This is a genomic window from Jatrophihabitans sp. sgz311053, assembly GCF_056135305.1.
Map to the genome: position 1 here is coordinate 563,839 of NZ_JBWAXP010000002.1, position 225,479 is coordinate 789,317.

211 protein-coding genes and 2 pseudogenes (2 of these 213 only partly in view) are annotated in these 225,479 nt (G+C 71.8%); 120 read left to right on the top strand and 93 right to left on the bottom strand.

Translation table 11 applies throughout. The annotated features are described in order from the left end of the window. On the top strand, window positions 1-503 hold the 3' portion of the coding sequence (locus AC0NZQ_RS11585) for a chymotrypsin family serine protease (RefSeq protein WP_474529983.1). The gene continues 208 nt to the left of window position 1, outside the view; 503 of the gene's 711 nt are visible here — the last part of the coding sequence; its start codon lies beyond the left edge, outside the window; its stop codon occupies window positions 501-503. 56 nt (window positions 504-559) lie between these two features. Here the strand turns inward: AC0NZQ_RS11585 and AC0NZQ_RS11590 are convergent, their stop codons facing one another. Continuing rightward, a complete protein-coding gene (locus AC0NZQ_RS11590) occupies window positions 560-1,549 on the bottom strand; it encodes a PE-PPE domain-containing protein (protein WP_474529984.1) in 990 nt (329 codons plus the stop codon). A gap of 140 nt (window positions 1,550-1,689) precedes the next feature. Between AC0NZQ_RS11590 and AC0NZQ_RS11595 the strand changes: the two genes are divergently transcribed. After that, the gene (locus AC0NZQ_RS11595; RefSeq protein WP_474529985.1) at window positions 1,690-2,463 is read left to right on the top strand and encodes a helix-turn-helix transcriptional regulator; all 774 of its coding nucleotides are present in this window, start codon (window positions 1,690-1,692) and stop codon (window positions 2,461-2,463) included. 186 nt (window positions 2,464-2,649) lie between these two features. Here AC0NZQ_RS11595 and AC0NZQ_RS11600 read toward each other — a convergent pair whose 3' ends face one another. After that, a complete protein-coding gene (locus tag AC0NZQ_RS11600; RefSeq protein WP_474529986.1) occupies window positions 2,650-4,206 on the bottom strand; it encodes a DUF4185 domain-containing protein in 1,557 nt (518 codons plus the stop codon). Between the two features lie 318 nt (window positions 4,207-4,524). Here AC0NZQ_RS11600 and AC0NZQ_RS11605 point away from each other — a divergent pair, with 318 nt between their 5' ends. Together AC0NZQ_RS11605 and AC0NZQ_RS11610 are read left to right on the top strand one after the other, a co-directional pair. After that, the gene (locus AC0NZQ_RS11605; protein WP_474529987.1) at window positions 4,525-6,078 is read left to right on the top strand and encodes a PLL family lectin; all 1,554 of its coding nucleotides are present in this window, start codon (window positions 4,525-4,527) and stop codon (window positions 6,076-6,078) included. Next, a pseudogene (locus tag AC0NZQ_RS11610) lies at window positions 6,075-7,634 on the top strand (phage tail tip lysozyme). The gene AC0NZQ_RS11605 and the pseudogene AC0NZQ_RS11610 overlap by 4 nt, the downstream one beginning before the upstream one ends. Before the next feature lie 226 nt (window positions 7,635-7,860). Here the strand turns inward: AC0NZQ_RS11610 and AC0NZQ_RS11615 are convergent. Together AC0NZQ_RS11615 and AC0NZQ_RS11620 are read right to left on the bottom strand one after the other, a co-directional pair. After that, the gene (locus tag AC0NZQ_RS11615; protein ID WP_474529989.1) at window positions 7,861-9,072 is read right to left on the bottom strand and encodes an acyl-CoA dehydrogenase family protein; all 1,212 of its coding nucleotides are present in this window, start codon (window positions 9,070-9,072) and stop codon (window positions 7,861-7,863) included. Beyond that, complete coding sequence (locus AC0NZQ_RS11620) at window positions 9,072-10,400, bottom strand: acyl-CoA dehydrogenase family protein (RefSeq protein WP_474529991.1); 1,329 nt, start codon at window positions 10,398-10,400, stop codon at window positions 9,072-9,074. The genes AC0NZQ_RS11615 and AC0NZQ_RS11620 overlap by 1 nt, the downstream gene beginning before the upstream one ends. 265 nt (window positions 10,401-10,665) lie before the next feature. Between AC0NZQ_RS11620 and AC0NZQ_RS11625 the strand changes: the two genes are divergently transcribed. Then, a complete protein-coding gene (locus tag AC0NZQ_RS11625; protein WP_474531380.1) occupies window positions 10,666-11,421 on the top strand; it encodes a Bax inhibitor-1/YccA family protein in 756 nt (251 codons plus the stop codon). A gap of 503 nt (window positions 11,422-11,924) precedes the next feature. Here AC0NZQ_RS11625 and AC0NZQ_RS11630 read toward each other — a convergent pair. Both AC0NZQ_RS11630 and AC0NZQ_RS11635 read right to left on the bottom strand, forming a co-directional pair. Next, window positions 11,925-13,142: an acetyl-CoA C-acetyltransferase gene (locus AC0NZQ_RS11630; protein ID WP_474529992.1), complete on the bottom strand. Its 1,218-nt coding sequence runs from the start codon at window positions 13,140-13,142 to the stop codon at window positions 11,925-11,927. A 61-nt stretch (window positions 13,143-13,203) separates the two neighbouring features. Further along, window positions 13,204-14,235, bottom strand: a complete 1,032-nt coding sequence (locus AC0NZQ_RS11635; protein WP_474529993.1) for an SGNH/GDSL hydrolase family protein — start codon at window positions 14,233-14,235, stop codon at window positions 13,204-13,206. 77 nt (window positions 14,236-14,312) lie between these two features. Here AC0NZQ_RS11635 and AC0NZQ_RS11640 point away from each other — a divergent pair, with 77 nt between their 5' ends. Next, complete coding sequence (locus AC0NZQ_RS11640) at window positions 14,313-15,698, top strand: cystathionine beta-synthase (protein ID WP_474529994.1); 1,386 nt, start codon at window positions 14,313-14,315, stop codon at window positions 15,696-15,698. 6 nt (window positions 15,699-15,704) lie between these two features. Here AC0NZQ_RS11640 and AC0NZQ_RS11645 read toward each other — a convergent pair whose 3' ends face one another. Further along, window positions 15,705-16,541 carry a PhzF family phenazine biosynthesis protein gene (locus AC0NZQ_RS11645; protein WP_474529995.1) on the bottom strand — a complete coding sequence of 279 codons (837 nt, stop codon included), beginning with the start codon at window positions 16,539-16,541 and terminating at the stop codon, window positions 15,705-15,707. 52 nt (window positions 16,542-16,593) lie between these two features. Here AC0NZQ_RS11645 and AC0NZQ_RS11650 point away from each other — a divergent pair, with 52 nt between their 5' ends. The 5 genes from AC0NZQ_RS11650 to AC0NZQ_RS11670 all read left to right on the top strand — a co-directional run bounded on the left by AC0NZQ_RS11650 (window position 16,594) and on the right by AC0NZQ_RS11670 (window position 23,279). Next, window positions 16,594-17,730: a cystathionine gamma-synthase gene (locus AC0NZQ_RS11650; RefSeq protein ID WP_474529996.1), complete on the top strand. Its 1,137-nt coding sequence runs from the start codon at window positions 16,594-16,596 to the stop codon at window positions 17,728-17,730. After that, window positions 17,727-18,746, top strand: coding sequence for an LLM class flavin-dependent oxidoreductase (locus AC0NZQ_RS11655; protein ID WP_474529997.1), 1,020 nt, complete (start codon window positions 17,727-17,729; stop codon window positions 18,744-18,746). Before AC0NZQ_RS11650 ends, AC0NZQ_RS11655 begins: the two co-directional genes overlap by 4 nt. Before the next feature lie 9 nt (window positions 18,747-18,755). Further along, on the top strand, window positions 18,756-19,589 hold the full coding sequence (locus tag AC0NZQ_RS11660; RefSeq protein WP_474529998.1) for an SDR family oxidoreductase: 834 nt from the start codon (window positions 18,756-18,758) through the stop codon (window positions 19,587-19,589). Between the two features lie 62 nt (window positions 19,590-19,651). Beyond that, window positions 19,652-20,824: an acetoin utilization protein AcuC gene (locus AC0NZQ_RS11665; protein WP_474529999.1), complete on the top strand. Its 1,173-nt coding sequence runs from the start codon at window positions 19,652-19,654 to the stop codon at window positions 20,822-20,824. Further along, window positions 20,808-23,279: a bifunctional acetate--CoA ligase family protein/GNAT family N-acetyltransferase gene (locus AC0NZQ_RS11670; RefSeq protein WP_474530000.1), complete on the top strand. Its 2,472-nt coding sequence runs from the start codon at window positions 20,808-20,810 to the stop codon at window positions 23,277-23,279. The genes AC0NZQ_RS11665 and AC0NZQ_RS11670 overlap by 17 nt, the downstream gene beginning before the upstream one ends. Before the next feature lie 125 nt (window positions 23,280-23,404). On the opposite strand, the gene AC0NZQ_RS11675 is transcribed toward AC0NZQ_RS11670, so the two are convergent. After that, the gene (locus AC0NZQ_RS11675) at window positions 23,405-25,123 is read right to left on the bottom strand and encodes a bifunctional metallophosphatase/5'-nucleotidase (protein WP_474530001.1); all 1,719 of its coding nucleotides are present in this window, start codon (window positions 25,121-25,123) and stop codon (window positions 23,405-23,407) included. 164 nt (window positions 25,124-25,287) lie between these two features. Here AC0NZQ_RS11675 and AC0NZQ_RS11680 point away from each other — a divergent pair, with 164 nt between their 5' ends. Beyond that, window positions 25,288-26,475: a zinc-dependent alcohol dehydrogenase gene (locus tag AC0NZQ_RS11680; RefSeq protein ID WP_474530002.1), complete on the top strand. Its 1,188-nt coding sequence runs from the start codon at window positions 25,288-25,290 to the stop codon at window positions 26,473-26,475. 40 nt (window positions 26,476-26,515) lie between these two features. Continuing rightward, window positions 26,516-28,015, top strand: a complete 1,500-nt coding sequence (locus tag AC0NZQ_RS11685) for an aromatic amino acid lyase (protein ID WP_474530003.1) — start codon at window positions 26,516-26,518, stop codon at window positions 28,013-28,015. On the opposite strand, the gene AC0NZQ_RS11690 is transcribed toward AC0NZQ_RS11685, so the two are convergent. From AC0NZQ_RS11690 to AC0NZQ_RS11710, 5 genes are read right to left on the bottom strand one after another with little or no spacing between them, the layout of a single operon-like run. Continuing rightward, on the bottom strand, window positions 28,001-28,825 hold the full coding sequence (locus tag AC0NZQ_RS11690; RefSeq protein ID WP_474530004.1) for a hypothetical protein: 825 nt from the start codon (window positions 28,823-28,825) through the stop codon (window positions 28,001-28,003). The two genes, AC0NZQ_RS11685 and AC0NZQ_RS11690, sit on opposite strands and share 15 nt — an antisense overlap. Beyond that, window positions 28,822-29,310, bottom strand: a complete 489-nt coding sequence (locus AC0NZQ_RS11695) for a SigE family RNA polymerase sigma factor (RefSeq protein WP_474530005.1) — start codon at window positions 29,308-29,310, stop codon at window positions 28,822-28,824. The genes AC0NZQ_RS11690 and AC0NZQ_RS11695 overlap by 4 nt, the downstream gene beginning before the upstream one ends. Before the next feature lie 16 nt (window positions 29,311-29,326). Further along, the gene (locus AC0NZQ_RS11700) at window positions 29,327-29,785 is read right to left on the bottom strand and encodes a GNAT family N-acetyltransferase (protein WP_474530006.1); all 459 of its coding nucleotides are present in this window, start codon (window positions 29,783-29,785) and stop codon (window positions 29,327-29,329) included. Next, the gene (locus tag AC0NZQ_RS11705) at window positions 29,782-30,240 is read right to left on the bottom strand and encodes a hypothetical protein (protein ID WP_474530007.1); all 459 of its coding nucleotides are present in this window, start codon (window positions 30,238-30,240) and stop codon (window positions 29,782-29,784) included. The genes AC0NZQ_RS11700 and AC0NZQ_RS11705 overlap by 4 nt, the downstream gene beginning before the upstream one ends. Window positions 30,241-30,271: 31 nt before the next feature. Further along, window positions 30,272-32,227: a vWA domain-containing protein gene (locus tag AC0NZQ_RS11710; RefSeq protein WP_474530008.1), complete on the bottom strand. Its 1,956-nt coding sequence runs from the start codon at window positions 32,225-32,227 to the stop codon at window positions 30,272-30,274. 112 nt (window positions 32,228-32,339) lie between these two features. On the opposite strand from AC0NZQ_RS11710, the gene AC0NZQ_RS11715 reads away from it, so the two are divergent. Beyond that, complete coding sequence (locus AC0NZQ_RS11715) at window positions 32,340-32,741, top strand: DUF4234 domain-containing protein (protein ID WP_474530009.1); 402 nt, start codon at window positions 32,340-32,342, stop codon at window positions 32,739-32,741. On the opposite strand, the gene AC0NZQ_RS11720 is transcribed toward AC0NZQ_RS11715, so the two are convergent. Then, a complete protein-coding gene (locus AC0NZQ_RS11720; RefSeq protein ID WP_474530010.1) occupies window positions 32,714-32,869 on the bottom strand; it encodes a hypothetical protein in 156 nt (51 codons plus the stop codon). The genes AC0NZQ_RS11715 and AC0NZQ_RS11720 overlap by 28 nt on opposite strands. A gap of 32 nt (window positions 32,870-32,901) precedes the next feature. Continuing rightward, window positions 32,902-33,354: a MarR family winged helix-turn-helix transcriptional regulator gene (locus AC0NZQ_RS11725; protein WP_474530011.1), complete on the bottom strand. Its 453-nt coding sequence runs from the start codon at window positions 33,352-33,354 to the stop codon at window positions 32,902-32,904. A 102-nt stretch (window positions 33,355-33,456) separates the two neighbouring features. Between AC0NZQ_RS11725 and AC0NZQ_RS11730 the strand changes: the two genes are divergently transcribed. Beyond that, entirely contained in the window at window positions 33,457-34,722 is a 1,266-nt protein-coding gene (locus tag AC0NZQ_RS11730) for an FAD-dependent monooxygenase (protein ID WP_474530012.1), read from the top strand. On the opposite strand, the gene AC0NZQ_RS11735 is transcribed toward AC0NZQ_RS11730, so the two are convergent. The 4 genes from AC0NZQ_RS11735 to AC0NZQ_RS11750 are packed head-to-tail and all read right to left on the bottom strand — an operon-like array spanning window position 34,719 to window position 39,236. Further along, entirely contained in the window at window positions 34,719-35,504 is a 786-nt protein-coding gene (locus AC0NZQ_RS11735; RefSeq protein WP_474530013.1) for an LLM class F420-dependent oxidoreductase, read from the bottom strand. The genes AC0NZQ_RS11730 and AC0NZQ_RS11735 overlap by 4 nt on opposite strands. 10 nt (window positions 35,505-35,514) lie before the next feature. Next, window positions 35,515-36,255: an ethanolamine ammonia-lyase subunit EutC gene (eutC, locus tag AC0NZQ_RS11740; RefSeq protein WP_474530014.1), complete on the bottom strand. Its 741-nt coding sequence runs from the start codon at window positions 36,253-36,255 to the stop codon at window positions 35,515-35,517. Between the two features lie 3 nt (window positions 36,256-36,258). Next, entirely contained in the window at window positions 36,259-37,656 is a 1,398-nt protein-coding gene (locus AC0NZQ_RS11745; protein ID WP_474530015.1) for an ethanolamine ammonia-lyase subunit EutB, read from the bottom strand. Beyond that, on the bottom strand, window positions 37,653-39,236 hold the full coding sequence (locus AC0NZQ_RS11750; protein ID WP_474530016.1) for an amino acid permease: 1,584 nt from the start codon (window positions 39,234-39,236) through the stop codon (window positions 37,653-37,655). Before AC0NZQ_RS11750 ends, AC0NZQ_RS11745 begins: the two co-directional genes overlap by 4 nt. 233 nt (window positions 39,237-39,469) lie before the next feature. Between AC0NZQ_RS11750 and AC0NZQ_RS11755 the strand changes: the two genes are divergently transcribed. Continuing rightward, the gene (locus tag AC0NZQ_RS11755; protein ID WP_474530017.1) at window positions 39,470-40,321 is read left to right on the top strand and encodes a hypothetical protein; all 852 of its coding nucleotides are present in this window, start codon (window positions 39,470-39,472) and stop codon (window positions 40,319-40,321) included. Window positions 40,322-40,516: 195 nt separating this feature from the next. On the opposite strand, the gene AC0NZQ_RS11760 is transcribed toward AC0NZQ_RS11755, so the two are convergent. Then, entirely contained in the window at window positions 40,517-41,941 is a 1,425-nt protein-coding gene (locus AC0NZQ_RS11760) for a sigma 54-interacting transcriptional regulator (RefSeq protein ID WP_474530018.1), read from the bottom strand. 47 nt (window positions 41,942-41,988) lie between these two features. Here AC0NZQ_RS11760 and AC0NZQ_RS11765 point away from each other — a divergent pair, with 47 nt between their 5' ends. Continuing rightward, complete coding sequence (locus AC0NZQ_RS11765; RefSeq protein WP_474530019.1) at window positions 41,989-42,453, top strand: Lrp/AsnC family transcriptional regulator; 465 nt, start codon at window positions 41,989-41,991, stop codon at window positions 42,451-42,453. Between the two features lie 163 nt (window positions 42,454-42,616). Here AC0NZQ_RS11765 and greA read toward each other — a convergent pair whose 3' ends face one another. Further along, a complete protein-coding gene (gene greA, locus AC0NZQ_RS11770) occupies window positions 42,617-43,114 on the bottom strand; it encodes a transcription elongation factor GreA (RefSeq protein ID WP_474530020.1) in 498 nt (165 codons plus the stop codon). Window positions 43,115-43,259: 145 nt separating this feature from the next. Between greA and mca the strand changes: the two genes are divergently transcribed. Continuing rightward, on the top strand, window positions 43,260-44,126 hold the full coding sequence (gene mca, locus AC0NZQ_RS11775) for a mycothiol conjugate amidase Mca (RefSeq protein ID WP_474531381.1): 867 nt from the start codon (window positions 43,260-43,262) through the stop codon (window positions 44,124-44,126). Continuing rightward, window positions 44,123-44,332: a hypothetical protein gene (locus AC0NZQ_RS11780; RefSeq protein ID WP_474530021.1), complete on the top strand. Its 210-nt coding sequence runs from the start codon at window positions 44,123-44,125 to the stop codon at window positions 44,330-44,332. The genes mca and AC0NZQ_RS11780 overlap by 4 nt, the downstream gene beginning before the upstream one ends. A 12-nt stretch (window positions 44,333-44,344) precedes the next feature. On the opposite strand, the gene AC0NZQ_RS11785 is transcribed toward AC0NZQ_RS11780, so the two are convergent. Further along, a complete protein-coding gene (locus tag AC0NZQ_RS11785) occupies window positions 44,345-45,328 on the bottom strand; it encodes a helix-turn-helix transcriptional regulator (protein ID WP_474530022.1) in 984 nt (327 codons plus the stop codon). A gap of 90 nt (window positions 45,329-45,418) precedes the next feature. Between AC0NZQ_RS11785 and AC0NZQ_RS11790 the strand changes: the two genes are divergently transcribed. The 6 genes from AC0NZQ_RS11790 (at window position 45,419) to AC0NZQ_RS11815 (ending at window position 52,094) form a co-directional block, all read left to right on the top strand. Beyond that, on the top strand, window positions 45,419-45,790 hold the full coding sequence (locus AC0NZQ_RS11790) for a VOC family protein (protein WP_474530023.1): 372 nt from the start codon (window positions 45,419-45,421) through the stop codon (window positions 45,788-45,790). Beyond that, a complete protein-coding gene (locus AC0NZQ_RS11795; protein ID WP_474530024.1) occupies window positions 45,790-46,926 on the top strand; it encodes a DNA glycosylase AlkZ-like family protein in 1,137 nt (378 codons plus the stop codon). The genes AC0NZQ_RS11790 and AC0NZQ_RS11795 overlap by 1 nt, the downstream gene beginning before the upstream one ends. Window positions 46,927-47,045: 119 nt before the next feature. Further along, on the top strand, window positions 47,046-48,527 hold the full coding sequence (locus AC0NZQ_RS11800) for a pyridoxal phosphate-dependent decarboxylase family protein (protein ID WP_474530025.1): 1,482 nt from the start codon (window positions 47,046-47,048) through the stop codon (window positions 48,525-48,527). Beyond that, window positions 48,524-49,837 carry a lysine N(6)-hydroxylase/L-ornithine N(5)-oxygenase family protein gene (locus AC0NZQ_RS11805; RefSeq protein ID WP_474530026.1) on the top strand — a complete coding sequence of 438 codons (1,314 nt, stop codon included), beginning with the start codon at window positions 48,524-48,526 and terminating at the stop codon, window positions 49,835-49,837. Before AC0NZQ_RS11800 ends, AC0NZQ_RS11805 begins: the two co-directional genes overlap by 4 nt. Then, complete coding sequence (locus AC0NZQ_RS11810; RefSeq protein WP_474530027.1) at window positions 49,837-50,358, top strand: GNAT family N-acetyltransferase; 522 nt, start codon at window positions 49,837-49,839, stop codon at window positions 50,356-50,358. Before AC0NZQ_RS11805 ends, AC0NZQ_RS11810 begins: the two co-directional genes overlap by 1 nt. Then, the gene (locus tag AC0NZQ_RS11815; RefSeq protein ID WP_474530028.1) at window positions 50,355-52,094 is read left to right on the top strand and encodes an IucA/IucC family protein; all 1,740 of its coding nucleotides are present in this window, start codon (window positions 50,355-50,357) and stop codon (window positions 52,092-52,094) included. Before AC0NZQ_RS11810 ends, AC0NZQ_RS11815 begins: the two co-directional genes overlap by 4 nt. 100 nt (window positions 52,095-52,194) lie before the next feature. Here the strand turns inward: AC0NZQ_RS11815 and AC0NZQ_RS11820 are convergent, their stop codons facing one another. From AC0NZQ_RS11820 to AC0NZQ_RS11830, 3 genes are all read right to left on the bottom strand, one after another. Next, window positions 52,195-54,030: a TIGR03767 family metallophosphoesterase gene (locus tag AC0NZQ_RS11820; protein WP_474530029.1), complete on the bottom strand. Its 1,836-nt coding sequence runs from the start codon at window positions 54,028-54,030 to the stop codon at window positions 52,195-52,197. Between the two features lie 149 nt (window positions 54,031-54,179). Beyond that, window positions 54,180-54,611 carry an alternative ribosome rescue aminoacyl-tRNA hydrolase ArfB gene (gene arfB, locus AC0NZQ_RS11825; RefSeq protein WP_474530030.1) on the bottom strand — a complete coding sequence of 144 codons (432 nt, stop codon included), beginning with the start codon at window positions 54,609-54,611 and terminating at the stop codon, window positions 54,180-54,182. Window positions 54,612-54,619: 8 nt separating this feature from the next. Continuing rightward, window positions 54,620-56,122: an aminopeptidase P family protein gene (locus AC0NZQ_RS11830; protein WP_474530032.1), complete on the bottom strand. Its 1,503-nt coding sequence runs from the start codon at window positions 56,120-56,122 to the stop codon at window positions 54,620-54,622. 71 nt (window positions 56,123-56,193) lie between these two features. On the opposite strand from AC0NZQ_RS11830, the gene AC0NZQ_RS11835 reads away from it, so the two are divergent. Further along, window positions 56,194-57,897 (top strand): hypothetical protein, encoded by a 1,704-nt coding sequence (locus AC0NZQ_RS11835; RefSeq protein ID WP_474530033.1) that lies wholly within the window; start codon window positions 56,194-56,196, stop codon window positions 57,895-57,897. 3 nt (window positions 57,898-57,900) lie between these two features. Here the strand turns inward: AC0NZQ_RS11835 and AC0NZQ_RS11840 are convergent, their stop codons facing one another. After that, the gene (locus tag AC0NZQ_RS11840) at window positions 57,901-59,088 is read right to left on the bottom strand and encodes a saccharopine dehydrogenase family protein (RefSeq protein ID WP_474530034.1); all 1,188 of its coding nucleotides are present in this window, start codon (window positions 59,086-59,088) and stop codon (window positions 57,901-57,903) included. Between the two features lie 44 nt (window positions 59,089-59,132). Continuing rightward, on the bottom strand, window positions 59,133-62,072 hold the full coding sequence (locus tag AC0NZQ_RS11845; protein ID WP_474530035.1) for a S8 family serine peptidase: 2,940 nt from the start codon (window positions 62,070-62,072) through the stop codon (window positions 59,133-59,135). 248 nt (window positions 62,073-62,320) lie between these two features. Here AC0NZQ_RS11845 and AC0NZQ_RS11850 point away from each other — a divergent pair, with 248 nt between their 5' ends. Then, entirely contained in the window at window positions 62,321-63,484 is a 1,164-nt protein-coding gene (locus AC0NZQ_RS11850) for an Ig-like domain-containing protein (protein WP_474530036.1), read from the top strand. Window positions 63,485-63,490: 6 nt separating this feature from the next. Here the strand turns inward: AC0NZQ_RS11850 and AC0NZQ_RS11855 are convergent, their stop codons facing one another. Both AC0NZQ_RS11855 and trhA read right to left on the bottom strand, forming a co-directional pair. Then, the gene (locus AC0NZQ_RS11855; RefSeq protein WP_474530037.1) at window positions 63,491-64,132 is read right to left on the bottom strand and encodes a hypothetical protein; all 642 of its coding nucleotides are present in this window, start codon (window positions 64,130-64,132) and stop codon (window positions 63,491-63,493) included. A gap of 112 nt (window positions 64,133-64,244) precedes the next feature. Then, window positions 64,245-64,943, bottom strand: coding sequence for a PAQR family membrane homeostasis protein TrhA (gene trhA, locus AC0NZQ_RS11860; protein ID WP_474530038.1), 699 nt, complete (start codon window positions 64,941-64,943; stop codon window positions 64,245-64,247). 74 nt (window positions 64,944-65,017) lie between these two features. Between trhA and AC0NZQ_RS11865 the strand changes: the two genes are divergently transcribed. Together AC0NZQ_RS11865 and AC0NZQ_RS11870 are read left to right on the top strand one after the other, a co-directional pair. Next, on the top strand, window positions 65,018-65,785 hold the full coding sequence (locus AC0NZQ_RS11865; protein ID WP_474530039.1) for an isoprenyl transferase: 768 nt from the start codon (window positions 65,018-65,020) through the stop codon (window positions 65,783-65,785). Continuing rightward, window positions 65,782-66,582: a sulfurtransferase gene (locus AC0NZQ_RS11870; RefSeq protein ID WP_474530040.1), complete on the top strand. Its 801-nt coding sequence runs from the start codon at window positions 65,782-65,784 to the stop codon at window positions 66,580-66,582. Before AC0NZQ_RS11865 ends, AC0NZQ_RS11870 begins: the two co-directional genes overlap by 4 nt. Before the next feature lie 9 nt (window positions 66,583-66,591). Here AC0NZQ_RS11870 and AC0NZQ_RS11875 read toward each other — a convergent pair whose 3' ends face one another. Further along, window positions 66,592-67,044 (bottom strand): SRPBCC family protein, encoded by a 453-nt coding sequence (locus tag AC0NZQ_RS11875; protein ID WP_474530041.1) that lies wholly within the window; start codon window positions 67,042-67,044, stop codon window positions 66,592-66,594. A gap of 255 nt (window positions 67,045-67,299) precedes the next feature. Between AC0NZQ_RS11875 and AC0NZQ_RS11880 the strand changes: the two genes are divergently transcribed. Further along, window positions 67,300-68,625: a PhoH family protein gene (locus AC0NZQ_RS11880; RefSeq protein ID WP_474530042.1), complete on the top strand. Its 1,326-nt coding sequence runs from the start codon at window positions 67,300-67,302 to the stop codon at window positions 68,623-68,625. Between the two features lie 55 nt (window positions 68,626-68,680). Here the strand turns inward: AC0NZQ_RS11880 and AC0NZQ_RS11885 are convergent, their stop codons facing one another. The 3 genes from AC0NZQ_RS11885 to AC0NZQ_RS11895 are packed head-to-tail and all read right to left on the bottom strand — an operon-like array spanning window position 68,681 to window position 69,878. Next, a complete protein-coding gene (locus tag AC0NZQ_RS11885; protein ID WP_474530043.1) occupies window positions 68,681-69,181 on the bottom strand; it encodes a 2'-5' RNA ligase family protein in 501 nt (166 codons plus the stop codon). Continuing rightward, complete coding sequence (locus tag AC0NZQ_RS11890; protein WP_474530045.1) at window positions 69,178-69,399, bottom strand: proteinase inhibitor I78; 222 nt, start codon at window positions 69,397-69,399, stop codon at window positions 69,178-69,180. The genes AC0NZQ_RS11885 and AC0NZQ_RS11890 overlap by 4 nt, the downstream gene beginning before the upstream one ends. A 2-nt stretch (window positions 69,400-69,401) precedes the next feature. Further along, on the bottom strand, window positions 69,402-69,878 hold the full coding sequence (locus AC0NZQ_RS11895) for a MarR family winged helix-turn-helix transcriptional regulator (protein WP_474530046.1): 477 nt from the start codon (window positions 69,876-69,878) through the stop codon (window positions 69,402-69,404). A gap of 55 nt (window positions 69,879-69,933) precedes the next feature. On the opposite strand from AC0NZQ_RS11895, the gene AC0NZQ_RS11900 reads away from it, so the two are divergent. Continuing rightward, window positions 69,934-70,695, top strand: coding sequence for an SDR family NAD(P)-dependent oxidoreductase (locus AC0NZQ_RS11900; RefSeq protein ID WP_474530048.1), 762 nt, complete (start codon window positions 69,934-69,936; stop codon window positions 70,693-70,695). Here the strand turns inward: AC0NZQ_RS11900 and map are convergent. Next, a complete protein-coding gene (gene map, locus AC0NZQ_RS11905; protein WP_474530049.1) occupies window positions 70,677-71,465 on the bottom strand; it encodes a type I methionyl aminopeptidase in 789 nt (262 codons plus the stop codon). The genes AC0NZQ_RS11900 and map overlap by 19 nt on opposite strands. 53 nt (window positions 71,466-71,518) lie before the next feature. Between map and AC0NZQ_RS11910 the strand changes: the two genes are divergently transcribed. The 3 genes from AC0NZQ_RS11910 to AC0NZQ_RS11920 all read left to right on the top strand — a co-directional run bounded on the left by AC0NZQ_RS11910 (window position 71,519) and on the right by AC0NZQ_RS11920 (window position 74,515). After that, window positions 71,519-71,776 carry a helix-turn-helix domain-containing protein gene (locus AC0NZQ_RS11910; RefSeq protein WP_474530050.1) on the top strand — a complete coding sequence of 86 codons (258 nt, stop codon included), beginning with the start codon at window positions 71,519-71,521 and terminating at the stop codon, window positions 71,774-71,776. A gap of 46 nt (window positions 71,777-71,822) precedes the next feature. After that, on the top strand, window positions 71,823-73,004 hold the full coding sequence (gene dinB, locus AC0NZQ_RS11915) for a DNA polymerase IV (protein ID WP_474530051.1): 1,182 nt from the start codon (window positions 71,823-71,825) through the stop codon (window positions 73,002-73,004). A gap of 104 nt (window positions 73,005-73,108) precedes the next feature. Further along, on the top strand, window positions 73,109-74,515 hold the full coding sequence (locus tag AC0NZQ_RS11920; protein WP_474530052.1) for a nitrate/nitrite transporter: 1,407 nt from the start codon (window positions 73,109-73,111) through the stop codon (window positions 74,513-74,515). A gap of 81 nt (window positions 74,516-74,596) precedes the next feature. On the opposite strand, the gene AC0NZQ_RS11925 is transcribed toward AC0NZQ_RS11920, so the two are convergent. Then, window positions 74,597-76,042: an FAD-dependent oxidoreductase gene (locus tag AC0NZQ_RS11925; RefSeq protein ID WP_474530054.1), complete on the bottom strand. Its 1,446-nt coding sequence runs from the start codon at window positions 76,040-76,042 to the stop codon at window positions 74,597-74,599. Between the two features lie 79 nt (window positions 76,043-76,121). Further along, window positions 76,122-78,305 (bottom strand): molybdopterin oxidoreductase family protein, encoded by a 2,184-nt coding sequence (locus AC0NZQ_RS11930; protein ID WP_474530055.1) that lies wholly within the window; start codon window positions 78,303-78,305, stop codon window positions 76,122-76,124. A 55-nt stretch (window positions 78,306-78,360) separates the two neighbouring features. Between AC0NZQ_RS11930 and nirB the strand changes: the two genes are divergently transcribed. The 5 genes from nirB (at window position 78,361) to AC0NZQ_RS11955 (ending at window position 83,697) form a co-directional block, all read left to right on the top strand. Then, complete coding sequence (nirB, locus tag AC0NZQ_RS11935) at window positions 78,361-80,868, top strand: nitrite reductase large subunit NirB (RefSeq protein ID WP_474530056.1); 2,508 nt, start codon at window positions 78,361-78,363, stop codon at window positions 80,866-80,868. After that, window positions 80,865-81,194 (top strand): nitrite reductase small subunit NirD, encoded by a 330-nt coding sequence (gene nirD, locus AC0NZQ_RS11940; RefSeq protein WP_474530057.1) that lies wholly within the window; start codon window positions 80,865-80,867, stop codon window positions 81,192-81,194. The genes nirB and nirD overlap by 4 nt, the downstream gene beginning before the upstream one ends. Next, entirely contained in the window at window positions 81,191-82,288 is a 1,098-nt protein-coding gene (locus AC0NZQ_RS11945) for a uroporphyrinogen-III synthase (protein WP_474530058.1), read from the top strand. Before nirD ends, AC0NZQ_RS11945 begins: the two co-directional genes overlap by 4 nt. A 331-nt stretch (window positions 82,289-82,619) precedes the next feature. Then, on the top strand, window positions 82,620-83,006 hold the full coding sequence (locus AC0NZQ_RS11950) for a hypothetical protein (protein ID WP_474530059.1): 387 nt from the start codon (window positions 82,620-82,622) through the stop codon (window positions 83,004-83,006). A gap of 25 nt (window positions 83,007-83,031) precedes the next feature. Next, window positions 83,032-83,697, top strand: a complete 666-nt coding sequence (locus tag AC0NZQ_RS11955; protein WP_474530061.1) for a hypothetical protein — start codon at window positions 83,032-83,034, stop codon at window positions 83,695-83,697. Window positions 83,698-83,767: 70 nt separating this feature from the next. Here AC0NZQ_RS11955 and AC0NZQ_RS11960 read toward each other — a convergent pair whose 3' ends face one another. Continuing rightward, a complete protein-coding gene (locus AC0NZQ_RS11960) occupies window positions 83,768-84,994 on the bottom strand; it encodes an HNH endonuclease signature motif containing protein (RefSeq protein WP_474530062.1) in 1,227 nt (408 codons plus the stop codon). A gap of 153 nt (window positions 84,995-85,147) precedes the next feature. Between AC0NZQ_RS11960 and AC0NZQ_RS11965 the strand changes: the two genes are divergently transcribed. After that, window positions 85,148-85,951: a phosphotransferase enzyme family protein gene (locus AC0NZQ_RS11965; protein ID WP_474530063.1), complete on the top strand. Its 804-nt coding sequence runs from the start codon at window positions 85,148-85,150 to the stop codon at window positions 85,949-85,951. 26 nt (window positions 85,952-85,977) lie between these two features. Here the strand turns inward: AC0NZQ_RS11965 and pip are convergent, their stop codons facing one another. Further along, window positions 85,978-86,937, bottom strand: coding sequence for a prolyl aminopeptidase (gene pip, locus AC0NZQ_RS11970; RefSeq protein WP_474530064.1), 960 nt, complete (start codon window positions 86,935-86,937; stop codon window positions 85,978-85,980). Between the two features lie 120 nt (window positions 86,938-87,057). After that, window positions 87,058-87,210, bottom strand: a complete 153-nt coding sequence (locus AC0NZQ_RS11975) for a hypothetical protein (RefSeq protein ID WP_474530065.1) — start codon at window positions 87,208-87,210, stop codon at window positions 87,058-87,060. A gap of 255 nt (window positions 87,211-87,465) precedes the next feature. Between AC0NZQ_RS11975 and helR the strand changes: the two genes are divergently transcribed. The 4 genes from helR (at window position 87,466) to bioD (ending at window position 92,822) form a co-directional block, all read left to right on the top strand. Beyond that, window positions 87,466-89,574, top strand: a complete 2,109-nt coding sequence (gene helR, locus AC0NZQ_RS11980) for an RNA polymerase recycling motor ATPase HelR (protein ID WP_474530066.1) — start codon at window positions 87,466-87,468, stop codon at window positions 89,572-89,574. A 70-nt stretch (window positions 89,575-89,644) separates the two neighbouring features. Next, entirely contained in the window at window positions 89,645-90,946 is a 1,302-nt protein-coding gene (gene bioA, locus AC0NZQ_RS11985; RefSeq protein WP_474530067.1) for an adenosylmethionine--8-amino-7-oxononanoate transaminase, read from the top strand. A gap of 11 nt (window positions 90,947-90,957) precedes the next feature. After that, a complete protein-coding gene (locus tag AC0NZQ_RS11990) occupies window positions 90,958-92,109 on the top strand; it encodes an 8-amino-7-oxononanoate synthase (RefSeq protein WP_474530068.1) in 1,152 nt (383 codons plus the stop codon). Further along, window positions 92,106-92,822: a dethiobiotin synthase gene (gene bioD / locus AC0NZQ_RS11995; protein ID WP_474530069.1), complete on the top strand. Its 717-nt coding sequence runs from the start codon at window positions 92,106-92,108 to the stop codon at window positions 92,820-92,822. The genes AC0NZQ_RS11990 and bioD overlap by 4 nt, the downstream gene beginning before the upstream one ends. A gap of 6 nt (window positions 92,823-92,828) precedes the next feature. On the opposite strand, the gene AC0NZQ_RS12000 is transcribed toward bioD, so the two are convergent. From AC0NZQ_RS12000 to AC0NZQ_RS12015, 4 genes are all read right to left on the bottom strand, one after another. Continuing rightward, window positions 92,829-94,226: an FtsX-like permease family protein gene (locus tag AC0NZQ_RS12000; protein WP_474530070.1), complete on the bottom strand. Its 1,398-nt coding sequence runs from the start codon at window positions 94,224-94,226 to the stop codon at window positions 92,829-92,831. Next, window positions 94,223-94,975: an ABC transporter ATP-binding protein gene (locus AC0NZQ_RS12005; RefSeq protein WP_474530071.1), complete on the bottom strand. Its 753-nt coding sequence runs from the start codon at window positions 94,973-94,975 to the stop codon at window positions 94,223-94,225. Before AC0NZQ_RS12005 ends, AC0NZQ_RS12000 begins: the two co-directional genes overlap by 4 nt. Before the next feature lie 102 nt (window positions 94,976-95,077). Continuing rightward, window positions 95,078-95,743, bottom strand: coding sequence for a response regulator (locus AC0NZQ_RS12010; RefSeq protein ID WP_474530072.1), 666 nt, complete (start codon window positions 95,741-95,743; stop codon window positions 95,078-95,080). Further along, on the bottom strand, window positions 95,736-96,977 hold the full coding sequence (locus AC0NZQ_RS12015; protein ID WP_474530073.1) for a sensor histidine kinase: 1,242 nt from the start codon (window positions 96,975-96,977) through the stop codon (window positions 95,736-95,738). Before AC0NZQ_RS12015 ends, AC0NZQ_RS12010 begins: the two co-directional genes overlap by 8 nt. Before the next feature lie 179 nt (window positions 96,978-97,156). Here AC0NZQ_RS12015 and AC0NZQ_RS12020 point away from each other — a divergent pair, with 179 nt between their 5' ends. Further along, entirely contained in the window at window positions 97,157-98,179 is a 1,023-nt protein-coding gene (locus AC0NZQ_RS12020) for a L,D-transpeptidase (protein WP_474530074.1), read from the top strand. Between the two features lies 1 nt (window position 98,180). Here AC0NZQ_RS12020 and AC0NZQ_RS12025 read toward each other — a convergent pair whose 3' ends face one another. From AC0NZQ_RS12025 to AC0NZQ_RS12055, 7 genes are all read right to left on the bottom strand, one after another. After that, window positions 98,181-98,861, bottom strand: coding sequence for an HAD family hydrolase (locus AC0NZQ_RS12025; protein ID WP_474530076.1), 681 nt, complete (start codon window positions 98,859-98,861; stop codon window positions 98,181-98,183). Between the two features lie 7 nt (window positions 98,862-98,868). Continuing rightward, window positions 98,869-100,299 (bottom strand): class II fumarate hydratase, encoded by a 1,431-nt coding sequence (locus AC0NZQ_RS12030; protein WP_474530077.1) that lies wholly within the window; start codon window positions 100,297-100,299, stop codon window positions 98,869-98,871. Between the two features lie 17 nt (window positions 100,300-100,316). Beyond that, window positions 100,317-101,777 carry an APC family permease gene (locus tag AC0NZQ_RS12035; RefSeq protein ID WP_474530078.1) on the bottom strand — a complete coding sequence of 487 codons (1,461 nt, stop codon included), beginning with the start codon at window positions 101,775-101,777 and terminating at the stop codon, window positions 100,317-100,319. Between the two features lie 60 nt (window positions 101,778-101,837). Then, on the bottom strand, window positions 101,838-102,878 hold the full coding sequence (gene glpX / locus AC0NZQ_RS12040; RefSeq protein ID WP_474530079.1) for a class II fructose-bisphosphatase: 1,041 nt from the start codon (window positions 102,876-102,878) through the stop codon (window positions 101,838-101,840). Window positions 102,879-103,007: 129 nt separating this feature from the next. Next, window positions 103,008-103,253, bottom strand: coding sequence for an exodeoxyribonuclease VII small subunit (locus AC0NZQ_RS12045; RefSeq protein ID WP_474530080.1), 246 nt, complete (start codon window positions 103,251-103,253; stop codon window positions 103,008-103,010). Further along, a complete protein-coding gene (gene xseA, locus AC0NZQ_RS12050; protein WP_474530081.1) occupies window positions 103,250-104,464 on the bottom strand; it encodes an exodeoxyribonuclease VII large subunit in 1,215 nt (404 codons plus the stop codon). Before xseA ends, AC0NZQ_RS12045 begins: the two co-directional genes overlap by 4 nt. Before the next feature lie 16 nt (window positions 104,465-104,480). After that, window positions 104,481-105,395, bottom strand: a complete 915-nt coding sequence (locus AC0NZQ_RS12055) for a hypothetical protein (RefSeq protein WP_474530082.1) — start codon at window positions 105,393-105,395, stop codon at window positions 104,481-104,483. A 43-nt stretch (window positions 105,396-105,438) separates the two neighbouring features. Here AC0NZQ_RS12055 and AC0NZQ_RS12060 point away from each other — a divergent pair, with 43 nt between their 5' ends. Next, window positions 105,439-106,467: a 4-hydroxy-3-methylbut-2-enyl diphosphate reductase gene (locus AC0NZQ_RS12060; RefSeq protein WP_474530083.1), complete on the top strand. Its 1,029-nt coding sequence runs from the start codon at window positions 105,439-105,441 to the stop codon at window positions 106,465-106,467. A 134-nt stretch (window positions 106,468-106,601) separates the two neighbouring features. On the opposite strand, the gene AC0NZQ_RS12065 is transcribed toward AC0NZQ_RS12060, so the two are convergent. Both AC0NZQ_RS12065 and AC0NZQ_RS12070 read right to left on the bottom strand, forming a co-directional pair. Beyond that, entirely contained in the window at window positions 106,602-107,303 is a 702-nt protein-coding gene (locus tag AC0NZQ_RS12065) for a DUF6542 domain-containing protein (RefSeq protein ID WP_474530084.1), read from the bottom strand. Window positions 107,304-107,596: 293 nt separating this feature from the next. Beyond that, window positions 107,597-109,093, bottom strand: coding sequence for a DNA recombination protein RmuC (locus tag AC0NZQ_RS12070; RefSeq protein ID WP_474530085.1), 1,497 nt, complete (start codon window positions 109,091-109,093; stop codon window positions 107,597-107,599). Window positions 109,094-109,245: 152 nt separating this feature from the next. Between AC0NZQ_RS12070 and ychF the strand changes: the two genes are divergently transcribed. The 4 genes from ychF to AC0NZQ_RS12090 all read left to right on the top strand — a co-directional run bounded on the left by ychF (window position 109,246) and on the right by AC0NZQ_RS12090 (window position 111,515). Then, entirely contained in the window at window positions 109,246-110,319 is a 1,074-nt protein-coding gene (ychF, locus tag AC0NZQ_RS12075) for a redox-regulated ATPase YchF (protein WP_474530086.1), read from the top strand. Between the two features lie 29 nt (window positions 110,320-110,348). Further along, window positions 110,349-110,630 carry a type II toxin-antitoxin system Phd/YefM family antitoxin gene (locus AC0NZQ_RS12080; protein ID WP_474530087.1) on the top strand — a complete coding sequence of 94 codons (282 nt, stop codon included), beginning with the start codon at window positions 110,349-110,351 and terminating at the stop codon, window positions 110,628-110,630. Continuing rightward, the gene (locus AC0NZQ_RS12085) at window positions 110,627-110,890 is read left to right on the top strand and encodes a type II toxin-antitoxin system RelE family toxin (protein ID WP_474530088.1); all 264 of its coding nucleotides are present in this window, start codon (window positions 110,627-110,629) and stop codon (window positions 110,888-110,890) included. The genes AC0NZQ_RS12080 and AC0NZQ_RS12085 overlap by 4 nt, the downstream gene beginning before the upstream one ends. 178 nt (window positions 110,891-111,068) lie before the next feature. Further along, entirely contained in the window at window positions 111,069-111,515 is a 447-nt protein-coding gene (locus AC0NZQ_RS12090; RefSeq protein ID WP_474530089.1) for a DUF6869 domain-containing protein, read from the top strand. 427 nt (window positions 111,516-111,942) lie between these two features. Here the strand turns inward: AC0NZQ_RS12090 and AC0NZQ_RS12095 are convergent, their stop codons facing one another. From AC0NZQ_RS12095 to AC0NZQ_RS12105, 3 genes are all read right to left on the bottom strand, one after another. Beyond that, window positions 111,943-112,470, bottom strand: coding sequence for a VOC family protein (locus AC0NZQ_RS12095; RefSeq protein WP_474530090.1), 528 nt, complete (start codon window positions 112,468-112,470; stop codon window positions 111,943-111,945). A gap of 91 nt (window positions 112,471-112,561) precedes the next feature. Further along, a complete protein-coding gene (locus AC0NZQ_RS12100) occupies window positions 112,562-115,609 on the bottom strand; it encodes a putative Ig domain-containing protein (protein WP_474530091.1) in 3,048 nt (1,015 codons plus the stop codon). Between the two features lie 105 nt (window positions 115,610-115,714). Further along, window positions 115,715-116,551, bottom strand: coding sequence for an Fpg/Nei family DNA glycosylase (locus AC0NZQ_RS12105; RefSeq protein WP_474530092.1), 837 nt, complete (start codon window positions 116,549-116,551; stop codon window positions 115,715-115,717). 38 nt (window positions 116,552-116,589) lie between these two features. Between AC0NZQ_RS12105 and AC0NZQ_RS12110 the strand changes: the two genes are divergently transcribed. Further along, window positions 116,590-116,883, top strand: coding sequence for an STAS domain-containing protein (locus AC0NZQ_RS12110; protein WP_474530093.1), 294 nt, complete (start codon window positions 116,590-116,592; stop codon window positions 116,881-116,883). A gap of 17 nt (window positions 116,884-116,900) precedes the next feature. Here the strand turns inward: AC0NZQ_RS12110 and AC0NZQ_RS12115 are convergent, their stop codons facing one another. Both AC0NZQ_RS12115 and AC0NZQ_RS12120 read right to left on the bottom strand, forming a co-directional pair. Continuing rightward, window positions 116,901-117,347, bottom strand: coding sequence for an SRPBCC family protein (locus AC0NZQ_RS12115; RefSeq protein ID WP_474530094.1), 447 nt, complete (start codon window positions 117,345-117,347; stop codon window positions 116,901-116,903). 33 nt (window positions 117,348-117,380) lie between these two features. Next, entirely contained in the window at window positions 117,381-119,021 is a 1,641-nt protein-coding gene (locus AC0NZQ_RS12120; RefSeq protein ID WP_474530095.1) for a phytoene desaturase family protein, read from the bottom strand. Between the two features lie 48 nt (window positions 119,022-119,069). Between AC0NZQ_RS12120 and AC0NZQ_RS12125 the strand changes: the two genes are divergently transcribed. Both AC0NZQ_RS12125 and AC0NZQ_RS12130 read left to right on the top strand, forming a co-directional pair. Beyond that, window positions 119,070-120,035 carry an SDR family NAD(P)-dependent oxidoreductase gene (locus AC0NZQ_RS12125; RefSeq protein ID WP_474530096.1) on the top strand — a complete coding sequence of 322 codons (966 nt, stop codon included), beginning with the start codon at window positions 119,070-119,072 and terminating at the stop codon, window positions 120,033-120,035. Window positions 120,036-120,081: 46 nt separating this feature from the next. Continuing rightward, complete coding sequence (locus AC0NZQ_RS12130) at window positions 120,082-121,527, top strand: flavin-containing monooxygenase (RefSeq protein ID WP_474530097.1); 1,446 nt, start codon at window positions 120,082-120,084, stop codon at window positions 121,525-121,527. Between the two features lie 26 nt (window positions 121,528-121,553). On the opposite strand, the gene AC0NZQ_RS12135 is transcribed toward AC0NZQ_RS12130, so the two are convergent. Further along, on the bottom strand, window positions 121,554-122,351 hold the full coding sequence (locus AC0NZQ_RS12135) for an alpha/beta fold hydrolase (protein WP_474530098.1): 798 nt from the start codon (window positions 122,349-122,351) through the stop codon (window positions 121,554-121,556). Then, on the bottom strand, window positions 122,321-123,883 hold the full coding sequence (locus AC0NZQ_RS12140; RefSeq protein ID WP_474530099.1) for an MFS transporter: 1,563 nt from the start codon (window positions 123,881-123,883) through the stop codon (window positions 122,321-122,323). Before AC0NZQ_RS12140 ends, AC0NZQ_RS12135 begins: the two co-directional genes overlap by 31 nt. A gap of 60 nt (window positions 123,884-123,943) precedes the next feature. On the opposite strand from AC0NZQ_RS12140, the gene AC0NZQ_RS12145 reads away from it, so the two are divergent. After that, entirely contained in the window at window positions 123,944-124,540 is a 597-nt protein-coding gene (locus tag AC0NZQ_RS12145) for a TetR/AcrR family transcriptional regulator (RefSeq protein ID WP_474530100.1), read from the top strand. A 3-nt stretch (window positions 124,541-124,543) separates the two neighbouring features. On the opposite strand, the gene AC0NZQ_RS12150 is transcribed toward AC0NZQ_RS12145, so the two are convergent. The 4 genes from AC0NZQ_RS12150 to AC0NZQ_RS12165 are packed head-to-tail and all read right to left on the bottom strand — an operon-like array spanning window position 124,544 to window position 130,239. Further along, a complete protein-coding gene (locus tag AC0NZQ_RS12150; RefSeq protein ID WP_474530101.1) occupies window positions 124,544-125,572 on the bottom strand; it encodes a hemolysin family protein in 1,029 nt (342 codons plus the stop codon). Then, complete coding sequence (locus AC0NZQ_RS12155) at window positions 125,569-126,960, bottom strand: hemolysin family protein (RefSeq protein WP_474530102.1); 1,392 nt, start codon at window positions 126,958-126,960, stop codon at window positions 125,569-125,571. The genes AC0NZQ_RS12150 and AC0NZQ_RS12155 overlap by 4 nt, the downstream gene beginning before the upstream one ends. A gap of 10 nt (window positions 126,961-126,970) precedes the next feature. Further along, on the bottom strand, window positions 126,971-129,007 hold the full coding sequence (malQ, locus tag AC0NZQ_RS12160; protein WP_474530103.1) for a 4-alpha-glucanotransferase: 2,037 nt from the start codon (window positions 129,005-129,007) through the stop codon (window positions 126,971-126,973). Between the two features lie 26 nt (window positions 129,008-129,033). Then, a complete protein-coding gene (locus AC0NZQ_RS12165) occupies window positions 129,034-130,239 on the bottom strand; it encodes an MFS transporter (RefSeq protein WP_474530104.1) in 1,206 nt (401 codons plus the stop codon). A gap of 58 nt (window positions 130,240-130,297) precedes the next feature. Here AC0NZQ_RS12165 and AC0NZQ_RS12170 point away from each other — a divergent pair, with 58 nt between their 5' ends. From AC0NZQ_RS12170 to typA, 13 genes are all read left to right on the top strand, one after another. Then, window positions 130,298-131,419, top strand: coding sequence for an ROK family protein (locus AC0NZQ_RS12170; protein ID WP_474530105.1), 1,122 nt, complete (start codon window positions 130,298-130,300; stop codon window positions 131,417-131,419). 43 nt (window positions 131,420-131,462) lie between these two features. Further along, window positions 131,463-131,894 (top strand): DUF2867 domain-containing protein, encoded by a 432-nt coding sequence (locus AC0NZQ_RS12175; protein ID WP_474530106.1) that lies wholly within the window; start codon window positions 131,463-131,465, stop codon window positions 131,892-131,894. 138 nt (window positions 131,895-132,032) lie between these two features. After that, entirely contained in the window at window positions 132,033-133,013 is a 981-nt protein-coding gene (locus AC0NZQ_RS12180; protein ID WP_474530107.1) for a helix-turn-helix transcriptional regulator, read from the top strand. Window positions 133,014-133,100: 87 nt separating this feature from the next. Continuing rightward, entirely contained in the window at window positions 133,101-134,282 is a 1,182-nt protein-coding gene (locus AC0NZQ_RS12185; protein WP_474530108.1) for a PucR family transcriptional regulator, read from the top strand. 141 nt (window positions 134,283-134,423) lie between these two features. Beyond that, a complete protein-coding gene (locus AC0NZQ_RS12190) occupies window positions 134,424-135,431 on the top strand; it encodes a TerC family protein (RefSeq protein ID WP_474530110.1) in 1,008 nt (335 codons plus the stop codon). A 46-nt stretch (window positions 135,432-135,477) separates the two neighbouring features. Continuing rightward, a complete protein-coding gene (locus AC0NZQ_RS12195) occupies window positions 135,478-135,933 on the top strand; it encodes a tellurite resistance TerB family protein (RefSeq protein WP_474530111.1) in 456 nt (151 codons plus the stop codon). A gap of 36 nt (window positions 135,934-135,969) precedes the next feature. Then, window positions 135,970-136,545 (top strand): TerD family protein, encoded by a 576-nt coding sequence (locus tag AC0NZQ_RS12200; RefSeq protein WP_474530112.1) that lies wholly within the window; start codon window positions 135,970-135,972, stop codon window positions 136,543-136,545. A gap of 235 nt (window positions 136,546-136,780) precedes the next feature. After that, window positions 136,781-137,926 carry a Nickel transporter NicT gene (nicT, locus tag AC0NZQ_RS12205; RefSeq protein WP_474531382.1) on the top strand — a complete coding sequence of 382 codons (1,146 nt, stop codon included), beginning with the start codon at window positions 136,781-136,783 and terminating at the stop codon, window positions 137,924-137,926. Further along, a complete protein-coding gene (locus AC0NZQ_RS12210; protein ID WP_474530113.1) occupies window positions 137,923-138,600 on the top strand; it encodes a VOC family protein in 678 nt (225 codons plus the stop codon). Before nicT ends, AC0NZQ_RS12210 begins: the two co-directional genes overlap by 4 nt. A 181-nt stretch (window positions 138,601-138,781) precedes the next feature. Continuing rightward, window positions 138,782-139,702 (top strand): alpha/beta fold hydrolase, encoded by a 921-nt coding sequence (locus AC0NZQ_RS12215; protein WP_474530114.1) that lies wholly within the window; start codon window positions 138,782-138,784, stop codon window positions 139,700-139,702. 240 nt (window positions 139,703-139,942) lie between these two features. Further along, entirely contained in the window at window positions 139,943-141,100 is a 1,158-nt protein-coding gene (locus AC0NZQ_RS12220; RefSeq protein ID WP_474530115.1) for a hypothetical protein, read from the top strand. A 384-nt stretch (window positions 141,101-141,484) separates the two neighbouring features. Next, window positions 141,485-142,831 carry a DEAD/DEAH box helicase gene (locus tag AC0NZQ_RS12225; protein ID WP_474531383.1) on the top strand — a complete coding sequence of 449 codons (1,347 nt, stop codon included), beginning with the start codon at window positions 141,485-141,487 and terminating at the stop codon, window positions 142,829-142,831. Between the two features lie 56 nt (window positions 142,832-142,887). After that, on the top strand, window positions 142,888-144,759 hold the full coding sequence (gene typA, locus AC0NZQ_RS12230; RefSeq protein WP_474530116.1) for a translational GTPase TypA: 1,872 nt from the start codon (window positions 142,888-142,890) through the stop codon (window positions 144,757-144,759). 66 nt (window positions 144,760-144,825) lie between these two features. On the opposite strand, the gene AC0NZQ_RS12235 is transcribed toward typA, so the two are convergent. Further along, window positions 144,826-145,743: a hypothetical protein gene (locus AC0NZQ_RS12235; protein WP_474530117.1), complete on the bottom strand. Its 918-nt coding sequence runs from the start codon at window positions 145,741-145,743 to the stop codon at window positions 144,826-144,828. A gap of 361 nt (window positions 145,744-146,104) precedes the next feature. On the opposite strand from AC0NZQ_RS12235, the gene AC0NZQ_RS12240 reads away from it, so the two are divergent. The 9 genes from AC0NZQ_RS12240 to AC0NZQ_RS12280 all read left to right on the top strand — a co-directional run bounded on the left by AC0NZQ_RS12240 (window position 146,105) and on the right by AC0NZQ_RS12280 (window position 155,879). Beyond that, complete coding sequence (locus AC0NZQ_RS12240; protein WP_474530118.1) at window positions 146,105-147,268, top strand: pyridoxal phosphate-dependent aminotransferase; 1,164 nt, start codon at window positions 146,105-146,107, stop codon at window positions 147,266-147,268. Then, the gene (locus tag AC0NZQ_RS12245; RefSeq protein ID WP_474530120.1) at window positions 147,265-148,065 is read left to right on the top strand and encodes a nitrilase-related carbon-nitrogen hydrolase; all 801 of its coding nucleotides are present in this window, start codon (window positions 147,265-147,267) and stop codon (window positions 148,063-148,065) included. Before AC0NZQ_RS12240 ends, AC0NZQ_RS12245 begins: the two co-directional genes overlap by 4 nt. 147 nt (window positions 148,066-148,212) lie before the next feature. After that, entirely contained in the window at window positions 148,213-149,988 is a 1,776-nt protein-coding gene (locus AC0NZQ_RS12250; protein ID WP_474530121.1) for an ABC transporter family substrate-binding protein, read from the top strand. A 130-nt stretch (window positions 149,989-150,118) separates the two neighbouring features. Then, entirely contained in the window at window positions 150,119-151,102 is a 984-nt protein-coding gene (locus tag AC0NZQ_RS12255) for an ABC transporter permease (protein WP_474530122.1), read from the top strand. Continuing rightward, window positions 151,095-152,051 carry an ABC transporter permease gene (locus AC0NZQ_RS12260; RefSeq protein ID WP_474530123.1) on the top strand — a complete coding sequence of 319 codons (957 nt, stop codon included), beginning with the start codon at window positions 151,095-151,097 and terminating at the stop codon, window positions 152,049-152,051. The genes AC0NZQ_RS12255 and AC0NZQ_RS12260 overlap by 8 nt, the downstream gene beginning before the upstream one ends. Beyond that, window positions 152,048-153,166: an ABC transporter ATP-binding protein gene (locus AC0NZQ_RS12265; protein WP_474530124.1), complete on the top strand. Its 1,119-nt coding sequence runs from the start codon at window positions 152,048-152,050 to the stop codon at window positions 153,164-153,166. The genes AC0NZQ_RS12260 and AC0NZQ_RS12265 overlap by 4 nt, the downstream gene beginning before the upstream one ends. Beyond that, window positions 153,163-154,464 carry an ABC transporter ATP-binding protein gene (locus AC0NZQ_RS12270; protein WP_474530125.1) on the top strand — a complete coding sequence of 434 codons (1,302 nt, stop codon included), beginning with the start codon at window positions 153,163-153,165 and terminating at the stop codon, window positions 154,462-154,464. The genes AC0NZQ_RS12265 and AC0NZQ_RS12270 overlap by 4 nt, the downstream gene beginning before the upstream one ends. 42 nt (window positions 154,465-154,506) lie before the next feature. Continuing rightward, window positions 154,507-155,445 carry an N-acetyl-1-D-myo-inositol-2-amino-2-deoxy-alpha-D-glucopyranoside deacetylase gene (gene mshB / locus AC0NZQ_RS12275; protein WP_474530126.1) on the top strand — a complete coding sequence of 313 codons (939 nt, stop codon included), beginning with the start codon at window positions 154,507-154,509 and terminating at the stop codon, window positions 155,443-155,445. After that, window positions 155,442-155,879, top strand: a complete 438-nt coding sequence (locus tag AC0NZQ_RS12280) for a hypothetical protein (RefSeq protein WP_474530127.1) — start codon at window positions 155,442-155,444, stop codon at window positions 155,877-155,879. Before mshB ends, AC0NZQ_RS12280 begins: the two co-directional genes overlap by 4 nt. Here AC0NZQ_RS12280 and AC0NZQ_RS12285 read toward each other — a convergent pair. Then, entirely contained in the window at window positions 155,846-156,787 is a 942-nt protein-coding gene (locus tag AC0NZQ_RS12285) for a GNAT family N-acetyltransferase (protein WP_474530128.1), read from the bottom strand. The genes AC0NZQ_RS12280 and AC0NZQ_RS12285 overlap by 34 nt on opposite strands. 54 nt (window positions 156,788-156,841) lie before the next feature. Between AC0NZQ_RS12285 and fdxA the strand changes: the two genes are divergently transcribed. Further along, complete coding sequence (gene fdxA / locus AC0NZQ_RS12290) at window positions 156,842-157,168, top strand: ferredoxin (protein ID WP_474530129.1); 327 nt, start codon at window positions 156,842-156,844, stop codon at window positions 157,166-157,168. A gap of 11 nt (window positions 157,169-157,179) precedes the next feature. On the opposite strand, the gene AC0NZQ_RS12295 is transcribed toward fdxA, so the two are convergent. Then, window positions 157,180-158,004, bottom strand: a complete 825-nt coding sequence (locus AC0NZQ_RS12295) for a hypothetical protein (protein WP_474530130.1) — start codon at window positions 158,002-158,004, stop codon at window positions 157,180-157,182. Next, on the bottom strand, window positions 158,004-158,954 hold the full coding sequence (dapD, locus tag AC0NZQ_RS12300; RefSeq protein ID WP_474530131.1) for a 2,3,4,5-tetrahydropyridine-2,6-dicarboxylate N-succinyltransferase: 951 nt from the start codon (window positions 158,952-158,954) through the stop codon (window positions 158,004-158,006). Before dapD ends, AC0NZQ_RS12295 begins: the two co-directional genes overlap by 1 nt. A 52-nt stretch (window positions 158,955-159,006) precedes the next feature. Between dapD and dapE the strand changes: the two genes are divergently transcribed. The 3 genes from dapE (at window position 159,007) to AC0NZQ_RS12315 (ending at window position 161,464) form a co-directional block, all read left to right on the top strand. Beyond that, window positions 159,007-160,074, top strand: coding sequence for a succinyl-diaminopimelate desuccinylase (dapE, locus tag AC0NZQ_RS12305; protein WP_474530132.1), 1,068 nt, complete (start codon window positions 159,007-159,009; stop codon window positions 160,072-160,074). Window positions 160,075-160,136: 62 nt separating this feature from the next. Next, window positions 160,137-160,901, top strand: a complete 765-nt coding sequence (locus AC0NZQ_RS12310) for an LOG family protein (RefSeq protein WP_474530133.1) — start codon at window positions 160,137-160,139, stop codon at window positions 160,899-160,901. Window positions 160,902-160,903: 2 nt separating this feature from the next. Beyond that, complete coding sequence (locus AC0NZQ_RS12315; RefSeq protein ID WP_474530134.1) at window positions 160,904-161,464, top strand: LOG family protein; 561 nt, start codon at window positions 160,904-160,906, stop codon at window positions 161,462-161,464. On the opposite strand, the gene AC0NZQ_RS12320 is transcribed toward AC0NZQ_RS12315, so the two are convergent. After that, the gene (locus AC0NZQ_RS12320; RefSeq protein ID WP_474530135.1) at window positions 161,439-162,173 is read right to left on the bottom strand and encodes an enoyl-CoA hydratase/isomerase family protein; all 735 of its coding nucleotides are present in this window, start codon (window positions 162,171-162,173) and stop codon (window positions 161,439-161,441) included. The genes AC0NZQ_RS12315 and AC0NZQ_RS12320 overlap by 26 nt on opposite strands. Before the next feature lie 43 nt (window positions 162,174-162,216). Between AC0NZQ_RS12320 and AC0NZQ_RS12325 the strand changes: the two genes are divergently transcribed. The 5 genes from AC0NZQ_RS12325 (at window position 162,217) to AC0NZQ_RS12345 (ending at window position 166,867) form a co-directional block, all read left to right on the top strand. Then, entirely contained in the window at window positions 162,217-163,332 is a 1,116-nt protein-coding gene (locus AC0NZQ_RS12325) for a PQQ-dependent sugar dehydrogenase (RefSeq protein WP_474530136.1), read from the top strand. Window positions 163,333-163,351: 19 nt separating this feature from the next. Next, window positions 163,352-163,789, top strand: a complete 438-nt coding sequence (locus AC0NZQ_RS12330; RefSeq protein WP_474530137.1) for a PPOX class F420-dependent oxidoreductase — start codon at window positions 163,352-163,354, stop codon at window positions 163,787-163,789. A gap of 57 nt (window positions 163,790-163,846) precedes the next feature. Continuing rightward, on the top strand, window positions 163,847-164,245 hold the full coding sequence (locus AC0NZQ_RS12335) for a DivIVA domain-containing protein (protein WP_474530138.1): 399 nt from the start codon (window positions 163,847-163,849) through the stop codon (window positions 164,243-164,245). Beyond that, window positions 164,232-164,789, top strand: a complete 558-nt coding sequence (locus AC0NZQ_RS12340) for a DNA-3-methyladenine glycosylase I (RefSeq protein ID WP_474530139.1) — start codon at window positions 164,232-164,234, stop codon at window positions 164,787-164,789. The genes AC0NZQ_RS12335 and AC0NZQ_RS12340 overlap by 14 nt, the downstream gene beginning before the upstream one ends. A 68-nt stretch (window positions 164,790-164,857) precedes the next feature. After that, a complete protein-coding gene (locus AC0NZQ_RS12345) occupies window positions 164,858-166,867 on the top strand; it encodes a phosphocholine-specific phospholipase C (protein WP_474530140.1) in 2,010 nt (669 codons plus the stop codon). Window positions 166,868-166,948: 81 nt separating this feature from the next. Here AC0NZQ_RS12345 and AC0NZQ_RS12350 read toward each other — a convergent pair whose 3' ends face one another. Then, window positions 166,949-167,773, bottom strand: coding sequence for an enoyl-CoA hydratase-related protein (locus AC0NZQ_RS12350; protein WP_474530141.1), 825 nt, complete (start codon window positions 167,771-167,773; stop codon window positions 166,949-166,951). Window positions 167,774-168,006: 233 nt separating this feature from the next. On the opposite strand from AC0NZQ_RS12350, the gene AC0NZQ_RS12355 reads away from it, so the two are divergent. From AC0NZQ_RS12355 to AC0NZQ_RS12375, 5 genes are all read left to right on the top strand, one after another. After that, window positions 168,007-168,174 (top strand): DUF3117 domain-containing protein, encoded by a 168-nt coding sequence (locus AC0NZQ_RS12355; protein WP_375483846.1) that lies wholly within the window; start codon window positions 168,007-168,009, stop codon window positions 168,172-168,174. A gap of 166 nt (window positions 168,175-168,340) precedes the next feature. Continuing rightward, a complete protein-coding gene (locus tag AC0NZQ_RS12360) occupies window positions 168,341-169,603 on the top strand; it encodes a leucyl aminopeptidase family protein (protein WP_474530142.1) in 1,263 nt (420 codons plus the stop codon). Between the two features lie 18 nt (window positions 169,604-169,621). Beyond that, complete coding sequence (locus AC0NZQ_RS12365; protein WP_474530143.1) at window positions 169,622-170,275, top strand: peptidyl-tRNA hydrolase; 654 nt, start codon at window positions 169,622-169,624, stop codon at window positions 170,273-170,275. After that, complete coding sequence (locus AC0NZQ_RS12370) at window positions 170,272-172,779, top strand: ATP-binding protein (RefSeq protein ID WP_474530144.1); 2,508 nt, start codon at window positions 170,272-170,274, stop codon at window positions 172,777-172,779. The genes AC0NZQ_RS12365 and AC0NZQ_RS12370 overlap by 4 nt, the downstream gene beginning before the upstream one ends. Next, window positions 172,776-173,450 (top strand): response regulator, encoded by a 675-nt coding sequence (locus AC0NZQ_RS12375; RefSeq protein ID WP_474530145.1) that lies wholly within the window; start codon window positions 172,776-172,778, stop codon window positions 173,448-173,450. The genes AC0NZQ_RS12370 and AC0NZQ_RS12375 overlap by 4 nt, the downstream gene beginning before the upstream one ends. Before the next feature lie 14 nt (window positions 173,451-173,464). Here the strand turns inward: AC0NZQ_RS12375 and AC0NZQ_RS12380 are convergent, their stop codons facing one another. Beyond that, a complete protein-coding gene (locus AC0NZQ_RS12380; protein ID WP_474530146.1) occupies window positions 173,465-173,845 on the bottom strand; it encodes a type II toxin-antitoxin system VapC family toxin in 381 nt (126 codons plus the stop codon). Between the two features lie 5 nt (window positions 173,846-173,850). Further along, window positions 173,851-174,096, bottom strand: a complete 246-nt coding sequence (locus AC0NZQ_RS12385; RefSeq protein WP_474530147.1) for a type II toxin-antitoxin system Phd/YefM family antitoxin — start codon at window positions 174,094-174,096, stop codon at window positions 173,851-173,853. Window positions 174,097-174,183: 87 nt separating this feature from the next. Here AC0NZQ_RS12385 and AC0NZQ_RS12390 point away from each other — a divergent pair, with 87 nt between their 5' ends. Further along, on the top strand, window positions 174,184-174,708 hold the full coding sequence (locus AC0NZQ_RS12390) for an ester cyclase (protein WP_474530148.1): 525 nt from the start codon (window positions 174,184-174,186) through the stop codon (window positions 174,706-174,708). Window positions 174,709-174,714: 6 nt separating this feature from the next. Here AC0NZQ_RS12390 and glgA read toward each other — a convergent pair whose 3' ends face one another. Next, window positions 174,715-175,869 carry a glycogen synthase gene (glgA, locus tag AC0NZQ_RS12395; RefSeq protein WP_474530149.1) on the bottom strand — a complete coding sequence of 385 codons (1,155 nt, stop codon included), beginning with the start codon at window positions 175,867-175,869 and terminating at the stop codon, window positions 174,715-174,717. A 78-nt stretch (window positions 175,870-175,947) separates the two neighbouring features. On the opposite strand from glgA, the gene AC0NZQ_RS12400 reads away from it, so the two are divergent. The 6 genes from AC0NZQ_RS12400 (at window position 175,948) to AC0NZQ_RS12425 (ending at window position 181,999) form a co-directional block, all read left to right on the top strand. Next, entirely contained in the window at window positions 175,948-176,808 is an 861-nt protein-coding gene (locus AC0NZQ_RS12400; RefSeq protein ID WP_474530150.1) for a hypothetical protein, read from the top strand. A gap of 47 nt (window positions 176,809-176,855) precedes the next feature. Next, window positions 176,856-178,076, top strand: coding sequence for a glucose-1-phosphate adenylyltransferase (glgC, locus tag AC0NZQ_RS12405; RefSeq protein WP_474530151.1), 1,221 nt, complete (start codon window positions 176,856-176,858; stop codon window positions 178,074-178,076). Window positions 178,077-178,215: 139 nt separating this feature from the next. Next, the gene (locus AC0NZQ_RS12410) at window positions 178,216-179,136 is read left to right on the top strand and encodes an ABC transporter substrate-binding protein (RefSeq protein ID WP_474530152.1); all 921 of its coding nucleotides are present in this window, start codon (window positions 178,216-178,218) and stop codon (window positions 179,134-179,136) included. Window positions 179,137-179,140: 4 nt separating this feature from the next. Beyond that, entirely contained in the window at window positions 179,141-180,100 is a 960-nt protein-coding gene (locus AC0NZQ_RS12415; RefSeq protein WP_474530153.1) for an amino acid ABC transporter permease, read from the top strand. Continuing rightward, window positions 180,093-180,881 (top strand): amino acid ABC transporter ATP-binding protein, encoded by a 789-nt coding sequence (locus AC0NZQ_RS12420; RefSeq protein WP_474530154.1) that lies wholly within the window; start codon window positions 180,093-180,095, stop codon window positions 180,879-180,881. Before AC0NZQ_RS12415 ends, AC0NZQ_RS12420 begins: the two co-directional genes overlap by 8 nt. Next, window positions 180,878-181,999: an NAD(P)/FAD-dependent oxidoreductase gene (locus tag AC0NZQ_RS12425; protein ID WP_474530155.1), complete on the top strand. Its 1,122-nt coding sequence runs from the start codon at window positions 180,878-180,880 to the stop codon at window positions 181,997-181,999. Before AC0NZQ_RS12420 ends, AC0NZQ_RS12425 begins: the two co-directional genes overlap by 4 nt. Here the strand turns inward: AC0NZQ_RS12425 and AC0NZQ_RS12430 are convergent. Next, complete coding sequence (locus AC0NZQ_RS12430; protein ID WP_474530156.1) at window positions 181,993-182,307, bottom strand: hypothetical protein; 315 nt, start codon at window positions 182,305-182,307, stop codon at window positions 181,993-181,995. The genes AC0NZQ_RS12425 and AC0NZQ_RS12430 overlap by 7 nt on opposite strands. Before the next feature lie 137 nt (window positions 182,308-182,444). Between AC0NZQ_RS12430 and AC0NZQ_RS12435 the strand changes: the two genes are divergently transcribed. The 7 genes from AC0NZQ_RS12435 to AC0NZQ_RS12465 all read left to right on the top strand — a co-directional run bounded on the left by AC0NZQ_RS12435 (window position 182,445) and on the right by AC0NZQ_RS12465 (window position 190,934). Next, window positions 182,445-185,252 carry an FAD-binding and (Fe-S)-binding domain-containing protein gene (locus AC0NZQ_RS12435; protein ID WP_474530157.1) on the top strand — a complete coding sequence of 936 codons (2,808 nt, stop codon included), beginning with the start codon at window positions 182,445-182,447 and terminating at the stop codon, window positions 185,250-185,252. A 263-nt stretch (window positions 185,253-185,515) separates the two neighbouring features. Continuing rightward, window positions 185,516-186,631, top strand: a complete 1,116-nt coding sequence (locus AC0NZQ_RS12440) for an aminotransferase class I/II-fold pyridoxal phosphate-dependent enzyme (RefSeq protein WP_474530158.1) — start codon at window positions 185,516-185,518, stop codon at window positions 186,629-186,631. A gap of 43 nt (window positions 186,632-186,674) precedes the next feature. Further along, window positions 186,675-188,249, top strand: coding sequence for a circularly permuted type 2 ATP-grasp protein (locus tag AC0NZQ_RS12445; RefSeq protein ID WP_474530159.1), 1,575 nt, complete (start codon window positions 186,675-186,677; stop codon window positions 188,247-188,249). Then, window positions 188,249-189,172: an alpha-E domain-containing protein gene (locus AC0NZQ_RS12450; protein WP_474530160.1), complete on the top strand. Its 924-nt coding sequence runs from the start codon at window positions 188,249-188,251 to the stop codon at window positions 189,170-189,172. The genes AC0NZQ_RS12445 and AC0NZQ_RS12450 overlap by 1 nt, the downstream gene beginning before the upstream one ends. Window positions 189,173-189,254: 82 nt before the next feature. Beyond that, window positions 189,255-190,103, top strand: coding sequence for a transglutaminase family protein (locus AC0NZQ_RS12455; RefSeq protein ID WP_474530161.1), 849 nt, complete (start codon window positions 189,255-189,257; stop codon window positions 190,101-190,103). Window positions 190,104-190,223: 120 nt separating this feature from the next. Continuing rightward, window positions 190,224-190,397 (top strand): CsbD family protein, encoded by a 174-nt coding sequence (locus AC0NZQ_RS12460; RefSeq protein ID WP_474530162.1) that lies wholly within the window; start codon window positions 190,224-190,226, stop codon window positions 190,395-190,397. 69 nt (window positions 190,398-190,466) lie between these two features. Further along, window positions 190,467-190,934, top strand: coding sequence for a pyridoxamine 5'-phosphate oxidase family protein (locus AC0NZQ_RS12465; protein WP_474530163.1), 468 nt, complete (start codon window positions 190,467-190,469; stop codon window positions 190,932-190,934). A 59-nt stretch (window positions 190,935-190,993) separates the two neighbouring features. Here the strand turns inward: AC0NZQ_RS12465 and AC0NZQ_RS12470 are convergent, their stop codons facing one another. Together AC0NZQ_RS12470 and amaB are read right to left on the bottom strand one after the other, a co-directional pair. Beyond that, complete coding sequence (locus tag AC0NZQ_RS12470) at window positions 190,994-192,556, bottom strand: hypothetical protein (protein WP_474530164.1); 1,563 nt, start codon at window positions 192,554-192,556, stop codon at window positions 190,994-190,996. Between the two features lie 126 nt (window positions 192,557-192,682). After that, on the bottom strand, window positions 192,683-194,215 hold the full coding sequence (gene amaB / locus AC0NZQ_RS12475) for an L-piperidine-6-carboxylate dehydrogenase (protein ID WP_474530165.1): 1,533 nt from the start codon (window positions 194,213-194,215) through the stop codon (window positions 192,683-192,685). A 54-nt stretch (window positions 194,216-194,269) separates the two neighbouring features. Between amaB and AC0NZQ_RS12480 the strand changes: the two genes are divergently transcribed. Both AC0NZQ_RS12480 and AC0NZQ_RS12485 read left to right on the top strand, forming a co-directional pair. Then, window positions 194,270-195,268 carry a LysR family transcriptional regulator gene (locus AC0NZQ_RS12480; protein WP_474530166.1) on the top strand — a complete coding sequence of 333 codons (999 nt, stop codon included), beginning with the start codon at window positions 194,270-194,272 and terminating at the stop codon, window positions 195,266-195,268. 127 nt (window positions 195,269-195,395) lie between these two features. Next, entirely contained in the window at window positions 195,396-195,644 is a 249-nt protein-coding gene (locus AC0NZQ_RS12485) for a WhiB family transcriptional regulator (RefSeq protein WP_474531384.1), read from the top strand. Between the two features lie 158 nt (window positions 195,645-195,802). Here the strand turns inward: AC0NZQ_RS12485 and AC0NZQ_RS12490 are convergent, their stop codons facing one another. Further along, window positions 195,803-196,267: a metallopeptidase family protein gene (locus AC0NZQ_RS12490; RefSeq protein WP_474530167.1), complete on the bottom strand. Its 465-nt coding sequence runs from the start codon at window positions 196,265-196,267 to the stop codon at window positions 195,803-195,805. A 220-nt stretch (window positions 196,268-196,487) separates the two neighbouring features. Between AC0NZQ_RS12490 and AC0NZQ_RS12495 the strand changes: the two genes are divergently transcribed. The 8 genes and pseudogenes from AC0NZQ_RS12495 to ahcY all read left to right on the top strand — a co-directional run bounded on the left by AC0NZQ_RS12495 (window position 196,488) and on the right by ahcY (window position 203,644). Next, window positions 196,488-196,838: a DUF3499 domain-containing protein gene (locus AC0NZQ_RS12495; RefSeq protein WP_474530168.1), complete on the top strand. Its 351-nt coding sequence runs from the start codon at window positions 196,488-196,490 to the stop codon at window positions 196,836-196,838. Window positions 196,839-196,858: 20 nt separating this feature from the next. After that, window positions 196,859-198,238, top strand: coding sequence for a phosphomannomutase/phosphoglucomutase (locus AC0NZQ_RS12500; protein ID WP_474530169.1), 1,380 nt, complete (start codon window positions 196,859-196,861; stop codon window positions 198,236-198,238). Next, a complete protein-coding gene (locus AC0NZQ_RS12505; RefSeq protein WP_474530170.1) occupies window positions 198,235-198,453 on the top strand; it encodes a Trm112 family protein in 219 nt (72 codons plus the stop codon). Before AC0NZQ_RS12500 ends, AC0NZQ_RS12505 begins: the two co-directional genes overlap by 4 nt. Further along, window positions 198,450-199,601, top strand: a complete 1,152-nt coding sequence (locus tag AC0NZQ_RS12510) for an SIS domain-containing protein (protein ID WP_474530171.1) — start codon at window positions 198,450-198,452, stop codon at window positions 199,599-199,601. The genes AC0NZQ_RS12505 and AC0NZQ_RS12510 overlap by 4 nt, the downstream gene beginning before the upstream one ends. A 39-nt stretch (window positions 199,602-199,640) precedes the next feature. Further along, window positions 199,641-200,576, top strand: coding sequence for a cation diffusion facilitator family transporter (locus tag AC0NZQ_RS12515; RefSeq protein ID WP_474530172.1), 936 nt, complete (start codon window positions 199,641-199,643; stop codon window positions 200,574-200,576). Continuing rightward, window positions 200,573-201,697: a mannose-6-phosphate isomerase, class I gene (gene manA / locus AC0NZQ_RS12520; RefSeq protein ID WP_474530173.1), complete on the top strand. Its 1,125-nt coding sequence runs from the start codon at window positions 200,573-200,575 to the stop codon at window positions 201,695-201,697. Before AC0NZQ_RS12515 ends, manA begins: the two co-directional genes overlap by 4 nt. A gap of 75 nt (window positions 201,698-201,772) precedes the next feature. Next, window positions 201,773-201,940 (top strand): annotated as a pseudogene (locus AC0NZQ_RS12525) (MerR family transcriptional regulator); the annotation flags it as partial. Window positions 201,941-202,174: 234 nt separating this feature from the next. After that, a complete protein-coding gene (gene ahcY, locus AC0NZQ_RS12530) occupies window positions 202,175-203,644 on the top strand; it encodes an adenosylhomocysteinase (RefSeq protein ID WP_474531385.1) in 1,470 nt (489 codons plus the stop codon). Between the two features lie 171 nt (window positions 203,645-203,815). On the opposite strand, the gene AC0NZQ_RS12535 is transcribed toward ahcY, so the two are convergent. From AC0NZQ_RS12535 to AC0NZQ_RS12545, 3 genes are read right to left on the bottom strand one after another with little or no spacing between them, the layout of a single operon-like run. After that, window positions 203,816-204,643, bottom strand: a complete 828-nt coding sequence (locus AC0NZQ_RS12535; protein ID WP_474530174.1) for an alpha/beta fold hydrolase — start codon at window positions 204,641-204,643, stop codon at window positions 203,816-203,818. 26 nt (window positions 204,644-204,669) lie between these two features. Beyond that, window positions 204,670-205,050, bottom strand: a complete 381-nt coding sequence (locus tag AC0NZQ_RS12540; RefSeq protein ID WP_474530175.1) for a YchJ family protein — start codon at window positions 205,048-205,050, stop codon at window positions 204,670-204,672. Further along, window positions 205,047-205,919 (bottom strand): RDD family protein, encoded by an 873-nt coding sequence (locus AC0NZQ_RS12545; RefSeq protein ID WP_474530176.1) that lies wholly within the window; start codon window positions 205,917-205,919, stop codon window positions 205,047-205,049. The genes AC0NZQ_RS12540 and AC0NZQ_RS12545 overlap by 4 nt, the downstream gene beginning before the upstream one ends. A 27-nt stretch (window positions 205,920-205,946) precedes the next feature. On the opposite strand from AC0NZQ_RS12545, the gene AC0NZQ_RS12550 reads away from it, so the two are divergent. The 4 genes from AC0NZQ_RS12550 (at window position 205,947) to AC0NZQ_RS12565 (ending at window position 209,278) form a co-directional block, all read left to right on the top strand. Continuing rightward, window positions 205,947-206,936: a stage II sporulation protein M gene (locus AC0NZQ_RS12550; protein ID WP_474530177.1), complete on the top strand. Its 990-nt coding sequence runs from the start codon at window positions 205,947-205,949 to the stop codon at window positions 206,934-206,936. A 48-nt stretch (window positions 206,937-206,984) separates the two neighbouring features. Further along, window positions 206,985-207,671 carry a GAF domain-containing protein gene (locus tag AC0NZQ_RS12555; RefSeq protein ID WP_474530178.1) on the top strand — a complete coding sequence of 229 codons (687 nt, stop codon included), beginning with the start codon at window positions 206,985-206,987 and terminating at the stop codon, window positions 207,669-207,671. A 136-nt stretch (window positions 207,672-207,807) separates the two neighbouring features. Beyond that, the gene (locus tag AC0NZQ_RS12560; RefSeq protein WP_474530179.1) at window positions 207,808-208,326 is read left to right on the top strand and encodes a GNAT family N-acetyltransferase; all 519 of its coding nucleotides are present in this window, start codon (window positions 207,808-207,810) and stop codon (window positions 208,324-208,326) included. Window positions 208,327-208,369: 43 nt separating this feature from the next. Continuing rightward, window positions 208,370-209,278, top strand: a complete 909-nt coding sequence (locus AC0NZQ_RS12565) for a Dyp-type peroxidase (RefSeq protein WP_474530180.1) — start codon at window positions 208,370-208,372, stop codon at window positions 209,276-209,278. On the opposite strand, the gene AC0NZQ_RS12570 is transcribed toward AC0NZQ_RS12565, so the two are convergent. From AC0NZQ_RS12570 to AC0NZQ_RS12580, 3 genes are read right to left on the bottom strand one after another with little or no spacing between them, the layout of a single operon-like run. After that, entirely contained in the window at window positions 209,262-211,160 is a 1,899-nt protein-coding gene (locus tag AC0NZQ_RS12570) for a penicillin-binding transpeptidase domain-containing protein (RefSeq protein WP_474530181.1), read from the bottom strand. The genes AC0NZQ_RS12565 and AC0NZQ_RS12570 overlap by 17 nt on opposite strands. Before the next feature lie 43 nt (window positions 211,161-211,203). Beyond that, window positions 211,204-212,211 carry a LacI family DNA-binding transcriptional regulator gene (locus tag AC0NZQ_RS12575; RefSeq protein ID WP_474530182.1) on the bottom strand — a complete coding sequence of 336 codons (1,008 nt, stop codon included), beginning with the start codon at window positions 212,209-212,211 and terminating at the stop codon, window positions 211,204-211,206. Window positions 212,212-212,236: 25 nt separating this feature from the next. Then, window positions 212,237-213,538, bottom strand: a complete 1,302-nt coding sequence (locus AC0NZQ_RS12580) for an MFS transporter (protein WP_474530184.1) — start codon at window positions 213,536-213,538, stop codon at window positions 212,237-212,239. A 195-nt stretch (window positions 213,539-213,733) separates the two neighbouring features. On the opposite strand from AC0NZQ_RS12580, the gene AC0NZQ_RS12585 reads away from it, so the two are divergent. Next, entirely contained in the window at window positions 213,734-214,312 is a 579-nt protein-coding gene (locus AC0NZQ_RS12585) for a cupin domain-containing protein (protein WP_474530185.1), read from the top strand. Between the two features lie 5 nt (window positions 214,313-214,317). Here the strand turns inward: AC0NZQ_RS12585 and AC0NZQ_RS12590 are convergent, their stop codons facing one another. From AC0NZQ_RS12590 to AC0NZQ_RS12605, 4 genes are all read right to left on the bottom strand, one after another. Continuing rightward, complete coding sequence (locus AC0NZQ_RS12590) at window positions 214,318-214,779, bottom strand: nuclear transport factor 2 family protein (protein ID WP_474530186.1); 462 nt, start codon at window positions 214,777-214,779, stop codon at window positions 214,318-214,320. 91 nt (window positions 214,780-214,870) lie between these two features. After that, a complete protein-coding gene (locus AC0NZQ_RS12595; protein WP_474530187.1) occupies window positions 214,871-215,692 on the bottom strand; it encodes an AIM24 family protein in 822 nt (273 codons plus the stop codon). A gap of 23 nt (window positions 215,693-215,715) precedes the next feature. Further along, window positions 215,716-215,901 carry a hypothetical protein gene (locus AC0NZQ_RS12600; protein WP_474530188.1) on the bottom strand — a complete coding sequence of 62 codons (186 nt, stop codon included), beginning with the start codon at window positions 215,899-215,901 and terminating at the stop codon, window positions 215,716-215,718. A 7-nt stretch (window positions 215,902-215,908) separates the two neighbouring features. Continuing rightward, the gene (locus AC0NZQ_RS12605) at window positions 215,909-217,126 is read right to left on the bottom strand and encodes an MFS transporter (protein WP_474530189.1); all 1,218 of its coding nucleotides are present in this window, start codon (window positions 217,124-217,126) and stop codon (window positions 215,909-215,911) included. A 50-nt stretch (window positions 217,127-217,176) separates the two neighbouring features. Between AC0NZQ_RS12605 and AC0NZQ_RS12610 the strand changes: the two genes are divergently transcribed. Next, window positions 217,177-217,746: a TetR/AcrR family transcriptional regulator gene (locus AC0NZQ_RS12610; protein ID WP_474530190.1), complete on the top strand. Its 570-nt coding sequence runs from the start codon at window positions 217,177-217,179 to the stop codon at window positions 217,744-217,746. A 132-nt stretch (window positions 217,747-217,878) separates the two neighbouring features. On the opposite strand, the gene AC0NZQ_RS12615 is transcribed toward AC0NZQ_RS12610, so the two are convergent. From AC0NZQ_RS12615 to AC0NZQ_RS12645, 7 genes are all read right to left on the bottom strand, one after another. Continuing rightward, window positions 217,879-219,099, bottom strand: coding sequence for an alpha-amylase family glycosyl hydrolase (locus AC0NZQ_RS12615; RefSeq protein WP_474530191.1), 1,221 nt, complete (start codon window positions 219,097-219,099; stop codon window positions 217,879-217,881). Window positions 219,100-219,136: 37 nt separating this feature from the next. Next, window positions 219,137-220,267 (bottom strand): winged helix DNA-binding domain-containing protein, encoded by a 1,131-nt coding sequence (locus AC0NZQ_RS12620; protein WP_474530192.1) that lies wholly within the window; start codon window positions 220,265-220,267, stop codon window positions 219,137-219,139. A gap of 101 nt (window positions 220,268-220,368) precedes the next feature. After that, window positions 220,369-221,265, bottom strand: coding sequence for a fructose bisphosphate aldolase (locus AC0NZQ_RS12625; RefSeq protein WP_474530193.1), 897 nt, complete (start codon window positions 221,263-221,265; stop codon window positions 220,369-220,371). Window positions 221,266-221,268: 3 nt separating this feature from the next. Beyond that, on the bottom strand, window positions 221,269-221,700 hold the full coding sequence (locus tag AC0NZQ_RS12630; protein WP_474530194.1) for a PRC-barrel domain-containing protein: 432 nt from the start codon (window positions 221,698-221,700) through the stop codon (window positions 221,269-221,271). Further along, window positions 221,700-222,308: a PRC-barrel domain-containing protein gene (locus tag AC0NZQ_RS12635; protein WP_474530195.1), complete on the bottom strand. Its 609-nt coding sequence runs from the start codon at window positions 222,306-222,308 to the stop codon at window positions 221,700-221,702. Before AC0NZQ_RS12635 ends, AC0NZQ_RS12630 begins: the two co-directional genes overlap by 1 nt. Then, the gene (locus tag AC0NZQ_RS12640) at window positions 222,309-222,452 is read right to left on the bottom strand and encodes a hypothetical protein (RefSeq protein ID WP_474530196.1); all 144 of its coding nucleotides are present in this window, start codon (window positions 222,450-222,452) and stop codon (window positions 222,309-222,311) included. Window positions 222,453-222,577: 125 nt separating this feature from the next. Continuing rightward, a protein-coding gene (locus AC0NZQ_RS12645) for an Ig-like domain repeat protein (protein WP_474530197.1) crosses the window boundary here: on the bottom strand, window positions 222,578-225,479 show its 3' portion. 167 nt of this gene lie beyond the right edge of the window; the window shows 2,902 of its 3,069 coding nt (coding positions 168-3,069); its start codon lies beyond the right edge, outside the window; it ends in the stop codon at window positions 222,578-222,580.

The following is a 225,479-nucleotide window of genomic DNA, read 5'->3' on the forward strand; positions in this document are numbered from 1 at the left end:
GCGCCGCGCACTGCATCTCGCACATGGCCGACGGCGACACGCTCTACCGCTGGTTGCCGAACGGCGGTAAGGGCAGCGCGATCGGCACCATCGCCAGCCGCGGCTGGTACGGCCAGCTCGACGGCGCGCGTGACTGGGTCGTCATCAAGCTCAACCCCGACGCCGTGCTGTCCAGCAACGGCCCCGGTGCCCGCATCACCAGTATCGACACCGAGGGCGTGCGCACCGTGAGCGACGTGGTGTGCAAGGACGGCCGCAAGTCCGGTGTCACCTGCGGCGCCGTCCTGGCGCAGGACAGCAACTACATCTTCAATGCGGCCTACATCGGCTCCGGCGACTCGGGCGGCCCGGCCTTCACCCGCAACACCGCGTGGGTGGGCATCAACTTTGGCGTCCAGTTCCCGCCCGGCACCCGGTACCTGCGCGCGGGCAAGATCCTTGCCGACATCGATGCCGGGTCGAGCCCCGTCGGCAAGGGCTTTCAGATCACCAACACGCCATGACCGGCCCGCGCTGCGCTCCCGCGCGGGGACGGGCGCGCAGCGCGGTTCGCCGGCGGTCAGCTGGTGATCAGCGCGAACCACGGATCAGTTGCCAAGGCGTCGACCACCGGCTGCGGCAACAGCGAACGGGCGGCCCCCACGGCGTTGTGGAAGGTGCTCGCCCCGGCGGTCCGCCCGAGCAGGTTCTGGATCTGCCACGGCGTCCCGAGTCCCGGGATGGGCAGCGGAGCGCCGTAGGCGATGATCGGGTTCTGCGGGTAGAGGTCCAGCCCGTTGCCCCGGGCGACGGCCGCGACCGGGTCGATGTAGTAGCCGTGCGCGCGCCCCACCGCGTACCCGGCGATGCCGTTGGCGAAGGCCGCCGCGTTGGTAATGACATTCGTCGAGTTGCAGATGCCGTCGTTCTCGTTGCACACCTCCCGGACGGCGATGTCGCCGAAGTCGTTCGGTCCCTGCATGGTGACGCCCGCAAGCAGCGTCGGCAGGTTCGTCTCGATGCCGCCCGCCACGCCGCCGCGGCCACCGTTACCGAACGGCCGCCGGGGGTCGCCGTACAAGGCCCCCTTGATCAGGTCGTGCCGGATGTAGCCGGAGTGCGCGAGCGCATTGAGTTCGTTGCCGGCCACGACGGCACCTTCAGAGAAACCGGTGACGATGATGCGACTACCCGGGCAGCGGTCGTGATACGTGTGGATGGCGGCGCTGAGCGCGCGCTGCCCGGCCGCAGTGGCCTCGTCCAACCCGGGCATCACGCCGGGGATCGGGACCACGCCGTCCTGATAGGGGACGGGCACCGCGGCGTAGCCGGCAGGGACGCGCCGGTTGAACGGGTCCGGTCCGCCGTTGAAGGTGGCCAGGCTCTGGCCGACGAGGAACCCGTCGGTCTCGAAGATCGGGACAACGGTGCATGGCACCGCGTCGGCAGTGGCAGCCCCTGCCGACGGTGCGGTTGCGACGAGCACGCCGCAGCTGAGGGCGGCCACGCCGGCTGCGGCACATGCGGCGGCGGTCGCGCGCCGACGCCAGCGGGTCAGGACAGTGGACATGGAGGGACCTTTCGTGTCGGGGCAAGAAACGCCGAACACGACCAGGCGACGGCGTTGTCATGATTCGAGCAGAGAGCGCGATAAGTCCGATACATCCGGACGCGGCGCAGTTGCGCCGTGACGCAGACGCGCAGGTGCCCGTGACGGCCGACCCCGCCGATCAGCTACAGGCCCTCACGTACCTCGAGGCGGCCGCCCGCTCGCTGCGGCGGGCGTATCGGGACTCCGGGCCGTCCGCGGTGTCCGCTCCCGCGGCACAGGCCGGCCGCGTCCTCACCGACCCGGCCGAGATCGACCGGGAGTGGCTGGCGCTGCATCGCGACGCCCGTCACGAGCTGTCGGCGCTCGGCGGGCCACCTCGCCCGGACGTCGCCCCCGTCCCGCGATCCGTGCACGAGGCACGGGCCACGGTGGTCGCCGAGCGGGCCGCGGCGGGTGTGCGGTTCCGTACCGTCCGTGCGGTCGTCGACATGACCGGCGACGCCGACGTCCCGCCACCGGGTGACGGCGACGACCTGCGCACGCTGGCCGTACTGCCCCTGGCGCTGACGGTGGCCGACCGCCGGTCGGCGATGGTGTCGGTGCGCACCGCCGGCGACGCCGCCGGGGTGCTCGTCCTCGACTCCGCGGCACCCGATTCCGCGGGGATGTGCGACGCGCTCGCGCATCTCGCGGAGCTGGTGTGGTCGCTGGCCGTACCGGTCCGACCGGGGGACGGGGCCGACCCGTTGGACCGGGTCGAACGGGGCATCGTCTCGCTGATGGCCGTCGGCGCCACCGAGGACGTGGTTGCGCGGCGACTGGGCATCTCCCGGCGCACCGTGGTGCGCCGTGTCGCCGAGCTCAACGCGCGCCTCGGCACGAACAGTCGCTTCCAGGCGGGAGTGCAGGCCGCTCGCCGCGGCTGGTTGTGACTTCACGGGCTCGAGCGGGCCGGCCTAGGGCGTGTCTGACAATCCCGTGCTCTGCTGCGCGACGCCCGGGCACGCACGCTGCCGCGTTGTCGTCGTCGGCCGTAGCAGGCTACGACCGTCCTCCTCCGCCTTGCATCGCGCGCACCCGACCGCCGCTCGCGACGAGCGAGAATTGTCAGACACGCCCTAGCTCGGGAACAGGGACACGTCGTCGAGTTGCAGCCAGATGTCGCCGTGGTCGGTCCACACGCCGCCGTAGACGACGACGGTGCCGGCCGTGCCGACGGGGATGTCCACGTCGAGACGGTGGTACCCGTCGAGACGGGTGAAGTGAGTCTCGCCGAGGACCCGTCCGTCGGTCGTCCGAACCCCGAAGTACCCGTTGTCGCTGGTGGACGAGGTGCGCAGCCAGCCGCGGAGGTGATAGCTCCGCCCCGGGGTGACCTGGACGGTGCGATGAATATCGTTCCAGCCGGCACTGTTGCGCACCCAGCCGTTGGACGTCCCGCTGTGCTGGTTGCCCCGGTCGGCGTCGACGCCGCACGTGCCGCTGCAGCTCCAGCCGCCGGCCGCCGACTCGAAGCCGCCGTTGTGCACCGCATTCTGGGTGTCTGTGCTGCTGCCGGTCCCGGTGCCACCGGTCAGTGATGCGTGCAGGATGAACGAGTTGTACGAACGCCACTGCGACATGCCGAAGTACAGGTCGGCGCCGTCGGCCCAGGGGTGCAGGAATCCGCCGTACATCGAGCTGTACTCCGGCGAGCGCTGCACGACGGTCTCCGCGCTCCAGGGGCCTTCCGGAGACACCGCCTGACGCAGCACCAGCGCATCGATGTCGGGGTCGATGTAGGACATCAGGTACCGCCCCAGGTAGCGGTTCCACTGCAGGGACAGCTCCGCGACGGTGCCCGGCACCACGACCGCCGCGGCGGCTGGGTCGGGCTGCCAGGTGCTGCCGTCCCAGTAGCGGTACGCGGACTTGTCCAGCAGCTGGGTCTCCGGCACCCGGGCGGCGCGGGCCGGGCCGAAGCGGCCGTTGCCGGTGGCGAGCAGGTAGACGAACCCGTTGCGCCGGACGAGACCGGCCTGCTGGAACCCGGCGTCCCCGCCGGTGTTCGGCCACTGGACGCCGGACTTCACCCACGTCGTGCCGTCGTCGTCGCTGTAGGCGAGACCGCCGTGGTTCGTCGTCCACTGGCCACCGTTCGGGCCCCACTGCCGCACCGACATGTAGGTCAGGTACTGGCGGGAGCCGACGCTGACACCCGAGGTGGGGATGACCGTCATCTCGGTGCCGGAGATCTTCCTGCTGGCCAACAGCTCCTTCGCGTGGCCGTCCCGGTCGGTGACGACCCGGTCGAAGCTCATCCCGTCGGCCAGGCTGTGGTCGGAGCTGACGGCGAGCACGTTGCTGCGCCAGTCGCCGCCCTCCGGGCCACCGCCCGCCGACCGGTCCGGAGGGGTGAACGGTGCTCCGAAGGTGTCCCCGTACGCGACGAGGACGTGGCCGGCGCCGTCGTCCCAGGCGATGCCGAGATCCGTGCCGGCGATGTCGCCCGTGCGGTCCGTGTCGTTGATCGAGCCGCGCCCGGTCTCGTACGCGACGAAGTCGGACGGTCCGGCGAGTGCGGGGCCGGCGTCGAGGGCCGCGGCCGCCGCCGGGACTAGCGGAGCGGGGGCGAGCAACGCCGCCGCGCAGAGCAGGACGGCTGCAACGCGGCAGGACGGAGCAGGACGCAACAACGATGCCTCCACGGCGACGACGGGCGGACGTGCCCCGGAGTGGTTTACGTGCAGATTGCATCACTTGTCCGGGCCGGCCGGAACGATGCGCGGTGGCGCACTCGCGCCAATCCGCCGCTGGCGCACACGCGCCCCTACCGTTTCTCATTCCGCTCTTACGGAGGACCTGTTTCTGCGCTTGTATGGCGCTGCGCACGGTTGGTGCTGTTTGCCCGATGTGACGGGTCCGCCCCGCATCGGTGCGCATTCTCTGTCGATCGGTGGGTGCCCGCTGGTGCCGCCGCGGTCCGGCTCCGGCCGGCGGAAGGAACACCTGTCATGACCGCTCGCCCGCGCCGGACGGCAGGCCGACTGATCGTCGGCCTGCTCACCTCCCTGCTCACGCTCACCACCGTCGTGGCGCTGGTCGCCGGACGCCCGTCGCCGGCCTCCGCCGCGTCCGCGCACAACGGACCCATCAGCCGGTCGGAGGTCATGGCGCGAGCGCAGTACTGGGTCGACCATCAGCCCGGGATCTACGACCAGGGCAGCTACTCGCCCGGTCCGCCACCGGACACCTACGCCTACCGCCGGGACTGCTCCGGTTTCGTGTCGATGGCGTGGCACACCGACAACAACTGGACGGGGAGCATCCCGTCCATCGCGCATCCGATCGGGCGCAGCGATCTCAAGGCCGGCGACGTACTCAACGACCACGTGAACCATGTGCTGTTGTTCGACCACTGGCTCGACGGCGCGGGCAACTTCGTCTATTACAGCTTCGGCGGGACGCCGGTGGGCCATTACCGCGCCAACATCAACGACGCCGAGCTGGACGGTCACCCCAACGCGAACTACGAAGCCCTGCGCTACAACAAGATCGTCGAGGACGCGGGCGAGCAGCCGAGCTGGCCGTCTTTTGCGGAGCCGGGTCGGGTGGTGTCGGCGCGGTCGGGTGATGGTCGGTTGGAGGTGTTCGCGGCTGCGTCGGACGGGGTGTGGCATGCGTGGCAGACGGCGGTGAATGGTGCGTGGTCGGCGTGGCGTCGCGAGGGTGGTCCGGGTGGTGCGCAGTTGTCGATCGCGCGGAACATCGATGGTCGGTTGGAGTTGTGGGCGGTGAACGGGTCGGTGATGCAGCACCGGTTCCAGACGTCGGTGTCGGGGGAGTGGGGTTCGTGGGAGGACTTCGGCACGGGTGGTGATTATGTGGTGGCCGGTAATGATGCCGATGGCCGGTTGGAGGTGTTCGCGTCCAATCCGAATGGTGTGTTCCATAAGTGGATGACGTCGGCGACGGGGTGGAGTGCGTGGGCCGGTCTGGGTGGTCCGGCGTCGGCGAAGTTGCAGTTGGAGCGGTCGCCGGACAATCGGTTGGAGTTGTTCGCGTTGAATTCGTCGACGTTCGGTCATGTGTTCCAGACGAAGCCGAACGGTGATTTCGGGGCGTGGGAGCATTTCGGTGACGGTGGTGAGCAGTTGACCGTCGATCACAATTCTGATGGCCGGTTGGAGGTGTTCGCGTCCAGTCCGACGGGGGTTTATCACAAGTATCAGACGAGTGCGACGACGTGGTCGGGCTGGGTGGGGACCAGTGGTCTGGTGGATGCGCAGTTGTCCTCGACGCGCACGGCTGATGGTCGGGTCGAGGTGTTCGCGATGAACGGTGCGACGGCGCAGCACATGTATCAGAAGGCGCCGAACCAGCCGTATTCGTCGTGGGAGGGATTTGGTGGTCCGGGCACGTCGGTGCAGGTGGTGAACAACGCCGATGGTCGGATGGAGGTGTTCGGGACCAGTGCGGCCGGGGTGTTCCACAAGTGGCAGACCAGTCCGAACACCTGGCACGACTGGGAAGGCGTCAACGCCACCACCGGACCGGCGATGCCATGAGCACCGCGACGATCATCCGTCCGCCGTTCGCGCGCCGGTTGCTGCTCGGCCTGCTCTGTGCCGTGCTGGCCGTCACCGGCTGGGTCATCCTGCCGAGCGCCGCGCACGCCGTCGGCAATGCCGAGTACGCGTTCCGGTACTTCGTGGGCAAGGGCCTGACCGATGTCCAGGCCGCCGGCATCATCGGCAACTTCGAGGTCGAGGCGCCGGGGGTGAACCCTGGTCAATACCAGAACGGTGGGGGCCCGGGGCGCGGTATCGCGCAGTGGGAGTCCGGTCCGCCGTCGGGTCGGTGGGACTACACGCCCGGTGACAATCTCATCGAGTTCGCTCGTGGTCGTGGTGCCGACCCGTGGGCGCTGCAGACGCAGCTCGACTTCACCTGGTACGAGCTGACGGGCATCCCGTACCGCGGGCTGGACGCGCTGCGCGCGACCGGAACCGTCCGCGACGCGACGCTCGTGTTCATGAGCAAGTTCGAGGGATGCGGCAACTGCTACGCCGAGACCCGGGTCGCCAAGGCACAGCAGGCCTACGACCTGTACCGCGGCACAGGTGCGCCCCCGCTGTGGTGGCCGTCTTTTGCTGAGCCGGGTCGGGTGGTGTCGGCGCGGTCGGGTGATGGTCGGTTGGAGGTGTTCGCGGCTGCGTCGGACGGGGTGTGGCATGCGTGGCAGACGGCGGTGAATGGTGCGTGGTCGGCGTGGCGTCGCGAGGGTGGTCCGGGTGGTGCGCAGTTGTCGATCGCGCGGAACATCGATGGTCGGTTGGAGTTGTGGGCGGTGAACGGGTCGGTGATGCAGCACCGGTTCCAGACGTCGGTGTCGGGGGAGTGGGGTTCGTGGGAGGACTTCGGCACGGGTGGTGATTATGTGGTGGCCGGTAATGATGCCGATGGCCGGTTGGAGGTGTTCGCGTCCAATCCGAATGGTGTGTTCCATAAGTGGATGACGTCGGCGACGGGGTGGAGTGCGTGGGCCGGTCTGGGTGGTCCGGCGTCGGCGAAGTTGCAGTTGGAGCGGTCGCCGGACAATCGGTTGGAGTTGTTCGCGTTGAATTAGTCGACGTTCGGTCATGTGTTCCAGACGAAGCCGAACGGTGATTTCGGGGCGTGGGAGCATTTCGGTGACGGTGGTGAGCAGTTGACCGTCGATCACAATTCTGATGGCCGGTTGGAGGTGTTCGCGTCCAGTCCGACGGGGGTTTATCACAAGTATCAGACGAGTGCGACGACGTGGTCGGGCTGGGTGGGGACCAGTGGTCTGGTGGATGCGCAGTTGTCCTCGACGCGCACGGCTGATGGTCGGGTCGAGGTGTTCGCGATGAACGGTGCGACGGCGCAGCACATGTATCAGAAGGCGCCGAACCAGCCGTATTCGTCGTGGGAGGGATTTGGTGGTCCGGGCACGTCGGTGCAGGTGGTGAACAACGCCGATGGTCGGATGGAGGTGTTCGGGACCAGTGCGGCCGGGGTGTTCCACAAGTGGCAGACCAGTCCGAACACCTGGCACGACTGGGAAGGCGTCAACGCCACCACCGGACCGGCGATGCCGTAGCCGGCGAGGTCCGGGTACGGCGCGCCACCGGGCCGGTCGCCCCTCACCTGCGGGTGAGCGGGGACCGGCCCGGTGCTCGTCGAGGCGAGCCGGTCAGTAGGCCGTCAGCTCCCGCACCGACCGTCCGGGTCGGCTGACCTCGGCGGCATCGGGCCACGGCGCGCGACGGGCCGGCCACCGGCACACGGAGTGTGCGCCGGCTGCCGGCCCGGGTGGTGCGGACCTGCTACTTGAGCTCGGACGAGCTCTTGTTCAGCAACCGTCGCGCGATGATGAGCTGCTGGATCTGCTGGGTGCCCTCGAAGATGTCGAGGATCTTCGAGTCCCGGGCCCACTTCTCCAGCAGCGAGTTCTCGCTGTAGCCGAGGGCGCCGGCGAGCTCGACGCACTTGGTGGTGATCTCGACGCCGACGCGGCCGGCCTTGGCCTTGGCCATCGAAGCCTGCAGCGAGTTGGCCTTGCGGTTGTCGGCCATCCAGGTGGACTGGAGCGTCAGCAGGTAGGCGGCCTCCCAGTCAGCCTCCAGCTGCAGCAGCGTCGCCGCAGCGGCGGGCTGGGCGTAGGCGGGCTTGTCGTAGTCCACCTCGACGCCGGCCTGCTTGAGCAGGTCCTCGATCTCGTCCAGCGCCGCGCGGGCGCAACCGACGGCCATGCCGGCCACCAGCGGACGAGTGTTGTCGAAGGTCTGCATCGCCCCCTGGAAGCCCTTCTCGTCCTCGATGTCAGGCGAGCCGAGCAGGTTCTCCTTGGGGATGCGGCAGTCCTCGAAGATGATCGTGGCGGTGTCCGAGGCGCGGATGCCGAGCTTGTGCTCGAGCCGGTCGACGCGGCAGCCGGGCGTGTCCTTCGGGACGACGAAGGCCTTGATGGCCTGCTTGCCCTTCGTCTTATCCAGCGTCGCCCAGACCACGACGGCGTTGGAGCGGCCGCCGGAGGTGACGTAGATCTTCTCGCCGTTGATCACGTACTCGTCGCCGTCGAGGACGGCGGTGGTCGAGACGGCGGACGAGTCCGAGCCGAAGCCGGGCTCGGTGATGGCCATGGACGCCCAGAGGCCGCCGAAGCGCTCCAGCTGCTCCTCGTTGGCAACGGAGGCGATGGCCGCGTCGCCGAGGCCCTGCCGCGGCATCGACAGCACGAGCGCGACGTCGCCCCAGCAGGCCTCCATGATCGACAGCACGGAGGACATGTTGGTGCCGTTCTTGTTGCCGGCCTTGTCCTTGCTCTCGTCGCGACGCACGCCGCGGGCACCGGTCCCGCCCTCGCCGCCCTCGTTCATGCCGTCGATCAGCGCGGCGAGGGTGTCGAGCTCCTTGGGGTACTCGTGCTCGGCCTGGTCGTACTTGCGCGAGATCGGGCGGAAGATCTCGGTCGAGACCTGGTGCGCCTGATTGATGATCATCTCGAACTTCTTGGGGGTCTCCAGACTGATGGCCATCAGACCAGCACCACACCTTCCATGACGGCAGCGGAGCGAAGATCGCGGTACCAGCGCTCCACCGGGTGATCCTTGACGTAACCGTGACCGCCCAGCAGCTGAACGCCGTTGGAGCCGATCTGCATGCCGTAGTCGGCGGTGAGGCGACGGGCGAGCGCCGTCTCACGGGCGAAGGACTTGCCCTGCTCGGCGCGGGCGGCGGCCCGCAGCGTCGTCAGGCGGGCACCCTCGAGCTCGATACCGATGTTGGCGACCATGAAGGCGACCGCCTGCCGGTTGCTGATGGGCTCGCCGAAGGCCTTGCGGTCGTTGACATAGGGGATGACGTAGTCGAGGACGGCCTTGCCGGTGCCGCAGGCCAGGGCAGCCCAGCCGATGCGCGAGAGCCGGATGAGGTCGGCGTAGTTCTCCCGCGACCCCCCGCCGAGCAGCGCGCCCGAGGGCACGGTGACGCCGTCCAGCAACAGGCGGGCCGTCGAGGCGGCGCGCAACCCCATCGCCGGCTCGGACTCGACGACGATGCCCTTGGTCCCGGACTCGACCAGGAACAGCGCCGGCGTTCCGTCCAGTGAAGCGGCGACGACGAAGAGCTCGGCCTCGGTGGCGCGGGGGACAAGGGACTTGACGCCGTCGAGCACGTAGCCGTCGGCCGTCTTGCGCGCGGTCGTCTTGAGCGCGAAGGGGTCGAAGAGCGGGTGTGGCTCGAGCACCGACAGCGCCGCCGCCGGGACGTCCTCGCCGGTGAAGGAGGGCAGGTAGGTCTGCTGCTGGGAGTCGTCGCCGAAGAGGACGAGGGCGTTGGCGACGGCCGCGGGGGCGAGGATGGCGACGGCCTGCCCCATGTCGCCGTGGGCCAGGGCCTCGGCCACGAGGACGCCGGTGGTGACCGACCGCTCGCTGGCCATGCCGCCCAGGGACTCGGGGACGGCGAGCTGGGAGATGCCGAGCTCGGTCACCGACCGCTTGAGGACGGTCTCCGGGGTGGCGAGGGCGTCGTCGGCCTCGGTGCCGACCGGCCGCAGCTGCTCGGCGGCGAACTCCGCGGTGGCCTCGACGATCATCTTCTGCTCGTCGGTGGGCTCGAGATCGAACAGGCCGCTGCCACCGGAGGTGCTGGGGCGCTTGCCCGCGCCCTTGCCCTGCACCTTGGCGAACTGCCGGTTCACCTGCGTGACGGTGCGGAAGCCCGCCTTGCTCGCCTCGTAGACGGCCTTCTCGGTCTGCTTGCGCAGGCCCAGCCGGTCGATGACCGGCAGGCCCGCCAACCGGTTGAGTGCGGCGAGCCCGACGCCCATGGCGTCGCGACCGCTCCTGTTACGCCCTGACATGCGGCTGCTCCCGTGTGGTCGGAGAGAGTGAGTGGTACACCTAGTTCCAGGTAAATCTACCTGCTGGCCGGGACCTCGCAATGGCGGAGTGAAACGTGGCACAGCCACAGGTCCCGGCTGTATGCCCCCTGTGGGTTGCCGGTCTCGGCTCGGGAGGGGAACGACGGCTGTCTACGCTTCGTTACAGGAGCAACGGCCACATCGGTCGTTCGTCACGAGGAGGTCGACCGCGGTGTCCAACCCGGTGATCAACAACTTCGGCCGCATGGGCAACAACGGCGGCTACCCGCCGCCTACCGCCGGCGAGCTGCAGGGCATGTACGACCAGCCCGCGTACGCGGGCCCGCGTCCCGGCGCCGCCGGATACATGACGCTGGACTCGGTGGTCCAGCGCACCGCCGCCATGCTCGCCACCGTCATCGCAGTCGGTGCGGTCACCTGGGTGGCCGTCCCCGACGATCTCTTCCTGCCGGCGCTGCTCGTCGGTGCGATGGGTGCTTTCGCCCTCGGCCTGTTCATGTCCTTCACCGGACGGGTCAACCCCGTCACGGCACTGATCTACGCCGCCCTGGAGGGTGTCTTCCTCGGCGCGATCAGCAAGGCGTTCGAGAACTGGTATCCCGGCATCGTCGTCCAGGCCGTGGTCGGCACGGCCATGGTCGCCGGCGGCATGCTCTTCGTCTACAAGATCGGCGCGATCCGGGTCACGCCCCGGCTGACCCGCATCGTCGTCGGCGCCACCATCGGCGTCGTCGGACTGATGCTGGTCAATATGATCGCCTACCTCTTCGTCGACGGCGGGCTCGGGCTGCGCGACGGCGGACCGCTGGCGATCGTCTTCAGCCTGGTCTGCATCTGCCTCGCCGCCTTCAACCTGGTGCTCGACTTCGACATGATCGAGCGCGGTATCCGGCAGGGCGCGCCGCAGAAGATGGCGTGGTACGCCGCCTTCGGCCTCACCGTGACCCTGGTGTGGCTGTACCTGGAGATCCTGCGACTGATCAGCTACAGCCGCGACTGACCGCGGCCGCATCGCACGGACGACACCGCGAAGGGGCGGGCCCACCGGGCCCGCCCCTTCGTCGTCGGCACCCGCCCGGCCGTCTTGCCCGTCCGCACCCGCCCGGCCGTCTCGCCCGTCCGCACCCGCCCGGCCGTCTCGCCCGTCCGCACCCGCCCCGTCCGCCCAGCCGTTGAGTGGGCCGAAAACAGGTGAGTGGGCCGATATTTCGGCCCACTCGACAGATATCGGCCCACCGACCGGACGGGGAGGACGGGCGGCAAGGACGGGGAGGACGGGTGGCCAAGGCGGGGAAGACGGGCGGGACTGGGTGCGCGGATCCGAACCACCCCGTTAACGGCGTCGATCCGCCGCGGCGGCACCTGTCCCGAGGTGCCGCGGCGGCGGATCGTCACGCTCGCGGTCGGAATTTCCCCACTCAGGTCCCCACCTATAGCTCCGACCGCGTTCAGATGGTTCAACGAGCAGGCCGGACTGGGGTTACGCGAGCGTGAAGAAATTTCCTACGAGAGCCGCTCGATGATCATGGCCATGCCCTGACCGCCGCCCACGCACATCGTCTCCAGTCCGAACTGCTTGTCGTGCTCGACCAGCGAGTTGATGAGCGTCGACGTGATCCGGGCGCCGGTCATGCCGAAGGGGTGGCCGACGGCGATGGCGCCACCGTTGACGTTGAGGCGGTCCATGTCGATGCCGAGCTCGCGCTGCGAGGCGAGCACCTGGGCGGCGAAGGCCTCGTTGATCTCGACGAGGTCGATGTCGCCGATGCCCATGCCGGCGTGAGCCAGCGCGCGACGGCTCGCCTCGACCGGGCCCAGCCCCATGATCTCCGGTGACAGGCCGGAGACGCCGGTGGCGACGATGCGCGCCAGCGGCGTCAGCCCCAGCGCCTTGGCCTTCTCGTCGCTCATCACCACGACCGCCGCCGCGCCGTCGTTGAGCGGACAGCAGTTGCCGGCGGTGACGCGGCCGTCCGGACGGAAGACCGGCTTGAGCTGCGAGACGGCCTCGTAGGTGACGCCGGCGCGGGGGCCGTCGTCGGTGCTCACAACCGAGCCGTCGGCGAGCGTCACCGGGGTGATGTCCTTGGCCCAGAAGCCGGAGGCGATCGCGGCCTCGGCGAGGTTCTGCGAGCGGACGCCGAAGTGGTCCATGTCCTCGCGGCTGACGCCGCTGTGCAGCGCGACGTTCTCGGCGGTCTGCCCCATCGCGATGTAGAGGTCGGGCAGCTCGCCGTCCTGGCGGGGGTCGTGCCACTCGTCGGCACCGGACTCGGTCACCTTCGCCGTGCGCGCGAGGGCGTCGCCGAAGAGGGGGTTGCGGGCGTCGGGGAGGTCGGAGCGGCCGTGCTCGTAGCGCGACACCGTCTCGACGCCGGCCGAGACGAAGGCGTGCCCCTCACCGGCCTTGATGGCGTGGAAGGCCATCCGGGTGGTCTGCAGCGACGACGAGCAGTAGCGGTTGACCGTCGTGCCGGGCAGGAAGTCGTAACCGAGCTCGACGGCGACGGCCCGCCCGAGGTTGAAGCCGGACTCGCCGGCCGGCTGGCCGACGCCCAGCATGAGGTCGTCGATGTCGTGCGGGTCGAGGGCCGGCACCTTGTCCAGCGCGGCGCGCACCATCTGGACGGCGAGGTCGTCCGGACGGGCACTGACCAGCGAGCCCTTGACCGCGCGCCCGATGGGGGAGCGGGCGGTCGAGACGATGACGGCTTCGGGCATGGGGGCTCCTGACGGGTGACGGAGGGACGCCCTTCGATAGTGCCACTCGCCCGTGCCGGCCTCAGCGGACGGCTGCGCTGCCCTCTCGGGAGGCGGGCGGCTCGCCGCCGCGACGGAAGCCCCGTCGTCGCAGCCGGGCCAGTGGACCGTGCCGGTTCTCGGCCTTGCCGAAGCGTTCGGCCGCCACGACTTCGGTCCCCGGCCGCGCCACGGCCTGCGCGGCGGCGCGGGCCACCGGCTTCACCCGGCGGGTGGTGAAGGCCGACGCCGACCGTGCCCGGGTGCGCAGCCCGAGCGCGTCCAGCGCCGACGGCAGCATCGCCGTCGTGGCCTCGGCGTACCCGGCCGCCGACGGGTGGAAGCGGTCCTCGCTGAAGAGGTCGAGGCGGGTCATGAAGAGCGGGCCGAGCAGATCGCCGAGCGACACCGTCCGGCCGCCGGCGCGGACCACGGCGACCGTCTGCTCGCGCGCCATCTGCCGGGACAGCCGCCGCGCGTAGGCCCGCAGCGGCTGCGACAGTGGCCGGATGGCGCCGAAGTCCGGGCAGGTGCCGACCACCGTCTCGACCCCCGCCGAGACCAGCGTCCGGACCACCTCCTCCAGGTGCGGGACGGCGTCGGCCGGCGAGGTGCGCGCGGTGACGTCGTTGGCGCCGATCATGATCACGGCGAGGTCGGGTCGGTCCTTGCCGAGCGCCCGCAGCCGGGTCAGCTGCTCGGGCAATGCCGCGGAGACCGCGCCGACCACGGCGACGTTGGTGACGTGGACCGGCCGGCGGGCCGCCTCGGAGATGCCGAGGGCGAGCTGGGCGGCCGGGGTGTCGCGGTCCTGGCGCACGCCGTACCCGGCGGCAGTCGAGTCACCGAGCCACGCCATCCGGATCGGCGTCCGGGCACGGCTGACCCCGGCGGCGGCCCAGGTGGTGTCGTGGGTGACCGGGGGCAGGCCGGAGGCCTGGGGGATGCGGCGTCGGGCAAGCTTGGTCTCGGCGTACATGATGCCGGCGAAGAGCCCCGATCCGCCGCCGACGACGACGCCGGCGGCCCCGCCACCCCAGAGCGCGATCCGTCGCACCCGCCGTACCCTGCTCACCCTGCGCAGGTTATCGGTGGTCCCGGCGGCCGGTGATAGGGGCGGCGCGGCCCGTGGCGGGCGATACGGTGTGCGCCATGCGCTACAGCGACTCCCTCGTGGAGCTGATCGGCAACACCCCGCTGGTCAGGCTCCGCTCCGTGCTCTCCGACGCCGTCCCCGCGACCGGTGGTCCGCTCGTGCTCGCCAAGGTCGAGTACTTCAATCCCGGCGGGTCGGTGAAGGACCGCATCGCCGTCCGGATGATCGACGCCGCCGAGGCCTCCGGCGAGCTCAAGCCCGGCGGCACCATCGTGGAGCCGACCTCGGGCAACACCGGGATCGGTCTGGCCATCGTCGCGCAGCAGCGCGGCTACAAGTGCATCTTCATCTGCCCGGACAAGGTCAGCACCGACAAGATCGACACGCTGCGGGCCTTCGGCGCCGAGGTGGTGGTCTGCCCCACCGCTGTGGACCCCGCCGACCCGCGCTCGTACTACTCGGTCTCCGACCGGCTGGCGCGTGAGACGCCCGGCGGCTGGAAGCCCAACCAGTACGCCAACGCCAACAACCCGCGCTCGCACTACGAGACCACCGGACCCGAGCTCTGGGAGCAGACGGAGGGACGGATCACGCACTTCGTGGCCGGCGTCGGCACCGGCGGCACCATCAGTGGCACCGGCCGCTACCTCAAGGAGGTCTCGAACGGTCGCGTGCAGGTCATCGGCGCCGACCCGGAGGGCTCCGTCTACAGCGGGGGCACCGGGCGTCCCTACCTCGTCGAGGGCGTGGGCGAGGACTTCTGGCCTGATACCTACGACCGCAGTATCTGCGACCGCATCGTGGCCGTCAGCGACGCGGACTCCTTCGCGATGACGCGCCGCCTCGCCCGCGAGGAGGGGCTGCTCGTCGGCGGCTCCTGCGGCATGGCGACCGTCGCGGCCCGCGAAGTCGCCAAGGATGCCGGCCCCGACGACGTCATCGTTGTGCTGCTGCCCGACGGCGGCCGCGGCTACATGTCCAAGATCTTCAACGAGCGCTGGCTGGCCGACTACGGCTTCAGTGACACCGCCGGCGAGGAGACCGTCGGCGACGTGTTGCGGGCCAAGTCCGGCGACACGCCCTCGCTGGTGCACGGGCACCCCAACGAGACCGTCCGCGACGCCATCGACATCCTGCGCGAGTACGGCGTCTCGCAGATGCCGATCGTCAAGGCCGAGCCGCCGGTGACGGCGGGCGAGGTCGTGGGCTCGGTCTCTGAGCGGGCGCTGCTGGAGGCGCTCTTCGCCGGCTCGGCGGCGCTCGCCGATGCCGTCGAGCCGCACATGTCGCCGTCGCTGCCGATCATCGGCTCCGGCGAGTCGGTGAGCCAGGCGGTGCACGCGCTCGGGTCCGCGGACGCGCTGCTCGTTCACATCGACGGCAAACCGGCGGGCGTCATCACCCGGCAGGACCTGCTGGGTCACCTGGCCGGGGAGAGCTGACCCGGCTCAGCCCAGCGCGACGTCGCCGGTGATGCCGATGACGGTGTCACCGCCGACGAGGATCGTCTCGCCCCGCTGCTCGACATGGACCCGGCCGCGCCGCCCCAGTGCGGTGCCCTGGCTCGCGACGTAGGACGCCGGGGCGAGCCCGGCCGGGATGAGCCACTGTCCGAGGGCGGCGTTGAGGCTGCCGGTCACCGGGTCCTCCAGCGCGGCATCGGTGGCCATGAAGGCGCGCACCTCGAAGGCCGCCTCGGCCCCCGTCGGGTAGGGGCCGGCCACGCCGATGTCGGTGAAGCGGCCGAAGCGGGTGCGGTCCGGTCGCAGCGACAGCACGCGCTCGGCATCGCGCAACAGCAGCCCGACCCAGCCCGGTCCGTTGTCGCACCACTGCGCGGCGACGATCTCGCCGGGCTCGAGCTGCAGCGCCACGGCGAGCTCGGTCACGTCCGCGTCTGCCACCGGACCGCTGCGCAGCAGCGGCGGCGCCTCGAAGGCCAGCCGGTCACCGTCGAGGTGGACGGCGACGAGGCCGGCGCCGCACTGCTGGATCAGGTGATCCCCGTGGCGCGGGACGCCGCCGGCGGCGAGCCAGGCGCGGGCCGACCCGAGGGTGGGATGTCCGGCGAAGGGCAGCTCGCGGGCGGTGGTGAGGATCCGCACCCGGTAGTCGGCGTTGGGGTCGGTCGGCTGCAGCAGGAAGGTCGTCTCGCTGAGGTTCGTCCAGCGGGCGAAGTCCGCGAGCCGGCGGTCGTCGAGCCCGTCGGCGTCGTGGACCACCGCGACCGGGTTGCCGCACGTGAGCTCGTCGGTGAAGACATCGACCTGGGTGAAGCGAAGCACCGGCCCACTCTGGCAGAACCATCCGGAGCTGCCGCTCGGTAGCGTGGCAGGCATGACGGGTTTCAACACGCGTGCCATCCACGACGGGCAGGAGCCGGACCCGCGCACCGGTGCGGTGGCGGTGCCGATCTACGCGACCTCGACCTACAAGCAGGACGGGGTCGGCGGCCTGCGCGAGGGTTACGAGTACAGCCGCAGCGCGAACCCGACCCGCACCGCGCTGGAGCAGGCGCTGGCCTCGCTGGAGAACGGCGCCCGCGGGCTGGCCTTCGCCAGCGGGCTGGCGGCCGAGGACACGCTGCTCCGGGCGCTGTGCCGTCCGGGCGATCACGTGCTGCTGCCGAACGACGCCTACGGTGGCACCTACCGCCTCATTGCGCGGGTCTGCGCAAACTGGGGTCTGGAGTTCACGCCGGTGCCGCTGGGCGATCCGGCGGCGGTCCGGGAGGCGCTGCGCCCGAACACGAAGATCATCTGGTGCGAGACGCCGACCAACCCGCTGCTCGGCATCGCCGACATCGCCGCGCTGGCCGAGATCGCGCACGGGGCGGGTGCCAAGCTCGTCGTGGACAACACCTTCGCCTCGTCCTACCTGCAGCAGCCGCTCGCCCTCGGCGCCGACGTCGTCGTCCACTCCACCACGAAGTACATGGGCGGCCACTCCGACGTCGTCGGCGGGGCGCTGGTCGCCGCCGAGGCCGGCGTCGGTGACGAGCTGGCCTTCCACCAGAACGCGATGGGGGCCGTCGCCGGTCCCTTCGACGCCTGGCTGGTGCTGCGCGGCATCAAGACCCTGGGCGTCCGGATGGACCGCCACTGCGCCAACGCCGAGCGGGTCGTCGACTTCCTCACCGGCCATGCCGGGGTGTCGCAGGTCCTCTACCCCGGCCTGCCGGAGCACCCGAACCACGACGTCGCGGCACGGCAGATGAGTGGCTTCGGCGGCATGGTCTCATTCCGCCTCCGCGGCGGCGAGGAGGCCGCGCTGAAGATCTGCGGGCTGGTCGACGTCTTCACCCTCGGCGAGTCGCTCGGCGGTGTCGAGTCGCTCATCGAGCACCCCGGCCGGATGACCCACGCCAGTGTCGCGGGCTCGGCCCTGGAGGTGCCCGCCGACCTGGTCCGGCTCTCGGTCGGGATCGAGGACATCGACGACCTGATCGGCGACCTCACCGCCGCGCTGGCATGAGCGAGGCCGACCGCCCGCTGCGACGGCTGGGATTCCTCACCATCGGCCTCTTCGACCGGGACGACCCGCGCGGCGGTCACGAGACGACGCTGCGCATGATCGAGCTCGGCGAGGAGCTGGGCCTGGACTCCGCCTGGCTGCGGCACCGCCACCTGCAGTACGGCATCTCCTCGCCGGTGGCCGTCCTCGCGGCGGCGACGCAGTGCACCAGCCGCATCGAGCTGGGGACAGCGGTGACGCCGCTGGGCTGGGAGAACCCGCTGCGCCTCGCCGAGGATCTCGCCACCGTCGACGTCCTCTCCGGCGGGCGTCTCAACCCCGGTGTCAGCGTCGGTCCGCCGATGCACTGGGACGACGTCCGGGCCGCGCTCTACCCCGACACCGCCGAGGTGGAGGACTTCAGCTATGCCCGGGTGGAGCGACTGGTCGGCTTCCTGCGGGGCGGCCCGGCCGGCAGCTTCCGCGGTACCGAGGGCATCGAGGAGTGGTCCGAGCGCGTCGAGCCGCACAGCCCCGGATTGGCCGAGCGGGTCTGGTACGGCGGTGCGAGCCTGCGCTCGGCCCAGTGGGCCGCGGCGCAGCGTCTGAACTTCCTCACCAGCAGCGTCCTCAAGCTCGACGACGGCGATCCCGTCGACTTCGCCGGAGTCCAGGCTCGCCAGATCGCCGCCTATCGCGAGCTGCATCCGACGGGACGGGTCTCGCAGGGCCTGGTCGTCATCCCCACCGACTCGGCGACGCCGGAGCAGCGGGAGCGGTACGAGGCCTACGCGGCGTCCCGGCTGCCCCGGACCACGAGCCCGCAGGGCCCCGCCCGGATGCTGTTCGCGCCCGATCTCGTGGGCACGTCCGAGCAGCTGGCGCAGCGGTTGCGGGAGCACGCGGCGTTCCGGCTGGTGGACGAGGTCGCCTTCGCGCTGCCGTTCAGCTTCCGGCCGGAGGATTACGACCAGATCCTGAGAGACATGGCGACGCACCTCGGCCCGGCCCTGGGATGGAGCCCTGCCGCCGGGTAAGCCGGGAGCATGACCTCTGCACAGACCAGGACCTGGTTCATCACCGGCGCCTCCCGCGGTTTCGGTCGCGAGTGGAGCATCGCCGCCCTCGAGCGCGGCGACAACGTCGCCGCCACCGCCCGCGACACCTCGACCCTCGACGACCTCGCCGAGCGCTACGGCGACCGGCTGCTGCCGCTGCAGCTGGACGTCACCGATCGCGGAGCGGACTTCGCCGCGGTGAAGCAGGCGCACGAGCGCTTCGGCCGGCTGGACATCGTGATCAACAATGCCGGGTACGGCCACTTCGGCATGGTCGAGGAGCTCAGCGAGGCCGACGTCCGAGACCAGCTCGAGACCAACTTCTTCGGTGCGCTGTGGGTGACGCAGGCGGCGCTGCCGATCCTGCGTGAGCAGGGCAGCGGGCACATCCTGCAGGTGTCGTCCATCGGCGGCATCTCGGCCTTCCCGCTCGTCGGCGCGTACCACGCCTCCAAATGGGCGCTCGAGGGCTTGAGCCAGGCGCTGGCGCAGGAGGTCGCCGACTTCGGCGTGAAGGTGACGCTCATCGAGCCGGGCGGTTTCTCCACCGACTGGGCCGGGCCCTCGGCGAAGCACTCCGAGGAGCTGCCGGACTACGACGACTTCCGCGCCAGGGCGCAGGAGCAGCGCAAGCAGCGGACCTCCAAGTCCGGCGACCCGAAGGCGAGCGCGGCAGCGCTGCTCAAGGTCGTCGACGCCGACGAGCCGCCGCTGCGGGTCTTCTTCGGCGAGGCGCCGCTGGCCATTGCGGAGAAGGACTACGAGTCGCGGTTGGCGAGCTGGCGGCAGTGGCAGGACGTTGCCGTCGAGGCCAACGGCTGAGTGGTCGGCGCCGGTACCCGGCCTGAGTACCGGCGCTCAGGCTTCCTGGCTACGGTCGGAGGATGGAGTGTCGCGCCGGTGCCGTGTGGGACGAGACGTACCTGGCCTACGACTTCGGCGACCACCCGCTGAATCCGGTGCGTCTCGATCTCACCGTCCGCATGGCGCGGGAGCTGGGCGTACTGGAGCGCCTCACCGTCACCGCCCCGGTGGCCGCCGACGAGGCGCAGCTGCTGACCATCCACGACGCCGGCTATCTGGCCGCAGTGCGCGAGGCGAGCGGGGACCCGTCCTTCACGGGCTTCGGACTGGGGACCACCGACGACCCCGTCTTCACCGGGATGTACGACGCCGCGGCGCTGATCGCGGGCGGGTCCGCGCAGGCGGCGCGCTCGCTGTGGTCCGGGGAGGTGGAGCACGCCGTCAACATCGCCGGCGGCCTGCACCACGCCATGCGCGACCACGCCGCTGGCTTCTGCATCTTCAACGACGTCGTCCTGGGCATCACCGAGCTGCTGGCAGCCGGGGCCGAACGGGTGGCCTACGTCGACATCGACGTCCACCACGGCGACGGCGTCCAGGCCGCCTTCTACGACGACCCGCGGGTACTGACGATCAGCCTGCACCAGGACCCGCGGACGCTCTTCCCCGGCACGGGCATGCCGAGCGAGACCGGCAGCGGTGACGCCGAGGGGACGGCCGTCAACGTCGCGCTGCCGCCGGGCACCACCGACGCCGGCTGGCTACGGGCCTTCGACGCCGTGGTCCCCGGCGCGGTCCGGGCGTTCGCACCCGACGTCCTGGTCTCGCAGTGCGGCTGCGACACCCACCACGAGGACCCGCTGGCCAACCTGCAGCTGACCGTCGACGGTCAGCGCGCCGCCATCGCGCGCATGCACCGCCTCGCGCACGAGGTCGCGGGCGGCCGGTGGCTGGCCTTCGGCGGCGGCGGCTACGGGCTCGTCCGCTGCGTCCCCCGTACCTGGACGCACCTGCTGGCCGAGGCGACCGGCAGCGCTGTGGATCCCGACGCCGCGGTCCCGGCGGGATGGACCCGGCACCTGCGCGGCCGCGGCTACACCGGCGCGTTGCCCGACCGGATGGGGGAGAAACCGCTCGCCGAGGTGACGCCGTGGATCCCCGGCGGCGACGGGTGGCTCGACGGCGCGATCGGCGCCACCCGCCGGGCCGTCTTCCCGCTGCTCGGACTGGACCCCGATGACCCCCGGGACTGATCGCGCCGTCGCCCCCGCCCACTGGGAAGCCGACGTGGTGGCGGCCGACGGCGGCACCGTCCACCTCCGCCCGATCCGACCCGAGGACGCCGAGGCGCTGGTGCGCTTCCACGGCGGGCTGTCGCAGCGGACCCGCTACCTGCGCTACTTCTCCGCCTATCCCCGCATCCCCGAACGCGATCTGGCCCGCTTTGTCACCGTCGACCATCGCGACCGCGTCGCCTTCGTGGCCGAGCTGGCGGGCGAGATCATCGCGGTGGGGCGCTACGAGCGGTACGAACAGACCACCGACGCGGAGGTGGCCTTCGTCGTCGCCGACGCCCACCAGGGTCGCGGCATCGGCTCGGTTCTGCTGGAGCACCTGGCGGCCGCCGCCCGCGAGGTCGGGCTGCGCCGCTTCATCGCCGTGGTGCTGGCCGAGAACAGCGCCATGATCCGCGTCTTCCGCGAGGCCGGCTACGAGACGACCCGTCACATCGAGCACGGCGAGGTGACCCTCGAGTTCGCCGTGGACGAGACCGCCGTGACCGAGCGGGTGACGCGCGAGCGCGAGCAACGCGCGGAGGCCCGCTCCATCGGCCGGCTGCTCGCTCCCGGCTCCGTGGCCGTGGTCGGCGCCAGCAACGACGAGGGCAAGCTCGGCAACGCGGTGTTCCGCAACCTGCTGCGCACCAATCCCGAGGCCGCGCTCTACCCCGTCAACGCCGAGGCGCGTCACGTCCACGGGGTGCCGGCCTATCCCTCGGTGCTCGACATCCCCGGCGAGGTCGACCTGGTGGTGATCGCGGTGCCGGCGGCCTCGGTGCCGGGGGTCGTCGAGCAGTGCGCCCGGCGCGGGGTGCGGGGGCTGGTCGTCATCTCCGGTGGCTTCGGCGAGAGCGGCAGCGACGACGCCCGCGACGCCGGCCGTGACGAGCAGCGGCGCCTGGTCGCCTCGGCGCGATCGCACGGCATGCGGGTGGTCGGGCCCAACTGCCTCGGCATCGTCAACACCGATCCGGCCGTCCGGCTCAACGCCTCGCTGGCTCCACTCTCGCCACGGCCGGGACGGGTGGGTTTCTTCAGCCAGTCCGGCGCCCTCGGCGTGACCATCCTCGGTGAGGCCGCCCGCCGGGGCCTCGGGGTGTCGTCGTTCGTCAGCGCCGGCAACCGCGCCGACGTCTCCGGCAACGACCTGCTGCAGTACTGGGAGACCGACGACCGGACCTCGGTCGTCCTGATGTACCTGGAGAGCTTCGGCAACCCGCGCAAGTTCGCCCGGCTGACCCGGCGCCTGGGACGGACGAAACCGATCGTCGCGGTGAAGAGCGGCACCGCCATCGCCCCGGTCGCCGGTCTGGCCCAGACCTCGGTCGACGTCCCCGAGATCAGCGTCCGCACGCTCTTCGAGGCCTCCGGTGTCATCCGGGTGGAGACGGTGAGCGGCATGTTCGACATCGCGCTGCTGCTCTCCACCCAGCCCCTGCCGAAGGGCGACCGGGTCGCGGTGGTGGGCAACTCGACGGCCATCGGCGTCCTGGTCGCCAACGCCTGCGCGGCCGAGGGGCTCCGGCTGACCAGGTTGGACGACACCGGTGTCGAGGCGGGCCCGGAGGCCTTCGCCGCCGCGCTGCGCACCGCGCTGGACGATCCCGAGGTGGACGCGGTGACGGTGGTCTTCGTCCCGCCGCTGCAGCCCGAGACCGGGGACGAGGTGGCGCGCGCCGTCCGGGACCTCGCCGCGACGAGCGAGAAGCCGGTGCTCTCGACCTTCCTCGGCTTCGAGGGCGTCCCCGAGGCGCTTGCGGCGCCCGGTTCGGACGCGCCGCCGGTGGGGTCGGTGCCGTCCTACCCGTCGCCCGAGCGGGCGGTCCGTGCGCTGGCCCGCGCCGTGCGCTACGCGCGCTGGCGGACAGCCGAGCCGGGGACACTGCCGGTCTTCGACGACGTCGATCTCGACGCCGGCCGGGCGGTCGTGCAGGCCGCCCTCGCCGAGACCCCGGCAGGACGTCAGCTCGGTGCCGACGAGGTGGCCCGGCTGCTGGCCGCGGCCGGGATCACGCTCTCGCAGGAGCGGCCGTCGGAGACGGTGGAGGTCGAGCTCGCCGTCTTCGACGAGCGGTCCTTCGGCGCGCTGGTCTCCTTCGGCATCGGGGGAGTGGCGACCGAGCTGCTCGGTGACACCGCCTACGCCGCCGTGCCACTCACCGGCCTGGACGCACAGAAGCTCATCGCCGCGCCGCGGGCGGCGCCCCTGCTCACCGGGTACCGGGGCGCGCAGCCCTGCGACACCGATGCGCTGGCGCAGCTGGCGCTACGGCTCTCCGTCCTGGGTGATGCGCTCCCCGAGATCGCCGAGTGCCGCCTGTCCGTGCTCGCCACGCCGTTTGGTGCCCACGTCACCGCTGCTGCGGTCCACATCGCGCCCGCCACCGCCCGGGCCGACACCGGTCCCCGGCGGCTGCGCGGGCTCTGAGCCCCTCGATGATCAACAGGCGGTTTCGGTCGCGATGACGACCGAAACCGCCTGTTGATCACTTGCGGGAACGAGCGGGTGGTGCCGCTGCAGGTGCAGTGCCGCGGCGGAGGTGCCGAGCCGGGTTACGGGGTGACGGTCACCCGGTCCGCCGGCGGCGGTGCGATGTTCGGGTGCGCCGCCAGGTAGGCCAGGAAGGCGTCGAGGTCGACGGGGCCGCCGGCCAGGTCCGTGCCCTTGGTGAATTCGGTGAAGCCGTCCCCGCCGGAGGCGAGGAAGTTGTTCACCGAGACCCGGTAGGTCGCAGAGTCGGTGACCGGCACCCCGGCAACGGTGATGTTGCTGATCTTGGAGCCCAGCGGCGCCGAGGTCGAGTAGCTGTAGTGCAGCGTGCTGGAGATCTGCAGGATCTTCTGGCCGGTGGTGTTGTCGAACTGCTGCTCGAGCACCCGCTTCAGATTGGCACCGGTGAGCGTGATGGTCTGCATGATGTTGCTGAACGGCTGCACCGTGAACGCCTCGCCGTAGGTGACGACGCCGTCGCCCTCACCGTTGGCTGAGGAGGCGTAGGTGAGGTCGGCGCGGATGCCGCCCGGGTTGGTGATGGCGATCTGGGCGCCGTTGCTCCTCGTCGCCTCGAGCTGGGCGTCGGCGATGACGTCACCCAGCGGCGACTCGCCCGACGCGGCACCGGCGCGGTTGAGGTCGGCGGTGATGGTGCCGACCTTGCGGTTGGCGATCGGGGCCGCCTTGGTCTTGGCCTCGTCGACGAGGGCCGTCGTGGCGGCATCCGGCGTGACGTCGCGGGTGACGATCTCGTTGTGGGCCGTGGTGGCCGAGCGGACGACGTCGCGCGTCTTGCGGTCGATGACCAAGTCGACGACCGACAGCAGCCGGCCGAACGACGCTCCCTGGATCACCGGTCGCGGGTTGCCGGCCGGGTCGGGGAACGAGCAGTTGTACTGCTGGTGGCTGTGGCCGGTGAAGAAGGCGTCCACCTTGGGCGTGGCTGCCGCCGCAATCTTCGCGGCGGGGCCGGCGGCGACCAGCTTGCAGTCGTCGGGGCCGCCACCCTCGGTGTTGTCGCCCTGGTGCAGCAGGACGACCTGCGACTTGACGCCGAGCCGGTCGAGCAGGTTCGCGGTCTTGTCGATGGCGCGGACCTCGTCACCGAACTTCAGCCCCTTGATCGCCTCGGGGGTGACGACGGTGGGCAGGTCCTTCAGCGTCGCGCCGATGATGCCGATGGGCACGCCGCCGGAGAACTTCACGGTGAAGGGCAGCAGGGCCGGGAAGCCGTTCGTGAAGGTGACGTTGGCCCCGAGGAACGGGAACTTCGCGCCACCGAAGCTCGGACGGAACTGGCACCCGTCGGTCGGGTGGCAGCCACCGAACTGCATGCGCTGCAGCTCCTTATAGCCCTCGTCGAACTCGTGGTTCCCGACGACGGAGGCCTGCACGCCGAGCTGGTTGAGGAAGTCGATGGTGGGCTCGTCGTGGAAGAGCGCAGAGATGACCGGCGAGGCGCCGATGTTGTCACCCGTCGAGAGCAGCAGCGAGTTCTTCACCTCGCTGCGCAGCTGCTTGACGTGGGTGGCGAGATAGGCGGCGCCGCCGGCGTTGACGGTGGTGCCGTTGGCCAGCGTGACCCGGCCGGACGAGCCCGACGGCGGCTCGAGATTGCCGTGCAGGTCGTTGAAGCTGATCAGGCGGACGTCCACGGTGCGGGCCGGGGGCTTCGGCGTGGCCTGCGCCGTGCCAGGGATGGCGACGGCGGCGAGACCGACGCCGGTCAGCAGGGCGGCGGCGGTCGCGACGCGACGTTGCCAGCGGGGTGACGACATGGGTTCCTCTTCGCTCGGTGATTTCTCAGGTGCGCAGGAAGTAGACCAAACGCGGGTGAACGTGACCAGAACCCGAAGCCGGGGCACGCCAGGGGAGACAAGACTTTTCGACGTCGGTTGAGCCACCAGCCGGTATTGCGACCGGACCACGGCTGGAGGCCGACGTGAAGGCAGTGACATGGCAGGGCAAGCGGGACGTCCGGGTCGAGGACGTCCCGGACCCCGAGATCCGGGACCCCGAGGACGCCATCGTTAAGGTGACCTCGACCAACATCTGCGGCTCCGACCTGCACCTCTACGAGGTGCTGGGCGCGTTCATGGAACCGGGCGACATCCTCGGACACGAGGCAATGGGCGTCGTCGAGGAGGTCGGACCGGAGGTTCGCGGACTGTCCGTCGGCGACCGTGTCGTCATCCCGTTCCAGATCTCCTGCGGCCACTGCTACATGTGCGACCAGCAGCTCTACACCCAGTGCGAGACGACGCAGGTCCGCGAGTACGGCAGCGGCGCGGCCCTCTTCGGCTACAGCAAGCTCTACGGCGAGGTCGCGGGCGGGCAGGCCGAGTACCTGCGGGTGCCGCAGGCGTCGTTCACGCACATCACGGTCCCGGACGGGCCGGCCGACGAGCGCTTCGTCTATCTCTCCGACGTGCTGCCCACCGCCTGGCAGGCGGTGGCGTACGCCGACGTCCCGAAGGACGGCACGCTCGTCGTGCTGGGGCTGGGACCGATCGGCGACATGGCGTCGCGCATCGCCACCCACCAGGGCGCACGTGTCATCGGCGTCGACCTGGTGCCCGAGCGCCTGGAACGGCTGCGGGCCCGCGGCATCGAGACCGTCGACCTGAACTCGCTGGACAAGCAGGACGAGATCGGCGATGCCATCCGGGAGCTCACCGGTGGCCGCGGCCCGGACTCGGTGGTGGACGCCGTCGGCATGGAGGCCCACGGCTCGCCCGGCGCCAAGGCCGCCCACAAGCTCGCCGCGCTGCTCCCGGACGCTGTCGCCGAGCCGATGATGCTCAAGGCGGGGACGGATCGGCTGGCGGCCCTGAACTCGGCCATCGACATCGTCCGCCGGGGCGGGACGGTCTCGCTGAGTGGCGTCTACGGCGGCGCGGCCGACCCGCTGCCGATGCTGCAGATGTTCGACAAGCAGATCCAGCTGCGGATGGGGCAGGCCAACGTCAAGCGCTGGGTCGACGACATCATGCCGCTGCTCGACGACACCGACGTCCTCGGCGTGGAGTCCTTCGCGACCCATCGGGTGCCGCTGGCCGAGGCGCCGGAGGCCTACGAGACGTTCCAGAAGAAGCAGGACGGTGCCGTGAAGTACGTGCTGACCCCCTGACGACGCCCGGCGGCAACATGCGGGCGGCAGACTGTCCGTCATGCCCGTGCTCCATCTGGACGGTCAACACCTCTCCGCCGACGCGCTCGCTCCGCTGACCGCCGCGCCCGTGCGGGTCTCGCTCGATGTCGAGGCCCTGCACCGGGTGCGGCGGTCGCACGAGTGGGCGGTGCGGCTGCGGGGGGAGCGTCCCATCTACGGCCGCAGCACCGGCGTCGGGGCCAACCGGGAGGTTGCGGTCGAGCCGACGGTCGAGGCGGCGCAGGCGTTGCTGCGCAGTCACGCCACCGCAGCTGGCCCGCTGCGCAGTCCGGAGCGGGTCCGCGCGCTGCTGCTGGTACGGCTCAACCAGCTGTTGGCCGGCGGCTCCGGCGTGGCCCCCGAGGTCGTCATGGGCCTGACCGCCCTCATCGAGGACGATGCGCTGCCCGCGGTGCACGAGCACACCGGGGTCGGGACCGCGGACCTCGCCGCGCTCGCGGCCACCGCGCTGGCCGTGCAGGATCACGCCGCCGCCCGTGGTCTGCCGCTGCTGCTGGGCCCGGACGACGCCCTGCCGTTCCTGTCCAGCAATGCCGCGGCGCTGGCCGACGCCGGGCTGGGGCTGTCGCGGTTCTCCCGGGCCACCCGGGCCGGGCTCGCCGTGGCCGCGCTGAGCTTCTTCGCCCTCGACGGCAACCTCGAGGCCTTCTCCCGGGCGGTGGAGCGGGCCACGCCGATGCTCGGGGCGCGGGCGACCTGCAGCGCGATGCGCAGCCTCATCGGCTCCGAGGCGAGCCGGGCCCTGCGCATCCAGGACCCCTACGGCCTGCGCGCCCTGCCGCAGAGCCACGGCGTGCTGCTGGACGCGCTGGCGGCGCTGCGCGACACGGTCGACGCCTACGTCAACGCGCCGTCGGAGAATCCGGTGATCCTGCCGGACGGTGCCGTCGCCCATCACGGCGGTTTTCACGCCTCGTACCTCGCCGTCGCGGCCGACACGGTGCGCAATGCGGCGGTCCAGTCGGCGCAGCTCGTCCAGCACCGCCTCACCTATTTGAGCGAACCCGCGCATACGTCACTGCCCGCCTTCCTCGGCGACGGGACGCCGGGGGCCTCGGGAGTGATGCTGGTCGAGTACGTCGCCGCGGCTGCGCTGGGCGACATCCGTGCCGCGGCGACACCGGCGGCGGTCCAGACCACCTCGGTCTCGCGCGGCGCCGAGGACACCGCCAGCTTCGCCTCGCTGGCAGCCCGGCAGCTGCTCGCCAGCGCCGAGAGCTACGAGCTGCTGGTGGCCACCGAGCTGCTGACCGCGGTCCGGGCCAACCGGATGCGCGCGCCGCAGCCCACCGGGGTCCTCGGCGACGTGCTGGCGGCCTGCGCGGACCTCTCCGGCGACGTCGCGGACCGCGATCTCACCGCCGACATCGAGCTGGCCCGGATCCTGCTCAACCGGCTCGTCGACTTCGCTGACATGACGCTGCCCGACACCAGCTGGGAGAACGACCTGCCCGAAGCGCTCAGCGAACAGCTGACCCAGCGCTCAGCGGACAGGTGACCCGATGACCCGTCCGCTCGGGCTGCGTGGCGGCAGCGTCGCCGCCGGGTTGCCGGGAGAGAGCGCGTAGAGCCGCTGCCGCTGGTCCAGCGGCGGGACCCAGCCGTACCGGACGCTGGCACCGTTGGTGGTGCGGGTGTCGCAGAGCGGCAGGGTGAGGGTCGTGGTGACCGGGCGGAGCACGGTGCCGTCGGCCGCGGTGGCGAGGAAGAGCAGCCGCCGCTGCTCGCTGGGACGGACGGCCGTGCAGGAGCTGCCGAGGGGGGAGGAGGCGGCGTTCTCCAACGACCGCTGCAACGCCTGCGCCTCGTCCCCGCTGAAGACCAGGGAGGCCGGGCCGGGGGCATCGGCGCCCCGCACCGCCGAGCCGTAGGCGCAGACCGTGATCGACGTGGCGGTGCGGGCGAAGAGCCGTCCCGGACTGTCGGTGCCGGGCTGCAGCCGTGCCGGGAACAGGTCCGGGCACGACGCCTTGCGGATGGGGAGGTGGTCGGTGGCCGACGGCTCGGGGCGGTCCGTCCCGCCGGGGGTCGGCTCGCCCGAGGCGATGCCGCGCCCGCCCGGTGCGACGGCCGCGCTCTCCCCCGGGCCGTTCCGGGGCGAGGAGCCCCCGTCGTCCCGATTGCCCGCCACGACACCGACGACGGCGGCGGTGGCCCCGACGAGCACGACGGCGGCGGCACCCTGGACCCAGCGGGTCCGTCGCTGTGCCCGCGCTGCTGCTCCCGCGGCGACGACGCGATCGGTGTCGGGCCGATCGCCCTCGCCGGCGCGCAGGGCTCGGCGCAGTTCGTCCTCGGACGGGCTCATGACGTCACACCTCCGCTGGTGACTTCGACGCGCAACCGGGCCAATGCCCGGGCGCAGCTGCTCTTGACGGTGCCGACCGGGATGCCGAGGGTTGCCGCGGTCTGCTGCTCGGAGAGGTCGCAGTAGTAGCGCATCACCACCACGGCGCGGTCGCGTGCCGGCAACCCGGCCAGCAGCCGGCGCAGCTCGTCGCGCTGCTCGGAGGCTGCGAGCTCTGCAGTCTCGGCCGCGGGTTCGGGGAGCTCGTCGGTGGGGCGCTCGCCCCACCACCGTCGCCGCTGCGAGTCGATGTGCGCGTTCACCATCGCCTTGCGGGCATAGGCCACCGGCGCGTCGACCCGTCCCCACCTCAGGGCGAGCTTGATGAGCGCTGTCTGCACGAGGTCCTCGCCGCGGTGATGGTCTCCGGTCAGCAGCCGGGCGGCATGCAGCAGCGAGGCGCCGTTCGTCTCCACGAAGGCGCGGAACCCTGCCTCGTCTCGCATGCTCCTCCCGTCCCGGTCACTGACTGAGACGAGGTGGACCGCCGTCCGGGTTCCACCACATCAGGAAATGGGGCACGCCGGTGTCGCCGGTGCGGAACTCCTCGCCCTCGGCGCGGAAGCCGTGCCGTTCGTAGAAGGGGCATGCCGTGGTCCGGGCGTTGCACCAGAGGATCTCGTCGGTCCCCACCCGGCGGCAGGCGGCGGCGAGGACGAGCGAGCCGACGCCGCTGCCCTGCCGCTGCGGCGCGACCGCCATCCCCCGCAGTCGCAGACCCGGGCGTGCCGGCCACAGCGGGCACGGTTCGCGCAGGAGCACGACGGCACCGACCACCTCCTCCCCGTCGCGGGCGGCGAGGTGGACGGCACCGGGAGCGTCGCCGGGGGCCGTGGTGTAGCCGGGGTCGGCACCGCGCAGGACCGCGAGCCGCAGCGCGCGGGTGACCTCCGCCCCGACCTCGTCGACCCGGATGCTCACCGGCCCGGCTGGTAGACCATGAGCACGACGATCACCACGAAGATCAACGCCACGATCCCGCCGCCGGCGGCGACCCGGCCGGTGAGCGTCACCACCGACTTCTCCTCGCCGATCAGCGTGGTCGCCTTCTCCAGCGTCGGGACGATCAGGCCGAGGGTGAGGCCGGCAGCGACGAGCCACAGCAGCAGCGACAGCCAGATCCAGGTCTGGCCGAACTCGCCGACCTTCTCGCCCTTCGCGTACGGCGAGTCCAGGCTCATCAGCGCGAAGCCGGCCAGCACGACGAGCACCGAGACGTAGGCGTAGATCCGCAGCATGCGTGCCGACGCGCCGGTGGCCGCGCCGTCACCGGTGCGGATACCTCGGCCGGCGGTGGTGGCGCCGTGGACCAGCGGTCCGATCGCGAAGACGGCCAGGACGAGGTGCACCGCGAGCAGCAGATGGTAGGCGGACATACCGGCAGGCTAATCCAGGCCGGACGGCCGACTATCCGGCCCGCCGCTTGCCCCGGCGCTGGGTGAGGTAGTCGGCGACGACGTACTCGCCGAGCGCCCCACGCTTGGGAGAGAAGACGCGACCGCCGTTGCGCCGTCCGATGTCCTGCATGAACGAGACCAGCCGCGGGTCGTCGTCGAGCATGAAGACGTTGATCGTCGCGCCGCGACGGGTGCAGCGCTCGACCTCGGCCAGTGTGGCTGCCACGGTCTCCGGGCTCGGCGGCCAGGTGAAGTCGGCGAAGCCGTCGACGGCCAGATGCGCGGTGGGCTCGCCGTCGGTGATCACCAGGATGAGCGGCTCGGCGCCGCGGTGCTTGTCCAGGTGGCGGCGGGCGAGCATCAGTCCGTGCTGCAGGTTCGTGCCCTGCACCCGATCCCAGTCGTGCTCGACCAGGGCGTTCGGGGTCATCACCCGGGCGTAGTCACTGAAGCCGATGATCTCGATGGCGTCCTGCGGGTACTTGGTGGTGACCAGCGAGTGCAGTGCCAGCGCGGTCGTCTTCGCCTCGCCCCAGGTGCCGCGCAGCTCCATCGAGTACGACATGTCGACCAGCAGTGCGATGGCGGCCGAGGCGCGCCGCTCGGTCTCGACCACCTCGAAGTCCTCGGCCTGCATCCGGACCTCGCGCTCACCGCTGCCGGCGCTGCGCAGGACGGCGTTGCGCACCGACCGGACGACGTCCAGGGGCTGCTCGTCGCCGAAGCGCCACTCCCGGCTGGCCCCGGTGATCTCGCCGGCGGCGCCGGCGTCTCGGACGTCATGACCGCCGCGCCCCTTCGCCTCCACCATGCTGAAGACCCGGCGCAGGGCGGTGCTGCCGAGCCGTCGCAGGGCGCGCGGGCTCAGCCGTAGCCCGTCGCCGCCGCGCTGGACGTAGCCCTGCTCGCGCAGCTCGCGTTCGATGCGACGCAGCTGGGCCATGTCCTCGACGGCGGCCCGACCCAGCGCCCGTTCGATCAGCTCCTCGTCGACGTCCTCCAGGCTGGCGCCGGGGTAGTCCTGGCCGAGCAGCTCCTCGAGCTGGTCCAAGTCCGCCAGTTCTGCCAACGCCCCGGTGGCGTCGGAGAGCCCCATGCCCTCGTCGCCGTCCATCCGCTGCCGGCCGCCCCACTGCAGGTCCGGCCGGGCGCTGCGCAACCCCTGCTGCAACCGCGACATCTCGTCGGCCAGGCCGGACTGCGACATCGCCTGCGCCATCAGCCCGGCCAGCTCCTCGCGCTGCTCGGCGGTGAGGGAGTTGAGCAGCTGCTGCGCCGCGGCCGCGCGGCGGGCGAGCTGGTCGACGAGCTCGTCGAGATTCTGCGGCTGTTCGGGGAAGAAGTCGCCGTACTGCTGCATGAACTGCGCGAAGTCCTCGGGGGTGTGCTCCCCGCGGGCGTCGGCGTCGAGCATGTCGTTGAGCGCGCCCATCATCTGCCGCAGCCGCTCGAAGTCCTCGGCCGACGCGTTCTGCATCGCGTCCTTCATGCCGGCGAACTGGGCGTCGAGCACCTCGTCGCGGAGCAGCTGCTGGATCTGCTCGTAGGTCTGCCGTGCCTCGGCCGAGCGCCACTGGTACTCGGCGAGCTCGCGGACCGCGCGACTGGTGTCCCGCGGCAGCGCGTCCAGCTCGGCCTCGGCCATGCGGGCGGAGTCGTCCGGGACGGGGAAGAGGGCGCGCTTCTCCTCCTCCAGTGCGGTGTCGAGCAGCTCCCGGACCTGATCGAGGGTGCCGTCGAGACGTCCTTGCTGGCGCAGCTGCCGTGCCCGCTCGCGCGCCTGCCGGCGCAGCGCGTCCAGCCCGTCTCGCCCGGTCGCGCCTCGCCGCAGCAGCCGGTTCAGCGCATTGCGCGGGGACATGCCCGCGAGGACGTCGTCACCGATCTCGTCCAGCGCCTGCCGGATGTCGTACGGCGGCTCCATCGGGTCCGGTCCGCCCGCGTATGCGCCGTATCGGAAGCTCATGTGTCCCCAGCGTAATCACCAATCCGCGCCAAGGGTTGCGACAAAAACTCACACGGATGCAACACTCCCTCGATCGGGCGGAGACGCTGCCCGCGCGCAGAGAGCCACCACCATGACCTACACGCCCGCTCAGCCCGCCACGCATGCCATCGGCAACGCCTACGGACCGCTGGGCAAGCCGCGTTCGATCGTCGCCTGCATCCTGTTGACGATCGTGACCCTGGGCATCTACGGCCTCGTGTGGACGTTCAAGACCCACGGCGAGCTGAAGGCGCACTCCGGCACCGGCCTGGGCGGTGGGCTCGGCCTGATCCTCTTCCTGCTCTTCTCGCCGGCGACCTACTTCGTGCTGCCGGCCGAGGTTCGCAATGTGGTGGAGCGGAGCGGACAGGAGAGCCGGGTCAGTGGCAAGACCGGCTTCTGGCTCTTCCTGCCGCTGCTGGGTCAGCTGATCTGGTTCGTCAAGGTCCAGGGCCAGCTCAACTCCTACTGGCGGTCGCTCGGCGCGTCCTGATCATCGGTAGGGGCGGGGCGGCCGTCGTCCCCGGTCAGCACCTCGGGCGGGACGACGTTGTCGGGGAACTCCTCCGGCGCGTCCTTACTGGTGTCGCGGTCCGGGGCGGTCGGGTCGAATCCGGTCATGTCGGTGAGGGTGTCCGCTTTCCCGCCCCGGCTCACGGCTGCGTGCCGCCTCGTTCGACGGCGGCGGTGACCCGGCTGAGGAAGTCGCAGACGACGGCCCGCTCGTCGGCCGACAGTGAGCGGGCCACGTCGTCGATGGTCTCGATCACCGGCTCCCATGCGGCATAGCTGTCCCGTCGGGCCGCCGCCGTCTCGGTCAGCCGGACGCGACGCCGGTCGCTGTCGTCGCGCACGCGCCGAATGTGGCCCGAGCGTTCGAGCCGGTCGACGAGGACGGTGGCGGAGGCCGAGCGGATGCCGAGCCGGTCGGCGAGCTCGGCCGTCCCGAGGGGGCCGTGCTGGGTGAGCTCGCCTATCGCCGACATGTCCGTGGCGTTCATCTGCATCACCTTCGCCATACGGGCCACGAGGCCCCGTGATGCGCCGATGAGATCGCGCACGGCCAGCGTCGCGTCGTCGAGGTCGGTCAGCGGCTCGGACGTCATGCCGCGATTGCACCACGGGACGCTCAGTAGAGAAACTGATAGTTAGATTCTCTAGCTATCTCGGGGAGGCTCTCGTCGTCCGACCCCGACGAGAGGCTCCCCATGACCGTGAAAGCCAACCCCACCGTGCTCGTGACCGGCGGCAGTGTCGCCGGCCCGGCCTTGTCCTGGTCCCTGCTGCGCGCCGGCTACCGGGTCACGATGCTGGAGCGCGCTGCGGCGATCCGCGACGCCGGGCAGAACATCGACATCCGGGTGGCCGGCCGCGACGTGCTGCGGACGATGGGCCTGCACGACGCCGTCGTCGCCGAGGGCACGGGCGAGCTGGGCATGCGGATGTACGACGACCGCGGCCGGCCCTACGCCGAGTTCCCCGTCGAGGCCGGCCGCGACGGCCCGACCGCCGAACTGGAGATCCTGCGCGGGAAACTGTCCCGACTGCTGCTCGGGCTGACCGAGGCAACGGCCGAGCACCGGTACGGCACGTCCGTGACCGGGCTCGACGAGGACGGCAGCGGTGTCGATGTCACCTTCGCCGACGGCAGCAGCGAGCGGTACGACCTCGTGGTCATCGCCGAGGGTCGTCGCTCCCGCACGCGCGACCTCGTCTTCGGCGACGCGATCAGCTACGTCGGACGTGAGCAGTACCTGGCCTACGGCCGCATCCCGCGGGTCGCCTCGGACGACGACTGGTGGCGTTGGCTGACCGCCACGGACAATCGGATGGTCTCGCTGCGGCCGGACAACACCGGCACGATCCGCGCCAATCTCACCTTCCTCGCGCCTGCGCTGGGTCTGGACCGCCTCGACCACGCGGCGCAGATGACCGTGCTGCGCGAGCGCTTCGCCGATGTCGGGTGGGAGACCGCGCGCATCCTCGACGGGTTCGCCGCCTCGCCGGACGAGTTCTACCTCGAGTCAGCCGACGCCGTGCGGATGTCGTCTTGGTCGCGGGGTCGGGTCGCCGTCGTCGGCGACGCTGCCTGGGGGGCGGGGCCGACCGGAATGGGCACGACGCTGGCCCTCGTCGGCGCGTACGTCCTGGCCGGGGAACTGGCCGCCGCCGACGGCGATCACGGCCGCGCCTTCGCCGCGTACGAGCGCGTCATGCGCGGATACGTGTCCGACGTCCAGAACGTGCCGCGGGCGCTGCTGCGGGCCGTCCTGCCGCGGACGCGGGTGGGGCTCGTCGCCACCCGGACGGCGTACCGGGTGGCCGCGTCCCCGATCGTGCGCCGGCTCAGCGCGAATCCGCTGCTGTCCGGCGGCGGCGAGAAGTTCTCCTTGCCCCGCTACGAGCTGTACGACGGACCGGCTGCGGACTCTGCGGACTCGACCCCACGATCCGCAGCCGGTCAGGGGGTCTAGAGCGAGTCGCGCCAGCGCAGCCAGGACTTCAACTGGGTGAGGTCGTAGTCCTTGTCACCGTCGACCCCGACGGTGAAGAGGGTGGCGCCGGCCTCGAGCAGGGCCGCGCCGACCTCGGCCGGGTCGCCCTCCGGCGCGCCGACCGAGCGCTCGATCTCGCTCGGGTCGCGGCCGACGTCGCTGCAGTGCCCGGCCAGCACCTCCTGCTTGCGCTTGAAGGTCTCGATGTCGCTGAACGAGTGCCAGATGTCGCCGTGCTGCGCGACGAGGCGCAGCGTCTTCTTCTCGCCACCGCCGCCGATGAGGACCGGGATCTTGCGGGTGGGTGCCGGGTTCAGCTTGGACCACCGCTCCTCGATGCGGGGCAGGTCGTCGCGCAGCTGGTTGAGCCGGCCGCCGGCGGTGCCGAACTCGTAGCCGTACTCGTCGTAGTCGCGCTGGAACCAGCCCGAGCCGATGCCGAGGATGAGCCGGCCGTCGCTGATGTGGTCCACGGTGCGGGCCATGTCGGCGATCAGCTCGGGATTGCGGTAGCTGTTGCAGGTGACGAGGGCGCCGATCTCGACGCGGGAGGTCTGCTCGGCCCAGGCGCCGAGCATGGTCCAGCACTCGTAGTGCTTGCCGTCGGCGTCGCCGTACAGCGGGAAGAAGTGGTCCCAGTTGAAGGCGATGTCGACACCGAGGTCTTCGGCCTCGGCGACGGCGCGGCGGAGGGCGGCGTAGTCGGCGTGCTGCGGTTGCAGCTGGACGCCGATGCGGACGGGGCGGGTGGCAGTGGTCACGTCCTCGACGTTAGCCCTCGATGATCGCTGCGGGCACCCCACTGTCGAGGGCCAGGCGTGAGCGGTCCTTCAGCCGGACCCCGGACTCGCCGAGCTCGGCCGCGGCGCGCAGCAGCCCCGCGATGGCGCGGGCGGCCGTGGCGTAGTCGAGCCCGTCCGGCGGGTGGATGTTGGAGACGCAGTTGCGTTCGGCGTCGGTCCGCCCCGGCCGGGGCGCCCAGGTGAGGTAGGCACCGAGGCTGTCGGAGGTCGAGAGGCCGGGTCGCTCGCCGATAAGGACGAGCACCGCCCGGGACCCTCGCGCGGCGCCGACGTGGTCGCCGAGCGCCACCCGCGCCTCGGTGGCGACGACGACCTCGGCGGCGACGACCCCGAGATCGCGCAGTGCGGTGAGGACGCCCACGGCATGGGCGGTGACCGCACGGGCCGAGAGGCCGTCGGCGAGGACGATCGACACGTCCGGTGCCGCCCCCGGCACCTCGTCGGCGGGTTCGCGACCGAGGTCCGGCCGGCGCAGGTACTCCGACCGGGAGCCGGCGCGGCTGCGCACCCGCAGCGGCTTGCCGAAGCCCGCGGTCACCAGCGCTTCGGCGAGCGTGTCGACGTCCAGGGGCTCGTGCACCGCGTCGCGGGCTGCGGCGTGGGCCGCCGCCAGCTCGAGCACCGCCGAGGTCGGCAGCGCGTCACCGGTGCGGCCCAGGCCGATGCGGGCCTGCGTGCTGCGGCGCAGCTCGTCCCAGAGGTCTGGCACGGCTCAGCCTCCGATCGCCAGCAGCGGCGAGCCGGCGGGGGCACGGATGCCACCGGTGTCGTCGATCATGTCGAGCTCGGCCAGCCAGCGCTCGAACTCCGGCGCGGGTCGCAGGCCGAGGGCGCGGCGCGCGGCGAGGGCGTCGTGATAGCTCAGGCTCTGGTAGCCGAGCATGACGTCGTCGGCGCCGGGGACGGTGATCACGTAGCTGCAGCCGGCGACGCCGAGCAGCATGAGCAGGTTGTCCATGTCGTCGGAATCGGCCTCGGCGTGGTTGGTATAGCAGACGTCCACGCCCATCGGCAGGCCCAGCAGCTTGCCGCAGAAGTGGTCCTCCAGACCGGCGCGGACGATCTGCTTGCCGTCGTAGAGGTACTCCGGGCCGATGAAGCCGACGACGGTGTTGACGAGCAGCGGGTCGAGGTGCCGGGCCAGGCCGTAGGCGCGGCACTCCAGGGTCTGCTGGTCCACGGCGCGGCCATCCGTGCCGAGGTGGGCGCCCGCGGAGAGCGACGATCCCTGCCCGGTCTCGAAGTACATGACGTTGCCGCCGACGGTGCCGCGCCCGAGACCGATCGCGGCCTGGCGTGCCTCCTCGAGGAGGGCGACGTCCACGCCGAAGGCGGTGTTGGTGCCCTCCGTGCCGCCGATGGACTGGAAGACCAGGTCCACCGGCGCACCGGCCTCGATGAGCTCCAGCGTCGTCGTCACGTGGGCAAGCACGCAGGTCTGCGTGGGGATCTCGTAGCGGCGGCGGATGTCGTCCAGCAGCCGCAGCAGGTCGGTCGCAGCCTCGGGGGAGTCCGAGGCCGGGTTGATGCCGATCACCGCGTCCCCGCAGCCCAGCAGCAACCCGTCGAGGACGGCCGCCGCCACGCCCCGCGGGTCGTCGGTCGGGTGGTTGGGCTGCAACCGGGTGGCGAGCCGGCCCGGCAGCCCGATCGTGTCGCGGAAGGCGGTCGTCACCTCGACGCGGCGCGCCACGGTGATGAGGTCCTGGTTGCGCATCAGCTTGCTGACCGCCGACACCATCTCCGGTGTCAGGCCGCGGGCGTGCGACCGCAGCACCGCCGCGGCGTCCGGCCGGGTCGCCACGGCGAGCAGGTGATCCCGCAGCCCCCCGACCGTCAGCGAGGCGAGCGGTGCGAAGGCCACCCGATCGTGGTCGGCGAGGATGAGGCGGGTCACCTCGTCCGTCTCGTAGGGGACGACCAGCTCCTCCAGGAAGGCCCCCAGCGGCACGTCGGCGAGCGCCCACCGGGCCGCCACCCGCTCGGCCGCCGACGTCGCGGCGCAGCCGGCCAGCTGGTCCCCGGAACGCTCGGGCCCGGCCTTGGCGAGCAGGTCGACGAGGCCGTCGAACTCGTAGCCGTGACCGCGCAGCTGGTGCCGGTAGATCATGCTTTGGCGGTGGCGACGACCGCGGGTGTGTCGAGCGTGGACTTCGGCCCCGTGAACCACTTCTTCACCGAGACGTGCCAGGCGATCTCGAGGACGATGAGCAGGCCGAAGACGACCAGCGGGGTGTAGTTGACGAACTTCCAGGCGAAGTTGTCGTACCACGGCGCCCCGCCGGTGGAGGTCGGGAACATCGCCACCACCGAGGTCACCAGGATCTCCGCGACCGCCAGCGGCGCCATCCAGCGGTACTTGCGGCCCAGGCTCCACCGTCCGACGGTGAAGCTGTCACCGGCCTTCCAGCGGTAGTAGATCGGGATGGCGAAGGCCAGGTAGAGCCCGACGACGCCGATCGAGACGACGGCGTAGAAGGCGACCGGGACGGGCGCGCCGCCGATGTCGACCTTCACCAGCGCCGGCAGCGTGAGGATCACCGCGACGATGGCCGAGGTGATCACCGCGGCGACCGGGACCTTGTGGGCGTTGAGCTTCGACAGCGCCGTCGCGCCGGGGATGGCCCGGTCGCGGCTGAAGGCGAACATCATCCGGGAGGTCGAGGTCATGCAGGCCACGGTGCAGAAGAACTGGCCGGCTGTCGAGATGATCAGGACGAAGGCGGCCCAGTGCGGGCTCAAGGCCTGATCGAAGATCGCGATGGACGACCCACCGGCCGCCGTCACGCCGCCGACGTCCTTCACCGCGAAGAGGAACGACAGCAGCAGGATCCAGCCGCCGATGCCGGAGTAGAAGATCGACTGCCAGATCCCCTTGGCCGCCGCGTTCGCCGCGGACTTCGTCTCCTCCGAGAGGTGGGCCGAGGCGTCGTAGCCGGTGATCGTGTACTGCGTCAGGATCGCCGAGAGCGGCAGCACCAGGAAGATGAAGGCGGCGCCGCTGCTCTGCCCGCCGAAGAAGCCGGTGTTGTTCACCGTCTCGCCGAAGACGGTGCCGACGCTCGCGTGGTCCGACGGCACGAGGACCAGCACCGCGATGACGGCGAGGGCGCCCACGACGTGCCACCAGACCGAGATGTTGTTCAGGATCGCGAGCAGGTGCGAGGAGAAGATGTTCACCGCGGCGGCGATGACGAGGATGACCACGAACTCGATGAAGACCCGCGTCAGCGAGTAGTCGGCGGCCCAGGAGGCGCTGTAGTGCCCGACGACCGAGTCGAAGAAGCTGGCGCAGCCGTAGGCGACGGAGGCGTCGATCGCCAGCAGTCCGATGAGGTTCAGCCAGCCGGTGTAGTAGCCGGCCTTGCGGCCGCCGAGCTTGGCCGCCCACCAGTAGATGCCGCCGGAGGTGGGCATGGCCGAGACCAGCTCGGACATGCAGAACCCGATCACGAGGATCAGCACGGCGACGATCGGCCATCCCCAGGCGATGGCCGCCGGTCCGCCGGCGTTCCAGCCGAGGCCGAAGCTGGTGAAGCAACCCGCGAGGATCGAGATGATCGAGAACGAGATGGCGAAGTTGGAGAAGCCGGACCACGACCGGCTCAGCTCCTGCTTGTAGCCGAGCGCGGCGAGGGCCGCCTCGTCGTCGTCGAGGGGCGGGGTGGGGCCGGCTTGGGTAACGGACACGGATCTGCCTCGACTGTGAGCGGGATGGGGACCGGCTCACTATCGAAGGGCGCGCTTTCGGACGCGTCACCGTCGCGTTTCGGTCCGGGCACGTGGCCGGGCCAATCGGACACCGCGCCCGTCCCCGTCGGGTACTAGCACCAACGGACCATGGCGGCTGGTACCGAGGCCGCCGTTGACTCAGGGCTGCCCGGCGGCGCCGACGCCGGAACCCCTTCCCCTTGGAGACTCCCGTGTCCGTACTCCGTTCCGCCCGCCGCACCGCCGCCGCGGTCGCCCTCACCGCGGCGGCCGCCACCCTGGCCGTCCCCACCGCCGCCGACGCCAAGGCCGCTCCGACCGGCGACTTCGCCGTCGTCGCCGGCGGGGTCACCTACAACCCTGCCGCCGGCAAGGACGTCAAGCTCAAGGATCTGCCGCTGGGCAGCGGTGTCTCGGTGCGTGGCGTCAACGTCCGCTTCGAGATCGACGCCGCCACCTTCGGCGTCCGCGACTACACGCTCACCGGCGCGCCGTCGCCGGACCGCATGGTGACGACGCCGACGGTGATCTTCGCGAGCAAGACGCCCACGCTCACCGACGCGCAGCGCGCCGGTGCCCGGCTCGCCCAGCTGGAGGTCCGCGACGACACGCTCACCGCCATCATCAGCAGCGCCGCAGGCAAGCTCAAGATCCAGGCCAAGGACGCCCCGGCCGGCGGCATCTTCCAGATGGAGCCCGAGTTCCCCGCTCCGGTGGCACTCACCCACGTGCTCGGCCCGACGCTGTTCTACTTCGTCAACCCCTTCACCGGCAAGATCAACTTCGGTGACGGGCAGGACCCGGTCGCGAGCGGACCCGGAGCCCACCAGATGCTGCTGGGCAAGGACAGCCCGCAGGTGGCGAGCAAGACCTTCCAGGACGCGACGACGACCCGCTGGTCGGTGCAGCCCGGCGGCCGGCTCGGCGGCGTGCTCGGCGAGGACGCCATCGAGCTCTCCGCCGGGGCCACGAACTGCACCAGCCAGTGTCAGGCGCAGAACCAGGTCCGCGGCTCGCTGCCGGTCCCGCCGCTGCCGAGCGACCCGACGCCCATCGGCGGCTGAGTCAGGGCCCTGCGTCCCCGCCGCGCAGGAGCGCGGCGGGGACAGGTCGTCTCATGCTCGCTCAGCTGTCGCGGCGGCGGCCGCCGGGTCGCGGGAGGAGAATGGTCTACGCCTGCCCGACGTCGCTTTACCAGGTTCAGGCGACTTTATGGAGAAAACATAAAACCCGGTAAGCCTGGTAAGGCGGGTACGGGGTCAGGCCCCGTAGATGGTCTTGGCGCCGTCGGAGTCCTTCGCCAGCCTGCGGTTGAGGTAGAGCCCCTCGAGGGCGAACTCGACCGCCGATGCGGCGATCCCGACCGCGGCGGGACCCTCGCCGACACCATCGGGCTCGAGGCGGTCCAGCAGCTGCGACAGCATCGGCACGGCGCCGACCTGGTCCAGCAGCTCCTGCGCGGGGATGGTGTCGCCGGTGGTGACGGTCTTGCCGCCCTCGAAGCCGTCCTGCAGGGCCCGGAGGTCCAGGCCGGCGAGGCGGGACCGGAAGGTCTCGATGACGGCCCGCCGCAGCAGATGGTCCAGGACCTCGAACTCGCGCCCCTCGTCGGCGTCGTCGAACTCGACCTTGCCGCGCGAGGCGGGGACCACCGCGGGCAGGTCGCAGACCCGCGCCACGGCGGCGCCCTCGTGAGCCACGGCGGCCCGGCGCACCGCGGCCGCCGCGACGGTCTCGACCGCGCCGATGGCGAAGCGGGCCGAGACGCCGGAGCGCTGATCCACCTGCGGGGCGTCGCGGACGTTGCGGGCGAAGCGGCCGACGACCTCGAGCAGGTGGGACGGCACCAGCGGGGCGGCGTGGTCGGTGTCGGACCAGAGCACCGCCGCCTCCTGCGCGATGAGGTGCAGCTCGTCGGAGAGCTCCAGCGGGTAGTGGGTGCGGACCTCGGCGCCGAAACGATCCTTCAGCGGCGTGATGATCCGGCCGCGGTTGGTGTAGTCCTCGGGGTTGGCGCTGGCCACGACGAGCAGGTCCAGCGGCAGCCGCAGCTGGTAGCCCCGGACCTGGATGTCGCGCTCCTCCAGGACGTTGAGCAGCGCGACCTGGATGCGCTCGGCGAGGTCGGGCAGCTCGTTGATGGCGAAGATGCCGCGGTTGGTGCGGGGGACCAGGCCGTAGTGGACGGTCTCCGGGTCGCCGAGGGTGCGCCCCTCGGCGACCTTGATCGGGTCGATGTCACCGATGAGGTCGCCGACGCTGGTGTCGGGGGTGGCGAGCTTCTCGCCGAAGCGCTCGCTGCGGTGGCGCCACTCGATCGGGGTCTCTTCGCCGAGCTCGGCGACGAGCCGGACGGCGGTGGCCGAGATCGGGGCGTAGGGGTGGTCGTTGATCTCGGATCCGGCGACGACCGGGGTCCACTCGTCCAGCAGGCCGATGAGGGTGCGGATGAGGCGGGTCTTGCCCTGGCCGCGCTCGCCCAGCAGCACCAGGTCGTGGCCGGCGAGCAGGGCGCGCTCGACCTCGGGCACGACGGTGTCGTCGAAGCCGACGATGCCGGGCAGGCTGGGCTCGCCGGCGGCGAGGCGGTCGATCAAGTTCTGACGGATCTCGGTCTTGACCGAGCGATGGACGTGGCCGGAGGCGCGGAGTTCGGCGAGCGTGGCGATCGACGGGGCTGTCACCACATCGAAAGTACGGCGCGACGGGCCGCCGTGCCACGCTGTGCGTCATGGCATCCACAGCCGAGCGCATCGACGACCTGGACGCCCGGCTGCTGCGGCTGCTCGCCGCTGCCCCGCGGGTGGGCGTCCTGGAGATGTCGCGCCGCCTCGGCGTGGCCCGCGGCACCGTCCAGGCGCGGCTGGACCGCCTCGTCGAGCGGGGTGTGATCGCGACCTTCGCGCCCGTGATCGACCCGGTCGCCCTGGGCTACGAGGTCACCGCCTACGCCACGCTGGAGATCAGCCAGGGGCGGGGGCAGGACGTCCTGGCCCACCTCCGCGCGATCCCCAACGTCCTGGAGGTGCACACCATCACCGGCCAGGGCGACATGCTCTGCCGGGTGGTGGCCAGGTCCAACGACGACCTGCAGGCCGTCCTGGACCGCGTCACCGAGAACGCCGACATCGTGCGGACGTCCTCGGTCATCGCCCTGTCGAACCCCGTGCCTTATCGCGTTCTGCCGCTCATCTGACGCGCTGGACCGAGGGTCGAGGTCGGCGAGCCCCCGGGGCGAGGCGAGCTGCGGCCCGAGCAGCCGGCCCGCGCGAGCGAAGCGAGCCTGCGGGTGAGCGACGGCAGGAGCGAACGGCGGTCGAAGGCGGACCCGAGCGGAGCGAGCGGTCCGACGCAGACCGCTAGCCGGTAAAAGGCTTCGCGGCGACGAGGGTGACCTTCATGGTCTTGCCGTTGGGGGTCTCGTACTCCACGGTGGCGCCTTCCTCGGCGCCGGTGAGGGCGAGGCCGAGCGGGGACTGGGCGGAGTAGACGTCCACACCCGCAGTCTGCGCCTCCTCACGCGAGCCGATGAGGAACGACTCGGTCTCGTCGTCGCCCTCGAAACGGACGGTGACGAACATGCCCGGGCCGGCGACGCCCTCGCTGACCGGCGCCTCGCCGACCTTGGCGGTGCGCAGCAGCTGCTGCAGCTGGGCGATGCGCCCCTCCTGCTTGCCCTGCTCCTCGCGGGCGGCGTGGTACCCGCCGTTCTCCTTGAGGTCGCCCTCCTCGCGGCGGTCGTTGATCTCCTGTGCCATCGCCGGACGGTTCGCGATCAGCTCCTCGAGCTCCTGGTTCAGGCGGTCGTAGGCCTCCTGAGTGAGGAACGTGACGTTCGCGTCGTCGGTGGTGGACAAGGCACTTCTCCCAAGATGAATTCGCTCCGTCCCGGACGAGACGAAGCAACGAACGTAACACCGAGCCCCGTCCACTGGCACGTTTTCCCGCCTCGGGGACAATGAGGTGGTGCCGAACGACCAGACTGCCGGGCGCCTGCGCTTGATGTGCGTCCACGCCCACCCCGACGACGAGTCCAGCAAGGGCGCCGCCACCATGGCGCGCTACGTCGACGAGGGCGCCGACGTCCTCGTCGTGACCTGCACCGGTGGTGAGCGCGGCAGCATCCTCAACCCGCGCCTCAAGGGCCGGGCCGACATCGAAGCCAACATCTCCGAGATCCGCCGCGCCGAGATGGACAAGGCCCGCGAGATCCTGGGGGTGCGGCAGCACTGGCTGGGCTTCGTCGACTCCGGGCTGCCCGAGGGGGACCCGCTGCCGCCGTTACCCGAGGGCTGCTTCGCGCTCGCCCCGCTGGAGGAGGCCGTCGAGCGGCTGGTGCGTGAGGTGCGGTCGTTCCGGCCGCACGTGATGACGACCTACGACGAGAACGGCGGGTACCCGCACCCGGACCACATCCGCACCCACGAGATCTCGGTCGCGGCCTTCGAGGCCGCCGGGGACCCCGAGAAGTTCCCGGACGCCGGCGAGCCGTGGCAGCCGCTGAAGCTGTACTACGACGTCGGCTTCTCCAAGGAGCGCAGCAGCGCGCTGCACGACGCGCTCATCGCCAAGGGCCTGGAGTCGCCGTTCGAGGAGTGGTTCAAGCGTCGCGAACAGTGGGGCGACAAGATGCGCGTCCCCAAGATCACGACACAGGTGCCGGTGGCCGACTGGTTCGAGCGGCGCGACGCCGCCCTGCTGGCCCACGAGACACAGGTCGACCCGGACGGCTGGTTCTTCAAGATCTCGCGGGACCTGCAGCGCGAGATCTGGCCGACCGAGGACTTCGAGCTGGCCCGCTCGCTGGTGGACTCGGCCATCCCCGAGGACGATCTCTTCGCCGGCATCAGAGGGACGGAGTCGCCATGACACTCGCCGAGCAACTGGCCAAGAGCGGCGAGGCGGTGAAGGCCGGCCCGATCGGGCTGGTCGTCATCCTGCTGCTCTGCATCGCCGCGTACTTCCTCTTCAAGTCGATGAGCAAGCACCTGCGCAAGGTCCGCGAGGAGTTCCCGGCCGACCCGTCGGGGACGGACGCCGTCGCGCCGCCGACGGACCACTCGCCGCAGCGCTGAGCGAGAACCGCCTCAGCCGTAGCGGGCCGCGGTAGCCCGCGCGGCCCGGGCGATCGCATCGCGGAGCTCCGGCGGGCCGAGCACCTCGACGTGCTCACCCAGCTGCAGCAGGGCGTGCACGGCGTGCCGAACCGACTCGATAGGCAGCGTCGTCTCGCACCAGTCGGCGGCGTCCGGCGGGCCGAGGTGGGCATGACCCTCCCGGGACGGGATCTCGCCGAGCAGGAACAGCAGCGCCCGCCCGGTGGCATCGAGGCGGACCGTGGCGGTCTCGCGGTACACCCGCCGGGCGTAGTCGGCCTGATGCTCGGTCCAGAACGTCTCGAGGTCGAAGCCGTCCGGCCGAGCGAACGTCTCCTGCCGGACGGCGGCGGTACGCATCCGCGAGACCCGATAGGTCCGCGGCGGCTCGATCACGGTGCCGCCGTCGGCCCGGCAGGCGACGGCGTACCAGGTGCCGCCCTTCAGCACGAGTCCCAGCGGAGCGAGCACCCGGTCCCGGACGGAGCGATCGGAACGTTCGTAGCGCGCCTCCAGCAGGCAGCCGCGCCAGGCGGCGTCGGCGACGGTCGCCAGCTGCGGCGGCGTCTCGGCGCCGCGCAGCCAGCCGGGGGAGTCCAGCAGGAAGCGGTCCCGGATGCGCGCGGCGCGCTCGCGCAGCTCGTCGGGGAGGGCGGCGAGCAGCTTCACCTGGCCGGCGGCCAGCACGCCGCCCCAGCCGAGGTCGGCCGCGGCCGACGGCACCCCGGAGAGGAACAGCGCATCGGCCTCGTCGCCGGTGAGGCCGGTGAGCCGGGTGCGGTAGCCGGGGAGCAGGTGCACCCCGCCGTGCCGGCCCCGACTGCAGTAGACCGGCACCCCGGCCGCGCTCAGCGCCTCGACATCGCGATAGATGGTGCGGACCGAGACCTCGAGCTCGTCGGCGAGCTCACCCGCGCTCGCGCGACCCTGGGAGGAGAGCAGGAGCAGCAGCGCCAACAGCCGGCTCGCTCTCATGCCGCACGATTCTGCATGCCGATACCTGACGTGGGATGTCAGGTATCCGGTCCAGAGTGTGGGCGTAGGCGACAGCGAGAGGTGAATGGGATGGCAGTGGGGAAGCTCTGGGCGGTATCGCTGGACTGTGTCGACGCGCCGGCGTTGGCGCGCTTCTGGGAGGCGATGACCGGAGGTGTCCTCGCCTACGAGAGCGAGGCATTCGCCGGGGTGGAGCTCGCGAACGGGGTGTGGATCGGCGCCTACGCGGTGCCGGACTACGTCCCGCCGGTCTGGCCCGATGGCGCCGGGCGGGGCAAGCAGTTCCACCTCGACATCACGGTCGACGACCTGGAGACCGCCGAGCGGGCCGCGACCGAGCTCGGGGCGACCCACGCGGAGCATCAGGCCAACCCGGAGCGCTTCCGGGTGCTGCTGGACCCCGCCGGGCATCCTTTCTGCCTGACGATCGCGTCGGCGTGATGGTCACCCGCGAGCAGGTCATCGCCTACCGCGTCGCGGTGCAGGGACTGCACCGGACGGCCGGCGAGGTGGACGAGCTGGCCGTCCTCGACCTCGGCGTGCAGGAGGCGATGGGGCACGCCGCCTCGGTGATCTTCGCCGCCCGGCTGACCGCGGCCGAGACGGCCCGCGACACCGAGGTGGGACCGGAGAGCGCGCTGGCGCTGGCGTGGACCTACCGGGGCGCCCCGCATATCCATCGCCGCGCCGACCTGGACCGGGTCGGCCGGGCGCTGTGGCCGCTGTCGGAGGCCGACGCGATGACCAAGCTCAACGAGAACGGGCCGTCGGTGAGCCGGGTGGGCATCGCTGCGCTGGAGCAGTTCGAGACGGCGGTTCGGGAGCTCCGCGCCGTCGTCACCCGGCCCACGGCCAAGGGGACGGTGAGCACCGAGGTGACCCGACGGCTGCCGCCAGCGATGCGACGCGAGTGCCGGCCGTGCGGGACGTCACACATCAGCGACTCGGCGCTCCGGGCGGCCGCACCCGTCGCCGGGCTGGAGCTGGACCCCGGCACCTCACCGCCGGTGCTCCGCCGCCGCGGCCGGGCCCGGCTGCCGACGGCACCGGATCCGGCCGCGGTGGCGCAGTCCGCGCTGACCTACCTCCGGCTGCTCGGCCCCGCGACCGACGCCGAGGTCGCCGGCTTCCTCGGCGTGCGCCGGGCGGACCTACGCGACGCGCTGCGCAAGGTCGCGGACGAACTCGTCGCGGTCGACGTCGACGGTGTGGCGGTCTCGCTCCCCGCGGAGCGGCTCGCGGAACTCGAGAAGGCGCCACCGCCGGACCTCGTGCGCCTGCTCGGCCCGTTCGACCCGTACCTGCAGGCGCGCGACCGGGACCTCATCGTCCCCGACGCCGGGTTGCACAAGATCCTCTGGCCGGCGCTCGGCCGGCCCGGCGCGATCTTCGCGCATGGCGAGATCGCCGGCACCTGGCGGACCAGGGCTGCCGGCGCCAAGCTCACGGTGACGGTGACGACGGCCGTCTCGCCGGACGACACGCTGCGCCGCGCCGTGACCGAGGAGGCCGAGCGGATCGCCGTCCTCCGTCGAGCCTCCCGACTCGATCTCAGGTGGAGCGACGGCGCGGGATAGTTCCGGTCCGGCGACGCCTGCCTCGGCGTCGACTGTGAGGGATTTCGCAAAGCGGGACAAAAGTCCTGCCATGCTGTTAGGTAAGGCATGCCTAACTTACCGCTGCGCGAAAGAGAGCGATGAGCCCCCACCTGCCGCACGTTCCGGCCCTGACCCTCCCCGTCTCGGACGGCCGACCCCTCACCGGCCTGCTCGACGCCGCCTCGGCCACGGCCTACGCCGACGCCGTCACGGCGGCGCGCGACGAGGTCGTCACCCGACTGCTCACCGTCGACCGGCCCTTCACCGGTGTCCCTGCCCGGGTGCTGCGGGAACGGATCGCCGCCGTTGACCTCGACCGCCCGCTGGACTCGCCGGAGGCCGTCCTCGGCGAGGTCGGCGAGCTGTATCTGGACGACGCGATCTGGTTCCACCATCCCCGCTACCTGGCGCACCTCAACTGCCCGGTGGCCGTCCCGGCCGTGGCGGCCGACGTCCTCGCCTCGGCGGTCAACTCCTCGCTCGACACCTGGGACCAGAGCGCGGGCGCCACCTGGCTGGAGCGGCGGCTCGTCGACTGGACGGCGCAGCGACTCGGCCTCGGCGCCGCGGCCGACGGCATCTTCACCAGCGGGGGCTCGGCCTCCAACCTGCAGGCGCTGCTCATTGCGCGGGAACGCGCAAACACCGCTGATCTCTCCCGGCTGCGGGTGCTGGCCTCGGCCGACGCCCACTTCAGCGTGGCGAAGTCCGCCCGGCTGCTGGGGCTGGGGTCCGACGCTGTCGTGGAGGTCGCCGTCGACGACCGGCACCGGATGTGCCCGGTCGACCTCGCCCGCCGGCTGGACGACCTGCGGCGCTACCGGTTGGTGCCCATGGCCGTCGTCGCGACCGCCGGCACCACGGACTTCGGTGCGGTCGACCCGCTCGCCGAGGCGGCGCAGCTGGCGCACCGCCACGGCGCCTGGCTGCACGTCGACGCGGCCTACGGCGGCGGCCTCATCACCTCGACCAGACACCGGCACCGCCTTGCCGGCATCGAGGCGGCCGACTCGGTGACGGTCGACTTCCACAAGACCTTCTTCCAGCCCGTCGCCTCCAGCGTGGTGCTCGTCCGGGACGCAGCGACGCTGCGGCACGTCTCCTGGCATGCCGACTACCTCAACCCCGCCGGGACCGACCCCGACGAGCGGCCGAACCAGGTCGACAAGAGCCTGCAGACCACCCGCCGCTTCGACGCGCTCAAGCTCTGGTGCACGCTGCGCGAGCTCGGCCCCGATCGCATCGGCGAGATGCTCGACGCCGTCATCGACCTCGCCGCAGCGACGGGCGAGTTGTTGGCCGAGGACCCCGACTTCGAGCTGGCCGCGCGGCCGGAGCTCTCCACCGTGGTCTTCCGGTACCGCGGCGCACTGCCGGCCGAGGTGCTGGACGCCGCCAACCGTGCAGCGCGGGCGGCGCTCTTTGCCTCCGGCGAGGCGGTGATCGCCGGGACGACCGTCGGCGGCCGCACCTACTTGAAGTTCACCCTGCTCAACCCCGCCACGACGCTCACCGACATCCGTGAGGTGCTCGACCGGATCCGGGACCTCGCCCGCGAGCACGGGGAGGTGGCGGCATGACCGCACCCGCCGACGGCGGCCGCGTGCACGACCTCGTGGGAATCGGCATCGGCCCCTTCAACCTCGGGCTGGCTTGCCTCGCTGCGCCCTTGGCCGGGCTCGACTGCGTCTTCCTGGATCAGAAGCGAGAGTTCGACTGGCACCCCGGCATGCTGCTGCCCGATGCCACGCTGCAGGTGCCCTTCCTGGCCGACCTCGTCACCATGGCCGACCCGACCTCGCCGTTCTCGTTCCTCGCCTACCTGAAAGACACCGGTCGGCTCTACCCGTTCTACGTGCGCGAGAGCTTCTACCCGCTGCGCACCGAGTACACCGACTACTGCTGCTGGGCCACGCGGCGGCTGCGCAGCCTGGAGTTCGACCGCCGCGTCGAGACGGTGACGCGCGAGGACGGCGTGTACGTCGTGCGCAGCCGGTCGGCGGCGGGGGAGCCAGTCGTGCACCGGGGGCGGCGGCTCGTCCTCGGTGTCGGGACGCGGCCCTTCGTCCCGGACGTCGTCACCGGCGGCGGGCCGGCGCTGCACAGCGCGGACTACCTCGCGCGGCGTGACGAGCTGCGACGCTGCCGGACGATCACGGTCGTCGGCAGCGGGCAGAGCGCCGCGGAGATCGTCCGCGACCTGCTCGCCGGCATCGGCGACGGGGGTTATGCGCTGCGCTGGCTCACCCGGTCGCCGCGCTTCTTCCCGATGGAGTACACCAAGCTCACCCTCGAGCTCACCTCGCCGGAGTACACCGATTACTTCCACGCGCTGCCGCCGCAGCGGCGCGACGAGCTGCTCGCCTCGCAGCGCTCGCTCTACAAGGGCATCAGCGGCGATCTGGTCGACGAGATCCACGAGCAGCTCTACATCGCCTCGCGCGATCCGCGGGCGCAGGTGCAGCTGCTCACCAACACCGCCGTCGAGTCCGCCGAGTGGGACGGTGCCCGCTATCGCCTGGGGCTGCGGCAGCACGAGCTGGACCGCCGCTTCGACCTCGACACCGACGGCCTGGTCTTCGCCACCGGCTACCGTCCCGCGGCGCCGCCGTTCCTGGAGCCGCTGCGCGAGCGCATCCGCCGCGACGGCAACGGGCGCTACGACGTGAGCCGTGACTACGCCATCGACACCACCGGCGAGGAGATCTTCGTGCAGAACGCCGAGGAGCACACCCACGGCCTCGTCGCGCCGGACCTCGGCATGGGGGCGTACCGCAACTCGGTCATCCTGCGCCGGGTGCTCGGCGACGCGCCCTACCCGGTGGAGGAACGCGTGGCCTTCCAAGAGTTCGGCGTCCCCGCCGGCGCGACGACGGGAGTGCGGTCGTGATGACGCTGCGTCCGCTGGATCCCGAGACCGACGCGGCGCTGGTCCATGACTGGCTCACCCGGCCGTACGCCCGCTACTGGGGCATGACGTCCGCGACGCTCGCGGAGGTCCGGGACGGTTACCGCGCCGTCGCCGCCGACCCGCACCAGCAGGCGTGGATCGGCGAGCGCGACGGCGTCCCGGTGCTGCTGGCCGAGACCTACGACCCGGCGCAGAGTCCGCTCGCGCCGTGGTGCGAGCCCGGCGACCTGGGCATGCACTTCCTCACCGCGCCGCCGGACGGACCACCGGAGCATGGCTTCACCCGGGCCGTGATCCGGGCCGTGATGGAGCACTGCTTCGCCGATCCGGCCGTGCTCCGCGTGGTGGTGGAGCCGGACGTCGGCAACACCGCGGTGCACGTGCTCAACGAGGTGGTGGGCTTCCGTCCGGTGGCGGAGATCGACATCCCCGGCAAGCGGGCGCTCTTCAGCGTCTGTCCCCGCTCGGCGTGGGCGGCGAAGCTGGAGGTGACGGCGTGAGCACGCATCTCACCCCCGAACGGCTGGAGGTGGCGCAGCGTCACCTCGCCGCGAAGGCGCTGGCCGAGTTTGCGCACGAGCGCGTGATCTCGCCGGAGCCCGACGGCGACGGCTGGGTCGTCACCTCCCACGACGTGCGCTGGTTCTTCTCGGCGCGGCTCCTCCCGTTGGAGCACTGGCTCGTCGACCCGGCCACCGTCCGGCGCGTGGTGGCCGGCGAGTCGATGCCGGTCGACGTGCAACAGCTCGTCCTGGACCTGCGGCCCCTGCTGGGCCTCTCCGACGGCGACCTGCCGGTGTACCTGGAGGAGATCGCGGCGACGCTCGCCGGGCGGATGTGGAAACAGCGCTGCGACGCGCCGACCTCGGCCGAGCTGCTCGACGCCTCGTTCCAGCGCATCGAGGCCGCCATGACCGAGGGCCACCCCGGTTTCGTCGCCAACAACGGCCGGCTGGGCTTCGGCGTGGCCGATCATGCCGCCTACGCCCCGGAGACCGGGGCCCGGACGCACCTGGTCTGGCTCGCCGTCCGCCGCTCGCAGTCGGTCTTCGCCGCAGTGGCCGGGCTGAGCTACGAGCAGCTGCTGGCGACCGAGTTCGACCCCGACCAGCTGGCCTGCTTCGACGAGACGCTGCGCGACTTGGATCTGGATCCGGCCGACTACCGGCTGCTGCCGTGCCATCCCTGGCAATGGGACAACAAGATCGCGGTCTCGCTGGCGCCGGAGGTGGCCCGCCGGGACATCGTCCGGCTGGGCGACAGCCGCGACGAATACCAGCCGCAGCAGTCGGTGCGGACGTTCCACAACGCTTCCCGTCCCGAGCGCTGCTACGTCAAGACGGCACTGTCGGTGCTGAACATGGGCTTCCTGCGGGGACTCTCGCCCGGCTACATGGCGGTGACCCCGGCCGTGAACGACTGGGTGGCGCAGCTGGTGGCCGGGGACGCGACGCTGCAGGCCCACGGCTTCGACGTGCTGCGTGAGATCGCCGCGGTGGGTTTCCGTCCCGGCGTCTACGAGGGCACCGGCGGGCACGGCAAGATGCTCTCCGGGCTGTGGCGGGAGAGCCCGGCCGGCCGCGTCGGTCCGGGCGAGCGGCTCGCCACCATGGCGTCCCTGCTCCACGTCGACGCGAAGGGGACGTCGTACGCCGCCGAGCTGATCGCGGCCTCGGGGCTGCCGGCGCCGCGTTGGCTGCAGACCTATCTCGACGCCTACCTGGTCCCGGTGCTGCACAGCTTCTACGCCCACGAGCTGGTCTACATGCCACACGGCGAGAACGTGATCATGGTGCTACGTGACCACGTCCCGGTGCGGGTGCTGATGAAGGACATCGGCGAGGAGGTCGCCGTCCTCTCGTCCACGGCGCCGTTGCCGGTGGAGATAGCGCGGATCCGCGCGAACGTCCCCGCCGAGCTGCAGCTGCTGTCGGTCTTCGTCGACGTCCTGGACTGCTTCCTGCGCTTCCTCTCCGCGCAGCTCGACGACGCGGGGGTGATGCCGGCGGCCGAGTTCTGGGCGACGACGGCCGGCGTCTGCCGGGACTACCAGAATGCCCACCCCGAGCTCGCCGACCGCTTCGCCGAGCACGACCTCTTTGCGCCCACCTTCGAGCTCTCCTGCCTGAACCGGCTCCAGCTGCGCAACAACCGGCAGATGGTCGACCTCGCCGACCCGGCCTCGGCCCTGGCACTCGCCGGCCCGATCGCCAACCCGCTGCACACCTTCGGCTGAGCCGTTCTCCTTCGTCACCCCGCCCCCACCCTGTTGAGTGGGCCGATTCCTCGGCCCACTCGACGGATAACGGCCCACTCAACGGGGGAGGCGGACAAGCTCAGAAGGGCTTGCGGACGAGCAGCTCCACATTGCGATCGGAGAGCGTGCCGCGGCGGCCGTCTCGGGTGGCGGTCTCGGCCTCGCGCTGCGGGTCGTTGATGGCGAGCTCGCGCGAGGCGGCGGCCAGCTCGAGAGGCGTGCTCGGGGCGGACGGGTAGGAGGTCGGCGCGGCGTGATCGACGATGGTGCCGAAGATCGACATCGTCTGGTCACCGTTGTCCACCAGCTCGATCACGCGCGACTGCTGCGGCCAGTCGACGTGGGCCGCCGTGTTGATCTCCCAGAAGCCGCCAGCCACGGCAGCGCCAGCCGGCCGGGCATGCGCGGCGATCTGGTTGACGTGGGTGTGCCCGTTCACCCACGCGACGACGTTGGGGTAGCGCAGCAGCAGGTCACGGACCGCGGGGCCGAGGACGCGCCCGGCGGCGGCGCCCAGCGGGTTGTCCATGGTCTCGATGGTGTGATGGCTGAAGATCACGATGTACCTGTCGTTGCCGGTACCGCGGACCCACGTCCCGGTGGTGTCCAGGTAGCGCGAGCTCGCGGACTGCAGCTGCTGCTCGAGCCACGCCAGCTGCGCCGTGTCCAGGGATCCGGAGTCGTAGCCCTCGGGCGTGACGGTGTCGAGCGAGATGCCGCGCACCGGGCCCCTGTCGAAGGCGTAGTACGCGGTGCCCTCGTCGAGGTTGCGTTGCGTGTAGCCGTGGCCCACCGGCGAGCCGGTGGTGTTGAAGTGCTCGGCCACGGTCTGCTTGTGCGTCAGCAGGCGCCGCTTGGCGTCCGGCGTGACCAGCTTGGCGGGGGCGAGGGAGAGCAGGGTCTGCAGCGCGGCGGTGTCACCGGCGCGCAGCTTGGCGAGCAGATCGGCGACGTCCACACCGGCGGGCAGCCCCGTCGGCTTGAGGGCGCCGGTGGCGATGAGGCCGAGCACGCCGAGGGATGGGACCGTGCCCTGCACCAGGCCGTCGTGGTTGCCGAAGACGGAGTACCAGTCAGTCCGCAAACCCGTCGAGGTGAACGGCCGGCGGCAGGCGTCGTGCAGCGTCGGGATAGCGGGGTAGCCGTACGTGGCGCGGTAGTTGTCCTTGCCGCTGCCCGCCGGCTGGTAGTAGGCGAGGTCGGCGTCCTTGGCGCCGCCGACGCCCTCCCACTTCGCGGTCGAGCCGGAGTCGGGCCGTACCGACGTCCTGCCGTCCAGCAGGTCGATGTGCCAGCGGAGCTCGTTGAACTGGGTGTTGTCGGCGTTGTCGCCGGTGCAGATCGTGAAGTCGATCGGACGTCCCGTGACCGGGCCGCCGGCCAGGGCGTTGACCGCCTGCACCATGGCCTCGGCGACGTGCGCGGTGAGCATCTCCCATGGGCGGTACGCCGACGAGAACGGCGCCGACGAGGCGAGCGGACTGCCGGGGTCGTTGTAGCGGTCCAGGAACTCGACGCGAGCCGGCGACTGCGCGTCGATGATGTGCATGTCGGTGAACTGGGCGAAGCTCACCAGCGGGGTCCGGGTGCCACTGCCGCGTGTCGCGCCGCCGAGCAGGTCGCCCCGGACGACGCTCGGCTCACCCGCGCCGGTGACGATCTTGCGATACCCCTTCACTCCAGGCGCGCCGTGCTGCAGCGTCCGGGCGAGCGTCGTTCCCTGTGGCGCCACCGGGAAGGTGGGGTCGGCAGCGACGGCGGGGCCGGCGGTGACGACGGAGCCCAGCGCGCTCGCCGCGGCTGCCGCACCGGCCGCAGCCGCCGCCGTCCCGAGCAGCCGCCGCCGGGTGATGCCGGACGTCGTACCGGTCTCGTCCGGGCTCGAACCCCGGCTCGTGTCGTCCTCGTGCTGCATCGCGTGATCGCCTGCCCTCTCCTCGTCGAGTGGTCGAATCTCGCGTCGAGTGGTCGGACGGTGCGCGACCACTGGGGGTACAAATCGACCACTCGGCGGATGGGGCGAGCGTGACACAGGTCGGGCGGGTAGGCGAATTGACCCGCCGGTCAGTCCGCGTCCGGACGTCGCCGCGTCGCTTTCAGCTCACCGCGCTGCTTCTTGGCGTCCACCCGTCGGGCGCGGGCGCGGCGGGAAGGCTTGGACGGGCGGCGCGACGGGGGCGGGGGAGCGAGCGCCTCGGCGAGCAGGTTCAGCAATCGGCCCCGCGCGGCGTCCCGGTTCTGCAGTTGCGAGCGCTGCTCGGAGGCCACGATCGACAGCACCCCGTCGTGCAGGCGAGGCCCGAGCCGGTCCAGCAGCCGCGCGCGCAGGTCGTCGTCCAGGACGGCGGAGGCGGCGACGTCCCAGCGCAGTTCGACCCTGCTGTCGGTGGTGTTGACCGACTGCCCGCCCGGTCCGGAGGAGCGGCTGAAGCGTTCGACGAGCTCGGCGTCGGGGATGGTGAACCCGCGCCGGCCGGGGACGATCAGGTCGGCCATCGGAGCAGCTACGGGGTGGCGGGCGAGCCCTGGACCTCGCGCAGCCACGCCGTGATCTCGGCCGGGTCGCGCGGCAGCATCGCCGACAGGTTGCGTGCCTCGCCGTCGGTGGCGACGACGTCGTCCTCGATGCGGACGCCGATGCCCCGCAGCTCCGCCGGGACGGAGTCGTCGTTGACCTGGAAGTAGAGACCCGGCTCGACGGTGAGCACGTGGCCGGCACGCAGCGTGCCGGAGCGGTACCCCTCGTCGCGGGCCAGCGCGCAGTCGTGGACGTCGAGGCCGAGCATGTGGGACGTCCCGTGCAGCGTGTAGCGGCGGTGCAGCCCGGCGCCGGGCGTCTCCGGATCCTCGGCGCAGGAGACCTCGGCGGTGACCGGCAGGATGCCCCACGAGTGCAGGTGGTCGGCGATGACGTACATGGCCGCCCGGTGCGCGGCGAGGAAGTCCGCGCCCGCCTTCACCTCGGCGATGCCGGCCTGCTGCGCCTCCAGGACGGCGCCGTAGACCTTGAGCTGCGCCGGGGTCCAGCGCCCGTCCACCGGCATGGTCCGGGTGACGTCGGCGGTGTAGAGCTCGTCGGTCTCGACGCCCATGTCGGCCAGCAGCAGCCCGCCGCTCGGGACCACGCCGTGGTTGCGCCACCAGTGCAGCGTCGTGGCGTTGTGGCCGGAGGCGAGGATCGAGGTGTAGCCGACGTCGTTGCCCTCGAGCCGGGCCCGGCGCCAGAAGGTCCCCTCCAGCCAGCGCTCGCCCCGCAGGTCGGTGCGGTCGGCCACCCGCGGCAGCTCGCGGGCGACGTCGGCGAAGCCGCGCGCCGTGATCTCGCAGGCATGGGCCAGCCGGCCCAGCTCCCACTCGTCCTTGACCAGCCGCAGCTCGTCCAGCTCGCGGGCCAGCAGCGCGTCGTCGGCCGAGGGCGGCAGCAGCTCGTCGACGCCGGCGTCGTGGCCGCGCAGCACGGCGACCCGGTCACCGACGGCGCGCAGGTCGTCGCGCAGCCGCGCCAGCGGGGCGGCCGCGATCCCCAACACGTCGGCGGTGTCGCTGATGTTCGGGACGTTGCCGACCCACACCGCGCCGTGGACGCGGTCGGTGAAGTAGGCGACCTCGCCGGGCTGGGCGTACTCGCGGACGTACAGCCTGGCCGTGTGACCAGCCTGACCGTCGCCGGCCGGCGTCATCACCAGCACGGCGTCGGCCGCGGTCTCGCCGGTGAGCCAGGTGAACGAACTCGCGGCGCGGAAGGCGTACTCGGTGTCATTGGCGCGGACGACGAGGTTCCCTGCCGGGACGACGATGGTCCGGCCGGTGAAGCGGGCCGAGACGGCAGCGCGCCGGGCGGCGGTCCAACCGGCGATGTCGCGGGGTGCCGGATGCGGCATCGGCGGAGCCGGCGACCAGTCCTTGGCGATGGCCTCGCGCAGATGACCGGGCATGGGGATGCCGTGGGACGTCTCCGGCGACGCGGCGGCGTCCGGGAGTGCTTCGGGAGTGACCGGTTCGCCCATTGCACCGAGTCTAGGTGGTGGCCGGGCGCGGCACCGCCGGTTTGCGCCCGGTGGTCGTTAGCGTCGTCGGCATGGCCAGGAAGTCCCGCGACCGCGACCCCAGCCCTGTCGACACCCAGCCCGAGTTCGGCGTGCCCGTCGCCGGAACTCGCCGGCTGAGCGATGACGACGGCGAGTGGAGCAAGACCGAGTCGGTGGCACAGGTGCCGGCACCCGTCCCGCCGGTGAAGCAGCCCGGCCGTGCCCGCCCCGGCGTGATCGTCCTGGTCGGTTTCCTGCTCGAGCTCGCCATGGTGCTCGGCGTCGGTAACACCGTCGTCGTCCGCAAGCTGGGTGCGATCGACTCCGATGTCGACGTCGTTCGCGGCTTGCTCGTACTTCCTCGCGTCTACGCGTGGCGGTTCACGCCCGGCTCCGGTGACCGGAACAACGTCTGGCTGGGCAGCGTGGTGGGGCTGCTGGTCTTCCTCGCCGTCGCGGCGCTGCTGACACTGGCGCTGGTCCGGGGGCCGGTGACGTTCTGGCGTGCCTTCGTCGGGGTCTGGCTCGCGGTCATCGTCGCGACGTTGGCCGACGGCATGGCGTTCCGGTCGATCTACACGCTCGCCGGGACCAACCCGATCGGCGACAGTCCGGCCGCCCGTGCGCTCTTCGGTGGCACCGGGTTGGAGATCGCGGCGGGCGTGGTGGCGGGGCTGCCGCTCGCGCTGATCCTGGCCATTGTCGCGGTCGCCTCGCGCCGCCGGGCGGACGTCGTCCTTCCCGAGGCCGGCCCGGAGCTGCCCCCCTACGTCGAACCGGCGGCCCCGCCGCCGTGGCACGGTGACGACGCGCCCGCGCAGTACGGCGCCGCGCCTCGACGGGACGAGACCCCGGACTACGCCGGCGAGACGATGTCCTTCCGCAAGGAGGCGAGCCAGGAGCCGGCGGGTGCCCCCGACCGGGGTGACGACAGCCAGCAGACCACCCGCTTCCCCGCCGCCGGAGTCGCTGCCGGCGCGGCGGCTGCCGGCGTGGCCGGTGCCGCCGCCGCCCACGGCTCTGGTGATGGCGAGCGCCACGGTGGCGACGAGGGCTGGTCGGAGGTCCGGCGCTCCCGTTCCGACTTCCCGGTCACCGGCTCCGGGGACGACCCGACCGCCGGTCCCCGACACGACGACCCGGCCAGCGGCCCGGACGGCGCCCCGGATGACGCGACCCGCGCCTTCGCTCCGGTGACTGACGCCGAGCCGGCACCGTCCGAGTCGGCACCGTCCGAGTCGGCATCGTCTGAGCCGGCATCGTCTGAGCCGGCATCGTCTGAGCCTGCGCCGTCCGAGCCTGCGGGCTCCGAGTCCGCGCTATCTGAGCCGGCACCGTCTGAGGCGGCACCGTCTGAGCCGGCACCGTCTGAGCCGGCACCGTCTGAGCCGGCACCGTCTGAGCCGGCACCGTCTGAGCCGGCATCGTCTGAGCCGGCATCGTCTGAGCCGGCACCGTCCGAGGCGGCACCGTCCGAGGCGGCACCGTCCGAGCTGGGTGGCGAGACGCAGATGCTCCCCGCTGTCCCCGACGCCGACCGCACCCCTCCCGCCGAGTCAGCGGGCGACTCGACGCAGGCGATGTCCGCAGCGCCCGCGGCGCCTGCCGAGCAGCCCCACGGCGAGCAGCCCCACGGCGAGCAGCTCCACACCCAACCCCACGGCGACCAGCCGACGCAGGCGCTGCCGGCGCAGCGGGAGTTCCCGCGGCCCCCGGACGACGAGGACTTCGGTCACCAGCCCGACGAGGACTGACCGTCACCGCGCGTCGGGGAGCACCTCGAAACCGATCCCGGCCTTGCGGAGCCGCTCGACCAGCGCGCCGCCCATCGCGTTGGCGGTGGTGACCTGCCCGGAGGTTGCGGGGAGGTCGTCCAGGGCCAGGCAGATGGCGGACTCGGCGAGCATCACGGCGGTCTCGTCGTAGCCCGGGTCGCCGCCGCTCACCCGCGTGACGACCCGCTCACCGCCGCCCTCGCCGACGAAGGTGACGGTGAACCAGCTCTTCGCGCGCCTCTCGGCCGAGGGCCCCTCACCCGCCCGGAAGCGGTCCAGCAGCAGCCGGCGCGCCGGTGGGAGCTGCGCCAGTCCGAAGAGGGCGCCGACCCCCAGGACGCCGCCGGCGGCAGTGAGCAGCCGCGAGATCGAGGCGTAGTGGGCGTAGCTGAACTGCGGACCGTAGCGCTCGTCGTGACGCGCCGAGCGGACCACGATCTGCGGGTCCACCGTCGGCAGCGGGACGGCCCAACCCCCGTCGACCGGGTCCCGGTGCGGTCGGCCGGGCTCGCCCCGGACGACCCGTCCGGACGTCGGGCGATCAGCGGCCTTGCGATCCCGGGCGGCGGCCAGGTTCTGCCGCGGCCGCGAGAAGGCGGTGACCGCGGAGTGGAACGTGCCGCCGGAGAACATCCCCGACGCGCGGACGTACCCGCTGACCCGCAGCGGGGCATCCTTTGGGAGCTGCCTGACCGTGAACCACACGCCGAGGTCGTGGGGAATGGAGTCGAAGCCGGCGGCGTGGACCAGCCGCGCACCGGTACGGACGGCCTCACGGTGATGCCGCAGGTACATCGAGTTGACGAACTCGGGCTCGCCGGTGAGGTCGAGGTAGTCGGTGCCGGCGGCGGCGCAGGCGGCCACGACCGGCTCGCCGTGCAGGACGTACGGACCGACGGTCGTCGCGACCACCCGGGTCGTCTCGGCTAGCGCCCGCAGCGAGGCCGCGTCGGTGACGTCGGCGTCCAGGATGGGCAGTGAGGCCAGCGACGAGTCGATGGCGGCGAGGCCGGCCCGCACGTTCTCCAGCTTCTCGCGGTTGCGTCCCGCGATGGCCCAGCGCAGCCGCGGCGGCGCATGGCGGGCGAGGTACTCGGCGGTGAGACGACCGGCGAAGCCGGTGGCCCCGATGAGGACGACGTCGTGGCGGCGGCGGGTGCGGGACGGCATGTGGGTGAACCTATCCGCCGGACGCGGCCCGCTCACCCCGACGCTCACCGCAGCCGGACGAGCACCACCTGTAGCCGGACCGACCGGGCGTCGAAGTCGTTGACGCCGGCGTACCGGCTCGACAGCACCAGCGCCACCCGTGCCTTGCGCCCGTGTCCGAGATGCCCGGCCGCCGGCACCGAGGCCACGGTGTACCACCGTCCCGAGCGGGGCCGTACCTTCACCGATCGCGGCACCTCCAGCCCGCCGTCGACGCGCTGCAGCGAAGCGCTGAGACCGGACGTCCGCGCCGAGCGGCCGAAGGCGGCGAAGCGCAGCCGCTTCACCTGATAGGCCCGCGGGACGGTGAAGGTGTACGAGGCGTACCCGACGTCGTCGGAGCTGCGCCGGCAGCGGTTCACGAGGTGGATGCCGTGCCGGTACCTCGAGCGTTCGGCGCGGGCGCAGCGCCCGGTGCTGCGGGCGGCGGTCCTGGCGTTGCGGACGAGGGTCACGGTCTCGGTACGCAGCCGCTGGGACGACACCGAGACGCGGTACTGCGGGCTGCGCGTCACGTTGCCCGCGCCGTCGGCCACGGTGAAGCTCCAGCGGTAGCTGCCGGCCGGCACCTGGCGACCGGCGGCGGTCCGACCGTTCCAGACGAGGGCGGCCCGTCCGCCGGTCGTCCGGGTGACCGACAGGCTCCGTACCGGACGTCCGCTGGCGGTGGTGACGGCGAGGGTCAGCCGGCCGCCGTCGGGGAGCAGCGCGGTGGGCGTGAAGGCGTCCCGGTAGCCGTCGCGGGCCGGGTAGAAGGTGACACCGTTGCCGGTGACCCGGCTCAGGCGCGGCGCGACGGTGTCGACGATCGCGCTGCGCTCGGCCAGGCCACTACGGGAGCCACTCCCGTCGGCGGCGCTGGTGGCCAGCGCGAGCCGGTAGCTGCCGTCGGGCAGGGGCCGGCCGTCGGAGCCGAGGCCTCGCCACACCGTCGTGTGGGCACCGGTGGCGAGCGGGCCGAGCGCGTCGCTGCGCAGTACCGCGCCCGCTCGCGAACGCGTCTGCAACGTGACGTCCTGGGGGCGGTCCAGCCGGAAGCTCACCGTGGCGGTGTCGCCTGAGCGATCGTCGTTCGGGCTGATCGCGCTGCGGCTCAGCCCGGTGATCACCGGGTGCAGCGAGGCGAACCGCAGCGACACGGCGGCCGAGCGCGGCCCGTCGCAACGCCTGCCGTCGGCGGTGCAGGTCTGCACCGCGAGGGTGTGCGTGCCGTCGGCGACGAGGCTGCCGTTGAGCGGGATCGCGTACGACCCGTCGGCAGCCCGGCTGGTGTCGGTGCCGGCGGCCTTGCCGTCGACGAGCAGGCGCAGTGCCCCGCCGGGACCACTGCCGCGGACGACGACCGGGCCGCTGACCGTTCCGGAGGTCGGCGACTCCAGGCTGGGGGCGGGGTTGGCCACCGGGAACCGCAGCGAGGTCTGTCGACTGCCGCATTCGCCGAACTCTGAGCAGTTGACCGCGCGGACGGTGTGCGTGGCGTCGGCGAGTCCGTAGCTGTCGAAGGCGAGCTGAGCGACGCCACCGAGGACCGGGACCGACCGCGACAGCGGGCCGCCGTCCACACCGAAGGCCACCCGCGGCGCACTGCTCGCGGCGCGCAGCGTGACGGTGGCGGAGAGCCCGGAGACGGGCAGGACGACCGGTGCCGTCGTCGGCGGCACGTGCCGCAGCGCCAGGTCGAAGTCGATCTGGCCGCGGCCCAGCTGCTCGCCGGAGTAACCGTGTGCCGAGGCGACCAGGGCCGCTCGGAGCTGGTCAGCGGTCAGGGCGGGGTTGGCCGCCTTCAGCAGGGCCGCCGCGCCGGAGACGATCGGCGCGGAGAAGGACGTGCCGTCGCCGTTTCCGTAGCCCGCGCGGCCGGGGAAGTCGCCCGAGCCGACCCGCGGCGTGGTGGAGCGGAGGTTGACCCCCGGCGCCGCCACCGTGACCCACGGGCCGTAGCTGGAGAAGGCGGCGCGGCGCCCCGTCGCGACGTCGGTGGCGCCGACGGCCACCACCCCCGGGTAGCCGGCGGGGTACTGCTTGACCGAGTCGCCGTCGTTGCCTGCCGCCGCGACGACGAGGGCTCCCTTGCGCTGGGCGTACCGCACGGCGTTGCGTTCGGCGGTGCTCGGGTCCGGTCCGCTCAGGCTGAGGTTGATGATGTCGGCGCCGTGGTCGGCGGCCCACCGGATGCCGGCGATCTCGTCGTCCACCGCGATGTCGCCGTAGTCGTCGGTCACCTTCACCGCGAGCAGGCTGCTGTCGTATCCGGCGCCGGCGACGCCGAGGTGATTGTCGGTCTGCGCCGCCGCGACGCCGGCGACGAAGGTGCCGTGGCCGAGCCCGTCGCTGACCGAGGACGACCCGGTGAGGGCGTTGAAGCGACCGACCACCTTGCCCTGGAGGTCGGGGTGTCCGACGTCGACGCCGCTGTCCACGACCGCGATCCGGACGCTCGCCGAGCCGCGCTGCCGCTGCCAGGCGGTCGAGGCCCGCACCGCATTGAGGTACCCGCGCTGGGCGCCGTACTGCGGATCGTTGGGCACCCCGGCGAGGCGGCGCGTGACCGTGGGTTCGACGCGCGCCACGCCGGGTACGCGGGCCAGCGCGACCGTGGCGGCTGCGGTGTCGGGGAGCTCGACGGAGACCGCCCGCTGGCCGGCGAAGGTGTGCCGGACGGTGGCGCCGAGGCGGGTCACGGCGTCACGCAGGGCTGCTGACCCCGCAGCCGCGGCGCTGTCGGTGTGCAGGATGACGACGTCGTCGCCGGCGGGGCTGTCAGGCACGGAGCCGCTGCCGGTGTCGGTCGGCGGGTCGGTCGGGGTGCCGGGGACGGCCGGCGCAGCGCTGGTCATGGCGGGCGGGGCCGGCTCGGCGACCGCCGGGGCCGCGACGGCGAGCGAGGCGGTGGTGGCGCAGGCCGTGGCCAGGGCGAGGCCGGCGACGAACGCAGGCAGTCGCATCACGGCCACCCCCGTCACCGGTCACCTCCCCGCGCCCCCGCACGGCGAATTGCGCTCCATTCAATAGCAAAGTGATCACCGACGACAGTCCCGGAGGTCCCGTGGCGCGACGGCGATCCCCGCGCGGCCACCCGCCGCGGGGACCTAGGTCCCTGTCGCCGGATCGGATGGCAGCCGATGGACGACGGTGAGGGCGGATCGTCCGTCACGGCCGGCCAGGCACGGCGCCGCTCGAGGAGACAGTCCACATGGTGCGAAATCTGCGCGTCGCAGTGATGGCAGCAGCGGCGTTGGTCGCTGCCTCCGGCCTGGTGGTCGCCGCCGGTCCGGCCGCTGCCGAACCGGTCACCGTCGGCTGCGAGGCCCTCACCGTGGACGTGCCCCGTGACGGCGTCTACTCCGGCTCGGTGTCGTGCACGACCTCGGACGGCTCGCCCATCGAGTCCTACGCGCTGACCTCCGAGCCCGCGCTCGGCGGCATCTTCCTGGACCCGGCCACCGGCGCCTTCACCTACACGCCGGACGCCGGTGTCACCGAGAGCGACGCCTTCTTCTTCACCGCCACCAGCGGCGGTGTCACCAGCGACGAGGCGGTGGCGATGCTCAACATCACCAACTTCGCCCCGTCCTGCTCCACGCCGGTGACGGCGGCTGTCCCGCATGACCGCGCGCTGCGGATCGTGCCCAGCTGCAGCGACGCCAACAACGACACCGTCACGCTGCGGACCGGTGCCACGGCTCCCGCCCACGGCACCCTGGCGGTCTCCGGCTCCGCGCTGGTCTACACCCCGGCTCGCGGCTTCGTCGGCACGGACACCGTCACCTTCGACGCCAGCGACGGCGAGGCCAGCGCGCCGGCTGTCACCGTCACGGTGTCGGTCACCAACGCCGCACCGACCTGCTCGGTCCCGGGCCTGACCGTCGCGCACGATCGCGCCGGAACGGTGACGCTCACCTGCCGGGACGCCGACGGCGACCCGGTCTCGGTGGTGGCCGCCGCAGCCACGCGCGGCACCGTCTCCCGGGTCGGCCTCTCGTCCTTCCGCTTCCTGCCCGCCCGGCGCTTCGTCGGCACCGCGTCCTTCACCGCCACGGTGAGCGACGGCCTCGCCGCCACGTCCCGGCAGGTGGCGGTGCGGGTGACCAATGCCGCGCCGCGGCTCGCCGCGCCGTCGGCGATGTCGGTGCGCGTGCGGAAGGTCGTCCGGGTCGTCGCGACCGATCGGGACCGCGACCTCGTCGCGGTCGTCCTTGCCTCCCGGCCGCGGCACGGGAAGGTGACGATCGTCGGACGGAACGTCACCTACGTCCCGGCCAAGCGCTTCCGGGGACGTGACACCTTCAGCCTGCGGGCCACCGACGGCATCGCCTCCTCGGCGCTGAGCCGGGTCCGCGTCACCGTGCGCCGCTGACCCCGCTCAGAGCTCCGGTCCCTGCGTCCGCAGCGCCTCCACCTCGGACATCGCCTTGCGTAGCTCGTCGAGCCACTCGTCGGCGTGCTGCGCGACGAGCCGGACGCACCAGACGACCGCGTCGGAGCGTGATCGGGCGACGCCGGCCTCGACCAGGGTGTCGAGGACACGCCGCTCGTCATGGCGCAGCCGTGTCATCACCGGGACCGACAGGTTGCCGAAGATGACCCGCTCGTCGCCGATGCGGGCACCCCAGGCGACCTTGCGGCCGTAACGGGCCTTGGCCTCGTCGGCGATCTGCATGCGCAGCTCGCGGGTCTCCTCGCGCCACCGCTGGATACGGCCCTGCGCGGCGGCGGCGCCGCCCTCGGCCGGGGAGGTCAGCTCGCCGACGACGACGATCTCCTCCCGATCGACGCTCACCTCGGGGCGCCCGGTGAACCAGCTGTCGGGCAGGCGCCCGGCAAACCAGTCGGCGGCGTCGGCCGCGTCGGGCAGATCGGACTGCTGCCAGTGCCCGCCCCGGCCGCCACCTCGATGGCCACGGGGCCCACCGTGCGGGCCGCCCCGGCCACCGTGCCGGAAGCGCCGCTCGGCGAATTCCGCGAAGGCAGTGAAGCTGTCGAAGGGGTTCTCGTCACCTGTCATGTCGGACTCCTCAGTGCGTGTGATTACACGATTACACGCTGACAACGGGCAGGAGTCCAGTGCCGTTCCCCAAGGGCGAACGGCACGAGGTTGGCAGGTCTCGAAGCGCGGCTCAGGCGAAGACGGCGAACCAGATGGCCACGTAGTGACACAGCGCCGCGACGAGGGTGCAGAGGTGGAAGACCTCGTGGAAGCCGAAGACGCCCGGCCACGGGTTGGGGCGTTTCATCGCGTAGACGACGCCACCGATCGTGTAGACCACGCCGCCGGCCGCGATGAGGACGAAGGCGGCGACGCCGGCGTTGTGGAGCAGGTCGGGGAAGACGAAGGCCGCCACCCAGCCGAGCGCGATGTAGCAGGGCGCCGAGAGCCACCGCGGCGCCGAGGGCCAGAACGTCTGCAGCCCGACGCCGACCAGCGCGCCGGACCAGACCGCGATCAGCACCGCGATCATGGCGTTCTCGGGCAGGGTCAACGCGGCGATGGGGGTGTAGGTCCCGGCGATGAAGACGAAGATCATCGAGTGATCCAGGCGCTTCATCAGGCGCTGGGCCCGGGGGCTCCAGGAGAGCCGGTGGTACAGCGCCGACGTGCCGAAGAGCAGCGTCACGGTGGCGCAGTAGACGGCGGTGACCAGGGCTGCGACCCCGCCGCGCAGTGAAGCTGCGGTGGCGACCAGGGCGGCGCCACTGGCCAGGGAGATGACGGCTGCGTAGGCATGCAGCCAGCCGCGTAGTCGGGGCTTGATCTCTGCGACCGCCGACCTGATGGCGGCGGCGGGCCCGGTGTGTCCGGTCTCGGTCGTCGTCATGTCCGTAGGTTACTCAACCGTAGGTAAGAGCGCAGCCCCTCTCGCTGACACGCCAGGGGCGCTAGGTTGGTGCTGTGGGTCTCCGGGACGCGGTCTACGCGGTCTACGAGAAGCGGCTGCGTTCCCATCTGGGCGGTCTGCCGGTACCGCGGCACGTCGCGATCATGGTCGACGGCAACCGGCGCTGGGCCCGGGCGGCCGGCTTCGACGACGTCAGCCACGGCCACCTCGCCGGTGCGCAGCACATCGCCAACCTGCTCCAGTGGTGCGGCGAGGCCGGCGTCGGGGTCGTGACGATCTGGCTGCTCTCCACCGACAACCTCCGCCGTCCGGCCAGTGAGCTCGAACCACTGCTGCGCATCATCGGCGGTGTCGCCGAGGAGCTCTCGGCCGAGGGCAAGCCGTGGCGGGTCAAGGCCGTCGGGGCGCTGGACCTGCTGCCGGCCGAGATGGCCGAGACGCTCAAGCGCGCCGAGGAGGCCACCGCCGAGCGTGACGGCCTGACCGTCAACATCGCCGTCGGCTACGGCGGCCGCCGTGAGATCGCCGACGCCGTCCGGTCGCTGCTGCAGGAGCAGGCGGCCCGGGGCGGCACGCTGGAGGAGCTCGCCGAGCGCATCGACGTCGACCACATCGCCGAGCACCTGTACACCAAGGGTCAGCCCGATCCGGATCTGGTCATCCGTACCTCGGGGGAGCAGCGGCTGGGCGGTTTCCTGCTCTGGCAGTCGGTGCACTCGGAGTTCTACTTCTGCGACGCGCTCTGGCCGGACTTCCGCCGCATCGACTTCTATCGAGCGCTGCGCGACTACGGCACCCGGCAGCGGCGGTTCGGCAAGTGAGCTTCGGACCCCTCGTCGACGGGCAGTGGCTGGCCGCGCATCTCGACGAGGTCCGCGTGGTGGACGTCCGGTGGTACCTCGGCCGTCCCGCCGGCAGTGGCCGGGCCGCGTACGAGGCCGGGCACATCCCGGCCGCGGTCCACCTGGACATCGACACCGATCTCTCCGCACCGGCGTCCTCCGCCGCCGGCCGGCATCCGCTGCCCACGCCCGAGGCGTTCGCCGCCGCGCTGGGGCGTGTCGGCATCGACGTCGAGACGACGGTGGTCGCCTACGACGACTCCGGCGGCGGCCAGGCCGCACGGCTGTGGTGGCTGCTGCACGTCCTCGGTCAGGCCGTTGCGGTCCTGGACGGTGGGCTGGCGGCGTGGCCGGAAGAGCTGACGACGGCGCTCCCGGAGGTCGAGCCGGTCGTCCGGCAGCCGCAGCCGTGGCCCGCCGAACGCTTCGTCACCGCCGACGACCTGCTCGGCACCGAGGCGACGATCTACGACGCCCGCACCGGCGAGCGGTACGCCCATGGCGACCCCGCCATCGACCCGCGGCCCGGCCATGTCCCCGGCGCCCGCAGCGCGCCGTGGCAGGACAACCTCGACGCCGACGGGCGGTTCCGGTCGCCCGCGGAGCTGCGGGAGCGCTTCGTCGCCGGGCCGGCCGTCGCCTACTGCGGCTCCGGCGTCACCGCCTGCCACGACCTGCTCGCCATGACGCTGGCCGGCAACGAGGAGCTCGCGCTGTACCCCGGCTCGTGGTCGCAGTGGGGCAACGACGAGTCACGTCCGATCGAAGCGGGCTGAAGCTGCGGTTCAGGCTTCGACGATTGCCTTGATCCGCTCCAGGCTGCGTCGGATGTCGTTGACGTTCCGCTTTCCCCGGAGTCGTCCGGCCACCGCCCAGTAGAGCCGCATCGGCAGCGAGGGCTGCAGCCGGAAGGACTCGGTGACGTCCGTACCGCCCTCGGTCTCGGCGAGCTCGTAGCGCCAGGTGTTGATGATCTTGCCGGCGCCCAGCACCTGGAACTCGAAGACCCGGCCGGGCTCGCAGTCGCTTACCCGGCACACCGTCCAGTAGACGGGACCCTTCTCGTTCCGCTTGACGTGCCCCTTGAAGCGAGCGCCCTTCGCCGGGCCCGTGGCGCCGTCGAGCCACTGCGCCTCGAAGGTCTCCGGCGAGTACTCGCCGACGCGGGTCACGTCCGAGACGAGGTCCCAGACCTGCTGCGGTGTCGCGTTCATCCGGACTGTCGCCGATCCCTGCATGTCGTCGAACCTAGCGTTTACATGCTTGTCACCAACACGCTGGCGCGCCTTCGTGTCGCCCCGCGACGCCGCACGTAGTTTTCGGGTCAGCGGCCGGGATCACCCCGGCTGCGGCGGAGGTCCCACCTTGGCGAGATCCGGCTGGATCGAGACGGGGTTCGGTTCCCCGTTCGCCTCGGCGTCCGGGACGGACCGTCACCCCCAGCACCGCGGGCGCGCGTGCGTCCGGGTGCCGATCCCTGTCAGGAGCGTCCGATGACTGCCCACACCGGCCTGCGCACCTTCGTCCTCGACACCTCGGTCCTGCTCTCCGACCCCGGTGCCCTCGGTCGTTTCGCCGAGCACGAGGTCGTCCTGCCCCTCGTCGTCATCAGCGAGTTGGAGGGCAAGCGGCACCACCCGGAGCTCGGCTGGTTCGCCCGGCAGACGCTGCGCGTCCTGGACGAGCTGCGGATCACCCACGGTCGGCTCGATGCCCCCGTCGCCATCGGCGATCAGGGCGGGACGCTGCACGTCGAGCTGAACCACTCGGACCTCTCCTCGCTGCCGGCCGGCTTCCGAGTCGACAGCAACGACTCGCGCATCCTGGCCGTCGCGCTGAACATCGCCGCCGAGGGTAAGGACGTCACCCTCGTCTCCAAGGACATGCCGCTGCGGGTCAAGGCCGCCTCGGTCGGCCTCGACGCCGACGAGTACCGGCTGCACCCCGTCGCCGACTCGACCGGCTACACCGGCATCACCGAGATGGAGGTCTCCGCCGCCACGGTGGACGCCCTCTACGACGACGGTCCGGTGGAGATCGCCGACGCCCCCGACTTCGCCGCCATCGCCGACGAGCCCTGCCACAGCGGGCTGGTGCTGCACTCGGTGAAGGGCTCGGCGCTCGGGCGGATCACCCCCGACAAGCGGGTGAAGCTGGTGCGCGGCGACCGGGAGGCCTTCGGGCTGCGGGGGCGTTCAGCCGAGCAGCGCATCGCCCTGGACCTGCTCCTCGACCCCGAGGTGGGGATCGTCTCCATGGGTGGCCGCGCCGGCACCGGCAAGTCGGCACTCGCCCTCTGCGCCGGCCTGGAGTCGGTGCTGGAGCGGCGGGCGCACAAGCGGGTCGTCGTCTTCCGCCCGCTCTACGCCGTCGGCGGCCAGGACCTCGGCTACCTGCCGGGCTCGGAGAACGAGAAGATGGCGCCCTGGGCGCAGGCCGTCTTCGACACCCTCGGCGCGCTCGTCTCCTCCGACGTCATGGACGAGGTCATGGACCGCGGCATGCTCGAGGTGCTGCCGCTGACCCACATCCGCGGCCGCTCGCTGCACGACTCGTTCGTCATCGTGGACGAGGCGCAGTCGTTGGAGCGCAACGTGCTGCTCACCGTGCTCTCGCGGATCGGTGCCGGGTCGCGGGTGGTCCTCACCCACGACGTCGCCCAGCGCGACAACCTGCGCGTCGGCCGGCACGACGGCATCGCCGCCGTCATCGAGGCGCTGCGCGGCCACCCGCTCTTCGCGCACATCACCCTCACCCGCTCCGAGCGCTCGCCCATCGCCGCGCTCGTCACCGAGATGCTCGAGGACCTCCCCCTCTAGTCGTACCGGTTGTGGCGGCAGCCGCTCGTATCCGAGCGGCTGCCGCCACAACCGTTCAGGGGGAGGGGAAGGGGACCTCCAGCAGGCGCGTCCACGGACCGCCGTCGTAGCGCCAGAGGACGAACCCCCGCGCCTCGGTGTCGAAGGGGTCGAACCGGCGCTGCAGTTCGGCGAGGGTGTGCCGGGCGGTCTCCGGAGTGACCTTGTTCTGGACGGTGGCGTGAGGTCGCAGGCGCTGCTGGTCCTGCCGCGTGAGGTGTGGCCACCACTGCTGTTGCAGTGCGCGGTGTCGCCTGACGAGTTCGGGGGAGTCGAGGAAGTAGGCGACGCCCCGGCCCAGCGAGCGCACCTCGGCGACGCGGAGGTCGAAAGCCGCGCCCGCCTGCTCTCGCAATCCCTGCTCGACCTCGTCGCGCAGCTCACCCGGCACGGCGTGGAAGAGCGTGACGTGCGCGCCGACCTGCGTGCGTCCGGCCGGGAAGTACCGCGCGCGTTCCTGCTCGAACCGCTGCTGCGCCGCCTCGCCGAGGGCGAGCGTGAGGACGAGCGGGTTCATCCGGCGCTGGCCCGGACCACCCTGTCGCCGGCGAGGGTCGCGGTGATCCGGCCGAAGCGGTACTCCATCGTCACCGCGGTGCCCTCGGCCGCGAACCGCACCGTCAGTCCCGGATCGGTCGCGGCGACGCGGTCGGCCGCCTCGTCGCGGGTCAGCCCGACGAGGGTCGGTGCCAGCCGGGTCGCCAGCTCGGCCAGGGCGTCGGGGTCGTCGCTCACGCTCACTCCTCGGTGTCGTCCGGTGCGCTCACCCCATAGTGGTCGTCGCGCGACCCGATCGCCGCGACCGCCTCCCAGAACGACTGCTCCGCCGGTCCCGGTAACCGCTCCAGCAGCGCCCGTCGCACCGCCCGTGCGTGGGCAGGCCGGGCCCGGCCGAGGGCCTCGCGTCCGTCCGCGGTGGCGGCCAGCAGCCGCGCCTGACCGGCGACGGTGCGGACCACGAGCTCCCGCTCCTGCATGCGGCTGAGCTGGCGGGAGAGCCGGCTGCGCTGCCAGCCGAGCAGGTCGGCCAGCTCCTGCTGTCGCAGCGACCCGTCGCCCACCTCCACCAACCGGCTCAGGACGGCGAAGTCGGCCCATGACAACCCGGCCGCCGCGCCGATCTCGGCCGTGACGGCGGCGACGACCGCGTCGTTGGCGTGCTTCCAGCTGTTCCACCGCGCGAGCTCCTCGCCGGTGAGGGGTGCGGTGGTCACCGCGCCATCCTGACCGCTGTTGACACGGAAACACAACCGGAGGTCCAATGTTTACATGACAACACAGCGGCAAGTCCTCATCACAGGCGGAAGCAGCGGCATCGGAGCGGGGCTGGCTGCGCGGTACCTCGCCACGGGAGCGAGCGTCGTGGTCACGGGACGGGACGCCGGACGGCTCCGCGCGACGGCGGCTCGGCTGCCGGGGTTGCGGACCGTGGTGAGTGACATCGGGTCGGCGTCGGACCGGGAACGGCTCGCTGCGCGACTCGCCGACCTGCTGCCCCGCCTCGACGTCGTCGTCAACAACGCCGGCGTGCAGCGCCGCGTGGGACTGGCCGAGGACGGCGCCGACTTCGCCGAGGTGCAGCGGGAGCTCGACGTGCTGCTCGCCGGGCCGCTCCACCTCACCCGGCTACTGGTGCCCCGGCTGCTGGCGCGCCCGTCGGTCATGGTCAACGTGACCTCGGGCGGCGCGGTGATCCCGCAGCCGTTCGCGCCGGTCTACGCGGCGGCCAAGGCGGCGCTGCACAGCTACACGACGAATCTCCGCTTCGCCCTGCGTGACACTGCCTGCCGGGTGGTGGAGCTGATGCCGCCCGCGGTCGCCACCGGCCTCGCCGGTGCCGGCCAGGTGCACGGGGCGGATCTCCACGAGTTCTGTGACGCCGTCTTCCCGTTGCTGGACGGCACCCGGCCGCACGTCGGTTTCGGGCCGACCGCGGGCGGGCCCGTGCTCGAACTGCTGCGAGCCGAGGCTGAGCTCTTCGCCGCCTCGGCGCAACGCTTCCCGGTCGCGGGCTACGCGGCGGCCGGCTGAGGCTCTACGGTGAGGATGCGCGGCCCGTCCTCGGTGACGGCGATGGTGTGCTCGATGTGCGCGCCGTTCGAGCCGTCGGTGCTGCGTAGCGTCCAGCCGTCGGCGTCGACCCGGTAAGCGTCCCGCCCGCCGGCGAGGAACCACGGCTCGATGGCGATGGTGAGGCCCGGCCGCAGCCGCAGACCGCGGCCGGCCCGGCCGTCGTTGGGCACGTGCGGCGCGTCCTCGTGCATGGTGCGGCCGATGCCGTGGCCACCGAAGTCGGTGTGCAGCCCCAGGCCCGCGGCGCGCGCCACCTGCCCGATGGCCGCCGAGACGTCGCCGAGTCGGCCGCCCGGCTGCGCGGCCGCGATGCCGGCGTCCAGGGCGGCGCGGGTGCGCTCGATGAGATGCAGATCGGTCTCGGCGGCGGTGCCGACGCAAAAAGAGGTGGCGGCGTCGCCGGTCCAGCCGTCCAGCGTCGCGCCGCAGTCCACGCTGAGCAGGTCGCCGTCGCGCAGCCGATAGCGGCTGGGCAGGCCGTGCAGCACGGCGTCGTTCACGGAGAGGCAGACGACGCCGGGGAAGGGCATCGAGCCGAAGGACGGGTGATAGCCGAGAAAGGGCGAGCTGGCCCCCGCCTCGGCCAGGACCTGCCGGGCGACCTGGTCCAGCTCGTCGAGCCGGACGCCCACCGCCGCCGCGGCCTCGACCTCCCGCAGGGCGCGCGCGACGACCGCGCCCGCCGCCGCCATGGCGTCGATCTCGCCGGGGGTCTTCAGTTCGATCATGCTCTCGCCTCGTCGTCGCACGGGATAGTTATACCGGGATTAGTATCACGGTCATGGTGCGCCCCATGCTCTCGCCGGCCGAACGCGAACGAGGTCGTCGGCTGGGGTCGGCACTGCGCGAGGCTCGCGGGGCGCGCAGCATGGCCGAGGTGTCGCTCGCGGCCGGGGTCCCGGTCGAGACGCTGCGCAAGATCGAGACCGGGCGCATCGCCACCCCGGCGTTCTTCACGGTCGCCGCGCTCGCCCGGGTGCTGGACCTGGACCTCGCCACCCTCGCTGCCCACCTCGAGGCGGACGCCCTCTCGGCGTGAGTCCCGCCGTGTTGCGGGATTCGAACGAAAGTTCGATACTGGCCGAGTGATCCTGCACGCCGACCTGGATTCGTTCTACGCCTCGGTCGAGCAGCGGGACGACCCGCGACTGCGCGGACGGCCCGTCCTGGTCGGCGGGGGAGTCGTGCTGGCCGCGAGCTACGAGGCCAAGCGCTTCGGGGTCCGCTCGGCCATGAACGGTCGGCAGGCGCGCGAGCTCTGCCCGCAGGCCATCGTGGTCGAGCCGCACTTCGAGCGCTACGCCGAGGCAAGCCGGCAGGTCTTCGCGATCTTCGACGAGACCACGCCGCATGTCGAGGGTATCTCCATCGACGAGGCATTCCTGGACGTCGGCGGCCTGGCGCAGGTCTCCGGGTCGCCGGTCGAGATCGCGGTGAGGCTGCGGGGACGCGTCCGCGACGAGGTGGGGCTGGCCATCACCGTCGGCATCTCCCGCACGAAGTTCCTGGCCAAGGTCGCCAGCGCCGTCGCCAAACCCGACGGGCTGCGCTACGTCCCACCGGGCGACGAGCTGGGCTTCCTGCATCCGCTCCCGATCCAGCGGCTGTGGGGCGTCGGCAAGGTGACGACGGCCAAGCTGCACGACCGCGGCATCTTCACCGTCGGCGACCTCGCGGCCGTCGGGCCGGATGCGCTCGCCGCGATGGTCGGGACGGCCTCCGGACACCACCTGGCCGCCCTGGCCCACAACCGTGACCCGCGTCCGGTCGTCGTGGGCCGGCGACGTCGCTCGATCGGCGCACAGCGTGCTCTCGGCTCGCGGCGGCAGCTCTCCCTCGCCGAGCTGGACCTGGCCCTCACGGCGCTGGTCGAGAAGACCAGTCGACGGCTGCGCAAGGCCGGACGGGTCTGCCGCACGGTGGTGCTGCGGCTGCGCTTCGGCGACTTCACCCGTGCCACCCGATCCCACACGGTGCTGCGTGCGACGTGGCAGACCGAGCCGCTGCTGGGCACGGCGCGCGAGCTGCTCACGGCCGCCGCGCCCCTGGTCGAGGCGAAGGGTTGCACGCTGATCGGTGTCTCGCTGGCGAACCTCGACGACGCCGACGACCGGCAGCTCGAGCTGCCCTTCGCCGCCCGCGACGTCGGAGCCCTGGACCCCGTCCTCGACCGGATCGGCGAGCGCTTCGGCCGCGACACCGTTCGCCGCGCGACCCTGCTGGGACGGGGCCACGGCCTCGAGGTCCCGATGCTCGACCTGGACTGACGCCCGCGCCTCACAGTGGCCCGTCCGCCGGTGAGAGCGGGACGTTCCGAAGCGGTAACGCCGCCGTCGCACGTGCACAACGCCCCGGCTCGACGCTTCCAGCCATGACAACCACCGCACCCGTGCCCACCCGTCCCGCCGCACCGGCGACGTCGGCGAGGTGGATCGAGGACTGGCGCCCCGAGGACCCCGACTTCTGGGAGTCAGGCGGCAAGCGGGTCGCCCGTCGCAACCTGATCTTCTCCATCTTCAGCGAGCACGTCGGTTTCTCGATCTGGAGCCTCTGGTCGGTGCTCGTCCTCTTCCTCACCCCGGAGTACGGCTTCAGCGCCGATCCGAAGGAGGCCGCGGCGCAGAAGTTCCTGCTGACGACGCTGCCGACCGCGCTCGGCGCCGGGGTGCGGCTGCCCTACACCTTCGCGGTGGCCCGCTTCGGCGGCCGCAACTGGACGGTGTTCTCGGCGCTGCTGCTGCTGGTCCCCACGGTGGCGGCCTCGTTCGTGCTCGTCCCCGGCGTCTCCTACGCGACGCTGCTGGTCGTGGCCTGCCTCGCCGGCATCGGCGGCGGCAACTTCGCCTCCTCGATGGCCAACATCAACTCCTTCTATCCGCAGCGCCTCAAGGGCATGGCGCTGGGCCTGAACGCCGGCGGCGGCAACATCGGTGTGGCGGCCATCCAGCTCGTGGGTCTGCTCGTCCTCGCGACCGCGGGCAAGGAGCACCCGCGGATCATGCTCGCCGTCTACATCCCGCTGATCGTGCTGGCCGCAGTCGGCGCGGCGCTGTTCATGAACAACCTCAGCGACGTCCGCAACGAGAAGCGCGCGATGCGTGCGGCCACCAAGCAGCCGCACACCTGGATCATCTCGGTGCTCTACATCGGCACCTTCGGCTCGTTCATCGGCTTCGGCTTCGCCTTCGGACAGGTGCTGAGCAACCAGTTCGGCGCCAGCTTCCTGACCGACGGCAAGGTCGACGCGGTGAAGATCGCCGGCCTCACCTTTCTCGGTCCGCTGGTGGGGTCGCTCATCCGGCCTGTCGGCGGCTGGCTCGCCGACCGGCTCGGTGGCGCGCGGACGACCTTCTGGAACTTCGTGGCGATGACGCTCGCCGGCCTGCTCGTCTTCCTCGCCTCGCAGCAGGACTCGCTGGCGCTCTTCTTCGTCGGCTTCGTGCTGCTCTTCGTCCTCAGCGGGATCGGCAACGGCTCGACCTACAAGATGATCCCGGCGATCTTCCGCAGCAAGGCGCAGCTGGACGTGGCCGAGGGTGCGGACGCCGCGGGGGCCGACCGCGAGGCGCGGCGGCTGTCCAATGCGGTGATCGGCATCGCCGGGGCGATCGGTGCCTTCGGTGGCGTGCTGGTCAACATCGCCTTCCGGCAGTCGTTCCTCAGCTCCGGGACGGGCGACGGCGCCTACCTCGCCTTCGTGGCCTACTACGTCCTCTGCGCCGCGGTCACCTGGGCGGTCTACCTGCGGGCGTCACGGCACCGGCTGATCGGCGTCTGACCGCCCCCCTCGCCTCGATTGTGGCGGCCTGACTTGGTATCCCAAGTCAGGCCGCCACAATCGTCATGGGGCAGTGGTCGATCAGGCCGGGTCGGCCGCGGCGAGCCAGTCGACCAGGCCGCAGACGGCGTCGCGGCAGGTGCCGCAGCCGGTGGTGGCGCGGGTGCGGGCGGCCACGTCGGCGACGCTGCGGGCGCCGTCCTGCCACGCGGTGGTGATGGTGGCCTTGGAGACCCCGTTGCACTGGCAGATCGTCGCAGTGGCGGGCAGCGCGGTGGGGCTGTCGACGACGGGAGCGGCTGCCGCGCGTCGTGGCATGAGCAGTGCGGCGCGATCGGGCGGCAGCAGCGCGCCGCGGTCGAAGAGCTGGGTGACGGTGCCGACGGTGCGGGTGTCACCCAGCAGGGTCGCCGAGCGCAGCCGGCCGTCCCGGATCACCAGCTTCTGGTAGATGCCGCGGCCGGTGTCGGCGAAGCGGACGATCTCGTCGTCGTCCCGCTCCTCGCTGCCGCCGGCGGCGACGTCGAGCGTGGCGAGCTCCATCCCGACCGCCTTCAGTCGCGTGATGACCGCCGACCCGGTGTAGCGCTCCCGTGCGGCCGGATCGGCGACGACGGCGGCGGCGGTCCGGGCCTGCTCCCAGCAGGGGGCGACGAGGCCGTAGGTGGTGCTGTCGTGCTCCGCGCACTCGCCGATCGCGAAGATCCGCGGATCGGTCACCGAGCGCAGCTCGTCGTCGACCAGCACGCCCTGCCGGACGGCGAGACCGGCGACGGCGGCCAGCTCGATACGGGGCCGGACGCCGCAGCAGATCACCAGCAGCTCGCAGGGCAGATCGGTGCCGTCGGCCAGGACCACGCCGGTGAGGCGATCGTCACCGGTGACCGCCGCGATGCCGGCGCCTGTCGACACCGCGATGCCGAGCTGTCGCAGCGAGCGGCCGAGCATGGTGCCGGCCTCGGCGTCGAGCTGCCGCTCCATCAGACGACGACCACGCTGGACGAGGGTGACCTGCAGCCCGCGGCCGGCCAGCCCGCGCGCCGCCTCCAGCCCGAGGACCCCCGCCCCCAGGACCACGGCGCGCGTCGCCTCCTCGGCCATCGCGTCGATGCGGACGCAGTCGTCCAGAGTGCGGAACAGCGCTGCACCGGGGATCAGCCCGGCATCGGTGAGCAGCCCGTCCGCGGGCGGGACCACCGCCGTGCTGCCGGTGGCCAGGACGAGCTGCTCATAGGGGACGGCGTCCCCGCAGGCCAGGCGCACGCAGCCGGCGTCCCGGTCGATCGCGGTCACCGTCCGTCCGGAGAGGAGGCTCACCTGCTGCGAGGCGTACCAGTCGGCCGAGGCGAGCTCCAGCCCGGAGCTCCGCGCCGTCCCGGCCAGCACGTTGGACAGCTGCATCCGGTTGTACGCACCGCCCGGCTCGTCGCCGATCACGGTGATGTCGTGCTGGTCGGTCCGCGCGACGAGCTCCTGGACGAACCGCGCCCCCGCCATCCCGTTGCCTACGACCACAACCTTGCTCACGGCGTCTCCTCGCTGCGCTGCGGGGACGCCGTGAGGCACGGTCCGCGCTGTGTCATCGGGTTCGCTCCGCAGGCTTCGCTCACGGGACCCGCTCCAATCGCACTGCACAGACCTTGAACTCGGGCATCCGCGAGACGGGATCCAGCGCCGCATTCGTGACGGCGTTCGCCGAGTTCGTCCCGCCCCAGTGGAACGGCATGAAGACGGTGTCGACGCGGATCGAGTCGGTGATGCGTACCGGCCCCTCGGCCATGCCACGCCGGCTCACGACCCGGACCCGGTCTCCGTCGTCCAGGTCGTGCTGCTCGGCGAGGTCCGGATGGATCTCGACCGCCGCCTCGCGCTGCGCGTCGCGGAGCGCCTCGATACGACGGGTCTGGGCGCCTGACTGGTAGTGCTGCAGCAGCCGTCCCGTGGTCAGGTACACCGGATAGTCGGCGCAGACGTCCTCGGCCGGGGCGCGGTGCTCCACGCCGACGAAGCGGGCGCGGCCGTCCGGGGTGGCGAAGCGCTCCAGGAACATCCGGGGCGTGCCGGGGTGGTCCTCGGCGGGGCACGGCCAGAACACCCCGTCATCGGCGAGGATGCGCTCGTAGCTGATCCCGGCGTAGTCGGCCGGACCGCCGGCCGAGGCGCGTCGCAGCTCGTCGAAGACGGCTCGGGGCTCGGTGGGCCACTCGCCGGGAGCCTGCAGCCTGCCGGCGAGTCCGGCGATCACGTCCAGGTCGGTGCGGACGCCCGCGGGTGCCGCGAGCGCCCGCTGCCGCAGCAGCACCCGGCCCTCGAGGTTGGTCATGGTCCCGCCCTCCTCGGCCCACTGCGCCACGGGCAGGACGACGTCGGCCAGCGCCGCGGTCTCGGAGAGCACGACGTCACTGACAGCGAGGAAGTCGAGCCGGCGCAGCCGGTCCTTGATCCGGCCCGACGAGGGCACCGACACCACCACGTTGGAGCCCGCCACGAGCAGGCAGCGGGCGCCGTCGTCGTCGCCGAGGGTGGCCAGCAGCTCGTAGGCCGAGCGGCCGGGCGGGGGCAGGTCGTCGGGATCGATACCCCACACCCCGGCGACGTGGGCGCGGGCGGCCGGGTCGTCCAGCTTGCGGTAGCCGGGCAGTTGGTCGGCCTTCTGGCCGTGCTCGCGGCCGCCCTGGCCGTTGCCCTGCCCGGTGAGACAGCCGTACCCGCTGCCGGGCGTCCCGGGCAGCCCGAGTGCCAGCGCGAGATTGATCAGCGACGTCACCGTGTCGACGCCCTTGCTGTGCTGCTCGGCACCCCGCGCGGTGAGGATCATGGCCCGCTCCGCGCTGACGAGCAGCTCGACGGCCTGCCGCTGTTCGGCGACGGTGACGCCGGTGATCCGCTCGACCCGTTCGGGCCAGTACGACGCCGCGACCCGCGCAACCTCGTCGAAGCCCAAGGTCCGCTTCCGGACGTAGTCGGTGTCGACGTGTCCGCCGGCGATGACGAGGTGCAGCAGGCCGTTGGCGAGCGCGAGATCGGTGCCGGGCGTGGGCTGCAGGTGCAGCGTCGCCCGCCGGGCCGTCGGGGTGAGGCGGGGGTCGACGACGATCGAGGTCCCGCCGGCCTCCTGCTGCTCGGCGAGCCAGCGGGTGAACGGCGGCATGGTCTCGGCCGGGTTGCTGCCGACCAGCAGGATGCAGTCGGCCGCAGCGAGATCGGGCAGCGGGAAGGGCAGGCCGCGGTCCAGGCCGAAGGCGCGCATGCCGGCGGCGGCGGCCGACGACATGCAGAAACGACCGTTGTAGTCGATGGCCGAGGTGCGCAGGGCGACGCGGGCGAACTTGCCCAGCAGGTAGGCCTTCTCGTTGGTGAGGCCGCCGCCGCCGAAGATCCCGACCGCGTCGGGACCGTACTCCCGTCCCGCCCGTCGCATCGCGGCGGCGATCCGGTCGAGGGCGTCGTCCCAGCTGACGGGCCGCAGCGGCTCGTCGCGCGCGTCGCGGGCCAGCGGGGTGGTGAGCCGCGCGCCGTTGGTCAACAGCTCGGCCGAGGTCCAGCCCTTCTGGCACATGCCGCCGCGGTTGGTGGGGAAGTCCCGCGCACCGATCACCGGAGCGCCGTCGGTGGTGGCCACCGTCATGCCGCACTGCAGCGCGCAGTACGGGCAGTGCGTCGCGGTCGCCGGACTCGTCACGGATCGCAGCGTGTCGCGGCCGCGTGAGGGTCGTGGGTCGGCCGCGTTACGGCTGGGCGTCCCCGTCCTCACCGGGGTGGACGTCCGGGCGTGAGGGCGGTGACACATGCCCGTCACCGCCGCGTGACGCCGTCCGCATCTGACCTTCCTAGCGTTCCGGGTCATGGTGCAACGACTCGTCGTGGTGGGCAACGGCATGGTCGGGCAGCGTCTCGTCGAGGCGCTGCGCGAGCGGGACGTCGACGGCGCGTGGCAGGTCACCGTGGTGGGGGAGGAGCCTCGCCGCGCCTACGACCGGGTCGCGCTCTCGGCCTACTTCGACGGCGTCACCGCCGCCGAGCTCGATGTGGTCGCGGACGGCTGCTACGACCACCCGGCGCACACGCTGCACCTGGCCGAGACGGTGGTGAGCATCGATCGGCAGGCTCGCAGCGTCACCACCGACGCCGGCCGGCGGCTCGACTACGACGCGCTCGTCCTCGCCACCGGCTCGTACCCGTTCGTGCCGCCGGTGCCGGGCCGGGAGCTGCCGAACTGTTTCGTCTACCGCACGCTGGACGACCTCGACGGCATCCGCGCCGCCACCGAGGCGGCGGCCTCCCGGCTCGGCGGACGCCCGGCCGCGATGGTCGTCGGCGGTGGCCTGCTCGGTCTGGAGGCGGCCCGGGCGTTGCGTTTGCTGGGCATGTCGCCGCACGTCGTGGAGCTGGCGCCCCGCCTCATGCCGATCCAGGTCGACGAGGGTGGCGGCGCGCTGCTGAAGCAGATGATCGAGGCGCTGGACGTCACCGTCCACGTCGGGACGTCGGTCACGTCGATCGTCGCCGACCGTGGCCGGATGCTCGCCACCCTCACCAACGGGCACGAGCTGGACCTGGACCTCGTCGTCTTCTCCGCCGGGGTCCGACCGCGCGACCAGCTCGGCCGCGACGCCGGTCTCAAGATCGGCCCGCGCGGCGGGGTGGCGGTGGACGCCGGGTGCCGGACCTCCGACCCGGACATCTACGCCGTCGGCGAGTGCGCCGCCGTCGAGGGGGTCGCCTACGGCCTGGTGGCGCCCGGCTACGCGACGGCCGAGGTCGTCGTCGACCGGCTGCTCGGTGGCGCGGCGACCTTCCCCGGCGCCGACACCTCGACCAAGCTCAAGCTGATGGGGGTCGACGTCGCCAGCTTCGGCGACGCCCATGCCGCCACCGAGGGCGCGCTCGCCATCACGGTGAACAACCCCGTCGAGCGCACCTACGCCAAGCTCGTCGTCTCCGACGACGCGACGATGCTGCTCGGTGGCATCCTCGTCGGTGACGCCTCGAAGTACACGCTGCTGCGGCCGCTGGTGGGGCAGCGGCTGCCCGGCGACCCGCTCGCCCTCATCTCGCCCGAGGGTGCCGACATCGGCGCCGGGGCGCTGCCGGACTCGGCACAGGTCTGCTCGTGCCATGCCGTGACCAAGGGTGACGTCTGCGGCGCGATCCGGACCGAGGGGCTCACCGACGTCCCCGCGATTAAGGCCTGCACGAAGGCCGGCACCGGCTGCGGCTCGTGCGTGCCGATGTTGAAGACCCTGCTGGCCGAGAGTGGTGTCGAGGTGAGCACCGCGCTCTGCGAGCACTTTGCGCAGACTCGCGCAGATCTCTTCGAGATCATCGCCGCCACCGGGATCACCAGCTTCACCGAGCTCATCGGGCGCTACGGGACGGGTCGCGGCTGCGACATCTGCAAGCCGGTCGTCGCCTCCATCCTGGCCAGTCAGGCCAAGGTCGGTCACATCCTGGACGGCGAGTCCGCGGCGCTGCAGGACACCAACGACCACTTCCTGGCCAACATGCAGAAGAACGGGACCTACTCGGTGGTGCCGCGGATCGCCGGCGGGGAGATCACGCCCGAGAAGCTCATCGTCATCGGTGAGGTGGCCCGCGACTTCGACCTGTACACCAAGATCACCGGTGGCCAGCGCATCGACCTCTTCGGTGCCCGGGTCGAGCAGCTGCCGCAGATCTGGAAGCGCCTCGTGGACGCCGGCTTCGAGTCCGGCCACGCCTACGGCAAGTCACTGCGGACGGTGAAGTCCTGCGTGGGGTCGACCTGGTGCCGCTTCGGCGTGCAGGACTCGGTGGCCCTCGCCATCGAGCTGGAGCTCCGCTACCGGGGTCTGCGGGCGCCGCACAAGATCAAGTCCGGGGTCTCGGGCTGTGCGCGCGAATGCGCCGAGGCGCAGAGCAAGGACTTCGGCGTCATCGCCACCGAGAACGGCTGGAATCTCTACGTCGGCGGCAACGGCGGATTCTCGCCGCGGCACGCGCAGCTGCTCATCCAGGACGTCGACACCGAGACGCTGATCCGCACCATCGACCGCTTCCTCATGTTCTACATCCGTACTGCCGACCGGCTGCAGCGCACCGCTCCGTGGCTCGAGTCGCTCGACGGCGGCCTGGATCACCTCCGCGCCGTCATCGTGGACGACTCGCTCGGCATCTGCGCCGACCTCGACACCGCCATGGCCAGACACGTCGAGAACTACCGGGACGAGTGGGCCGACGTCCTCAACGACCCGAAGCGGCTGGAGCGCTTCGTCTCCTTCGTCAACGCGCCGGGCGTGCCCGATCCGTCCATCAAGTTCACCCCGGAGCGCGAGATGAAGCGGCCGTTGCTGAGTGTCGGAGGGCCGTCGTGAGCGACTGGGCTCCGGTCTGCTCCTACGAGTGGCTGGAACCGGAACGGGGTGTCGCGGCTCTCGTCGGCGCGGAGCAGGTGGCGGTCTTCCGTACCGTGGACGGCATGCTCTTCGCCGTCGCCAACCAGGATCCGTTCAGCGGGCAGTACGTGCTGTCGCGCGGCCTGACCGGGTCGGCCGGGGACGCGCCCACCGTCGCCTCCCCCCTGCACAAGCAGGTCTTCGACCTGCGCACCGGGCAGTGCCTCAGCGACCCGTCGGTGCGCATCAAGGTCCATGACGTGCGGGTCAGCGGCGACCAGGTCGAGGTGCGCATCCGGTCGTGAGCGACATCCCCGAGCTGGCCGGTTGGACGGTCGGCGTCACCGCAGCGCGCCGCCGGGAGGAACTCGGCGGCGCGCTCGAGCGTCGTGGCGCGAAGATCGTCTACGGCCCGGCCATCCGGATCGTCCCCCTCGCCGACGACACGCTGCTGCGCGCCGCGACCGAGCAGTGCCTGGCAGGTCCGCTCGATCTCACCGTCGCCACCACCGGCATCGGCTTCCGGGGGTGGCTGGACGCCGCCGAGGGGTGGGGGCTGGGTGAGCGGCTGATCGAGGCGCTCTCGTCGTCGACGATCCTCGCTCGCGGTCCCAAGGTGCGGGGCGCCGTCCGGGCCGGCGGGCTCCGCGAGGCATGGTCGCCGGAGTCCGAATCGAGCAGCGAGGTGCTCGAACACCTCCTCGCGCAGCACGAGCTGAACGGCCGACGGGTGGCCGTGCAGCTGCACGGCGAGCCGCTGCGCGAGCTGGTCGACGCGCTGCGGGACAAGGGTGCCGACGTCATCGAAGTGCCGGTCTACCGCTGGGAGCCGCCGGAGGACGAGGCGCCGCTGCACCGGCTCATCGACGCCGTCGCTGCCGGCGCGGTCGACGCGCTCACCTTCACCAGCGCCCCCGCCGCGGTCAACTTCCTGCGAACGGCGGACGAGCGGGGCCGGGACGTGCGGTCGGCGCTGCGCGGACCGGTGCTCTGTGTCGCCGTCGGACCGGTCACCGCCGCGCCACTGCTGGCGGCCGAGTTGCCGGTGGTCCAGCCCGAGCGGTTCCGGCTCGGCGCCCTCGTCCGCGAGGTGGTGTCGCACCTGCCGCCCCGTGCCACCGTCGTCCCCGCCGCCGGGCGCCGGGTGGAGCTCCGCGGCCAGGCCGCGGTCGTGGACGACCTGCTCGTCCCCCTCTCGTCGGCTGCGACGGCGCTGCTGCGGGCGCTGGCCCGCGAGCCGGGTCGGGTGCTGTCCCGCGAGGAACTCGGAGCGGCCCTGCCGGGTACCTGCGACGGGCACGCCGTCGAGGTCGCGATCGCCCGGCTGCGGACCGCGCTCGGGGACCCCGCCATCGTCCAGACCGTCGTCAAGCGGGGCTACCGCCTCGCCGTCGGCTGAGCTCGCCGTCGACTGGCTAGGCCGTCGACTGGTCAGTCCGTCTACTGGTCAGGCCGTCGACGGCGGGTCACCCGAAAGACTGCTCCCTCCGAAGGCGGGCCGACCGGCCCGACGGAAGCCCGGCGGTGTCCGTCGAAGCTGCGGTATCCGGGGTTGAAGGTCACGATGCAGCCCCTGCGCTCGCGTACGGGACGGTGACCGGGACGAGACGCCACAGATCGGCGCGGAGCCGACCGGGTGCCCCGAACTGCAAGGCTGCGGCTATCGCGTGTCACCGCGAGCGGGGACGGGGATCGGCGTGCCAGGATGACCCGCGAGCCGGGGAGGGCACATGACGATCACCGCGAGCAGCGAGCGCGGCCTGCATGTTCGGCCGGCGACGGTGGTGGTCGGCGTGGTCGCGCTCGTGGCGGGTGGCTTGATCGGCGCTTTCGGGTGGCGCCACGACGACGCGGCCGCGGTGCAGCAGCGGGTCGGCGACGGGTACGTCGGCGTCGGGATGGCGTCGCTGTCCGCGGGTGGTCACAGGTTCATCTCGGTCGACAGTCACACCCCCTGGTACGGCGCCGACGGGACGCTGCACGAAGGCACGTTCCCGTCCTGCCTGCCGCCCACAACCTCGGTCCGGGGCGTCCACTGGGCGGATGCCACGGTGGCAACGCCGAGCGGCGGTATCGAGCGCGTCGTGCTGTACGTGGACTGTCGGCGCTCCGGGTGACGGCGGCGCGGGCGGGTGTGCGCTGGTGAGTTTCGGCGACGTGATGTGCGCGGTCTGCGAGCACGAACCGGCCCGGTGGGTTCGCGACCTGGATCCCGATCGTTCCCGGTTTCGGGTGTACGGCAAGGGCCACGTGTGGGGCAGTCCCGTCGACCTCTGCGACGTCTGCGACACAGCGGTCGCCGACGGCGACGTCGAGACGTTGGTCGACAGGGACCCGGAGTCGGCCGCGTTGACGGGTGTCGACCTCGACGAGCAGGTCCGCCATGGTCAGCAGGCGCTGGTCGCGGCGGCCCGGGAGCGGCGGAGTCTCGCCGACTCGCGACCGACCGGCTGGCAGGAGCTGGTTGACGCGGGGTTCGTCCCCCTGTGGAACATCACGGGTGCACTGCACCTGGCGGCAGGTTGGCCCGAGGAACACCGCCGCTCCCTCCGCGAACCGGATGTCGAGATCGCGGAGCACCTGCCCGACGGCAGGCAGTGGTTCATCCGGTCGCCATGGCCGTCGATCCAGCTCGAGTTGCTGTGGCACCTCGTCCTCTCTTCGCTGGAGCGCGCTGAGCGGCGGCGTCCGGACCGCAGCGTGAGCGTCGACCCGGCCGATGACGCCCGGCGGGTGGCGGAGGTGCTCGCATGCGACGAGGACGAGTTGCAGCGCCGGATCGCGCTCCTTCCGGGGCTCGCCGACTGACGTCGGCCTATGTCCGGATCCGGTGGTTGTAGCGGGGTCTGCGTTCGGGGTCGATCCAGGGTGGGGGGAGTTAGCCGGGCCGGTTGTTGATCATGACGGCTTGCCAGCCTTGGCTTTCGAAGGTGCGGTGGTGGTGGCCGCACAGGAGGGCGCCGTTGTCGATGCTGGTCCGGCCGCCTCGTGCCCAGGGGGTGACGTGGTTGACCTGGCACCAGGCCGGTGGGGTGTCGCAGCCGGGAAAACTGCAGCCCTGGTCTCTAGCGATGATGGCGAGGCGCTGGTTCTCGGTGAAGAGGCGGCGGGTGTCGGTCCGGCCGGCCGGGGCGCCGTGCTCGTCGAGGGTGATGGTCATGACCCGGGCGTCGCCGCCGGCGATCCGCTGGGCTTGCGGCGCGGGGATGATCGCGCCGTGCCCGGTGACGGCGGCACCGTCACCGCTGGCCCACGCCCGGGCGGGCATGGTCAACAGCACGGTGGTGGTGATCCCGGCGACGTCAGGGAGCAGCTCGGCCCGCGCCACCAGCCCGAGCACGTCCAGCAGCGCGTCGTGGTGGCGTTGCCCGGCATGACGGGGGTCTTTCACCCCGTCGGCTGCAGGCCTCGGACGCGCCAGCGAATCCAGGACCGTGAGCAGCCGCTCGGCCAGCTCCGCAGTCGCTTCCCCGCTGATCGAGGCCGACCCGTCCGGACGCTGCCGGATCGTGAAGTCCCGCTGCCGCTCCCGACACGCCACGTCGGCCAGCGCCCCGTCCTGATCCAGCAATCCCCTCGTCCGGGCCGCCAACCGACCCAGCTCGTGCGGATCGAAGTCTCGGGCGAATCCGACCAGATCAGCCTCGACCTGCGCCCCGTGCACGGCCTGCACCTCGGCCGGCAACCCGTCCACACACCGGGTGATCACCGCGGCATGGCGTGGCGACATGCTCCCCTCAGCCTGTGCTGCCGCCACCAGCGGGAACGGCGCGGCCGCCCGGTCGCCCGTCAACGAGACCCGACCCGCCGCAGCCTCCGCCGCCCGCACCCGACCCGCCGCCTCCCGCGGATCCACCCGCAACAGACCACGCACAAACCCCGCCATGTCCCGAGCCGAGAACTCCCACGGCAACCCCCGCGACTCCGCCTCGACCACGAACCGGTGCTCCACCGCCGCAAGACGATTCCGCAACCGCTCCAGCTCACGCCACGACCCCAACAACTCGTCAGTGCAGACCAGCGACAACTCCGCGTCCAACAACACATCGACCTCGCCCTGCGCAGCCGACAGCGACAACCCGTCACAGACCGCCGCTGTCGTCATACCCACGATTATCGAACAGGGGTACGACAATTCCGGGCCGGGCGGTGCTCATTCCGGGATCGGCACGGTGGGCGTCGTGGGACAGGGCGGGTTCGGGAACAACGCACGCCGACCATTCACGTCCAGCCCGCGCCGGCTTGATTGACTGGGACCATGGCCGGCGAGATCGACGTCAGCATGCTCTGGGAGGCGGGTGACCCCCACGCCGCGCTGTCCGCACGCTTCGGCTTCGCCGACGGGGACCAGGCCGTGGCCTGGCTCGATCAGGCACTGCAGGAGGTCTGGGCCGGTCACCTGGATGGTTGCCGCCGCCTCGTCATGAGCGGTAGCAACCTGCTCGCCTGGCTCACCGTCGACGGTCGGGACGTCATCGCGAAGTGCTGTGTCGACCCGTCCCGCTTCCGCCGCCTGGCCGCAGTGGACGCCCTGGTGTCATGGCTGGCGGAGCGTGGTGCCCCTGTGGCAGCACCTCTCGCCGCAGCCGACGGACGACCGCGGGTCGAGCACGGCCGGTTCTCCCTCGGTCTCTCTCCCGTCATCGCCGGCGACCTGCTCGACGCCGCCGACCCCGGACAGGTGGAGGCAGCCGGCCGGATGTTGGCGACGCTGCACCAGGCGCTGGCTGCCTACCCCCATCCCTTTGGCGATGAGGAGACGCCTCGGCCGGCGACGCAGCTCGTGCACGGCGATTTCCGCGCCGCCAACATCCTCGTCGACGGCGCGCAGGTCACGGCCGTCCTGGACTTCGACGAGGCGGCGGTCCGCAGCAGGGTCGCCGACCTCGGGAGGTCGGCCGTCCTGCTGGCGACCCGGTATCAAGGCTGGACACCCACGGACCCCGAGACCCGACGCCGTTTCCTCACCGCCTACAACGAGTCGGCCCCACTCAGCGACGCCGAGCAGCGTGGGCTGGACCGCACGATCGAGGCGGTCTGCCGTCGCTTCGGCTGGACCTGACCCACCACGGCAGCTCCGGCGGACGGCTACGCCATGGGGCTGAGCGCGTCGGTCGCCCGGGTCATCTCCGCCATCGATTCGGTACCGCCGTGCCCGTCGGCCTCCACGACCACCAGGCGGCTCGCCGGCCACTGCCGGCTGAGGCGCCACGGGGTGATGACCGGCCCGCTGACGTCGTGACGGCCGTGGATGAGGGTGGCGGGGATGTGCTTGATGCGCGGCATGCGATTCGCGATGGCGTCGGGGCCGACGAGGAAGCCGTCGTGCGACCAGTAGTGCGTCACCAGGGTGGCGAAGACGCGGCGGACGATCGGATCCCCGTGTCGCTCGGCCGGCGTCCAGAGCGGATCCAACCGGATGTGCTGCGACTCCCACTCGTCCCAGGCGAGGGCGGCCTCCTCCCGATCGGCCGGATCGCCGTCGGGGTCGGCGAGGCGTCGGGCGTAGGCATCGACGACGCGCTCGCCGTCTCGTCGCCCCGAGGCCTCGGCGAACCGCTGCCACGCTTCGGGGAAGAGCCGTCCGACGCCGCCGGTGATCCAGTCGACCTCGTCGCGGCTGGTGGTGGTCACGGCGACGAGCACGATGGCATGGACCCGATGCGGGTGGGCTTGCGCGTAGGCGAGCGCCAGCGTCGACCCCCACGAGACGCCGTGGAGCACCCACCGCTGGATGCCGAGGTGCTCGCGCACCGCCTCCAGGTCATCGATGAGGTGGCCGGTCGTGTGGTGTCGCAGGCTGTCGAGATCGTCGATGACCAGCGGGCGACTGCGACCGCACCCACGCTGGTCGATGCCCACGATCAGGAACCGGGACGGATCGGCCCGGCGTCGATAGCCACCCGCGCCGAGCCCGCCGCCCGGCCCGCCGTGCAGGTAGACGAGGGGCTCGCCGTCCGGGTTGCCGGAGGTCTCCCAGTAGATCTCGCTGCCGTCGGCGACCGGCAGCATGCCCCGAGCGAAGGGCTCCAGCGGCGGATGGACCACGCCGCGATGCTAGCGAGGTCGCCGGTCCGACGGGTCAGGTGAGCAGGGGCAGGGCCGCCGCAGCCGCGCATCCGGCCAGCGTTACCAGCCCACCCAGCGCGGCCGGTGAACCGGCGCCGCTCAGGACTTCTTCTTCTTGTTCTTCTTCGCGCCCTTCTTGCCCAGCTCGGCCTGCGCGGCGGAGGACTTCCGCGGGTTCTTCTTCCCCTCCTTGGCCGCCTTGGCATTCGCCTTCTTGGCAGTGTCGCTGCCCTTGCCCTTCTTCTCGGCCATGGTGCGCGCCCTTCGCTCGGGGGTGTCGGTCCTGACTGCCTACCCGAAACCGACGGCCGTCGGGCAGGGCGCGCGTCACCGCGTCGGACGAGCCAGCGGCAGCGTGTGCGGGCCCGCGTGCGGGGCGGGGGAGACGTCCCTCTGGGGCCTGCAACCCCCTCTCGCCACTTCCAGTTTTAGCAGGTTTCGCGAGCCCTCATGAGCTGCGGCGATTCGGCCTAGGGTCACGGGCCCGCCACCGGAAGGAGCTGGTTCGTGACCCTCGACCCCTTCGCCCTCCCCGACACCCTCGCCGCGAAACGCCGCCCCGAGCTGATCGGCGCCGACGCGCAATTCCTGGCCCGCCTGGCCGCCGGGTTGGACAGCGAGCTCGCCGACCTCGGGACCCGCCTGGACCTCGCGCGCCGCGCGCCGGGCGGGGAGGGCGAGCATGCGCTCAACCGCGATCTGGAGATCCACCGGCTCGCCGCGCGTCAGCGCACGCTGCGCCGCTTCGGCATGGACCTCTGCCTGGGACGCATGGTGCCCGCCGACGGCTCGCCACCGGTGTACGTGGGGCGGCTCGGGCTGGCCGACGGCACCGGAGAGCCGCTGCTCGTCGACTGGCGCACCCCCGCGGCGGAGCCGTTCTTCGGCGCGACCCACGCCGACCCACGAGGGCTCGCCAGCCGGCGCCGGTATCGCTGGACCGACGGCCGGATCACCGACTACTGGGACGAGGTCTTCACCGCCGACGCGCTGCCCGGCGCCGCGCCCGACGACCACTCCGCCTTCGTCGCGAGCCTGGGCAGCAGCCGCACGCCGCGGATGCGCGACGTCCTGGGCACCATCGCCACCGACCAGGACGCGATCATCCGCGCGGAGGCACGCGGGGCCCTGGTCGTGGACGGCGGCCCCGGCACCGGCAAGACCGTCGTCGCGCTGCACCGCGCGGCCTACCTGCTGCACGCCGACCCGCGTCTGGCCCGGCGCGGCGGCGTGCTCGTCGTCGGGCCGCACCAGCCCTACCTCGACTACGTCGCCGACGTCCTGCCGGGGCTCGGCGAGGACGGGGTGCGGACCTGCACGCTGCGCGACCTCGTCGCCGAGGGCGCTGTCGCCGGCGCCGAGACCGATCCCGGCGTCGCCGAGCTCAAGGCGTCCGCGCGCATGGTCAGTGCCGTCGAGGCTGCCGTGGCGCTCTACGAGCAGCCGCCGTCGGTGTCGTTGTCGCTGGAGACCGACTGGGGCGAGGTCATCGTGAGCCCCGGTGACTGGGCCGAGGCCTTCGGCGCGGTAGAGCCGGACGTGCCCCACAACGAGGCGCGGCAGCGGGTCTGGGCCGCGCTCCTCGACACGCTCGCCGACGGCGGGGAGCAGCTGCGGGCCGCGCTGGCCAGACATCGCGACCTGCTGGTGACCTTCCACCGGGCCTGGCCGACGCTCGACCCGGCCACGATCGTCGAGGACCTCTGGTCGGTGCCGGCGTACCTCGCCCGCTGCGCGCCGTGGCTCAGCCCGGCCGAGGTGGCACGGCTGCAGCGCGACGAGCCGCGCGCCTGGACGGAGGCCGACCTGCCGCTGCTCGACGCCGCTCACCGCAGGGTGGGCGACCCGCGGGCGGCGCGGCGCGAGCGCGAGACACAGGCGGCGGTTGCCGCGGACCGCCGCCGCATGGACGACGTCGTCGCCGAGCTCGTCGCGGCCGACATCCACGGCGAGGGGCTGGGCCGGTCGCTGCAGCAGTTCGGGTTGCGGCAGGCGTTGGAGGACGTCGACGCCCACACCACCGCGACGCCGGACCTGCTCGCCGGCCCCTTCGCCCACGTGGTGGTCGACGAGGCCCAGGAGCTCACCGACGCGCAGTGGCAGATGATCATCGCGCGGTGCCCCACCGGCAGCCTCACCGTCGTCGGGGACCGGGCCCAGGCGCGCGCCGGTTTCGCCGAGTCGTGGCGGGAACGACTCGGCCGGGTGGGGATCGGGCAGGTCCGTCACCGGCAACTGCACGTCAACTACCGGACGCCGGCGGAGGTGATGCGCGAGGCCGAGCCGGCGATCCGCGCGGTGCTGCCCGACGCCAACGTCCCGACCTCGGTGCGCAGCAGCGGCCGGCCGGTCCGGCACGGCAGCGTCGCCGACCTCGACGCCGTCGTCGCGCAGTGGCAGGCCGCGCACGCCGACGGCGTCGGCTGCGTCATCGGAGCCCCGGACTTCGAGCCGACGCGCCGGGTCAGGTCGCTCACCCCGCAGCTGGCCAAGGGCTTGGAGTTCGATCTGGTCGTGCTCGTCCGGCCGGTGGCCCTGGGCAGTGGCACCGCCGGCGGCGTCGACCGCTACGTCGCCATGACCCGCGCGACAGCTGAGCTCGTCGTGCTGAGCTGACCGCATCACGGTCGGCGCCGGCGCTGACACCGCACCGGGCCCGTCGGAACCGGATGACAGACTCTCGGTCGTGGATCTGGTGGCGCGTGACCTGCAGTCGGTGTGGCATCCCTTCACCCAGCACCAGCTCTGGGCCGCCGACGACCCGCTGGTCATCGACCGAGCGGCCGGGATGCGCCTCTACGACACCGACGGCCGCGGCTACCTCGACGGCTGCTCCTCGCTGTGGGTCACCGTCCACGGGCACGCGGTGCCCGAGATCAACGCGGCGATCCGCGAGCAGGCCGAGCGGCTGGACCACTCCACCTTCCTGGGCCTCACCCACGAGCCCGGCATCCGGACCGCCGAGGAGCTGCTGCGCATCGCCCCGGCGGGGCTGTCCAAGGTGTTCTTCGCCGGCGACGGCTCCTCGGCGGCGGAGGCGGCCATCAAGATCGCCTACCAGGCGGCGTCCCAGCGCGGTGAGGACCGCCCCCTCTACGTCCACTGCGCCGAGGGCTACCACGGCGACACGCTGGGCGCCGTCTCGCTGGGCGGGGTCGAGCTCTTCCACGCCACCTACCGGCCGCTGCTCATCGAGACCCGGCTGCTCTCCTCGCCGGGCGTGCTGCAGCCCGGCCAGACCCGTCCGGAGCGGGCCCGCGAGGTGCTGGCCGAGATGCGGGCCCTCATCGAGCGCGAGGGCGACCGGGTCTGCGCGATCGTCGTCGAGCCGCTGGTCCAGGCCGCCGGGGGGATCCTCACCCACGACCCCGAGTTCCTGCGGGGCGTCCGCGAGCTCTGCGACGCCTCCGGCGCGGCCATGCTCGTCGACGAGGTCGCCACCGGCATCGGCGCGACCGGTCGCTGGTTCGCCGTGGAGCACGCGGGGGTGTCGCCGGATCTGCTCGTGCTGGGCAAGCGCGTCACCGGCGGCGTGCTGCCGCTGTCGGCGGTGCTCGCCACCGAGGAGATGTACGCCCCCTTCCTCGGCGACGCCGCCAGCGCCCGCACCTTCTTCCACGGCCACACCTACACCGCGAACCCGCTCTGCTGCGCCGCCGCGCTGGCGAATCTCGAGCTCATGCACGAGCGGGACTCGGTCGCCCGGGCCGACGCGGTGGGCGCGCGCATCGGCAGCCGTTTGAGCGGTCTTGCGCAATACAGCGGTGTCGCCGAGATCCGGCGCATCGGCACCATGACCGGCATCGAGGTGAAGTCCGTCGGCGAGCGCACCGGGTTCGAGGTCTGCCGGGCGGCGCGCCGCAGGGGCGCGATCATCCGTCCGCTCGGCGATGTCGTCGTGCTCATGCCACCGCTGGCGATCACCGACGCCGATCTCGACGAGCTGCTGGACATCGTCGACGACTCCGTGCGCGAGGTCGTGCAGTGAGCGGTGCGTCGATGAGCCGCGCCTTCGACGCGCGGATCGCCGAGGAGTTGCAGCGGCGCGACCAGCTCGGACAGCGCCGGGTGCTGCGACCGCGGTCGGCCGACGAGGACGTGCTCGACCTCGCCTCCAACGACTACCTCGGCCTGGCGCGTGACCCGCGGGTCACCGCCGCGGCGGCTCGGGCCGCGATCGAGTGGGGCGCGGGGTCGACCGGTTCCCGGCTCGTCACCGGCACCACCGCGCTGCACGCGGCCTTCGAGGAGCAGCTTGCGGACTTCATGCGGGCACCCGCTGCGCTCGCCTTCTCCTCCGGCTACCTCGCCAACCTGGCCGTCCTCACCGCGCTGGCCGACGACGGCGTGACGGTGATCAGCGACCGGCTCAACCACGCCTCGCTCATCGACGGCTGCCGGCTCTCCGGCGCCATCGTGGAGGTCGTCGCGCACCGCGATGTCGCGGCCGTCGAGCGGGCCCTGGACCACCGGGCCGGTGACGAGGCGATCATCCTCACCGACGCGGTCTTCTCCGTCGACGGCGACCTCGCTCCGTTGACCGAGCTGCACGAGCTGGCCTACGCCCACGACGCGCTGCTCGTGGTGGACGAAGCCCACGCGCTCGGTGTCGTCGGGCCGGAGGGCCGCGGCGGGGTGGAGGCGGCCGGGCTGGCCGACGAGCCCCGCGTCGTCCGTACCGCGGTGCTCTCCAAGTCCCTTGGCTCGCAGGGCGGTGCGGTCCTGGGCTCGCCCGAGCTCGTCGACCTGCTGATCAACACCGCGCGGCCGTTCATCTTTGACACCGGTCTGGCGCCGGCGTCGGTGGGGGCGGCGCTGGCCGCGCTGGAGGTGCTGCACGACGAGCCGGAGCGGGTCTCGGCCGTCCGTGGCAACGCCCGGCTGCTCGCCGAGGTGCTGCGCGAGCTCGGTGTCGACACCGTGGAGCCGGACGCGGCCGTCGTCCCCGGCTTCCTCGGCCAGGCACGGCGCGCGGTGGCGGTGGCCGAGGCGACCCGCGACGCCGGGGTCCGGGTCGGGTGCTTCCGGCCCCCGTCGGTGCCGCGGGGCCGCTCCTGCATCCGGCTCACCGCCCGGGCCGATCTCACCGGCGACGACATCGCCCGGACCGCCGACGTCCTCTCCCGGAGCATCGGGGCGCTGCCGCAGTGAGCCTCCTCGTCGTCACCGGAACCGGCACCGACGTCGGCAAGACCGTCGCCACGGCCGCGCTGGCCAGCCGGTTCGCCGCCAAGCGGGGCCACCGCGTCGCCGTCGTCAAGCCGGCCCAGACCGGGGTCGCACCCGGTGAGGCCGGCGATCTGGCCGAGGTCACCCGGCTCAGCGGCGTCACCGACGTCCACGAGTACGCGCGGTACCCCGATCCGCTCTCGCCCCACCACGCCGCCGCCGTGAGCGGGCTGCCCGAGCTCGAGCTCGCCGACGTCGTCCGCCGCATCCTGGATCTGGAGGCCACCCACGACACCGTCCTGATCGAGGGCGCCGGCGGGTTGCTCGTGCCCTTCACCGGCGACGACCGTTGGACGCTCGCGGACCTCGCCGCGACACTGCGCGCACCGGCCGTCGTCGTCACCGCGGCCGGGCTGGGGACGCTGAACCACACCGCGCTCACCGTCGACCGGCTCGCCGAGGACGGCATCCCCCTTGCCGGGGTGATCATCGGGAGCTGGCCGGACGAGCCGGATCTGGCCACGCGCTGCAACGCCGCGGACCTCGCCGCGTTGGGTCCGGACGGCCGGCTGGCCGGCGTCCTCCCCGCCGGGGCCGGCCGCGCGCCGAACTTCCGGCAGCTGGCTCGTGCCGGGCTCGCGTCCCGCTTCGGGGGCACCTTCGACTCCGCGGGCTTCGTGGCGCGACAACGCTGACGGGTCTCAGGCCGCCAGGTAGGCGCGGATCGGTGCCGTCCGCAGCGTGGCCCGGGCCGGCAGCAGCGCCGCGACCAGCGTCAGCACCCCCGCGGCGAGGACGGTGACGAGCAGGACGGGCCAGGGCAGCACCGGGGTCACGACGCCACCGGGTGCCTCGACGCCGAAGACGCTCTGCGCACCGATCCAGCCGTAACCGACCCCGAGGACGACGCCCACGACGACCGCCGCCAGCACCAGCAGCAGGCTCTGCATCGCCAGCGTCGCGCGGACGCCGCGGGACGGCTGCCCCAGCACCCGCAGCAGGGCGGTGTCGCGTCGGCGCAGCCATGCCTCGAAGGCCACCGCGTGGCAGAGGGCGACCCCGGCGGTGACAGCAAGGAAGACGGTGAGGACGGCGACGACAGCCACCACCGCGTCCAGGACGTCCGCGGCGAGCCCGGCCAGCGCGCTGCCGTCGTAGTGCTCGTCGACGGCCTGCTCGAAGCTGGTGATGCCGACGGCGAAGGTGGTGACGAGCGTGACGGCCGCTGCCACCCCCATCACGGACCGGCTCGTCCGGGCGGGGTGCGAGGCCAGCGAGCGCCGGGCCAATCGGACGGGTAACCGCTGCGGCAGCAGCCGGCCGAGCCCGTCCACCAGCCGGGGCACGAAGCGCGGGGCGCAGGAGGTGAGGCCGACGAACGAGATGACTCCGCCCGCGACGGCCGGGAGCATCGCCAGCGGCGACCGGGTCGAGGCCGCGACCGCCGACCCGAGCAGCAGGAGACCGACCACCAGGGTCGCCGCCGAGGCCCGCGTCGCGACGGTGAGCGTGGCCGGGACTGCCCGGTCGGCGTCGGCGGCGGTCCGCAGCGCGTCCAGCGGCCGCACCCGCAGCACCCCGGCCGTGCCGCGGGCGACGGCGCCGCGGGTCACGAGGTACTGCGCCCCCAGCGCGAGCAGCAGCAGCGGCGAGGGAAGCAGCATGCCGGCGCGGAACTCGAGCTGTCGCGACCCCGCGAGGCCGGCAGCCAGCACGGCGATGCTGACGGCGTAGCCGGCGCCGGCACCGAGCGCCATTCCCACCCCCGCCCGGCGCAGCACGTGCCGCGTCATCCGGGCCCGCTCCTCGGCGGCGGTGGCACCGATGAGGCGTCGCAGCGCGATGGGGCGGAGCTCGCCGAGGAGCACGACCTCGGCCGCGTCGGCGACGACGACGCCGGTGACCGTGATGGCGACGGCGAGGAAGACCGCCGAGAGCAGGCTGATCACGACCGTGGCGGTAGCACCGGCGCCGAAGAGGGACGCGCCGACGGCGTCACCGACCGCCCCGATCTGCGTCACGATCGCGACGCTCTGTGCCGCACCCAGGGCCGAGACGACGCCGACCACCCGGCGGGACCGGCGGGGATCGTGGCTCATGACGTCGCCGCCGCGAGGGTGATCCGCGCCAACTCCGCGGCCGGGGTCGCGGGCAGGTCCAGCGCCACCCGGCCGTCGCCGACCACCACGACGCGATCGGCGTAGGAGGCGGCCACCGGATCGTGCGTCACCATGACCACGGTGCAGCCCTGTTCGGGGGCCAGCCCGGCGAGCAGGCCGAGCACGTCGCGGCTGGTGGCGGCGTCGAGGTTGCCGGTGGGCTCGTCGGCGAAGACGACGGCGGGACGGTGCACCAGCGCGCGGGCGATGGCGGCGCGCTGCTGCTGACCGCCGGAGACCTCGGTCGGGCGGCGCCCCAGGAACGGTCCGAGGCCGAGCTCGCGGACGAGATGATCCCGCCAGGACGGATCGGCCCGACCGAGCTCGGGGGCGAGGGCGAAGGGCAGGTCGATGTTCTCGACGATGCTCAGCTCGTCGAAGAGATTGAAGGACTGGAAGACGAAGCCCATGCGGCTGCGGCGCAGCGCCGTCAGCCCGTCGTCGTCGAGCGTGCCGAGGTCGACGGCGCCGAGCGTGACGCGGCCGGCGGTGGGGCGGTCCAGACCGGCGAGCAGGTGCATCAGCGTCGACTTGCCCGAGCCCGACGGTCCCATGATCGCGGTGAGGGCCGCGGGATCGACGTCGAGGTCGATGCCGTCGACGGCACGGACCTGGCCGGCTCCGTCGCCGAAGTGCCGGGCCAACCCGGCCGCTCGCAGCGTGGCGGTGGAGGCAGTGAGGGGGTTCATGGCGATCACGCTAGGAACGCCGAAACCCCGGCACATCGGCGTCGGGTGCCGCCCGACCGGTACCTCGGTACCGACAAGGGCGCGCCCCGGCTCTCGTGACGGTCAGCGCAGGCCGTGGTCGGCGGCGTAGACGACCAGCTGCACCCGATCGCGCAGCCCCAGCTTGCGCAGGATGCTGCCGACGTGGGTCTTGATCGTCGACTCGCTCAGATGCACGGCGCCGCCGATCTCGGCGTTGCTGAGCCCCTTCGCCACGGCGGCGAAGATCTCGCGTTCCTTGCTCGTCAGCGTGGTGAAGGCCTCGGGGACGGGAACCGACGAGCGATAGGAGCCGGCGACGAGCGCGCCGATGTCGTCGGGCGCGATCACGGCGTTGCCGCCGCGCACCGCGCGGATCGCTGCGGTGAGGAAGTCGGGCGTGACGTCCTTGAGCAGGAAGCCGCTCGCGCCGTAGCGGATCGCCGCCGCGGCGTCCTCGTCCAGATCGAAGGTCGTCAGGACGATGACGCGCAGCGGGCGTCGTCGACGCGCCGCCTCCTCGGGTGCGAAGAGTCGCCGGCAGGTCTCGACGCCGTTCATGCCCGGCATCCGCATGTCCAGCAGCACGACATCGGGTTCGCTGCGCCGGACGACCTCGAGCGCGGCCGCGCCGTCGCCGGCCTCGCCGACCACGGCCATGTCGGGCTGCTGCCCGATGGTGGCCGCGAGGCCGGAACGGAAGAGCGCCTGGTCGTCCACGAGGACGACGCGTACCGGATCGTCAGTCACCGGCGGGCACCGGCAGGAAGGCGGTGGCGACGAAGCGGGTGGCGCCACTGCGCTCGCCGGTGATCCCTACGCGCAGCGTGCCGCCGAGAGCTGCCAGCCGGCTGCGGACCCCCTGCAACCCCATCCCGTCGACCGGGACCGTCGCCGCGGCGACGGGGGCGACGGGGTTGTCGACCCGCAGCGTCAGCCCGTCCGCGGTCCACGTCCGGACGACCCCGATGCCCCCATCGGGGGTCCCGTGCTTGAGGCTGTTGGTGAGCAGTTCCTGCAGGACGCGGTAACTCGTGCTCGCCGCGTCGCCGGAGAGTGAGCGGGGCTCGCCGAGGACGGTCTCCTCGACGATGTTGCCGGCCCGCCGCACGCCCGCCACCAGCTCGCCGAGGTCGTCGGCGACGGCGAGCCCGGCTGCCGGGGTGAGGCGGGTGCGGGCGAGGACGTCGCGGATCTCGGCCAGCGAGCTGCGGCCCACCTCGGCGATCTGCGCGAGCGCGGCCCGCACCGGGTCGTCGGCCTCGTCCAGTTGCGCCTGCGCGGCGTCGGCCTGGGCGATGATCACCGCCAGCGAGTGGCCGACGACATCGTGCACATCGCGTGTCAGCGCGGTCTGCGCCAGGCGGGCCTGGGCGAGCTGCCGATCCGTGGCGGCCTGCCGTTCGGCCAGTTCCCGCGCCACCCGGCTGCGCCGGTAGCCCTCGTTCACCCGCAGCAGCAGTCCCGCAGCGAACGGCGCGCCGAGGACGGCCGCCACGACGAGGAAGCCGCCGACCACGCCGGCGCCGAGACCGGTGAAGCTGTCGGCAAGGGCGGCCAGCTCGCGGACATCGGCCGGCCGGGCGCGGGCGATGATCATGGCCACCGCGGCGCCGACGGGGATGGACAGGCCCGCCGCCCACACCGTCGCGCCCGCGCCGTAGCGGCCGGTCCGGAAGCCCACGACGGTGATGGCACAGGCGACGGCGACGACCGGTCCGTCAACCGCTACCTGGCCGAGGGCGGTCAGCCACATCACCCCCAGCGCCAGTGCCGGCTGCCGCCGCGCCACCGCAGCAGCCGCGGCGGCGGCCAGGACCACCGGCACGGCCGCCGTCTCGCCGAGTCCCAGCCAGCCGAGCGTGCCGACGGCGAGGCCGACCACGACGTCCACCAGCACGGCGACGCCGGGGTGGGCCCGGTGGTCGAGCTCTGTCACCGTCACCTCCGGCATCTCGTCGGCATCTCGGCATCGTCTCGTCATCCGGTTGTCGACGGTAGCCAAGCCGGCGCCGACCCCGCCTCGTCCGCAGGTACCGAGGTCGACGACACGAACCTGAGAAAGCGCACATCTCGGCGCGATAACGGCGGCAACCTTTCCCACCCTGCCGACGTCTACCGGTCGTGAAGTCATTGGCGAAGATCGGTTCGGTCACCCTTCTGGTGGCACTGTCCCTGACGGCATGCTCGGCGTCGCAGACGTCCTCACGCCCCGACAGCTCACCGGCGGCCGACAGGTCGGTCACCTCGGCCGGCACCTCGACCGGCACCTCAGCCCCTGGCACCGCCACCCGGACCTCGCCGGCCCCGGTCTCGGCCTCGGCCTCGGCCTCGACGACGGGTTCAACCTCGGCCAGCCCCGCGGCCCACCGCCCCGCCAAGCAGGTGCACGTCTCGCTCTACAACGCCGACGGCGCCACCTACGGCGTGGGGATGCCGGTGATCGCCTACTTCTCCCGCACCATCACCAACGCGCGGGCGCTGCAGCAGGCCACCAAGGTCACCGCGAACGGCAAGCCGCTCGCGGCGGCCTGGTACTTCGAGAACTCCACCGCCCCCGACAACGGACCGATCGAGGGGCACCTGCGGCCCGAGAGCTACTGGCCCGCGCACGCCAAGATCCACGTCGCGCTGCCGGTCGCCGGGCTCTCCGCAGGCAAGCACCTGGCCTACGACGACAGCCTCACCCTCGACTTCAAGACGGGCGCGCGCGTCATCGCCACCGTCAGCGACGCCAAGCACCGGCTCACCCTGGACGTCGACGGCAAGCGCGTCGGCCGCTTCCCGGTCTCGCTCGGCGGCCCCGGCTCGCGCACCATCAACGGCACCAAGGTCGTGATGGAGCAGGCGCAGGACACCCGCATGAAGGGCGCGCACGGCGGAATCGAGTACGACCTGGCCCACGTCTACTGGACCCAGCGCCTCACCTACAGCGGCGAGTACCTGCACGCGGCGCCGTGGAACGACCCCGCCAACGGTGGTGTCATCGGCCGCGGTGACAGCTCCAACGGCTGCACCAACCTCACCACCGCCGACGCGCGCACGCTCTTCAAGGACATGGAGGTCGGTGACGTCGTCCGCTACCCGGACGCGCAGGGACCCAAGATGCGCCTCGGTGACGGTTTCGGCGACTGGAACCTCAGCTGGTCGCAGTGGCTCACCGGCGGCCTGGTCCCCACCAGCTGAGTCAGAGCAGGTCCAGCACCTGCGGCAGCGCTTCGATGCGCTCGCCGTCCCACTCCAGGTGGCGGCCGTAGACGACGCTGCCGAGCTCGCCGGCGACGTCGAGGTGGACGGGACGCATCCCCACCCGACGGGCGCCGGCGAGCTCGTCGCTGCCGCCGTCGCCGACATAGAGGCAGTCGGCGGGGGAGACGCCCAGCGCCTCACAGCAGGCGAGGTAGTTCGCGGGCTCCGGCTTGCGGTGGCCGGTGACGAAGGAGAAGACGGCGGCGTCGACGTAGGGCGCCACCGGCAGGCCGTCGAAGTACCGCGGCAGCTCGGCGCTGCAGTCGCTGATCACGCCGATCCGTGTGCCGAGTACCCGCAGCGCCGAGAGCACCTCGACGGCCTCGGGACGCGGCTCGCCGAAGGACCGCTCCGCCTCGAGCCGGACCGCTGCGGCGCGGTCGAGGTAGGGCGGCGCGACGTCCACGCCGAGCCGGGCGCAGATCCAGCGCAGCGAGCCGACGACGTCCCCGCCCGCCCCGCGGAAGCGTTCGTCCACGGTGGCGGTGAGCTCGGCGTCGAAGCGTGCCGGGTCGACACCGAGCGCCGCCGCCTGCGCCCGCCGTGCGCGGCCCTGCGCCTCGTCGCTGCGACCGGGGGTGAGGGTGCCGTAGAAGTCGAAGACGACCGCGCGCGTCATCGATCGGTCAGTCGCGCGGACCGGTCATGGAGAGCACGTCGAGCACCTCGTCCAGCTTGGCCTCGGTGATCCTGTCCGGGACGTGGCCGCGCTCGATGACGACCTCGCGGATCGTCTTGCGCTCCTTGATCGCCTGCTTGGCGACCTTGGCCGCCTCGTCGTAGCCGATGTAGTGGTTCAGCGGCGTGACGATCATGGGCGTGCCCTCGGCGTTCATGCGGCACTGCTCCTCGTTCGCCTCGATGCCGGCGACGCACCGGTCGGCGAAGACCCGCGAGACGTTGGTGAGCAGCCGGATCGACTCCAGCACGTTGCGGGCCATCATCGGCAGGAAGACGTTCAGCTCGAAGGCGCCCGCGGCCCCACCCCAGGCGACCGCGGCGTCGTTGCCGACGACCTGGGCGACGACCTGCGTCATCGCCTCGGCGAGTACCGGGTTCACCTTGCCCGGCATGATCGAGCTGCCCGGCTGCAGGTCGGGGATGTAGATCTCGCTCAGCCCCACGCGAGGGCCCGACCCCATCCAGCGGATGTCGTTGGCGATCTTGTTCAGGCTGACGGCGATGGTGCGCAGCGCGCCGGAGAGCTCGACGAGACCGTCACGCGCGGCGTTGGCCTCGAAGTGGTTCCGGGCCTCGGTGAGCGGCAGTCCGGTCTCGTCGGCGATGAGCGCGATCACCTCGCCAGCGAAGCCCTTGGGGGCGTTGATGCCGGAGCCGACGGCGGTGCCGCCGAGCGGCAGCTCCGCGACCCGGGGCAGCACGGCGTCGAGGCGCTCGATGCCGTAGCGCACCTGGGCGGCGTACCCGCCGAACTCCTGGCCGAGCGTCACCGGGGTGGCGTCCATGAGGTGGGTCCGGCCGGCCTTGACGACGGCGGCGAACTCGGTCGACTTCGCCTCCAGCGCGGTGGCGAGGTGGTCCAGGGCGGGCTGCAGGTCCTTGATCGTCGCCTTGGTGGCGGCGACGTGGATCGCCGACGGGAACTGGTCGTTGGACGACAGCGGGTCGTTGACGTCGTCGTTGGGGTGCACCGAGGCACCCAGCTTCTCGGCGGCGAGGGTGGCGAGCACCTCGTTGGTGTTCATGTTCGACGAGGTGCCCGAGCCGGTCTGGAAGACGTCGATCGGGAACTCGGCGTCCCAGTCGCCGCGCACGACCTCGGCTGCCGCCTCGGCGATGGCGTCGGCCTTTGCCTGCTCCAGGGTGCCTCGGCGCGCCTTCACCCGCGCGCCCGCACCCTTGATGAGGGCGAGCCCGGCGATGAGCTCCCGCTCGATGGTCTGCCCGGAGATGGGGAAGTTCTCGACGGCCCGCTGGGTCTGCGCGCGCCACTTCGCGTTCTTCGGAACCCGGACGTCGCCCATCGAGTCCTTCTCGATGCGGTACTCGGTGTCGTCGCTCACGGCTGGCCTCTCACACGATCGGATGGAACGCATCCGACCCTAGTGCGGGGCTAGCGGGACGAGTTCAGCCGGGCGTGACGGCGGCCGTAGCCGAAGTAGACGACCATGCCGAGGGCGAACCAGACGGCGAAGCGCAGCCAGGTCTCGAGGGAGAGGTTGAGGCTCAGGTACAGGCAGGCGAGCGCCGACACGATGGGCAGGACGGGCGAGAACGGGACCTTGAAGGGCCGCTCCAGCTCGGGTCGGGTGCGGCGCAGCAGCGGGACGGCGACCGAGACGATCGCGAAGGCCGAGAGCGCGCCGATGCTGACGAGGTCGGCGAGATCGGCCAGCGGCACGGTACCGCCGATGATCATGATGGCGACGGCGCAGCCGATGGTGAAGCGGGCGGGAGTGCCGGTGCGCTCGTCCACCTTGGCGATGGCCTCCGGGAGCAGCCGGTCGCGCCCCATCGCGAAACCGATCCGCCCCAGACCCACGAGTTCGACGAGGATCACCGAGGTCAGACCGCTCACCGCGGCGATGGAGACCAGGGTCCCGGCCCAGCTCGCCCCGACGGCGTCGAAGGCGGAGGCCAGCGGCGACCCCGCGTTCAGCTCGGTGTACTTCTGCATGCCGGTGAGGACGAAGGAGACGCCGACATAGAGGATGGTGGCGATCACCAGCGTGCCGATGAGGCCGCGAGGCATGTCCCGGGCAGGTTTGCGCGTCTCCTCGCTCAGATTGGCGACGGCCTCGAAGCCGGTGTAGGCGAAGAAGACGACGGCGGCGGCGGAGATGACGCCCGCAACGCCGAAGGACGACGGCGCGCCGAAGATCGCCTGGATCACCGGCTGCTTCAGCCCGCCCTCGTCGGCGGCCGGGCCCGCCGGCGGCACGAAGGGGGTGAGGTTCGCGGCCTTGAGGAAGAAGGCACCGGCAATGATGACGAAGAGGCAGATCGCCACCTTCACCAGCACCAGCGCGTTGGTGAGCCAGGCCGACTGCTTGATGCCGGTGACCGCTATGACGGTCAGCAGCGCGACGATGACGATAGCGCCGACGTTGACGCTCGACTGCTCGCCGAAGATCGACGTCGGCAGGTCGAAGAGGTTCTGCAGATACCCCGACCAGCCGCGCGCGACGACCGACGAGCCGAGGATGAACTCGAGCAGCAGGTCCCAGCCGATGATCCATGCCACGACCTCGCCGATGGTGGCGTAGGCGTAGCTGTAGGCGCTGCCCGCGGTGGGGACGGCGCTGGCCAGCTCCGCGTAGCAGAGGGCGGCCATGAGGGCGACGGCCCCCGCGATGACGAAGGAGATGACCACGGCCGGGCCGGCGCTGTTCTTGGCCTCGACCCCGGTGAGGGTGAAGATGCCGGTGCCGATGACGATGCCGACCCCGAAGCCGACGAGGTCCAGCACCCGCAGCCGCTTGCGCAGCCCGCTGCCGTTCTCGGCCTGCTCCAGGACGTCGTCGACGGGTTTGGTGCGCAGCAACCCCGTGCTCGGGGAATCAGACCTTGTCACGGGGCGTGGTCTTCCCCGCCCGCACGACGAACACGCACGGATGTCCGCGCGCGACGACGCTCAGCTTCGGTCGAAGTCCACCGCGGAGTAGGCCCGCAGCTTGTTCAGCTGGTGCAGCGAGTCCACCAGTCGGATCGTCCCGGACTTGGAGCGCATCACGATCGACTCCGTCTGCACCGAGTCGGCGTAATAGCGCACGCCGCGCAGCAATTCGCCGTCGGTGATGCCGGTGCCGCAGAAGAAGATGTCGTCGCCCCGGACGAGGTCCTCGGTCCGCAGCACGCGGTCGAGGTCGTGGCCGGCGTCGATGGCCTTCTGCCGTTCGTCGTCGGTCTGCGGCCACAGCTTGGCCTGGATCGCGCCGCCCATGCAGCGCAGCGCCGCCGCGGCGATGATGCCCTCCGGCGTGCCGCCGATCCCGTAGAGCAGGTCGACGCCGGTGCCGGGTCGGGCCGCGGAGATGGCGCCGGCCACGTCGCCGTCGCTGATGAACTTGATGCGGGCGCCGGCGGCCCGGACCTCGCGCACGAGCTGCTGGTGGCGGGGACGGTCCAGGATGCAGACGGTGACGTCCTCGGGGTGACCGTGCTTAGCCTTGGCCACGCGGGCGATGTTCTCGGCGACCGGCGCGGTGATGTCGATGACGTCCGCGCACTCCGGTCCGGTGGCGATCTTCTCCATGTAGAAGACGGCGGAGGGGTCGAACATGGTCCCGCGCTCGGAGACCGCGATGACGGCGATCGAGTTCGGCATGCCCTTGGCCATGAGCGTGGTGCCGTCGATGGGGTCGACCGCCACGTCGCAGAGCGGACCGGTGCCGTCGCCGACCTCCTCGCCGTTGTAGAGCATCGGCGCCTCGTCCTTCTCGCCCTCGCCGATGACGACGACGCCGTTCATCGAGACGGTGCCGATCAGCGCCCGCATGGCGTCGACGGCCGCGCCGTCACCGCCGTTCTTGTCGCCGCCGCCGACCCAGCGCCCGGCAGCCATCGCCGCCGCCTCGGTGACCCGGACGAGTTCCAGGGCCAGGTTGCGATCGGGGGCGCGAGGGTCGACCTCGAGCTCCGGCGGGACGCTGTGGTGGCTGTCGGCATCGGACATCCGGCGGGCCTTCCTGTCGACGACGAGCAACGACGACAATCTTGGCAGACGTGTGTTTCCGGCGCGCGCGGGTCACAGGAACGGGCAGATGACGGGAACGGGCCGCTGCCGTGACCGGGCGAGCGGAGCTCAGTCCTCGGTCTCGGCCGCCGCCCCCGGCCCGTCGTGGGCCGCGATGGCCTGTTCCAGCCGCTCGCCGGCGTCGTCGAGCCAGCGCTGGCAGACGTCGGCGAGCTGCTCACCGCGTTCCCAGAGCGCGAGGGACTCCTCCAGCGACTGTCCACCGCCTTCGAGCCTGGCTACGATCTCGCGCAGTTCGGCGCGTGCCGCCTCGTAGGAGATGTCGGCCGAGGTCCGATCGGTTGCGTCGCTCATGACGTGCCCGAGGGTAGGGGGTCGCGTCGCTCGGCGGTGAACTCGCCACCGGCGACGGTGACGCGCAGCGGTCCGACGGCGTCCTCGGCCGAGCGGACCACGCCGCCGTCGGTGGTGCGGACGACGGCGTAGCCGCGCTCCAGCGTGGCCTGCGGGGAGAGTGCGCGGACCCGGGCGCGGACGTGCTCCAGGTCGTCGCGGCCGTGCTCGACGAGCGTGGTGAGCCGGCGTCGGGCCCGCTCCCGCAGCAGGTCGGCCTCGCCCGCCTCCCGTTCGAGCCGCTGCCGCAGCGTCTGCCGCAGCCGTTGCGGCAGCCCGGCGATGAGCTCGGCCTCGCGATCCAGCCGGGACTGCGCCGAGGCCCGGACGCGGCGGCGCAGCTGCGCGACCTCCTGCAGCTCCGCGGCGAGGTCGGGGACGATCCGCTTCGCCGCGTCGGTGGGGGTCGAGGCCGCGAGGTCGGCGACGAGGTCCAGCAGAGGAGTGTCGGTCTCGTGGCCGATGGCGCTGACGACCGGCGTGCGGGTCGCGAAGACCGCACGGACCAGCGTCTCGTTGCTGAACGGCAGCAGGTCCTCGACGCTGCCCCCGCCGCGTGCCACCACGATGACCTGGACGTCGGGGTCGTGATCCAGGCGGGCGAGCGCGTCCACGACCTCGGTGACCGCGTTGCTGCCCTGCATGGCGACGTTCTCGATGCGGAAACGAGCGCCCGGCAGCCGTCGCCGGGCGTTCTCGACGACATCGCGCTCGGCGGCGCTGGCGCGGCCGGTGACGAGGCCGATGGTGTGGGGCAGGAAGGGCAGGGGGCGCTTGCGGTCACGGGCGAAGAGGCCCTCCGCAGTGAGCAGCTTGCGCAACGCCGCGAGCCGGGCCAGCAGCTCACCCAGACCCACCTGGCGGATCTCCAGCGCCCGCAGGCTCAGCGTGCCGCGCTCCAGCCAGTAGTCCGGGCGACCGCGGACCACGAGCCGCGACCCTTCGGTCACGGCGTCGGGGAGGACGCCACGCGGGCAGGTGAGCGAGATCGAGATGTTGGCATCGGGGTCGCGCAGGGTGAGGAACTGGGTGGCCATCCCCGGGCGTCGGTTGAGCTGGGCCACCTGGCCGTCGACCCAGATCTCACCGAGCCGGCCGATCCACTCGCCCAGGCGCAGCGCGAGGACGCGCACCGGGACAGGGGAGTCGGCGGAGGTCTCCAGACGGGCCACAGGCTGTGCTCGTCTGTCAGTCGTCGCCGGCGTCGTCGAATTTCGACGGGGCGGTGTGACGGGGCTTGTTGACGGTCTTGGCCGAGGACTCGGGCTGGTCCGGGGGCTCGGGTGTGGCGGCGGGCTCGGGTGTGGCGGCGGGGGCGGGTGTGGCGGCGGGCTCGGGTGTGGTGGCGATCGCGGATGTGGCGGCGATCGCGGGGTCGGCCGGGTCGGCTTTCGTCGCCGGTGTCTGATCGGGGGCAGCCTTCTTGGCGGCAGCCTTCTTCACGGGCGCCTTCTTCACGGGCGCCTTCTTGGCGGGGGCCTTCGTGGCCGGCGCCTTGCGGGCGGCGGTCTTGCGCGGTGACTTGCGGGCCGACTTGCGAGCGCCCCGACCGGCCTGACTGATCGGGACCACGGTCGCATCGCTCTGCGTCGGGGCTGTTGCGGCGTCCGAGGCACCTGAGGCGGTCGCATCGTCGCCTGGGCGGCCGCTGCCGGAGTCAGCCTCGGTCGCGCCACTCGCGGCGGCAGCGGGATCGGAGACCCCGAGCAGCTCTTCGAACATGCGCCCCACCGAACGGCCGACATCGAAGCCGCCCTCGCCGGACGGGTGGCGACGTTCCGAGGCGCTCAGCTCGTCGTCCTGCTGCTCCATCGCCTGGATCAAGCTGTCGAGCTGGCCGACGGCCGAGCTCGACAGGTCGGCGACCGGGTCGTCGAAGGTGGCCCACGCCGGCGGTTCCTCGCTCGGTTGTTGCCGGTTCAACACGGCGTCGCCCTTGGCCGCAAGCAGTGCGTAGCGCTGCTGGGCGCGCAACGACAGCTGCAGCGCGGTGCTCACCGCCAGCATCGGCAGCTCCACAGCGCGGTCGGGCAGGTTCTTGACCTCGTCGGCGGCAGAGGCGACGAGACCGACGGCGGCGCGGAGCGGGCCAGGCAGGTGCATGACTCCACAGTGCCGCATCACGTCCGTCCGTACCATGCGAGGTATGAGCAGTACCGCCACGAGCGCCGCCGACAGCAATGCCGTCATCCCCGTCGCGGCCACCGCGCGACGGGTGTTGCTGGCCAAGCCACGCGGGTACTGCGCCGGGGTGGACCGGGCGGTACAGACCGTGGAGCACGCCCTGGACCATTACGGCGCGCCGGTGTACGTGCGGAAGCAGATCGTCCACAATCTGCACGTCGTGCAGGCGCTGGAGGATCGCGGCGCCGTCTTCGTCGACGAGAACGACGAGGTCCCGGAGGGCGCGATCGTCGTCTTCTCGGCGCACGGTGTCGCGCCCGAGGTCCACGCCTCCGCGGCGCGGCGGCAGCTGACCACCATCGACGCCACCTGCCCGCTGGTCACGAAGGTCCATCAGGAGGCCAAGCGCTTCGCCAGCGACGACTACGACATCTTGCTCATCGGTCACGAGGGGCACGAGGAGGTCGTCGGCACCAGCGGCGAGGCGCCCGAGCACATTCAGCTCGTGGACGGGCCTGCCGCGGTCGACGCCGTGACGGTGCGCGATCCGGCGAAGGTGGTCTGGCTCTCCCAGACCACGCTGTCGGTGGACGAGACGATGCAGACCGTGGCCGCGCTGCGCGAGAAGTTCCCGCTGCTGCAGTCACCCCCGTCGGACGACATCTGCTACGCCACCCAGAACCGGCAGGCCGCGGTGAAGGCCATCGCCCCGGAGGCGGACCTCTTCCTCATCGTCGGTTCGGCGAACTCGTCGAACTCGGTGCGGATGGTGGAGGTCGCGCTCGCGGCCGGCGCCGGGGCGGCGTACCTGGTCGAGAACGCCCGCGCGATCGATCCGGCGTGGCTCGACGGGGTCGCCACGGTCGGGCTCTCCTCAGGGGCGTCGGTGCCGGAGATCCTCGTCGAGCACGTGCTGGCGGCACTGGCCGAGCGGGGTTACGGCGAGGTGCGCGAGGTGAGCCACACCGAAGAGCGGCTGGCCTTCGCGCTGCCGCAGGAACTGCGGCGGGAGATGCGCGCCCGCGCTGCCGCCCGGCAGTCCGCGGACTGACGCGGGAACGTCGCTCGCGGGTTGAGGCCTCGCGGGTTGAGGCCTCGCCGGTGGCGGCGAAGTGACCCGCGGGCTCAGGGCTACCGGCGGGCTCAGGGCTACCGGCGGGCTCAGGGCTACCGGCGGGCTCAGGGCTACCGGCGGGCGATGAGCCGGATGCCGGCGATGATGAGGACTGCGGCGGTGGCTGCGGCGATGGCCGGGAAACCGTAGACGAGGTAGTTGGCGGCGGCGTCGAGTTTGGCCTTCGTGGCGTTGCCGCTGCTCGCCTTGAGGTAGTACTGGAAGCCGGCACCCAGGGTGTAGACGATCGGCGGCGCGATCACGATCGGGAACATGTGACTGCGCTTGACGATGAGGATGCCGACGATCGACGCGACCACGATGCCGATGTTGAAGCCGCCCTGGACCTCGATGGCGCCGACGGTGTCGATGAGCCCGCCGATGACGGCGATGACGACGACCACGATCAGCGCGACGATCGCGCGCAGACCCCGCTCCGGCGGCCGGGCCAGCGCCGCGCGGTGACGGTCCAGGTCGCGCAGCGACTTCTCGACCCGTTTCTCGTTCGCCCGGTTCGAGCGCTGCTGGTCCCGAGGGGCGGGGCCGCCAACCGACCAGCCGTCGTCGCCGTCAGCTCGGCTGCTGGGCATGCGACCGTTCGATCGCGCGTCGCGTGACGCAGAGCGGCCGCCCCTGCCGGAGGTGCCGGCCGAGGCTGGCGAGCCGCCTCCCGCCGGCGTCCGGGTGGAGCCGCCGCGCACCGTGGTGGCAGCCCCCCAGCCGTCGTCGGCTGCCGACGACCAGTCGCCACCGGAGCGGGACGTACCGGGCACGCGAGCACTCCTGGGCCTAGGGGTCGGGGTCGGGTCTTCAGATAAACCTTCGGTAACGGTACCGGGGGAAGCTGAGACGGCCCCGCGCCACGCGCATAGGGCGCTCAGGACGGCCGATTCCACCCGCTGCTGGACACCCGCTGCCGGACACCGCTGCCGGACACCGCTGCCGGACACCGCTGCCGGACACCGCTGCCGGACACCGCTGCCGGACACCGCTGCCGGACACCGCTGCCGGACACCGCTGCCGGACACCGCGCGGCGCCGACGGCCCGTCCCCGCGGGCGATGGCGTCAGGAACTGGCCCGACGGGCCTCCGGACCGACCGGCAGCTCGTCCTGGCCGGCGGGGACCCGGGGCTGCTTCGGCAAGGCGACGAGTCGCTGGTCGGCGACCTCGGCGGCCTGCACCGCCCGGGTCGTCTCGGTCACCTGCCGGGGCGCGGCGAGCTGCTCGCTGACGTCCACGACCTTGAGGTCGGTCATCCTGCGGGCGGTGACGAAGACGCGACTCTCCAGGGACGAGACGGTCTTGTTGTAGGCCCCGACCGCGCTCGTCAGCGCGCTGCCGAGCTTGTCGATGTGTCCGCCCATCGTGGAGAGCCGGGTGTAGAGCTCCCGGCCCAGCTGGTGAACCTCCGCAGCGTTCGCGGCCAGCGCCTCCTGCCGCCAGGTGTAGGCGACCGTGCGCAGCAGCGCGACCAGGGTGGAGGGCGTGGCCAGCACGACGTTCTGCTCGAAGGCGCGCTCCTGCAGCGTCGGGTCCTGCTGCAGCGCGGCGTCGAGGAAGGCGTCCGCGGGCACGAAGCAGACGACGAACTCCGGCGAGGGGGAGAAGTGCTCCCAGTAGGACTTGGCGCCGAGCTGGTCGATGTGGGTGCGCAGGTGCCGCGCGTGGGCCTTCAGCCGCAGGTCGCGGATGGCCTCGTCCTTGGCCTCCATCGCCTCCAGGTAGCCGGCGAAGGCGACCTTCGAGTCCACGACGACGTTCTTGCCGCCGGCGAGTCGGACCACGAGGTCGGGGCGCAGCTGGCCGTCGGCGGAGGAGACCGTCTGCTGCGTGACGAAGTCGACGTGCTCGGTCATGCCGGCGGCCTCCACCGCGCGCTGCAGCTGCATCTCACCCCAGCGGCCGCGAACCTGCGGGGCCCGCAGCGCCGTGACGAGCTGGGCGGTCTCGGTGCGCAGCTGCTCGGAGGTGGCGCGCATGGTGCCCACCTGCTCCAGCAGCTTCTCGTAACTGCCGACCCGGTCGCGCTCCACGGCGTGCAGCTGCTGCTGGACGCGATCCAAGGACTCGCGCAGCGGCGACACCAGGGTCTCGATCGCCTGCTGCCGCTGCGCCAGCTCGCCGGCCGCAGTCACCTTCGCGGCACCGAGGCGAGCCTCGGCGAGCTGGGCGAAGGCCTCGTTGTTGCGCTGCAACGCCTGCCCGGCCAGGGAGTCGAAGGCGTCGCGGAGCCGGCTCTCGACCACGGCGTCCTCTTCCAGGCGGCGACGGTGCGCGGCGCGCTCGGTGTCGAGGGTGGCCTGCAGCCGGGCCACCTCGTGGCGGGCGTCGTTGGCCACGTCGTCGGCCCGTGCCACCGCCTCGCGTCCCGCGGCCTCGGCGGCAGCGACCGCGGCGCGTCCGGCAGCCTCGGCGGCCGCGACGGCGTCACGGCCGACCAGCTCGGCCTGCACCACCGCGGCCCGGCCGGCGGACTCGGCCCGCAGGCGTCCGACCAGCAGGCCGACACCGAACATCAGCACGGCCGACACCACGGCGAGGAGGAGGGCAGCAACGTTCATGTGTTCGATGCTCACACCGGGGTCCGACAGTTTCGTGATCCGACGCGCCCGTCCGGCCGGTTTGCACCCGGTAGCGCTGCTATCGCCCCCGCGCCGCCGCCGGTAGCGACGCTGCGAGGTGCAATCGGGCGTCGCCCGTAGACTCGCGCCACGTGAGTCTCACCATCGGCATCGTCGGCCTGCCCAACGTCGGCAAGTCCACCCTCTTCAACGCGCTGACCAAGAACGACGTCCTCGCCGCGAACTACCCGTTCGCGACCATCGAGCCCAACGTGGGGGTCGTCGGCGTCTCCGACGCCCGGCTGGACGCGCTGGCGCAGGTCTTCGGCTCGGCGAAGACGATCCCGGCGACGGTGAGCTTCGTCGACATCGCCGGCATCGTTCGCGGTGCCAGCACCGGGGAGGGCCTGGGCAACAAGTTCCTGGCCAACATCCGCGAGGCCGACGCGATCTGCCAGGTCATCCGGGCCTTCAGCGACCCGGACGTCGTCCACGTGGACGGCAAGGTCGACCCCGCCTCGGACATCGAGACCATCAACACCGAGCTGATCCTCGCCGACCTGCAGACCCTCGAGAACGCCCTGCCCCGCCTGGAGAAGGAGGCGCGGCTGCACAAGGACCGGGCAGCCGTCGTCACGGCGGCCAAGGAGGCCATCGAGATCCTGCAGACCGGTAAGACCCTCTACGGCGCCGGTGTCGACCGGGAACCGCTGCGCGAGCTGACGCTGATGACGACCAAGCCGTTCCTCTACGTCTTCAACCTCGATCCCGACGAGCTGGACAACGCCGCCTTCACCGACGAGCTGCGTGCCCTCGTCGCCCCGGCCGAGGCGATCTTCCTCGACGCCAAGACCGAGTCCGAACTGGTGGAGCTCGACGCCGCCGAGGCGCTGGAGCTGCTGCAGTCGATGGGGCAGAGCGAGTCGGGGATCGACCAGCTGGCCCGGGTCGGCTTCGCCACGCTCGGCCTGCAGACCTTCCTTACCGCCGGCCCCAAGGAGTCCCGCGCCTGGACCATCAAGCGCGGCGCCACCGCGCCGCAGGCCGCCGGCGTCATCCACACCGACTTCGAGCGGGGTTTCATCAAGGCCGAGATCGTCTCCTTCGACGACCTCGTCGACGCCGGTTCGATGGCCGAGGCCAAGGCCCGTGGCAAGGTCCGGATCGAGGGCAAGGACTACGTCATGGCCGACGGGGACGTCGTGGAGTTCCGCTTCAACGTGTGACCGGGCCGCACGGCGCTAGAATTCTGTACATGACGACGGTGCCGCTGGCTGAGGCTCGCGCCCAGCTCTCCAAGCTGGTCGACGAGGCAATGCGCACCCACGAGCGGGTCGAGGTCACCAAGAACGGCCGTCGTGCGGCCGTGATCATGAGTGCCGACGACTACGACTCGTTGATCGAGACCCTCGACATCCTGGGCGACGCGGCGACCATGGCCGACATCCGGGCGGCGAATTCACTGACCGACGATGAGTGGATCGCCGGGACCATCGTCGCTGCCGGGCTCCGCTCAAGCGGCCGCCTGCCTTCGTGACCTACGCGATCTTCCTGTCGCCACGAGCGCGGCGCGCCTTGGAGGTCGATCTACCAGAGGCAGTGGCTGCCGCGTGCGCCGAGTTCATCTTCGGTGTGCTGGCCGAGAAACCGCATCGGGTAGGCAAGCCGCTGCGAGACGAACTGGCGGGGTCGTACGCTGCGCGTCGGGGGCAGTTCCGGGTCATCTACACGATTCACGAAGACAGGGTCGCTGTCCGGGTCATCAGCGTTCGGCACCGGCGTGACGCCTACTCTTAGCGGTACGTAGTCGCGTTCCCCTGCAACGTCTGACCACGGGTCGAGGTAACCCAGAATGGTCGACGGGAAGCAGCGATCATGAGGGCGGACGCCTTCGACTCCCCGATTGAGACTCTCGACATCCTCCGAGTTGGCTGCCCGGCGAGCTCGGGTGTCGGCTGTCCCTAGGCTTCGTGCCGTGCACGGTTCCGAGGCGAGCTTCCGGGCGGACGGGTCCTGCCGCCTGGTCGACGAGCTCACCGAGACCGAGACGACGTGGCCGTCGGTCTCGGAGTGGGCGAGGCAGTGGCTCGCCGAGTGGCGCGCGAAGCAGTACGGCACGGCCTGCGCATTCATCGCGACCGCGGTCGACGACGCCGTTGTCGGCGTTGTCGACGCGGTGATCATTCTCGCCGCGACCGCGGCCGATGAGCAGGAGCTGGCGTGGGTGGGTGCCGGACCGCTGGAGTACCTGGTGTCGCACTCCGGCAACGGCATGCGGGTGCTCGCTGAGGTGGACCGCGCGGCGCGCCAGAACGTGGCGTTCCGCGCCGCCCTGCGCAATGTCTGGCTGGGAAACGACGTCCCTGCTCCGGTCCGCGACCGGTTGTGCGTGCTCGGTGCGCAGGTCGTCCGAGGCGCCTGACCCCGGACCTGCTGCCGGCAGAGGTGCGCCGAGGTGCTCGAGTTCAGTCTGCGGAGAATGTCGGTGAGAGCGGCGTGCAGAGCTAGAGCACGGCGCAGTGGCTGGTTCTGCGAGCGCGCTCAATGACGCATGTGCGTTAGCGCGAACAGTCAGAAGGTTTTGGTGCAGAAGATGTCGGAACGGGTGACGACGTTGCCGGGGGTAGTTGATGCGATTGATTCAGGCCTTGTCGTGTGGTGGGCCGCCCTCGATCTTGTTCCAGACGCGGGTGCTGTCGACTGCTCCGAATCTGCGCTCCATGAATTGTCCCTCCCCAACGACGCCGTGGGCTTGCGCGTCAGTTCGAGTAGCTAAATCCCGATTGTGGCCGAAGCCAATGGGCAGCTCGGCCGTGTCAGGTCTGGGCCGGTTCGCGTCGGAATCCGTCTCACACTGTGGAAGGCGGCGATTGGATGAGTTCCAACGTCGCACCATCCTGATCATGCAGATACGCGAACCGAGTTCCAGTCCGAGGACCGGTCGACATCGTGCTCACCGCTCCCGCGAGACGCCAACCGTGCTCACCGCAGCGCGCGACCGCGCGGTCGAGATCGGTCACGTCGAGCGCGAGGTGCCAGGAACCGAGATCATTGGGCCGGGGTCGCACGTGGTCTCGCTGAGCTGGTTCCAGGTATTCGAGCAGTTCAATTCGATGGTTGCCCAACAGGAGTACGGCCACGCTGATCCGGGCACCCGCAACGCCCGTCACGTCGGCCGCGAAAGCGCCGTCCAGTGCAAACCGGCGATCGACCACGGCGCCGAGGGCCTCAACCCAGAACGCCACAGAAGCATCGAGGGAGCGGACGGTGATTCCCGTGTGGGCAACCCCGAGGACGAGCGGCATGGCTGCAAGTGTCGCAACAACGAGACGCCACCCGAGAAGCCGACCGCGCAGAAGCAGAACAGGGCCACACATCGCGGGTCCGACGAGCTGAGCGAGATCCGTCCGGCCGGAAACGACGAGGCGCCGCGCACCCGAGGGTGTGCGGCGCCTGTCGCGGTGGGGCTTACTTGGTGATGCTGATGACCACCCGGCGGTTGGCCGCGCGGTCGGAGGACTTGCCACCGATGACGACCGGCCGGGAGCTGCCGTAGGCCTTGATGCTCTTGCTGATCGTCACGCCGTGCTTGGCGAGGTAGCTGCAGACCGCGATCGCCCGCTGCTTGGACAGCGTCAGCTCCTGCTTCTTGTTCACCCCGTAGTCGGCGTAGCCCTCGCAGGTGAGGGCCTTGGCGTCACCGAGGGCCTTGACCAGCGAGCGGAGCGCGGCGCGGGCCTTCGGGGTGAGCGTGGCGGAGTCGAACTTGAACATCTTCGCCCCGCCGAGCACGACCGCCTGTCCCTTGCCGAGGTGACGGCCGCGGACCTTGTCGATCGAGATCGCCGCGGCACCGGCGGCGTTGGTGCTGGCCGCCTTGGTGCTGCGGACCTTGCCGGTGTACGAGCGCGGGTTCGACGGCACCGAGACCAGCTTGGCGCGCTTGCCCTTGGTGATCGGGTCCGAGAACCAGCCCGGCGTGGCCGTCACGGTGCGGACCTTGCCGGCGCCGGCCTTGTTCAGCGCCTGGATGGAGACGGTGTACTTCTTGCCGTTGGTCAGGCCGGTGATGACGGCGTGGCCCTTGACCACCTTGAGGGCGTGCCAGGTGCGACCGCCGTCGAGGGAGTAGCGGTACCCGGTGACGGGGCTGCCGCCGTCGTTCGCCGGGGCCGGCACGGTGAGGTGCAGCGAGCGGTCGGCGCGCTTGGCCTTGGCCGCGGACGAGCCCGGCACGGTGTAGGCCTCGTTGACCTTGATCGTGTACGACTGCTCGTCCGAGCCGCGGCCGTTGGTCGCGGTGACGACGAAGGAGTACGTGCCGGCCTTGGTGGGCTTGCCGGTGATCAGGCCGGTGTCGGCGTCCAGGGACAGACCGGCCGGCAGCGCACCGCCGGAGACGGTGTAGACGACGGGCTTGGTGCCCGCCGCGGCCACCGACTGCGAGTACGCGGCGCCGGTGACGCCGGTCGGCAGCGCGCCTGCCGGCAGGACCGGGACGGTGCGCAGGGCGCCGACCTTGACCGTGTACGACTTGGTGACGCTGCCCTTACCGTTGGCGGCGCGCACCTCGAAGGTGTACTCGCCCGCGGTGGTCGGGGTCCCCGAGACGGCGCCGGTGGCGGCGTCCAGGGTGAGGCCGGCCGGCAGGGCGCCGGAGGTCACCGAGTACGTGACCGGTGCGGTGCCCGCGGTGGCCGCGAACGACGTGGTGTAGGCCTCGCCGACCCAGCCGCCGTCCGGCAGCGCGGTCGGCAGCACGGGGACGACGCGGGCTGCGCCGAGCGTGATGGTGTACGACTGCGTGTCGTTGCCCTTGCCGTTGTCGGCCTTGATCACGAAGGTGAAGGTGCCGTCGACGGTCGGGGTGCCGGAGATCGCACCGGTGGCCGGGTCCAGGACCAGGCCGGCCGGCAGGGCGCCGGAGTCGACCGAGTACGTGATCGGGGCGGTGCCGGTGGTGGCGGCGACCGAGGCGCTGTAGGACTCGTCGTTGTACCCGTCCGGCAGCGTGGCCGGGTCCAGGTTCGGGACGACCCGGACGGCGCCGACGTTGTAGACGTAGTCGTGCGTGGTGCTGCCCTTGGCGTTGCTGGCCTTGATCTTGACGCTGTAGGCGCCCTCGGTGGTGGGCGTGCCGGTGACGGCGCCCGTCGAGGTGTTCAGCGTGAGGCCCGGCGGCAGCAGTCCCGCGTCGACGGAGTACGTCACCGGAGCGGTGCCCGCGGTGGCGGCGACCGAACCGGAGTAGGCCTCCTCCAGGAAGAGCTTGGCGGTGGCAGCGTCTGGCAGCGTCGGGGCAACCCGTGCCGGTGCCAGCGAGATCGTGTAGGTCCGGGTGTCGGAGCCCTTGGCGTTGGTGGCCTTGATCGTGAAGGTCGAGTCACCGCTGCCCGTCGGGGTACCGGTGATGGCGCCGGTGCCGGAGTCCAGGGTCAGGCCGTCCGGCAGCGTGCCGCTGTCCACGGTGTAGGTGATGGGCGTGCCGCCCTCGACCGCGCCCACGGAGCCGGAGTAACTCTCGTCGGCGTAACCGCTCGGCAGCGAGGCGCCCGGCAGGGTGGGCGGCGCTGCGGCGTCGATGGCGCCGGCGTCGGCCGCGCTCAGCACGTACGCGAGGCGGAAGGTGCGCGAGGCACCGGCCGAGAGCGAGGTGGTCCGGACGCCGAGGCCGATCCAGGAGTCGGAGGTGTCGGTGCTGTCCTTGGCGACGGCGCCGCAGGGGCTGGCGCTCCAGAGCAGCGACAGGTCGCTGTTGCAGCCGAAGGCCCGCGCGGCGATGCTGTCGGCGGCCGAGGACCGCAGGTCGATGTAGGAGCCGTCGGCCGCGGTGGCCGAGACGGCAGCCTTGCCGACGCCGCCGGACTGCTGGCTGACCACGGTGTTCGTGGTCGCGTAGCTTCCGTAGCAGCTCTGTCCGGTGTTGGTGACGCAGTTGTCGGGGTCGACCGAGCGGACGTAGTAGATGTCGTTGATCGCCGCGGCCGTCGTGTTCGTCAGCGTGACGGTGACCATGAGGTACTGGCCGTTCGGCTCGATCGCCGCGACCTGGGTGAGGTCGAGGCCGTTGACCGGCGCGCTCGTCTTCCAGGTGAAGGACTGGCCCGTGGAGTCGTTCGTGGTGCCGGTGTAGCTGCCCGCCAGGCCGTCGCTGCGGTTGGAGTTCAGGTGGAAGTTGGTGGTCCCGCTGCCGACCTGCAGGGCAAAGCCCTCGTAGGGGTTGCCGGGGGTGAAGAAGTCACCGTCGTCGACGCCGGTGCCCCAGCCGTCGCGACCGCGGTCGGAGCGGAAGCCGAGCGTCTGACCGTTGTTGGTCCGGGGGTGGTACCCGGTCGGGGCGCTGCCGTTCGAGCCGAAGGACCCGTTCGGACGGGCGCCGACCTCCACGACACCGTTGGTCATGAAGGCGTCGCCGCTGACGAGGCGGGCGTCGGTGAAGAGAGCGGCTGACGCGGTCTGCGCCGCGCTCACCAGGCCCAGCGCGGTCGCCGCGAGGGCGGTGGTCGAGACGAGCACGCGCGTCAGGCGACGGCTCGTCCCGGATCGAGGTGGATATTTCACGAGGCTCCGTCCAGCGGGGGTGAGGGATCGTCTCTCCCCATCGACCGAGAGCTGAGACCGTCACAGGGACGAACGTCCCGTATTCCCCGCCGACGGAGGGGGAAGCGGGAAGGGGCCGGGCTGGCAGCTCGGGCACCACCAGGTACGCCGCTCCTCGCTCGTCTCCGCCCGCACCCGGACGGTGGTCCCGCAGCGCAGGCAGGGCCGGTGCGCGCGACCGGCCACCCAGTGCTGCTCGCCGCGCCGGGTGTTGCCGGTCGTCACCTGGTAGGCGCCGTCGACGGTGGCCGAGATCCGCAGGGCCCGCGCGGCCAGCGCGATCAGGCGGTCCAGGTCGACCTCGCCCACGGGCGTCCACGGGCTGTGGCCGCGCAGGAAGCAGAGCTCGTTGGCCCAGAGGTTGCCGAGACCGGCGAGATTGCGCTGGTCCAGCAGCGCCGCCGCGACGGGACGGTCGGGTTCCCGGGCGAGCCGGCGCCTCGCCTCTTCCGGGTCCCAGTCCTCGCGCAGCGGGTCCGGACCCAGGTGGCCGATCACCGACGCCTCGTCGCGGGTGGGCAGGTAGTCCACCACCGGCAGCTGCAGGCCGTGGACGCTGGGCCCGTCCCGGAGTAGCAGCCGGACCCGGATGTCGGGTTCCAGGCGACGGGGCAGGCGGCGGCCGGGGCGGACCACCGTCCACGAACCGTCCATGCGCAGGTGGGTGTGCAGGGTGCCACCGCCGCTGAAGCGCATCAGCAGGTGCTTGCCGTGGGTGTCGACCGCGGTCACCGTCTGGCCGCTCAGATCGACCTCCGCGTGGCGCGGGACCCGCAGCTCGCTGCGGTCCACGACCTGCTCGGTGAGCACGGGAGCAAGCCTGCGCGCGAGGCGGTAGACGGAGTCACCTTCGGGCACGGCTCGGACATACCCGCGCTGCTGTCTAGGCTCGACACGTGGGTGATGGACGGGACGCCGAGGTCCGTATCGCATTGCAGGGCGAGCTCGACATGGCCCGGGCGGCCGAGATCGTCTCCGCGGCGGCCGAAGCGCTCGCCACACCGGGCATCCAGCGGCTGGTCGTCGACATGTCGGCCGTACCATTCGTCGACTCCACCGCGCTCGGTGCCTTCATCGCCGTGCACAGCCAGGCGACCGAGGCCGGCGTGCGGCTGGCGCTCGTCGAGGCCAACCACCGGGTGCGGCGGCTGCTGGAGGTCACCCGGCTGGGCTCCCTCTTCGCGGGTTGAGCAGCCCCGCTCCCGCCTCAGTCCTGCGGTTCGGTGGGCCGCTCCACGAGGACCTTCAGCCGGGCCAGCGCCTCGGTGTTGCGCCGGGCCAGCAATGCCTCGGTGGCGGGGTTGTGCAGCCACTTGCCCGGTCCCGCGCTCGGGGTCTCCCGCAGCGTGACAGTGGTGCCGTCCTCGGTGGGGGAGAGCTCGATGACGATCCTCGCCTCGCCGAAGGGACGGCCGCGGGCGGTGAGCTGCAGGCACTCGTTCACCCGCACCTCCTCCACCACCGTCTCGTCGCGCCGGACCGCGGGCCAGGCCCCGGCGGCGTGGTGCAGCCTGCTGCCGGCCGCGGGCCAGGACGCCTCGACGGCGCGCATGTGGGACGTCCCGACGACCCAGTTGCTGTACGTCCAGCCGTCGGCCAGGACGGCGAAGACCTCGGTGGGGGCGCGGGCGATGTGCACGGTGTTGACGGACATGTCCTCGTGCTCCCCGACCTGCATCACCGCGTCTCAGCGACGTCCGGCATGCGAGACGGTGTGCAGCTCCGGCTGCGGTGGGCGCCCCTGGATGCGCTGTAGCAGCGACCGGCGGGCGGCGTGGCGGATGCGGCCCACCGCGCCGTCACGGTGCAGCGCCAGCCAGGCCGCGTTCCCGCCGCAGGCGCCGTGCACGCCGGGGCCGGGATGCGCCGAGGAGCCGGAGAGGTAGAGGCGGTCGATCGGGGTGTCCGGGCCGGAGAGGCCCGGTACCGGACGGAAGATCAGCTGCTGGTGCAGCTGCGCCGTGCCGCCACCGACCGCGCCGCGGACGAGGTTGGCATTGGCCTGCTGCAGGTCGGCCGGGGACTGCACGTGACGCCCGGCCACCAGGTCGCCGAAGCCAGGCGCGTGCCGTTCCACGGTCTGCTCCACCAGCGCGACGTGCTCGGCGATCTGGTCGGCGGTGTACTCGCGGCCGCGGGGCAGGTGCGTGTAGGCCCACGCCGACTCGGTTCCGGCGGGGGAGCGGGTCGGGTCCGCCGTCGTCATCTGTCCGAAGAGCAGGAAGGGTTGGCGGGGGGTGCGCTTGGTGGCCAGGTCGGCGGCGTAGTCGGTGAGGCCGTCGAGGTCCACGCCGAGATGCACCGTGCCGGCGCCCCGCACGTCGGGATCCTGCCAGGGGATCGGTTCGCGCACCGCCCAGTCGATCTTGAGCGTGGGGGCGTCCCACTCGAAGTTGTCGAGGTCCCCGGTGAAGCGGGTGGGCAGGTGCTCGGTGCCGACCAGCTCGCGGAAGAGCGCGGGTGCCGCGACATCGGCCAGCACGGCCCGCCGGGCGGCGATCCGCTCGCCGGAGGCCAGTGTCACCCCGACGGCCGCGCCGCCCGCGACGTCCACCCGCTCGACGGGGGCGCTGAGCCGTACCTCGCCGCCGGCGGCGGCGAGCCGCGCGACCAGGGCGTCGACCAGGGCGCCCGCGCCGCCCACGGGGACGGGGAAGCCGTGGCTGGCGCCGAGCATGCAGAGCAGCCAGCCGTAGATCGCGCTGCCGGCGCCGTCGGGGGAGAGATCGGCGTGCAGTGCGTTGCCGGCGAAGAGCAGCGGTCCGCCCTCGCCGGCGAAGGTCTCCTGCCCGAAGCGCCGCACCGGCAGCAGGGCGAAGCGGGCCAGCCGGGTCAGCTCGGCCAGGTCGCTGCGCCGGAGCAGCCCGGCGAGGTTGCGGACGGGCGGGAAGGGGCGCAGCAGGCAGTCGATGACCGAGGGACCGAGCCGGTCCCACTGCGCCACCAGGGCGCGCCAGGCATCGCCGTCGCCGGGGCGGAAGCGGTCCAAGGACTCCGCGGTGTGGTCCCGGTCGCGGTACAGCGTCACCGACCGGCCGTCCGGCAGCAGGTGCGACAGGACTGCCGGCGCGTGGGACCAGCGCAGCCCGTGGTCGCCGAGCTCGAGATCGGCCAGCACCGGCGAGGCGCCGGCGAGGGGGTAGAAGGCGCTGAAGAGGTCGGTGCGGTAGCCGGGGGCGGTCACCTCCGCGGTGGCCACCGCGCCGCCGGGCCGGTCGGCGGCCTCGCAGACCACGACGTCCCACCCGGCGTCGGCGAGCAGGTTCGCCGCGACCAGCCCGTTGTGGCCGGCGCCGATGACAATCGCGTCCTTCGTTTCCCGGACCATGCCTCATCCTCGTGTCAGTCGGTGGTGCCGCGGGGGCACCTCGTCGTCATGAGCCGTGCTCGCTCCGACGACGTCCCTGACAGCGACCTACCCGCGGACGGCGCTGCGTCACCGTCGGGACGGGTCACCCTCATCGTCGGCGGCACCAGCGGCATCGGTCTCGCGACCGCGCGGGAGCTCGCCGGACGGGGCGACCGCCTCGTCCTCGCCGCGCGGGAGGGGGCGGCCTTCGACGCGGCGCGGGCGGCGGTGACGGCCGCCGGCGGCGTCTCGGTGAGCACCGTGCCGGTGGACGTCCTCGACCGCGCCGCGGTGGCCCGGCTGGTCGAGGAGGTGCTGGCCCGCCACGGCCGGATCGATGCGGTGATCTCCACCGCCGCGGTCATGGCGTACGGGACGCTGGAGACGGTCCCCGCCGACGTCTTCGAAGCGGTGGTGGACACCGCGATCCACGGCACGGCCAATCTGGCGCGGGCGGTGCTGCCGGTGATGCGGCGCCAGCACCACGGGGTCTTGGTCGTGATCAACTCGCTGCTCGGTGCCGTCACGGTGCCGCAGATGGGTGCCTACGCCGTCTCGAAGTGGGGACAGCGGGCCGTGGTGCGGACGTTGCAGCAGGAGCTCCGCGACGAACCGGAGGTCCATGTCTGCCCGGCCAGCCCCGGCAGCATCAACACCCCCATCTACTACCAGGCCTGGAACCGCACCGGTCGGATGGCACGCCCGCCGGTCCCGGTACTGCAGCCCGCGGTGACGGCGCGGGTGCTGGCCGACCTGCTCGACCGCCCCCGGTTGCACGTCACCGTGCGCATCGGCCCGGCCAACCCGGTGATCATCGCCGGTTACCGGCTGCTGCCGCGCCTCTACGACGCCATCGTGGGGCCGCTGTTCCGGCTCGGCGCGCTGACCCGGCGCGGTGATGCGCCGGCCGACAACGTCCACCGACCGGGCGCCGCAGCAGGAGCGGGAGTACGGCCGCTGGCCCGACCGTCCACGGTGACAGTACTGCTGTAACCAAGGGCATACCGCAAGGTAGGTCGGGTGCACTAGCGTCCCTTCGATGCGCGTGGTCATCGTGGGTGCCGGCTTCGGCGGGATCGCCGCCGCCATCGAACTGACGTCCCACGGGACCGACGACGTGGTGCTGCTCGAGGCCGCCGACGAGCTCGGCGGGACGTGGCACTACAACACCTATCCCGGTGCGGCCTGCGACGTGCCGTCCCACCTCTACAGCTACTCGTTCGCGCAGCGCAGCGAATGGTCGCGCTTCTGCTCGCCGCAGTCGGAGATCCTGGGCTACCTGCGCGATGTCGCGGACCGCTACGACATCACCCGCCGGGTCGTCACCGGCAGCGTTGTCACCGACTGCGCCTTCGACGACGCTACCGCCACCTGGACCGTCCGCACCGAGGCGGGCACCGAGTACCGCTGCGACGCGGTCGTCATCGCCGTCGGGCAGCTCAACCAGCCGGCCCTGCCCCGCATCCCGGGTCTGGAGTCGTTCGCGGGCCACAGCTTCCACTCCGCCCGCTGGGACCATGACTACGACCTCGCCGGCAAGCGGGTCGCCGTCGTCGGCACCGGCGCGAGCGCGGTGCAGTTCGTGCCGCCGGTGGCCGAGGCGGCAGGGCACACCACCGTCTTCCAGCGCACCGGCAACTGGTTCCTGCCGCGCAAGAACCACGGCTACGCCGAGCCGATCAGCTCGCTGTTCCGGCGGCTGCCGCTGGTCCGCTCGATCTACCGATGGCTGATGTTCGAGTACACCGAGCTGCTCACGCTGATGATCCGGCACCCGCGCAGCGTCGGTCGGCTCGGCTGGCTCTGGTCGACGCTCTTCATGCGGATGCAGTTGCCGGACCCCGAGGTCCGGCGGAAGGTCTGGCCGGACTACCGCTTCGGCTGCAAGCGCATCCTCTTCAGCTCCTACTGGCTGCCCACACTGCAGCGCCCCGACGTCAGCGTCGTCACCGAGTCCATCACGGAGATGACACCGGCCGGGCCGCGAACCGCCGACGGCACCGTGCACGAGGTGGACTGCATCGTCTACGGCACCGGGTTCCGGACCACCGCCTTCATGCTGCCCATGCAGGTCACCGGCCGCGGTGGCCGGCGGCTCGAGGAGGTCTGGGGAGATGCGCCGCACGCCCACCTGGGGCTGTCGGTGCCGGGCTTCCCTTCGTTGTTCGTGATGTACGGCCCGAACACCAACACCTCGGGTGGGTCGATCATCCATTTCCTCGAGGCGCAGGCGGGTTACGTCCGGCGGGTACTGCAGCTCGCCGGCCGGGAGCGGGCGGCGCTGGACATCCGTCCCGAGGTCGAGACGCGCAGCGACCGTGAGGTGCAGGGCGGTTTCGCCGGGACGGCCTGGCTCGAGTGCGACTCGTGGTACCGCGACGAGTCCGGGCGCATCGTCACGAACTGGCCGGGGTACATGCGCGACTACGCCCGCCGTGCCGCCGACGTCCGCCTCGCCGACTACGAGCGGGTCGCCGCCGGCTGAGCCCGGGTCGAGCCGGCTGAGCCGGTTCAGCCGGCCAGGAAGTCGGCGATGGCCACGGCGAGATCGGGGTTGCCGACCACGCGGACGTGGTCGCCCGGCAGTTCGCGGTACTCGGCCGCGGCGAGGACGGCGGCGAGCGCGCGACCGTCGGCGGGGTCGTCGTCGTCGCCCATGAGGACCAGCGTGGGGGTGGTGACCTCGGCGATCCGAGCTGCCGGGGTGCCGATCGACGAGGCGAGCAGGAGGCGCAACGCCTGCTGCTCGTCCTCGCTCTTGCGCTGCCACTGTCGGGTGAACCAGGCGCGGACGGGGTCGTCGGGCGGGCCGTCGGCGGCGAGCACTCGCCGGGCGAAACTGGTGCGGGCCTCGCCGGCGACCTGCTCCAGCGCCTGCAGCCCCTGACCGCCGATGACGGCGCGGCGCAGCGGCACGCCGCGCACCAGCATGCGCAGCACGGTCCGCCCGCCGAGCGAGTAGCCGGCGGCGTCGAGCTCGTGACGCGCCGGGTCGATGCCGAGGTGGTCGAGCAGCGTCAGCATGTCCGCCACCAGGACATCCGGCGGATAGCCCTCGGGGCCGGCCGGGAGCTCGCTGCGTCCGTGACCGCGCAGGTCCGGGACGATCATCTGGTGCCCCCGGTCGGCGAGCAGGTGGGCATGCCGGTTGCCCACCCAGTTGGCGGTCCCGGAGGAGAAGAAGCCGTGGATCAGCAGCAGCGGCCGTCCCTCGCCGAGGCGGCGGAAGGACAGCCGCGTGCCGTCCATGGCGGTGTAGAACTCCGGCGGGTTGACGGTCACCCCACCGGGGCGGGCTGCTGCGGACACGCTGCCGATTCTTCCGGGTGCGTTGCCACCGGCCGGGCCCGCACCCGGCCGGGGAGCGCGATCGCGGCGAGAGCGCCGAGCCAGCAGACGCCGAACCCGACGATGCAGCCGATGTGGAAGGCGCTCATGAAGGCGTCCTGCACGGCGGTGACGAGGTTGCCGCCGGCCTCCCGCGCGACGGCGAGCGCCGCGCCGACGGACTGCTGCGCCTGCTCCAGCGCCGAGCCCGGCAGCCGGGCCAGATCGGACGAGGCGAGCCGCGAGCTGAAGATCGACGCGTAGACGCTGCCGACCACCGCGACACCCAGGGTGCCGCCCGCCTCGCGGGTCGCGTCGTTGACGGCCGACCCGACACCGGCCTTCGCCGCGGGCAGCACCGACAGGATGGAGTCCGTCGCCGGCACCTGGGTCAGCCCGATGCCCAGGCCCATCAACACCATCTGGCCGGCGATGACCGGGTACCCCATGTCCACCGGCGAGAGGGCGATCCAGCCGAAGGATCCGCCGAGCAGGAACAGTCCGCTCATGACCACGCCGCGGGTACCGAACCGGGCCACCAGCAGTGGTCCGGTGCCGGCGCCGAGGGCGATGCTGCCCGCCACCGGCAGCATGCGCACGCCGGTCTCGAGGGCGCCGTAACCGCGGACGAGCTGAAAGAACTGGGTGACCAGGAAGATGAAACCGAAGAGGGCGAAGAAGGCCACCGTGACCGACATGCTCGCCGCCGAGAAGGCACGCGTCGTGAAGAGCGAGAGATCCAGCATCGGGTGCGGCGCCCGCCGCTCGATCATCGCGAAACCGACGGCCAGCAGGGCGGTGAGGACGAACCCGCCGAGGGTGAGCGGGTCGCTCCAACCGCGGTGCGGCGCCTCGATGATGGTGTAGACGAGGGTGCCGATGGTGGCGCAGGCGGCGAGGACGCCCGGCCCGTCCAGACCGGGGGCGGCCGGATCGCGAGACTCGGGGACGAAGCACACCGCCAGCCCGGCCGTGATCAGCGCCAGCGGGGTGAGGGCGAGGAAGACGCTGCCCCACCAGAAGTGCTCGAGCAGCAGGCCGCCGGTGAGGGGACCGATGGCGACACCCAGCCCGACCACCGCGCCCCAGAGGCCGATGGCCTTGGCCCGCTGGGCGCGGTCGGGGAAGGCGTTGGTGATGATCGACAGCGTCGTCGGGAAGATCGTCGCCGCGAAGCACCCCATCACGAAGCGGGTGGCGATGAGCGGGCCGGCGGAGGTCCACAGCGCCCCGGCGGCGCTGGCGAGGGCGAAGCCCACCAGGCCGACGATGAGCAACGGCCGTCGGCCGAAGCGGTCCCCGAAGCTTCCGGCGCCGAGGACGAGGGCGGCGAAGGCCAGGTTGTAGCCGTCGACGATCCACTGCAGGTCGGTCGTCCCCGCGCCCAGCGTGCGGCTGAGATCGGGCAGCGCGACGTTGACGATCGTCGTGTCCAGGTTGATGGCGAAGGTGGCGAGGCAGGCCACCAGCAGCACGAGGGCGGGCCGGGCGCGGCGCATGTTGACAGTGGTCACATGCACGACTCTGCGCCGAGATGTTGGCGTTGTCAACATTCGGCCTGCGAGAATGTCCGGGTGCCGTACCACCACGGGAATCTCCGGGCCACGCTGATCGAGGCCGCCGTCGAGCTCGCCGCCAAGGACGGGCCGGACGCCGTCGTGCTGCGCGAGGTGGCCCGTCACGTCGGCGTCTCGCACAACGCCGCGTACCGGCACTTCGCCAACCGCGACGAGCTGCTGCGCGCCGTCGCCGGCCGGGCGCACACCCGCTTCGGCGAGCTGATGCGCGACCGCATCGCCGAGGCCGCTCCGGGCCGGCGCGGCAAGCAGGCCTCCTACGACCGGTTCGAGGCCTGCGGTCGTGCCTACGTCGAGTTCGCCACCGAGCAGACCGGCCTGTTCCGGACGCTGCTCGCCTTCCCGTTGGGCGACGTGGCGCCGGACGACGAGTCGACGCCGTGGTCCTACGGGCAGCTCTCCGAGCGGCTCGACGAGCTCGTCACCGTCGGCGCCATCACCCGGCAGCGTCGCGCCAACGCCGAGGTCGCCGCGATGGCGGCGGTGCACGGCTTCGCCATGTTCGTCATCGACGGGCCGTGGGGTGCGGTCTCGGCCGAGCAGCGGGAACGGGATCTGGCCGTCGTGCTGCGGGTGGTCCGCAACGGTGTCTGAGGATCAGGCGGTGTGGGCGGTGTCGGTGACCTCGCCGACGACCTCCTCGACGACGTCCTCCAACGCCACGACACCGATGCTGCGCCCCTCGGAGACGACGTTGCCCATGTGACTGCGGGCGCGGCGCAGCGTCGTCAGCACATCCGGCAGCGGCATGGCGACGTCCACGTCGGGCATGGACCGCAGGTGCCGGGCCGGCATCGCCTCGCCCTCGTCGTGCTCGCCCACCAGCGCGTCCTTGACGTGGACGAAGCCGAGCAGCGTGTCGCCGCTGCGGACCGGGAAACGCGAGAAGCCGGTGGCCGCGGCGGCCTGCTGCACCTGCGCGGCGGTGGTGTCGGGCAGCACGGTGACGACCTCGTCGCGAGGCACCAGCACGTCGCCGGCCGTCCGGTCGCCGAAGGAGAGGGCACTGGTCAGCCGCTGGTGCTGCCCGGCGTCGAGATAGCCCTCGGTGCGGGACTCGGCGAGGATGTCGGCGAGCTCCTCCGGCGTGTAGGCGGCTTTGAGCTCGTCCTGCGGCTGGATGCCCAGCAGCCGCAGCGTGCCGTTGGCCAGGGCGTTGAGGCTGCCGATGAGCAGCCGGGTGACGCGGACGAAGGTGTCCAGCGCCGGCACCAGGATCAGCGCGGCACGCTCCGAGCTCGCCAGCGAGATGTTCTTCGGCACCATCTCACCCAGCACCATGTGCAGCAGCACCACCAGGGCCAGTGCCAGGGCGAAGGCGATGGGGTGGGTGAGCCCGGCGGGGACGTGCAGCAGGTGGAAGAGATCTTCGAAGAGGACGGCCACCGCCGGCTCCGCGACGGCGCCGAGGCCGAGCGAGCAGAGCGTGATGCCGAGCTGCGCGCCGGCCAGCAGCAGCGACAACCGCTTCAAAGCACCCAGCACGCGGACGGCCCGCTTGCTGCCGGCGTCGGCGAGCGGCTCGATCTGCGCCCGTCGCACCGACACCGCCGCGAACTCGGCACCGACGAAGAAGGCGTTGCCCAGCAGCAGGACGACGGCGACGGCCAGGTTGAGCGCGGTCATCGGCCCTCACCGGTGTCGTCCCGGTCGGTCCGGGCGTCGGTCCGGGGGTCGGAGCCGACATCGGAGCTGGCGTCGGGCAGCAGGGTGAGGGTGACCGTGTCGATGCGCTTGTCGTCCACCTCGACGGCGGTGAGCCGCCAGCCCTCGACCTCGACGGCGTCGCCGGGCTGCGCCAGCCGTCCCAGCCGGGCCAGCAGCAGGCCGGCGAGGGTGTCGTAGGGACCCTCCGGGGCGTCGAAGCCGGGTACCAGCTCGGCGGCCTCGTCGATGCGCAGCCGCGCCGGCAGCTCGACGACGTCGGGGGCACGGCGACGGACGGCGTCGTCACCCGGGTCGTCGTGCTCGTCCTGGACGTTGCCGACCAGCTCCTCGACGACGTCCTCCAGGGTGACGATTCCCGCGGTGCCGCCGTACTCGTCCACCACGACGGCCATCTGCAGGCCGGGCTGGCGCAACTGTCCGAGCAGTGGTCCGAGCCGCAGCTGCTCGGGAACCTGCGGGATGGGCGCCACCAGGTCGCGCACCTGCGTGGTGTCCCGTTCGGCGGGCGGCACCCCGATGGCCTTCTTGACGTGCACCACGCCGGCGATGTCGTCCACGTCGCGCAGGCCGTCCACGACGCGCACCACCGGGAAGCGGGAGTGGCCGGACTCGGCGGTGGCGGCGAGCAGGTCGGTGACGGTGGCCGTCTCGTCCAGCTCGACGACGCGGTTGCGCGGCGTCATGACCTCGCCGGCGACCCGTTCGCCGAACTGCAGCGAGCGTGCCAGCAGCTGCGCGGTGGCGCCGGGCAGCGTCCCCTCGGCGGCCGAGGTCCGCACCAGGCTGCCGAGCTCGGAGGCCGAGCGCGCCGAGCGCAGCTCCTCCTGCGGTTCGATCCCCAGCCGCCGGACCACGATGTTGGCCATGCCGTTGCAGGCGGCGATCAGCGGTCGGAACAGCGACGTGAAGGCCGCCATCGGCGCCGCGACCCGGCGGGAGACGGGGGTGGGGCGGGCGATCGCCCAGTTCTTCGGGACCAGCTCGCCCACCACCATCTGCAGCACGGTGGCGATGACCAGGGCGAGGACGACGCCGATCGTCTCGCCCGCGGCCTTGGGCAGGCCGATGCCGGTGAGCGCCGGCTGCAGCAGCTCCGACAGCGACGGCTCGGCGAGGAAGCCCACCACCAGCGTCGTGATGGTGATGCCCAGCTGGGCACCGGAGAGCTGGAACGACAGTGTCCGCACCGCGCGCAGGGCGCGCCCGGCGGCCTTGTCCCCGTGCCGGACGGCGTTCTCCAGCTCCGCCCGGTCGGCGGCGACGAGCGCGAACTCGGCGGCCACGAAGAGCGCGGTGCCGAGGGTGAGGACGACGACCGCGACCACCCCGACGACGGCCAACCCCATCAGCGGTCCCTCACCAGGTCTCGCCGCGCATCACCGCGGCGAGCGCGACGGCACGCGCGTCGGTCGGCAGCTCCTCCAGCAGGACGGGCCGCCCGTCCGGCCCGGAGAGCGGCACCCGCCAGTTCGGGTGCTGCTCCTGCGTGGTGGCGGGTTGGTTCTGGATGCGGCGATCGCCGACGGCGTCGGTGAGCGCGGCGCAGCGCAGCAGCGACGGCGACCGACCGAGCAGGCGGTGCAGGGCCACGACGATCTCCTCCGGTGCCGGGTCCTCGCCCACCAGGCCCCGCTCGCGCAGCACCGCCACCCAGCGCGCCTGCTCGGCGCGGTCGGCGGCCAGCTCCTCGTCGTAGTCGCGGGTCAGCAGCCCCAGCTCGTGACGCAGCCGGACGTGGTCCCCGGCGAGATAGCCCAGGGTGGGCGGCAGATCGTGGGTGGTCACCGAGGCCAGGCACAGTTCCCGCCAGCGCTCGGGTGGCAGCGGCTGGCCGTCCTCGTCGTACTCGAACCAGAGGATCGAGGTGCCGAAGACACCGCGCTCGGCGAGATAGTCGCGCACCCACGGCTCGACGTTGCCGAGATCCTCGCCGATGAGCACGGCGCCGGCGCGAGCCGCCTCGATCATCAGCACGCCCATGATCGCGTCGTGGTCGTAGCGCACGTAGGTGCCGGTGAGCGCCTGCTCGCCTCGTGGGATCCACCACAGCCGGAAGAGGCCGATCACGTGATCGACGCGCAGCCCGCCGCTGTGCCGCAGGGCGGCGGCGAAGAGCTCCCGGAAGGGTGCGTAGGCGAGCTCGGCGAGCCGGTCCGGTCGCCACGGCGGCTGGTTCCAGTCCTGCCCGGTCTGCGAGTACGCATCCGGGGGAGCCCCGACGGTCACCGAGGTGGCGAGCTCGCCCTGCAGGGCCCAGGCGTCCGACCCGGTGGGGTTGACCCCGACGGCGACGTCGTGGACCACGCCGAGCCCCATGCCGGCATCGAGGGCGGCCTGCTGGGCCTGGCCCAACTGCTCGTCCAGCAGCCACTGGGTCCACTCGTGGAAGGCGACCCGCTCGTGGTGGCGCTGGGCGAAGCCGCGTGCGGCGTCGGGATGACGCAGCTGCTCGGGCCAGCGGTCCAGGTCGGCGCCGTAGGTCTCGGTGAGGACGCACCAGGTGGCGAAGTCCCGCAACGCCGTCCCTTCCCGTTCGCGGTAGGCGGCGAAGGCGGCCGCCCGCGCCGGGACGGGCGGTACCGCGTGCAGCCGGGCGAGCGCGGCCCGCTTCGCCGCCCACGCCGTGTCACGGTCGAGCAGGACGTTGCCGCGGTTGCGCAGCTCGTCGCCGAGGGCGTCCAGGGCGTCCCGCTCCGCGGCGGGCAGCTGCGTGTACTCGGCGATGTCGGCGATACGCAGGTAGAGCGGATTGCTGTAGCGCCGGGTCACCGGCGAGTAGGGCGACGGGTTCATCGGCGCCACCACCTCGGCCGCATGCAGCGGATTCACCAGCACGAAGTCGGCGCCCTCGGCGGAGGCCCAGCTGCTCAGGGTGGCGAGGTCGCCGAGGTCGCCGACCCCCCACGACCGGCGGGATCGGGTGCTGTAGAGCTGTGCGGCGAAGCCCCAGGCCGGCCCGCGCTGCAGCCGCGGAGGCAGCGGTACCCGGCGCGGTGGCCGGATGACGGTGCAGGTCGCGTTCCCGGCGCGAAGCCGGTGATAGCCGACGGGCAGGTCGGCCGGCAGGACGACCTCGTTGCCGTCACGCTCGGGTGCCTGCTCGCTGCCGTCCTCCAGGTCGAGGGTGACGTCCAGCTCGGCAGCGCACCGCACCCTGCTGGTATCGCCCTCACGAGCGACCGTGTAGGTCGGCAGCTCCTGGTCGTCCCGGCGCCGCTGCAGCGCGGCCAGGGCCTCGCGACAGGCGCTGTCGTCGGCGACGTCGAGGTCCAGCGCGGCGAGGATGGTGCGCAGGGTCTCGTCCGAGACGGCGACGTGTTCGCCCTGCCAGCCCCACACCTCGGTGTCGACGCCGCAGGCGGCGGCCAGGTCGTGCAGAGGGGAGCCGGTCACTGCGACAGTATCGCCGGTCGCGAAGATCAGCTGAGGACGCGGCGCGGGAATGCGCGCGCCGTGGCCCAGACGAGGACGGCTGCGGCCACCGCGGTCGCCGCCGCCACCAGCGGCAGCAGGCCGAGCTGGCCGCCGCCGACGAGGCGCTCGCCGAGGAAGGCCCCGCTGCCGATCCCGATCTGGAACGCGACCACGTAGAGCGCCGACCCGGCGTCCTGGGCATGGGGCGCGACACGCAGGATGCCCGACTGCAGCGACACGGGGACGGCCGCGAAGCCCATGCCCCAGGCCAGCACCGCGACGACTGTCGCGATCGTCCCCGGCGTCAGTGCGAGCGCCAGCAGCGACACCGCGGCCAGGCCCATGCCCGCGACGAGGACACTGCCCGGCCGGGTGTCGGTGAGGCGCCCGGCCAGCAGGTTGCCGGCGAAGCCGGACGCGCCGAAGCCGAGCAGCAGCGCGCTGAGACCGAAGCCGCTCAGCCCGCCGGAGCGTTCGACCAGTGGCGCGATGTAGGTGTAGGCCGCGAAGTGTCCGATGACGACGACGAGGGTGACGGCACAGACGGCGGCCACCGGACGCTCTCCGATGAGGACCAGTGAGCTGCGGATGCGGGCCATCGGGCGGACGCGCTCGACGGCCAGGGACCGCAGCGCCGGCAGCAGCCGCAGCAGCGCGATGGTCGCCCCGGCGCCGGCGAGACCGAGGACGGCCAAGGGCGTCCGCCAGCCGGCGAGCTGCCCCAGCGCCGTGCCGAGCGGGACGCCGGCGACCAGCGCGATCGAGTTGCCGACGAAGACGATGGACATCGCCTTGCCGGCCTGGCCGGGCGGCGCGAGGCGGCCGGCGACCGGCCCGAGCGCGGACCAGAAGACGCCGTGGGCCAGGGCGGCGACGAGGCGGGAGGCGGCGAGGATGGCGAAGGTGGGGGCGACGGCTGCGAGCAGCTGCGAGACTGTGAAGACAGCCAGGCAGCCGGCGATGAGACGTCGCCGGGACATCCCGAGGCTCAGCGCGGTGAAGGGGATGGCGGTGAGGCCGGCGACGGCGGCGTAGGTCGTGAGCAGTAGCCCGACCTGCGCCTCGGAGACCGACAGGCCGTGGGCGATCTCCGGGAGGAGCCCTACGGGCAGCGTCTCGGCGGTGACGTAGGCGAAGGAGCCGAAACCGAGCGCGGCGAGCGGGGCGATGCGGAACCGGGACTCGGTACGGTCGGGCAGGACTGCGGTCACTGCTGCGAATATACTCGCGATCAGAGTTAATTACAGACCCCGAGGGAGGTCGAGGCGCGTGACCATCTCACCGCGCGCCGCCGACGTCCTGCGGGTGGTGCACGACACCCCCGGAATCACGCGGGCCGAGGCGGCTCGCACGGTCGGTATCGGCACCGGTGCGGCGGCCGAGGTGGTGGCGCAACTCACGGCGGCGTGCTTGGTGGCCGAGGCGCCGGCCGCGCCGACCGGCGGTCGCGGACGGCCGACGACCGTGCTGACGCCGCATGCGCAGGGCCCGCTCGTGCTCGCCGTTTCGATCACCCACGAGCAGTGGCTGCTCCGCGCCGTGGCCCTCGGTGGCGGCTGCGTCGCGGAGGCGAGCGCCGACCACACCGGCCGCGACGGGCGCGAGGTGCTCGCCGACATCGCCGCCGCCGTCGCCCGGCTGCGGCGCCGCTTCCCCCGCCGGTGCCGGGCCGTCGCCGTCGCCGCGCCGGGCACCGTGACCGGCACCTGCCTGCGGCACGCGACGAACAGCAGCTGGCGCGAGCTCGAGCTGCGCACGATCTGGCCCCGTGCCGACGTCTTCGTCGCCGGAAACGACGCGACCCTCGCGGCGGCGGCCGAGTCCGCGCGCGGGGCGGCGGTCGGTGCCGAGGTGGCGCTGCACATCCGGGTCCAGGCCGGTATCGGCGGCGCCGTGGTCGACCGCGGTCGCGTCCTCACCGGCGCGCACGGCTTCGGTGGCGAGTTCGGCCACCTGCCGCTGGGGGATCCGGCGGTTCGCTGCGCCTGCGGAGCGAGCGGCTGCTGGGGCACCCTCGTGGACGGTTCGGCGTTGGCCCGGCTGCTCGGTCGCGGTGAGCCGCGTGACCCGGTCGCCTTCACCAGCCGCGCCGTCCAAGCCGCGGCGAGCGACCCGGCGGCACGCGCCGCCGTCGCGCAGGTGGTCCGCGAGCTCGGCCGGGGCATCGCGGGACTGGTCAACGCCATCGACCCCGATGTCGTCACCTTCGGCGGCAGCGCGGTGGAGTTGGTCCAGACTGTGCCCGACGAGCTCGCCGCTGCCGTCGGCGCCGGGCTGATGCTGGTGCGACGCGACGATCCGCCGCCGCTGCTTCCCGCCGCGCTGGGGGAGGACGGCCCGGTGATCGGCGCGGCCGAGCTGGGGTGGCAGGAGCTCTGGAGTCGTCTCTGAGCACGGCCGTCGGCACAATGGCGGTGATCTCGAGGGGGAGCCCGTGACCGTGACCACGACCCACCAGGTTCGACGCAGCGACTATGTCGACGCGATGACCTTGACGCTCACCGCGCCCACCGACCGTCCCGCGATCGAGTGGGCGCGCGCGATCATCGAGCACTCCCCGCTGTGGCTGCGGTACGGGCTCCCGCCGGGCTGGCGCCTGGTCGGTATGCGGCTCGCCCCTACCCACGCACCGGACCACGTCCACGGCTGGCCCGTGCTGGTGGATCGCCCGGACGAGGTGGTCCTGGGCGCACCGTCCCGGCTCGGCTTCGACATGCGCCTGTCGGTGCAGGTAACGGGGAGCACCGTCCGGTTCGGCACCGCCGTCCGCCACGAGACCGGACTGTCGCGACGGCTGTGGTCGGTGCTGGGCCTGCCGCACCGGGTGACAGTCGCGCTCATGATGCGCCACGCCGCCGCCGGCTGACCCGCGCCGGGACGGGCTCTGCCCCTCGCTGCGTCGCCACCCCGCACCTCGGGACCGGCTCGACGGCGTGCGAATCCGCTGACGCCGTCAGGCCATCAGGCACGTTTGGTTCCTCTTGCGTCACTAGCCTTCGACACCATGGCCCAGACGTCAGCACGACTCCTCAAGCTGCTCTCGCTGCTGCAGACGCCGCGCGAATGGCCGGGCCCCGAACTCGCGCGCCGGCTGGAGGTGAGCACGCGGACCGTGCGCAACGACGTCGAGCGGCTGCGGAGCCTCGGCTATCCGGTGGCGGCGACCCGCGGGGCGATCGGGGGATACCGCCTCTCGGCCGGGACGGCGATGCCGCCGCTGCTGCTCGACGACGACGAGGCCGTGGCGGTCGCGCTGAGCCTGCGCACCGCGGCGGGAGGAGCGGTGAGCGGGATCGAGGAGACGGCGTTGCAGGCGCTGACGAAGCTGCAGCAGGTGCTGCCGCAGCGGCTGGCGCGCCGCGTCGATGCCGTCCAATCCTTCACGGTGCGGGTCGAGCACCGGACCTCACGCCCGCAGCCGGTGCTGGACGGCGCCGCGCTCGGCGTCATGACCGCCGCCGCCCGCGATCGTGAGGTGCTGCGCTTCGCGTACTCCGACCACTCCGGCGCGGCGACGCAGCGGCGGGTCGAGCCGTATCGGGTCGTCAACTGGGGGAGGCGCTGGTACCTCGTCGCCTTCGACGTCGACCGCGACGACTGGCGCACCTTCCGGGTGGACCGCATCGACGACCTGCGCTCGGTCGGCCACCGGTTCACGCTCCGGCAGCTGCCGGCCGAGGACGTCGCGGCCTGGGTGGCGAGCAAGACCAGGTCGGTGATGCAGCCCTTCCGGGCCTCGGTGATCGTCTCCGCGGGCGCCGAGCAGGTGACCGCGCGGATGGGCGGCTGGGCCGAGGGCGGGGTGGAACCGCTGCCCGACGACCGCTGCCGGCTCACGATGGGGGCGCGCTCGGCACGTGACCTGGCCAGCTGGCTCACCCTGCTGGACGCCGACTTCGAGGTCGACCGGAGCGCGCCGGGCGGGGACGACCTGGCCGCTGCCATGCGGACGCTGTCCGCGCGGTTGGCCACGGCGGCCTCCTGACCGCGGTTTGCACCTCGCGCGGTCGCTATCGCGCGCCGCCGGCGCGCGATAGCGACGCCGCGAGGTGCAAACCGACATGATGGGTCGGTGAGCGATGCCGTCCCCGCCGAGCTGCTCGCCGACGTCGCCGCGGCGGGGGCCAGGGACGCCGGCGGGGTGGCCGTCGAGCTGCTCGGGGACTTCCTGCCCGCGCTGGCCGCCGCCGTCGTCGCCGGCGAGCCGATCGGACCGATGCGGGTGCGCGCCTACCGCGCGCAGGGCGACCGCGCCGCGCGCGAGGGCGTGGCACTGCGTGCGCTGCTGGACCTCTATCTCTCCGCCGCGTGGCGGCTGTGGCGGCACCTGCCGCCGGTGGTCGCCGCGGCCGCCGATCCCGACGCCGTGGTCGTCGCCGGCGAGGTGATGCTGCATGCGGCCGACGATGTCGTCGCCGCGCTGACCGAGGGCTACCAGCTGGCCCGCCGGGCCCTCGTCCGCGCGCAGGAGGCCGCCCGGCGCGAGTTCATCGACGACCTGCTGCTCGGCACGACCGACGTCGTCAGCCTGCTGCATCGCGCCGACGGCTTCGGCCTGGACCTCTCCGGTCCGCACGCCGTGGCCACCGTCGCCGCCGAGCGCACCTTCGACGACGGCATCCCGCTCATCGGGTCGCTGGAGCGCGCGATCCAGGGAATCAAGGGCGACGCGCAGGCGCTGCTGGCCAGCAAGGACGGCCGCCTCGTGGTCGTCTTCGCCGCCCCCGACCACGCCGCGGTGGAGCACGTCACCGGGCGGCTGGGGGAGACCTTGGACGCGAATCGGGACGGGCGCATGTCGGTCGGGGTGTGGCGGATCGGTCTCGGCCGCAGCGGCACCGGCGCCGACGCCGTGGTGGCCTCCTACCGGGACTCGCTCGACGCGCTCGACCTGGCTGCGCGGCTGGAGCTGCCCGAGCGCGTGGTGGCGGCTCGGGACCTGCTCGTCTACCAAGTCCTGTTGCGCGACCGCCGCGCGCTGGCCGAGCTCGTCGAGACGACGCTGTCGGGGTTGCGCCGAGCTCGCGGCGGAGCACAGCCGCTCGTCGAGACGCTCGCGGCGTACTTCGCGGCGGCCGGCAACGCGGCGGCCTGCGCCCGGCAGCTCCACCTCTCCGTACGAGCCGTCACCTATCGGCTGGACCGGGTGCGCGAGCTCACCGGCCGCGACGCCGACGACGCCGGTGACCGCTTCACGCTGCACGTGGCTGTCCAGGCGGCACGGCTGCTGAACTGGCCCACAGTTATCTCCTGAGTCCGCCACAGTCATTGCCGTGATCCGGCAACGAGTAAGCGGGGAAAACTCCTTCTGTCGACCCCGCATGAGCCCTTTCAGGCAAGCAGACTGGCAGTACAGCAACCGCACAAGTACTCACCCGATCGAAGGAGTCCGTCGATGGACGTCCCCCTCTGGGCCTGGCTGGCATTCGCGGCGATCGTCGTCGTCGCACTGGCCATCGACCTGCTCGCCCACCGCGGCGCGCACATCATCGGCTTCAAGGAAGCCGCCTGGTGGAGCGCGGTCTGGGTGGGTCTGGCCATCCTCTTCGGCGTCGCCGTCTTCATAGGCCTCGGCTCGAACGCCGGCGTCGAGTACACGACGGCGTGGCTACTGGAGAAGAGCCTGTCGGTCGACAATCTCTTCGTCTTCGCGCTGATCTTCGGCTACTTCAAGGTCCCCCGCGAGTACCAGCACCGCGTGCTCTTCTACGGCGTCATCGGCGCGCTCGTCTTCCGCGGCATCTTCCTCGCCGCCGGCGTCGCCGTCGTCAGCAAGTTCACCGCGATCCTCTTCGTCTTCGCGGCGGTGCTGCTCTACAGCGCCTACAAGCTGATGAAGGACGAGGACGACAGCTACGACCCGGGCTCCAGCTTCGCGATCAAGCTGATGCGCAAGTTCATCCCGGTGCGCGAGGAGTACGCCGGCACGAAGTTCTTCGTGAAGGAAGCCGGCAAGCGCGTCGCCACCCCGCTGCTCGCGGTCGTCGTGGCGATCGAGGCTGCCGACCTGATCTTCGCCGTCGACAGTGTCCCGGCCGTGCTGGCCGTCAGCGACGACGCCTTCATCGTCTACTCCTCCAACGCCTTCGCGATCCTGGGTCTGCGGGCGCTGTACTTCCTGCTCTCGGGCCTGCTCGACAAGTTCCACTACCTCGGCAAGGGCCTCGCGATCGTGCTGGGCTTCATCGGCGTCAAGCTCATCCTGCAGGCGAGCCACAAGGTGATCGACACGTCCATCCCGGAGATCCCCTCCTGGGTGAGCCTCATCGTAATCGTCACCGTCCTGGCCGGCTCGATGATCCTGTCGGTGAAGAACCCGCCGCCGCCGGAGGAGTCGGATGCCGAGGGTGGCCCGCAGGTCGACTCCGCGCAGCCGGGCTCGATCGAGACCCGCAAGGCCTGACACCCGCTCTCCGCACACCCGCCCACCACTTCGGAAAGGACATCCGATGCCGTTCTTCGACCAGCTCAAGAGCCGTACGCAGGCGCTGAGCGAGCAGCTGACCACCAAGAAGGACCAGTTCAAAAGCCGGGAGTTCGCCGACGCCAGCATGGCGATCTGCGCTCTCGTCGCCGCGGCCGACGGCACGGTGGACGCCACCGAGCGTCAGAAGACGGCGTCGCTGATCGCCAGCAACGACACCCTGTCGGTCTTCGCACCGGACGACCTGCGAACCAAGTTCGACGGTTACTGCGACAAGCTCGCCCGCGACTTCGACTTCGGCAAGGTCGAGGCGATCGGAGCCATCGCGAAGCTGAAGTCCAAGCCCGATCAGGCCCGCGCCGTCATCTCCATCGGGCTGATCATCGGTGGCGCCGACGGCACCTTCGACGCCGACGAGCGCAAGGTCGTCAAGGAAGCCTGCTTCGCGGTCGGCATCGCGCCGGCCGAGTTCGATCTCTGACCCACCCCAACCCCCGAAAGCGAAAGGAAGATCATCATGGGCGTCAGCCTCAGCAAGGGCGGCAATGTCTCTCTCACCAAGGAGGCGCCGGGCATGACCAACGTGCTCGTCGGCCTCGGGTGGGACGCCCGCACCACGACCGGTGACGACTTCGACTTGGACGCCTCGGCGATCCTGCTCGACGCCAACGGCAAGGTCGTCAGCGACAAGCACTTCGTCTTCTTCAACAACCTCGCCTCGCCCGAGGGCTCGGTGCAGCACACCGGCGACAACCTCACCGGCGAGGGGGACGGCGACGACGAGGCCATTAAGGTCAACCTCCCCGCCGTCCCGGCCGAGGTGGACAAGATCGTCTTCCCGGTCACCATCTACGAGGGCGAGGCGCGGCGGCAGGGCTTCGGCCAGGTGCGCAACGCCTTCATCCGCATCGTGGACGAGGCCAACAACGGCGAGGTGGCCCGCTACGACCTCACCGAGGACGCCTCGAACGAGACGGCGATGATCTTCGGTGAGCTGTACCGCAACAACAGCGAGTGGAAGTTCCGCGCCGTCGGCCAGGGCTACTCGTCCGGCCTGGTGGGCATCGCCCGCGACTTCGGTGTGAACGTCTGACCCGTCCGCGAGGACATACGCCGCGGCCCGCGTCGACATCGTCGTCGACGCGGGCCGCGGTGGTGTCTGCGGCGGCTCGCTGAAGGCGTCCCGGCCCGCATGCCGCCTGCATGCTGCCCGGCGAGTATTGCAAACATCTCGCAGTAAGCGACAGGGGCGGGCGGGCTCTGCTGCGAACACTTTGCAACTGCACAGTCCGACCTCTAGCGTCGGAGGGGTGACACCCCGCGACACGATGCTGTCCCGCTTCCGCACCTCGCTGACCGTCGCGGACAAGCGCTCGCTGCTGGGCATGGCGGCGGTCGTCGTGTCGCTGCACGTCATCGGCTTCGGGGTGCTCTTCGGGCTCGTCGTCCCGCGGCACTTCCAACTCGGCGGCGATCACCCGGTGTTCTCCGTCGGTGTCGGACTACTTGCCTACACGCTGGGGCTGCGGCACGCCTTCGACGCAGACCACATCGCCGCCATCGACAACACCACCCGCAAGCTGATGGCCGACAACGTCGAGCGCGAGGCGATGGGTCGGCCGGTGCGCAAGCCGCTGTCGGTCGGCTTCTGGTTCTCTCTCGGCCATTCGACGGTGGTGTTCGGGCTCGCCTTCCTGCTCGCCCTGGGCGTCAAGTCACTCATCCCCTCGGTTGAAAACGGGGGGTCCGGTCTGCGGACGGTCACCGGCGTGATCGGCGCCTCGGTCTCCGGCACCTTCCTCTGGATCCTCGGCGTGCTGAACCTGGTCGTGCTGATCGGCATCGTGAAGGTCTTCCGGCGCATGCGCACCGGCGACTACAGCGAGCTGGAACTCGAGGAGCACCTCAACAAGCGCGGTTTCATGAACCGCCTGCTCGGCGGGCTTACCAAATCGGTGCGCAAGCCGTGGCACATCTACCCGATCGGCGTGCTCTTCGGCCTCGGTTTCGACACCGCCACCGAGGTGGGGTTGTTGATCATCGCCGGAGGCGTGGCTGCCGTGACCGGGATGCCCTTCTACGCGATCCTCGTGCTGCCGGTGCTCTTCGCCGCCGGGATGAGCCTGCTCGACGCGATCGACGGCGTCTTCATGAACGCGGCCTACGGCTGGGCCTTCATGAAGCCGGTGCGCAAGGTCTTCTACAACATCACCATCACGGCGCTGTCGGTGCTGGTGGCGCTGGTCATCGGCACCATCGAGCTCATCGGCGTCCTCGCAGACCGGACCGGCATCGAGTCCGGGCCGCTGCGAGTGATTGCCGACATTCCGCTGGACTACGCCGGGTACGCGATCGTCGGTCTCTTCGTGGTGGCGTGGGCGGTCGCGCTGCTGGTCTGGAAGTACGGCCGTATCGAGGAGAAGTGGTCGGTCGACCTCGCCCCGGCCGAGGCCGCCCCGGAACTGGCCAAGTGACTCCGCTGAGCCGCCCGGCCGCCTCGACCGCCGTCGCGGACCTCGGATGGCGGCTTGTCCTGGGGCGCTTCCAGGCGGCCGTCGCGGTGGAGTCGCTTGCCGAGGCGGTCGACGTCGCCGCTATCGCCGTCGCAGCCTGCGGCACGAACGCCGAGGATTGCCTCAGCGTCGACCTGCGGCAAGACCGGGTGGAGCTGGCCCTGGGCGTTCCCGGCCGACTCACCGGGCGTGACGTCGAGACGGCGACGGCAATCCGTGACGCCCTCGCGCCGGAGGGCCACGATCTGACCCCGATGGTCGGCGCGGCGGGCAGGAGCGTGCAACTGCTCGAGATCGCCATCGACGCCATGGACATCGCCGCGATCCGGCCGTTCTGGCGCGCCGTCCTCGGTTACGGCGACGAGCCGGGCAACGACGAGGACGACGCGGCCGTGACGGACCCGCTCGGCCAGGGCCCCGCCGTCTGGTTCCAGCAGATGGACGAGCCCCGCCCGCAGCGAAACCGCATCCACCTCGACATTGCCGTCCCGCACGACGAGGCGCCGGGGCGACTCGACGCCGCGCTGGCCGCCGGGGGAGTGCTCGTCAGCGACGACCGGGCCCGCTCGTTCTGGATCCTCGCCGACGTCGAGGGCAACGAGATCTGCATCTGCACCTGGCAGGACCGCGACTAGGAGCGAGCGGAGGGCGAGCTTGCTCGCGCTCCCGAGTGACGACGTCGCGGTTGAGGGCGCAGCCCGATCGCAGTGGGCCGACCGAGCCTGCTCGACCTTTCTCGATGGTCGGTCGTCTGCCAGAGTGAGCCGCGCGGAGGTCGAGGCTGTCAAGCTCCGCAGCCACCGAGAGGACGTTGCCGTGGTTGAGCCCTACGCCCCCTTCGACATCGACGACTGTCCGGAACGCTTCGGGCTTCGTGCGCAGACGGTTCACAACCGCTTCGGTCGGCAATTCCTGGTGACGGACGCGCCAGATGGGTCTGACTCTGTCTCCTTGTATCTGCACGGTGTCGGGGGGGCCTGGTCTGCATGGACGCCCGTCCTGCAAGCCGCCACGGCTCTGGGTCTTGATCTTGGACCCAAGTGTCTGGTTGATCTCCCGGGTTTCGGGCGGTCGGAGAACGTGACCGGACAATTGCGCGCCGAGGACGTCGCCGCGAGTCTTTTCGAGCTGGCCATCGAACGGGACTGGAAGCGCATCTCGCTGATCGGACACTCGATGGGTGGGTTCCTGGGCCTGGATGCGGCAAGTCGTAAGCCTGAGCGGCTTGCCGGACTGACGGTGTTCGCAGGGACCTACCTGTCGGTCCTGCGGACCGTACAGGCGCCCCTTCGAGTCTGGCGGGAGGCGCCGGCGACGGCCATTGCTTATCAGGCGATGAATGCGCTCGCCCGTACCGGACCTGCCTCCGGCGCATTGATGCATCTGCTGGAGCGGTCGGGACTGCTTGCAAGGGCCCTGTCGCGGGGCGCCGCGCACGCAGATCAACTTCCCAGTCGCTTTCTCGCCGGCCTGGTCTCCGGCTTGCGCCCCCGCTCGTTCGTGCTTGCCGCGAAAAATGGTGTCGGTTATGACGCTATTGCGAGGTGGGGGCGTATTTGCGTTCCCGTATCTGCCGTCTTCGGTGACTCGGACACGCTGGTACCGGCCGCGGACAGATTGCGCGTGGAAAGAAGCCTGTCTAACATGACGACCTCAGTCCTGGCGGATTGTGGCCACTTCGCGTTGATCGAACGACCATTTGAGGTCGCGCACATCATCTTCGATTCGTTGTCATAAGCACGTCGGAGGCGTCGAAGCGGCATTTTTCGGTCGGGGGGGCGACATGTACTCAGTGTGCGCGACCACGCAGTTGCCTAACGTGCGATTCTCGGCGGTCGTCGCCTCGTGACCGGGGCGAATCGCGCCGGCACCCTTCGACGCCTCGTTCGGGTGCGACGCTGGCGAGACGGTTGGCGACGGGACCAAGATCGTCACCGTCGCATCCTGGCGCGTCGCTCATGGTCACTGTGGGTCTCGATGGCGGCGGCCCTCGCTCCGCTGGTTCTCGTTCTGGTCAGTGCTGCGTCGACGGGGTCTCTCTACGCGGACAACTGCACGACGGGGGATGCCCTCCGACTCTTCAAGAACGCGGGCGGGGGCGAAGGCCCGAAACGTGCTGCCACCTGCCGGGAGGTCACGCTCTTCTTCGATCTGCCGAGCCTCCTGCTCGGCGTCGCCATCACCGTCTCCCTCGTCATCCACGTCGTCTACGTCCGATATCTGCGTCGCCTCCCGAGGTCCTTGGCAAACGCCGATCTCTACTCTTTCCCGGCCCCGCTGTCCGACAAGGCGAAGGTCGATCTCCGAGCTACGCTGATCCGCTCACTGCCGTGGTATTTCAGGCGGACCTTCGTAGCGGTGGTGGTGGTGGGGCTGGGCGTCGCCTTCTACTACCTGGTCGACGTGAGATTCCAGTGGCTCTTCAAGTCGATAGCACAGACCCAGCACCTGCCTGACGACCGTCACTCCGTCGATGTACTCGCCGGAACGTGGTGGGCGGACGCTCGGCACCATCCGGTCAGCGCTGTCGGCTGGTGTCTGGTGGGAATGGTGGGAGCCTTTCACGCGATCATCGATCAAGCGACGAGTGTGCGGCTCGTGCAGGAGATGAGGTCGGCGCGAGTGCGGCCGAGCCTCGACCTGACGGGGCTGAAGGTGTTGGAGCGCAGCGACCACGGAATGCGTCCGCTCACGATCCTCGAGGCTTTCAAATACGCCGGAATGGTGGTCTTCACCAGCGTATTCGTCGCCATCGTCTATCTCTGTCGAGACACATCGGCCACTGGAATGTGGAACTGGATCCTCGCGCTCATCATCTTCCTCTCGCTGCTGTCATCGAGCTATTCCATTCGCTCCGTGCGACGGGTTCGCTACCACCTGCGCGACAGTCTTCTGCAGGCGCGCATCGCGAGCGCGAAGGATGCCAGAAGGCTCGCCTGGTCCCGGCGAGCCGACAGCTACGAAGCTCGTGTCCTCTCCGATCTGCGATTCCGGAGCGATGTCGCGGCTGCGCGCTGGCTGCACGGCACCGAGGACAAGAACGTCGCCAGCAAGGTGGGCGCCGCGTTCCTCGCGCTGGTCACGGTCTACGGGGGCCTCGTCGCGGTGTTCCCGCCGCTGCTGCCGTTCTTGTAGCGGGACCGACTCCACCCAGTAGGTAGCCACGGCGGGGACCTGGTCATCGGAGCGGCGATTCGCCGCTAGACTGGACGCACAGCTTGCGGGCACCCATGCCTGCGCAACCCAAGCTCCACCATCGACGCCCGGCCCACTCGTGCCGCGCAGCGTCGGGCTCGTCAGGCTTTCAGGTCGGGACGTGCCACCGATCTTGAAGGATTTGTCTTGTCCAGCCCCGAAACCCGTGGCGCTGCCGCGCGCCGTTCCCCCGCCGACCGTTCGCAGGGTGGTCGTCCCCGTCGCCCCCAGCAGAACCGTCCCCAGCAGAGCCGTCCGCAGCGCAACCGCCGGCCGCAGCAGCCGGCCGCCCGCCCCGCCCCGTCGGGTTGGGACGCGCTCGACATCCGCGTCGCCGCCACCGAGAACCTGCCCTCCTTCGCCGAGCTCGGTCTGCCGGCGCCGGTCGTGAAGGCGCTGCAGCGCGCCGGTATCGCCGCGCCCTTCCCCATCCAGGCCGCCACCATCCCCGACGCCCTCGCCGGGCGTGACGTCCTCGGCCGGGCCGCCACCGGTTCGGGCAAGACGCTCGGCTTCGGCCTGCCGCTGCTCGCCCGCCTCGCCGAGGGCTACACCGCCCCGCGCCGGCCGCGGGGCCTGGTGCTCGTGCCCACGCGCGAGCTCGCCATGCAGGTGACCGACGCGCTGGCCCCGCTGGGCTCGTCGCTCGGTGTCTCGGTGCGACTCGTCGCCGGTGGCCTGCCGATCAACAAGCAGGTGGCCTCGCTGGAGCGTGGCGTCGACCTGCTCGTCGCCACCCCCGGCCGCCTCGAGGACCTCATCGCCCGTCGCGCGTGCGATCTCGCCGATGTCGAGATCTGCGTGCTGGACGAGGCCGACCACATGGCCGACCTCGGCTTCCTGCCCGTCGTCCGCCGCCTGCTCGACCAGACCGCGCCGGGCGGCCAGCGGCTGCTCTTCTCCGCGACGCTGGACGGTGATGTCGGCCTGCTCGTCGACCGCTACCTCACCGACCCCGCCGCCCACGCGGTGCGCCCGGCCGAGACGCAGGTCGACACCATGACCCACCACGTCTTCCGCACCACGAACGAGGCGAAGTTCGACGTGGCCGCAGCGGTCCTGGGTCGTGAGGGCCGCACCATCGCCTTCGTCCGCACCAAGCACGGCGCCGACCGCATGGTCCGCAACCTGGGCCGCATCGGTGTCAACGCCGGCGTGCTGCACGGTGGCCGCACCCAGGGGCAGCGCACGAAGGCGCTCGACGCCTTCAAGGACGGCTCGGTGCCGGTGCTGATCGCCACCGACGTCGCGGCCCGCGGCATCCACGTCGACGACGTCTCGCTCGTCCTGCACGTCGACGCGCCGGCCGACCCCAAGGACTACCTGCACCGCTCGGGCCGCACGGCACGAGCGGGGGAGTCCGGCACTGTGGTGCTGCTCGCCACACCGGAGACCTCGCGGGACACCCGCAAGATGCTGCAGGCCGCCGGCATCCGCCCCGAGGAGCGGGACGTCACGGCCACCGACGCCTACGTCGTGGAGGTCACCGGGGCGCGTCAGCCGAGTGGCGTCGCCATCCCGCGAGCACCGAAGCAGCCGCAGGGCCCGGCGAAGGGATCGTCGCGTCCGGCAGGCAAGCGGGCGCCCCGCAAGCCGAATCGCTCCGACCAGCCCAAGCCCGCGCAGAGCCGCGGCGAGCGTCGCCCGCGCCGCGAGCGCCGAGCTCACTGAGCCCATAGCGCCCACTGACACCTCACGCCGACACAGCACACGGGAGAATCGCCGACATGGCCCAGCGTCAGGATCTTCGAAACGTCGCGATCGTCGCGCACGTCGACCACGGCAAGACCACCCTCGTCGACGCAATGCTCTGGCAGCAGGGTGCCTTCACCGCGCACCAGGCCGAGAGCGGCGACGTCAACGAGCGGGTGATGGACAGCAACGACCTCGAGCGCGAGAAGGGCATCACCATCCTCGCGAAGAACACCGCGGTCGACTTCACCTCGCCGAAGGGCGAGAAGGTGACGATCAACATCATCGACACCCCCGGCCACGCCGACTTCGGTGGCGAGGTCGAGCGCGGGCTGTCCATGGTGGACGGCGTGGTGCTGCTGGTGGACGCCTCGGAGGGTCCGTTGCCGCAGACCCGCTTCGTGCTGCGCAAGGCGCTCGAGGCGCGGCTGCCCGTCATCCTGGTGATCAACAAGGTGGACCGTCCCGACGCCCGCATCGGCGAGGTCGTGGACGACACCTACGAGCTCTTCCTGGACCTCGACGCCGACGAGGACCAGATCGACTTCCCGATCGTCTACGCCTCCGGCAAGGCCGGCCGCGCGTCGCTGAACCGCCCCGGCAACGGCGAGATGCCCGACAACGAGAACCTGCTGCCGTTCTTCGAGGCGCTCTTGGAGCACATTCCGGCACCGACCTTCGACGAGGAGGCGCCGCTGCAGGCCCACGTCACCAACCTCGACGCCTCGCCGTACCTCGGTCGGCTCGCGTTGTGCCGCGTGCACAACGGGACGATCAAGAAGGGCCAGCAGGTCGCGTGGTGCCGCGCCGACGGCAGCGTCGAGCGGGTCAAGATCACCGAGCTGCTGCTGACGCACGCCCTCGAGCGCCGTCCGGCCGAATCGGCCGGCCCCGGTGACATCATCGCCATCGCCGGCATCCCGGAGATCACCATCGGCGAGACGCTGGCCGACGTGGACGACCCGCGCCCGCTGCCGGTGATCACCATCGACGAGCCGTCCATCTCGATGACCATCGGCATCAACACCTCGCCGCTGGCCGGTCAGTCGGGCAAGAAGCTCACGGCGCGGCAGGTGAAGGACCGCCTGGACGCCGAGCTGGTCGGCAACGTCTCGATCCGGGTGCTGCCCACCGAGCGTCCCGACACCTGGGAGGTCCAGGGTCGCGGTGAGCTGGCGCTGGCCATCCTCGTCGAGATCATGCGGCGTGAGGGCTTCGAGATCACCGTCGGCAAGCCGCAGGTCGTGACGCGCACCATCGACGGCAAGATCCACGAGCCCGTCGAGCGGCTCACCATCGACATCCCTTCCGACTACCAGGGTGTGGTCATCCAGCTGCTGGCGCTGCGCAAGGGCCGGCTCGAGCAGATGGTCGACCACGGCACCGGCTGGATTCGGATGGAGTACCTGGTGCCGGCGCGGGGTCTCATCGGCTTCCGCACCGAGTTCCTCACCGAGACTCGCGGCACCGGACTGCTGCACCACATCCACGACAGCTACGAGCCGTGGGCCGGTGACATCCGCACCCGGCCGTCCGGCTCGCTGGTCTGCGACCGGCGCGGCACCACGACCGGCTTCGCGCTGGCCAACCTGCAGGAGCGCGGCACGATGTTCGTCGGTCCCGGTACCGACGCCTACGAGGGCATGATCGTCGGCGAGAACTCCCGCGCCGACGACATGGACGTCAACCCGACGAAGGAGAAGAAGCTCACCAACATGCGCACCTCCACCGGTGACGTGCTGGTGCCGCTGATCCCGCACCGGGTGCTGTCCCTGGAGCAGGCGCTGGAATTCTGCCGCGACGACGAGTGCGTCGAGGTCACGCCCGCCACCGTCCGCATCCGCAAGGTGGCGCTGAGCCAGCAGGACCGCGCCAAGCTGCGCTCGCAGTCCAAGTCCCGCTCCTGATCCCGGTTTGCACCTCGCGGCGCGCCTAACGTTGCTCCTGATCCCGGTTTGCACCTCGCGGCGCGCCTAACGCCGCTCATGCGGTCCCGATAGCGGCACTGCGGGGTGCAAACAGGGGACGGCACGCCAGCGTCGCAGTCGCGATCCGGGTGCTGCACCCCGTCCGAACGCAGTGCGCAGTCGTGCCGCCGTGCTGTCGAATCGGCGCAGGTCGCGCACGCCCCACCGGACGACCACGAGCCCGGCCTCCTCGAGCCGCTGCTGCCGCCGTCGCTCGGCGATGATGTCGGCCTCGTCGCGGTACTTGAGATCGCCGTCGGCCTCTCCTGCGACCCCAAAGCCGTCCCAGTAGAAGTCCGGCCGGCCGAGGAAGGCCCCGGTGCCTCGGTCGTACAGCGTCGTCTGCAGTTCTGGCGCAGGCAGCCGGAGCGCCGTCATGCGCAATCTGCTGAGCGTCTCCAACGCGGACTCGCTGCGGGCGTCCATCGACACCAGGGCCAGTCGCGCTGCGCGGCGTCCTGGCCAGCGGGAGCACTGCTCGAAGCAGTCCCGTAGCTCCGCGACGGTCACGAGGCCGTTGTGCAACGCGGCGTCGCCCGCAACCGCCGCAGCCTCGGTCCCACATTCTCGCGCAACGTCCATCACCGTGCGCGCCGGTGAGGTGATGAGGTCGTCGCCGACGAGGACGACGTCGTCGGGCGTCAGGGTGGCTCGATGCAGGTGGGCACCGACCACCCGCCGCAGCGCAGTTCCGGCGGGAACGGTGAGGCATGGCCGTTCCGGCACCCACAGCGTCGGAAGGTCTTGCCGCACGGCCGCCGCGACGTGGCTCACCACCGATCTCGGGGACGACACCGCCGCGGCACGGGCGTCGCGCAGCAGTTCGTCGCGGCGTCGCTGCCACGGCGGGGGGTGGGCTGAGTCCGAGGGCGCGGCCACGGTGAAGACGTCGCGGCGCAGCCGGACGATGTCCCCGCGATTCACCGCGTGGCGTACACCGGATGGCGTCCACCCGCCGACGGCGAGCCGGCGTCCAGAAGCCGGGACGGGTGGGGCGTCGACGCGCGGCGGATGACGGGAGGGGCGGCGGTGTGAGGGAGTGCTCATGTCCCGACGCTGACGGAGTGGGTGCGGGTGCTGCGGGCGTGCGTCCACAGTTCGGGGTGTCATCCCCGGGCACGGCGACCACGCACGCTCGGGTCTGCTCTCGTGCTACGCCGGTGTGCATCTCGCAGCGTCGCTATCGCGTCGGTGCCAGGCGGGAATAGCGACGCCCCGGGGTGCAAACGGGGTGCCGGGCGGCGATCAAGGCGTGGCACGCGCGCGGGGGCATAGGGTCGCAGTCGTGGACGCAGAGCAGCCGCTCGTCGAGCGCATGCGGGGATTCGGCACGACCATCTTCGCCGAGATGTCGGCGCTGGCGGTCGAGACCGGCAGCGTGAACCTCGGCCAGGGCTTCCCCGACACCGACGGTCCGGCCGAGCTGCTGGAGGCGGCGGTCGAGGCCCTGCGAGGCGGCCAGAACCAGTACCCGCCCGGCCCCGGCATCCCGCCGTTGCGGCAGGCGATCGCGCGCCACCAGCAGCGCTGCTACGGCCTGGACTACGACCCCGACACCGAGGTTCTCGTCACCTCCGGCGCCACCGAGGCGCTGGCCGCCGCCGTGCTGGCCCTGACCGGGCCGGGCGACGAGGTGGTCGTCTTCGAGCCGTACTACGACTCGTACGCCGCGAGCGTGGCGCTGGCCGGGGCGACCCGCCGGACGGTGAGCTTCGAACGCGACGGCGACGGCTGGGGCTTCGATCCCGAGGCCCTCGCCGCGGCGATCACGCCGGCCACCAAGGCGATCCTGCTCAACACCCCGCACAACCCGACCGGCACCGTCCTCGGCCCGGACGAGTTGGCCCACGTGGCTCGGGTGGCCATCGAGCACGACCTGATCGTCATCAGCGACGAGGTGTACGAGCACTTGGTCTTCGACGGTGCGCGGCACGTGCCGATCGCGACCCTGCCCGGCATGCGGGAGCGGACCGTGACGGTGAGCAGCGCCGGCAAGACCTTCAGCGTCACCGGCTGGAAGGTGGGCTGGCTCTGCGCCCCGCCGGCCCTGGTGGCGGCGATCCGCACCGTCAAGCAATTCCTGACCTACGTCAGCGGCGCGCCGTTCCAACCGGCGATCGCGCAGGTCCTGGACCGTGCCGAGGACCTCGCCCCCCGGGCCGCGCTGCAGCAGCAGCGTGACCTGCTCTGCGACGGGCTCGCCAGCCTCGGCTTCGACGTCGTCCGGCCGCAGGCGACGTACTTCGCCACCGTCGACCTCGGCCGCGGCGCCGTCGGCTGGTGCCGCGAGCTGCCGCACCGGGCCGGCGTGGTCGCCATCCCGACCAGCGTCTTCTACGACGCGCGTCCCGGCGGCACGAGCGGCGACGGCTACGTCCGGTTCGCCTTCTGCAAGCGCCCGGCCGTGCTGGCCGACGCGATCGAGCGGCTGCGGGCGGTGGCGCCGTGAGCGCGTCAGAGGGTCCCGTGCTGACCGTCGCCGCCGTCCAGCACGACATCGAGTGGGAGGACGCTCCGGCGACCAGGGACCACGTCCGACCGCTGATCGCGCGGGCCGTCGCCGCCGGGGCCCGGCTGGTCGTCCTCACCGAGATGTTCGCGACCGGCTTCTCGATGCGACCAGACCGTATCGCCGAGGACGAGGGTGGCCCCACCGAGGGCTTCCTCCTCGCGCAGGCGGCCGAGCACGGTGTGCATCTGCTCGCCTCGATCGCCCAGCGGGGCGCGGACGGCGCCTACCGCAACAACGCGGTGCTCGCCCGGCCGGACGGGTCGGTGGTGCGCTACGCCAAGATCCACCCCTTCAGCTACGCCGGCGAGCACGAGCAGTACGCGGCCGGCAGTGACTTCGTCACCGTCGACGTCGAGGGGATCCGGGTCAGCCTCTTCGTCTGCTACGACCTGCGCTTCGCCGACGAGTTCTGGGCACTGGCCGACGTCACCGACCTCTACGTCGTGGTCGCCAACTGGCCGCAGCCACGGCACGAGCACTGGCGGGCGCTGCTACGCGCGCGGGCCATCGAGAACCAGGCCTACGTGCTCGGGGTGAACCGCGTCGGGACCGCCGGCCGCAAGCATCCCCTGGACTACGCGGGTGGATCGGCACTCATCGACCCGCAGGGCGTCAGCGTGGTCGAGGCCGGCAGCGCCGAGGTCGTGATCATTGGCGAGGTCGCTGCCCACACCGTGACCTCAACCCGGACTAATTTCCCCTTCTACGCAGATCGCCGATTCTCAGGCCGTTAACACCCGCAATGCCCGTATCAACATTTGGTCACGATCGGTCAGGGTCCCCGCGATGGGGGTTGCGATCACGTCCTGTCACGGGCTTGCATTCCACGGTTGGCCGTTGGACAGATCGTCCCGTGCCGGGAAACAGGAGGTCACTCACCAGTGATAGTCCACAGCAAGAAGGTGGTCGCGTCGTTGCTCGCGATCGTCGCCCTCGGTGCCACTGCGTGCACCGGCAGCAGCGACGGTAGCGGCAGCGGCGACGGCGGCACTGGCAGCAACAGCGGCACGAACTCGTCCGCGGGCACCAAGGGCACCGGAGCGTTCGCTGACTGCGGCACCAAGCCGAACGACTGCAACAGCGGCACCGCGAAGTCCGGTGGCACCTTCACCTACACGATCGAGAAGACCATCACGGGCTGGAACGTCAACAGCTCGAACACCAACACCTTCGACATCGTCGAGGTCGTCGGTGCGCTGAGCCCCGGCGCCTTCACCGCGACGCCCGACTTCAAGCCGGTCCTCAACAAGGACCTCATGGTCTCGGCCGACTCGTCGGTCAGCGGTGGCACGCAGACCCTGACCTACAAGATCCAGCCCGACGCGGTCTGGAGCGACGGCACGCCCGTCAATTTCGCCGACTTCAAGTACTACTGGGACACCGCCAACACCGGCGCGGACCACTGCCCCAAGTGCACCCCGGCCAGCACCGGCGGCTACGACCAGATCAAGTCGATGACCAGCGGTGACAACGGCAAGACCGTCACCGTCGTCATGAACAAGCCGTACTCCGACTGGCAGAGCATGTTCGGCAACCTCTACCCGGCGCACATCGCGGCCAAGCACGGCGGGGACACCCCGGCCGGTCGCTACCAGTCGTTCCAGTGGTTCGACAAGACGCAGCCGACGTGGTCGGCCGGCCCGTACATCATCAAGAGTGCGGACGTGAACACCTCGGTCACGCTGGTCCCGAACCCGAAGTGGTACGGCCAGGACAAGCCGAAGCTCAGCCAGCTGATCTTCCGCATCATCACCGACCAGACGCAGGAGGTCCCGGCCCTCGAGAACAACGAGGTGCAGGCGATCTACCCGCAGCCGAACGCCGACATCGTGCAGCAGGCCAACCAGATCCAGGACGCGCAGACCTACCTGGGCAAGGGCCTGAACTGGGAGCACCTGGACTTCAACACCAAGAGCTCGATCCTCTCCGACGTCAAGCTCCGGACGGCGATCTTCACGGCCATCAGCCAGAAGAACATCATCGCCCGCACCATCGGCCAGTTCGTGCCGGGTGCGAGCCCGATGGGCAACCACATGTTCGTCCCCGGCCAGGCCGGCTACGAGGACAACACCACGTCGACCAAGCAGGGCTCGGGTGACGTCGACGCCGCCAAGACCATCCTCAAGGACGCCGGTTACACCGGCATCGGCTCGTCGCTGAAGAACAAGTCGGGTCAGGCAGTCAGCATCCGCTGCACCTTCACCAGCGGCAACACGCTGCGGCAGCAGACCTGCCAGATCATCCAGACCCAGCTCGCCAAGCTCGGCGTCACCGTCAAGCTCACGCCGACCGACGACCTCGGCGGCACGCTGGACAAGGGTGACTTCGACCTGATCATCTTCGCCTGGGTCAGCACCCCGTTCGTCGCCACCGGTGCCCAGCAGATCTGGACCCTCAAGGGCGGCGGCAACTACGGCAAGAACGACGACCCGACGGTGGAGAAGCTCATCGGCCAGGCCTCCGAGGCCACCGACACCACGAAGCGCAACGAGCTGCTCAACCAGGCCGACGTGGCGCTGACCAAGGACGCCTACGTGCTTCCGCTCTTCCAGAAGCCGACCTTCCTCGCCGCGAAGAAGGACATCGTCAACCTGCGTGACAACGCGACGAGCGTCGGCCCGCCGTACAACGTTCAGCAGTGGGGTGTGAAGCAGTAACCGCTGATTCGGGGCGTAGCGTTACCCGCGTCACGTCCTGACGTATCGTCAGCTATCGCTTCGTCTTCCTCGTGGTGCCCCCGGGCCGTCAGGTCCGGGGGCACCACATCACGCTGGGGGAACAACTTCCGTGCTCATCTTCGTGATCCGAAGAGTGCTCATCTCGATCCCGGTGCTGATCGCATCGACGATCCTCACGTTCGTCCTCGTCAAGTTCTCCGGGGACCCGTTGCAGTACCTGAAGCTGCGAAATCCGCGACCGGCGCAGAGCATCATCGACGCCGAGGCGCACCGCCTCTGGCTCGACAGGTCCTGGCCGTCGCAGTACTGGCACTGGATCAGCAACGTCGTGCGGGGCAACTTCGGCCCGCAGGTCCAGGGCAACGAGAACGTCCGGACGCTCGTCTTCGACGGTCTGCTCGTGACCCTGCGCCTCGTCCTGGTCGCCGTGATCATCGCGCTGATCCTCGCCGTCATCACCGGTGTGCTCAGCGCCGTGAAGCAGTACAGCTTCCTCGACTACTCCGTGACGATGGTCGGCTTCCTCTTCCTGTCGATGCCCACCGTCTTCTTCGCCGCGCTGCTCAAGCAGGGCGGCATCTCGATCAACCGGTCCACGGGCGACCAGATCTTCGCCACCATCGGTGAACGATCGATCCCCATCGTCGACAACTCCTTCTGGGGCTCGACCAAGGACATCCTCGGCCACCTCATCCTGCCCGTGCTCGTGCTCGGCCTCGTCAGCTACGCGGCCTGGAGCCGCTTCACGCGGGCGTCGATGCTCGAGGTGCTGGACAGCGACTACGTGCGGCTGGCGCGCTCGAAGGGGCTCTCGCCGCGGCGGGTGCTCGTCCGGCACGCGCTGCGCACCGCGCTGGTGCCACTCACCACCGTCACCGCCCTGGACATCGCCGCCCTGCTCGGCGGCGCCATCGTCACCGAGACGGTCTTCCAGTGGCGCGGGATGGGCTTCGTCTTCCTCACCGCCCTGCGCAACAACGACTTCAACGTGATGCTGGCGTGGCTGCTCGTCGCCGCCGTGGTCGTCATCCTCTTCAACCTCATCGCCGACCTGCTCTACGGCGTGCTCGACCCGAGGATCCGAAATGCCTGAGACCGGGGCCCGCGGCCCGATCCTGGACAAGCCCGGCGACACCGAGGACCTCGTGCCGGTCGATGCGCCGAAGCAGACCGACCGCGACTTCGGGGTCAAGGAGCGCAACCAGTGGCAGATGGCGGTGCGCCGCTTCCTGCGACACCGGGTCGCCGTCGCCAGCCTGGTGGTCTTCGTCCTGCTGTGCCTCTTCGCCTTCGTCGGCCCGCACCTGTGGACCTACGACTACACGTTCCAGACCAACGACCTGTCCACGCCACCGGACGGCCGGCACCCCTTCGGCACCGACAACCTGGGCATCGACCAGCTCGCGGTGATCATGGTCGCGACCGGCCAGTCGATCAAGGTCGCGCTGCTGATCGGCTTCATCGCGACACTGGTCGGCGCGATCTGGGGAACGGTGTCCGGCTTCTTCGGCGGCGTCACCGACTCGACGCTGATGCGCCTGGCCGACCTGTTCCTCACCATCCCCGGCCTGGCGCTGGCCGCAGCACTCGGCCACAACTTCGGCGGCACCTGGTGGATCATCGGCCTGGTGCTCGGCGGCACCTCGGCGCCCTACGTCGCCCGCGTCACCCGCAGCACGGTGCTGAGCCTGCGTGAGCGTGAGTACATCGAGGCGTCGCGCGCCCTCGGCGCCAGCAACACGCGCATCATGCTCCGGCACCTGCTGCCCAACGCCTTCCCGGTGCTGCTGGTGAACGCCACGCTGCTGATCGCCACCGGCATCCTCGCCGAGACCGCGCTCTCCTTCGTCGGCTTCGGCATCCAGCCGCCGCAGACCTCACTCGGCCTGCTGGTGCAGGCCGGCACCAACTCCATCGACACCCGGCCGTGGCTCTTCTACTTCCCGGGTCTGTTCATCGTCCTCATCGTTCTGAGCGTCAACTTCATCGGCGACGGCCTGCGAGACGCGCTCGACCCGCGGCAGACAAGGCAGCGCCGATGACCCACTCCGAGAACTCCGTTGCCGTCGAGGCCCAGGCGCCCGCGGCCGACGACGCCCTGTTGACGGTGGAGAACCTCACCGTCTCCTTCCCGACCGACGACGGTATGGTCAACGCGGTCCGTTCGGTCACGTACACGGTGCGCGCCGGGGAGTCCCTCGGCATCGTCGGTGAGTCCGGTTCGGGCAAGTCCGTCAGCTCGCTGGCGGTCATGGGCCTGCTGCCGAAGTCGGCGCGGGTGGCCGGCTCGGTCCGCTTCCGTGGCCAGGAGCTGCTGGGACTGGACGAGAAGGGCTATTCGAGCCTGCGCGGCAACAAGATCGCGATGATCTTCCAGGACCCGCTCACCTCGCTGAACCCGGTCTACTCGATCGGCTACCAGATCGCCGAGGCGGTGCGCGCCCACAACGACGTGAGCAAGGAGGCTGCCGTCGAGCGGGCTATCGAGCTGCTCCGCGTCGTCGGCATCCCGTTCCCCGAGCAGCGGATCCGTTCCTACCCGCACGAGCTCTCCGGCGGCATGCGGCAGCGCATCGTGATCGCCATCGCGATGGCCAACAACCCCGACGTCATCATCGCCGACGAGCCCACCACCGCGCTGGACGTCACCGTGCAGGCGCAGGTGCTCGAGGCCCTCGAGGCCGCGCGCGCCGAGACCGGTGCGGCGCTGATCATGATCACCCACGACCTCGGCGTCATCGCCGGGCACGCGGACCGTATCGCCGTGATGTACGCCGGCAAGCTGGTCGAGACGGGGACCACCGAGGACGTCTTCTACCGCCCCCGCATGCCGTACACGCTCGGCCTCTTGGGCAGCCTGCCGCGCCTCGACCAGACCGAGCGGCAGCGGCTCACGCCGATCAAGGGCTCGCCGCCTTCCCTGCTCAATCTCCCGCCCGGCTGCCCGTTCACCCCTCGCTGCCCGATGGCCGAAGCGGTCTGTGACACCGAGGAGCCGGAGCTGCTGCCGGTGGATCAGAGCGATCACGCGGCGGCATGCCATTTCCGCTCGCGTCTGAAGGAAGTAGAGGCAGAGGACATCTTCACCGAGACCGTCGTCGCCGACGCCGCGATCGTCGATACCGCCACCTTCGACGACCGGGGGGTCGAGCAGTGAGCGAGACGACTGCCAGCCTCGTCAAGTCCGGCAAGGACAAGGGCGAGCCGGTCCTGTCCGTGCGCGGGATCTCCAAGCACTTCCCGATCCGTTCCACCGGTCTGATCCGCCGCAAGGTGGGCGACGTCCACGCCGTCTGCAACGTCTCGTTCGACATCCACGAGAACGAGACGGTCTGCATCGTCGGCGAGTCCGGCTGCGGCAAGAGCACCACCGGACGGGTGGTGCTGAACCTGCTGCAGGCCTCGGCCGGCGAGGTCCAGTGGCAGGGACGGAATCTTTTCGATCTGTCCAACTCGCAGCTGCGTGAGGTGCGGCGGCAGGTCCAGATCGTCTTCCAGGACCCGTTCGCCTCGCTCGACCCGCGCATGACGGTGCACGAGCTGATCGCCGAGCCGCTGAAGATCCACGGCCTCTACCGTGGTGAGAAGGCGGGCAAGGCACGCGTCAAGGAGCTGATGGCCCAGGTGGGCCTCAACCCCGAGCACGGTGCGCGGTACTCCAACGAGTTCTCCGGTGGCCAGCGGCAGCGCATCGGCATCGCCCGGGCCCTGGCGCTGCGGCCGAAGCTGCTCGTGCTCGACGAGCCGGTCTCCGCACTCGACGTCTCCATCCAGGCCGGCGTCATCAACCTGCTGGAGGACCTGCAGCAGGAGTTCGGCCTCAGCTACCTGTTCATCTCCCACGACCTCTCGGTCATCCGGCACATCGCCGACCGCGTCGTCGTCATGTACCTGGGCAAGGTCGTCGAGACGGCCGATGTCGACGAGCTCTTCTCGCGGCCGTCGCACCCGTACACGCAGGCGCTGATGTCGGCGATCCCGCTGCCGGACCCGGTGAAGGAGCGCGAGCGGACCCGCATCGTGCTGACCGGCGACGTGCCGAGCCCGGTGAACCCGCCGAGCGGTTGCCGCTTCCGCACCCGCTGCCAGAAGTTCGCCAGCTCGCTGAGCAACACCCAGCGCGAGTGGTGCGTGAACGTGGAACCGCCGTTGGACGAGAAGTTCTCGGCCCACCGGGTGGCGTGCCACTTCGCGGCCGCGCGGGTCGACATCCTGGATGTCGTCGAGCGCGACGAGGTCGACCCTGCGCTGGCGTCCTGGCCCACCGGCCGGCCGTCGGACGCCGAGTCGTCCGCGCCGATGGCCTGCGAGCCCGGTGGCGCGCCCCGCGAGCCGCAGCGGCTGGACCCCGACGCCGTCGTGAACGAGGAGGGTGTGGTCGTCAGCGGCGACGCCGCCGAGACCGGCTCCGACGCCGGCTCCGGCCGGCACGCGGCCGGCGACGAGCGGGGCTGACGGGCGGCTCGGTCCACCCCGGCCGTTCGCTACCGTCACGTCGTGACCTTCGCCGACGCCGCCGCCCCGGCCGCCGCCTCCGGGTTGGCGCCCGGGGCTGAGCGGCGCGCGCTCTTCGTGCACGCCCATCCCGACGACGAGACGATCGCGACCGGCGCCACCATGGCGCAGCTCGCGGCACGGGGCGACGCCGTCACCCTGGTCACCTGCACCCTCGGGGAGCAGGGCGAGATCCTGGTGCCCGAGCTGGCGCAGCTGGAGGCGGCCCGGGCCGACCAGCTGGGTGGTTACCGGATCGCCGAGCTCGCCGGGGCGCTGGCCGCCCTCGGCATCACCGACCATCGGTTCCTCGGTGGCGCCGGCCGTTTCCGGGACAGCGGCATGATGGGCGACCCCGCGAACGCACACCCGCGTGCGTTCTGGCGCGCCAACGTCGACGCCGGCGTCTTCGCCGAGGCAGTGGCGGCCCTGGTCGCGATCATCCGGGAAATCCGGCCGCAGGTGGTGGTCACCTACGACGACAACGGCGACTACGGCCATCCGGACCACATCATGGCCCACCGGGTGACGGCGGCCGCCGTCGAGGCAGCCGCGGACGCGGCGCATCCCGGCGGCCCGACGTGGGAGGTCGCCAAGTTCTACTGGACCGCCACGCCGCGATCGCTGCTGGTCCGCAGTTTCGCCGAGGTCCTGGCCAGGGACGACGTCCCGTTCGAGGCCGCCGACGAGCCGGGGTTCGGTGTCGCCGACGAGGTCGTCACGGCCCAGATCGATGCCTCGGCGCAGGTCGCGGCCAAGCGGGCAGCGCTGGCCGCGCATCGCACCCAGGTGCTCGTCCACGGTGAGGAGTTCTTCGCCCTCTCCAACCGCCTCGGTCGACTGATCAACGGCGTCGAGCACTACCGGCTGGTGCGCGGTGCCGCCGGTGAGCCCGGCCCGGACGGCCGCGAGAGCGACCTCTTCGCCGGGGTGCGAGGGTGAGCGAGTCGCAGTCGCCCGGCGCACTGGAGTGGCTCGGAGTCGCGGTCCTGACCGGCTGCGGCGCCCTCAGCGCCTGGCTGGAGTCGCTGCTGGTGCCGTTCTACGTCGGCGGCACCGTCGTCCCGGTGACGGTGCTGCTCACCCTCGTCGGCAACTGGTACCTGCCACGGTTGGCCCGCGCGCTCGTGGCGCACACGCTCGCGGCCTGCCTGCCCTTCTTCGCCTGGCTCGCGGTGATCATCTTCGTCGCCGCGGCCGGACGGCCGGAGGGGGACGTGATCCTGCCCGGCGGTGGCGGCGCCATGGAGTACGTCGGCTACGCCGTGATGCTCGGCGGCGCGCTGGTCGCCACCATCTCGATCGTGATGTCACTGCCGCCGCCGCAGCGGCGTGAGCGGGGTCAGCCCTCGGCGGTCTCGGGGTCGACGCGGTAGAGGTAGTCGTGGTGCACGTGGTAGCCGAGCCGCGCGTAGAGCGCCACGGCGGCGGTGTTCTCCCGCTCCACCTGCAGGTACGTACGGGTGGCGCCGTGCTCTCGTCCCCACTGCCACAGCGCGGCGGTCACGGCCTGCGCCAGACCCTGTCGCCGGTGCTCGGGTGTGACCTCGACCGCGGCGACGCCGAGCCAGCCGTCGTCCACCACGCCGCGCGCGACGGCCACGGTCCCGTTGTTGGCGCGGATCTGCGCGAATGTCACCGTGTCGTGCCGGGTGAGCAGGGCGCGCCCGATCTCCGTCGCCGCCTCGCCGCCGCGGTAGCGCGCCAACCAGTCTTCGTCCGGTTCGTCGTGCAGCTCGACCGTGGCGGCGGCGGTCGGGGCGTCGACGTGGTCCAGCCGGGCCGTCATGACGTGCGACTCGCCGGTGAAGTCCCAGCCTCGCTCGCCGAGCTCGGCGTCCAGCAACCGGCGCGCCTCGACGGGGACGCCGATGAGCAGCGGCAGCCCGCGCTCGGCGTACCAGGCCCGCGCCTCGTCCAGCGCCTCGGCCAGCGGCCGGCGCAGCTGGCCCACCGGCAGCACCGAGTTGGCTCGGCGCAGCAGGCCATGGTCGGCGCGGAGCAGCCAGCCATCCAGCTCGTGGGTCTCGGCGGCGCGCATGCCGCGGGCCGCGACGCGGTCCAGCGCCAGCTCGTCGGCCGTCGACGGCACCACCAGCCGTGACGCGATCACGTAGGCCCGCGGCACCTCGACGGCACCGCGCGCGGTCTCGATCACCGCGGTCTGCGCGTCGAGTCCGATGAGATCGCCGACGACGTCGGCGGTGCGCAACTGCCCGTCCGGATCGCGTTCGACGACGCGGCGGACGCTGACGCGCCGCCCCTGCCAGCTAGGCTCCACCACGGACGGCATACTAGGACGCGGCCGTCGCGCACCAGCACCGAAGGGACCCACGCAGTGACCTACGTGATCGCAGAACCTTGTGTCGACCTGCTCGACAAGGCCTGCATCGAGGAATGTCCGGTCGACTGCATCTACGAGGGCGCCCGGATGCTCTACATCCACCCCGACGAGTGCGTGGACTGCGGCGCCTGCGAGCCGGTCTGCCCGGTCGAGGCGATCTTCTACGAGGACGACCTGCCCGACAAGTGGCGCGACTACACCAAGGCCAACGTCGACTTCTTCGACGACCTCGGCTCGCCCGGTGGCGCCTCCAAGACCGGCAAGACCGAGAACGACCCGCAGTGGGTCAAGGACCTGCCGCCCGTCGAGCACGACGAGTAGGACCTGAGCCGCTAGACCTTCGCGAGCGTGGCGGTCACCGCAGTCGCGGTGGCCGCCTTCGTGCTCCACCCGTCAGCCCGCGTCCAGCGGCGGCCGTCGTAGTCGACCCGGTCGATCCCGAGCCGGTCGGCGTTGCTGACGAACCAGGCGGCCGTCTGCCACCCCGCTCCGGGGACGCGGACGGTGCGCGCCCCCACCGCCGTCGGCGTGTCGATGCCCAGCTCGGTGCCGACCTGCTTGGCCACGGTGGCGGCGGAGGCCACCTCCTGCGGCTTGTCGAAGCTGCAGCTCAGCCCGGCCGGCGTGCGTCCCGAGAGGGCGGCCGCGAGCGCGGTCGCCTCGGGTACGTGCTGTGCGTAGAGGCTGCCGTCGATCGAGATCTGCACCTTCTGGATCGCGTCCTCGGGTGCAAGCTGCTCCCAGCCGTCGACCTTGACGAGCGCGTCGAGGAACTTGGTGGTCGCGGTGCGGACGTCCGAGAGCGACGCAGCACTGCCCCACCCCTGCGACGGGCGCTGCTGCAGCACGCCCACCGAGTCGCGGTCACCCTGCCCGGCGGGGATGTTGCGCAGCTTGCTCTCCTGGTACGCCGCGGCGAGGACGAGCACCTGCGCCCGGGTCGGCAGGCGCTCCTTGTAGGAGGTGACCGCGCCGATCATGGTCGCGGCCGTGCTCGCCTGGTCCGGGTCGATCTCGTAGCTGCCGAAGGTGCAGCTGTCGGCGGTGAAGGTGTCCTTGGCGGTGTCCCACAGCGCGCGGACGGCCAACAGCAGGCCGAGTACGACCGCCACCACCACGAGCAGGGTGACGGTGAGCCGGGTTCGTCGTGCTGCCATCAGTTGTGCGCGTGCAGGGCTTCGTTCAGGGTGACGGTGACACCGCGGCGCGGCCGGGCCTCCAATGCGCCGGTGACGCTGTTGCGCCAGAACTGCAGGCCCGAGGCACCCGAGAGCTCGCTGCCCTTGACGACCGCGCCGTCCGGCATCGTCAGCTTCGAGCCGGCAGTGACGTAGGTCCCGGCCTCGACGACGCAGTCGTCACCGAGCGAGATGCCGATGCCGGCGTTGGCGCCGATGAGGCAGCGCTCGCCGATGGTGATGCGTTCCTTGCCGCCGCCGGAGAGCGTGCCCATGATCGAGGCGCCGCCGCCGACGTCCGAGCCCTCGCCGATGACCACGCCGGCCGAGATCCGTCCCTCGACCATCGAGGTGCCGAGCGTCCCGGCGTTGTAGTTGCAGAAGCCCTCGTGCATCACGGTGGTGCCCGGCGCGAGGTGGGCGCCCAGGCGGACCCGGTCGGCATCGGCGATGCGGACGCCGCTGGGCACGACGTAGTCGGTCATGCGGGGGAACTTGTCGATGCCGAGGACCTGGACCGGACCCTTGCGCCGCAGCGCCAGCCGCGTCCGTTCGAAGTCGTCCACCGCGCAGGGGCCGAGCGTGGTCCAGACGACGTTGGTGAGCAGGCCGAAGATGCCGTCGAGGTTGATGTCGTTCGGCCGGACGAGTCGGTGTGACAACAGGTGCAACCTCAAGTAGACGTCGATAGCGTCGACGGGCGCGGCGTCCAGCTCGATGGCGCAGACGGCGACATCCACGCGGACGTTGCGATCGTTGGCGGACTCCTGCGCCCCGGTCAGCGCGGCCAGGTCGTGCGGTGCCGCGGCGGCGGCCGGCTGCGGTCCGAGCTGGGGCTCGGGGAACCAGCAGTCCAAGACGCGGTCGGTGTTCGCTCCGCTCGCCTCGCGGGTGGCCAGGCCGTAGCCCCAGGCAGTTCTCTCACTCACGCGCCTCACCCTAACGAGCACGGCTGTGGGCGCCCGGGTAACGTCCGCGGACGTGCTGGATCTCGCCTTGGACGCAGCCCTGCTCACCGCCGCCCTCGTCGACATCGAATCGGTCTCGGGCAACGAGGCGCTGATCACCGACGAGGTGGAGGCGGCACTGCGCACCCTGTCGGGGCTGCAGGTTGAGCGTGACGGCAATGTCGTCGTCGCCCGCACCGACCTCGGCCGGGACCGGCGCGTCGTGCTGGCCGGGCACCTGGACACCGTCCCGGTGGCGGGGAACCTGCCGTCCCGGCTGGAGGATGACCGGCTCTACGGCTGCGGCAGCAGCGACATGAAGTCCGGGGACGCGGTGATGCTGCGGATCGCGCACCTGGTCGGCACGGGCGCGCTGGACCCGGCTGTGGACCTCAGCTGGATCCTCTACGACTGCGAGGAGGTCGCCGCCGAGCGCAACGGGCTGCGCCGGCTGGCCGCCACCCGTCCCGAGGCGCTGGCCGGCGACCTCGCCATCCTGCTGGAGGGGACCGAGGGGCTCGTCGAGGGCGGCTGCCAGGGGACGCTGCGGGTGGCGATCCGGCTGGCCGGGGTGCGGGCGCACAGCGCGCGGTCCTGGCTCGGCAGCAATGCGATCCACGCCGCCGCGCCGGTACTGGCGCGGCTGGCCGCCTACGAGGGTCGCGTCGTCGACGTCGACGGCCTCACCTACCGCGAAGGCCTCAACGCCGTCGGCATCACCGGGGGAGTGGCGGGCAACGTGGTCCCCGACGAGTGCGTCGTCACCGTCAACTACCGCTTCGCGCCGGACCGCTCCGAGGCCGACGCGCTCGCCCACGTCCGGGACGTCTTCACCGGCTTCGACCTCGAGCTCACCGACACCGCGCCCGGCGCCCGTCCGGGCCTGGACACCCCGGTCGCCGCCGAGTTCGTCGCCGCCGTCGGTGGCGAGCCCCGCGCCAAGCTGGGATGGACCGACGTGGCCCGCTTCGGCCCGCTCGGCATCCCCGCCGTCAACTTCGGTCCCGGTGACCCCAAGCTCGCTCACACCGTGGACGAGTGGGTGTCGGTGCAAGCCTGCCTGGCCGCCGAGGAGGCGCTGGTCCGGTTCCTGTCCCGCTGACCCGCCCCGCCCGGGCAGCGGGCAAGGAAGCCGGAGAGGGCACGGCTCGCTACGGTCGGACCATGAGCGAGGGGCGCAAGCAGCAGCAGCGGGGTCCGGTGATCCTGCGTCGGGCGCAGATCGAGGCCGGGACCACCGACCAGCGGCTGCTGGACTCCCGCGGTCCGTCCGACTGGGTGCACACCGACCCGTGGCGGGTGCTGCGCATCCAGAGCGAGTTCGTCGAGGGCTTCGGCCTGCTGGCCGAGCTCGGTGCGGCGGTCTCGGTCTTCGGCTCGGCGCGCACGCCGGCCGACCACCCCGAGTACGCCGCCGCGCAGCGCCTCGGTGCGGCGCTGGTGAAGGCCGGCTACGCGGTGATCACCGGCGGTGGTCCCGGCGCGATGGAGGCTGCCAACAAGGGTGCCTGCGAGGCCGGAGGTGTCTCGGTCGGCCTCGGTATCGAGCTGCCGTTCGAGCAGAGCCTCAACGAGTGGGTCGACATCGGCATCAATTTCCGGTACTTCTTCGCCCGCAAGACGATGTTCGTCAAGTACGCGCAGGCCTTCGTGATCCTGCCCGGCGGCTTCGGCACGCTGGACGAGATGTTCGAGGCACTGACGCTCGTGCAGACGCAGAAGGTCACGCGCTTCCCCGTCGTCCTCTTCGGCTCGGCCTACTGGCAGGGGCTGTTGGACTGGCTCCGCGACACCGTCGAGCCGGCGGGCAAGATCAAGGCCAGCGACCTCGACCTGCTCCACGTCACCGACGACATCGACGACGCGGTCGCGCACGTGGTCGGCTCCGGCGGACCACGGCCGGGCACCGCCGAATACGACGGGCAGTGACGATGCGGATCTGCGTCTACTGCGCCTCCTCCGAGACGATCGACCAGTCCTTTCGCGACCTCGCCACCGCCGTCGGGCAGCGGATCGCCGCCGACGGGCACGAGCTGGTCTCCGGCGGCGGCCGGGTCTCGATGATGGGTGACGTCGCCAGGGCCGCCCGGGCCGGCGGCGCGCACACCACCGGGGTCATCCCCAGAGACCTCGTCGACCGCGAGCTCGCCGACACCGACGCCGACTCGCTGCTGGTCGTGGAGACCATGCGCGAGCGGAAGCGGCTCATGGACTCCGCCGCCGACGCCTTCCTCGTGCTCCCCGGCGGTCTGGGCACCTTCGAGGAGATGTTCGAGGTCTGGACCGCGCTCTCGCTCGGCATGCACACCAAACCGGTGGTCGTGCTGGACCCCGACGGCCTCTTCGACCCGCTCTGGACCTACCTGGAGACGCTGCGCGACAAGGGCTTCGTCCGGCAGAGCGCGCTCGACGCGCTGCTCCGCACGCGCACGGTGGACGAGGCCTTCGCCGCACTCACCGCCGTTCTCACTGCCGGGGGGCCGACCCCTTAGGCAGTCCGGCGCCGTGCTGCTGGAAGGACATGAGGCGCTCGTTCTCGTAGGCGACGCGCTGTGCGGAGCCGTCCAGCTCGCGGAACATCTGCTTCAGCACCCGCACCCCCTCGGGGTGGTTGGCCGACACTGCGAGGCCGAGGGCCAGCGCCACCTGCTCGACCTCGTCCGGCGCGCCCCGCGTCGTGAGCAGGCCGAGGGTCTCGGCCTCCTCGGCACCGACGGTGCGTCCGGTGAGCACGAGGTCCTTGGCGCGGGCCACCCCGATCAGCGGGGCCAGTCGTGCCGGCCCGACGGGGACGCCGTGGCGTGCCCCGGCCCACGCCAGCTTGAGGTTGTCGCCCCCGGCGCGCAGGTCCGCCGCGGCGACGATCTCCGCACCGGCGCCGACGCAGTTGCCGACACAGACTGCGATCACGGGCATCGGCATCGTGTCCAGCGTCGAGTAGAGCCGGGTGAAGCCGGCCATCCGCGCCACCCCGCCGGCGGCGTCGAGCTCCTCGGCGACGTCCGCGCCGGCGCAGAAGGCCCGGGTGTTCGTCGTCGAGAGGACGAGCGCGCGGACGGAGTCGTCGGCGGCGACGGCGTCCAGGGTGTCGTTGAGCAGCGCCAGGCTCGCCGAATCGAGCGCATTGCGCTTCTCGGGCCGGTTCAGTCGGACGATCTCGACGGTGTCGACGCGCTCCCGCAGAACGCTGGCTTCGGTCACGATTCAGAAGTTCAGCACACCCGCGCTCCGTACGGTCGAACCGATGAGACGTCTCACCGTCGCCGCCCTGACCGTCGCCGCCGGGCTCGCCCTCGCTGCCTGCTCGGCCGACTCCGACGGGGACCCCGCCGAGTCGGCTGCCTCGGGTTCGACCTCTGCTCCGGCAGCGTCCGGTGGCAGCACGACGAGTGCGGCCCGGCCGACGGTCGTGGCCGACGGCCTGGCAGTGCCGTGGGGAATGGTCTTCCTGCCCGACGGCCGCGCGCTGGTGAGCGAGCGGGACAGCCACCGCCTCGTCACCGTCACCGCCGCCGGCACCACGACGGCGGTCGGCACGGTGCCGGGTGTCCGGAACGGCGCGGGGGAGGGCGGGCTGCTCGGCCTCGCCCTGTCGCCGCGCTTCGCCGACGACCGCACCGTCTTCGCCTATTACACGAGCGCCTCGGACAACCGCGTCGTCGCCTTCACCTTCGACGGCACGTCGGTGAGCGGCTTCCGGCCCGTCTTCACCGGGATCCCGTCAGGCTCGATCCACAACGGCGGCCGCCTCGCTGTCGGTCCGGACGGTCACCTCTACGTCACGACCGGGGACGCCGGCCAGCCCGACCGTGCCCCCGACGTGGACTACCTCGGCGGCAAGGTGCTGCGGATGACGACCGCCGGCAGGCCCGCTCCCGGCAACCCCGATCCCGACTCGGTCGTCTGGACCCGGGGCCACCGCAATCCGCAGGGGATCGCCTTCGGCCCCGACGGCACCGTCTACGAGGCCGAGTTCGGGCAGAACTCCCAGGACGAGATCAACAGGCTGTCGGCGGGCCGGGACTACGGCTGGCCCTCGGTCGAGGGTGACAACGGCGAGAAGCAGGGCGCGACCCCGCCGCTGGCGACCTTCTCGACCTCCGACGCCTCCCCGTCCGGGCTCGCCTTTGCCGGCGGCTCGCTCTGGCTGGCCGCCCTCGGCGGCGAACGGCTGTACCGGTTGCCGCTGACGGGGGGCCGCGTCGGTGAGCGGCAGGAACTGCTCGACGGCGACTACGGCCGGCTGCGGACCGTCGTCACCGCCCCCGACGGCTCGCTGTGGGTGACGACCTCCAACCGGGACGGCCGCGGCGACCCCGCCGAGGACGACGACAGGATCATCCGGGTCCCGGTGCGCTGAGCGGGGTTACGGTGGGCGCGTGGCCTCACACATGACTGACGAGCAGCGCCGCGCGTTCCTCTCCGAGGGGACCCGCACCGGGATCCTGTCGACGGTCCGCAAGGACGGCACCCCGCACGCCGCGCCGATCTGGTTCGTCCTCGACCCGGACGACCCGGATGTCGTGGTCTTCATGACCGGTGCCGACACCGTCAAGGGCCGCAACCTGCGGCGGACCGGGGTCGCCACGCTGACGGTGGACGAGTCCACCCCGCCCTTCGACTTCGTGACCATCACCGGCCACGTCGAGATCAGCGACGACCTCGAGGCGATGCTGCCGTGGTCGATCCGCCTCGGCGGTCGCTACATGGGCGAGGCGGCCGCCGAGCAGTTCGGCCGGCGCAACGCCGTCCCCGGCGAGCTGATGATCCGGCTCGTCCCGGACAAGATCGTCGCGTTGGCCGCCGTCGCCGACTGACGCCGCCGACTGACCGACGTCCCGTGCCGGCGGGGTCGGCATGGCACCATCGTCGGCGTGGTGGAACTGGTGCTCTACGGGCTGCTGGCCGTGGTCCTGGCCGTCGGGCTGTTCTTCGCCGCCGCCCGCTTCCTGCCCGCCGGTGAGCAGATCGCGCCGCCGCTGCGCGACGAGGCACCCTGGCACCTGCCCGCAGACCGGGCGCTCGGCTCGGCAGACGTCGACTCCGTGCGCCTGCCGGTGGCGCTGCGCGGCTACCGCTTCGCCGAGACCGATCTGCTGCTCGACCGGCTCGCCGCCGAGATCCGGGACCGGGACATCGAGATCGCGCGGCTGCGCGAGCAGGCGAGCGGCCGGTTGCCGGCGCCGGGTCCGGACCGTGTCGCCTTCGCCAAGCCGGCGGCGACCACCGCCGACGACTCCACCAACGGCGATATCGACGATGCCGCCCGCTGACCGTCCGCGCTGCGACTGGGCGAACTCGACGCCGGACTACGTCGCCTATCACGACGACGAGTGGGGCACCGAGCTGCACGGCGAGCGGGAGCTCTTCGAGCGGATGTCCCTGGAGGCGTTCCAGTCCGGGCTCTCGTGGCTCATCATCCTGCGCAAGCGGCCGGGCTTCCGCGCTGCCTTCGCCGGCTTCGACATCGAGACCGTCGCCGACTTCGACGCCGCGGACGTGACCCGGCTGCTCGCCGACGCCGGCATCGTCCGCAACCGGGCCAAGATCGAGGCGACGATCGCCAACGCCCGCGTCATCCGCGATTCGGTCGGTGAGGGGCTGGACGAGCTGCTCTGGTCCTTCGCGCCCAGCGACCATCGTCGGCCGCAGACGCTCGCCGAGGTCCCGGCCACCTCGCCGGAGTCGGTGGCGATGGCTAAGGCGTTGAAGAAGCGGGGTTTCCGCTTCGTCGGCCCCACCACCGCCTACGCGCTCATGCAGGCCACCGGCATGGTGGACGACCACGTCTCGTCCTGCTGGCGGGCAACGGGCTGAGAGGGTCGGGGCAGGCGTTCACGCGACGGTTGTCGTCCGTTTCACCCGCTTCGCGATAGTCCGGTGTCATGCCCGAACTGGACCGCCGCCGCTTCCTGCAACTCGCCGGTGTCACGGGCGGCGTCGCCGCCGCGACATCGCTGACCGGCACCGCCCTCGCCGACTCCGTCGCGCGTGCCGCCGCTATCCCCGCGCACCGCCGGCACGGCTCGCTGCGCGACGTCGAGCACGTCGTGATCCTCATGCAGGAGAACCGCTCCTTCGACCACTACTTCGGCACCATGCGCGGGGTCCGGGGCTACGGCGACCCGCATCCGGCGCGGCAGCAGTCCGGGACGAGCGTCTTCGACCAGAACGGGGTGCTGCCGTTCCGCCCCGACGTCGACGACCTCGGCCTGGCCTTCGTGCAGGACCTCGCGCACGGCTGGAACGACGGTCACGACGCCTTCCACGGCGGCAACTACGACCGCTGGGTGCAGGCGAAGACCACCACGACGATGGCGCATCTGGAGCGGCGCGACATCCCGTTCCACCACGCGCTCGCCGACGCCTTCACCGTCTGCGACGCCTACCACTGCTCGTTCGTGGGCTCGACCGACCCGAACCGCTACTACCTCTGGTCGGGGTGGACCGGCAACGACGGCGGCGGCAAGGGGCCGGTCCTGGACAACTCCGAGGCGGGCTACGCCTGGACGACCTATCCCGAGCGGCTCGAGCGGGCCGGGGTGTCGTGGCGGATCTACCAGGACGAGGGCGTCGGGCTGGACGCCACCGGCAGCTGGGGCTGGACCGAGGACCCCTACATCGGCAACTACGGCGACAACTCGCTGCTCTACTTCGACGCGTACCGCAACGCCAAGCCCGGCGACGCGCTGTACGAGAAGGCGCGGCGTGGCACCCGCATCAGCACCGGCGGCACGCTCTTCGACGAGCTTCGCGCGGATGTGCGCCATCACCGGCTGCCGCAGGTGTCGTGGATCGCGGCGCCGGAGGCCTTCACCGAGCATCCGAACTGGCCGGCGAACTACGGCGCCTGGTACGTCTCGCAGGTGCTGGACGCGCTGACCGCCGACCCGGACGTCTGGTCGCGCACAGTCCTGCTGCTCACCTACGACGAGAACGACGGCTTCTTCGACCACGTCGTGCCGCCGTACCCGGCCGGCGGAGCCCTGGCCGGCGCCTCCACCGTGCCGGTCACCGACGAGCACTTCGCCGGCGACGGGAAGTTCACCGCGGGGGCCTACGGCCTCGGCCAGCGCGTGCCGATGCTCGTCGTCTCGCCGTGGAGCACCGGGGGCTGGGTCTGCTCGGAGACCTTCGACCACACCTCGGTGATCCGCTTCCTCGGCGCCCGCTTCGGGGTGGGGGAGCCGAACATCACCCCGTGGCGCCGCGCGGTCTGCGGGGACCTGACCTCGGCCTTCGACTTCGGACGCTCCCGCAGCGCGGTTCCGTCGCTACCGACCACCACGGGATACGCGCCTCGCGACGACAAGCGGCACCCGGACTACGTCCCCACCCCGCCCGCCACGGGCGCGCTGCCGGCACAGGAGCCCGGTGTCCGGCCGTCCCGACCGCTCGGCTACCGCCTGGACGTCGACGGCACCCGCACCGAGGCGGGACTGCGGGTGGACTTCCACAACCGCGGCCGGCTCGGACTGCAGCTGCAGGCACGCTCGCAGACTGGCGCGGCGCCGGCGTCCTTCACCGTCGGCGCGGGGGACCGGTTGACGGCGACGCTGCCGGTCTCCGGGGGCGGGTACGACTGGGAGCTGCACGGTCCGAACGGCCTGTACCGCCGCTATGCCGGCGAGGACGGCAGCCGGGTCGAGGCGCGGCTGTCCACCGAACCGGGACACGTGGAGCTCGTCCTGCGCGGCGCCGGGACCGTCACCGTCCGCGACGCCTACCGCGACCGGACGCGGACGGTGCGCCTGCGCGGTCGGGCGTCGCTGCGGTTCCCCACCCATCACGACTGGTACGACCTCACCGTGACCGGCGAGCACGGTCTGGTCCGCGCCTTCGCCGGCCGGGTCGAGACCGGGCGACCGTCGGTCAGCGACCCGCAGCTCGGCTGACACCCCCGCCCGCCGCGATCCGGGAGCGCTGGTCCCGGTCAGCGGGACCGGCACTCCCGGATCGGTGGTGGGTCGTGGGGGTCAGTGGCCCTGGAAGACCGGGCGCTGCTTGGCCACGAATGCGGCGGTGGCGTTGACGTGGTCGGCGGTGGCGCCCATCCGGGACTGCAGCTCGTCCTCCTTGGCCAGCGCGGCGTCGAGGTCGTGGTCGGCGGCGAAGGCGATCGACTCCTTGATCGCGGCATAGGCGGCCGTCGGGCCGGCGGCCAGGCGTACCGCCAGCTCGCGGGCAGCCTCGGCGACCCGCTCGTCGTCCACGACGGCGTTGACCAGCCCCATCTCCAACGCCGCCTCGGCCGTGATCGGCTCGGCCAGCAGGGCCAGCGCCGTCGCCCGGGCCGACCCGATGAGCCGCGGCAGCGTCCAGGAGACCCCGCTGTCCAGGGAGAGCCCGACATTGGCGAAGGCGAGCAGGAACCCGGCGCTCTTGGCGGCGATGCGGAAGTCGCAGGCGAAGGTCAGCCCCGCGCCGGCGCCGGCGGCCATGCCGTTGACCGCGGCCACCACCGGCTTCGGCATGGTGGCCAGCGCCTGGACGATCGGGTTGTAGTGCTCGGTGACGGTCGACAGCGGGGTGGGGTCGTGGGCCTCCAGCAGGCCCACGTGCTCACGCAGGTCCTGCCCGACACAGAAGCCGCGGCCGCTGCCGGTCAGCACGACGGCACGCACGCTCGGGTCGGCGGCGATCTCGCGCAGGGTGTCGCGCAGCGCCTCCTTCAGCTCCAGCGACAGCGAGTTCATCGAGGCCGGCCGGTTCAGCGTCACGGTGGCGACGCCCTCGCTGCGGTCGACGAGCAGGACGTCGGTGCGGCTCGTGGGAGAAGGCGCGGGGGTGGGGGACGACATCGACGATCACCTCGGGAGACGGGCGGACTGGGCGTGCCGCGACCGACGCTAGCCCGGGGCTCGGGACGGGCGACGCGGCCGGTGGCGGCGCCGGTTTCGGGCCGGGGTTGGGGGATCGGGCCGCCATACGGGAGAATGGGCTGCACCACGGTGCGCGTCGGGATCCGGAGCGCACCGGAATCGTGTTCGAACTGTCTGATGCGTGGGCCCATGGCCCACCGGAGGAGGCTGGCATGGCGGCCATGAAGCCGCGGACGGGCGACGGCCCGCTCGAAGTCACGAAGGAAGGCCGCGGCATCGTCATGCGCGTGCCGCTCGAGGGTGGCGGGCGACTCGTCGTCGAGATGACCCCCGACGAGGCCGACGCGCTCGGCGACGCGCTCAAGGCCGTCGGGAGCTGACCTCGCACCTCACCCGACCCCGGTCCCCGCTTCACGGCGGGGTCACCGGGGTCGAGTGCTCTCCGGACCAATCACGAAGCCCGCACGAGGCCCGGCGAGAGCCCGTGCCACGGTCGTCGGTGGCCCCCGCTCCTCCCGGCACGCTCCGTCGGGCAGGATCGCAGGCATGCTCGACGTCCGACTGACGGGTCCGCACCGCGACGCACTCACGCGCGACTGGCCCGACGGCGTCGCCGCCGTACGTGAGAGCGCGGCCCGGCTGGCGCGGGAGCTGCCCGCCGGCCGCAGCCGCGTCGCCGCCGAGGGCGTCGGCGGCGACCGCCTCGCCGCACTGGTCGAGGGGCTGGTGCTGGGCAGCTACCGCTTCACCGTCTCCGCGACGCCGTGGGAGCAGCCGACCCGCGTCGAGCTCTGCGGCGCCGAGGACATCGACGCGCTCCGGCGCGGGTTGGATTCGGCCGGGGCGACCGTCTGGGCCCGCGACCTGGCCAACACGCGGTCGAACGTCAAGACCCCGGCCTGGCTGGCGCGGCAGGCCACCACGGTCCTGGACGGGCCGGGGCTGCAGGTCGAGGTCCATGACGAGATCTGGCTGCGCGAGCAGGGCTTCGGCGGCGTGCTGGGCGTCGGCGGGGGGTCGGCCTCGCCGCCCCGGCTCATCCAGGTCTCCTGGCGGCCGCGGGGTGCCCGCAAGGGGATCCACCTCGTCCTCGTCGGCAAGGGGATCACCTTCGACACCGGCGGCATCAACCTCAAGCCCGGCGAGTCGTCGCGGACCATGTTCACCGACATGGCCGGTGGCGCGGCCGTGCTCGGCGCGATGCGGCTCGCGGCGGCCCGGCGGACTCCGGTCCGCGTCACCGCCCTGGTGCCGGCCGCGGAGAACGCGATCTCCGGCTCCGCGCTGCGCCCCGGCGACGTCGTCCGGCACTACGGCGGGCGCACCAGCGAGATCGGCAACACCGACGCCGAGGGTCGGCTCGTCCTCGCCGACGCGATCGCCTACGCCGTCGCCCGGCTGCGCCCGACGGCCATCGTCGACATCGCCACGCTGACCGGCGCGATGAAGGTCGCCCTCGGCGTGCGGACCGGTGGGCTGCTGGCCACCTCTGACACCCTCGCCGAGGCACTGCTCGCCGCCGGCCGCGAGACCGACGAGCCGCTCTGGCGACTGCCGCTGCTCGCCGAGCACCACGAGAGCGCGCTGCGCTCCGAGGTCGCCGACGCCAACAACTCACCCGGCAACCCCGGCGGCATCACGGCCGCGCTCTTCCTCAAGCCCTTCGCCGGCACGGTGCCGTGGGCGCACCTGGACGTCGCCGGCCCCGCCCGGGCCGCCACGACCGACGGGATCGTCACCGAGGGCGCTACCGGCTTCGGTGCCCGCCTCCTCGCGGCCTGGGTCGCGTCGCTGGCCGAACCTGCCTGAGCCACCGAGGAGGTCGCGATGGAGGTCAGGGAGTACGCCCTGCCGCTGGTCGTCCGGCTGGAACGTGACGCTCCGCCCGCGCGGACGGACGCCCTCGAGGCGGCGGCGCGCGCCGCGCTGCTGATGCTCACCACCGAGCGGCCGGAATGGCGGCCCGCGGTCGAGGCGTGGGACGCCCACCGGATCCGCAAGGTCGTGCGTCGGGCGCGCGGCGCGCACTGGCGGCGGGCCGTCGCGCTGGACGGCATCACCGTGACGCACCGCAGCGCGCAGCTGCGGGTCTACCCGCCGGTGGACAACGACGCCTGGCCGGCGGACCTCGCCCGGCTGCAGGTCGGCGGCACCGACCTCGCCGACCCCGAGCCGCCGCCCGCCCCGACCGCCGGCGTGCCGGTGGTCCTGCTCTCGCCGCACGCCGCGATGACGGCCGGCAAGGCGATGGCGCAGGCGGGCCACGCCGCGCACCTCGGCTGGCGCTCGCTGTCGGCTGACGACCGCGCCGCCTGGGCCGCTGCCGGCTTCCCGCTCGCGGTGCGCGACGCGACGCGACGACAGTGGGACGCCGCCGTCGCGGCCGGGGCGCCGGTGGTCCACGACGGCGGCTTCACCGAGGTCGAGCCGGGGACCGCCACGGCGCTGTTCAGCGTCGCGGGGTTAGCGTCTCCGGCATGACCCGCGGCACGCTGCGCATCTACCTCGGCGCGGCCCCCGGTGTCGGCAAGACCGTCGCGATGCTGGACGAGGGACGCCGCCGGTGGGAGCGCGGCACCGACGTCGTCGTCGCCATCGCCGAGACCCACGGCCGGCCGCACACCGCGCAGCGCCTGGAGGGGATGCCCGTCATCCCGCGGCGCCGGGTCGTCCACCGCGGCAGCGAGTTCACCGAGCTCGACCTGGCGGCCGTCCTCGCCCGGCGGCCCGCGGTGGCACTGGTGGACGAGCTCGCGCACACCAACGTTCCCGGCTCGGGACCCCACGAGCGGCGCTGGCAGGACGTCGAGGCGCTGCTGGCTGCCGGCATCGACGTCGTCTCGACCCTCAACGTCCAGCACCTGGAGTCCCTCAACGACGTCGTCGCCGACATCACCGGGGTGGTGCAGCAGGAGAGCGTGCCCGACGCCTTCGTCCGCTCGGCCGACCAGGTCGAGCTGGTGGACATGGCCCCCGAGGCGCTGCGCCGGCGGATGGCGCACGGCAACGTCTATCCCGCCGAGCGGGTGGACGCGGCCCTCGGCAACTACTTCCGCGTCGGCAACCTCACCGCGCTGCGCGAACTGGCCCTGCTGTGGCTCGCCGACCAGGTCGAGGAGGGGCTGCAGCGCTACCGCGCCGAGCACGGCATCACCGGCGCGTGGGAGACCAAGGAGCGGGTCGTGGTCGCGCTCACCGGCGGCCCGGAGAGCGACACCCTGGTGCGTCGGGCGGCCCGGATCGCGGCGCGCTCCGGCGGGGAGCTGCTCGCCGTCCACGTCGCGCGCAGCGACGGTCTCACCGGGCCCGGCGTCGCCGCCCTGGCGGCTCACCGGCTGCTGGTGGAGTCCCTCGGCGGCAGCTACCACTCCGTCGTCGGCGACGACGTCCCCGCCGCGCTGCTCGCCTTCGCCCGGCGGGTGGACGCCACCCAGATCGTCCTCGGCACGTCGCGCCGAGGTCCGGTGGCGACGCTGCTCAGCGGACCCGGCACCGGGGCCACCGTCACCCGCAACTCCGGTCCCGTGGACGTCCACCTCGTCACCCACGAGCAGTCCCGCGGGGCGGGGCTGAGACTGCCCCGGCTCACCGGCGGGCTCACCACCCGCCGCCGCGTCCTGGGGCTGGTCGTGGCGGCCGTCCTGCTGCCGGTGCTCACCGTCGTGGGTCTGCACGTGCCGGGTTTCGAGTTCGCCGCAGACGTCTCGATGTACCTGCTGGCCGTCGTCATCACCAGCCTGGTGGGCGGCTTCTATCCGGCGCTGGCGAGTGCGCTGGCGGCGAGCCTGCTGCTCAACTACTTCTTCGTCGCGCCGACGGGGACGCTCACCATCAGCCGCCCCGCGAACGTGCTGGCGCTGGTCGTCTTCCTGCTCGTCGCCTCGCTGGTGTCGCAGGTGGTCGACCAGGCGGCGCGCCGCTCGGTGCAGGCTGCCCGCGCGGCGGCCGAGGCCGAGACGCTCAGCACCTTCGCCGGCAGCCTGCTGCGGGGCGAGCAGACGCTGCCAGCGCTGCTGGAGCGAGTGCGGGAGACCTTCGCCATGGACGCCGTGTCGCTGCTGCGCGTCGACGACGAGGGGCGGGTGCCGGCCGATCCCATCGCCACAGCGGGGGAGGCGACGGGGGAGCCGGATGCCGTCGTCCGGGTCACCGACGACCTGGAGCTGCGGCTCACCGGACATCCGCTGCCCGCAGCGGACCAGCAGGTGCTCTCCGCCTTTGGTGCCCACGTCGCGGTCGCCTACCGGCAGCAGGAGCTCGCCGAGGCGGCGGCAGCCGCGGCGCCGCTGGCCGAGTCGGACCGGCAGCGCACCGCGCTGCTCAATGCGGTCAGCCATGACCTGCGCACACCCATCGCCGCGGCGAAGGCGGCGGTGTCGAGCCTGCGGGCCGGCGAGGTCAGCTGGAGTGCCGAACAGCAGGCCGAGCTGCTTGAGACCGCCGAGCAGTCGCTGGACCGGCTCACCGACCTGGTGACGAACCTGCTGGACATGTCGCGGCTGCAGGTGGGCGCGCTCCCGGTCGTGCCCGCCGTCGTGGGGGTGGACGACGTTGTCGCGCAGGCGCTGGCGCACGCCGACCCGGCCGGTCGGGTGGAGCTCGACCTACCCGTCGACCTCCCCGCCGTCCGCGCGGACGCCGGGCTGTTGGAGCGGGTGCTCGCCAACGTGGTGCAGAACGCGCTGCGTCACGCGCCGACAGACTCGGCGATCCGGCTGGCCGGCAGCAGCCACCGGGACCGCGTCGAGCTCCGCGTCGTCGACCGCGGCCCCGGTATCCCGGCCGACGACGCGGAGCGGGTCTTCCGGCCGTTCCAGCGCTCCGGCGACGTCCCCCGCGACGGGGCCGGGGTGGGGCTGGGGCTGGCCATCGCCCGCGGCCTCACCGAGGCGATGGACGGCGCCGTCACACTCGAGCCCACGCCCGGTGGCGGGACCACCGTGGTTATCACGCTCGCCGCGGTCTGTCGTGCGGTGCCGTCGTGACGCGTGTCCTGGTCGTCGAGGACGACGCCACCCTGCTGCGGGCACTGGCGATGAACCTGGTGGCGCGCGGTTACGAGGTGAGCGAGGCGCCCACCGGATCGCAGGCACTGCGGGTGCTGGCCGACGGCAGCCCCGACCTGGTGATCCTCGACCTGGGCCTGCCCGACCTCGGCGGCCTGGACGTGATCCGCGCTCTCCGGACCTTCGCGCAGACGCCGATCATCGTGCTCTCGGCGCGCAGCGGCAGCGTCGACAAGGTCGAGGCGCTGGACCTCGGCGCCGACGACTACGTCACCAAGCCCTTCAGCATGGCCGAGCTGCTGGCCCGGGTCCGCGCGGCGACGCGGCGCACCCGGCCCGACGAGAACCTCGTCGTCACCATCGGCAGCGTCCGCATCGACCTCACTATGACCACGGCCACCGCGGCCGACGGCAGTGCCGTGCATCTGACGCCGACCGAGTGGAAGATCCTCGACGTCCTGCTCCGCAGCCCCGGCAGGCTCATCGGCAGCGAGGTGCTGCTCACCGCCGTTCGTGGCTCGGCCGAGCACACTGATCCCAGCTACCTGCGCATCTATCTCGCGCAGCTGCGGCGCAAGCTCGAACCCGAGCCCAGCCGGCCCCGGCATCTCATCACCGAGGCCGGGATGGGCTACCGGTTCCTGCCCTAGGTGATCGCTGCTGGCTAGCGGGTGGCATCGATGATGCCGGGCCGATCGAGTGCGAGCAGGCGCCGGTCGGGGGTGAGGAAGTCCATGCCCCTGCGGTGCGCCTGGGCGACGAGCATCCGGTCGAAGGGATCGTGCCGCGCCAGTTCGGGGAAGGCGGCGAGGGTGTCAGCGTCCTCGATCGTGAAGGCCAGGCTCACGAAGCCGAATCCCGTCACCTGCGTCGCGAAGTCCGCGGGCAGGACGAGCTTGCCGAGCATGGCCTTGATGGCCGTCTCGGCCAGCGAGACCGCCGAGACGTGGACGAGCGTCGCCGCCGCCACCCGCTCGCGGGCCGCCGCCCCCAGGCGTGGCGAGTCGGTCAGCACCCACAACAGGGTCGCGGTGTCCAGCAGCATCGCCGTCAGGTCTCGAGGTCGGCGGCGAAGTCGAACATCGCCGCGATCTCCCGGTCTGCCTCGTCGAAGGCTTCCTGGTCGTACTGCAGCTGGCCCCGGAGCCTGCCGATCACCACACCGTTGCCGGCATGCACCACCAGATCCACGACCGGACGCCCGTTGCGCGCGATGACGACGTGTTCGCCTGCCAGGACGCGGTCGATGAGCTTCGACAGCTGCGTCTTCGCCTCGTACACGTTGACCTGCGACATCGCCTCACCATAGTTGGTCAGATCTGACCAGATCAAGCTTGGAGGCGAAGCCGGGACGATCGGGTTGTTGCCGGGTAGGACCACCCCATGGCTGACACCGAAGCTGCTCGCGACCTGTACCGACGTTGGATCCACGAGCTGTGGAGCGGCGAGGCGGAACAGCGCGACGACCTCGCGGCGGACCTCGTCCACGACGACTTCGTGGGGCACTGGCCCGATCACGACGTCAGTGGGCGGCGGGCGCTCGTCGACCTCATCGACGAGACGCACAGCGCCTTCGACCAGCTCTCCTTCGTCGTCACCGTCGGCCCCGTCGCCGAGGGCGATCACGTCGCCGGCCGCTGGGCAGGCGAAGGTGAGAACGCCGACGGTCCGGCGACCTTCTTCGGCAATGACGTGCTGCGGCTGCAGGACGGCCGGGTCGTCGAGTACTGGACCGTCTCGGCCGAGGCGGGCAAGCAGTCCTCGCGCGGCCGGCACAACTCCGCCGCCGCGCTCACCGGGGATGCCGAGCGCGACGAGCAGACGACCGAGACCGAGCAGGGCGCCGCCGGCGGCTCGGGTGACGCCGGTGAGCCCGAGCGCGACGCCGACGAGGCCCGCGACGGCTGACCCGCCTCAGGCGAGCAGCGACTCGTAGAGCTCGACCGTGCGGTGCGCGATGGCGTCCCAGCCGAACTCGCGCACCGCACGCTCGCGTCCGGCCAGCCCCATCGCGGCGGCGCGGTCGGGGTCGTTGCAGAGCTGGTTGACGGCCTGCGCCAGTCCCGCCTCGAACTCGGCCTCGCTGACGGCGTGGTACGGGACGAGGATGCCGGTGCTGCCGTCGGCCACCACCTCCGGAATGCCGCCGACGGCGCTGGCGACCACGGCGGTCTGGCAGGCCATCGCCTCGAGGTTGACGATGCCCAGCGGCTCGTACACCGACGGGCAGACGAAGACGGTGGCGTGGGTGAGCAGCTGGGTGACCTGGTCGCGGGGCAGCATCTCCCGGACCCAGATCACCCCGCTGCGCGACCCGGCCAGCGACGTCACCGCGGCCTCGGTCTCGGCCGCGATCTCGGCGGTGTCCGGAGCGCCGGCGCAGAGCACCAGCTGGATCTCCGGATCGAAGTGCGCCGCCGCGCGCACCAGGTGCGCCAGCCCCTTCTGCCGGGTGATCCGCCCGACGAAGACGACGTAGGGCCGGCTCCGGTCGATGCCGTGGGCGTCGAGCGCGTCGTCACTGCCGGCCGGGGCGTAGAGCGACGTGTCGATCCCGTTGTGGATCACGTGCACCCTCGCCGGATCCACGAACGGGTAGGCGTCCAGTACGTCGGCGCGCATCCCGTAGGAGACCGCGACGATCGCGTCGGCGGTCTCGTAGGCCTGCCGTTCGGCCCACGACGAGATCCGGTAGCCGCCGCCAAGCTGCTCGGCCTTCCAGGGCCGCTGCGGCTCCAGCGAGTGCGCGCTCAGCACGTGGGGCACACCGTGCAGCTGCGAGCCGAGGACGCCGGCGAGGTTGGCGTACCAGGTGTGGGAGTGCAGGACGTCGGCCTCGCCGACGCCGGCGGCGATCTCCAGGTCGGTGCCGAGGGTCTGCAGCGCGGCGTTGGCGCCCGCCAGCCCCGGCGGTGTCCGGTACGCCGTGGCGTCGGCGCGGGGTGCGCCGAAGCAGTGGACGTCCACCTCGACCAGGCGCCGCAGCTCGCGGACGAGGAACTCCACGTGGACTCCCGCGCCGCCGTAGACCTCGGGCGGGTACTCGCGGGACAGCACGGCGACTCGCATGCCCCGCACTCTAGGCCGACCGCCTCGCGACAGCTGCCGTTCACCACCGCGCCACGTGCCACCGCCACAGTCACCGTCATGCGCCGAGTTGCCGCCTTTGCCGCCTTCACCCTCGTTGCCGCCGGGACCGCTGCCGCCTTCGCGGGGTCGGCGACATCCGCCGCCGCGGACGCCAACGCCGACCCGACCTACGAGGTGAAGATCGACCTGACGAGTGCGGCGCTGACGTCAGCCGGCGCGCCCACCTCGGCCGTGCTCAGCGCCTTCGGGCTCGGCTCGACCGGGGCCAAGCGCAGCTACGAGTACCTCGACACCTCGAACCTGGACCTCAACGGTCAGGGCTGGGACGTCCGCATCCGCCACAAGTCCGGCAAGGACCTCGAGCTCTCCTACAAGAAGCGCTTCGCGGTGAACGGTGACGACGAGGCCGCCGTGGACGACGCCCTCGACACCGCCAACGCGGCGGGCTTCGACGCCTCGGACACCAACTACGACGCCGAGGTCGACTGGGGCTACTCCAAGCAGACCCTGAGCTTCAGCAACGAGAAGACGGCCTCGGCCAAGAACTACTCCGGCACCTCGTTGCCGAGCGGCAGCACCGCCGTGAACCTGGGCGTGAGCAACTGCCCCGGCAAGCTCGAGGACTGGAGCGGGAAGAACTGGGGCACCGACCAGCTGCAGAGCTCACGGGTCCACGGGCCGGTCACCTCCACCGTCTGGTCGGGCAGCTACGACGGGCAGGACGCCTCGCTGGAGGTGCTGCCGGTGAAGACGAGCGACGGCAGCGGCACCGAACGGGTCGTGGAGTTCTCGGTGAAGGTCGACGACCGGGCCACCGCCGCGGACGTCCGCTCCGATGCGATCTCGCTCGCCGACTCGCACGGCTGGCTGCTGCACGGCGACGTCCTCAAGACGCAGCTGGTGCTGACCCGCTACTGAGTGTGCTGCCGCACACGCGCCTGACGCCGTGCGGTTAGGGTGACGTCATGGCGCGCGAGCCCCGGGTCCTCGGCATCGTCCTGGCTGGCGGTGAGGGCAAGCGACTGTGGCCTCTCACCGCCGACAGGGCCAAGCCGGCCGTCCCGTTCGGGGGCAACTACCGACTCATCGACTTCGTCCTCTCGAACCTGGTCAACGCCGGGTACCTGCGGCTCTGCGTGCTGACCCAGTACAAGTCGCACTCGCTGGACCGGCACGTCACGCAGACCTGGCGACTGTCGAACATGCTGGGCAACTACGTCACGACGGTGCCGGCGCAGCAGCGGCTCGGGCCGCGGTGGTACACCGGCAGCGCGGACGCCATCCTGCAGTCGGCGAACCTCATCTACGACGACCGTCCCGACTACATCATCGTCTTCGGCGCCGATCACGTGTACCGGATGGATCCGCGGCAGATGGTCGAGCAGCACATCGCCACCGGTGCGGGCGCCACCGTGGCGGGGATCCGCGTCCCGCGGGCCGAGGCCAGTGCCTTCGGCGTCATCGACGCCAACTCCGACGGCCGCGTCCTGGACTTCCTGGAGAAGCCGGCCGACCCGCCCGGCCTGCCGGACAACCCGGACCAGACCTACGCCTCGATGGGCAACTACGTCTTCACCACCGAGGCACTGCTCGACGCCCTGAAAGAGGACGCCGACGACGAGGGTTCCGTCCACGACATGGGCGGCAACATCATGCCGATGATGGTCAAGCGCGGCGAGGCGTACGTGTACGACTTCGCCGACAACGACGTCCCCGGCGCGACCGAGCGCGACCACGGCTACTGGCGCGACGTGGGGACGATCGACGCCTACTACGACGCGCACATGGACCTCGTCGCCGTCCACCCGATCTTCAACCTCTACAACCAGCAGTGGCCGCTGTTCACCCACCATCCGCAGCTGGCGCCGGCCAAGTTCGTCGAGGGCGGGATCGCGCAGGAGTCGATCATCGGCGCGGGCGCGATCGTCGCCGGCGCCACCGTGCGCGGCAGCGTCGTGGCCAAGAACGTGCGGCTGTCGGCGGGTGCCTACGTCGAGGGCTCCGTGCTCATGGACGGTGTCAAGATCGGTCGCGGTGCCGTCGTCCGCAAGGCGATCCTCGACAAGGACGTCATCGTCCCGGAGGGCGCGCACATCGGTCTGGAACCGGATCTGGACCGGCAGCGGTACCACGTCTCCGAGGGGGGCGTGGTGGTTCTCGGCAAGGCCCAGGAGGCCCTGCCTTAAGGCGTCGGTGGTCCCGTGTCGGAGACGTTCCTGAGGGGACGTCCACGCCGACGTCACGGTTTCGTTGCCGCCCCGCACATTCCCGTTCGGGAAAGCTAGGGTGCAGGCACCGCTGATCCCGCTCGCTCGAGGAGATTCTGTGCCGACCCGCACTCGCACGTTCACCACCCTGCTCGGCCTCGCGGCCGCCTCCGCCCTGGCCCTCACCGGCTGCGGCTCCGGCAAGACCGTGGACGACTCGGGCAAGAAGGCCTCGGTCAGCGTCAGCAAGGACGAGAGCCTCAACGCGCAGCTGCCGGCCGGTAAGCGGACGACGCTGGTCATGGCGACCGACCCGTCCTACCCGCCGATCGAGTTCGCGAAGTCCGGCGGTGGTTACCAGGGCTTCGACATCGATCTCGCCAACGCCCTCGGCAAGGTCCTCGGCGTCAAGATCGACATCCAGAAGGCGCAGTTCGACGGCATCCTCGCCGGCATCAACTCCAAGCGCTACGACTTCGCCATGTCCGCCTTCACCGACAACACCGAGCGGGAGAAGGGCAACGACTTCGTCACCTACTTCAAGGCCGGCACCTCGATCGGCGTGAAGAAGGGGAACCCGAAGAAGATCGCCAAGCAGAGCGACCTCTGCGGCCTCACCGTCGCCGCCGAGAAGGGCACCATCCAGGCCACGGCGCTGACGCAGAAGACCGCCGAAGGCGCGATCACCCTGCTCGGCCAGTGCCTCAAGGACGGCAAGGCCGCTCCGAAGCCGCTGCTGCTGCCCACGCAGTCGGACGTCGACAACGCGGTGGTCGCGGGCCGCGCGGACGCCTTCACCGGTGACACCCCGGTCGTCGGCTACCAGGGCAAGCTCAAGGACGGGCAGATCGAGGTCGCGGGCGAGACCACCGACGTCGGCCCCTACGGCATCGCCTTCGCCAAGGGCAGCCCGCTGGCGCCGGTCTTTCAGAAGGCCGTCACCAAGCTGATGCAGGACGGCACCTACACCAAGATCATCAAGACGTGGGGTCTCGAGGCGGGCGCGGTCACCGAGTCCAAGATCAACGACGCGGGCTGACCGGGTGAGCACGACCGACGCGGCGGCCGCCGAGCCGCCGGCGGAGGAGCTCGTCGTCAAGCCACTGCGGCACCCGCTGCGGTGGCTCGGTGTCGCCGTCGTCGCTGTCCTGGCGGCGATGCTGATCCACTCGCTGATCGCCAACCCGGCATGGCGCTGGGACTACGTCCGGGGTTACTTCACTGCCGACCAGATCTTCTCCGGGATCTGGCTGACCCTGCAGCTCACCGTGCTCTCGATGGTGATCGGCATCGTGCTCGGCATCCTGCTGGCCATCATGCGGATGTCCGGCAACCCCGTGCTGGCAGCGGCGGCCTGGCTCTACACCTGGTTCTTCCGGGGTACGCCGGTCCTCGTCCAGCTCTTCTTCTGGTTCGCCATCACCCTGCTCTTCAGCAACCTCTCGGTCGGCATCCCGTTCGGGCCGACGTTCCACACCTGGGACACCAACGAGCTCATCACGCCGTTCGTGGCCGGTGTCCTCGGGCTCGGCCTCAACGAGGCGGCGTACATGTCCGAGATCGCGCGGGCCGGCCTGCTGTCGGTGGGGCAGGGGCAGTCCGAGGCGGCCGCCGCGCTCGGCATGGGGCGGGGCCTGGCCATGCGCCGCATCATCCTGCCGCAGGCCATGCGCGTCATCATCCCGCCGACCGGCAACGAGGTGATCTCGATGCTCAAGACCACCTCGCTGGTCGGCGTGATCGGCCTGCTCGAGCTCACCGGCGAGGCGCAGCAGCTCTACAGCAACAACACCTTCCTGCAGATCCCGCTCCTCGTGGTCGCCAGCATCTGGTACCTGATCATGACCTCGATCCTGTCGGTGGGGCAGTACTTCCTGGAGCGCCGCTACGGCCGCGGAGTGCGCCGGCCCGCCGTCGCCGACCGGCCGTGGCAGCGTGTGGTCGCCGGCATGCGCGCGCAGCGCAGCAGCGAGTCGAGTGTGGGGGGTGGGGTCAATGGCTGACGTCGACGCGGGCGCAACGCCCGAGCCGCTGGTCGTGGCCGAGGGCGTCCACAAGTCCTTCGGACCGGTGAAGGTGCTGCAGGGTATCGACCTGCGGGTCGAGGCCGGTCAGGTCATGTGCGTGATCGGGCCGTCCGGCTCGGGCAAGTCGACCTTCATCCGCTGCATCAACCACCTGGAGAAGATCGACCGCGGCAAGCTGCTCGTCAACGGACATCTGGTCGGCTACCGCCGGGTGGGAAACAAGCTGCACGAGCTGCGCGAGTCCGAGGTCGCCCGGCAGCGGCGCGACGTCGGCATGGTCTTCCAGCAGTTCAACCTCTTCCCGCACATGACCGCGCTGCAGAACATCATCGAGGCGCCGACCAAGGTGAAGGGCGTCAGCCGCAGGGAAGCGGTGGCCGAGGCGGAGACGCTGCTCGACCGGGTGGGCCTCGCCGACAAGGCGAAGTCCTACCCCGGCCAGCTCTCCGGCGGCCAGCAGCAGCGCGTCGCCATCGCCCGGGCGCTGGCCATGAAGCCCAAGCTGATGCTCTTCGACGAGCCGACGTCCGCGCTGGACCCCGAGCTCGTCGGCGAGGTCCTGGACGTCATGAAGCAGCTGGCCAAGGATGGCATGACCATGGTCGTGGTGACCCACGAGATGGGTTTCGCCCGCGAGGTCGGTGACCAGCTGATCTTCATGGACGGTGGTGTCGTCGTCGAGCAGGGCGATCCCCGCGAGGTGATCACCAACCCGCAGCACGAGCGGACGAAGGCGTTCCTCTCCAAGGTGTTATGACCGTCGGCTGGGACGTCCACGACGTCGTCACCGGGTGGCCCGGCCTCGCTCCGCTCTCCGGTGACGTCTCGGCGGATGTCTGCGTGGTGGGGCTCGGTGCCTCCGGGCTGGCGGCGATCGAGACGGCGCGCGAGCGCGGGCTGTCGGTGGTGGGGCTCGACGCCGGACGGGTGGCGGCGGGTGCGGCCGGCCGCAACGGGGGTTTCCTGCTCGGCGGGCCCGCCCCCTTCCTCCACGAAGCGCTGGTGCGGTGGGGGCCGCCGGCGTTGGCGCTGTACCGGGCCACGCTGGTCGAACTCGACCGGCTGGTGGAGCTGCTGCCCGGCGTCGTCCGGCGTACCGGGTCGATCCGGCTCGCCGGCTGGCCCGGAGCGCCGGACCCGGCCGAGGAGGCCGACTGTTGCGTCCACGTGGCGGCGCTGCGCGAGCACGGCATCGCCGTCGAGTGGTACGACGGGCCGCTCGGCACCGGTGTCTTCCTACCCGACGACGCCGTCATGAACCCCGCGGCGCGGGCGCTGCTGCTGGCGCGGCGGGCCGCGGCGGCCGGGGCGCTGCTGCACGAGCAGACGCCGGTGACGTCGGTGGCTCCCGGCCGCATTACCACGGCGCACGGCACCGTGAGCTGCGGTGCCGTGGTCGTCGCCGTGGACGGCCGGCTGCCGAACCTGCTGCCGCAGCTCGCCGACCGCGTGCGGACGGCGCGGCTGCAGATGCTCGCCACCGAGCCGGTGCCGCGGGTGCTGGACTGCGCCGTCTACGGCCGGTGGGGTTACGACTACGTCCAGCAGGACGAGGCCGGGCGGCTGCTCGCCGGTGGTGGTCGCGACCGGTTCGTCGAGCAGGAGTGGAGCGAGCAGGCCGAGCCGTCGGAGCCGGTGCAGCGTCACATCGAGTCGGCTGTCGCCGCCCTCGCCCCCGTCCGGGTGAGCCATCGCTGGGCGGCCTCGGTGGGGTTCACCGGTGACGGTCGGCCGGTCTGCGCCGAGGTGGCCGAGCGCGTCGTCGGTGTCGGCGGCTACAGCGGCACCGGCAACCTCGTGGGTCCGGTCGCGGCACGCGCCGCGCTGGACCTCGCCCTCGACGGCACCGCGCCGCCGGCGTGGGCGTCTCAGTAACTGCCCGAGACGACCCGCCGCGACCCGCCGGACCAGCTGTCGGTGACGGCGGATGCGGGGGCGGCGGTCGCCCGACTGCCCGCCACGGAGGCGACGCCGGTCCCGGTGGGGGACCAGAGCGCGGCGGCGAGCACGGCCGTCATCGAGGTCACGGCCAGACCGATCCGGCGCCGGCGTGGCGACGTCACGCTCGCCCGGTGCGGCGCGCGCCGGGCCGGTGCCGTCGCGGGACGGTTCGGCGGAGGCAGCGTCACCGAGCGGACGCCCACGGTGAGCGCGGTGCTGACGGGGGTGAGGGTGCTGGTCACGATGTCCTCCTGAGGTGTGGAACCCGACAGGCACGAGCCTCGCGCCGGGGACGTCATGCCCACCCCCGGACGGCGTCAAGGTGTCGTCATGGCCACCTGGGAAGCCGCTGGGCCCCGGCGGTCTGGACAATGGGCGCATGACGCTCGTCGAACCCCGTCCGCTGACCGAGGCGCTGCGCCGGGCCGGGCTGACGGAGGTCGACGACGGCAACCGCCGCCGTGCCGAGTACGCCACCGACGCCTCCAACTACCGCGTCGTCCCGCAGGTCGTCGCCTACCCCCGGCACGCCGACGAGGTGATCGCCGCCGTCGCCGCAGCGACCTCGCTGGGCGTCCCGGTGACCACCCGCGGTGGCGGGACCTCCACGGCCGGGAACTCGATCGGCACCGGCCTGGTGCTGGACTTCTCGCGGCACCTCAACCACGTGCTCGCCGTCGACGCCGAGGCGCGGACGGCCCGGGTCGAGCCGGGCGCCATCCTCGACTCGATCACCCTGGCTGCGGCGCCGCACGGGCTGCGCTACGGTCCGGACCCCTCCACCCACGCCCGCGCCACCATCGGCGGCTCCATCGGCAACAACGCCTGCGGGCCGCGGGCGCTGAGCTACGGCCGAACCGCCGACAACGTCGTCGCCCTCGAGGTCCTCACCGCCGGCGGCGACCGGTTCGAGGCGCGACGCTTCGGCCGGGACGGGCTGACCGGGCCGCTGCTCGGCGGCCTCGACGCCCTCGTCCGCGACAACCTCGGCGTCATCCGCACCGAGTTCGGCCGCTTCACCCGGCAGGTGTCGGGGTACTCGTTGGAGCACCTGCTGCCCGAGAACGGCCACGACGTGGGCCGCTTCCTCGCCGGCACCGAGGGAACGCTCGCCGTCCTGCTCGGCGCGACCGTCCGGCTCGTCGAGTCGCCCAAGGCGGTCGCCCTCTGCGTCCTCGGTTACGCCGACATGCCCGCCGCGGCCGACGCCGTCCCCGGCCTGCTCCCGCACGGCATGGTCGCCCTGGAAGGCATGGACGGCCGGCTCGTCGACGTCGTCCGCAGCCGGCGCGGCGAGGCTGCCGTGCCGGATCTCCCGCGCGGTGCGGGCTGGCTCTTCGTGGAGACGGCAGGCGAGACGGAGGCCGAGGCGGTCGCCAACGCGGAGAAGCTGGTCGCCGACGCCGACTGCCTGGACCATGCCGTCGTCACCGGTGCCACCGCCCGCGCGCTGTGGCGCATCCGCGAGGACGGCGCCGGCCTCGGCGGGCGCACCCCCGCCGGCGAGCCGGCCTGGCCCGGCTGGGAGGACGCCGCCGTCCCGCCGGAACGGCTCGGCACGTACCTGCGCGAGTTCGACGCGCTGATGGCGCAGCACCGACTCGACGGCCTCACCTACGGCCATTTCGGCGACGGCTGCGTCCACGTCCGCATCGACTTCCCCTTCACGTCGAGGCCGTCGGCCTACGCCGAGTTCGTCCGGGAGGCGGCCGTCCTCGTCGGCTCGCACGGTGGGTCGCTCTCCGGGGAGCACGGTGACGGCCGAGCCCGGGGTGACCTGCTGCGGCACATGTACACCCCCGAGGCGATCGCGCTCTTCGGCAAGGTCAAGCGGCTCTTCGACCCGCAGAACCTGCTCAACCCCGGCGTGATCGTCGACCCGGCCCCGGTCGACGCCGACCTGCGCGTTCCTGCCGCCCGGCCGCTCAAGCACGGGCTGGCCTTCGCCTACGCCAAGGACGGCGGCGACCTGTCGACCGCGGTCCACCGCTGCACCGGCGTGGGCAAGTGCCGCGCCGACACCACCGCGGCCGGCGGCGTGATGTGCCCGTCCTACCTCGCCACCCGCGACGAGAAGGACTCCACCCGGGCGCGGTCGCGGGTGCTGCAGGAGCTCGCCAACGGCGAGCTGGTGAAGGGCTTCGCCGCCAAGGAGCTCGAAGAGTCCCTGGACCTCTGCCTCTCCTGCAAGGGCTGCTCGTCGGACTGCCCCGCCGGCGTCGACATGGCCACCTACAAGTCCGAGGTGCTGCACCAGAAGTACAGGCGCAGGCTGCGTCCGGCCTCGCATTACGCCCTCGGCATGCTGCCGCGCTGGGCCCGCCTTGCCTCGTTCGTGCCGTGGTTGGCCAACGCGACGCTGCGGCCGAAGCTGGTCGCGCGCATCGCCAAGCGCCTCGCCGGCGTCGACCAGCGCCGCGATCTGCCCGTCTTCACCGGCCGTCGCTTCCGCCGTCGCTTCCGCGATGTCGGGACGGGGACGCCGGTGCTGCTGTGGGTGGACACCTTCACCGAGCATTTCAGCCCCGAGGTGGGGGAGGCGGCGGTCCGGGTGCTCGCCGCGGCCGGGTATCGGCCGCACGTGGTGCAGAAGCCGGTCTGCTGTGGCCTCACCTGGATCTCGACCGGGCAGCTGGACGGTGCCAAGCGACAGTTGCTGCGCTCGCTGGATGCCCTCGACGAGGCGATCCGCGAAGGCTGGCCCATCGTCGGGCTGGAGCCCTCGTGCACCGCGGTGCTACGCCACGACCTGGCCGGGCTGCTGCCAGACGACCCGCGGACGGCCAAGGTCACGGCGCAGACCAGGACGCTGGCCGAGCTGCTGGCCGCCACGCCGGGCTGGACCCCGCCGCGCCTCGACGGGACCACCGCTGTCGCGCAGCCCCACTGCCACCAGCACGCCGTCATGGGCTGGCAGGCCGACGCCGCCCTGCTGGCCGGGGCCGGCGCCGAGGTGACAGCCGTCGGTGGCTGCTGCGGGTTGGCCGGGAACTTCGGCGTGGAGCGCGGCCACTACGACGTCTCGGTTGCCGTGGCCGAGACCGCGCTGCTGCCCGCGGTGCGCGCCGCCGGGCCGGACGCGACCGTCCTGGCCGACGGGTTCAGCTGCCGTACCCAGCTCGAGCAGCTCGGCCGGGTGCAGGGACGTCATCTGGCCCAGCTGCTGGACGACCACCTGCCACGCTGAGAGCGGTTGGCCCCATGCCAGCGCGGTTGGCCCCATGCCAGCGCGGTTGGCCCCATGCCAGCGCGGTTGGCCCCATGCCAGCGCGGTGCGCGGCCGTTCGTCACCGCGCGCGCGTGGGGCCAACCCCGACGGAGCCGCGCGCGTAGGGCCAACCCCGGCGGAGCCGGGCGCGACCCTGCTCCGGCGGACGCGGCGGACACGCCGTTCGTGCGGCTGCCCTGCCGCCACGCACGCCAGCGGAGCCGCCTGGCTAGGTTAAGGACATGGCAGGCGGAGACGACGAAGACGAGGCACCCGGATTCGTCCCGCCGCCCTACCCCTACGAGCGGCTCGGCGAGATCATCGCGCTGGCCTCGGCTCACGAGGGTGGGGCGGTGGATCTCTCCATCGGGACGCCCTGCGATCCCGCGCCGGCGGCCGTCGTCGCGGCGCTGAGTGCCGGTGACACCGCGCGCGGTTACCCGCCGTCCATCGGCACCCCCGCGCTCCGGCAGGCAGCGGCATCCTGGATCGACCGCCGGCTCGGCGCGCATGTCGATCCCGACGCCGAGGTGGCCGCCTGCGTCGGCACGAAGGAGTTCGTCGCCTCGCTGCCGCAGTACCTGCGGCTGCGCGACCCGTACCACGACACCGTGCTCTACCCGGCGATCAGCTACCCGACCTACGAGATGGGGGCGACGTTGGCCGGCTGCCGCGCCGTGCCCTACCTGCAGCTCGACGACATCAGCGACGACGACGCCGCGCGGGCGCTGTGCCTCTGGGTCAACTCACCGGCCAACCCCACCGGCGAGCTCGCCGATCTCGGCACCGCCGCGAGCTGGGGACGGGTCCGTGGCATCCCCGTGATCAGCGACGAGTGCTACGCCGAGTTCACCTGGGCCACGCCGGCGACGACGATCCTGCGCCACGGCACCGGCGGCGTGCTCGCCCTCCACTCGCTGTCCAAGCGCGACAACTTCGCCGGCGCGCGGATCGGCTTCTACGCCGGCGACCCCGGACTCGTCCACTACCTGCGTGAGGTGCGCAAGCACGCCGGTCTCATGCCGCCCGGACCGGTGCAGGCGGCGGCTGTCCTCGCCCTCGGCGACGACGAGCACGTCGAGTACCAGCGCGCCCGTTACCTCTCGCGGCTGCACCGCCTGGCCGGCCTCCTCACGAAGGCCGGCTACCCGGCCACGCTCCCGGACGGTGCCTTCTACCTCTGGTGCGAGGCCCCCACCGGTGACGCGTGGGACGCCGCCCGCGACCTCGCCACCACCGTGGGCATCGTCGTCTCGCCGGGGGAGTTCTACGGCCCCCACGGACGGGCACACTTCCGTGTCGCGGCAGTGCAGCCCGACGATCGGATCGAGCTCGTCGCCAGCCGGATTGGCGCCTGACCGCAGCCACGACGGCCCTCTCAACCCCAGGAGCCACCGCACGATGACGAGCACCGCCGACGACCTGTTCGAGAAGTACGCCCTCGGCGCGGCCTGGGACGAGATGATCGCCGCCGACCGCACCACCCGCGCGCCGTACCGGATGCTGCACGAGTCGCTGCAGCGCAGCGGTGCCGGCGAGCTCCGGGCCGGCGTCGACGCGCTCGCCCGGGCCTACCTGAACCAGGGCGTCACCTTCGATGTCGGCGGCGAGGAGCGCCCCTTCCCGCTGGACATCGTCCCGCGGGTGATCGACGACGAGAGCTGGTCGACGATCGAGGCCGGGGTCCGGCAGCGGGTGCGGGCCCTGGAGGCCTTCCTCGCCGACGTCTACGGCAGTCGCCGCGTGGTCGCCGACGGCGTCGTCCCGCGCAGCGTGATCACCTCCTCCAGCCACTTCCACCGGGCCGCCTACGGCATCGAGCCCCCCAACGGTGTCCGCGTCCATGTCGGCGGCATCGACCTCATCCGCGACGAGCAGGGCGACTTCCGCGTCCTCGAGGACAACGTCCGGGTGCCCTCCGGCGTCAGCTACGTGCTGGCCAACCGTGCGGCGATGCGGCAGCAGTGGACCGACGTGCTGTCCAAGGTGCGGCTGCGTCCGGTCTCGCACTACCCGCAGCGGCTACTCGCCGCGTTGCGCGCCGCGGCACCGGCCGGGGTCGCCGACCCCAACGTCGTCGTCCTCACCCCCGGCGTCTACAACAGCGCCTACTTCGAGCACGCCTGGCTGGCCCGCGCCATGGGCGTCGAGCTCGTCGAGGGACGCGACCTCGTCTGCTCCGGCGGTGTGGTCCGGATGCGGGACACCTCCGGCGAGCGGCGGGTGGACGTCATCTACCGCCGCGTCGACGACGACTTCCTCGATCCCGTGCAGTTCCGCTCCGACTCGATGCTCGGCTGCCCCGGCCTGCTCACCGCCGCCCGCGCCGGCAACGTGACGATCGCCAACGCCGTCGGCAACGGCGTCGCCGACGACAAGCTGATCTACACCTACCTGCCCGACCTCATCCGCTACTACCTCTCCGAGGAGCCGGTCCTCAAGAACGTGGACACCTGGCGCCTGGAGGACGACGGCGCGCTGGAAGAGGTCCTGGACCGCCTAGACGAGCTCGTCGTCAAGCCGGTCGACGGGGCCGGCGGCAAGGGTCTGGTCATCGGCCCGCAGGCGAGCAAGGACGAACTCGAGGCGCTGCGCAAGCGGTTGATCGTCGATCCGCGCGGCTGGATCGCGCAGCCGGTGGTCCAGCTCTCCACCGTCCCGACGCTCATCGGCGACAGCATCGCTCCCCGCCACGTCGACCTGCGGCCGTTCGCGGTCAACGACGGCGACGACGTCTGGGTGCTGCCCGGCGGCCTCACCCGGGTCGCGCTGCCGGAGGGATCCCTGGTCGTGAACTCAAGCCAGGGCGGCGGCTCGAAGGACACCTGGGTGCTCGCCGGGGAACGGCACAAGCCCGCGGTCCGGACCGTCACCAAGTCCCACGCCGAGCACGGCCCGCTGCCGGCCGTCGAGTCGGCCATCGACATGGAGATCAGACAGCAACAGATGCAGCAGCAGCAGGAAGGTCCCGCCTGATGTTGAGCCGGATCGCGGAATCGCTGTACTGGATCGGCCGCTACGTCGAGCGGGCCGAGGACACCTCCCGGATCGTGGACGTCCACCTGAGCCTGCTGCTGGACGACCCGTGGGCGCCCGAGGACGTCGTCTGCGCGTCGCTGCTCTCGGCCATGGGCCACGACCCGCAGGGGACGGTCCGGCGCGAGGAGGTGCTGGAGACGCTCGTCTTCGACACCACCACGCCGGCAGCCGTCCTCGGCGCCCTCGGCGCGGCCCGCGAGAACGGCCGCCGGTCGCGGGAGGTGGTCTCCTCCGAGCTCTGGGAGACGATCAACGTCACCTGGCACGAGGCCAACCGGCCGACCCGCCGCACCTATCCGTTCCCGTTCCTCACCTGGGTCCGGGAGCGGACCGCGGCCTTCAACGGCGTGGCCGACAGCACGCTGTCCCGTGACGAGGCCTTCCACTTCCTGGTGCTGGGACGCAGCATCGAGCGCGCCGACATGATCGCTCGGCTCGCCGCCGCCCGGGCGCTGGCCGGCGACGCCGGGCCGTCCTGGGTGACGCTGCTGCAGAGCTGCGGGGCCTATCAGGCCTTCCTGCGCAGCGCCCGCGGTGCGGTGGACGAACGCCGCTCGGCGGAGTTCCTGCTGCTGGATCCGCTCTTCCCGCGCTCGCTGATGAGCGCGCTCGTGGTGGCGGAGAAGTCGTTGGACAAGCTCGCCGTCCGGCACGGCGACGACCAGCGCAGCCGCGCCGGTCAGGCACACCGGGTGCTCGGCATGATCCGCTCCGAGCTGGAGTTCGCGCCGCCGGCCGAGCTGCTGGACGACGTCTACCAGGTGATGGAGCGGGTGCAGAGCGCCTGCTCGCTGGCCAGCGACGCCGTGGCGCAGCGTTACTTCCCGCGCAGCGTCGTCACCTCGTGGATGGCGAGCTGATGACCAGCGAGGCCCGTCGGGTGACAACCCGGCACCGCGTGCACCCTGCCTCGTGCGCGCCCGGATCGACGCGAGGACGCCCATGAGTGCCAGGTACCGCATCGTTCACACCTCGCACTACGAGTACGACCGCAGCGTCGCAGCGTCCTTCAACGAGGCCCGGCTGACGCCGGCGCAGACGCCGTGGCAGGCCCGGTTGGAGTCCACGCTGCAGGTGGATCCCTCGACGTGGCACTACCGCTTCACCGACTACTGGGGCAACGAGGTCCGGGTCTTCGAGGCCAACGGCGCGCACCGTGCCCTCGAGGTCCGGGCCGTCAGCCTCGTCGAGATCGACGCTGCCCGCCGGCCGCAGCCGCGCCCGGTCAGCTGGAGCGACCTGCGCGCGCCCGAGGTCCTCGACGAGCAGGTCGAGTACCTCACGCAGACGACGATGACGACCCCGGCCGACGAGCTCGCCGACCTGGCGACATCCCTGGCCGCGGACAACGAGCCGGGCGAGGCCGCTCGCCTCATCTGCGACGCCGTCCACGACGCGCTCACCTACGTCCCCGGCGCCACCGAGGTGCACACCACCGCCGCCGAGGCCTGGGGCGCCCGCAGTGGCGTCTGCCAGGACTACGCCCACCTCGTGGTGGGGGCGCTGCGGCACGTCGGACTGCCGGCGCGCTACGTCTCGGGCTACCTGCACCCGGCGACCGAGCCGGTCGTCGGCGAGACCGCCCAGGGCGAGAGCCACGCCTGGGTCGAGGCCTGGCTGGGGGAGTGGACCGCCTTCGATCCGACCAACCGCTCCGAGGTCGCCGAGCGGCACGTCATGATCGGCGCCGGCCGGGACTACGGTGACGTCCCGCCCATCAAGGGCATCGTGGCCGGACCGCACCGGACCAACAGCCTCGGCGTGACCGTGCACCTCACCAGGCTCGCCTGAGCCGGCGACGGTGGCGGGCCGGCGCAGCTGTGACCCCGCCGTGTCGCCGGGCGGCCGGGGTTACCGCAGTCGGGCGGCGGGTAGGCCCTCTGCGTCAGGCAACCACGCCAAGGAGTGACGATGAGCGCTACGGACAAGATCAAGAACGCGGTCGAGGACCTCGAGGGCAAGGCCAAGGAAGCTCTCGGCAAGGTCACCGGCGACAAGGACACCGAGGCCGAGGGCAAGACCGATCAGTCCAAGGCCAGCCTCAAGAACGCCGGCGAGAACGTGAAGGACGCCTTCAAGAACTGACGGTTCGATGTCGACGGAGCCCCGAGCAGCCGCTCGGGGCTCCGTCGCGTCTGTCGGTAGGTTCGCGTCATGACTGAGCTGACCCCGCAGAAGCGCGGCCGCAAGATCAGCATGACCACCGACGAGCGCGACGCCTTCCTCGCCGAGCAGCGGACCTGCCGTGTCGCGACCGTCGGGCCGAGCGGCCCGCATGCGACCCCGCTCTGGTTCGCCTGGGACGCCGGCGCGCTGTGGCTGTACTCGATCGTGCGGAGCAAGCGCTGGTCCGACCTGCAGCGTGACCCCCGCATCGGGGCGGTGGTGGACGCCGGCGAGGAGTACTTCGACCTCCGCGGCGTCGAGATCACCGGAACCGTTGAGGTCGTCGGCGAGGTGCCGCGGACCGACGCCCCCGACGAGCTGCTCGTCGGGGCCGAGGCCGAGTTCAGTCGCAAGTACCTCGACGGCAACGGCATGTTCCACGACGGCAAGCACGGCTGGCTCAAGGTGACGCCCAGCAAGATCGTCAGCTGGGACTTCCGCAAACTCGGTGCCTGACGCACGGCGGGCGGCGCGCGGTGACCCGCGCGCCGCCCGTCGGACGAGAGACAGCCGCGTTACTTGCCGATCGCCGCTTCCAGGGCCGGCTGGCCGATGCTCTGGATGTCGCTGATCGTGGTGTAGGCCGTCTTGACGAAGTCCCCGGCGGACTTCGCCGACTGGAAGTCCAGCGTATTGCCCGCGGCCGACAGTCCCGCGTTGGCGAGGAACGGCACGATCACGTCGAACGCCTTCGTGATCGGGTGGTTGTCGTTGTTCAGGGCGTCGATCTGCTCCTTGAGCTTCGGGCCGTTCTTCTCGAAGCGGTCGGCCTGCCCCATGACCGTGCTGGTCTTCGTCAGCACCTTGTCCAGCTCGTCGCGCGTCTTGAGGAGGTCGTTGTAGACGCGCTTGGCAGTGGCGCCGTCGGCGTTGGCCAGCTTCTTCTCCAGCTTGGCCATCTCCTCCAGGATCCTGGTGACCCGGCCGCTCAACTTCGCGCCGTTGAGGACGACGCCGGCGACCTTGTTGTCCCAGAGCTCATAGTTCTCGGTGACCTTCGGCAGCGTCGCGAGGTAGGGCACGTTCGTGCCGAGGATGGTCTTCAGGATGGTGCCCGTGATCTCGCCCTGCACCTGGTTCGAGCGCTGCAGCTGACCCTGCGCGTCGTAGTAGTTCTTCTGCAGCGTCTCCACGTCCTTGGCGAGCTGCTTGCCGACGGTGTCGGCCTCGATGACCAGGTCGTAGAACTGCTTGGCGATGTCGGCGGTGCCACGGATGATGCCGACGATCGAGATCGCGAGGCTAGCGCCGCCGCTGCCGGCCAGCGAGGCCGCGGAGAGAGCGACGGACACCGTGCCCTGCGTGATCTTGAGGCCCGCCTTGATCCGGTAGCTGTTGTACTGCTTGTTCTTCTTCTTGAAGTCCTCGAATACCGCCTCCGGAACCTTCTGCAGCTCGACCTGGGCCTTCTTGACCTGGTCGACGGCGAAGGTCTCCAGGTTCTTCCTCGCCGCATCGATCTTGTCGGCGGGCTGCGTGTTGCTGCCGGCGTCGACCTTGCTGATGTACTGCACGATCGACTGCGCGGTCTTGACCGTGACGTTCTTCGCCTCGTCCACCATCCGCTGCTGGAAGAAGGGGCCGTCGTCCTCCTTCTGCAGGATCTCGAAGGTGTTCGTGTCGATCTCCAGGGAGACGTCCCAGCCCTTGATGCCGGTGATCCACTTGGCCTTCGAGTCCGCGGCCACCAGCTTGGCGATGCTCATGCCGAAGATGACGCGCGGCGGACCCCCCGCGGCGGCCTTGAGCATCGGCGGGCCCGCCTTGGCGCGATCGGCGGACTTCTTCTGCTCGGCGACGAGCAGCTTCTCCATGTTCATCAGTGCGGTGATGGTCTCGGCGTGCAGCGTCTTGTTCGCCTTGGCGCGGGCGGCGGCCATGGTCTTGGCGGCCTCACTGATCGCCTTCTGGACGGGCTTCTCGTCCTCGGCGGGCGAGTTGCCCTTGAAGGCCTTGTCGAGCGCCATCTCGTAGTTGGCGAGGGACTGGCCGACGCCGGTCTTGAGCAGCGTCTTGGCCTTGTTCTTGTCCCACCAGACTTTTCTGAGTTCCGGTTTGGCGGCGGTGGTCTTGTCCACGATGTCTTCTCCACGATGCGATGAATGGGGCGCGCGCCGGGGCGACGTTCGGCCGGCGACCCGGATGCTTTCAGCTCGTGAAGCGGACGTGAAGGACCAAAGGGACCTTATCCGGACCGGAATTCGTCAGCCGAACTCGACGCCCTGAGCCAAGGGCAGTTCGGTGGAGTAGTTGACGGTGTTGGTCGTCCGGCGCATGTACGCGCGCCAGGCGTCCGAACCGGACTCGCGGCCGCCGCCGGTCTCCTTCTCCCCGCCGAAGGCGCCGCCGATCTCGGCGCCGGAGGGGCCGATGTTGACGTTGGCGATGCCGCAGTCGGAGCCCGCGGCCGAGACGAAGCGCTCGGCCTCCCGGACGTTCATGGTGAAGATCGCCGACGACAGCCCCTGCGGGACGTCGTTGTGCATCGCCAGCGCCTCGTCGAAGTTGTCGTACGTCATGACGTAGAGGATCGGCGCGAAGGTCTCGGCCTGCACGATCTCCGACTGCGTCGGCATCCGGACCAGCGCCGGCTGCACGTAGTAGGCCTCGCCCGCCTCGTCGGCGAGCACGCGCTCACCACCGGCGAGCAGGGTGCCGCCGTTGGCCCGCGCCCTCTCCAACGCCTCGGCGTAACCCCGGTAGGAGGATTCGTCCACCAGCGGACCGACGAGGGTGCCGTCGGCCAGCGGGGAACCGATGGGCAGCGTGGCGTAGGCGGCGGCGATGCGGTCGCAGAGCTCGTCGGCCAGCGAGCGGTGGACGATGACCCGTCGCAGTGTGGTGCAGCGCTGGCCGGCGGTGCCGGCGGCGGAGAAGACGATGCCGCGGACGGTGAGGTCCAGGTCGGCCGACGGCGTCACGATCGCGGCGTTGTTGCCGCCGAGCTCGAGCAGCAGCTTTCCGAAGCGGGACGCCACCCGGGGCGCGACCTCGCGTCCCATGCGGGTGGAGCCGGTGGCGCTGACGAGGGCGACGCGAGCGTCGTCGACCAGCGCCTCACCGACCTCGACGCCGCCGAGGACGACGGTGGAGAGGTGGGCCGGCGCGCCCACGCGGCGGGCGGCCTCGTCGAAGAGGGCCTGGCAGGCGAGCGCGGTGAGGACGGTCTTGTCCGACGGCTTCCAGACGACCGGGTCGCCGCAGACGAAGGCCAGCGCGGCATTCCAGGACCAGACCGCGACGGGGAAGTTGAAGGCGCTGATGACACCGACGACACCCAGCGGGTGCCACTGCTCCATCATCCGGTGACCGGGTCGCTCCGAGGCGATGGTGAGGCCGTGCAGCTGCCGCGACAGGCCGACGGCCAGGTCGCAGATGTCGATCATCTCCTGGACCTCGCCGAGGCCCTCCGAGCGGATCTTGCCGGCCTCGATCGACACCAGGGCGCCGAGATCGTCCTTGTGCTCGCGCAGCAGGTTGCCGAGCTCGCGCACCAGGTTGCCGCGGACCGGCGCGGGCACCTCGCGCCAGGTCAGGAACGCCTCGTGGGCGGCGGCGACAGCCTCGGTGACCTGGGCCGGGGTGTGTGCGGCGACGCGGCCGAGTTCCCCGCCGGTGATGGGGGAGCGGGCCGCGAGCGTGCCAGCCGGATCGAGGGCGGTGACGCCGAGGCGGTCGAGCACCGCCAGGGTCTGCTCGCCGAGCTCGGCATGCGTGGGCAGCGCGGTCGGCGCCATGGCAACTCCTTCGTCGAACTGATGTCCTGCAAGCCTATGGCGTAAGTTTGGCTAATGGCTCAGCAACCCGCCCCGGCGCCCCGGCTCGATGTCGGTCGGCTGCGGCTGCTGCACGAGGTCGGGCTCCGCGGGTCGATCGCGGCGGCGGCCCGAGCCGTCGGTGTCACCGCGTCGGCCGTGTCGCAGCAGCTCTCGGCCCTGGAACGGGAGACCGGCACGTCGCTGCTGGTGCGCTCGGCGCGGGGGGTGGAGCTGACCGCGGCCGGGCGGCTGCTCGCCGATCGCGCCGGTCAGGTTCTCGACCTGATCGCCGTTGCCGGCGCGGAGCTGGACCAGCTCGGCGACAGGCTGGCCGGCCGGGTGCGGGTCGCGGCGGTGGCGAGTGCTGCGGCCAGCTTCGTCAGCGACGCCGTGACGGCGCTGCGCGACACCGCGCCGGGGGTGGAGGTGGCCGTCCTGGCCGTCGAGCCCGATCGCGGCATCGGGCTGCTGCTCACCGGTGACGCGGATGTCGCCGTGGTCGACGAGTACGACTACGTCCCGCTCGCCCTGCCCGGCGGCGCCGTGGTCTCGGAACTCGTCGTGGACCCCCTCGTCCTCGTGCTGCCGGCGACCACCTCCTCGCGGCGACTGCGTGGCCTCGCCGACCTCGCCGACGCCTCGTGGGTCATGCCTCCCGAGGATGCCGCCTGTGGCCGCGCCGTCAGGGCCTACTGCCGGACGGCGGGTTTCGAGCCGAGGGTCCGCTGGGAGACCGACGACATGCTGCTGCTCGGCCATGCCGTCGCCGCGGGGCACGGGGTGGCCGTCCTGCCGCGCCGTTCCGTCTTCGCCGCCGCCGGGGTCCGGGTGCAGCCGCTGCCGGCCCCCGCCCCGACCCGTCGACTGCTCGCGGTGGCCCGCCCCGTCGTCGCAGCGCGACCGGCGACGGCGGCGGTGCTCACCGCCTTGAGCGCCGCGATCACCGAGCAGTCACCGCCCAAGGTCCCGGTTGCGGGGCCCGAGTCGGACATTGCCCGCGTGTCGCGCCGAATTACCAGCCCCTCCGCTTGACAGCCCGTAACGACACACGTGTAATTTCAACAGTGTCACCACGACCATGCCGACGCTCCCCACAAGCGTTCCCCACCCCCCACGGAGGCACCCCGTGACAGAACTCGACGCCACGACCGACCCCGAGCTGCTGGCCGACATCTTCGGCCTGCCCGAGGAGGCCAGCTGGCAGGAGCGCTCCCTCTGCGCTCAGACCGACCCCGAGGCGTTCTTCCCCGAGAAGGGCGGCTCGACCCGCGAGGCCAAGAAGATCTGCGTCGGCTGCGAGGTGCGCTCCGAGTGCCTCGAGTACGCCCTCGCCCACGACGAGCGTTTCGGCATCTGGGGCGGGATGTCCGAGCGGGAGCGCCGTCGCCTCAAGCGCCGCGTCGTCTGACGGCGCACGCGAAGCCGACGTCTCGCCCGTGGGGGGTCGAGACGTCCCACTGCGCAGCGTTCGCGCCGGCGCAGCCAGGGCTCACCCTGTGGGGACAGGGTGAGCCCTTCGCGTTAAGCAGGATCGCCGGACGTCGAGCGCTGCGGCTGACGAACGTGCTACTGCGGGTCGATCTCGTCGATGTCCTTGCCGAGATACTCGGCGACCAGGTCCACCACGACCATGAAGACGAGGTCCGAGCAGTCCTCCCGGTCGGCGGCGCGAGCCTCGACGGGGCGGCGGTACACCACGATCACCGGCTGTCGGATGTCGGCGAGGCCGTCGCGGAACAGCTGACCCAGCACGACACCACGGTCGACGACGGTGTCGTTGCCATAGTCCAGCCGTAGCCCGTCGCCGGGTGGGACGTCCTCGACGGCGAACTCCAGGCCGGCCAGCTCGCTGGCCCAGTGCTGCTCGAGCTCGTCGACCGCGGCCACCACCAGATCGTCGAAGGACTCGCTGCGGGAGCGGTTGATCGGCACTCCGCGCGGGGCGAGGGTGCCGCGCAGACCACGGCCGCGGCGATCGCGTCGGCGTGGCGGACGTCCCCGCCGCACGCCGGTCCGCGTCTCGCTGCGCATGGCCTCAGCCTACGCAGGAGCCTCGCGGGGCCTGCTCCCTGCCGAGTGGTCGATTCTTGCGCTCAGTGGTCACCCCCGCCGCGACCACTCGGGGTGGATCTCGACCACTCGGCGGCGAAACCGGCGGCGCGACACGGCCGACCAAAGCGCGTGGACGGCGCCGGCGAGGGCTATCGTCCGGAGCTGTGACGAACGCGGGGGCCAGGGCGAGGGTGGCCACATGACACCTCGGCGCTGTACCCGAACCGGCTGCCCCCGAGCGGCCGTCGCGACGCTGACCTACGCCTACGCCGACCTCACCGCCGTCGTCGGGCCGCTCGCGACGTATCAGGAGCCGCACTCCTACGACCTCTGCGAAGAGCACGCCGTCCGGCTGACGGTGCCGCGCGGCTGGGAGGTCATGCGTCATGTCGGCGAGTTCCCCGCCCCGATCCCGCACGCCGACGACCTCGAGGCGCTGGCCGACGCGGTGCGCGAGGCGGCCCGCAGCGAGATCGCCCCGCGCGGTGACGCGACCGAATCCCTCACCGGACGTCGCGGTCACCTGCGGGTGGTGCCACCGCCGGCCTAAACCCCGCTAGGGTCGCAGGCGTGGATCTCTCCGCTCTGGTCAAGGCCTACGACGTCCGTGGCATCGTCCCGGATCAGCTCGACGAGAACATCGCGCGCGCCATCGGCGCCGCGTTCGTCGACGTCGTCGGCACCGAAAAGATCGTCACCGCCCACGACATGCGCGAGACCGGGCCCGGCCTGGCCCGTGCCTTCGCCCAGGGCGCCATGGCGCGGGGTGCCTCCGTCGTCGAGGCGGGGCTCTCGTCGACGGACATGCTCTACTTCGCCTCCGGCCATCTGAGCCTGCCCGGCGCGATGTTCACCGCGAGCCACAACCCGGCGAAGTACAACGGCATCAAGATGTGCCGGGCCAACGCCGTGGCCATCGGTCAGGACACCGGGCTGGCCGAGATCCGTGACCTGGCCGGTCGTTATCTGGACGAGGGCATCCCGGCCAGCGGCGCCGCCGAGGCCGGGACCGTCGCCAGCGAGCAGGTCGACCTGCTCGCCGACTACGCCCGCCACCTGCGCGGTCTCGTCGACCTGTCCGGCATCCGGCCGCTGAAGGTCGTCGTCGACGCCGGCAACGGCATGGGCGGCTACACCGTCCCCGCCGTCCTCGGCGACGCCGAGCTGCCGGCGCTGCCGCTGGAGATCGTCCCGCTGTACTTCGAGCTGGACGGCTCGTTCCCGAACCACGAGGCGAACCCGCTGGAGCCGGCCAACATCGTCGACCTGCAACAGCGGGTCGTGGCCGAGGGCGCCGATCTCGGCGTCGCCTTCGACGGGGACGCCGACCGTTGCTTCGTGGTGGACGCGGCGGGCGCCGCCGTCTCGCCGAGCGCGATCACCGCGCTGGTGGCCACCCGCGAGCTGGCCAAGTCGCCCGGCAGCGCGGTGATCCACAACCTCATCACCTCCCACGCCGTCCCCGAGATCGTCCGCGAGCACGGCGGCACGCCGATCCGCACCCGCGTCGGCCACTCCTTCATCAAGGCCGAGATGGCCAAGGAGGGCGCGGTCTTCGGCGGCGAGCACTCGGCGCACTACTACTTTCGCGACTTCTGGTTCGCCGACACCGGCATGCTCGCCGCGATGCACGTCCTCGCCGCCCTCGGCGAGCAGGACGGCACGCTGGCCGATCTGACCTCGGCCTTCGAGCGCTACGTCGCCTCCGGCGAGATCAACTCCACCGTCGACGACCAGGCCGGCCGGATCGCGGCCATCAGCGAGACCTTCGGCGAGCGCGCCAGCAGCATCGACGAGCTGGACGGTCTCACCGTCGAGCTCCCGGACGGCACCTGGTTCAACATCCGCGCCTCGAACACCGAGCCCCTGCTGCGCCTCAACGTCGAGGGTCCGGACGAGGCCTCGATGAGCCGCGTGCGGGACGAGGCGCTGGCGGTGATCCGCGGATGACCACGGTCGACTCGGAACTGCTGGAGCTGCTCGCCTGCCCCAGCGACGACCATCGGCCGCTGCGCCTGGCGGGCGAGGCGCTGGTCTGCACGTATTGCGCCAGCAGCTTCCGCATCGACGACGGCATCCCGGTGCTGCTGCTCGACGAGGCGACGCCCGGCCCGAACGGTGTCGGCCACGCCGCTACGCCGGACGCGCAGCCCGGCACCGCGTGAGCTTCGACGACGGTCTGCTCGACGAGCCCGCCCGGTTGGCGCGGGCCGACGGAACTCGCCTGCTCTGGTCGCTGGCCACCGCGGGTGCCCAGGTGCGTCGCGCGGCCGAGACCGAAGGCGACTTCGGAATCGACCGGCTCGGTGACGGACGTCCGCCCCGCGCCCTGCTGGTCGCCACCGACGGCGCGCCCGGCGTGGCCCGTCTCGTCACCAGGCTGAGCTGCTCGCGGGCGCCGGCCATGAGCTGGCACGGCGCCGAGCTGCCGCGGTGGGCCGGGCCGGCCGACGCGCTGCTCGTCGGCTCGGTGGACGGACGGCACCCCCGGCTGGCCGAACTGGTGACGCAGGGCGCGCGACGCGGGCTGGCCATGGCCGTCGTGGCGCCGGCGGGCAGCCAGGTCGCGGTCGCGGCCGGACGCGCGCCCGTCCACGAGCTGCCTCGCGACCTGCATCCCCGGGCCGCCCGCTGGTCGGTGCTCGCCCCGCTGCTGCAGGCCCTGGACGTGCTGCAGCTGGCCAGCATCGCGCGCGAGGTCCTCGTCGAGGTCGCCCGCGCCCTCGACGGCCAGGCCGAGGCCTGCCGGGCCGACGGCGACGCCTTCACCAACCCAGCCAAGGCCCTCGCCGCCGAGTTCGCCGAGACCCTGCCGCTGATCGTGGGGGCCGGAGCCCTCGCCGGGGTGGCGGCACGAGCTGTCAGCGACGCGCTGCAGCAGCTGAGCGGTGTGCCAGCGGTATCGGTCTCGCTGCCGGACGGCGTGGGGCGGGCCGGCGCACTGCTGCGCGGCAGCGGCGCGGCCGACGAGGCACGCGACATCTTCCGGGACCGGGTCGACGAGCCGGAGCCCGAGCGCCGGCCACGGCTGCTGCTCATCGGCGACGACGGCGACCCCGCCGACCCGCTGCTCGGTGAGCGCTCGGACGCGCAGATCCAGCTCGACGAGGTCGCCGCGCGCCGGGCGGCGCGTGCGCTGCGCGACCTGGCCGGTGCGACGGGCGTGCGCTCCTCGGGCGTGGACGTCCCGTCCGGCGATCCGCTGGCCCGCTTCGCCGCCGCCGTCGCCTTCGGCGACTTCACCGCCGCCTACCTCGCGCTGGGACGTGGCCTGGATCCCGGCGTCCCCGGCCCGGCCGAGCTGGACCACTGACCTTCCCGAACCACCCCCGACCCCCAAGGACGTGACCCCATGAGCGCATCCGGTGGATCGAAGGCGATCATCGCCGCGCTCGGCGCCAATCTCGGCATCGCGGTGATCAAGTTCGTCGCCTTCGCGATCACCGGATCCTCGTCGATGCTCGCCGAAGGCGTGCACTCGGTCGTGGACTCCGGCAACCAGGGCCTGCTGCTGCGGGGGCAGCGGCAGGCGCGGCGCCGGGCCGACCGGGACCACCCCTTCGGCTACGGCCGCGATCGCTACGTCTACGGCTTCCTCGTCGCGCTGATGCTCTTCTCCGCCGGTGGCCTCTTCGCGCTCTATGAGGGGTACGAGAAGATCCACGACCCCCATGAGCTCGAGTCGCCGCTCGTGGCCGTCGTCGTGCTGCTGGCGGCCATCGGTCTGGAGTCGTACTCGCTGCGCACCGCGATCAAGGAATCGCGGCACGTCAAGGGCGACGACACCTGGGTGGGCTTCATCCGTCACGCAAAGAACCCCGAGCTGCCGGTGGTCCTGCTCGAGGACGTCGCCGCCCTGACCGGTCTGGTTCTCGCCCTCGCCGGTGTCGGCCTGGCCACCCTGACCGACGAACCGGTCTGGGACGGGATCGGCACGCTGGCCATCGGCGTCCTGCTCATCGTGGTGGCGATCGTGCTCGTCATCGAGACCAAGAGCCTGCTGCTGGGCGAGTCGGCCGCCCCGGTGCAGGTGACGGCGATCGAGACCGCACTCGTCGGCGACCCCGCCGACAGCGGCGTGGAGCGGGTGATCCACCTGCGCACGATGCACCTCGCGCCCGACGAGCTGCTGGTCGGCGCCAAGCTGGCCATGCCCCGCGGCGCGACGCTGGCCGAGGTCGCGGCCGCCATCGACGCGGCGGAGGCGAGGGTGCGTGCGGCGGTGCCGATCGCCCGCGTCATCTACCTGGAACCGGACCTGGACCGCTCCCGGCAGGTGTCGGCATGAGCGTCGTCGCGCTGGACGGCGTCGTGCGCCGCTACGACTGGGGGTCGACGACGGCGATCCAGCAGCTGTTGGGCACCGAGCCCGACGGCCGCCCGGCCGCGGAGCTCTGGTTCGGCGCGCACCCGGACGATCCCTCGCCCACCCTCGCCGGGGCGACACTGCACGACGTCATCGACGCCGACCCCGACGGCATGCTGGGCGCTGGCGTGGTGAGCCGGTTCGGTCCCCGCCTGCCCTTCCTGCTGAAGGTGCTCGCCGCCGGGAAGGCGCTCTCCATCCAGGTCCATCCGACGCTGGACGAGGCCCGCGCCGGCTTCGCCGCCGAGGACGCCGCCGGCGTCCCGCGCGACGCGCCGTACCGGAACTACCGCGACCCGAACCACAAGCCCGAGCTGATCTGTGCGCTCACCGACTTCGAGGCTCTCTGCGGCTTCCGGGACCCGCTGCGGACGGTGGCGCTGATCGAGGCGCTGGACGTCGCCGAGCTCGGCTTCCTGGCCGACTGCCTGCGCGGGCCGGACCCGCTGCGCAGCGCCTTCACCGCGGTCCTCACGCACGACGACCCCGCCGGCCTCAGCACCGCCCTCGCCGCCGCCGCCGAGTCGGCCGGGCCGGCCTACCGTGGCGTGCAGCTGGCCGCCTCGGACTTCCCCGGCGACGTCGGGGTGGTGCTCGCCCTGCTGCTGAACCATCTGGTGCTCGCGCCGGGCGAGGCGATCTATCTCGGCGCCGGCAACGTCCACGCCTACCTGCGGGGCACCGGCGTCGAGATCATGGCCAACAGCGACAACGTGCTGCGCTGCGGCCTCACCCCGAAGCACATCGACGTCGACGAGCTGCTGGCCATCACCGACTTCTCGGCGCTGGCGGATCCGCGGCTGCCCGCCGTGGACGGCGCCTTCGACGTGGCCGTCCGCGACTTCCGGCTCACCAGGGTCCAGCTCGACGGCCCGCTCACCGTGGAGGACCGCGGTCCGCTCATCGTGCTCTGCGCCGAGGGCGGGGTGGACGTCGGTGGTGTGGCACTGGCGCCGGGCCGGGCCGCCTTCGTCCCCGCCAACCACGAGGGCCTGGTGATGGCCGGGAGCGGCCTCGTCTTCGTGGCAGGCACCCGCGCCTGACCCGGTGGCGGGGCGCGTGACCGCCCCGACAGGAAATCTGACACGTTCGTGGTAAGTTCGTCCGTGATGCAGTCCATGACCATCACGCAAGCCGCTGCCGCGACCGGCTGGTCGCAGCGGATGCTGCGCTACCTGGAGCAGGCGGGGCTCGTCACCGCGCTGCGCACCCCCGGGGGTCACCGGCACTACGGGCCGCGTCAGATCGAGCGCCTGCAACGGTTGCGGGAGCTTCTCGACGAGCACGAGCTCGGCATCACCGAGGTCGTGTTCGAACTGCGGATGCGCACCGAACCCCGGCTCGCCCGAGCCGTCGACGAGTGGTTCGGCCCGCTCCACCGCTCCGCTGCACCACCCGGGGCGGGCATCTTCCGCCGCCTCGCTGTCGACACCGACGGTCACCCCGCACCCGCACCGGCCGTCGCGTCCCCGCTCGACACATCGCACCCTCGAATCGAAGGAGAGCACGTGAGCATCGAACTGAAGGCGGACTCCGCCGGCAGCGTCACCGACTTCAAGGTCGCCGATCTGAGCCTGGCCACGTTCGGCCGCAAGGAGATCGAGCTCGCCGAGCACGAGATGCCCGGCCTGATGGCGCTGCGCAAGGAATTCGGTGGCTCCCAGCCGCTGAAGGGCAAGAAGATCGCCGGCTCGCTGCACATGACGGTGCAGACCGCGGTCCTCATCGAGACGCTCGCCGCCCTCGGCGCCGACGTCCGCTGGGTGAGCTGCAACATCTTCTCCACCCAGGACCACGCCGCCGCGGCCATCGTCGTCGGCCCGAACGGCACTCCGGAGAACCCGCAGGGCATCCCCGTCTACGCCTGGAAGGGCGAGACGCTGGAGGAGTACTGGTGGTGCACCGAGCAGATGCTGACCTGGCCGGACGGCACGGGCCCGGACTCGATCGTCGACGACGGCGGTGACGCCACGCTGCTGATCCACATGGGCACCGAGTACGAGACCGGCGGCGCCGTGCCGCAGGCCGAGGAGACCGACTCCGAGGAGTACCAGGTCATCCTCAACCTGCTGCGTCGCTCGATCGTGGACCACCCCGGCCGCTACACCAAGATGGGCGCCAAGATCATCGGCGTCACCGAGGAGACCACGACCGGCGTCCACCGGCTCTACGAGTTCGAGCGCGCGGGCACCCTGCTCTTCCCGGCCATCAACGTCAACGACTCGGTCACCAAGAGCAAGTTCGACAACAAGTACGGCTGCCGCCACTCGCTCATCGACGGCATCAACCGCGGCACCGACGTCATGATCGCCGGCAAGCTCGCCGTCGTCTGCGGCTACGGCGACGTCGGCAAGGGCTCGGTGGAGTCGCTGCGCGGCCAGGGCGCCCGCGTCGTCGTCACCGAGGTCGACCCGATCTGCGCGCTGCAGGCGGCGATGGACGGGCTCGAGGTCGTCACGCTCGAGGACGTCGTCAGCAAGGCCGACATCTTCATCACCACGACCGGCAACAAGGACATCATCATGGCCGACCACATGGCCGCGATGAAGCACCAGGCGATCGTCGGCAACATCGGACACTTCGACAACGAGATCGACATGGCCGGCCTGGCCAAGATCCCCGGCATCACCAAGACCGAGGTCAAGCCGCAGGTCCACGAGTGGACCTTCCCGGACGGGAAGAAGATCATCGTGCTCTCCGAGGGGCGCCTGCTGAACCTGGGCAACGCCACCGGTCACCCGAGCTTCGTCATGAGCGCGTCGTTCTCCAACCAGACGATCGCCCAGATCGAGATCCACAAGAACCCGGAGAACTACATCGTGGACGGCAAGCCGACCGTCACCACGCTGCCGAAGCACCTGGACGAGAAGGTGGCCCGACTGCACCTGGACGCCGTCGGCGCCAAGTTGACCCAGCTGTCCAAGGAGCAGGCCGAGTACATCGGCGTGGACGTCGCCGGCCCCTACAAGCCGGAGCACTACCGCTACTAGGAACGACGACGTAGCGGTTGAGCGCCGCAGGCGCGATCACCGCTACTGAGACGGACTTCGTCCGCCTCAGTAGCGGACCCCGCCTCTCCGCGACTTCACTGTTGTTGTCGCGACCCAGCAGCATCTCGCGGCTGCGCTGTTGCCATCCGGTACCAGCGCAGCCGTGAGACGTTAACCCCTGACCCGCTCCAGGATGAGCTCTGCCAGCTCGTCCGGGGCCTCGTCCGGGATCCAGTGGCTCAACCCGGAGAGCTCGACGAAGCGGTAGTCGGCCTGGACGAATTGTTCGGTGCCCTCGGCGCCGGCGCGGCCGAGGGCTCCGTCGCCGTCACTCCACACGTAGGTCGTCGGCACCCGCGTCGGCCGGCCGTAGCCCTTCTCCCGCTGCGAGAACGGCAGGGCTCGGTACCAGTTCAGCGCCGCGTGCAGCCCATCGCGGCCGAGCGGCTCGACGTAGCGTCGCATCTGCTCGGGCGTCGTCTCGCCCATGGCCAGCCACCCCAGGCCGCGGTCGCTGGGCACGAGCCGCTCCGGCAGCAGCGGCAGCTGGAACGCCAGCATGTACCAGGACTTGCGCAGCTGTCCGTGGCGCATCGCGGCGACGAACGCCTGCGGGTGCGGCACCGACACCGTGGTCAGGGTGCGCACCCGCTCCGGGTACTTGGACGCCAGCGACCACGCCACCTGCGCGCCCCAGTCGTGCCCGACGATGTGGGCCGACTCGACCCCGGCGGCCTCGATGAGCGCGACGACATCGGCGACGAGTCGCCCCACGGTGTAGGCCCGGCGCCCCTTCGGCCGGGCGCCGGGGGAGTAGCCGCGCTGGTCGGGGGCGAGGGTGCGGTATCCGGCGGCGTTGAGGGCGGGGGTGACCGCGTCCCACTCGTGGCGGTTCTGCGGGAAGCCGTGCAGCAGGATGATCACCTCGCCGCTGTCGTCACCGTCCGGACCGTGGTCGGTCACGTCGAAGCTCAGGCCGTCGTGGGTGAACGTCTCCATGCTGCGATGGTGCCCGGTGACCGCCGTCAGTCAGCAGCCAGGTAGCGCCAGCGCCCCGCGGTGTCGCGGCGGAAGGTGCTCCGCTCGGTGAGCGCGTCCGGCTCGCCGGCGCGGCGGAAGTGCGCGCGGAAGGCGACCACGCCGGTCTCGTCGTCGGGTCCGCCAGCCTCCACCTCGAGCACCCGTAGCCGAGTCCACGCCACCTCGGGGAGGGTGAGCGAGTCCGGCCGGGTGTCGGCGTGCCACGACCGCAGCAGGTAGTCGGCCTCCCCGCGAGCGAAGGCGCTGAAGCGCGAGCGCATCAGCTCCTCCGCGGTCGCGGCCTCCCGCTCGCCGCGGTGCAGCGGGCGACAGCAGCTCTCGTAGGCGCTGCCGGAACCGCACGGACAGGCGGTCGTGCCGGTCACTGCGGCGCGACGAAGGGGCCGGACGGCTGTGGCGGTTGCGGCGGTTGCCACGGCGCCTGCTGCGGTTGCGGCCAGGGCGACGGCGGGACGGGCGGGCCGAAGCCGGCACGCCGCCGCCGTTCGAGCAGCACCGTGCCCAGGACGTCGGGGATGGGCGCGCCGGGAGGCGGGGGTGGCGTGACGGTGGCGAGCAGCCGGTCGACGAGGCGCCGCCCGAGCTGCTCCTGCGCCGCCGGAGTCATGGCGTGGGCGCGGCCGACGAACTGCCGCAGCCGCAGCGCGAGCCGGTCGTCCAGGCGGTGCAGATCGACGTTCTGGGCCCACCACACCAGCGGCGGCGGGACCCAGGGGTGCGGTGCGGCCAGTGGCTGGGTGGCGGCGCGTTCGTCGACGACGATCGTCCCGGCCATGAGGTCGCCGAGCCGCTTCTCCCGCCGGCCCACGATGACGCAACCGGCGCCGGCGACCGTACCGAAGGGGAAGAGCAGGCCGGGCTTCTCCAGGACCAGCGAGGCCAGCCCCCGGACCAGCGCCTGCCGCAGGCCGATCGGCCCGCCGTCGTCGCGCACCACGCGCAGCCCGAGCGCCATTTTGCCGAGAGTGCGCCCCCGGGTCACCCACTCCAGCACGATCGGGTAGCCGGCGACGACCAGGACCACCTCGACGATCGTCACCGCGGCGACGGCCGCGGTGTCCCCGCCGCCGGCGACCGACACTGTCGCGAAGCTCAGTACGAGCAGCACCACGGCCTGGGCGGCGAGGTCCAGGACAGCGGCGACGGTGCGCGAGGCGATCCCGGCCCGGCTCACGGCGAGCGCGACGCCCTCGCCCGAGACGAGGTCGGCCGGGGCGCGTCCGTGGTCGGTCACGATGCGGACTCTAGACTCGGTCGCACTGTGGACCTCGACGCGTTCCTCGCCCGGCACGCCGCCGCGTGGCAGCGGCTGGACGAGCTTGCCTCCCGCCGACGTCTCGACGGTGCCGAGGCCGACGAACTGATCGAGCTCTACCGCGCGGTGGCCGGCCAGCTCGCGCTGGTGCAGAGCCGCGCGCCCGATCCGGTGATCGAGGCCCGGCTCTCGCGATTGCTCACCCGGGCGCGTGCCGCCGCGGTCGGCACCCCACGACTGCGGGGCTGGGCCGCGCTCGGCCGCGGGATCCGCGTCGACTTCCCGGTGGCGGTCTACCGGACGGGTCGGTGGTCGCTGCTGACAGCGGCCGCGTCGCTGCTGGTCGCGGCGGCGATGTGGTGGTGGCTGCGAGAGCATCCGGATCGCATCGGACGTGTCGTCTCCGACGAGCGGGTGCGGCAGCTCGTCGATCGGGACTTCGCCGACTACTACCGCGAGCACCCGGCGCAGTCCTTCGCGGCGCAAGTCTGGACCAACAACGCCCTCGTCGCGGCGCTCTGTCTCTTCCTCGGGGTGACCGTGCTCGGCACGCTCGTCGTGCTCTGGCAGAACACCGTCAACATCGGCCTCACCGGCGGCATCATGATCGCCGCGGGCAAGCCGGAGGTCTTCTTCGGCCTCATCCTGCCGCACGGCATGCTCGAGCTCAGCGCTGTCTTCGTCGCCGCCGGCGTCGGTCTGCGCACCGGGTGGGCATGGCTCGCCCCCGGCGACCGGACGCGGGCCGATGCCCTTGCCGAGGCGGGGCGGCTCGCCGCTGTCGTCGCGGTGGGGTTGGCCGGGGTGCTGCTCGTCAGCGGCGTCATCGAGGCCTTCGTGACCCCGTCCGGCCTGCCGACCTGGGCCCGGATCGGAGTCGGCGGGGTGGCCGAGCTGGCCTTCCTCGGCTACGTCGTCGTCCTCGGTCGTCGTGGCGTGCGCGCCGGAGAGACAGCCGACGCAGCCGATGTCGGGGATGCGCTACCGGTCGCGTGACTTGTTCGGCGCAGGTGAAGTGACACGTGCCATGATCGGGTTGTGACGATGGCTGAGTTCCGGCAGGAGCTTCCTGCTGAGGCATTGTTCCCGGCGGCGCGGGACGTCGACTTCGACCGCATGGCCGCGCTGGCGCGGCGGACGATCGAGGCCCCCGTGGCGATGGTGTCGCTGCCCAACCGGCGCTGCCAGATCTTTCCCGGTGCCGTCGGCCTGACGCCGGAGCTGGACCGCGCCCGGCAGAACGGTCTGGAGTACTCCTACTGCCAGTTCGTGGTGCGCACCGAGCAGGCGCTGCTCGTCCCGGATGCTCGCGAGGTGCCCGAGCTGGCCCGGTTGGCCAGCGTCACCGAGCTGGGGCTGGTGGCCTACGCGGGCATGCCGCTCGTCGGCGAAGAGGGTCACGCGATCGGCTCGCTGTGCGTGATGGACGACCATCCCCGGCAGTGGCAGCCGGACGAGGTGGAGCTGCTCGGCGAGCTCGCCGAGGCCTGTTCGTCGCAGCTCCGGCTGCGACTGGCGAATGCGCGGGCTGCCGTCATCGCCGACCGGGACCGGATCGCCGCCGAGCTGGGGCAGGGCGTGGTCCGGGAGCTCTTCGGGCTGTCGATGACACTGGGCAGCGTGCGGGCCCTGGTCTCGGGGCCGGCCGTCACCGAGCTCGGGAAGGCCATCGACGCCGTCGACGACGTCATCGCGCGGATCCGCTCCTCGATCTTCGACGTTTCGCGCTGACCGACCGCGCCGCAGTTGCGGCCACGCACGACCTTCGTCACGTTCCCGGACAACTCGGTCACCGGGGCTTGATGTGTGATCTGTGTTAAGTATGCTCGGTGTCAACGAACGTTCCCCCCACGTTCAGGAGCAGACGATGACCGAACTAGCCGACCGCATCGACAGCGGTCCCGTCACCCCGCACGCCGAGGTGGCATGTCGTGCCGCCGATTCCCGGGACGAGGGCTTCGTCCGCGGGCTCTTCGCCGACACCCGTGACGACCTGCTGCTGCTCCCGCCGGACACCCGCGACGTCATCGTCGACATGCAGTTCCGCGCGCAGCGGCGGTCCTGGCGGTGCGACCACCCGTCCGCGCGCTACGAGGTGGTCCTCTTCCGCGGCCTGCGCGCCGGGCACCTGATCGTGGCCGACGACGGCGCCACGCTCACCGTGGTGGACGTGGCCCTGCGGTCCGGGCTGCGCGGACTGGGGATCGGCACCGAGCTGCTCACCGGACTCGCCGCCACGGCCGATCGCCGACGGGTGGCCATGCAGGCGCGTACCTGGCACGCCAACCACGGCGCTCGCCGGTTCTTCGGCCGGCTCGGCTTCCGGGCCGGCGGCGCGGTCGCCGGCTACCACGAGCTCTTCCGTCCGCCGGTCGAGGCAGCCTGACCCGTCCGCCGCACAGCCGCCCCCGGCGGGCAGACTCCCAGGCATGCGAGCGCAGCCGGGAATCTTCGCCCAGGGCACGACCGACCACTGCTACCTGGAGTTCGACTGCGTCGAGCCGTTGGCGGCGCTCGGCGTGCTGGCGGGGCTTCCCGCCGGGGTCAGCACGACCGCCGGGGTGAACGTCGTGGTGGGCGTCCGGCCGGGCCTCTGGGCGGCCCATGCCGCACCGGAGCACGTGCCGGCCGAGGTGTCGGACTGGTCCGAGCCCGTCGTCGGCCCGGACGGTTTCACGATGCCGGCCACTCCGCACGACCTGTGGGTGTGGGTCTCCGGTGGGCGCAGTGCGGTCTTCGACGCCGCCCGTGACGTGATCGCGGCGCTACGGCCCCACGCCGGGCTCGCCGGCGAGATCACCGGCTGGGTGTATCGCCACGATCGCGATCTCACCGGTTTCGTCGACGGCACCGAGAACCCGACCGCGGCCGAGGCGCCGGCCGTCGCGCTGGTCCCGGACGGCCGGCCCGGCGCGGGTGCCTCGGTGGTGCTCGTCCAGCTGTGGCGCCACGACACCGCCCGCTGGCAGGCGGCGACGGTCGAGGTCCAGGAGCGTGCCATGGGGCGGACCAAGGCCGACAGCGTCGAGCTCGACGAGGACGTCATGCCCGCCGATTCCCACGTCTCGCGCACCGTGGTGGAGCGCGACGGCGAGGAGCTCGAGATCTACCGCCGCAACGTCGCCTACGGCGGCGTCACCGACCACGGCACGATGTTCGTTGGCTTCAGCCACGACCAGTGGCGGATGGCGGAGATGCTGCGACGGATGGCCGGCGTCGGCGACGGCATCCGCTGCGCACTGACCCGCTACGTCGTCCCGCTCACCGGGGCGTACTACGTCGTCCCGTCCCTCGACGCCCTGGCGAGGCTGGCACCGGAGGTCACGTCAGTGCCGTGAGGAAGCGTTTGGCCACGGCGACGCCCGTGGTGCCCGACGAGGCGCCGTCGTAGACGAAGACGGCGAAGGCGACATCACCGCGGACCCCGGCGAACCACGAGTGGCTGCGCGGTGGGGTCGCGGTGCCGTACTCGGCCGTGCCGGTCTTGCCGACGACGCCGCCGAGCCCGGCCAGACTGCGGCCGGTGCCGTCGGGGAGGTTCACCGTGGCGGCCAGCAGCGGGCGCAGTTCGGCGACGAGGGTCGTCGGCAGTGGCGTCGCCGCCGCGCCGGGGCGCCCGACCTGCAGCGACGGTGAGACGACGGTGCCGGTCTCGGCCGAGCCGGCCATGAGCGCCATCAGCAGGGGAGAGGCCAGTACCCGGCCCTGTCCGATGGCGTCGGCCGCGCGTTCGGTCTGGCTCGCCGGCGCCGGCAGCGAGCCGCTGAAGGCCTCCACCGGCAGTTGCCAGTCGCGACCCAACCCCAGTCGGCGCGCGGCGTCGCCCACCGCTGATGCCGGCAGGGTGGTGGCGACGTCGATCGCGCTGGTGTTGCACGAGTAGCCGAAGGCCGAGCTGACGGGGATCGGCGGGTGGCTGAACCTGTCCTCGTTCTCGAAGCGGCGGCCGTCCACGGTCACCGTCGCCGGGCAGCGGACCTTCGTCGACGGGGTCAGCGACGGTCTGGCGGTGAAGGCGGCCGTCCAGGTCGCGATCTTGAAGGTGGATCCCGGCGGGAAGGCGCCCGCCAGGCCGAAGTCGTAGTCGACGGTTGCGGTGTTGGCGTCGGCGAGGATCGCGCCGGTCGACGGCCGCACCGCGACCACGGTGGCCTTCTGGGTCACTTTAGAGAGCGCGGACTCGGCCGCTCGTTGCACCCTCGAGTCGAGCGTGAGTCTCACCGGGGTACCGGCGACCGGGGAGGCGACGGTGGCGAGACGGGTGGCGGTCTCGCTGGCAGCGGTGCTCGTCGGCGCCGCGACGATCTGGAGCCCCGGCCGGCCGGCCAGGCTGCTGTTCAGCGCCTGCTGCAGGCCGCCGACGCCGGTGCTGTCCCCGGCCGCTATCCGTCCGCCGGACGTGGCCACGATCTCGGCGGTGGCGTCGGCGACCCGACCGAGCAGGGGTTGAGCGTAGGTAGCCGTCGGCCCCAGCAGCCGGGTCTCGCTCTGGAAGACGGTGCCGGGCAGGTCGTAGATGCGGGACCTGATCCGCTCGTAGACGGTCCGGCGCAGCGTGATGAGGGGGACGAATTCCGTCGGCGTGGCCTTGGCCAGGGCGGCGAGGATCTCGGCGCGGGTGGACTGCAGCTCGCTCACCCGTGACAGCGCACGGGCCAGCGAGGCGGCGTCGGTGACCCGCTGCTTCTCCAGGCCGACGGTCACCACGGGGGTGGGGGTGACGAGCGGGCGGCCGGCGCTGTCCTGCAGAGCCGCGCGGGTGGGCTGCAGCCGGACCGCCTCGAGATGGCGGTCGGCGGCCAGTCTCGGATGCAGGACGCCGTCCTGCCAGCGCACCCGCCAGCCGGCCTTGGTTTCGGTCAGGGGCACCTCGCCGCGGTAACGCCAGCTGCGTCCGCCGGCCAGCTTCCAGGTCGCGGTGAAGGCGACCCGGGTCCGGTCGCCCGAGCCGGTGGTGGCCCCGAGGTCGATGTCGGCTCGGGCCGTCGTGCCGAGACCCGTCAGCGAGGCCGTGATCGCGGCCTTCGCCGTCGCCGGCGCCGTCGTCGCGGTGGCCGCCGTCGTCGCGTCGCGGGAGCCGACGGCGTCCAGGAAGCGGGAGGCGGCCCGCTGCTGCGCGGTGGGGCCGTCCGAGCCGGTGCAGGCGGCCAGGCTGCCGCCGGCGAGCAGGGCGACGGCGAGCATGACTGCGGTCCGGGAGCGACGCGTTCGAGTGGGCACGTCTCCAGTCAACCGGACGGGACCGACATGATCGGCGAGGACCTCAGCGCGGCGCAGGCCCCACCGAGCCGCGCCGCTGCTCCACCGGGGTGAGCCACTTGCGTTGCGAACGCTTCTCGGTGTCGATGGCGCGCACGGTGCGCTCGACGACGTGGCTGACGAGATCGTCCACCGGCCAGCGGTAGTTGGACAGCGGCGGCGTGAGCAGGCGCGAGACCGGGTCGTCGTCGTACCCCAGCACCGAGACGTCACCGGGGATGGCGAGGCCCAGCTCGGCGGTGGCGGCGTAGACGCCGTAGGCCATGGCGTCGGCGAGACAGAAGCAGGCCGTCGGGCGGGGTTCGGACCCGAGCACCTGCCGCGCCACCGCTGCGGCACCGTCGAGGTCGTACGGGGTCCGGTGCAGCGTCACCCGCAGCCCGAGCTCGGCCGACACCCGCCGTACCGCTTCGGCGGCGGGGGTCTCCGGACTGCCGCGATGCGAGGCCGTCAGCACCGCGATGTCGCGATGGCCCTCGGCATGCAGGGCGCCGAGCGCCGCCCGGACCCCGCCGTCGTTGTCGAAGACGACCTCGACGGCGGTGCGCGCGCCGGCCAGCCCGTCGCCGATGGAGACCAGCACGGTCCGCTCGCCGATCTCGGCCCAGTGCGCCGCATGCGGATCGGCCCAGAGCGCGATGAGAGCGTCGACGCGCTGGTCGACGAGCTGGGTCGCCAGCGTGCGTTCCAGCTCGGGACTGTTGGAAGCGTCGACGATGAGGGCGTGCCGGTCGTGCTCGAGCAGACCCCGGCCGAGCGCCGCGGCAACGTTCTGCTGCCAGATGTCGCTCAGCGAGCCGCAGAGGACGCCGACGTAGCCGGTGCGTCCCGAGGCGAGTGCGCGGGCGACGGGATCGACCTGGTAGCCCAGCCGGTCGGCCACCTCGCGCACCCGGGCGCGAGTCTCGGGCGGCAGGTGCAGCCCGCGCAGTGCGTAGGAGACCGCGGCCGTGGAGAGTCCTGTCTCCTGCGCGACGTCGCGCAGGGTGACCCGCCGGCTGCGCTCCCGCATCGTGCGATGGTAACGAGATCCCCGCTCAGCGCACGGATCGCACGCGGTAGACCAGCACGGCTCCGGCGAGGGCGATCACGCCGACGAGCGTGAACAGCGACGTGTAGCCCTGCCCGTCGGAGGAGATGAGCCCACCGGCGACGAGCGGGGCCAGGGTGGGCGGCACGATGGTGCCGATGTTCATGATCCCCAGGTCTTTTGCGCGGGTCTGCGCGTCGGGCAGGACCCGGGTCACCAGCGCCTGGTCCACGGCCATGTAGGCGCCGAAGCCGCCACCCATCAGCGTCGCGGCGACGGCGGCGGTGCCGAAGGTCGGTGAGAGGGCGAGCAGGAACCCGGCCACGGCCTGCAGCAGGGCGGCGACCAGGACGAAGATGCGGCGCCGGGCCAGCCGATCGGAGAGCCAGCCGAAGACGTAGGTGGCGGCCAGTCCCGCCAGCAGGTACAGGACGGTGAGCAGCAGCAGCGACTGGTCCGGGTCCGGCACCCGGAGCGCATCGGTGAGGAAGTACAGCAGGTAGCAGGTCCCCAGCGAGTTGCCGAGGTTGACCAGCAGCCGTCCCGCGAAGGCCCAGCCGAAGTCGGGATTGGACCGCAGGTCCACGCGCAGGCCGCCGGCGACCGCGCGGAGGGTGAGCGTCGCGTCGGTGTCGGGGGCGACCTCGCGGTACCGCAGCACCATCGGCGCCGTCAGGGCCACCGAGGCCACGGCGATGACGAGGTAACCCTGCAGCGAGGTGAGGTCCAGCGCCGAGACGACGGCGATGCCGAGGACGACGCCGAGCGCCTGCGGGCCGAAGATCGCGCTCGAGACCGTGCCCCGCTGCCGTTCCGGGACACGATCGGCCACCACGGCGGTGAGCGCCGCCGTCACCGCGCTGAGCCCCAGCATGCTCACGCTCCACACTGCGGTGAGGCCGGCCACCGAGTGCTGCGTCCCGGTGAGGACGAGGCCGGCGGCGAAGAGGACGGTGCCGCCGGCGATCCAGCTCCGCCGCCGGCCGAATCGATTGCGGGAGTGATCGCAGAGCATGCCGCAGATCGGCAGCGCGACGAGGGCGACGACACCGGAGACCACGTTGAGCAGGGCGAAGGCGGCGACCTTGTGCTGCGGTGTGATCGCGGCGAGCTGATCCGGGATGAGCAGCTGCAGCGGGACCAGGTTCGCCATCCAGAAGCCGAGCCAGGCCAGGGAGAACCGTCCGATCCACGCCGCGCCCACGGCGGTCTCGGGCTCCGCACCCGCGGCGGTCTCGGACTCCGGGTTCGGCCTCTGCGCCGGATCGGCCCCGAACGGCGTCGACAGCAGGGGTTCCAGCTCGGGCATGGCATCTCTTTCGATCCGCAGGCGAGCCGGGAGCAGCGCTGACCGGCCTCGGCGTGACGCAACCACACCGGATCGCGCCAGCGCAACGGTCGCGCCGGCAGCCGGTCGTGGTCTCCTCGGCGCGTCGCGGTGACGTCTGCCCGCCCAAGCGCTTAAGCGCTACAGTGAAGCGATTCACCAGCCAAGGAGGAAGCGATGACGACGTCCACGACCTACACCCGCCACGACCTCGGGGGTGGGGTTCCGGCACATGCGGCCCGCGCCATCGCCGATGTCGCCGCGGCAGTGGGTCCGGACGATCGCCCGGCGCGTCACCTCGACCAGGACGAGCTGCTGCAGCTCGTCGCCGCCGTCGCGGCACGCCCCGAGCAGTGGGCCGAGCTCGTCGCCTTCGACGACGACGAACGGCACTACGTCTGCCTCTCCCGCGACGAGCACGTCGACGTCTGGCTGCTCTGCTGGACGCCGGTCAACGACACCGGCTGGCACGACCACGACATCTCCTCCGGCGCGGTGGCGGTGGCGCGTGGCCGGCTGGTCGAGCACAACCTGGCCGTGGGACGCCCGGAGGTGCGCACCGAGGTGGCCGCGGGGACCGCGTACAGCTTCGGTCCCGACCACATCCACCGGCTGACCGGCCTCGAACCGGGCAGCGTCAGCATCCACGCCTACTCGCCGCCGCTGCAGACGATGGGCCAGTACGTCGTCGACGCCGACGGTGTCCTGCACCGGACCTCGGTCAGCTACGCCGAGGAGCTGCGCGCCCTCTCCTGAGCCCGTCAGGCCAGCGGGAACTCGACGCCCCGCTCGGACTCCGGGCGGGGGCCGTGGATGCGCCGCTCAGTCTCGGTGATCGAGACGTCGTTGATGCTCGCCTCCCGGCGCCGCATCAGGCCGTTGTCGGCGAACTCCCAGAGCTCGTTGCCGTAGCTGCGGTGCCAGCGGTCCGCGTCGTCGTGCCACTCGTACTGGAAGCGCACGGCGATGCGGTTGCCGGCGAAGGCCCAGAGCGACTTGCGCAGCGCGTAGTTCCGCTCGCGGGCCCACTTGGCGGTGAGGAACTCGACGATCTCGCCGCGGCCGGTGAGGAAGGTGTCGCGATTGCGCCACACCGAGTCGACGGTGTACGCGCCGGCGACCCGCTGCGGGTCGCGGGTGTTCCAGGCGTCCTCCGCGGCCTGGACCTTGGCCGCGGCGGACTCGGCGTCGAAGGGTGGGAACGGAGGGCGGGACTCGGTCATGGGTCCATCGTGCCCGTCAGGTCCGGCTGCCACCGCTATACCTGATCTCGGCTGCCACCGCCCCGTCTCATCTCGGCTGCCGCCGCGATGTCTAATCTCGGCTGCCGCCGAACAGACCCCCGATGGCGCCGGGGCCGGTGTCGTCACCCTTCTTGGCGTTCTTCACCAGCGCCGAGGAGAGCGCATTCATCGTCATCGACTGCAGGATCACCTGACCGTTGCCGGTGAGGGTGGCCAGGTTGAAGCCCTCGCCGCCGAACATCGCGTTCATGACGCCCTGCCGGTTCAGCGAGCCGACCCGCTCGATGCCGTAGCTGATGTTGTGGTCCCAGGCGACGACGCAGCCGGTGTCGACCTTGATCTTGCCGCCGTAGTCGGCGGGGTTGATCTCGATGAAGTTGCCGGCGCCGGCGATGATGAGGCTGCCGCGTCCGGTGAACTTCTCCAGGACGAAGCCCTCGCCGCCGCTGAAGCCCTGCCGCAGCCCGGAGAAGGCGATGTCGAAGTTCACGCCCGCCTCGGCGCCGACGAAGGCGTCCTTCTCGGCGAACCACGTGGTCTGCCCGTCGAGCTCGATCACCCGCATCTCGCCCGGCAGCACCCCGGCCAGCGCCAGCAGGCCGTCCCCGCCGGGGGTGTGGAAGTGGCAGAAGGCGAACGACTCGCCGGCCATCATCCGCTTGCCGGCCTCCATGGCACCGCGGAGCAGCCCGCCGAGCGCCCCGCCGCCGCCGAAGCCGGGCTGCCCGCCGGCCGGTTGGCCGCCGCCGCTGGGCTGGCTGAGCTTGGTCTCCATGACCACGTCGCCCGAGCTGAAGAGGAACTTGCCGGACTCGGTGTAGATGACCTGGCCGGGCTGCAGCTGGACGAGCGCCATCTGCATGGCATTGCCGGAGATCGTGATGTCGAGCATGGCTACAGGATGCCGGTACCGGCTCAGGCGTGGACCACCAGGAGGCGGCCGATCAGATGCCGGTCGCGCAGCAGCCGTCCGATGCTCGCCGACTGTCGCTGCGCACTGCGCCAGGCGTCGGTGTCGCCGTACCGCCGGCGACGCAGGTCAGCCGGCTGCTGGTGTGCGTCGGACCCGATGACACCGTCGCCGGTCCGGCCGCGGAGCACGAGGCGCCTACCTGAACGAGCTGATCTCCGGACCGGGAACCGCGCTCCCCGACGTCTTGGCATCGCGCGCGCCCGCACGGCCCAGCAGTCCGGCCAGCGCCGACAACGCCGCGGCCACGCTCCAGAGACCCGCCGCCGTGGTCGTCCGCGCGACAGCCAGACCGCTCAACGGCCCGACGGCGGTGCCGATGTCCTCCGTGATCGAGAGCGCGGCCTGGTAGGAGGCGCGTTGCCGTGGGTGCGCTCGCCTGCTGACGACCGCGGCGACTGTCGGGGCGTAGGCCATTTCGCCGAGCGCCATCAGCACCACCGCGGCGACGAGCACCGGATACCCGCCGGCGGCCGCGGTCAGCACAGCCAGCCCCACCGCCTGGACTACCGCGCCACCGAGGAGCAGACGCGGCGCGGCCACGCCTCGCAGCAACCGATTGAGGGGGAGCTGTCCCGCGACGACGACGGCGGCCGCGATGGTGAAGAGGGCCGCGTAGGCGGTCGAGCCGAGCGGGGTCTGTTCCCGGATCACCACGAGTCCGTCGGACTCCCACCAGGTGAAGGCGATCGCCAGCAGCCCGCCGCCGAGCACGAGGCAGAGCAGGTGGCGGTCGCCGCGGAGCGCACGCAGGGTGCCCGGCGGGATCTCCGGCCCGTCGTCGACGTCGTCGGCGCCCCCAGCATCGGCGGGGACGACGGCGAGTTCGATGAGCAGCGCGGCTCCGAGCAGCGCGCCGCTGACGGCGAAGACCATCGGCAGGCCGGCCAGCGCGGCCAGCGCACCCAGCACCGGACCCGCGATGCGGCCGGCGTAGGAGCCGACCCGGACGAGGCTGAAGGCGTGCTCGAGTCGGTGCTGCTCGGTGACGTCGCCGACGATGGCAGCGGTCGTCGGATGGAAGGCCGACTCGAAGACCCCCGCCGCCAGGAAGAGCGAGATCGCCAGCCACGGCGAGGTGGCCAACGACAGCGCGCCGTAGCCGACGGCCATGCCGAGTGTCGACACCAGCAGCACCCGTCGACGGCCCAAGCGGTCGGCGAGTCCGCCGCCGAGCACGCCGCCGACGAACTCGCCCAGGGCCTGACCCACGAAGAGCAGGCCCGCGGCAATACCTCCCAGGCCGACATCGCGGTAGGCCCACACCACGATGAAGGGCAGCATCGCGCTGCTGGCAAGGGCTTCGGCCGTCCGGATAGCGACGATTCCGGCGAGTACCGACTTGTGAGACGTCATGTCTCGAAAGTAGCACCAAACGAGACGGCGTGTCTCGATACACTGGTGCGGTGAAGACCACTCCGGCACGTACCGGTCGACCGCGCAGCGAGCAGGCCCGCACCGCGGTGCTGCACGCCGTCGACGACCTGCTGGTCGAGGTCGGTTACGCCGCGCTCACCATGACCGCCATCGCCGAGCGAGCCGGGGTCGGCCGTCAGACGGTGTATCGGTGGTGGTCGTCGAAGGCCGAGGTCCTCTTCGAGGCGGCGATGACGGACGCCGTCCGCGAGCTCGCCGTCGACGACCACGGCAGCACCCTCGACGACCTCGCCGCCTTCGTCGAGGCAGTGACGGCCTTCCTCACCACCTCTGACGCAGGCGCCGGATACCGGGCGTTGGTCGGGGAAGCCCAGCACGACCGGGAGGTCGCCGCACTGATGGCCGGGGCGACTCTCTTCGACGCCGCACTGCAGCCGCTGATCGAGCGGGCCGTCTCCCGCGGGGATCTGGACGGCGCCGTCGACGCCGGTGTCGTGGCTGCCGTCCTGGTGGGCCCGCCGCTGTTCCGCGTGCTGACCGGGGGTGCCCTGCCGGAAGTTCGCGCCGTTGCCCGTGCGGCGCTGGCAGTGGCCCGCTGAGTCGCTGGTCGGCCGGCGCAGACTCCCGGGTCGTTCGCGTGATCCGGGACTCGATGTCATCGATGTGTCGTGGCACGGGCCGTGACCCGGGCGCGGACGAACGACCGATGAAGGGGAAAGCCCCCGCTGACGTCAGTCCAGGACAGCCCAGCCGTGTGGCGGCACGGCACCGTCCGCGACCTCCCCGGCGAGCACCGCACCCCGCGCCGGGAGCGGTTCGTCGCCGATGTTGAGGGCAATCGTGAGCGACCTCCAGCCCGACGACAACCGGAGCAGGACGGACTCGTTGGTCAGCTGCAGCGTCTCGCTGCGAGCGGTGTGCAGCCACGGATGACGGCGCCGCAGCCCGATCAGCTCCTGGTGCCGCGCGAGGGTCGCCGTCGACCCCACCGGCTCCCCGGGGGCCGGGAAGGCGGGGCGGATCGCGTCGTCGCCACCGGCCCGCTCCTCCTTCACCGCCGCCAGCCCGAACTCGTCGCCGTAGTAGACGGCCGGGGTGCCGCCGAGGGTCATGAGCAGGACGAGCGCGTGGTCGCGGTGGCGCTCGTCGGGCAGCTGGCTGGCGATGCGGGTGACGTCGTGGTTGCCGACGAAGGTCCACGGCACGAAGGTCTCCAGCATGCCGTTGTGCCGGCCGAGAGCGTGATCGAGCTCGAAGAAGTTCCGCTGCGCCAGCGAACTCCAGATCGCCTTCCACAGCTCGTACTGCGTCACGGCGTCCAGGCCGGCGTCGCGGACGTAGCTCGCGTAGTCACCGTGCAGCACCTCGCCGGCGACGTAGACCTGCGGGTGCCGCTCCCGGACGCGGGGGAGCACCGCGGCCCAGAAGCGCGCCGGCACGCTGTAGGCGGCGTCCAGGCGCCAGGCGTCGACGCCACGCTCGAGCCAGTGGTCCATCACGGCCACGACATGGTCGGCGACGGCGGGATGATCATGGTCCAGGGCCAGGAGCCCGCCATGCCCCTCGAAGGTCTTCGGATTGCCGTCGCGACCACGCCGCAGCCAGTCGTCGTGCCCGAAGCCGGGTCCCACGTGGTTGAAGACGCCGTCGAGCATGATGCGGATGCCGCGCTCGCGGGCCGCCGCGACGAGCCGGTCGAAGGCCGCGTCGTCACCGAGCCGGTCGTCGACGGCGAAGTGATCGGTGGTGTCGTAGCCGTGCGTCGCCGAGGCGAAGATCGGACCCAGCGCCAGGCCGTTGACGCCGAGGTCGCGGGCGTGGTCCAGCCAGCCGGTGAGGTGATCCAGACCCCGGCCGGCGCTGCGGTCGTCCCCGCGCGGGTCCGCGCCGGTGAAGCCCAGCGGGTAGACGTGCCACCAGATCGCGTGCTGGACCCACTCCGGTTCGCTCATCCGGCCGAGCCTACGGTCAGGCCTCCCGGCCGGCGGCTCAGAGCTGTCGGGACTGCGTAAGCGGCAGGGTCTCCCACCAGCGGGCGTACCGGCGATAGACCTCGGGGTCGCGCTCGGCGAGGAACTCCCGCAGTGCGGACGCCTCCTCGGCGAGCTGACGCCACACGCGGGCGGGGAGCGGCGCGAAGGCGCCCACCTCGATGCCGTCGGCGCGAGCCTGCCAGACGCCGGCCACGCGACCGTCGACGAGCACCGTCGCGAGGGTGTCGCCGTTGCGCCGGATGACGTGCGCCCGGTAGGCCTCGGGAATGACGCGGCTGCGATCGGCGTAGGCGAGCAGGACGCTGTCCCACATCGGCAACAGCCGGGGCGGCACGTCGACGTCGGGGGTGACCGGCGCGCCGGCGACGTCGTAGTACTCGGAGTCGGTGAGCCGCTCCAGCCGGCCGTCGGCCACCTCCGCCTCGGCCACCGCCCGCAGCACCGGGCGTCTCAGCAGCGAGAACTGGGCCATGTCGCGGACGGTCGCCGGACCGAACGCGGCGAGGTAGCGGCGGACGTAGTGGCCGATCGCGGCGGTCTCGTCCATCTCGGGGACGGCATCGGAGGCCACGTAGGCCGGCCGCGGACCGAAGGACCACGGACCTCCGGTGACGGCGTGGCGCACCGGCCCGTACGTCCGCAGTGCCCACCACAGTCCGGGGGAGGGCAGGTCGGGGCCGCGATCGCGCAGCAGTGCGGCGATCTCGGCGTTGATCTCGGCGTTGCTGCGGGGACGCCGCAGCGCGTCGGCGAGCAGGTGGTCCAGCATCGCGTCCGCGTCGGCGGTGGTGAGGCCCTGGTCGAGGAAGCGGCGATCCCCCAACCGGGACCGGCGCAGGCTGGATCGCATGGCGACGTGGAGCGGGCCGTGGTCGTCCCCGGTCACGGCGTGGAGGGTGATCCGCAGCAGCGTGGCCTTGATCAGCTCGCCCTCGGCGAAGGCGCGGTCGACGTCGGCCGCCGAGAGCGACTCGACCCTGTTCCACAGCGCGAGGTACGGCGACGCGGGCTCCTGCGCCTGGACGGCGAAGATCCGGTGCACCGCCTCGGGCACGGCCAGCCGCTCACGCTGCAGCAGCTGCTGGCGGTGCAGCGTGGCCAGAGTGAGGTCGCGGGCGGTGGGCACCGACCCACCGTAGGGCCGTCAGTACGGCGTGTCGTCCCCGCCGATCGGTTCACGTGAACCGATTTCCGGGCGTGCGAGTGACCAGTGGCCGCCGGCGGCCCTCAGCCCCGCTTGCTGACGGAGGCCTCGTAGATCTCGGCGATGGCGGAGTCCAAGGTGGCGTTGAACTCGTCGTCGCTCTGGCCGTCGGAGAGCCCCTCGAGCAGGGCGCGGGAGAAGCTGGCGATCATGTGCGGCTCGGCGGACAGTCGGCGGCAGGCCTCGGTCCGGTCGTAGCCGCCGGAGAGCGCGACCACCTGCAGCACCCGCCCGTCGGCCGCGAGATCGCCGTAGCGGTCCCGCTCGTCGGGGATGGTGAGCTTGAGCATGACCGGGAGCTCGGCGTCCCAACCGGCCAGCCGCGCGACGAGACCGTCGTGCAGCAGCGCCTCGGCGGCGGCCTTGTCCGGGGCGTCGATGCTCACCTCGGGTTCGAGGATGGGCACCAGACCCGCAGCGGCGATCCGCTCTGCCACCTCGACCTGCTGGGCGACGATCTGTCCGATGCCCTGCTCGTTGGCGGTCTTGATGACCGAGCGCATCTTGGTGCCGAAGACGCCGTTGTCCTTCGCGCGCGAGAGGAGCTCGTCCAGGGTGTCGATGGGCTTCATCAGCTGGACGCCGTCCGCCTCGTCGGCCAGCCCCTTGTCGACCTTGAGGATCGGGACGACCTGCTTGACGTCCCAGAGGTACCGCGCGGTCGGCATCCCCTCGATCTCGCGGTCCATGGTCTGCTCGAAGAGGATGGCGGCGAGCACCCGGTCGCCGGTGAAGGCGGGGCTGGTGATGATGCGGGTCCGCATGGCGTGGACGAGATCGAACATCTCGTCTTCGGTCGACCACCGGTCGTCGGCGATGCCGTATTCGCGCAGGGCCTTGGGCGTGCTGCCGCCGCTCTGATCCAATGCGGCGAAGAAGCCCTGGCCGCCGGCGATCCGGTCGCGCTGGATCGTCTCCACGCGTCAGTCCACCCTCACGACGACGGCGTACGAGCCGATGCCGACCAGGTCGTCACCCGGAACCTCTCGGTCGTCGACGTGCAGCGTGCCGAGCGCCCCGCCGGCGGGGTCGAAGTCGACGTCGCGGACCTTGCCGATCTCGTCGCCGGCCGTGGTGAGGACGCGCTTGCCGACGGCGCGGTGCTCCTTGCCGGTGAGCTCGGCGGTGCGTCCCGAGGCCGCCGCGATGGCCGAGGCGTCGCCGACGGTGACGGCGTCCGCCCCGACGGCGGTGATGGCCGGCCACTCCAGGGTGTCGCCGCTGTCGGCCTTCTTCACCAGCAGCGCGACGACTGACCGGGTGGCGGGGTCGATGACGAAGTCGTCGACCTTGCCCACCGTCTCGGCCGTGCTCGTGCTGACGATCTTGCGGCCGGAGACCTCGGAGAAGAGCATCAGCCGTTCGCCTCCAGACGCTTGCGGAAATCGACCACGGCGGCGCCGAAGCCGGCGAGGTCGTCGCGGACGAAGTCCTTGGCCGCGGCCGGGACGATGAGGTGCTCGCCGGAGGCGGCGATGGTGTCCGGCAACGGGATGAAGAGCTTGGTGCCGCGGGTGGCGTTCCCGGCGGCGGCCAGCGCCTCGCTGGCCTCGATCTCGTAGCCGACGACGTCGCACTGCTCGCGACCGCCGCCGCCCACCTCGACCACGACGTCGACGACCTGACCCAGATCGGTGCCGTCGTCGGTGAGGACACGCGAGCCGAGGACGTTGCCGCCCGAGCCCCCGGTGGCCGCCGAGTGGTCGAGGACGGCCTCCTTCTCCGCCAGCGCCGAGTCGTCGACGATCATGACGGCGTCCGCGCCGAGGGCGTGGACGGAGGTCCAGAGCAGCGACTGCTTGAGAGGCCCGGCGAACAGCCCCCGTCCGGCGAGGGTGAAGCCGCCGACCTCGCCACCGCCGGCGGCGAAGACGATGTCCTTGATCTGGGCGACGTCCTCACCGGCGAAGGTGACGACGGGCAGCTTGGTGATCTCCGAGGTGCGCAGCAGGCGGCTGGCCATCTAGGACCCCCGGCCGGTGCGGGGGGATTTGGCGGGGTCGACGATGACCCCGCCCCTGCGGCGACGGGCCTGGATCGCCATCACGCCGCCAACGATCAGCGCGACCACGACGACGACCAGGATCAGCCAGACGTACCAGTCCATGGCGACGCTCCTGCGATGCTGTAGTCGAGTACCCGCGCGTGCGTCGGGCACTGGAAACGTAACCAGATCGGAGCCGGGGCAAACCCGGCGTCACTGTGAGTCGGGTTGCCCGAAGCGCCCGCCGGTCAGCGGACGATCTTGACCGCCATCACCCTCGTGGTGGACCCGATACGGATGCCCAGGTTCGCCAGCGGACGCCCGGCCACCGCCTTCGGCATCGTCAGCGTCGCCACCCAGCGGGTGCCGCTGCTGCGGACGAAGCCGCTGCCGGCCCTGGCCGGTCGGGCCGGGGCGAGCACCGGCGCCAGCAGCGTCGGGCGCGTCGTCGCGGCCACCACGACGGTGTACCGCTTGCCACCACGGACCACCGGTGTCGTGCTGCGGTAGTCGGCCCCGACGAGGTAGGCCGTCCGGTAGGCGGTGACCACCCGCCGGGCGACATTGCCCGCGCGGTCGGTGGCGGTGGCGGTCCAGGTGACGGTCGCCTCCGTGCTCGTCTGCGACACCGCGCAGCTCGCGAGCCCCGACACCGCGTCGCTCGACGCGCAGCTGGCCTTCGGCAGCGCCGCCGGGTAGTAGGTGTTCGCCACCGGTCCGCGCAGGGTCGGGACCGCCGGGGCAGCCAGGTCCACGGCGAGGTCCACGGCGGTGCTGGCGGTGGTGCCGTCGGCGGCCGTCACGCTCTGGGTCACCGTCCGCCGTCCCGAGGTCGAGACCACCACCGGCGCCGGACAGCTCACCGTCGCCGGCTGGCAGCTGAAGCTCACCCGCGGCGGTGTCCGGTACCACCCCGACGCGGGACGGGCCGGGGTCACCGTGGCGGTGATGGCGAGCGGGACCCGCTCCGCGCGGCCGACCGATGCCGCGACGTGCAGGCGTCCGGCCACCGTCACCCCCGAGTAGGTGGCGGTGACGTCCTTGAGGCCGACGGCCAGCGGGGTGCCCAACGTCGCCGTCCCGCTGCGGGGGTCGGCCTCCGGCACCACGACGGCGGTGCCGAGCACCGTGCCGCCGCTGCTGAACTCCACGGTGCCGGCGGGGGAGTCGGAGCTGGGACGGGCGACGGTGACCCGAGCGACGGGACCGGCCGGGGTGATCGCGACCGTGGTCGTGCTCGTCGCCGCCACGACGGTCACCGACCGCGCAGTAGCGGCGACGCCGTGCCAGTCGGCGGCGACGCTCGGCGTGAAGGCGGCGGAGACGTCGTGGACGCCCGGCGCCAGTGAGTCGAGCGGCACCACCGCATTGCCGGCTCCTGCGGTGTTGCCGGCTCCTGTTGTCGGGCCGACGGCGACGGGGGAGCCGACCGGGTCGCCGTCCACCGCGACCGTGAGGCTTCCGGCGACGTCCGCGCCGACGGTCGCGTTGACGGCCTCGCCGTGGACGGCCGTGCCGGGCAGGGCGAGGGTGACGGCGGGATCGCCCTTGGCCACCTCGGCCGTGACGACGACATCGTCGGCCGCCTCGTGGTTGGCGTCGCCGGCCTGCGTCACCCGGAGACTGCACGTGCCGGCATGCAGGTAGCTGACACCTGCGCCGGTGACGACGCAGTTGTCGTTGCCGGTCGCGACGGGGGAGGCGGTGTTGTCCCCGCGCCCGACGACGCCGAAGGTGTCAGTTCCGCCGACTCGGGGGCTCGCCGGGGTCCAGGTGATCGTCGGGGTGGGCGTCTCCGCCTTGGCGACGACGATGGAGAGCACCTTGCTCAGCGCGGACTGCGGCGGACTCTGGTCGTCGGTGACCCGGATCCGGACGTCGCTGGACCGCGCCGCTGTGGGCGTTCCGGAGACGGTGCCGTCCGCTGCCAGCGACAGTCCCGCCGGCAGCGCGCCGCTGGCCACGGCGAAGGCGTAGGTCCCCGAGCCGCCCTCGGCGAGGACAGCTGCGGTGTACGGGCGGCCGTAGGTCCCCGTCGGCAGCGCCGTGGTGGTGATGACCGGAACGTCGGAGACGGTGTAGCTCAGCGGGGGCGAAGTGGAGTTGGCCGCACTGTCGGCCGCGGTGAAGGCTGCGCTCACGTGGTGGACGCCCTCGGCGCGCAGGTCGCTCGCCGCGCAGGCGGCGCTGCCGTCGCTGGCGACGACGACGTCCGCACAGCCGGTGATGGCAGCCGCGGGCGAGATGTCGAGGTCGTAGAAGGTCACGGTGCCGGTGGGCTGCCGGCCGTCCTTGGCCGCGATCTGGGCGAGGAGCCGCACGTCGTCGCGTGTCGTCGGGGTGGTGCTCGGGGAGACGGTCAGGGTGGTGCCGGTGACGGCGCCGGGGTCCGTCCAGGTGAAGGTGACGTAGCCGGGCCCGTCGTTGCCCTTCGAGTCGGTCTCCGACGTGCCGCCGAGGGTGCTGTCGTACCAGCTGCTGCCGCCGGCGCCGCTCTGGTTGGTCGCGCCGCCGCCACCGCCGGCATAGCCACCCCCACCGCCGGAGCCGCCCGGCAGGGCGGTGGCTCCGTTGCCGCCCCGGCCGGGTGCTGTGCTCGTGCTCTCGGTGCCGTCACCGCCGGCGGCGGCCGGGTCGCTCGTGTCGGTGGGGCCGGTGGGGTCGCTGGGGTCGGCCGGGTCGCCGGGGGCGGCGAGACGACCTCCTGAGCCCGGCGTCCGCTCTTCGGCTCCACTCGGCGGCAGGGTCCCGTCCGGTCCCTGTCCGGGGTCTGCGACCTGGCCCAGCACGCCGCCGTTGCCGCCGGCGGCGAAAGCGTCCGCCGACTCGAAGCCGCCTCCGCCACCACTGGCCACCGAGACCGCGCGGTCGCCGAGGTACACCGCCGAGGCGCCGCCACCGGAGGTGACCGTCGTGGCGGTGTCGCCGCCGGCGCCGGCACGCCCGGCCGCGCCGCCGCCGCCGAAGCCGGCCGGTCCGAAGGCGCTGCCTGCCCGCCCGACCACGACGGTGAAGGTGTCACCGGCTGCCACCGTGACCCGGTTGGTGTTGACGGCACCCACGCCGCCCGGCGCGAGGTCGGCGTCGCCGCCGGCAGCCCCGGCCGCGACCACGCTGACCTCGGTGACGTCCGCGGGCACGACGAAGCGG

What these genes read in the sequence shown, in the direction of transcription:
- AC0NZQ_RS11590 (WP_474529984.1), bottom strand. Translation starts at nt 1,549, where the DNA reads ATGTCCACTGTCCTGACCCGCTGGCGTCGGCGCGCGACCGCCGCCGCA.
- AC0NZQ_RS11605 (WP_474529987.1), top strand. Translation starts at nt 4,525, where the DNA reads ATGACCGCTCGCCCGCGCCGGACGGCAGGCCGACTGATCGTCGGCCTG.
- AC0NZQ_RS11615 (WP_474529989.1), bottom strand. Translation starts at nt 9,072, where the DNA reads ATGGCCATCAGTCTGGAGACCCCCAAGAAGTTCGAGATGATCATCAAT.
- AC0NZQ_RS11620 (WP_474529991.1), bottom strand. Translation starts at nt 10,400, where the DNA reads ATGTCAGGGCGTAACAGGAGCGGTCGCGACGCCATGGGCGTCGGGCTC.
- AC0NZQ_RS11625 (WP_474531380.1), top strand. Translation starts at nt 10,666, where the DNA reads ATGGGCAACAACGGCGGCTACCCGCCGCCTACCGCCGGCGAGCTGCAG.
- AC0NZQ_RS11630 (WP_474529992.1), bottom strand. Translation starts at nt 13,142, where the DNA reads ATGCCCGAAGCCGTCATCGTCTCGACCGCCCGCTCCCCCATCGGGCGC.
- AC0NZQ_RS11640 (WP_474529994.1), top strand. Translation starts at nt 14,313, where the DNA reads ATGCGCTACAGCGACTCCCTCGTGGAGCTGATCGGCAACACCCCGCTG.
- AC0NZQ_RS11650 (WP_474529996.1), top strand. Translation starts at nt 16,594, where the DNA reads ATGACGGGTTTCAACACGCGTGCCATCCACGACGGGCAGGAGCCGGAC.
- AC0NZQ_RS11655 (WP_474529997.1), top strand. Translation starts at nt 17,727, where the DNA reads ATGAGCGAGGCCGACCGCCCGCTGCGACGGCTGGGATTCCTCACCATC.
- AC0NZQ_RS11660 (WP_474529998.1), top strand. Translation starts at nt 18,756, where the DNA reads ATGACCTCTGCACAGACCAGGACCTGGTTCATCACCGGCGCCTCCCGC.
- AC0NZQ_RS11665 (WP_474529999.1), top strand. Translation starts at nt 19,652, where the DNA reads ATGGAGTGTCGCGCCGGTGCCGTGTGGGACGAGACGTACCTGGCCTAC.
- AC0NZQ_RS11670 (WP_474530000.1), top strand. Translation starts at nt 20,808, where the DNA reads ATGACCCCCGGGACTGATCGCGCCGTCGCCCCCGCCCACTGGGAAGCC.
- AC0NZQ_RS11675 (WP_474530001.1), bottom strand. Translation starts at nt 25,123, where the DNA reads ATGTCGTCACCCCGCTGGCAACGTCGCGTCGCGACCGCCGCCGCCCTG.
- AC0NZQ_RS11685 (WP_474530003.1), top strand. Translation starts at nt 26,516, where the DNA reads ATGCCCGTGCTCCATCTGGACGGTCAACACCTCTCCGCCGACGCGCTC.
- AC0NZQ_RS11690 (WP_474530004.1), bottom strand. Translation starts at nt 28,825, where the DNA reads ATGAGCCCGTCCGAGGACGAACTGCGCCGAGCCCTGCGCGCCGGCGAG.
- AC0NZQ_RS11695 (WP_474530005.1), bottom strand. Translation starts at nt 29,310, where the DNA reads ATGCGAGACGAGGCAGGGTTCCGCGCCTTCGTGGAGACGAACGGCGCC.
- AC0NZQ_RS11705 (WP_474530007.1), bottom strand. Translation starts at nt 30,240, where the DNA reads ATGTCCGCCTACCATCTGCTGCTCGCGGTGCACCTCGTCCTGGCCGTC.
- AC0NZQ_RS11710 (WP_474530008.1), bottom strand. Translation starts at nt 32,227, where the DNA reads ATGAGCTTCCGATACGGCGCATACGCGGGCGGACCGGACCCGATGGAG.
- AC0NZQ_RS11715 (WP_474530009.1), top strand. Translation starts at nt 32,340, where the DNA reads ATGACCTACACGCCCGCTCAGCCCGCCACGCATGCCATCGGCAACGCC.
- AC0NZQ_RS11720 (WP_474530010.1), bottom strand. Translation starts at nt 32,869, where the DNA reads ATGACCGGATTCGACCCGACCGCCCCGGACCGCGACACCAGTAAGGAC.
- AC0NZQ_RS11725 (WP_474530011.1), bottom strand. Translation starts at nt 33,354, where the DNA reads ATGACGTCCGAGCCGCTGACCGACCTCGACGACGCGACGCTGGCCGTG.
- AC0NZQ_RS11730 (WP_474530012.1), top strand. Translation starts at nt 33,457, where the DNA reads ATGACCGTGAAAGCCAACCCCACCGTGCTCGTGACCGGCGGCAGTGTC.
- AC0NZQ_RS11745 (WP_474530015.1), bottom strand. Translation starts at nt 37,656, where the DNA reads ATGATCTACCGGCACCAGCTGCGCGGTCACGGCTACGAGTTCGACGGC.
- AC0NZQ_RS11765 (WP_474530019.1), top strand. Translation starts at nt 41,989, where the DNA reads ATGGCATCCACAGCCGAGCGCATCGACGACCTGGACGCCCGGCTGCTG.
- mca (WP_474531381.1), top strand. Translation starts at nt 43,260, where the DNA reads ATGTGCGTCCACGCCCACCCCGACGACGAGTCCAGCAAGGGCGCCGCC.
- AC0NZQ_RS11780 (WP_474530021.1), top strand. Translation starts at nt 44,123, where the DNA reads ATGACACTCGCCGAGCAACTGGCCAAGAGCGGCGAGGCGGTGAAGGCC.
- AC0NZQ_RS11785 (WP_474530022.1), bottom strand. Translation starts at nt 45,328, where the DNA reads ATGAGAGCGAGCCGGCTGTTGGCGCTGCTGCTCCTGCTCTCCTCCCAG.
- AC0NZQ_RS11790 (WP_474530023.1), top strand. Translation starts at nt 45,419, where the DNA reads ATGGCAGTGGGGAAGCTCTGGGCGGTATCGCTGGACTGTGTCGACGCG.
- AC0NZQ_RS11795 (WP_474530024.1), top strand. Translation starts at nt 45,790, where the DNA reads ATGGTCACCCGCGAGCAGGTCATCGCCTACCGCGTCGCGGTGCAGGGA.
- AC0NZQ_RS11800 (WP_474530025.1), top strand. Translation starts at nt 47,046, where the DNA reads ATGAGCCCCCACCTGCCGCACGTTCCGGCCCTGACCCTCCCCGTCTCG.
- AC0NZQ_RS11805 (WP_474530026.1), top strand. Translation starts at nt 48,524, where the DNA reads ATGACCGCACCCGCCGACGGCGGCCGCGTGCACGACCTCGTGGGAATC.
- AC0NZQ_RS11810 (WP_474530027.1), top strand. Translation starts at nt 49,837, where the DNA reads ATGACGCTGCGTCCGCTGGATCCCGAGACCGACGCGGCGCTGGTCCAT.
- AC0NZQ_RS11820 (WP_474530029.1), bottom strand. Translation starts at nt 54,030, where the DNA reads ATGCAGCACGAGGACGACACGAGCCGGGGTTCGAGCCCGGACGAGACC.
- arfB (WP_474530030.1), bottom strand. Translation starts at nt 54,611, where the DNA reads ATGGCCGACCTGATCGTCCCCGGCCGGCGCGGGTTCACCATCCCCGAC.
- AC0NZQ_RS11830 (WP_474530032.1), bottom strand. Translation starts at nt 56,122, where the DNA reads ATGGGCGAACCGGTCACTCCCGAAGCACTCCCGGACGCCGCCGCGTCG.
- AC0NZQ_RS11835 (WP_474530033.1), top strand. Translation starts at nt 56,194, where the DNA reads ATGGCCAGGAAGTCCCGCGACCGCGACCCCAGCCCTGTCGACACCCAG.
- AC0NZQ_RS11840 (WP_474530034.1), bottom strand. Translation starts at nt 59,088, where the DNA reads ATGCCGTCCCGCACCCGCCGCCGCCACGACGTCGTCCTCATCGGGGCC.
- AC0NZQ_RS11845 (WP_474530035.1), bottom strand. Translation starts at nt 62,072, where the DNA reads ATGCGACTGCCTGCGTTCGTCGCCGGCCTCGCCCTGGCCACGGCCTGC.
- AC0NZQ_RS11850 (WP_474530036.1), top strand. Translation starts at nt 62,321, where the DNA reads ATGGTGCGAAATCTGCGCGTCGCAGTGATGGCAGCAGCGGCGTTGGTC.
- AC0NZQ_RS11855 (WP_474530037.1), bottom strand. Translation starts at nt 64,132, where the DNA reads ATGACAGGTGACGAGAACCCCTTCGACAGCTTCACTGCCTTCGCGGAA.
- trhA (WP_474530038.1), bottom strand. Translation starts at nt 64,943, where the DNA reads ATGACGACGACCGAGACCGGACACACCGGGCCCGCCGCCGCCATCAGG.
- AC0NZQ_RS11875 (WP_474530041.1), bottom strand. Translation starts at nt 67,044, where the DNA reads ATGCAGGGATCGGCGACAGTCCGGATGAACGCGACACCGCAGCAGGTC.
- AC0NZQ_RS11880 (WP_474530042.1), top strand. Translation starts at nt 67,300, where the DNA reads ATGACTGCCCACACCGGCCTGCGCACCTTCGTCCTCGACACCTCGGTC.
- AC0NZQ_RS11885 (WP_474530043.1), bottom strand. Translation starts at nt 69,181, where the DNA reads ATGAACCCGCTCGTCCTCACGCTCGCCCTCGGCGAGGCGGCGCAGCAG.
- AC0NZQ_RS11900 (WP_474530048.1), top strand. Translation starts at nt 69,934, where the DNA reads ATGACAACACAGCGGCAAGTCCTCATCACAGGCGGAAGCAGCGGCATC.
- map (WP_474530049.1), bottom strand. Translation starts at nt 71,465, where the DNA reads ATGATCGAACTGAAGACCCCCGGCGAGATCGACGCCATGGCGGCGGCG.
- AC0NZQ_RS11910 (WP_474530050.1), top strand. Translation starts at nt 71,519, where the DNA reads ATGGTGCGCCCCATGCTCTCGCCGGCCGAACGCGAACGAGGTCGTCGG.
- AC0NZQ_RS11920 (WP_474530052.1), top strand. Translation starts at nt 73,109, where the DNA reads ATGACAACCACCGCACCCGTGCCCACCCGTCCCGCCGCACCGGCGACG.
- AC0NZQ_RS11930 (WP_474530055.1), bottom strand. Translation starts at nt 78,305, where the DNA reads ATGTGTCACCGCCCTCACGCCCGGACGTCCACCCCGGTGAGGACGGGG.
- nirB (WP_474530056.1), top strand. Translation starts at nt 78,361, where the DNA reads ATGGTGCAACGACTCGTCGTGGTGGGCAACGGCATGGTCGGGCAGCGT.
- AC0NZQ_RS11950 (WP_474530059.1), top strand. Translation starts at nt 82,620, where the DNA reads ATGACGATCACCGCGAGCAGCGAGCGCGGCCTGCATGTTCGGCCGGCG.
- AC0NZQ_RS11960 (WP_474530062.1), bottom strand. Translation starts at nt 84,994, where the DNA reads ATGACGACAGCGGCGGTCTGTGACGGGTTGTCGCTGTCGGCTGCGCAG.
- AC0NZQ_RS11965 (WP_474530063.1), top strand. Translation starts at nt 85,148, where the DNA reads ATGGCCGGCGAGATCGACGTCAGCATGCTCTGGGAGGCGGGTGACCCC.
- AC0NZQ_RS11975 (WP_474530065.1), bottom strand. Translation starts at nt 87,210, where the DNA reads ATGGCCGAGAAGAAGGGCAAGGGCAGCGACACTGCCAAGAAGGCGAAT.
- AC0NZQ_RS11990 (WP_474530068.1), top strand. Translation starts at nt 90,958, where the DNA reads ATGAGCCGCGCCTTCGACGCGCGGATCGCCGAGGAGTTGCAGCGGCGC.
- AC0NZQ_RS12000 (WP_474530070.1), bottom strand. Translation starts at nt 94,226, where the DNA reads ATGAGCCACGATCCCCGCCGGTCCCGCCGGGTGGTCGGCGTCGTCTCG.
- AC0NZQ_RS12005 (WP_474530071.1), bottom strand. Translation starts at nt 94,975, where the DNA reads ATGAACCCCCTCACTGCCTCCACCGCCACGCTGCGAGCGGCCGGGTTG.
- AC0NZQ_RS12015 (WP_474530073.1), bottom strand. Translation starts at nt 96,977, where the DNA reads ATGACGAGACGATGCCGAGATGCCGACGAGATGCCGGAGGTGACGGTG.
- AC0NZQ_RS12025 (WP_474530076.1), bottom strand. Translation starts at nt 98,861, where the DNA reads ATGACGCGCGCGGTCGTCTTCGACTTCTACGGCACCCTCACCCCCGGT.
- AC0NZQ_RS12030 (WP_474530077.1), bottom strand. Translation starts at nt 100,299, where the DNA reads ATGCGTTCCATCCGATCGTGTGAGAGGCCAGCCGTGAGCGACGACACC.
- glpX (WP_474530079.1), bottom strand. Translation starts at nt 102,878, where the DNA reads ATGTCCGATGCCGACAGCCACCACAGCGTCCCGCCGGAGCTCGAGGTC.
- AC0NZQ_RS12045 (WP_474530080.1), bottom strand. Translation starts at nt 103,253, where the DNA reads ATGAGCGACGCAACCGATCGGACCTCGGCCGACATCTCCTACGAGGCG.
- AC0NZQ_RS12055 (WP_474530082.1), bottom strand. Translation starts at nt 105,395, where the DNA reads ATGCACCTGCCTGGCCCGCTCCGCGCCGCCGTCGGTCTCGTCGCCTCT.
- AC0NZQ_RS12060 (WP_474530083.1), top strand. Translation starts at nt 105,439, where the DNA reads ATGAGCAGTACCGCCACGAGCGCCGCCGACAGCAATGCCGTCATCCCC.
- AC0NZQ_RS12070 (WP_474530085.1), bottom strand. Translation starts at nt 109,093, where the DNA reads ATGAACGTTGCTGCCCTCCTCCTCGCCGTGGTGTCGGCCGTGCTGATG.
- AC0NZQ_RS12080 (WP_474530087.1), top strand. Translation starts at nt 110,349, where the DNA reads ATGACGACGGTGCCGCTGGCTGAGGCTCGCGCCCAGCTCTCCAAGCTG.
- AC0NZQ_RS12095 (WP_474530090.1), bottom strand. Translation starts at nt 112,470, where the DNA reads ATGTGTGGCCCTGTTCTGCTTCTGCGCGGTCGGCTTCTCGGGTGGCGT.
- AC0NZQ_RS12115 (WP_474530094.1), bottom strand. Translation starts at nt 117,347, where the DNA reads ATGTCCGTCAACACCGTGCACATCGCCCGCGCCCCCACCGAGGTCTTC.
- AC0NZQ_RS12120 (WP_474530095.1), bottom strand. Translation starts at nt 119,021, where the DNA reads ATGGTCCGGGAAACGAAGGACGCGATTGTCATCGGCGCCGGCCACAAC.
- AC0NZQ_RS12125 (WP_474530096.1), top strand. Translation starts at nt 119,070, where the DNA reads ATGAGCCGTGCTCGCTCCGACGACGTCCCTGACAGCGACCTACCCGCG.
- AC0NZQ_RS12130 (WP_474530097.1), top strand. Translation starts at nt 120,082, where the DNA reads ATGCGCGTGGTCATCGTGGGTGCCGGCTTCGGCGGGATCGCCGCCGCC.
- AC0NZQ_RS12150 (WP_474530101.1), bottom strand. Translation starts at nt 125,572, where the DNA reads ATGACCGCGCTCAACCTGGCCGTCGCCGTCGTCCTGCTGCTGGGCAAC.
- AC0NZQ_RS12155 (WP_474530102.1), bottom strand. Translation starts at nt 126,960, where the DNA reads ATGGGGTTGGCCGTCGTCGGGGTGGTCGCGGTCGTCGTCCTCACCCTC.
- AC0NZQ_RS12180 (WP_474530107.1), top strand. Translation starts at nt 132,033, where the DNA reads ATGGCCCAGACGTCAGCACGACTCCTCAAGCTGCTCTCGCTGCTGCAG.
- AC0NZQ_RS12190 (WP_474530110.1), top strand. Translation starts at nt 134,424, where the DNA reads ATGGACGTCCCCCTCTGGGCCTGGCTGGCATTCGCGGCGATCGTCGTC.
- AC0NZQ_RS12195 (WP_474530111.1), top strand. Translation starts at nt 135,478, where the DNA reads ATGCCGTTCTTCGACCAGCTCAAGAGCCGTACGCAGGCGCTGAGCGAG.
- AC0NZQ_RS12200 (WP_474530112.1), top strand. Translation starts at nt 135,970, where the DNA reads ATGGGCGTCAGCCTCAGCAAGGGCGGCAATGTCTCTCTCACCAAGGAG.
- nicT (WP_474531382.1), top strand. Translation starts at nt 136,781, where the DNA reads ATGCTGTCCCGCTTCCGCACCTCGCTGACCGTCGCGGACAAGCGCTCG.
- AC0NZQ_RS12220 (WP_474530115.1), top strand. Translation starts at nt 139,943, where the DNA reads ATGGCGGCGGCCCTCGCTCCGCTGGTTCTCGTTCTGGTCAGTGCTGCG.
- typA (WP_474530116.1), top strand. Translation starts at nt 142,888, where the DNA reads ATGGCCCAGCGTCAGGATCTTCGAAACGTCGCGATCGTCGCGCACGTC.
- AC0NZQ_RS12260 (WP_474530123.1), top strand. Translation starts at nt 151,095, where the DNA reads ATGCCTGAGACCGGGGCCCGCGGCCCGATCCTGGACAAGCCCGGCGAC.
- AC0NZQ_RS12265 (WP_474530124.1), top strand. Translation starts at nt 152,048, where the DNA reads ATGACCCACTCCGAGAACTCCGTTGCCGTCGAGGCCCAGGCGCCCGCG.
- AC0NZQ_RS12295 (WP_474530130.1), bottom strand. Translation starts at nt 158,004, where the DNA reads ATGGCAGCACGACGAACCCGGCTCACCGTCACCCTGCTCGTGGTGGTG.
- AC0NZQ_RS12310 (WP_474530133.1), top strand. Translation starts at nt 160,137, where the DNA reads ATGAGCGAGGGGCGCAAGCAGCAGCAGCGGGGTCCGGTGATCCTGCGT.
- AC0NZQ_RS12315 (WP_474530134.1), top strand. Translation starts at nt 160,904, where the DNA reads ATGCGGATCTGCGTCTACTGCGCCTCCTCCGAGACGATCGACCAGTCC.
- AC0NZQ_RS12325 (WP_474530136.1), top strand. Translation starts at nt 162,217, where the DNA reads ATGAGACGTCTCACCGTCGCCGCCCTGACCGTCGCCGCCGGGCTCGCC.
- AC0NZQ_RS12340 (WP_474530139.1), top strand. Translation starts at nt 164,232, where the DNA reads ATGCCGCCCGCTGACCGTCCGCGCTGCGACTGGGCGAACTCGACGCCG.
- AC0NZQ_RS12345 (WP_474530140.1), top strand. Translation starts at nt 164,858, where the DNA reads ATGCCCGAACTGGACCGCCGCCGCTTCCTGCAACTCGCCGGTGTCACG.
- AC0NZQ_RS12350 (WP_474530141.1), bottom strand. Translation starts at nt 167,773, where the DNA reads ATGTCGTCCCCCACCCCCGCGCCTTCTCCCACGAGCCGCACCGACGTC.
- AC0NZQ_RS12355 (WP_375483846.1), top strand. Translation starts at nt 168,007, where the DNA reads ATGGCGGCCATGAAGCCGCGGACGGGCGACGGCCCGCTCGAAGTCACG.
- AC0NZQ_RS12360 (WP_474530142.1), top strand. Translation starts at nt 168,341, where the DNA reads ATGCTCGACGTCCGACTGACGGGTCCGCACCGCGACGCACTCACGCGC.
- AC0NZQ_RS12365 (WP_474530143.1), top strand. Translation starts at nt 169,622, where the DNA reads ATGGAGGTCAGGGAGTACGCCCTGCCGCTGGTCGTCCGGCTGGAACGT.
- AC0NZQ_RS12370 (WP_474530144.1), top strand. Translation starts at nt 170,272, where the DNA reads ATGACCCGCGGCACGCTGCGCATCTACCTCGGCGCGGCCCCCGGTGTC.
- AC0NZQ_RS12380 (WP_474530146.1), bottom strand. Translation starts at nt 173,845, where the DNA reads ATGCTGCTGGACACCGCGACCCTGTTGTGGGTGCTGACCGACTCGCCA.
- AC0NZQ_RS12385 (WP_474530147.1), bottom strand. Translation starts at nt 174,096, where the DNA reads ATGTCGCAGGTCAACGTGTACGAGGCGAAGACGCAGCTGTCGAAGCTC.
- AC0NZQ_RS12390 (WP_474530148.1), top strand. Translation starts at nt 174,184, where the DNA reads ATGGCTGACACCGAAGCTGCTCGCGACCTGTACCGACGTTGGATCCAC.
- glgA (WP_474530149.1), bottom strand. Translation starts at nt 175,869, where the DNA reads ATGCGAGTCGCCGTGCTGTCCCGCGAGTACCCGCCCGAGGTCTACGGC.
- AC0NZQ_RS12400 (WP_474530150.1), top strand. Translation starts at nt 175,948, where the DNA reads ATGCGCCGAGTTGCCGCCTTTGCCGCCTTCACCCTCGTTGCCGCCGGG.
- glgC (WP_474530151.1), top strand. Translation starts at nt 176,856, where the DNA reads ATGGCGCGCGAGCCCCGGGTCCTCGGCATCGTCCTGGCTGGCGGTGAG.
- AC0NZQ_RS12420 (WP_474530154.1), top strand. Translation starts at nt 180,093, where the DNA reads ATGGCTGACGTCGACGCGGGCGCAACGCCCGAGCCGCTGGTCGTGGCC.
- AC0NZQ_RS12425 (WP_474530155.1), top strand. Translation starts at nt 180,878, where the DNA reads ATGACCGTCGGCTGGGACGTCCACGACGTCGTCACCGGGTGGCCCGGC.
- AC0NZQ_RS12435 (WP_474530157.1), top strand. Translation starts at nt 182,445, where the DNA reads ATGACGCTCGTCGAACCCCGTCCGCTGACCGAGGCGCTGCGCCGGGCC.
- AC0NZQ_RS12440 (WP_474530158.1), top strand. Translation starts at nt 185,516, where the DNA reads ATGGCAGGCGGAGACGACGAAGACGAGGCACCCGGATTCGTCCCGCCG.
- AC0NZQ_RS12445 (WP_474530159.1), top strand. Translation starts at nt 186,675, where the DNA reads ATGACGAGCACCGCCGACGACCTGTTCGAGAAGTACGCCCTCGGCGCG.
- AC0NZQ_RS12450 (WP_474530160.1), top strand. Translation starts at nt 188,249, where the DNA reads ATGTTGAGCCGGATCGCGGAATCGCTGTACTGGATCGGCCGCTACGTC.
- AC0NZQ_RS12455 (WP_474530161.1), top strand. Translation starts at nt 189,255, where the DNA reads ATGAGTGCCAGGTACCGCATCGTTCACACCTCGCACTACGAGTACGAC.
- AC0NZQ_RS12460 (WP_474530162.1), top strand. Translation starts at nt 190,224, where the DNA reads ATGAGCGCTACGGACAAGATCAAGAACGCGGTCGAGGACCTCGAGGGC.
- AC0NZQ_RS12465 (WP_474530163.1), top strand. Translation starts at nt 190,467, where the DNA reads ATGACTGAGCTGACCCCGCAGAAGCGCGGCCGCAAGATCAGCATGACC.
- amaB (WP_474530165.1), bottom strand. Translation starts at nt 194,215, where the DNA reads ATGGCGCCGACCGCGCTGCCCACGCATGCCGAGCTCGGCGAGCAGACC.
- AC0NZQ_RS12480 (WP_474530166.1), top strand. Translation starts at nt 194,270, where the DNA reads ATGGCTCAGCAACCCGCCCCGGCGCCCCGGCTCGATGTCGGTCGGCTG.
- AC0NZQ_RS12490 (WP_474530167.1), bottom strand. Translation starts at nt 196,267, where the DNA reads ATGCGCAGCGAGACGCGGACCGGCGTGCGGCGGGGACGTCCGCCACGC.
- AC0NZQ_RS12495 (WP_474530168.1), top strand. Translation starts at nt 196,488, where the DNA reads ATGACACCTCGGCGCTGTACCCGAACCGGCTGCCCCCGAGCGGCCGTC.
- AC0NZQ_RS12505 (WP_474530170.1), top strand. Translation starts at nt 198,235, where the DNA reads ATGACCACGGTCGACTCGGAACTGCTGGAGCTGCTCGCCTGCCCCAGC.
- AC0NZQ_RS12515 (WP_474530172.1), top strand. Translation starts at nt 199,641, where the DNA reads ATGAGCGCATCCGGTGGATCGAAGGCGATCATCGCCGCGCTCGGCGCC.
- manA (WP_474530173.1), top strand. Translation starts at nt 200,573, where the DNA reads ATGAGCGTCGTCGCGCTGGACGGCGTCGTGCGCCGCTACGACTGGGGG.
- AC0NZQ_RS12535 (WP_474530174.1), bottom strand. Translation starts at nt 204,643, where the DNA reads ATGGAGACGTTCACCCACGACGGCCTGAGCTTCGACGTGACCGACCAC.
- AC0NZQ_RS12555 (WP_474530178.1), top strand. Translation starts at nt 206,985, where the DNA reads ATGGCTGAGTTCCGGCAGGAGCTTCCTGCTGAGGCATTGTTCCCGGCG.
- AC0NZQ_RS12560 (WP_474530179.1), top strand. Translation starts at nt 207,808, where the DNA reads ATGACCGAACTAGCCGACCGCATCGACAGCGGTCCCGTCACCCCGCAC.
- AC0NZQ_RS12565 (WP_474530180.1), top strand. Translation starts at nt 208,370, where the DNA reads ATGCGAGCGCAGCCGGGAATCTTCGCCCAGGGCACGACCGACCACTGC.
- AC0NZQ_RS12575 (WP_474530182.1), bottom strand. Translation starts at nt 212,211, where the DNA reads ATGCGGGAGCGCAGCCGGCGGGTCACCCTGCGCGACGTCGCGCAGGAG.
- AC0NZQ_RS12580 (WP_474530184.1), bottom strand. Translation starts at nt 213,538, where the DNA reads ATGCCCGAGCTGGAACCCCTGCTGTCGACGCCGTTCGGGGCCGATCCG.
- AC0NZQ_RS12585 (WP_474530185.1), top strand. Translation starts at nt 213,734, where the DNA reads ATGACGACGTCCACGACCTACACCCGCCACGACCTCGGGGGTGGGGTT.
- AC0NZQ_RS12590 (WP_474530186.1), bottom strand. Translation starts at nt 214,779, where the DNA reads ATGACCGAGTCCCGCCCTCCGTTCCCACCCTTCGACGCCGAGTCCGCC.
- AC0NZQ_RS12595 (WP_474530187.1), bottom strand. Translation starts at nt 215,692, where the DNA reads ATGCTCGACATCACGATCTCCGGCAATGCCATGCAGATGGCGCTCGTC.
- AC0NZQ_RS12605 (WP_474530189.1), bottom strand. Translation starts at nt 217,126, where the DNA reads ATGACGTCTCACAAGTCGGTACTCGCCGGAATCGTCGCTATCCGGACG.
- AC0NZQ_RS12615 (WP_474530191.1), bottom strand. Translation starts at nt 219,099, where the DNA reads ATGAGCGAACCGGAGTGGGTCCAGCACGCGATCTGGTGGCACGTCTAC.
- AC0NZQ_RS12630 (WP_474530194.1), bottom strand. Translation starts at nt 221,700, where the DNA reads ATGCTCTTCTCCGAGGTCTCCGGCCGCAAGATCGTCAGCACGAGCACG.
- AC0NZQ_RS12635 (WP_474530195.1), bottom strand. Translation starts at nt 222,308, where the DNA reads ATGGCCAGCCGCCTGCTGCGCACCTCGGAGATCACCAAGCTGCCCGTC.
- AC0NZQ_RS12640 (WP_474530196.1), bottom strand. Translation starts at nt 222,452, where the DNA reads ATGGACTGGTACGTCTGGCTGATCCTGGTCGTCGTCGTGGTCGCGCTG.